Below are 225,896 nucleotides of genomic sequence, written 5' to 3' on the forward strand. Positions count from 1 at the left end.
CTGGTAGAAGGACATGTGTACTCTCCCTTTTTGGCAGGTGGTTCGTGAATGTCACCCGGTCCTGCGACCGGATATGCCAAGGGATACGGGCCAGGTGCCCATCCGGTTTTCCCGGATCACAGGAATTCCGATCACGTTATGTTCACGGGCCCTGCCATTGACCGTTGCCAAATCCGGGCTATCGCGCGTCAACCTTAAACCAGTTGCCAACCGGCGCGCCGCGCCCCTGCCGGCAGCGCCGACAAAAGCGGCTGAATTCGGCCGCCCCCGCATTTTCCATGTTCCGGTGCGGCACGACGCGCCCTCCCTCTTGCCCTCGGCAGCGTTATGTTGCACCACGTTCGGGCACCTCCCCGACGGCGGGTGGCAAGGCACGAGGACGGATAAGGCATGGCCGACGGCGCAATCGACATCAACGCGAAACCCTCCGAAGAACTCTCGGTCCGCGACGTGTTCGGAATCGACTCCGACATGATCGTGAAGGGCTTTGCCGAGAAAACCGACCGTGTCCCCGCGGTCGACCCGACCTACAAGTTCGACCCGGACACGACGATGGCGATCCTGGCGGGCTTTCGCAACAATCGCCGCGTGATGATCCAGGGCTATCACGGCACCGGCAAGTCGACCCATATCGAACAGGTCGCCGCGCGCCTGAACTGGCCGTCGGTGCGCGTGAACCTCGACAGCCACATCAGCCGGATCGACCTGATCGGCAAGGACGCGATCAAGCTGCGCGACGGCAAGCAGGTCACCGAATTCAACGAGGGCATCCTGCCCTGGGCCCTGCGCAATCCCTGCGCCATCGTCTTCGACGAATACGATGCCGGCCGCGCCGACGTGATGTTCGTGATCCAGCGCGTTCTGGAACATGACGGCAAGCTGACGCTTTTGGACCAGAACGAGATCATCACGCCCCACCCCTATTTCCGCCTGTTCGCCACGGCGAACACGGTCGGTCTGGGCGACACGACGGGCCTTTATCACGGGGTCCAGCAGATCAACCAGGCCCAGATGGACCGCTGGTCGCTGGTGGCTACGCTGAACTATCTGTCCCACGACGCGGAAAGCGCGATCGTGCTGGCGAAGAACCCGCACTACAACACCGAAAAGGGCCGCAAGACCATCGGCCAGATGGTGACGCTGGCGGACCTGACCCGGACGGCCTTCATGAACGGCGACCTGTCGACCGTCATGTCGCCCCGGACCGTGATCACCTGGGCCGAAAACGCGGAAATCTTCCGCAATGTCGGCTATGCCTTCCGCCTGTCCTTCCTCAACAAGTGCGACGAGCTGGAGCGTCAGACGGTGGCCGAGTTCTACCAGCGCTGCTTCGACGAGGAACTGCCGGAAAGCGCCGCCTCGACCAGCCTGGGCTGATCGCCCGGCCCGACCTGGGTCGGCAATTTGATGGAACAAAGACAGGGCGGATGCGGACAGCATCCGCCCTTTACGCATGTCCGGGGCCATACCGTTCCGGGCCGTCCTTCGCGCCCTGCCCATTTCCCCGGCACCCGGGGCGGAAACCCGACCTATTTCCGGCCGACCGCATTTCGGACAAATCGAGAAATGCACATCTTATGTATATACGTTCTTGACTTGGGGACGGGCCGTCATAAACTTGTTACATGCGACAAGTTGACATGCTCCTTCTTGCACTGGCGATCTCCCCGATCCTCGGGGCATCGCCGCTTCATGCCGCGCCGCACCTGCCCGATAACCCGATGGAACGGGTCGAGGTCTTTTCGACCTGCGCCGGCCGGATGGATGCGCTGACCACGCGCCTTAATGCGCGTCACGACGCGAAGGCCACGGAAACGCTTCGGATGCGCGACGAATTCGACATGCTGGCCGACGCGATGATGCCCCTGGACGGGTCAGATGCGGACCGCCAGGACGACTCGATCCGGTCGCGCCGCTGGCGGCACAGGGGCTGGAGCGAGATTTCCACACTGTTCGGCGACATCGATTACGCGCTGGACCTGCGCAAGGCCCGCCGGGCCGAGACAAGCCTTGAAGCCAAGACCGCCGTCTGCGCGCGTCTGCTGCTTCCCACCGGCTGACGCTGCGGGGGCGCGCGCGCCCACTGGCCATTGCGGCGGCAAGGCACTAGGGTTGCGTCCAAGTACGACCGGTCCGACGCCGGCCGGCTGTCCCGACCACGACCCGCCCGAGCCAGATCATGACCAAGTCCGACAATCCCGCAGATCCGTTCAAGAAGGCCCTGGCCGAGGCCACGAAAGTCATGGCCAACGACCCGGAGCTGTCGATCGCCTATTCCGCTGACGCGCCAGGTCTTGCGGGCGACAACATGCGCCTGCCGCAGGTCAGCCGCCGGATGACGCGCGAAGAGGTGCTGCTGGCCCGCGGCACCGCCGACGCGCTGGCGATGCAGCGCAAGTACCATGACGAGGGCGTGCACGCGAAGTTCGCCCCGCAGGGCGACATGGCCCGCGACCTCTACGAGGCGATGGAGACCGCGCGTTGCGAGGCGATGGGCGCCCGCGACATGCCCGGCACCGCCGGCAATATCGATGCCAAGATCATGAACGAGGCGGTGCGCCGCGGCTACGACCAGATGCAGACATCGGCCGAGGCACCGCTGGCGGTCGCTGCCGGCTACATGGTCCGCCAGATGGCCACGGGCCGCGAACTGCCCGCGGGTGCCAGGAATGTGCTGGACCTGTGGCGGCCTTACATCGAGGACAAGGCCGGCATGACGCTGGAGGATCTGCAACAGCGTCTGTCCAGCCAGTCCGACTTTGCCCGCATGGCGCGCCAGATCATCAAGGACCTGGGCTACGGCGACCAGCTGGGCGACGACCCGGACCAGGAAGACGAGAACCAGGACGACCAGGCCGAGGACGACGCCGAAGAACAGCCAGATCCCGACAATTCCGGGTCCGAGGACCAGGAGGATCAGGACGCCGACGCCGATCCGGAACGCAGCCAGGAAGACCAGGACGACCAGGCACAGGCCCAGGTGTCCATGGACGACGACGCCGACCAAGAGATGGGCGAAGAGACCGAGTTGCCGGATGGCGAGGCACCGCTGGACCCGCCGCCCCCGCCTCCGGTGTCGGAAGCGGATCCCAACTACGAAGTCTACATGACCGACCAGGACGAGGAGATCGCGGCCGAGGATCTGGCCGAGCCTGCCGAACTGGAGCGTCTGCGCGCCTATCTGGACCAGCAGCTGGAACCGCTGAAGGGTGCCGTCAGCCGCCTGGCGAACAAGCTGCAGCGCCGGCTTCAGGCGCAACAGAATCGGTCGTGGCTGTTCGATCTGGAAGAAGGCATCCTGGACGCCGGCCGCCTGGCCCGCGTGGTGGCGAACCCGACGACGCCACTCTCCTTCAAGATGGAAAAGGATACGGAATTCCGTGACACCGTGGTGACGCTGCTTCTGGACAACTCGGGCTCCATGCGCGGCCGCCCGATCTCCATCGCCGCGATCTGCGCCGACGTGCTGGCGCGGACGCTGGAACGCTGCGATGTGAAGGTCGAAATCCTGGGCTTCACCACCCGTGCCTGGAAGGGCGGGATGGCGCGCGAACAATGGCTGAACGATGGCCGCCCGCAGCAGCCCGGCCGCCTGAACGACCTGCGCCACATCATCTACAAGCGCGCCGACGCCCCCTGGCGCCGCACGCGCGAGAATCTGGGCCTGATGATGAAGGAAGGCCTTCTGAAGGAAAACATCGACGGCGAGGCGCTGGAATGGGCCCACCGCCGGATGCTGGCCCGTCCCGAGGCCCGCAAGATCCTGATGGTGATTTCCGACGGTGCGCCGGTCGACGATTCGACCCTTTCGGTGAACCCCGCGAATTACCTTGAAAAGCACCTGCGCGACGTGATCGCCATGGTCGAGCGCCGCAAGGCGGTCGAGCTTCTGGCCATCGGCATCGGCCACGACGTGACGCGGTACTATGACCGCGCGGTCACGATCACCGATGTCGAACAGCTGGCCGGCGCGATGACCGAACAGCTGGCGGCGCTTTTCGACAGCGACCCGCGGGCCCGGGCCCGCATCATGGGCATCCGCAAGGCCGGCTGAGATCCCGACGCGCGGCAGGCACATCCTTGCCGCGCGGCCCGAAGCCGGCAACCGGGCGGATCGTTGACCTTCGCGCGGTCGATCCAGGACAGGTCCCGAACCCCGAAGGGCTGATCTTCCTCTGTCGCATCGGGACCGGCCTTCGTCCCCGGTTGTCTGCGAAGGTCCTCGTCGTCCCGCGACGGCAAACTGCGCGGTATTGCACCGTCGACAGGTTGATCGACACCGAAGGCGCACTCGTCTCCGGCAGCTTCATTCGCCGCGGATGCCTGGATGCACCCGGCGGTTGCAGGGCGGGGGCTCTGCCCCCCCCTCGCGCCAGCGGCGCTACCCCCGAGACATTTGAAGACCACAGAAGTGAAAACGCGCGCCCTTTCCTTCTCCTTTTTCTAAGTACTCCGGGGGAGTCCGGGCCGCAGGCCCGGGCGGGGGCAGAGCCCCCACCCTGCCGCCGCTGGACATCCCGTGTCGGCTTGACCAAAGTCGGCGCCGCGCCTCTCTCACGACCTCCGAGGATCCCCCATGTTCCAGACTTTCGACGTCACCGCCCGTCCCGACCAGGGCCCGCCCCGACTGGCTGCCCTGCGGGCCGAACTGACGGCACTGGGACTGGACGGGATGATCGTGCCGCGCGCCGATGCACATCAGGGCGAGTATGTCGCCGCCCGCGACGCGCGGCTGGCCTGGCTGACCGGGTTCACCGGGTCCGCCGGGTTCTGCGTGGCGCTGACCGACATTGCAGGCGTCTTCGTCGACGGCCGCTATCGCACGCAGGTCAAGGCGCAGGTTGCGGCGGATTTCACGCCGGTGCCCTGGCCCGACATCCGCCTGCACGACTGGCTGAAGGACAAGCTGCCGGCTGGGGGCAAGGTGGGCTTCGACCCCTGGCTGCACACCATCCAAGAGATCGAGATGACGCGTGCGGCGCTGGAAGGCACCGGTATCCAACTGGTGCCATTGGACGGGAACCCGGTCGACCGGATATGGACCGACCGGCCGGCGCCGCCGTCGGCGCCCGTACGCGCGCATCCCCTGGAATTCGCCGGCGAAAGCGCCGCGGACAAGCGCGCGCGGCTGGCCGCAGTGGTGCAGGCCGCAGGTCACAGGGCCGCGGCACTGACCCTGCCCGACAGCATCATGTGGCTGCTGAACATCCGGGGTAGCGATGTCGAACACAACCCGGTGGCGCAGGGCTTTGCCATCCTGCACGACAACGGCGATGTCGACCTGTTCATGGCGCCTGAAAAGCTGGACGGTCTGGGCGATCACCTGGGCGCGGGCGTGACCGTCCATGACCCCGACGCCTTCCTCGAGGCCGTGGGCGCCCTGCCGGGTCCTGTCCGGCTGGACCGTGGTTCCGCCCCCTGGCTGCTGGCCGACCGGCTGGGCGATCGGGCGGCGATGGGCGAAGACCCTTGCGTGATGCCCAAGGCCGTCAAGAACAAGGCCGAGATCGCGGGCGCCGCGGCGGCCCACCTGCGGGACGGTGCGGCGATGGTGGAACTGCTGGCGTGGCTCGACGCGCAGGCGCCGGGCACCACCTCGGAAATCGACGTGGTGAAGAAGCTGGAACTGTGCCGGCGGCAGGACAATGCCCTGCAGGAGATCAGCTTCGACACGATCTCCGGCAGCGGTCCCAACGGCGCCATCATGCATTACCGCGTGACCGAGGAGACCGACCGCACCCTGCAGGAGGGCGAGCTTCTGGTACTGGATTCCGGCGGACAATACCTGGACGGGACGACCGACATCACCCGGACCATCGCCATAGGCGCCCCCCCGCGCGAGGCGGCCGAGGCCTTTACCCGAGTCCTGCAGGGCATGATCGCCATGTCGCGGCTGATCTGGCCCAAGGGCCTGGCCGGCCGGGATATCGAGGCCATCGGGCGGATGCCCCTGTGGCTGGCGGGGCAGGACTTCAACCACGGGCTGGGCCATGGCGTCGGCGCCTACATGTCTGTCCACGAAGGCCCGCAACGGCTATCGCGCGTCAGCACCGTGCCGCTGGAACCTGGCATGATCCTGTCGAACGAACCGGGCTACTACCGCGAGGGCGCTTTTGGCATCCGGATCGAGAACCTGCTGGTCGTCGAGCCCGCGCCGGACCTGCCCACCGCCGACCCGGAACGCGAGATGTTGACATGGATGACACTTACCTACGTACCTATTGACCGCAGGCTCATCGTGGTTGATATGTTGACCCGAGCCGAGAGGGGATGGCTCGACACCTATCACGCCGATGTCGCCAGATTGATCGGACCGCGAGTCGGCGATCAAGCGCGTCTGTGGCTGGATGCCGCAACGCAGCCACTCTGACATCACCCTGTTACACGGCCCGGCAACCACAGTCCGGACCGAAGTCATGACGGAGGCTGACGATGGCCGACCATATCAAGATCCGCCGCGCCGAAGGCACATGGGTTGTCCGCTCCGGCGGTGCCGTGCTGGGCGAAACCAACAATGCACTGGAACTGACCGAAGGCGATTACGCCCCGGTCTACTATTTCCCGCGCGAAGACATCGCCATGGCCTTCCTGGACCGCACCGACAAGGTGACCCACTGCCAATGGAAGGGCGATGCGAACTATTTTTCCATCGTCAGCCAGTCCGGCACGGTCGAAAACGCGGCCTGGACCTATGAGAACCCGATGGAGGCAGTGGCCGCGATCAAGGACCACCTGGCCTTCTATGCCAGCGAAGACGTGACGGTCGAACGGGTCTAGCCCGCGGGCTGTGCGCCGGGTTTCGATCCCGGCTTGCCGGCGGCTGAAACAATCGGGGCACTGTCGGTCGCCTTGCCCGGCCCGGCCCCCCGGATGCTGACGAAACGCGACAGCAGGTCGAACCAGAATGGGGCGCCAAGCGATACGGCAAAGGCCGATATCGCGAGGCCCGCGATCTTGTAGATCACGACCAGTACCGTCATCGGCGTAGCCCCGGCCACGGGGGGCGCCGCCACGGCCTGTGCCCAGCCGAAAGGCAGCGGGCGCAGCTCTACCAGCACATCCTCCAGCGAACGCATCGTGTCCGGTAGGTCTCCGGCCGCGACCTTGTCGGCGGCCAGGCTCGACAATTGGGACCGCAGCGCGCCGTCGGTCCAAAGCGTTCGGGCGATCTGGATCGTGTCGGCGTTGACCACCGCGCAGACCGCCACCGCGATCAGGAAGGATATCAGCTGCATGCGCCGCTTGAAGACGCCGCTGGTGCGTTCCATCGCCTGATCGAACCAGGCTTCGACATTGCCGCGGACCGTGTCGACCTCTTGGTCCGCTGCATCCGCGATCTGATAAAGCACCTGTCCCAGCATGGACTGTTCATCCACGCCCTGCAGCAAGGCACGGACCTTCGGCTCCTGATGAACCGGCGTGCCGTCCCCGGGCGCCTGCGCCAGCCGTGCCGCGGAGAACAGCGCCGCCACGAAGGTCGAGGCGTGCAGGTAACTGGGCGCCTGCCCGGACCGCACCGTCGCAGCGCCAGGGCGGGACATCGACCGGATCAGCCCGGTCTGCCAGAAGCTTTGGTCCAGCCCCGATCCCTGCAACAGGCGCGAGATCTCATTGTAAAGCACCCGGGCCCGCAGGCGCATCGCACTGCCGATAGCCTCGGATATGCTGACGCAGACCAGGGCCAGGACCAGATAGGTCAGGATCAGACCGATGGCGATGTCGATAAGGGTCGTCGAAAGCATGATACGGCCTCGCGGAATACGGCCCTGTCCGGGTCGCCCGGTGACGGTCGTGCAGCGACAGGGCCTGCTCGAATCCTACACCCTCAGGTTGCGGTTCGAGAAGATCCTTCGCGGTGTTTGCGAAGGTGGAATACACGCATTGACAGGTCCCGACGTTCGACGTCGGATATCGTCATTCGATAGCCGTCCAACTGCAGCCGGACCGGACGATGCGGGCCCGCGTAACGCCCGAAATTTCGGCTATTTGACAAAACCCTCTAAAATTGTCCGCGGTTCTGTGGCACTCTTTGGGCCGGATCAATGGCCCGAAATCCGGCCCTGTACGTGTAGCGATCCGCGGTGACGATGCTCTTCTCGGGCAACGGAGAAGCGACGTGTCGATAGACGAGGCCCCTCTGACGCTGCGCCTTCGCGGCCCTTTCGCCGCGCAGGACGGGGCTGGCCGCGACGTTTTGCCGGCAGGGCGCAAGGAACGGGCGCTGCTGGCCTTGCTCGCCTTCGCCCCCGACCGGCGCTGCCTGCGGCCTTGGCTGCGCGACACGCTGTGGTCCGACCGGTCCCGCAACCAGAGGATCACCTCGCTGCGACGGGCACTGGCAAATATCCGCAAAAGCCTGGGCGAAGGGGCCGACCTTCTGGGCAGCGACCGCGAGGCCGTCTGGCTGGATCCAGCCGTGCGGCTGGACCGTGACGGCACGGGCACGCTCTTGGACGGGCTGGAGGCGCCGGACCCGGCCTTCGGCCTGTGGTTGCGCAGCGTCCGGCGGACCCACGGCCCGGCCTTCCCGGCCGAGGCAGCGCCCCGCGCCGAAACCGAGGCCGAGGAACGCTGTGTGATCCGGATCGCCAGCTCGCAGGGGACCGTGCCGTCGAGCCCGGAGGAGCGGCACCTTGCCGAACACCTGGCCGGCCTGCTGGCCGACCGGATGCGCAATCACGGCAACCTTGACGTGACGGTCGTGCCGCAGGGGGCCACCGACCCCTTTACCGGGCCACCGCCCCTGATCCACTTCGACATCCGGGGCCTGATCCGTGAAGGCCGGTGGTTCGTGAACCTGCGCAGCGCCGGCCACGATGGCCGCCTGTTCCTGTGGGCCGGCCAGTTGGACATGCCGCTGAACTTCGGCCAGATCCTGGGCGGGACGGAAATCGCCGCCTTCAGCGAAACCGCCGCCGGGGCGACCATCCGGCGCCTGTCCGGCCAACCGGTGGCCGCCAGCTTGCCCGCGATCGCGATCCAGACCGCGGCCCAGGGCATCTTCGCCGGCAACCGCGACCAGATGGAAGCCGCGGCCCGGCAGCTGGCCCAGCTCTCCGTCCACGACAGTTCGGGGATGGCGCTGGCCTGGCGCGCCTATGCGCAGGTCAACGACGTGCAGGAATACGCATCCCCGATCATCCCCGCGCGGGCCCGGGCGGCCGAAGAACTGGCCGATGCAGCGGTCCGGGCCGGGCCCACGAACCCAACCGTTCTGGGCCTGGCCGCCCACGCCTACCTGAACTTCCAGCCCGAATCCGAGATCGGGGCAGAGCTTTCGCGCCGGGCAGTCCAGTTTTCGGGCGCCGATCCCTACGCGCTCGGCGCAGCCAGCCAGGCCAACCTGATCGAAGGCGACTTCGAGGCAGCGCAGTGCATGGCCGAACGGGCCCGCCACATCGCGGCCCCGCTCAGTTACAGCTATTGCTGGGACGTGCAGGCGGCCATCGCCACGCTTGCCCTGGGCCGGATCGAGGAGGCGGCGCAGCGGGTCCACAAGGTGGTGATGAACCGCCCGGGCTATCGCCCGGCGCTGCGCTATCAGTTCGCCCTGGCGACGATCCTTGGCAACCGGGAACGCGCGCAGCGGTCGATGTCGTTGCTGCGGATGCAGGAACAGTCCTTCACCCCAGCCCGGCTGCTGACGCCCGGCTATCCGGTCAAGGGGCTTTACGCAGCCGGGCTGATCCCGCGGCTGGCAGAGGCGATCAATGGCTGACAGCACGCCGTGACCGGCCCGATACGCGATCAGATCGCCAGCGCACCGGCATAGCCCGCTGCCTCGGTCGCGGGGCCCGACACATAGTGGAAATCGTGCCGCGCTGCCGGCCGGGTTGCGTCCCCGGCCTTTCGCACCCCGGCGCCGCAACTGCAGCCGCAACCAAGGTCGCAGCCAGCAGAGCTCAGGCCCGTCGGGTCATCATGGCCTGTCCAGCATGCCGCGCCTGTGGCGTCGCCCAGGCGAAAACCGCTGCGCGGAATGCCCGCTGCCGTCACCGCCGTGCCGGCCAGGACCGGGCCGGTGCCCCCGCCCGGCACCGACAGGGCGATGCGCCAGTCCCCCGCGGGACATACGGGTTGGCCGGCCCCATGCGTGGCCGTCGGCGCCATGGCAAGGCGGATACGCGTGCGTCCGCACGGCCCCGGTTCCAGCCCGATGGCGGCCCCGACGATGCGGCTGCGATATCGGATCAGCCGCAGCGCCCCGCGTTCCAGAACCGTGGTCACGACCCGGTTGGGATCGCCCGGCGCGGTCAGCGCCAGGCTGAGCGGCGCATCGGCCCTGCAGCTGAGATCCAGAGTGGCGATGGTGGGATTGGCCCGCGGCACATGCCAGACCAGCGGATCCGACCAGACCCGCGGCGGCGGCGGCTGCAGCCAGGCGCGCGCGTGCAGGGACGACGTCTTGCCGCCCGAAAAGACGATGCTGACCTGCCCCTGCCCGTGTCCCGCAACACAATCCATGACAGTGTACAGGGGATGGTTGCGCGCCATCGGCCCCGCCTCGGTTACAAGAGGCAGGACGAAGACGATGCGCGCGCCCCGACTGTACTAGCGATGCCGGCGGATCATGGCGACGCCCGTCTTGACCGCCAGCGCCAGGGCCACCTGCAATGTGTCGCCCATCGGATCCAGCAGCACATCCCCCGGCAGTTCGACCCCGAAGAAGCCGGGCAAGGGTCGGTCGCCGCCCCGGGAGCGGAGCCTGGCCCTGGCCGAGGCAAGCGCGCTGTGGGCAAGCCTTGTACCCCGGGACACCCGATCAGACCGGAACAGCGACCGGCTGTGCAGCGTGGCCCCGAAGACACTGCCTCCGAACCGTTCGCCCAGTTCCCGCAGGATCGACTCCTCCGCCCCTGCGCGGGCGCGGGCGGGGATGATGCGCATGTCGCTGTCGGACAGGCAGGTCAGTCCCGGCCGGCCCGATTTGCCATGCCCCAGTTGCAGGAAGCCCAGCCCTTCGAAGACGGACGGATAGAACGCCCCCGGCGGGCTGCAGAAGGCCGGGTTCCAGAAGGCGATGCCCGCATCGACCACGCAGATCGCCGTCCGCGGGACTGCATCAGACGCAGTGTCCGCGGCCGTCTCCCGGTCCGCGGCCGGCCCCAGCCCGGCCGGCAGCCAGTCCGCGCCGATCTCGGGCCGGTCCTCGATCCCGCCGCGCTGGCTGGGGCCCAGATAGACCAAGGACCCGGGCCCTGCGAACTGTGTCAGCGCGGCCGAGGTCGCGATGGGGTCCGCCAGAACGGAATCGGAAATCCAGGCCGAGGCTTCCAGGTCCGGGAAGGCGAAGGCGCGCCGGGACGCGCCCCTGGACATTCCCATCAGTGCAGGCAAGGCGACCGGAAGATAGTTTTCCGGCAGGTGAAGCCCGGACGGAGCATTCTCGTGAACCACAAGAACCATGTTCAGCCTTCCGCCCCCGTACCCCCTGTCACACGACGCGCTGCCCTGTGCCCCGCGTTTCGCGCATCACGTCGGCCGCGATCATCTCCAGCAGCGGATCGCGCGTGTTCTGCCAGCCCAGATCCGTCATCGCGGTGCCCAGCCGGTTGATGGTGCCGCCGGTCCAGGCCTCGATCCGGCGACCGTCGCGGCAGATCGCAAGGCCCAGTCGGGCCAGCAGCGCCTCGGCCACCACCTCGCCCAGAAGGGCGCCGGCGATGGTGTCCACGGGAAAGTGCAGTCCGGCATGACATCGGTTCTGCGCGATCCGCTGGGCGATATCGCGAAGCGCCGCGCCGTCTGCATCGGGGTAGAAGCTGTCCAGCACCGAGGCCAGCGCAAAGCTGACCGCCGCGTGATGGCCCGGAAAGCTGCCCTGTGCAGGCACGTTCCCGCCCGTCATCAGATCCGGACGCAGACGGCCCGGGCGGTCTACCCCGAAATGGGCCTGCAGGTCCAAGGCCAACCCGGACACGACCTGCTGCACCGCATCCAGAAGCACCTGGGTTTCAGGATGGCTGACCCGCCCCACCGGCACGGCCAGTGCGAAAAATCCAAGGATGTCACGGTCCTGCTGGTCAATCTCCATCTGACGCTCGCCGCGCAGGGCGGCGGCGCAGACCACGTCTTCAAGCTCGGCCAACCAGAACGCCTTGTCAGCGGGCCGTGTGCCCATGACCAGAACCGGAACCGGATCGGCCCCAGGGCAGGGCGCGACCGTGATCTCTGCCAGACGGGCACCGTCCTCGCCTTCCGACAGGCGGGTCTGGATGCCTTCGGCCAGACGGTCGACCACCAGGACGGTGCGCAGGTCCGGGTCCAACTGGCTGAACCTGGCCCGCAGATCCGCGTGCTGGCTGGACCGCTTGTTTCGCTTCGCGATACCCGGCCTTGTGCGGGGAGTCGCGCGCGGCTCCGAAGAAATGCCCCGCGTTTCGATTTCTGCACTGGTAGACATGTCCAGCATGGACGTTGGCACCATGCGTCTCCCTCCGTTACATCTGGAGAGAGATTAAGATCGCTCAATCTCCGGTCGAGCGTGATTCAGGAAATCACGGTAAAGTCACGCTTGGACCGAAACATGCCGCTACGGAAGGCTCTGAAAAGGGGCCGAAAACCGAAATGCCGGGCCTGTCAGGCACGGCGGCGGGGCACCTGTTTCACACCCAAGCGTTCTTCCAGCGCATCCCGGACCGGCAGCGTGACAAAGCGCGAGACGTCGCCGCCCAGCCGCGCGATTTCCTTGACCAGTTTCGAGGCAATGGCCTGGTGGCGGGCCTCGGCCATCAGGAAGACCGTCTCGACACTGTCGTCCAGCGCACGGTTCATGCCCACCATCTGGAATTCGTATTCGAAATCCGCAACGGCCCGCAGGCCACGCACGATGATCTGGGCGCCGACATCGCGGGCGCAGTCGATCAGCAGGTTTTCGAAGGGATGAACCACGATCTCGGTGCCCATCTCGTCCTGAAGCGGATCGGTCTCGGCCTTGATCATGGCGACACGCTCTTCCAGCGTGAACAGCGGGCCCTTGTCGCGATTGATCGCGGCACCGATGACCAGCTTGTCGACCAGCGTAGCCGCCCGGCGAATGATATCTATGTGTCCGAGGGTGATCGGATCGAAGGTACCGGGATAGAGCCCCACGCGCATGGCAGCCTCCTCAGGAATTATTTCGGCCGTACTGGCGTACGTGTTTCGTATCGAAACGTCCCGCGCAAGACATCATGTCAGACCGATCATTGCAAGGGTGCGCAACAAAATTGCGCGCAGCCCTGCCCCGGGCGCCGGCCTCCTCTCCGGCGCCCGTCCTCCTGGGCGGGCAGCGTGGGCCCTCTCCTTCCCGCGCCGCCCTCTGGGTCAGTGACCCATGATCATGCTTTCCAGCGCCGACTTTTCCATCGTCAGCACGGTCAGCTGTGCCTTGACCACGTCGCCAAGCGAGACCAGGCCGATCAGCTCGCCATCCTCGACCACGGGCATGTGGCGGAAGCGTCCGTCGGTCATCTTGTGCAGCACCTCGTCCGTGGACATCGCGCGCGTGCAGGTCACCAGCTTGCGGGTCATGTAATCCGCCACCTTTTTCGAAAGGCATCCGCCGCCGGTCTTGCCCAGTTCGCGCACGATATCGCGTTCCGACAGGATCCCGTCGACATGCTTGCCATCGGCTGACACCACGACCGTACCAATCCGCTTTTCGGCCAGCACCTTGGCCGCATCAGCCACCGAAAGATCCGGCGTCACTGTAACGACGGCCGGGCTTCCTTTCGACTTCAGGACTTCTTGTACCAGCATTGGCGCGTCCTTTGAAATAATGTTGCGAGAATAACAAGTTCACCGCAACAAGGACCAAAGTCAAGCCATCGCTTCAAGCCGCGCGACCTCAAGGCGCACGCCTTCTGCGAGAGCGGCGGCAAAACGGGACAACCGTGCGCTCTGCCGGTCGCCGCGATGTCGCACCAGATAGAACGATCTGGTCAGCCCGATCTCGCCCGGCAGGACCTTGGTCAGCCCGGGATGTGCCGGCAGGGCAAAATCGTGCGCCACGCACAGCCCTGCCCCTTCGGCGGCCAGACGCAGTTGAACCGCAACGGAATTCGACGCCAGCTGCACCCGTTCGATCCCCAGATCGCGCAGGTAGTCGAGTTCCGCGTCGAAGATCATGTCCGGGATGTAGCCGATCAGCCGGTGCCCTTTCAGATCCGTGCCCGAAGCCAGATCCGGATGCGCGTCCAGGAAGCTGCGGGCGGCCACAAGGTGCAGGTGATAGTCGGTGATCTTCTGCACCGTCAGTGCCTGCACCGATGGCGGACTGACGGAAATGGCCATGTCCGCCTCGCGCCGGGACAGGTTCACCACCCGGGGCTGGGCCACGATCTGGATGTCCAGATCGGGATTCCCCTTGGACAGCGCCGCGCAGACCTGCGGCAGCAGGTAATTCGCACAGCCGTCCGGCGCGCCGATCCGGATCTGGCCGGACAGCCGGTCCGACGGGCCGGTCAGCGCCTCGGACCCGGCGCGCATCGCCTGTTCGGCCCCCAACGCGTGTTCCATCAGCCGCTCGCCCGCCGCGGTCAGCGCATAGCCTTGCGGCGATTTCACGAAGAGCGGCGTGCCCAGGGCCGATTCCAGCCGCTGGATCCGCCGCCCGGCCGTCGCCGCGTCCAGCTTCAGGCGGCGGCCGGCGCCCGACAGCGTCTCTTCCCGTGCCACGGCCAGGAACACCTTCATGTCGTCCCAGTTCGGATCCAATTCTGCAATCCTTCGACACCAATCCTTTGCAGAACCGCAAAGCCCTTTTGAAGGTTTGCCCCTGTTCACCCGATTTTTGCAACCCTATCCTGCGCGCAAATGATCACTGCTTGATCACTTCGGAAACACTGCGAACACGGCGGACCCAAACCGAGGCCGCCGGATCAGGAGGAACCCTCATGCAGGAAATGACGCATTACATCGACGGCGCCCATGTGAAGGGCACGTCGGGCCGTTTCGGCGACGTCTTCAACCCGGCCACGGGCGAAGTTCAGGCCAAAGTGCCGCTGGCCACCGCCGGAGAGCTGGACATCGCGGTCGAGATCGCGGCCCAGGCCCAGCCCGCATGGGCCGCCGTCAACCCGCAGCGCCGCGCGCGGGTGATGATGAAGTTCGTGGACCTCTTGAACCGCGACATGGACAAGCTGGCCGAGGCGCTGAGCCGCGAGCACGGCAAGACCTTCCCGGACGCCAAGGGCGACGTGCAGCGTGGCCTGGAAGTCGTCGAATACTGCATCGGCGCACCGCAGATGCTGAAGGGTGAATTCACCGACAGCGCCGGCCCGGGCATCGACATGTATTCCATGCGCCAGGCGCTGGGTGTCTGCGCGGGCATCACGCCCTTCAACTTCCCGGCCATGATCCCGATGTGGATGTTCGCGCCCGCCATCGTCTGCGGCAACGCCTTCATCCTGAAGCCGTCGGAACGCGATCCGTCTGTGCCGCTGATGCTGGCCGAACTGATGGAAGAAGCCGGCCTGCCCAAGGGCATCCTGCAGGTCGTCAATGGCGACAAGGAAGTGGTCGACGCGATCATCGACAACCCGGTGATCCAGTCGATCGGCTTCGTCGGCTCGACCCCCATCGCCGAATACATCTATGGCCGCGGCTGTTCGATGGGCAAACGCGTCCAGTGTTTCGGCGGTGCCAAGAACCACATGATCATCATGCCGGACGCCGACATGGATCAGGCCGCCGACGCGCTGATCGGTGCAGGATACGGTGCAGCCGGCGAACGCTGCATGGCGATCTCGGTCGCCGTGCCGGTGGGCGAAGCCACCGCAGATGCGCTGATCGAAAAGCTGGTCCCCCGGATCGAGAAGCTGAAGGTCGGCCCCTATACCGCGGGCAACGACGTGGATTACGGCCCCGTCGTGACCGCGGCGGCCAAGGCCAACATCCTGAAGCTGGTCGAAAGCGGCGTGGAACAGGGCGCGGAACTGGTCGTCGACGGCCGCGACTTCAACCTGCAGGGCTATGAAGACGGCTTCTTCGTCGGTCCGCACCTCTTCGACCGGGTGACTCCGGACATGGACATCTACAAGAAGGAAATCTTCGGGCCCGTCCTGTCCACCGTCCGTGCCGAAACCTATGAAGACGCATTGCAGCTGGCGCTGGACCACGAATACGGCAACGGCACCGCGATCTTCACCCGCGATGGCGACACCGCGCGCGACTTCTGCAACCGGATCAACATCGGCATGGTCGGCGTGAACGTTCCGATCCCGGTGCCGCTGGCCTATCACACCTTCGGCGGCTGGAAGAAATCGGTCTTCGGCGACCTGAATCAGCACGGGCCGGACGCGTTCAAATTCTATACGCGCACCAAGACCGTGACCTCGCGCTGGCCGTCTGGCCTGAAAGAAGGCGGCGAGTTCAACTTCAAGCCGATGGACTGAAGCACCGGCGCGGGGGAAATCCCCCGCGCTTCGCTGCCGGAGACACGCATGCGCCCCTGTCCCGCGATACAGTCAAAGGATCCGGCCGGTATCCCAACCGGCCGTGCCCACCGGTCATCCCCGGCGGATGCCCCGCAGCTTGTAGGTCTGCGACCCCAGCTTTCCGTTCTTCGGGTAATGGCTGATCTTCACCCGGTTCGACTGGTTGCCGCCCAGCGTGGCGATGGTGTCGCCGTGGTCAGCCACGAAGAAGCCCACATGCCCCCCCGCCCCCACGCGTTCATAGACGACGATGTCGCCTTCGCGCGGATCGGCAGTGGCATCCTGTCCCCAACTTTCCCAGCTAAGCGCCCACTGGCTGTCGGTGCCCTGGAACCCGGCCTGTTCGACGCAGTAGTTGGTGAAGGACGAACACCACGCCACCTCGTCCGCCGTGCCGGCGCCGGCAGAGGTCGAATTGTGGTACATCACGATCCGCGGATTGTGCTGCGCGCCCGCGATCTCCTTCACCCCCAGCGCCAATTCTGCATTGGCGACCTGATAGGCCTGGGCGAAACCCGACGTCGCCGTCTGCGGGCATGGCATCGGTGCGGGCAGCCCGCCCGACACGACCTTCAGATAGTCGCCATGCATGAAACCGTCGGCCATGCCGTCGCCCTGCAGGTCGACCTGAACCCATTCGTCGGTCCGGCCCACGGCAAAGAGCTGGGTGCCGTTTTCCACCACCGTCTCGACCTCGAACCCCGAACCGGGACCGCGGCGCATGCGCAGGCCGCTGCGCGCCTCGACCGTCATGATCACCGCGTTCGGCACGCGGGTCACCTCCTCTGGCGGCAGGTCTGCCGTGGCGGTGCCTCCGGGCACGAACTGGCCGTAATCGTGCCAGGCCGGGGACACCGTGTTGCCGTCGTGGGGCAGCGGATCGTTGATCGGCGGCCAGATCTGGTAAAGCTCCCATGCGTCCGTCTGCAGCATGTCCCGTGTCCCGGACCAGCCCCTGGCGGCCGCCAGCCAGATCAGGTCGACCGATCCCGCGTCGCGCACCGCCCGGCCCACAGTGCCGGACCCGTAGACGCCCACGCGGTATCCCTTCGGCCCGACGATCGCCTTCACCGCCGCGAAGTAGGCCTTGATCGACGCCAGTTCGGCAGAGCGGAAGTAATCGTGATCCACCGCGAAATAGATGGCCGACCCCGCCGGCTGTTCGATGGCTTCGGCCAGCCCGACTGCACGTTCGGCGTCTCGGGTGCCGCTGGCGGCCGTCAGGTCGCCCAGGTTGCCACCGCTGCCGCCGCGCTGCTGGAATACGGTGACCAGCTTCAACCCGGCCTCGGCCAGCGCCGCGGCCTCGGCCTTGTCCACCCGTTTTTCGGGCAGCTTGGCCGAGTTCGTGTGGTTGAAATAGCGAATGACCGTTTCGACCCCGGCGGATTTCAGATCATGGGCATGCGCCGCGGCGTTCCAGGGTGTATCAATGACTTTGTGCATTTGGGGGATCGCTTTCAAATCATCGGGAAAATCAAATTGCCCGGGACATGCTGCAATAATGAGAATGCATCGCCCGGTGTCGCCTTTCGAGCGGCAAATGACACCAGCGTACTCAACCGAAAGTTGGGCGTCTAGGACGTGAAATGCAGGCTTGACAGCCTGGGCCCCGGATCCGGCCCCCGCGCCGCCCGGAAACGTGAATGGAACCGGCATCCCCGGTCCGGAGAAGGAGGGCACAAATGGATTTCAGCTTGAGCGAGGAACAGGTCGCGATCTTCGACATGGCCAAGGCCTTTGGCGAGGCGGAAATCGCGCCCCATGCGCTGGAGTGGGAAAAGGCCGGGACGATCCCCAAGGATTTCTGGCCCAAGGTCGGCGAACTGGGGTTCGGCGGGCTTTACGTGTCCGAGGACGCCGGCGGCTCGGGCCTGTCGCGTCTGGACGCCACGCTGGTGTTCGAGGCGCTGTCGATGTCCTGCGCCTCGGTCGCGTCGTTCCTGTCGATCCACAACATGTGCGCGCGCATGATCGACAGCTTCGGATCGGACGACCTGAAGGGCCGCGTCCTGCCCGGCGTCTGTTCGATGGACACGGTGCTGTCCTATTGCCTGACCGAACCGGGCTCCGGCTCTGACGCCGCTGCGCTGAAGACCAAGGCAGTGCGGACGAATGAAGGCTATACCCTGAACGGGACCAAGGCCTTCATCTCGGGCGGGAACTATTCCGACGCCTATGTCGTCATGGTCCGGACCGGGGATGACAGCCCCAAGGGCATTTCGACCGTGCTGGTGGAAACCGGCAGCGCAGGCCTGAGTTTCGGCGGATACGAAGACAAGATGGGCTGGCGCGCCCAGCCCACTGCACAGGTTCAGTTCGACGACTGCCAGGTGCCGGCCGCGAATCTTGTCGGCGTCGAAGGCGACGGCTTCAAATACGCCATGATCGGGCTGGACGGCGGGCGCCTGAACATCGCCGCCTGTTCGCTGGGCGCGGCGCAGGCCGCGCTGGACCAGACCGTGGCCTACATGGCCGAACGCAAGGCCTTCGGGAAGACCATCGACCAGTTCCAGGCGCTGCAATTCCGCACCGCCGACCTGGAGATCGAGCTTCAGGCCGCCCGCACCTTCCTGCGGCAGGCTGCGTGGAAGGTCGATCAGGGGCACAAGGACGCCAGCTATTTCTGCGCCATGGCCAAGAAGTTCGTGACCGAGGCCGGAAGTCGCGTCGTCGACCAATGCCTGCAACTTCATGGCGGCTATGGCTATCTGGCCGATTACGGGATCGAGAAGCGCGTACGCGACCTGCGGGTCCACCAGATCCTGGAAGGCACGAACGAAATCATGCGCCTGATCGTGGCGCGGTCGCTGATGGGGGTGCGCTGAGCCATGGCCGATATCGACATCCGCATCCAGGGCCGCGCCGGCCGCATCACCTTCACCCGCCCCAAGGCGCTGAATGCGCTCAGCCACCCGATGTGCCTTGAGATCGAAAAGGCCATGCTGGAATGGGCCGACGATCCCGCCGTCCACCTGGTGGTGATCGATGCCGAGGGCGACAAGGCCTTTTGCGCCGGTGGCGACATTGCCGAACTGTACCGCACGGGGCGCGAGGGCAATTACGCCTATGCCCGCGACTTCTGGCGGGATGAATACCGGCTGAACAACTATATCCGCAACTATCCGAAACCCGTGGTCAGCCTGATGCAGGGCTTCATCATGGGGGGCGGCGTCGGCATCGGCTGCCACGGCTCGCACCGAATCGTGGGGGATACCAGCCGCATCTCGATGCCCGAATGCGGCATCGGTCTGGTGCCGGACGTCGGCGGGACGTACCTTCTGGCCACGGCGCCCGGGCAGCTGGGCGAATATCTGGGCGTGACCGGCGCCCGGATGGAAGCCGCGGATGCGATACACGCCAATTTCGCCGACATCTACGTGCGCGAGGAACGGTGGTCGGAACTGGTCAGCGTGCTCTGTTCGACCGGAGAGGCCGAGCGTGTCGTGGGCTATTCCGACGCCCCGCCCGCCAGTGCCCTAAAAGCCGCGCAGCCGGTGATCGACGCCTGCTTTGGCGCCGGCGACACGGCCGCGATCATGGCGGCGCTGGAGACGGACGGATCCGACTTCGCGCTCGGGGCGCTCAAGACGATCTCTCGCGGCTCGCCCATGTCGATGGCAGCCACGCTGGAAATCATACGGCGTTTGAAGGCCGAGGGTCCGACCATGTTCGGTGCCCTGCAAATGGAATACCGCTTCACTTGGCGGTCGATGGAACAGAGCGACTTTCTGGAAGGCGTGCGCGCCCAGATCATCGACAAGGACCGCAAGCCCAACTGGGGCAGCACCATCGAAGGCCTGCCGCCCGCGGCGGTCGATGCGATTCTGGCACCCCTGGGCGCGGACGAGCTTCAGCCATGATCCTGTGGGGGCTGATGGATTCCCCCTTCGTCCGGCGCGTCGCGCTGGCGCTGCATCACCATGGGCGCGTGTTCGAACACAGGAAGCTTTCGGTCCTGGCCCATGGCGCGCAACTGCGCGAGGTAAGCCCCTTGGGCCGGGTGCCGGCGCTGACGCTGGATGACGGGCAGGTCCTGACCGACAGCCGGGCGATCATCGAATGGCTGGACAGGACGGATCCGGACCGCAGCCTGACGGCGCCGGCGCCCCATCTGCTGGAAATGCTGGAGATCGAGGCCATCGCCGTAGGCCTGGCCGAGAAGGCGGTGGGCAAGAGTTTCGAGAACCGCCGCGCCGCGCCCGATCCGGTGGTGCTAGAAACGTTTGATCGCCAGATCGCCGAAGCGGCGGCCTGGCTGGACGCACGCGCAAAGGGCGGCTGGCTTGTGGCCGACCGCCTGACCCGGGCCGATCTGGCCCTGGATTGCGCCACGGGCTATGTCGCCCTGCGCCATCCCGGGCTGATCGATCCGGCCCATGTGAACCTGGCGGCCCATGCCGCCTTTTGCGAAGGGCAGACGCCCTTCCCTGACGCGCCTTTCGAGGCCACGGATATCGGCGCCCTGATCGCGGCCGCCGAGGAGGAGGAACGGATATGAAGATCGGATTTATCGGCCTTGGCAACATGGGCGCGCCCATGGCGAAGAACCTTGTCGCCGCGGGGCACGAGGTGACGGGCTTCGACACCGCGGGCATCGTGGTCGAGGACGCGGCCAGTGCCGCCACCGCGGCCGAGGCCGCCAAGGGCGCCGAGGTCGTCATCACCATGCTGCCCAACGGCAAGATCCTGCAGGCCGTGGCCGACCAGGTGATCCCGGCGATGGACACGGGCGCACTGCTTCTGGACTGTTCGACCGTGGACGTCGACAGCGCCCGTGCGGCGGCCGAGAAGGCCGAGGCCGCCGGCCTGATGGCCGTGGATGCCCCCGTGTCGGGCGGTATCGGCGGTGCGGCGGCCGGTACGCTGACCTTCATGGCCGGCGGAACCGACGAAGGCTTTGCCAAGGCCAAGCCGCTGTTCGACATCATGGGGCAGAAGGCTGTGCATTGCGGGGCCTCCGGCGCCGGTCAGGCCGCAAAGATCTGCAACAACATGATCCTGGGGATCACCATGATCGGCACCTGCGAGGCCTTCGCGCTGGCCGACAAGCTGGGGCTGGACCGGCAGAAGATGTTCGACGTGGTGTCGACCTCCTCCGGTTACTCCTGGACCATGAACGCCTATTGTCCCGCCCCGGGTGTCGGCCCGCAAAGCCCGGCCGACAACGACTATAAACCCGGCTTCGCGTCGGACCTGATGCTGAAGGACCTGCGCCTGTCGCAGCAGGCCGCGATCAGCGCCGATGCCGACACGCCCATGGGCCAGTTGGCCGAGGCACTTTATGCCACCTTCGTTGAAGACGAGGACGGGTCCGGCCGGGATTTCAGCGCCATGCTGCCCCGGTTCGAAAAGCGCGGCCGCGGGTAAAGAAAAAGGCGCCCGGGCAGATCCTGCCGGGGCGCCTTGCATTTCAGGGACCCGGGGACCGGATCAGCCGGCCTCGGCCTTTTCTTCCAGGGTCAGCCATTCCTCTTCGGCGGCCGACAGTTTTTCCTGCCGTTCGACCAAGGCTTCGGTCGCCTTGCGGAACTTCACCGGCTCGCGGCTGAAAAGCTCGGGATCGCTCATCAGCTGTTCCAGCTTGGCGATCTCGGCCTCCAGCCGGGCGATTTCCGCGGGAAGCGCTTCCAAACGGTGCTTTTCGGTAAAGGACAAGCCCGACTTGGCGGCGGGCTTCGACGCCGGGGCTTCGGCCTTTTCCTTGACCTGCGCCTTCGCAGCCTTCGCTTCGGCCGGAGCGCCAGCGGCCGCGCGCTGTGCCAGCATGTCGGTCCAGCCGCCGGCATAGACGACGGCCTTGCCGCGCCCTTCCAGCGCAACGGTCAGCGTCGCCACCCGGTCCAGGAAGTCCCGGTCGTGGCTGACCAGCAGGACGGTGCCGTCGAAGCCGTCGATCAGTTCCTGCAGCAGGTCCAGCGTTTCGACGTCCAGATCGTTCGTCGGTTCGTCGAGGATCAACAGGTTCGACGGCTGCGCCATCAGGCGGGCCAGCAGCAGCCGGGCCTTTTCCCCGCCCGACAGGGACCGGACCGGCGCCCGGGCCTGACGTTCGTCGAACAGGAAGTCCTTCAGATAGGCCACCACGTGCTTGGGCTGGCCCCGGACCATCACCTGGTCCGAACTGCCCGACATCCGCATCCCCGGCGCATTGGTCAGCGATTCCCAAAGCGTGGCGTCCGGGTCCAATTGCGCGCGGGTCTGGTCGAAAACCGCGATTTCAAGGTTCGTGCCATGTGTCACGGTGCCGGTATCGGGCGCCACCTCGCCCAGCAGCATCTTCAGAATCGTGGTCTTGCCCGCCCCGTTGGGCCCAACAAAGGCGACCCGGTCGCCGCGTTCGACGGTGATCGAAAAATCCCTGACGATGTCCCGGTCGCCGAATGCCTTCGACAGGCCCTTCGCTTCGATCACCTTCTTGCCGGACTTCTGGCCACCATCCAGCGCCAGCGCCGCCGTGCCCTGCCGGCGGATCTGGGACGCGCGTTCGGACCGCAGGTCGGCCAGCGCCCGGACGCGGCCCATGTTGCGCTTGCGCCGGGCCGAAATGCCTTCGACGGCCCACCGCGCCTCGGACTTGATCTTGCGGTCCAGCTTGTGGCGCTGCATGTCCTCGTCGTCCCAGACCTTGTCGCGCCAGGTTTCGAAATCGGTAAAGCCGCGGTCCTGACGGCGGACCTGACCGCGGTCGATCCACAGCGTCGCCCGCGTCAGCGCCCGCAGGAAGGCCCGGTCGTGCGAGATCAGGACAAAGGCCTGCCGCGTCGACTTCAGTTCCTCTTCCAGCCAGCCGATCGCCTCGATGTCCAGGTGGTTGGTCGGTTCGTCCAGCAGCATGAGGTCCGGCCCGCCCGCCAGCATCCGCGCCAGCGCGGCGCGACGGCGTTCCCCGCCCGACGACGTTTCGACCGGACGCGACAGGTCCAGCTTCAACCCCTCGCCCGCGCGTTCGATCAGGTATTCCTCGCCCGGGGCCAGCCCGGCGGAGGCAAAATCGCCCAGCGTGGCGAAGCCGGACAGGTCCGGATCCTGCTCCATGTAGCCGACCGAAATGCCGGCCGGGACGACCCGGTCGCCGTGGTCGGATTCGACCAGGCCCGCCATGACCTTCATCAGGGTGGACTTGCCCGACCCGTTGCGGCCCACCAGGGCCACGCGGTCGCCCTGCTGGACCACCAGATCGAGTTCATGAAAGACGGGCTCGCCCCCGAAGGTCAGCGAGATGTCGGAAAGCTGGAGAAGGGGTGCCTGTGCCATGGCGGCCAGCTAATCGCAGCCCGCGTCGGCGTCAATCACCCTACCCCGCCACCGCGCGCAGCAGCCGCTTGCGGGCGGCGGGAATCGCCTTGATTTCCAGCCCGGTGAAAACGTGCAGCGTGTTCATGGCCCGGTCCACGACCGCATGATCGCTGACCCAGCCGCCCATCAGCAGATATGTCTTCAGCAGCGGCGGCATCCGCAGCATCGCCTGTTTCATGTCAGGCTTGCGCCGCAGCCGCGCGGCAAAGCGGAAGACATCCGGAGCCTTGATCCGCGGCAGGAACCGTTTCGGCCCAAGATGGCGGTCCTTCAGAACGGCAAAGGCATCCAGATAGGCCTCGGTCTCGGTCCCTGTGAAGGACGAACAACCGAAAAGCATCTCGATCCCGTTCTGGTCGACGTAGGCGGTCATCGCCCCCCAGGCCACGCGCAGGATGTCCGGATCGGACCAGTCGGGATGCAGGCAGAAGCGGCCCATTTCGACCATCGGCCCTTCGAAGCTTTCCAGTCCCGACAGGCCATAGAACTGTGCGGAATAGCTTTGTCCGATCTCGGCCCCGCCGGAAAGCGTCAGCAGCCGGAAACAACAGACCAGGGTTCCCGACCGGACGTCCCGCACCAGGACATGATCGCAAAGATCGTCGAAAACATCGACATCAGGGCCACCGGTACGAAAGGCCAGTCCGCGCAGCGCCTGCGCCTCGGCCACGTCCCCGGTTCCCTGGGCAAGCTCTGCCCGGTATCTCCCGCGCGCGAGCGCCGGCATCGATTTGGACCCGATCAGCGCCATGCGAACCTCCGCCCATCAGCACCCCGGTTGCGATCACCTAGGCAGCGCGACGGCATCCCGCAAGTGCGGAATGCCGCAAGGCCCGTGTCCCGGCCGCCGCAACGGCCCCGATCAGTTCGACAGGACAGAACCCGGATCGAAGCTACGCAGGTTGCCCAGCAACTGACGGAAGAAGCCGCTGTTCTCGACACCGGACGAGGTGACACGGCGGGTCAGCGGGATCGCGCGGCCGTCCTTCAGATCGAAGCGTTCGATATTCTGGACTAAGCCGCGGCTGTCGAAGCTGATCGCGACCAGCTGGCGCTTCACCAGTTTCGGCGCCATGGCCCCGTAATAGCGGAACTGCGACTGGACATAGTAATAGCCGCTGTCGTCCAGCACGCCCGACGAAGACGGCGGCCCGACCGTTTCGGCCACGCTTTCGCGGGTGTCGACGCCCACGACGATCTCCTGAAGGTCTTCCTCGGTCGGAACGTAGCCGTGATTCTCGTATCTGGCAGTGCAGCCGGCAACGCCAAGGGCCGCGACCGAGGCCACGCCAAGCAGCATGTGGCGGCGTCGAAGGCCGGCAATGTTGCCCGTCCCGGAGCGGGCCGGCTCGGCCGTCATCGCCCTGGCCGGTCGGCGGTGTCGCGTCGCTGTCATGGCGTGATCCTGCTCTGCCCTTCGTTCGGCTTTCACAGTCCTTAACCAATGCCCCGGCCCGGTTCAAGATTCAACGCCCGCCGGTCCCTGCTTAAGCCTGCCCTTCAAACTTCCTGCAATTGCGCTATGTTGGAAACAAAGGCATACCGGTCGCGTTTCGCCCGGATGACCTGCCCCATCCTTACGCACAGGATGTCTGCCATGACCGCCCGTACCGCCTTCCGCGTCGCCGATCTGCCCCAGCGCAAGGCCACGCCTTTCGAACTGCGCCCCGACAGTGCCACCTGCGCCGCCCTGGCGGCCGAGCTTGGCGTCAGCGGCCTGAGCAAGGTGCGCTTTATCGGCCAGATCGCCCCCAACGGGCCGCGCGACTGGCAGTTGGACGGCGAACTGGGCGCGACTGTGGTCCAGCCCTGCGTCGTCACGCTCGAACCCGTGACCACACGGATCGACACCGAAGTCGTTCGCCACTTTATCGCCGACATGGAAGATCCCGACGGCGCCGAGGTCGAGATGCCCGACGACGAGACTTCCGAACCGCTGGGGCCGGAGATCGACCCCGCGGTCGTCCTGGCCGAGGCGCTTGCCCTGGCCCTGCCGCTTTATCCGCGCAAGGATGGCGCCGCCCTGGGCGAAGCGGTCTTTGCCGCGCCCGGCGTCGATCCCCTGCGCGATACGGACCTGAAGCCATTTGCCGGTCTGGCCGAACTGCGCAACAAGATGACACCCGACAGTTAAAGGTGTAGGCAGGCAGCATCTGCCCGCCACGGCAGATTCGGCTTGCAAGAGTCGCGATTTTTCGTATTTTCGCGCGCTCACGGAGTTTTGGGTTGGACAAGCGCACCATCCCGTCCTAAACGCGCGACACTCTCCCGCGACGCCCGTTCGAATGTCCGTGCCGTCAGGCCGCCCAGCGGCGACAGGCAGGAGACCGAACAGAGGTGCCGGAGGGCCATAGCGCCGAAGGCGAAACGTAAAGACAAGGTCGACAGCGGCAGACCAGGACTACGCCGCCGGCGATACGAGAAGAGACCGCCGAAGGCGACACGACAAGACAGTGCCGAAGGCGACAGTGAAGACAGATACACCGGCGGCCTGGACCGCCTACCGACAACGACAGACGCAAGACCAAGGATCAAGGGTTCAGACATGGCCGTTCATCAGAACAAGGTTTCCAAATCGCGCCGCAACAACCGTCGCGCGCACGATGCACTGGTTGCCGCAAATCCCAACGAATGCAGCAACTGCGGCGAGCTGCGGCGCCCGCACCACGTCTGCCCGTCCTGCGGCCATTACGATGCCCGCGAAGTCGTGGCGATGGCTGACGAAGTCGAGCTGGACGAAGACGCGGCATAAGGTCTTGTTTTCGCGCGTCCGCCCTGTCCGCCCTCCCCTTGGATGTGCGGACATGCGGCCGCATCGGGGCCCCGCACGTGCAGGGACGGACGCATGACATCCTCTGCTGAGGACCGTTCGAATACCGCCAGCAGCGATACCCGTCTGCATATTGCGGATGGGGCGATGAAGCGCGTGGTGATCTCGGTCGACGCGATGGGGGGCGATCAGGGCCCGGCCGCGGTTGTGGCCGGTTGTGCCAAGGCCGCCAAGACCCACCCCGAAATGGCCTTTATCCTGCATGGTCCCGAACAGCACCTGAAGAAGCTTGTCCGCGCTAAGCTCAAGCGCCTGGAAGGTCGGGTCGAGATTCGCGATGCCACCGAGGTGGTCCGGATGGAGGACAAGCCCAGCCATGTCATGCGGCACGGTCAGGGCACCTCGATGTGGTCGGCCCTGGATTCCGTGCGCGACGGCGATGCGGCCGTGGCCGTGTCCTGCGGCAATACCGGTGCTCTGATGGCTTCGGCGATGATCCGCCTGCGCAAGCAGAAGGGCGTGAACCGCCCGGCCATCGCGGCGCTCTGGCCCTCGCGCAATCCCCAGGGTTTCAACGTCATGCTGGACATCGGCGCGGACATCCGCGCCGACGCGCAGGACCTGCTGCGCTATGCGGTCATGGGCGCCTCTTATGCGCGCAACGGCCTGGACCTGAAGCGCCCCCGTGTCGGCCTGCTGAACGTGGGCATCGAGGAACACAAGGGCCGGCCAGAGCTTCACGAAGCCCACAGCCTGATCGAACGCTTCGCCGAAGACGGCGGCTATGATTACGCCGGCTATGTCGAAGGCGGCGATATTCCCGGCGATATCGTCGATGTGATCGTCACCGACGGCTTTACCGGCAACATCGCCGTGAAGACCGGCGAAGGCACCGCGTCCCTGTTCGGCGACCTGCTGAAAGAGGCGTTCAAGTATTCGCCGATGTCCCGCTTTGCCTCGCTTCTGGCGCTGACCTCGCTCCGCCGCCTGAAGAAACGCATCGACCCGCGGCGGGTGAATGGCGGCGTGTTCCTGGGCCTGAACGGCACCGTGGTGAAAAGCCACGGAAACGCCGATGCGACCGCTGTCGCAGCCGCTGTCAGGCTGGCTTTCCTTCTCGGACAGACCGGCTTCAACGAAAGACTGGCAGCGCGGGTTGCATCCGCCGCTGCGCTTTCACAGAATGGTGCGAATGCGGGCAATAATGACCCGGATTCGGACAGGAAGCAGGCATGACGCAAAGCTGTATGGTGACGGTGCTATGGTAGTTCGAGCAGTTGTCACCGGGACCGGACACTACCTGCCGGAACGTGTCGTCGAAAATGCCGAGTTCGAAAAGACCCTCGACACCAACGACGAATGGATTCGCGCGCGCTCGGGTATCGAACGCCGCCATTTCGCCGCCGAGGGCGAGACGACCTCGCAGATGGCCACCTGCGCCGCGCGGAACGCGCTGAAGGATGCAGGGTTGCAGCCGTCGGATATCGACGCGATCGTTCTGGCCACCTCGACCGCAGATTTCACCTTCCCTTCCGCAGCCACCATGGTGCAGGCGGAACTGGGGATGGAAAACGGCTTCGCGTTCGACGTTCAGGCCGTCTGCGCAGGCTTTGCCTATGCGCTGGCCAATGCGAATGCCCTGATCATCTCGGGCCAGGCACGCCGCGTGCTGGTGATCGGTGCGGAAACCTTCAGCCGGATCATGGACTGGACCGACCGGTCGACCTGCGTCCTGTTCGGCGACGGTGCCGGCGCGCTGGTACTGGAAGCGCAGGACGGCCAGGGCACGCCCGCCGACCGCGGGATCCTGTCGACCGACCTGAATTCCGACGGGCGCTACAGGGACCTTCTTTACGTCGATGGCGGCGTGTCCACGCAATCCACTGGCGTCCTGCGGATGCAGGGCAACAAGGTCTTCCGCCATGCCGTTGAAAAGCTTGCCAAAACTGCTGAAAAGGCGCTGGAAAAAGCGGGGTTGACCCCGGCCGATGTCGACTGGATCGTGCCGCACCAGGCCAATATCCGGATCATCCAGGGCACCGCGCAGAAAATGGGCGTTCCGATGGAAAAGGTCGTGGTGACCGTTCAGGACCACGGCAATACCTCGGCCGCGTCGATCCCGCTGGCGCTGTCGGTGGGCCGCGAGCGCGGCCAGATCAAGCAGGGCGACATCGTCGTGACCGAAGCGATCGGCGGCGGGCTGGCCTGGGGGGCCGTGGTCATCCGCTGGTAGGCCGAAGACCGCACAACCGACACACGACCCACGCGAAAGACGGCCGGTGCCCTGCGCCGGCCGTGTCGATTCAACTGGTTCGCGCAATTCATTGATATTGACACTGAAATTCCCCCGCCCCTATTGTTCCACCAAACAACGGGGAACAGTATGGGTGAAAAAACTGTCACGCGGATGGACCTGAGCGAAGCGGTGTTCCGCGAAGTCGGCCTGTCCCGCAACGAGAGCGCCCAGCTTGTGGAGAGCATGCTGGAACACATGTCCGACGCGCTGGTGCGCGGCGAGCAGGTGAAGATCTCGTCCTTCGGCACGTTCAGCGTGCGCGAGAAATCGGCCCGCGTTGGCCGCAACCCGAAAACCGGCCAGGAAGTGCCGATCCAGCCGCGCCGGGTGCTGACCTTCCGGCCGTCGCACCTGATGAAGGACCGCGTCGCGGCCGGCAACCGCAAGGATTGAAGACCCCATGGCCAAGTCGCCAGATGCCTTCCGGACCATCAGCGAAGTGGCGGAATGGCTGGGAGTACAGGCCCATGTACTGCGGTTCTGGGAAGGCAAGTTCACTCAGGTCCGCCCGGTAAAACGGGCCGGTGGCCGGCGGTATTACCGCCCGGCCGACATGGTGCTTCTGGGCGGAATCAAGGTTCTGCTGCACGAAGAGGGCATGACCATCAAGGCCGTGCAGAAGATGCTGCGCGAATCCGGCGTGTCCTCGGTGGCTGACCGGTCTCCCCCTCTGGACGACATCCCGACACGGACCGACACCGCTTCCGTGTCCGGTCCCGAAACCGATTCCGACCTGCAAGATTACGAGGACGACGCCGTGGCGAGTGAGCCGGACGAGGCCGACAAGCAGATCTCCTTCGACCTGGGCGCAGGTGCCGCATCGCCCCGCGTGGTCGATACCCGCCCCAAGCCCATCGCCACCACTGCCCCGCACCCCGATGCTGCAGAGGACGAGGCCCCAAGGCCCGCCCGACCGGCCGCGCGCGTCAAGCGCGCCGCCGCGGCCACGGAGGCCCCGGCCGACAATCTGCCACAGACGCCCGACGATGTATCCCAGACACCGCCGGACCCCGCCGACGCACCCGGAAACGACCCGTTGCCGGGTTCGGGAAACACATTGACCGAGGTGGATACCGAAGTCCCCGATACGCTCGCCGCAGCCGAAGAAAAAGAGGCCGGTATCCTTCCGGCCGGGTCCGAATCCGAGCCCGCAGATGACCTCTGGGTCGATGACGAGCCGACCGAGGCGAGTCCCGTCAATGACATGCCCAAGGTCGCTGAGATCGCAGAGGCAGAGGCAGAGGCAGAGGCAGAAGCCCTCTCCCAGGACGAAGACACAGTCGAGGGCCTGCCCGAAGCCGTTCTGACCGCGCCCGACGACACTGAGGTCGAGGAACCGGCCGATTCTTTGGATGCAGCGTCCGGGGAAGAGCCCGTCGAGGCCGATCCGGTCGAAGAAGAACTGGAGGCTGTCGGAGAACAGCCGGAGACCGTGACCATCGAAGAAGAGCCGCTCGAAGACGAGTCGGCCCCCCTTGCGGATGCCACCGAGGACGCGCCTGGAGAAACAGACGCGCCCGAACTGGACACCATCGAGGCAACTGCCGGGGAGGAGGCCGTCGAAGACGAGCCTGAATCGCTTGAGACCGTTGCTTTGGCAGAATCGAAAACCCCCGAAGCAACCGCCGATCGGCCTTCCGAGGAGGACCCGGCCGAGGACGAACTGTCCGAAGATGAACCGGCAGAGGACGATCGCGGACCTCTGACAGCGGCCATAGATGAGGAAGCATCCTCGGATGAGCCCGACGCCCTGGAAGCTGCCACCCGCGACGACCTTGCCGAAGAGCAATCGGCAGAGGAAGAACCCAAAGCTCTCGGCACCGGCGCCGACGAGGACCTGGCCGCAGAGGACCTGACAGAGGACGCGCCGGAAGCTGTCGAGGCCATCGCCACGGGGGAACTTCCGACCGAAAGCCCGACAGAGGATGAACCGGAAGCCATTGCGCTGCCCACCGAGGAAGAGCCGGCTGACGCGGAACTGAAGTCCCTTGCGGTGACGGCTGACGACGCCCCCACCGAAGCGGAGCCGGCGACGCTTGAAGCGACGGCAGATCCGAAGCCCGACGAAGACGAGAAGACAGAGGAAGAATCGGACGTTCCAGAGGCCGTCGCTGAACTGACCTCCGAGGAGGACGCCGCCGAAGACGAGCCGGAAGTGGTCGACATGGAGGCCGGGGAAGATCCTGCGGAAGACGCCCCCATCTACGACGAGCCCGACGCCGTGGAGTTGATCGCAGAGGAAGAGCCATTCGAAGAAGAGCTTCTGGAAGAAGAACCGGAGGCCATCGAAGCGAAGGCAGAGGGCCATCAGGAAGAAGACCTACCGGAAGACGTCGAGGACGAGCCGCAAGAAGACGCGGAAAGGGACACGGGCGATCCGGAACAAGAATCGGTCGATGTCACGGGCGAGGTCCTGCCCGCAGTCGCGATGGAGGCGGTTGCCGAGGAGGCCCCTGCCCCGGAGTTGCCGGATCGCATGGCCGACAGCGCGGCGGGCAAGAATCCGATGGACGATTATCTGGCGGGAATCGAGGCCGCTCCGGGGCCGCTTTCGCGGGTCATAGGGCTGCAGGCAACGGTGAACCTGCCCGTCAGGGAACTGGCGCCACTGGTGCAGGCCCTGCGCGACTGGGTCGACCGGGCGCGGCCGCCGGCCGGATACTGAGGAAACGCCAACGGACGGCAGCGCGGGCAAAGGAAGCGGGAAATCGACCGGACAAAAGACCGGATTTCCCCTTGCCCCCGCAGTCAAAAAGGGTATGAAGACCTCCACGTCGGGCTATGGCGCAGTCTGGTAGCGCGTCCGTCTGGGGGACGGAAGGTCGTAGGTTCAAGTCCTGCTAGCCCGACCAAAAACACCCCGAACACCGCCGATCCGCGGCACGAAGCGGAGGGAATGACGATGACCGGGGTCCTTGCAAATCAGCAGATCGAAGCCCTGATCGCCGGTGGCGCAATTGCCGCCGATCCTCCCGTGATTCCCGAACAGATCCAGCCGGCCAGCCTTGATTTGCGGCTGGGCAACGTGGCCTATCGCGTCCGCGCGTCCTTTCTGGCCGGCGCGGGCCGGACGGTCATGGATCGCCTGGCGGAATTCGAGATGCACCGGATCGACCTGTCGAACGGTGCCGTGCTGGAAAAGGGCTGTGTCTACCTTGTGCCGCTGGCCGAACGGCTGGTCCTGCCCGAAGGCATCTCGGCTGTGGCCAATGCCAAGAGCTCGACCGGACGGCTGGACCTGCTGACCCGTACGATCACCGATGGCGGCGTGGAATTCGACCGGATGCCGGCCGGCTATACCGGCCCGATCTACGCCGAGATCTGCCCGCGGTCCTTCTCTGTCCTTGTGCGTCCCGGGATGCGGCTGAACCAGATCCGGTTCCGCGACGGTCAGGCAGTTCTGTCGGATGACGAGCTGAAGGCGCTGCACGCCGAAATGCCGCTGGTCGCGACCGACGATGCGACGCCTGCCCTAATCAAGGACGGGCTGGGCTTTTCCGTGGATCTGCGGCCTGCGCAGGACGACCTTGTCGGCTATCGCGCCAAGCCCCATGCCGGGGTGATCGACCTGGACCGGATCGGAGCCTATGCCCCGCGGGATTTCTGGGAAGAAATCCGCACCGACCGCGAAAGCATCATCCTGGATCCCGGCGCCTTCTATATCCTTGTCAGCCGCGAGGCGGTGCACATCCCGCCGACCCATGCGGCCGAAATGGCGCCCTACCTGGCGATGGTCGGCGAATTCCGCGTGCACTATGCCGGATTCTTCGATCCGGGTTTCGGCCATGCCGCTGCCGGGGGCACCGGCGCGCGCGGCGTGCTGGAAGTCCGCTGCCACGAGGCGCCCTTTGTCTTGGAACACGGGCAGGTCGTGGGCCGGCTGGTCTACGAACGCATGTCGGAACGGCCCACACGGCTGTATGGCGCCGATATCGCGTCGAACTATCAGGGCCAGGGCCTGAAGCTGGCCAAGCACTTCGCGGCGGGCTGACCGAAACTATTTTCCGAAAGCCTCTGCGGCCTTTTCGCTGGCGATCTGGGCCTGCTTCCGGGCGCGTTTGACCTTGCGGCGGAACTTTTCCGCCTCGAAAGCCAGCGCCTGCTGTTCCTCTTCCGACCTGCCCTCGGCCCCGGCGTTCAGGGCCGCGACAGCGGCGGCGTGCCGTTTCTCGATCTTCTGGGCGCGGCGTTCCGCCTCCTCGGCCTGCAGCTGCAGCTCTGCCGGCGTGACCTCGGCCGCGGGTTCAGAGGCGGGCGGCGAAGGCGGCGGTACGGCAGAAGCTCTGGGCTCGGGATCGGGCAGCGGCACGATCCCAACCTCATCCTGTTCGGGCCTTGCTGCGGCCTTGCCGCTCTTGCCCTTCTTCTTGCCCGACAGCGCATCCATGCCGACGTCCACGCCGGTCTTCACGGCTTTTCTGATGAAAATCGCCATGATCATGTTGATGAGCCGGTTCATGTCCATAAGTTCACTCCCGGATGTCTTGGCCGTTGATGTAACATATCAACCTTTCAATTGCAGGGGGTCGGCAAGCTCTGTTTCGGTCATTCCTCGAACAGTTCGCTCTGACCGTCGCCGGTGGCGTCGTCTTCATCGTCGCTGCCGTTTTCACCGGCGGCCATCGCACCCGGCGGCAGGCGGTTGTCCAGCAGCCCCGCGGCGCGCAGTTCCTTCAGCCCCGGCAGGTCGCGCGCGGTCTCCAGGCTGAAATGGTCCAGGAATTCAGGCGTCACCACGAAGGTCACCGGTCGGCCCGGGGTCATCTTGCGGCGGCCCAGGCGGATCCAGTCCAGTTCCAACAGCTGGTCGATGGTGCCGCGGGACACCGACACGCCCCGGATCTCCTCGATTTCCGCCCGTGTGACGGGCTGGTGATAGGCCACGATGGCCAGGGTTTCGATTGCGGCGCGGGACAGTTTGCGGACCTCGGTCGATTCCTTCTGCATCAGGAAGGCCAGGTCCGGCGCGGTGCGAAAGGCCCAGGCATCGCCTACGCGCATCAGGCGCACGCCGCGGCCTTCGTACCGCTTGCGCAGATAGGCCACCGCCTCGGCCGCGTCGCAGCCATGGGGCATGCGGGCCGCCATGTCGCGCAGTGTCAGCGGATGGGCCGAAGCAAAGAGCATGGCTTCGACCATGCGCTCCTGCTCGCCCATGGGCGGGGCTTCGAACAGGCTTTCGGTTTCCGTGTCCCGTTCGGCCTGCGGCTCCTGGTGTTCGTCGTCAGTCACGTCTGTCGTCCCGCCGCCGCAATTCGATCGGGGCAAAGGTGTCGGATTGCCGGATGTCCAGCTGACCTTCCTTCACCAGTTGCAGTGATGCGGCAAAGGTCGCCGCAGTCGCGGACCGGCGCATCACCGGATCGACCCGCCATCCTTCGGGCAGGAAGGCCGACAGGTCGGTCCATGCGCCCTGGAAGCGGACCAGCCCGCGCATCCGGTCCAGTGCCTGTTCCATCGTGTAGACCCGATCACGGTCCAGCACGAAGGGGCGGAATTCGTCCTTCGTCCGGATCCGCGCATAGGCATGCATCAGGTCCAGAAGAGTTGCGGAATAGCTGACCTTACGCACCCGGGCAACCTCTTCGGCCTCGCCCCTTGCAAAGACGTCCCGGCCCAGCCGGTTCCGCGCCATCAGCTGTGCGGCGGCATCGCGCATCGCCTGCAGCCGTTCCAGCTGGAAGGCCAGGTGGGCGGCCAGTTCCTCGCCCGACGGCCCTTCCTCTTCCGGGTCTGGCGGCAGCAGCAGGCGGGACTTCAGAAAGGCCAGCCAGGCCGCCATCACAAGGTAATCGGCCGCCAGTTCGATCCGAAGCGCCTTGGCCTTTTCGACAAAGGCCAGATATTGCTTGGCCAGCGCCAGGATCGAGATCTTGCGCAGGTCCACCTTCTGGGTCCGCGACAGCATCAGCAGCACGTCCAGCGGACCTTCGTATCCGTCGACATCGACGATCAGGGCCTCGGCCGCGACTCTTTCTGCGACGGAAAGCGGTCGGTCGTCTTCTTCGAATTCCTCGGCGCTCACTGCTCGACCAACACGAGCGCGGCCAGCTCCGCGTCGGCCTCGGCGGGATCGAAGTCGTCGGGGTCGTGGCGCGCGGCGATGGCGCGTTCGGCACGGCGCTGCGCCTCGGGCGACAGCAGGCCCGAGGCCTCGGCCACCTTGGCGCGGTCGGCCAGGGACTGGTTGCAGTAGAGGATCACGTCGCAGCCCGCAGCCAGGGACCGGCGGGCCAGGTCAGCGGGATCGCCGTTCAGCGCCTTCATAGACAGGTCGTCGGTCATGATCAGCCCGTCGAACCCGATATCCTGCCGGATCAGGCGCATCGTGTCCGGCGACAGCGTCGCCGGCAGGTCGTCGATCGCCGCATAGACGACATGGGCCGTCATCCCCAGAGGAAGGTCGTTCAGCGCCCGGAACGGTTCGAAATCGACATCGCTGAGTTCTTCAAGCGGGACATCGACCCGCGGCAGGTCGAAATGGCTGTCGGCAATCGCGCGGCCATGGCCGGGGATGTGCTTGGCCACCGGCAGGACGCCGCCGTCCAGGTGGCCCTGCGCCATCGCACGGCCGTTGGCCACGACGGTTTCGACCGTTTCGCCATAGCAGCGGTTGAACAGGAACGGGTGCGTGTCGGGCTGGGCCACGTCGATCAGCGGGGCACAGTTGCTGTCGATGCCCAGGGCGCGCAGTTCATGCGCGATCATCCGGCCCCGCAGGTAGAAGACGCGTTCGGCCGCGGCCCCCGCCATGCGGGCATGGTCCAGCGGCGGAAACCAGTCCCGTGCCAGGGGCGGGCGCAGCCGCTGCACGCGGCCGCCTTCCTGATCGATGGTGATGGGTGCCTCCCACCCCACCGCTTCGCGCATGTCGCCGCACAGCGCGCGGATCTGGTCCGCACTGTCGACATTGCGCGCGAACAGGATGAAGCCGAACGGGTCGGCCTCGCGGAAAAAGGCCTTCTCGTCCGGGCTCAGCCGCAGACCGTCGGCATCGAGGATCGTTGCACCGTGTCTCATCACACGGGCCTTATAGCCTTAACGCACCGTGACGGGAATACAGGCCGCGCCTTCCGCCACCAGGGCCGAGCAGAAACGGCGTGCGGCGCTCAGGTCGTCGAAGCCGGCTGCCCGCAGGCGATAGAAAGTCCGGCCACCCGAAGACGCTTCCTGGATCACCCGGCCCTTGCCAGCCAGGTAATCGCCGAACTTGCCGTTCAGCCGGTCCCATTCGCTGCGCGCGGCCTGCGCGCTGTCGAAGGCGCCCAACTGGGCCAGACGGGTGCCCGACGGCAGCGAGGCTGCGCTGACGTCGCGGACGTTGGAAGCGGCCGAAACGGCATCGCTGGCCGTCGGCACCGCGACGGGCGTCAGCGACGCTTCCTGAGACATGCCGGCGGGACGCTGGCGCGGACGCAGCGATTGCGACGGCCCCGGGACCGAGGCCGGCAGGACAGTGATCTGCGGCACGGCGGGCAGACCCTCTGCCGCGACCTGACCGTCGGCGTCGGCCTGGGCACGGCTGGTGCCCGACATGGCCGGGACAGTGGTCACGGCGGTCGTTGCACGGGCGGCATCGGCAATGGCCCGGTCGATGGCGGCATCGGTCACGGCCTGTTCGGTCCGTTGCTCGGCCGAGATGTCCTCTTCCTCCAGCGTGGCGGGCGGCGGGGCAAGGACAAGGCGGTCGGCGGTGGGCGCCGCGATGCCGTCGGCAGCGATCGCGTTCACGGCAAGGCCCTGGTAATCGACGGGCTGGCCGCCCGGATCGGCCGGGGCTTCGCGCATCGGGCCCTCCAGCGCCTGAACGACCGGAATGCCGGACACATCGCGGGTCACCACGTCATAGCCCCAGACGGCGACGCCGCCCAGAAGGGCCACCGACAGGACAGCGCCGGCGATGTTGGCCATGGCGCCCAGACGCGGGACCGCGGCCACGACGGCAGTGTCCTGCTCCTCGTCCTCGTAGCCATGGTCGTAGCCGTCGTCATAGGCCGCGTCATAGCCGTAATCCTCGTCCGGCTCGGCATAGCCGTGCGGGTCCTGGTAGCCATGACCGGCTTGCTGGTAGGGATCGCGGTAGGGGTGTGGATAGGGGGCCTGATAAGGATCCCGATCCTGGCGGAACCCGCCCTGCACCCGCGGTGCGGGCGCCGGCTGATAGGCCGGTTCGTGGTAGGGGTCTTGGTAGGGTTCGTGGGCCTGCTGATGATGCTGGGCCGCGGCCGGGTGATAGGCCACCGTGGTATCCCGCCCCGCCGTCAGGGGATCGAAGACCGGGGCCGACACGTGTCCATAGCCCGGCACCTGATCCGCATAGGGTCGCATCGACGGCTGGGGATGTCCGGCATGCGTCTTGGGCGTGCCATCCTTCCAGACCGGCGCCGAAGTGGGACGCGCATACCTGTGGGAAATCCGCGGCCCGCCCGGGGCCGCGCTGTCGTAAACCGCCATGTCCGCCTCATTGCCCGAAGCCCGCCTTATTGACGGTTCATCGGCCTTTTTGTGTTTTTTCGATCGTACTGCCCGGATGACCGGTGGTCTTGGTCCGACGTCACATTTCCTGCGCCGGTTCGACTCCCAAGATACCAAGGCCCGCGGAAATCACAACGGAAACGGCACGGGCCAGCGCCATTTTCGCTTGACTTGTGGCCTCGTCGCCCTCCTGCACGAAACGAAGCGACGGAACTTCGTTTCCACGATTCCACAGACCGTGGAAATCTGCTGCAAGTTCATTGAGATAGAAGGCAATCCGGTGCGGTTCGTGGGTCCGCGCCGCGATTTCGACAAGGCGTGGCCATTCGGCCAGTTTGGCGATCACCTTCAGCTCTGCCTCGTGGTCCAGTCGGCCCAGATCGGCCTTTGCCAGCGCCGCATCGGACATGTCCAGTCCGGCCTCGGTCGCCTTGCGCATGACGCTGGCCACCCGGGCCGAGGCGTATTGCACATAGAACACCGGGTTCTCTCGGCTTTGTTCCAGCACCTTGTCGAAGTCGAAGTCCAGGGGCGCGTCGTTGCGACGGGTCAGCATGACGAAACGGGTGACGTCCGGCCCCACCTGTTCGATCACATCACGCAGGGTGATGAAGGTGCCGGCGCGCTTCGACATCTTGAACGGCTCGCCGTTCTTGAAGAGCTTCACCAGCTGGGTCAGCTTGATGTCGAAGACGACCTTCTCGTCCGCCAGCGCCGCGACGATGGCCTTCATCCGCTTGACATATCCGCCATGGTCGGCGCCGAAGACGTCGATGATCACGTCGAAGCCGCGCTTCACCTTGTCATAATGATAGGCAAGGTCGGGCGCGAAATAGGTCCAGCCGCCGTCGGATTTCTGCACCGGCCGGTCGACATCGTCGCCATAGTCGGTCGACTTGAACAGAAGCTGTTCCCGCGGCTCCCAGTCTTCGTCCGGGGCCTTGCCCTTGGGCGGCGGCAGGGTGCCGTTGTAGAGAAGCCCCAGACCCTTCAGCTCCTCCAGCGTTTTTTCGATCTTGCCGGAGTCGTAGTAGCTTTTTTCCGAGGTGAAGACGTCCATCTTCACGCCCAGAAGCGCGAGGTCGGAGCGGATCTCCTCCATCATCATTGTCGTCGCGATCTCGCGGATCTGGACCAGCCATTCGCTTTCGGGCTTGTCCATCAGGCTGTCGCCGAAGCGCTCTTTCAGCGCCTCGCCCACCGGGATCAGGTAGTCGCCGGGGTAAAGGCCGGCCTCGATCTTGGGCGCCTGGCCATTGGCCTCGCGGTAGCGCTCATAGGCCGAGCGTGCCAGCACGTCGACCTGCGCGCCGCCGTCGTTGACCCAGTATTCGCGGGTCACGTCATAGCCCGCATAGGCCATCAGCCCCGCCAGCGCGTCGCCGAAGACCGCGCCCCGGCAATGGCCGACATGAAGCGGTCCCGTGGGATTGGCCGAGACATATTCCACGTTGGCCGTTTTGCCCTGCCCCACCGCCGACTTGCCATAGTCGGGACCGGCCGCAAGCACGGTGCCGACAAGGGCCTGATAGACGGACGGCGCCAGCCGCAGGTTGACGAAACCGGGTCCCGCGACCTCGGCTTCGGTAATGCGGTCGTCTTCCAGCAGGTGCGCCACCAACGCCTCGGCGATATCGCGCGGCTTCATCTTCGCGGGCTTGGCCAGGACCATCGCGGCATTGGTCGCCATGTCGCCATGCGCCGCATCGCGCGGCGGTTCCACCGTGACATTGTCGAAGCCAATACCTTCGGTCGGCAGCGCGCCGGCGGCCTGCATGGCGGTCAATGCGTCGAGCACGAGGCTCCGGATATCGGTGAAGAGGTTCATGGCGGCGTCCTTTGGGAATGGGCGCGGGTTTAGCATCTGGCCGGGCGGCGTCAATCCGCAGCGATCACTGGGTGTTCAGGGTGTCAGGGGGCTCTGCCCCCGCCCTGCCCTTCGGGCAGGACTCCCCCGAGGGTATTTGAAGATCAAAGAAGTGAGGGCGCCGCGCTTGCGGCATCCGTAGGGTGTGTGCTTTGCACGCACCTTGTCCTATCCGGTACGGGCGGCACGGGAGTCCGGAAACAGGCGCGCATGTTCCTGAAGCGCGAAGCGGTCCGTCATGCCGGCGATGTAGTCGGAGACGATGCGGGCGAGCTGCGTCCGGTTGGTGGCGGCGGCGACGTCCTGGTGCCAGCGTTCGGGCAGATCCTCCGGGTGGTCCAGGAAATACGGAAAGAGGTCGAGGACGACCTTCGTCACCTCTTCGCGTTTCTTCATGACCGAGGGCGCGCGGTACATGCGGCGGAAGAGGAAGGCGCGGATTTCCTGCAGGTCGCGCCAGAGCGGCTGCGAGAAGGTGATGACCGGGTGGCCGGCATGGCGGATGTCTTCGACGCAAGTGGCGCCGAGGGCCGCCAGTTCCGCCTGCGAGGTGGAGATCACGTCGCTGACCATGACGCCGAAGACGCGACGCAGCGCCTCGTGCCGGCGGCGGTTCCAGTGGAGGCCGGGATATTTCGCGTCGACTTCTGCGTAGGCTGCACCGACGATGGGCAGGTGCAGGATATCGTCGTCGGTGAAGAGCCCCGCGCGCAGGCCGTCGTGAAGGTCGTGGTTGTTGTAGGCGATGTCGTCCGACAGGGCCGCGACCTGTGCCTCGGGCCCGGCATGGGTGTGGAGTTCCAGGTCGAAGGCCGCGTTGCATTCCGCCAGCGCCCAGGGCAGAGGCCCCACGACGGGACCGTTGTGCTTGGCGATGCCTTCCAGCGTTTCCCAGGTCAGGTTCAGGCCGTCGAACTCGGCATAGTGCCGTTCCAGCACGGTCACGATGCGGATCGCCTGCGCGTTGTGATCGAAGCCGCCATAGGGCGCCATCAACTCGTGCAGGGCATCTTCGCCGGTGTGGCCGAAGGGCGTGTGGCCCAGGTCATGCGCCAGGGCCACGGCCTCGGTCAGTTCGGGGTTGAGGTGCAGCGTACCCGCGATGGTGCGGGCCACCTGCCCCACCTCGATCGAATGGGTCAGCCGGGTGCGGTAATTGTCGCCTTCGTGTTCGACGAACACTTGCGTCTTGTGCTTCAGGCGGCGGAAGGCCGAGGCGTGGATGATCCGGTCGCGATCCCGCTGGAAACAGGACCGGTGACTGCTTTCCTCTTCCGGCACCAACCGCCCGCGGCTCAGGCCCGGATCCGTGGCATAGGGCGCGCGCATTGCCTTACTCCTGTCCGCCCGGGCGGACTGTCACGCCCCGACCCGACGGCGCATCTTGTCGCCTGTCTTCGGGATTTCTATATTTCAACGTGTTCCAGTTGGAAACCGCCAGCGGACCGGATGGAGAGACTGCCCATGCAACTGCCCCCGAAAGTCACAGAACGAGCCTTTGCCCGCCTGTCCGAGATCGGCGCAGGGGCGCAGGGTCAGGCCCTGCGCGTGGCCGTCGAAGGCGGCGGCTGTTCCGGCTTCCAGTATGAAATCGCGCTGGACGCGCCCAAGGACGACGACCTGGTCCTGGAAGGCGCGGGCGAGAAGGTCGTGGTCGATGCGATTTCGCTGCCCTTCCTGTCGAACGCGGTCATCGACTTCTCGGAAGAGTTGATCGGCGCCCGGTTCGTCATCGAAAATCCGAACGCCACCTCGTCCTGCGGCTGCGGGACCTCTTTCTCGATGTGAGACCCCGATTTGGTCGGGGCCCCAGGTTTTGCGATGCGAGGCTGGGGTCCGGTCGGAACCTCGAAATATCAGCGTCGGATCGCCTGTCGCAGCATAGCCCAAGGCGCGCGAGCCGTGGCCGGCGCAGTCTGGTCCCAGATCAGGTAGAGCCCGGAGCCGATCACGATGGCCACGCCCAGATAGGTGCCGGCCGCCGGGATTTCGCCGAAGAAGACCCAGCCGATTGCGACCATCCAGACGAACTGCAGGTTCAGAAGCGGCGTGACCGCGTAAGCGGCAAGCAGGCGAAGCGCGATAACGAGCAGCCAGCGCGCCACGAAAAGCAGCCCCGTATAGGCGCAGATCCAACCCAGGTCGGATATCGGCATCGGCTTCCACACGAAGGGCAGTGCCAGCGCCATCACCAGGCCCATGGTCAGATTGGGATAGAAGACCTGCGCCAGGGCATTCGACTCGGACTTGCCGATATAGCGCGCCAGCACCATCGAAAAGGTGCCGGCAACCGCAGCCGCGCCTGCATAAAGATGGCCCAGCGTCAGGCTTCGCACGCCTTCGGGGAACAGGCACAGCACACCCACGGCCCCGGCCCCCAACGCCACCCAGGCGGCACGACGGACGGGTTCGCCCAGGATCGGTCCCGACATCAGGCCCGCCAGGATCGGCATGATGCCGACAAAGACGAAGACATCGGCAAAGGGCAGCAGCCGGAAGGCGTTGAAGAAGCAAAAGCCCGCCAGCACCGTCGCCGCACTGCGCAGCGCCATGGCCACGGGGCGCGAGGTCTTCAGCCCCAGCCTCTGTGCCGGGTGACGGTCCGCCAGCATCGACAGGCCGGCCACCAGGATGCCGGAAATAGCGAACATCTGCGGCGCCGAATAGCCGCCCGCGATCATCTTGGTGATCCCGTCGGCAGAAGAGATCAGCGCGGTATAGACGACGACAAGCGCCGCCCCCGTCAGGGCCACTTTCACCGCGGGGCTGAGAACCGATTGCGGCTCGGCAGGCGAGATATCGGAAATGCTCATTTCGGTGCTCCGGTCAGTCCGGTACGGGCGAACCCCGCGAAGAAGGCATCGAACTTATCGCTGGACAGTTCGGCATCGGTCAGGATGTGGTGCCCGGTTTCCGACAGGGACCGTTCGACCATCGGCCGCATCCGCGCCCAGTCGCCGGTCCGGGCGTCGTCCAGTTCCATCATGCAGCGCGACATCTCGCGCAGGGGTCCCGCCTCGGCCGCGTCGCGGTGAAAGGACATGCCCTCGCCGCTGGTGGCCTGGGCAAAGGGCGCCCCGCCCTGCACCGCACGGTGCCAGTTGCAGACGAGATATTCGTGATAATCGTCCTGGGCCACGGCCTGCCGTCCATGGGCGATGTGGAATTCGTCGGTCTGACGGTCGACCATGCCTTCCCAGATCGGCGACGGCATGGCCCCGGCAAAGCGCAACGCGACACAGACTTCGGCCAGAAGGTCCACGTTCTGTTCCAGAAAGGCCAGCAAGCCCACATACTCCAGGCTGGTGATGGTCTCGGCGGCCAGATTCGGATCTTTTCTGCCATACTCGCTAAGATAGAATACGATATGCGTCAGTTCATAGGCGGCCTTCTTGTTCGGCAAAGCGAACCCGTCCGACCGGGCCACGAAGGCGCGCAGCCTGTCTTCCAGACCAGCGTCCCCCGGCAACGGATCGTAGCCCCGCCGCATCATCAGCCGCCGCGCCTCCAGCCGTTGCAGGTCCGACAGTTCGGCATCGGCCAGGCCGCCGCGGGCGGTCCATGCGACCAGCGGTTCCATCACCTGCCCCGCGCCCGTCAGGTCCTCGAAGTCGAGGCCGATGGACAAGAGGAAACGATAGTATTGCGGGAAGAAGCCCAGCCGTTTCGGCAGACCGGCATAGACCGGCGACAGCGGGGCCAGGATTGCTTCCAGCGTGACCGGCGGAAGACCGGCGCACATGGCGCCCGTCTCCAGCACGTTCAGCAGTTCAGCGTTCTCTTTCAGCCAGAACACGTCTTCGACGTCCCGCCGGAGGCCGGCGAAACAGGCGACGAGGTCGCTCAGGCGATCCTCGCGCCGGTGGCTGCGGGACGGGACATTCAGGTGGACGACATTGGTCATCGGACAATTCCTTCCGTTGAAGGTGGCGTTCCCGGAACGCCCCGTTCGCAAGGTGTGATCACGTGAGGGATCAGGCGCTGGTGGTGAAAAGCGCGACAGCCTCACCCGCCTGGGCATCCGATGCGCGGACCGGGCTGGCCGAGGTCGTGAACAGTTCAACCGCTTCGCCGCGGGTCGCATCCGACGCACGGACCGGGCCGGCCGAAGTCGTGAACAGTTCAACCGCTTCGCCGCGGGTCGCATCCGACGCACGGACCGGGCCGGCCGAGGTCGTGAACAGTTCAACCGCTTCGCCGCGGGTCGCATCCGACGCACGAACCGGGCCGGCCGAGGTCGTGAACAGCTCAACCGCTTCGCCGCGGACGGCGTCGGAGCCCCGGACTGGACCGGCGGAGGTCGTGAACAGGCCCGTCGCCTCGCCGCGCAGCGCATCGGTTGCCCGAACCGGACCCGCGGAGGTGGTGAAAAGCGCGGTTGCGTCGCCCATCACCGCATCGGACGCCATGGCGTTGGCCGAAGTCGTGAACAGGCCGGTCATATCGCCCGAAACCGCATCCGCATGCCGCGCCGCATTGCGGATAACATCAACATTTTCTTGGATTTTCTTGAGAGCAGTCATCGTTGGCACCCCTTGTTTTGAGAGCAGGAAATGCCTCTGACGATCACACGTCAGCCGATAGCTGCAAGAATTTTTTTCTAGCTAGGGTAGCCAAACATCCAGTTATCCACATCAAAGATTAAGGACATTTGATTGACGCTATTAAGAATCAATTTCGTCCGACTTTGTTAAAAAAAACTTATCCACAAGGTCGTTTTTGACGCCAAAAGGCTTCGAAAATTGCGCGAGTCGTGGGCGATGCGCACGAATCAGCGCCTCAATTGAGGCTCTTTGGCGCCAGGACCGAGTCGATGATTCGCCGGGTCGGGCGGCAATCTGATGCCATTTAGCGTCGATTGACGGCCGACTTGCCCCCGGCCCCGTCCTGCTGGATGATCGCGCCGACCCCAATCGGAGGCCCGGAATGAAATTCGCCACGTTCAACATCAACGGCATCAAAGCCCGGATCGAGGCGCTGCCCGCCTGGCTGGACGAGGCTCAGCCCGACGTCGTGGTCCTGCAAGAGATCAAGTCAGTCGACGAGAACTTCCCCCACGAGCCTTTCGAGGATCGCGGCTACACCGTCGTCACCCATGGCCAGAAAAGCTTCAACGGCGTGGCGATCCTGTCGAAATGGCCGCTGGAGGACGTGGTTCGCGGCCTGCCCGGCGACGACGGGGACGAACAGGCCCGCTGGATCGAGGCGACGGTGGTGGGCAAGACGGCGCTGCGGATCTGCGGGCTCTACCTGCCCAACGGCAACCCGGCGCCGGGACCGAAATACGACTACAAGCTGGCCTGGATGGAGCGGATGGAGGCACGCGCCCGCGCGCTTCTGGCAGAGGAATCCTGTGCCCTGCTGGCCGGCGACTTCAATGTCATCCCCCAGGCGGAAGACGCGGCGCGCCCCCAGGCCTGGGTCGACGATGCGCTGTACCGCCCTGAAACCCGCGCGGCATTCCGCCGGATGCAGAACCTGGGCCTGACCGACGCGATCCGCGCCCGCAGCCGGGCGCCGGGGCTTTATTCCTTCTGGGACTACCAGGCGGGCGCCTGGAACAAGAATGACGGCATCCGCATCGACCACGTGATGATGACCCCGCAATGCGCCGACCTGATGCTGGACGCCGGCATCGACAAACAGGTGCGCGGCCATGACAAGCCGTCGGACCACGTTCCTGTCTGGGTCGAACTGGATATCTGACCGCGTCGTCGGCCGACACCACTGGTCGGCCTGTCGGAATGATGTAACTCTTCCGTGACAGAAGGACCGACACAGACACGGAACGGAGATCCGCGCCCGATGGCAAAGGCCAAGCATGTTCCCCCAAAGCTCCGCGATGCGGATTTCGACACCGGAATCGACCGCAAGTCCTACAAGGCCCGGCTGAAGAAACTGCAACTGAAGCTCATGAAGATCCAGCAGGCCTATCTGTTTTCCGGGCAGAAAGCGGTGATCGTGTTCGAAGGCTGGGACGCGGCTGGCAAGGGCGGCACGATCCGCCGCCTGTCCGCGCCGCTGGATCCGCGCGGGTTCAAGGTCTGGCCCATCGGCGCGCCCAGCCCCTACTACCTGGACCGGCACTACCTGCTGCGCTTCATGGAACGCCTGCCGCCGTCCGGCGCCATCGCCGCCTTCGACCGCAGCTGGTACGGCCGCGTGCTGGTCGAACGCGTCGAAGGCCTGGCCCATCCCGACCGGTGGCGCGCCGCCTACGACGAAATCCGCGATTTCGAAAAGCTGCTTCTGGACGACGGCACGCGGCTGGTGAAGCTGTTCTTCCACATCACGCCCGACGAACAGCTGAAACGCTTCCACGAACGCCTGCACGATCCCCTGAAACGCTGGAAGCTGACTTACGAGGATTTCCGCAACCGCGAGAAATGGGACGACTACGCCGACGCCATAGACGAGATGTTCAAGCGTACCTCGACCGGGGCTGCGCCTTGGCACCTCATCCCGTCGAACCACAAGAAGACCGGCCGGATCACGGCGCTGGATCACATCGCCGACACCCTGGCCCGGGGCGTCGACCTCGACCCCCAGCTTCCCGATGACGAGGTGCTGGCCGCCGCCGGAAAGGTCATGAAGATCGACCCGGATCTGGTCGACAGCCTGCGCGGGCGGACGGAATAGGCCCGGCACGGTGCGTGGAAACCACGCACCCTACGGATGCGTCCACCCCGCGCCCTCCGGGTCCGCCACCCCGACTTCTTCGGTCTTCAAATATCTCTCGGGAGTCGCGCCCGGAGGGCGCGGCGGGGGCAGAGCCCCCATGGGGTGCCCGACGCCAGACGCGCCTTCGAAAGACAGTCTGCCGGCCCATGCCGCGTAGGGCGGGGGTCACCCCGCCGTTTCCGACATGTCCATGACCGGACGGCGGGGCAAGCCCCGCCTTACCGGGTCAGTTCCTTCATGCCCTTTTCAAGGCCGGCCAGCGTCATCGGGACCATCCGGTCCTCGAAGATGTCGCGGATCATCTTGATCGACTGGGTATAGTCCCAGTACTTCTCGGGCACCGGGTTGATCCAGAGGTTGGACCCCCAATGGTTGCGCGTGCGCTCCAGCCAGACCTGGCCCGCTTCCGCGTTCCAGTGTTCGTTTGCACCGCCCGGATAGGCGATCTCGTAGGGCGACATCGACGCGTCCCCCACGAAGATGCACTTGTAGTCGGGCCCGTAGGTGCGCAGAATTTCGTCGGTCTGGATCTGTTCCGACCAGCGCCGCTTGTTGTCCTTCCAGACGCCTTCATACAGGCAATTGTGGAAGTAGTAGTGCTCCAGGTGCTTGAACTCGGTCCTGGCAGCGGAAAACAGCTCTTCCACGACCTTCACATGGGCGTCCATCGACCCGCCCACGTCCAGGAACAGGACAACCTTCACCGCGTTCCGCCGCTCGGGGCGGACCTTCACATCCAGATAGCCGTTCTCGGCCGTCGACCGGATCGTGCCGTCCAGGTCCAGCTCTTCCGCAGCCCCTTCCCGCGCCCAGCGGCGCAGGCGCTTCAGGGCCACCTTGATGTTGCGCGTCCCCAGCTCGACCGTATCGTCGAAATTCTTGAACTCGCGCTTGTCCCAGACCTTCACCGCGCGGCCGTGGCGGCCTTCCTTCTGGCCGATGCGCACCCCTTCGGGGTTATAGCCATAGGCCCCGAAGGGGGACGTGCCGGCCGTGCCGATCCACTTGTTCCCGCCCTGGTGGCGCTTTTCCTGTTCTTCCAGACGCTTCTTCAGCGTCTCCATCAGCTTCTCGAAGCCGCCCAGCGCCTCGATTTCCTTGCGCTCTTCCTCGGACAGGTGCTTTTCGGCCATCTTCTTCAGCCAGTCCGCCGGCAGATCGACCGCGTCGATCACGTTCTGGATCGATATCTCGTCCAGCCCCTTGAAGGTGGCCGCGAAGGCGCGGTCGAACTTGTCGATGTTGCGCTCGTCCTTCACCATCGCCGCACGGGCCAGGTAATAGAACCCTTCCACGTCATATGTGACGAGGCCCGCCTTCATCGCTTCAAGAAAGGTCAGGTATTCGCGCAGCGAGACGGGGATCGCGGCCTTCCGAAGATTTTCGAAGAACGGCAGGAACATTTCTTCACCCCATCGAACGTGAAATCACCACCGTGGCTATCATCCCGACCAGTGCGAAGGCAATGGCGTAGCCCGCTGCGTAATGGGCAATGTCCCAGCGCGATCCTTTGCGGCGGGCCGCCTGGGCGCCGCCCAGCAGGGCACCGATGACCGCAGCTCCGATGATGATCATGTCGCTCACTCCTTCCGCGGCCGGCCCCGGCCGCCATTGTCTTGTCCCGATCGGGCCCGTCCGGGGCTGCACGGGATTGCCCGCACGGGGCCCGAACCGGTCGTTACCTGCCTGCGGCCGGCACATCCAGATCCAGTTGCGCCAGCCCCCGGTCGGTGGCTGTTCGCGTGACCTCCGGGCCCGGAACCAGGCGCCCCGTGTCAAGGCTGGTCAAGGCGCGGCTTTGTTCCAGCATCTGCTGGCGGCGCACCGGGTTCAGGGCCGCAATCTCGATCACCTTGGCGCGGACGGCGCCGTCGTCGCCGAACCCGTAGCGCGCATAGCCCAGGCTGTCGAGCCGGACGGCACGTGCCTTTTCGGGCCGGCCCTCCAGGTCCAGCGCCTCTGCCTCCAGCAGCATCAGCGTCGACAGCAGTGCCCCGTTCTGCGCCTGCGCGGCGACCTTGAGCTGGGGCCTGATCTGGCGCAGCGCCCCCGCCCCGTCGCCGCGCGAAATCGCATAGGCCGCCGTCTGGGTCGTGACATAGGCCGCGTGCAGCGCAGTGTCGGGCGAGGCATTCAGGATCGCCAGCGCCGCACGGTACTGCGCCTGCGCCGCCTCCGGGTCGTAAAGCTGGGTCATCCGGCCCATCATGTAATAGGCAAAGGCCCGGCGATGGTCGTGCCAGCCGAGCTTTTGTGCCAGCACCGCGGCATTCCGCGCCGCTTCTTCACGGGTTTCCTGGTCCGCGCCCGGCCCCAGGGCCGTCTGGACAAAAGCCATCCATTCCGGCGGCGTGGCCGGCAGCGGGTCCTTGCGCCGCCGGTCGCCCGCCGGGTTCAGCCTGCTAAGCACGCCCGGCAGCGCCGCGGCGACCGTATCGCGATCCATGCCGCTGGCCAGTTCCGGCGCGTAGGTGGCCTGCAGCATCAGCATGTCGAAACCGGTCAGCACCGTGTGCACGTTGTCGTCGTTGAAGATCGAATCCGGCAGGCGGTAAAGATCGTTCAGCGGCCCCAGCGCCTGTGCCAGTTCCTCGTGCAGGCAGTCGCGGATTTCCTGCGGCGGGGCGTCGTCGGGGATGAAGATCCCCATCTTCTCGCGCACTTTCAGGGCCGACCAGGCGATCCGGCTGCTTTTCCTGAAGCGACGGTATTCCGCCAGGCTTTCGACATTGGGCACGACGAAACAGGCAGCACCCGGCAGGGTCGCCGCGATTTCCTCGGACCGGACGGCCGCGATGGTGATCGAAGCCGGGCCTCGGGTCACGCGGCGGATGTCGATGCCGGCCTCGTCCCGCAGGCGGACCAGCAGCGCATCGAGGTCGGGGATCAGTGTGACCGGCGCGCGCCCCGTCACCCGCACGGTGATCGGGCCTTCGAAGCGGGTCATCACGTCCAGTTCACGGCCGCTTTCCAGCCTGAAATGCAGGTCCAGGAAATCGCGGGCCATGTCGGCATTGGCGCGGTCCGGGGCGCGGGGCGACGCGCCGGCAAAGCCCTTGATCGGCGGCAGGGCGGCCTCGGCCGGCTGGGCGCGGGTCGTGGCCTCGGCCCCCTCCTCCGGTCCGTAGACAAGTGGCGCGCAGCCGGTCACATGGCCCGCCAGAATCAGGGTCGACAGCGCAAGGGACAGGCGCCGTATCGTCAGTGCCGGTCCTTGTCGCACCAACCGGTTCCGGCGGCGCAGGGCTGTCACGGACGGTTGTACTTGATGAAGGGCGTCAGAACACCGATCCGGTCGTAAAGCTGCCGGGCCGTGGTGTTGAATTCCTGCGTCAGCCAATAGACCGACGGCGCGCCCGCCGCATCGGCGGCGGCATAGACCGCCTCGATCAGCTTTCGACCCACGCCGGTGCCGCGCGCGTCCGGATCGGCGAAGAGGTCCTGCAAATAGCAGACGTTCTCGATCTTCCAGTTGTGGCGGTGGAACAGGAAGTGGACGATGCCCACCAGCTTGCCGTCCTGTTCCGCGACCAAGCAGGAATAGTCCTGCGGATCGTCGCCCAGAAGCCGCGCAAAGGTGCTGTCATAGACCTCGGGGGCGACGCTGGATTCGTAGAAGGTCAGGTACCCGGTCCAGAGCCGGGCCCAGTCGTCCCGGTCCTCCGCGCGCAGGGGGCGGATGGAGACGGGGGCGGCAGCGGGAGGGGTGGGAGCAGAACCTGTCATGACCGGACGTTGGCAGAGAGCCCGGGTCCGGGCAAGAGGACGAATTGCACCATGGGCAGGATTGCCCGGCGGAATCCGGGCGTTCCCTGCGCGGCGTGAACCAAGGCCATTTCAATGGCCTTGGAAAGCCGCTTCAAAAGCGGCTTGGCGCGGTCAGCGCTGGGTGCCGCGGACCATGAAGGCCAGGCGTTCGAACAGATGCACGTCCTGTTCGTTCTTCAAAAGCGCCCCGTGCAGTTTCGGCAGAGCATTCGCGCCGTCGCGCTTCAGGTCCTCGGCCGTCAGGTCCTCGGCCAGAAGCAGCTTCAGCCAGTCCAGCACTTCTGACGTCGACGGTTTCTTCTTCAGCCCCGGCGTCTCGCGCACTTCGTAGAACTGGGTCAGCGCCGTGGTCAGAAGCTGCTCCTTCACGCCGGGATGGTGCACCTCGACGATCTTGCGCATCGTGGATTCGTCGGGGAAGCGGATGTAGTGGAAGAAGCAACGGCGCAGGAAGGCGTCCGGCAGCTCCTTCTCGTTGTTGGACGTGATGATCACGATCGGCCGGTTCACGGCCTTGATCGTCTCGCCCGTCTCGTAGACGTAGAATTCCATCCGGTCGAGTTCCTGCAGAAGGTCGTTCGGGAACTCGATATCCGCCTTGTCGATCTCGTCGATCAGCAGGACCACCTTGTGATCGGCCGCGAAGGCCTCCCACAGCTTGCCCTTCTTGATATAGTTCGACACGTCGCGCACGCGCTCTTCGCCCAGCTGGCTGTCGCGCAGGCGGCTGACGGCGTCGTATTCGTAAAGGCCCTGCTGGGCCCGCGTGGTCGACTTGATGTTCCACTCGATCATGGGCACGCCCAGGGCGCTTGCCACCTGGCGGGCCAGTTCGGTCTTGCCGGTGCCGGGTTCCCCCTTCACCAGCAGCGGCCGTTCCAGCGTGATCGCCGCGTTCACCGCAACCGTCAGGTCGTCGGTAGAGACATAGTCCTCGGTGCCGTCGAAGCGGGCGGTCATTCGGCAAAATCCCTCTAAAGTGTCAACCCGACGGGTGGTAAACGGACGCCTGCGTCATTTCAAGCCTGCGGCGCCGGAACTTTGTCAGGGACGTGCCGTCATGGATGCGCAACACCCAAGTCGCGGGCCGGATCGCCGTCCGGCGACTGTCCCGGCGCCCCGGACCCGGGACGCCCCGCCCCACCTCACCTGAACGCGTGGGTCGAGGTGCCAAACGGCACTTCGACCATCGGGCCGTGGCAGGCCCCCAACCCATCCAGCGCATAGAAGAGGTGCGACGCGAACGAGTTGATGAAGACCGACTGGCCCGGTTGCAGGAATGCCATTTCCTGCCCCTGCCCGGCATAATCGACCCAGTAGACCGTGATCAGCACCGGCCCGCGGTTTTCGAAGGTGATGTCGCCCATGTCCTGCACATTGGGCGAGGCCACGCCGTTCCGCGGCAGGCAGGCCTGTTCGGCCGCGATGCCCTGCACCGCACCGACTGTGGGGGCCGGACCCTGCCCCGTCGCGGGACCTGCGCCCTGCTTGGACGGCAGCGCCACGGGAAGTTCCCTGTTCGTGTCGGGCGACGGCTTCGTCAGATCGTACCAGCATTCCTGCAGCTTCAGCAGCGCGGCCGTCGCCCCGGCCAGCGGCACGTTGTAGCTTTGCCCGTCCATCGACACGATCATCGTGTTGCCTGCCGCCACGGTTTCGCGCAGTGGCGTCTCGAACACGCCGTGGGCATTGCCCTGCCAGGCATAGAACGTGTCGGAGTACCGCCGCCCGTCGATGTCCAGCGTCACCGGGATCTCGGTCTCTTCCGGAAGCTTCGTCGGGAAAAGCAGTTCGAAGTTTCCCATGGGCGAGATCAGGAAGATCGTGTTGATCGCCGTGGTGCCGGGCGACAGGGCGAAACAGCCCACCATGTCGGACTGGCGCACTTCCCAGCCGCGGGTTTCCCCGAAATGCTGGCCCCAGTCCAGCGCCGCCGCCATCGAGGCCGAACAGATCAGTGCCACGGCGGTGGCCGCACGTGTCAGAAAACGCATCATGAAAATGTCCCCGATTCCGCGCCTGAATAACGCTTCTTGCGATCACGAAGCCTATCGGCTGCACCGGGTCCGGCAAGCATTTTGAGGTCCCCTGCCACACAATACCGCCGTCTTTGCAATGAGACACTGTCGCCAGGGGCGCAACCCATGATTGAACAGCCCGGCGCCAGGCCGCACCCGGGGCCGGTAATGCCCGGAAAATCCCTTGAAATCAGGCCAGGCGAATCCTTAAAAGTACATTTGTATCAGATGTTTAATGGTTAATGCCTAAGTTTTAATCAGATGCAGCTTGTGAACGCAAAGCGGCTATGAATGTGTAGTGACAATCTCGGGGACCTCGGCTAAACGCTGCGCAGAAGGGGGCCAAATGTCTGGAAAATCTGACGAGATCGACGTTAGGGGCCAAACCGAGGGGACCAAGATGAAGCAGGAAGTGTTTCTTCCGGAGGACTATAGTCCAGCCGAAGACGAACCCTTTATGAACGACCGCCAGCTTGAATATTTCCGCCGCAAGCTGGTGGCCTGGAAACAGGATCTGCTGGCAGACAGTCGCGACACGATCGAAGGACTGCAGGACGGCACGCGGAACATTCCCGATGTCGCCGACCGTGCAAGCGAGGAAACGGATCGCGCCCTTGAACTGCGTACCCGGGACCGCCAGCGCAAGCTGGTCGCCAAGATCGACAGCGCCCTGCGCCGGATCGAAGAAGGCGAATACGGCTACTGCGAGGTCACGGGCGATCCGATCTCTCTCAAGCGTCTCGACGCGCGGCCCATCGCCACGATGAGCCTAGAAGCCCAGGAGCGGCACGAGCGGCGCGAACGCGTCCACCGCGACGATTAAGGATCAGATGCGCCCGGGCCGGGTCGTCAGTCGGCCCGGAACCAGCGCGTCGCGCTCCCGAAACAGGTGGCCAGTGCTCTGGCCTGTCCGGTCCCCCGGAATGCCTGCAAGGGACGCACAGGATCGAAACCGCCGGGGCGCCCTGCTCCGGCGGTTTGTTTTTTTGGGCCGCAAGTTCCAGCTGCGGCGGATCGTGAACGGAAAGACGGACCCATGGATCAGGGCAAATTGCAGACCGCAGCACTGGACGGCCTGAATGTCGCGGTGCTGGGCGCCGGGATCGGCGGCCTGACGGCCGCCCTGGCGCTGGCCGCCCGGGGCGCGCGGGTCACCGTTCACGAACAGGCACCTGCAATCACCGAGGTCGGCGCCGGCCTGCAGATCAGCCCCAACGGCGCCGTCGTCCTGAAGGCGCTGGGTCTGAAGCCCGAACTGGACGCCATCGCGACATGGGCCCGCCACGTGATCCTGCACGATTATCGCCGCGCGGGCGAGGTCATCCGCCTCGACGTCTCGCACGGGGGGCAGGCCGCCTATGCGCTCGTGCACCGCGCCGACCTGATCGCTTTTCTGGAACGGGCAGCCCGGGCCCGCGGGATCGGGATCTTCCTGGGCCGGCAGGTCGCATCCGTTGCCCCGGGCACGCCTGCGACGGTCACCTTTGCCGATGGCGCAACGCTTCAGGCCGACCTTGTCGTCGGCGCCGACGGCGTCCATTCCGTCGCCCGCGCTGCCCTGAACGATGCAGCCTCCGCCCGCTTTACCGGACAGGTCGCCTGGCGCGCGACGGTGCCGATGACCGATCCGGTGGACCCGGATGTCCGCCTGTACATGGGACCGGGCCGGCATCTGGTCCGTTATCCCCTGAGGGGCGGCCAGTTGATGAACATCGTCGCGGTCGAGGAACGCCGCGGCTGGGCCGAGGAAGGCTGGCACCACACGGACGATCCCGCCAACCTGCGCGCGGCCTTCGCCGCCTTCCGGGGCGAGGTGCCGGGCCTTCTGGCACAGGTCGATCACGTGGCGCTGTGGGGCCTCTTCCGCCACCCGGTGGCCGCGCGCTGGACCGGCCCCGGCACGGCGATCCTGGGGGACGCCGCCCATCCCACCCTGCCCTTCCTGGCACAGGGCGCGAATCTGGCGATGGAGGACGCATATACCCTGGCCCGCTGCCTGGCCGAAGGGTCGGGCGCGCAGAACGAAAAGCTGATGCAATACCAGCGCCGAAGGCGCGACCGTGCAGCAAAGGTCATCGACGCCTCGACCCGTAATGCCTGGAAGTACCACGTCCGCTTCCAGCCTGCACGGCTGATCGGCCATACCGGCCTGTCGATCCTGGGCCGGATCGCACCCGACGCGATGACGCGCCAGTTCGACTGGATCCATGCCCACGACGTGACGGCGTGACCTGCGGCACCGCCCGCATTGCGGGCTTTCGCTAAATTGATCGAACCCCGGCCGGCGCCGATCCCCGCCCGCCCTTGAGCCAACGGGGCCAAGGGCTTATGTTCGGGATCAAAGGAGATGTCCCATGTTCGGAATTCCCGGCAAGCAGGCCGTCACGCTGACCCCGCGGGCGGTGTCGCAGATCACCAGGCTGATGGACCGCAGCGGTCATCAGGGCCTGCGTCTTGGCGTGAAGAAAGGCGGCTGCGCAGGCATGGAATACACGCTCGACTATGTCGGCCGTGACGACGAGCTGAACCCCCTGGACGAGGTCGTCGAACAGGACGGCGCCAAGGTGATGATCGCGCCCATGGCGCAGATGTTCCTTTTCGGAACGGAAATCGACTATGAAACCGGGCTTCTCGATTCCGGCTTCCGCTTCAACAACCCGAACGTGACCGAGGCCTGCGGCTGCGGTGAATCGATCAAGTTCGGCAATGCGGAAGAAATGGCCGAGGCCTTCAAGCTGCCCGGCAACTGACCCGCCGTTTACGGGCCCTGTGACGTAAACCCGCGAATGACCGCGGGTTTCCGCTGCGCCTCAGCTTTGGGCAGTTGCGCGTCACCGCCGTTCCCCTTCGCCGCAGGTCCCGCGCTGACGCTTGCCCGGTCGCGATCCATTGCCTATGCCCAAGGAACAGGCAGAGGAAAGGATCCGACATGCGGCAGAAACTGGCAGCCGGGAACTGGAAGATGAACGGAACGCTGGCCGATCTCGACGAGGTCGAGACCTTGCTGACCGATCACCCCGACCCCGCCTCCGAAATGCTGCTGTGCCTGCCGGCGACGCTGATCCACAGTGCGGCACAACGCTTCGGCAACCGCCCCATTGCCTTTGGCGGGCAGGACTGCCGCGCGGAAGATTCGGGCGCCTTCACCGGCGACATCTCGGCCCCGATGCTGGCCGATGCCGGGGCCAGCCACGTGATCCTGGGCCATTCCGAACGCCGCACGGGCTATGACGAACACAACACGCTGGTACGTGCCAAGGCGCGCGCTGCGATGAACGCGGGCCTTGTCGCCATCATCTGCGTCGGCGAAAGCCTGGAAGACCGCGAGGCGGAAAACACGCTGGACCTGATCGCGGGCCAGATGTCGGGATCGATTCCCGACACCGCCACGGGCGAAAACCTGGTCCTGGCCTACGAACCGATCTGGGCCATCGGCACCGGGCTGACGCCGACCATGGACCAGATCGCCGAAGTCCACGACTACATGCGCGAACGGCTGGAACGCCGCTTCGGCGCAGGCGTGGGCCGGTCGGTCCGGCTGCTTTATGGCGGGTCGGTGAAACCGTCGAACGCGGCTGAAATCTTCGACGTCCCGAATGTCGACGGCGCGCTGGTCGGCGGCGCCAGCCTGAAAGCAGCCGATTTCGGCGGCATCCTGGCGGCCCTGGACGCCAGCCCGGCCGAGGGCGGCTGAGGCACGCTGCATGCTGCCCGACCTGACGCAAAGCCCGACGGATCCGGACTTTGTCCAGGATCCCTACGCCTTCTATGCGCGCGCCCGCGCGACCGGACCGCTGGTGATGTGGACGGATTACGGCATGCCGGCCGCAACGACCCATGCGGCGGTCCAGGCCCTGCTGCGCGACCGTCGTTTCGGGCGCGAAATCCCGTCGGAACTGGCCAAGGCTCCCCCGCCCCATCTTGCGCCCTTCTACACGGTCGAGGACCATTCCCTGCTGGAGGCCGAGCCGCCCCGCCACACCCGCCTGCGCGGGCTGGTGCTGCGCGCCTTCACCTCTGCCCGGATCGCGGCACTGGCGCCCTGGGTCGAGGATCTGTGCAACGGGCTGGTCGACGACTTCCCCACCGAACCCTACGACATCCTGCAGACCTACTGCACCCAGGTTCCGGTCCTGACCATCGCCCGCCTTCTGGGCGTGCCCGGAGAAATGGCGCCGCAGCTCCTGTCCTGGTCCCACGACATGGTGGCGATGTACCAGTCCTCGCGCGATCGCGGTGTGGAAGACCGTGCCGCCAGGGCCGCGACAGAGTTCAGCACCTATATCGCAGGCTATGCCGACAGCCGCCGCGACGCCCCGGCGGACGATCTGATCACCGATCTTCTGGCCGCCGAGGCCCAGGGCCAGCGCCTGTCGACCCAGGAGCTGGTGACGACCTGCATCCTGCTTCTGAACGCCGGACACGAGGCAACGGTCCACGCCCTGGGCAACGGCATCCGCGCGCTGATCGCGACCGGCACGGGTTCTGTCTGCACCACATCGGAAGGCGCCGAAACGGCAGTGGAGGAAATCCTCCGCCACGATCCGCCGCTGCATGTCTTTACCCGCTACGCCTATGAAGATACCGAGCTTCTCGGGCACAGGTTCCACCGCGGAGACCAGGTGGCGCTGTTGCTGGGATCTGCCGGTCGTGACGACACGATCTGGGATGCACCCAACCGGTTTGACCCGACCCGCCCCGCGAAACCCCACGCGGCCTTCGGCGCGGGCCTGCACTTCTGCCTGGGCGCTCCATTGGCCAGGCTGGAAATACGCACGGCCCTGCGGGTGCTGTTCACCCGTTGCCCGCAGATCCACATGCCGGAACCGGCGATGTTCGCGAACACCTACCACTTCCATGGACTGACCGGGCTTCGGGTCGCGCTCTGAGCCCGGGTCCATGATCGGGTCTAGGGTCGAGATTGGGGGCTCTGCCCCCGCCCGCCCTTCGGGCGGACTCCCCCGAGGGTATTTGAAGACCGAAGAAGCGGGGGCGTGTTTCTTCTCTTGCCAAATACTCGCCAGGCCGCGCCGCTGCGGACCATTTCGGTATCCGGGCGGCGCGCGGGCCCTCCCGTGGCATCTGAAATGCGCGGCAGCGCGCCTTGTTGCGACGACTGCGGCAGGGTTCAGTCGGTGTCGAGGGGGAGTGCCGTGGTGGACTTGATTTCCTCCATCGACAGGAGGGCGGTCACGTTGTGGATGCGGACCTCCTTGATCAGCGACTGATAGAAGGCGTCGTAGGCGCGCGCGTTCTTCACCCGGACCTTCAGGATATAGTCGATGTCCCCAGCCAGGCGGTGGGCCTCCTGCACTTCGGGGCGGGCGCGGACCGTGGCCAGGAACTTGTCCAGCCATTCCTGCGCGTGTTCCGACGTACGGATCAGGACGAAGAAGCAGGCCTCGTAGCCCAGCGCCTCGGCGTCCAGCACCACCGTCTGCGGTCCGACCACGCCCGCCTCGCGCAGCTTGCGGATCCGGTTCCAGACCGGGGTCTTGGACGACCCCACCCGGCTTGCGATTTCATCCAGCGACTGGCCCGCATCGCGCTGCAGTTCCGAAAGGATTTTCCGGTCCAGCTCGTCTATTCGCACGGTCATCCCGTTCCCCCTGATTTCTCGAAACCTGCGTTCCGCCGCAGTGCCGCATAGGAACATACGTCCTTATTTGCGCCGCCATATGGCGCGATACCGGAACAATTTCCTATATTCGACATCAGGTCAATGAGACAGACCCCATTGGGCCCGCCGGGTCGCCATCAACAGGAGCATGCGACGTGCAGCATTTCCCGATCTTTCTCACCACGGCCGGCCAGCGGGTCGTCGTCTCGGGCGGCGGGGCGGCGGCACTGGCGAAGCTGCGGCTTCTGATGAAGACCGAGGCCCGGCTGGACGTCTTCGCGACCGATCCCGCGGCCGAGATCCGGCGCTGGGATGCCGAAGACCGCCTGTCTCTGGTCGAACGCGACCTGATCGCCGGCGATGTGAATGGTGCGCTGCTGGTCTATGCCGCCGACGAGGACGAGGTCGCCGACGCCCGGACCGCGGATCTGGCCCGTGCGGCCGGCATCCTGTGCAATGTCGTCGACAACCTCGATGCAAGTGCCTTCATCACGCCGGCCATCGTCGACCGCGACCCCGTGACCATCGCCATCGGCACCGAAGGGGCGGCCCCCGTGCTGGCGCGGCGGATCAAGGCGGACCTGGAAGCGCGGCTTCCGGCCTCGCTGGGTGTGCTGGCCCGTATCGGCAAGGCGTTCCGCGCCACGGCCGAGGCCCTGCCCGCCGGCCGCCTGCGCCGCGGCTTCTGGGACCGCTTCTATGCCGAAACCGGGCCGCGCGCCTATGACCGCGACGGCATCGACGGCGTCCAGCCGGCGCTGCAGGACCTGTTCGCAGAATATTCCCACGATGGCGGGACGACTGCGCCGCGCAAGGGGCATGTGGCCTTCGTCGGCGCGGGTCCCGGCGATCCAGAGCTTCTGACGCTGAAGGCCCGCAAGGCGCTGGACAGCGCAGATGTGGTGATCCACGACCGCCTGGTGACGGCCGAGATCCTGGAACTGGCGCGGCGCGAGGCCACGATCATCGACGTGGGCAAGGAAGGTTTCGGTCCGTCCACCCCGCAGGCCGATATCGACATGCTGATCGCCGCCCATGCCAGGGCTGGCGCCCATGTCGTCCGCCTGAAATCCGGCGATTCCACCGTCTTCGGCCGCCTTGACGAGGAAATCGAAGCCTGCGAGGCCGCCGGTGTCGCCTGGACCATCGTGCCGGGGATCACCTCGGCCTCGGCCGCCGTGGCGTCCATCGGGCAAAGCCTGACCCGGCGCGGGCGGAACGGGTCGGTCACCTTCCTGACCGGGCACGACATCAGGGGCTTTGCCGAACAGGACTGGACGCGGCTGGCCGCCCCCGGTTCGGTCGCCGCGATCTACATGGGCAAGGCCGCCGCACGGTTCCTGCAGGGCCGGCTGATGATGCATGGCGCAGGTCCCCAGACCCCGGTGACTGTGGTCGAAAACGCCTCGCGCCCGGAAGAGAAGATCCTGGGCACCACGCTCGCCGCACTGCCCCAGACCATCGGCGATGCGGCCCTGGACGGCCCCGCCCTGATCCTTCTTGGCCTGGCGCCCCGTCGCGCCGCCGCAATGCTGACCGATCTTGAAAAGGAATTCGCCTGATGTCCCGCGTTTCGCGCCCCTTCACGCCCAAGGTCGTCACCGCCAACGACCTTCTGGAAGGCGATGTCATTTACCTGACCGAAGACGATACCTGGACCCGGCGCCTGGCCTCGGCCGAGGTGATCGAGGACGAGGCCCATGCCCAGCTGCGCCTGCTGCATGCGGAACGCCAGCCGGCCGTGGCCGTGGGCCCCTACCTGGCCGACGTGTCGATGGGCCCGAACGGCCCCGAGCCCACCCATTTCCGCGAGGATTTCCGCCGCACCGGTCCGTCCAACTACCATCACGGCAAGCAGGAGGTATCGACCCATGTATAAGTATTCCGAATTCGACGATGCCTTCCTGGCCCAGCGCAACGCCCAGTTCCGTGCGCAGGTCGAACGCCGCATCGCCGGCAACCTGACCGAGGACGAATTCAAGCCGCTCCGTCTGATGAACGGCCTGTACCTGCAACTCCATGCCTACATGCTGCGGGTCGCGATTCCCTATGGAACGCTGAATTCGGTCCAGATGCGCCAGCTGGCGCTGCTGGCCCAGAAGTGGGACAAGGGCTATGGCCATTTCACCACGCGGCAGAACATCCAGTACAACTGGCCGAAACTGCGCGACGTGCCGGATATGCTGGACTCGCTGGCAGAGGTCGGGATGCACGCCATCCAGACGTCCGGCAACACGATCCGGAACGTGACCGCCGACCATTTCGCCGGTGCGGCCGCGGACGAATACCTGGATCCGCGCCCCTACGCCGAACTGGTGCGCCAGTGGTCGACCGATCACCCGGAATACCAGTTCCTGGGCCGCAAGTTCAAAGTGGCCGTATCGGGGTCCACCCATGACCGCGCCGTGATCCGCGCCCATGACATCGGCCTGCAAGTCGTGGAAAAGGACGGCCGGACCGGGTTCACCGTCCTCGTGGGCGGCGGTCTGGGCCGAACACCGATGATCGGCAAGGTGATCCGCGAGTTCCTGCCCGAACACGACCTGCTGCCCTATCTGGAAGCGGTCCTGTCGGTCTACAACACCTTTGGCCGTCGCGATAACAAGTACAAGGCGCGCATCAAGATCCTGGTTCACGAGACCGGCATCGACGAGATCCGCGCCCGGGTCGAGGAACGCTTTGTCGAGACCCGCGCCGAATTCTCGGACGCCGCGATGGACGTGCTGGCCGAGATCCGCGAACATTTCGCCGCGCCCGCCTTCTCGCGCCGGTCGCTGGCCCCGTTCGAATCCGCCTATACCAACGATCCAGTCTTCCGGTCGTGGGTCGACACGAACATCGCCGAGCACAAGGCGGACGGGCATGCCATCGTCACCATCTCGCTGAAGGCGCCGGGGGCAACCCCGGGCGACGCCACGGCGGCGCAGATGCGTCTGATGGCAGACCTGGCCGAAGCCTATTCCCATGACGAGCTGCGGATCAGCCACGAGCAGAACGTGATCCTGCCCCATGTCCACAAGGCCGACCTGCCCGCGATCCATGCGGCGCTGAAGGACGGCGGGCTGGCCACTGCCAATATCGGCCTGATTTCCGACATCATCGCCTGCCCGGGGATGGACTACTGCGCGCTGGCGACGGCCCGGTCGATCCCGATCGCCCAGGAAATCGCGACCCGCTTCGACGAACTGAAGCTGGAACACGACATCGGCGAGCTGAAGATCAAGATTTCCGGCTGCATCAATGCCTGCGGTCACCACCACGTGGCCCATATCGGCATCCTGGGCCTGGACCGCGCAGGCGTGGAGAACTACCAGATCACGCTGGGCGGCGAGGCGGACGAGAACGCGGCCATCGGTACCCGCACGGGCCCCGGTTTTTCCGCGGACGAGATCGTGCCGGCCATCGAACGGATCGTGGACGCCTATCTGACGCTCCGGAAAGGCCCCGCCGAGACGTTCCTGCAAACCTACAAGCGGCTGGGCATGGACCCGTTCAAGGCCGCGCTTTACGAAGAGGCAAAAGCCGATGCGGCCTGAACCCCTGTTCGATGCCGACAAGGCGGCGGGCGGTTCGGAAGACCCCGAACTCGTCGCCCGTGTCGCTGCATTGAACGACCGGTACCGGCATCACAGCGCCACCTCTGTCATGCAGGGCGCGCTGCGCGAAGCCGGCAATATCGCCCTGGTTTCGTCCTTCGGGGCGGAATCGGTGGTGTTGCTGCACATGGCGGCGGTCCACAACCGCAAGGTTCCGGTGCTGTTCATCGACACCCAGATGCTGTTCGCGGAAACCCTGCAGTACCAGCGCGACGTGGCCGAGCGGCTGCATCTGGAAAACGTCCACGTGATCCGCGCGGACGAACAGGAGCTGGCCTTCGAGGATCCGGACAACACGCTGCACCAGTTCAGCACCGATGCCTGCTGCGCCCTGCGCAAGACCCGGCCGCTGGACAACGCGCTGTCGCGCTACGATGGCTGGATCACGGGCCGCAAGCGGTTCCAGTCGGGGACGCGCGCGGCGCTGGATTTCTTCGAGGTCGAAAGCGGCACCGGACGGATCAAGGTGAACCCGCTGGCGCACTGGGCGCCGGACGACGTGAAGTCCTACATGGAAGAAAACCGCCTGCCCCGGCATCCGCTGGTCGCCAGGGGCTATCCTTCCATCGGCTGCGCGCCCTGCACCACCCCGGTGGCCCCGGGCGAAGATCCCCGCGCCGGACGCTGGCGCGGGTCGGACAAGGACGAATGCGGCATCCATTTCGTCAACGGCAAGATGGTACGGATAGGAGCACGCTCATGAGCGTTATCGTGACCGATGCGGGCTTCGGCCCCGACGACTGGACCCACGGCTATGAACCCGCTGCCGAAGGCCCGGCGCGTGCCATCGACGTGGCGTCCGACACCGATCCCGACACGGTCCCCCTGGGCCAGGAGATCGAGATGATCCGCGTGGCCTTCCCGGCCTTTTCCGATGGCCGCGGCTTCACCATCGCGCGCCAACTGCGCCGCCGCGGTTTTGCCGGGCGCCTGCGGGCCGCAGGCCACATCCTGTCGGACCAGTACGCCATGGCGCGCCGGTCCGGCTTCGACGAGGTCGAGATCGACGAGGCCCTGGCCCAACGCCAGCCCGAGGCGGAATGGCAGTTCCGCGCCGACTGGCAGGACCACGATTACCGCGCCCGCCTGCGCTGAGCGCGGCGCGCCCTTGCAAACGGGGCCCCGAACGTGCGTGACGCAGTGTCGCGACAGTTCATGGCAGTCCCCCGATCCCGAACAACGTATAACCGGAGGTGCCGGCATGCGGCCGGCATGACATGCTTTGACCGAACTTCGCCCAGTGGATACGACCGTGACTGACGCCGCTCCGATCAAGAACGATGCCTCCTCCTCGAAGGTGGCGACCAAGGCCCTGCCCGACGCCCAGACCGTGACAGCCGTGAAACACTGGACCGACCGGCTGTTTTCCTTCCGCGTGACGCGCCCGGCCAGCCTGCGCTTCCGGTCCGGCGAATTCGTCATGATCGGTCTGATGGGCGATCCCGATCCCGCGACCGGCAGGCAGAAGCCGCTGCTGCGCGCCTATTCCATCGCCTCGCCCTCGTGGGACGAGGAGCTGGAGTTCTATTCGATCAAGGTGCAAGACGGCCCGCTGACCTCGAAGCTGCAGCACATCCGGGTGGGCGACGAGATCATCCTGCGCCCGAAGCCCGTGGGTACGCTGGTCCATGACGCGCTGCTGCCCGGCAAGCGGCTGTGGTTCTTCGCCACCGGCACCGGCTTCGCACCCTTCGCCAGCCTTCTGCGCGAGCCGCAGACCTACGAGGACTATGATGAGATCGTCATTACCCATACCTGCCGCGAAGTGGGCGAGCTGACCTATGGTGCCGAGCTGATCGAGGGGCTGAAAACCGACGAACTGCTGGCAGAGGTGATCGGCGAGGGTTTCTGGAAGAAGATCCGCTATTATCCGACCACGACCCGGGAAGAGAGCCCGAAGATGGGCCGCATCACCAACCTGATGCGCTCGGGCGAGGTATTTGCCGATCTGGGGATCGACCCGATCAACCCGGCGACCGACCGCGCCATGGTCTGCGGCAACCTGGCCTTCAACCTGGAGATCAAGGAACTTCTCGAAGGCTATGGTCTGGAGGAAGGCGCGAATTCCGATCCCAAGCAATACGTGGTCGAAAAAGCCTTCGTCGACTGATCCCGGCCTGGCCGAAGCCGCTTTCAAAGCGGCTTCCGCGCGATGCCCTGCGGGGGAAAGGCGGGCACGAAACGGCTTCGCGGCCCGCAGCCATCAAAAGCCCCGCGAAGATCGGGCATGACGGCAAGGTCAGGCTCAAAGCCGCCTTCGTCATGCGGCGTCTTCGCGGCGCGCGCTGCGGAACCCGGGATCCCCGAACCGCGCCCTTTCCTTGCCTGCGGTCCTGTGTCTTGTACCGCGCCCGCACCGGGCATAGGTTGACGCCGTTCGGCCAAGGGAAGGATACGCGCACCATGGACCGTTTCGACCAAGCCCCCGAAACCGCACTTGCCTGGCACCGCGACGGCACCGGCGCCGCCCTTGCCACCGTGATCGAGACCTGGGGCTCTGCCCCCCGCCGCGCCGGCGCGCAACTCGCCGTGAGCGGCGACGGGCGCATCGAAGGTTCCGTCTCCGGCGGCTGCGTCGAAGGCGCCGTGATCTACGAAGCGGCCGATGCCATCGCCGACGGCAGGCACAGGGTTCTGGAATTCGGCGTGTCCGACGACGACGCCTTCGCCGTGGGTCTGGCCTGCGGCGGCACCATTCGAATCCTTGTCGAACCTGTCGGCGGCTCTCTGCCCCATGACACCCTTGCCGCCCTGGTCGATGCCCGCACGAAACGCGAGGCGCTGGCCTATGCCGTCGATCTGGAGACAGGCGCAGGCCAGCTGGTCCGCGAGGGGGAAGAAGTCGCCACCCGCCTCCGCATGGACCGCTCCGGCGTGGCCGAGGACGGGCGCACCTTCTATGCGATCCACAACCCGCCCCTGCGCCTGGTGCTGGTCGGCGCTGTCCATATCGCGCAGGCCCTTGTGCCGATGGCCCGGATCGCGGGCTATGATCCCGTCCTGATCGACCCGCGCCCCGCCTTCGGTTCCGACGCCCGCTTCCCCGGAGAGACAATCCTGGACGACTGGCCGGACGAGGCGGTGACGCAGCTGGGCCTGGACGCCCGGACCGCGCTGGTCCTTCTGACCCACGACCCAAAGATCGACGACCCCGCGCTGGAAACCGCCCTGCGCGCCGCCCCCGGTGAAGGTCCGTTCTACATCGGCGCCCTCGGCTCCACCCGGACCCATGCCAAGCGCGTCGCCCGCCTGACTGCCAATGGGTTCACCGAGGCAGAGCTGTCGCGAATCCACGCGCCCGTTGGCCTGGATATCGGTGCGGCGGGACCGGCGGAAATCGCGGTGTCGATCCTGGCCCAGATGACGGCCGTCCTGCGCGGCAAGGCGGAATGAAGTTCGGTCCCCGCCCGGTGGCCGAGGCCGCGGGCACGATCCTGGCCCATTCCATCAGCCTGCCCGACGGGCGCCTGCGCAAGGGCGCGTCGCTGGGGACCGCCGAGATCGCCCGCCTTCAGGCGGCCGGCCTGACAGAGATCATCGTGGCCGCCCCCGATACGGGCGACATCGATGAAAACGAAGCCGCCGACCGGCTGGCCCGTGCATTGGTCCCCGATCCGGCCGCCGTGGGCCTCAGGCGGACCGATGCCTTCACCGGCCGCGTGAACCTGATCGCGGAAAGCCCCGGCGTGGTGGTCGTCGATGCCGACGCCATCGACCGCTTCAATGCCGTGAACCCTATGATCACGGTGGCCACCCTGGCCCCGTTCCAGCAGGTCGCCCCCGGCAACATGGTCGCGACCGTAAAGATCATCGCCTATGCCGTGCCCGACGCGGATGTCGATGCCGCCATCGCCACGGCCACCAATGCGATCCGCGTGGCGCCGCCCGCCCATGCCAGCGCCGGGCTGGTCGTCACCTCCATCCCCGGGGGTCCGGACGACGCCAAGGGCATCCGCGTGATCGGCGAACGTCTGACCGCCCTTGGCCTGACACTGGACGGTGTGGAAACGGTGCCCCACCGCACGCCCGACCTGGCCGCAGCGCTGGGGCGCGCGCCCGGCGACATGGTGCTGATCCTGACCGGATCGGCCACGTCGGATCCGAACGACGTGGCCCCGTCGGCGGTGCGCGCGGCGGGCGGCATGGTGACGCGGTTCGGCATGCCCGTCGACCCCGGCAACCTGCTGTTCCTGGGCGATCTGGGCCCCCGCCCTGTGATCGGCCTGCCGGGCTGTGCGCGATCACCCGCCCTGAACGGGGCCGATTGGGTCCTGTCCCGGGTGGCCTGCGGGATCGCGGTATCGGCCGCGGATATTGCCGGAATGGGGGTCGGCGGCCTTCTGAAGGAAATCCCCACGCGGTCGCAACCCCGCGCCGGGCGCAAGCGCTGACATCCGTCAGGGGCCCCCTTGCATCCGGCCGCTGCGGCATCCCCGCGACGCGAAGTTTTCGGTTCTCATTCCCGGGCCTGCGTGATTTAACTTCGGTCGAGTTAGGTACACCGACCAAGACGGCAGGGAGAGTCTGATGGCGACTGTCACGATGACCGTGAACGGCAAGTCCGTTTCCGGCGATGTCGAGGGGCGCACGCTGCTGGTGCAGTTCCTGCGCGAGAATCTGAAACTGACCGGCACCCATGTGGGCTGCGATACCAGCCAGTGCGGCGCCTGCGTGGTGCATGTCGATGGCGCGGCCGTGAAGGCCTGCACCATGCTGGCAGTCGAGGCCGATGGCACAACCGTCGCCACGATCGAAGGCCAACAGGCCGAAGACGGCACGCTGAGCACGGTCCAGAAGGCATTCCAGGACTATCACGGGCTGCAATGCGGGTTCTGCACCCCGGGCATGGTGATGTCGGCCACGGCGCTTTTGAAGGAAAACCCCAAGCCCACAGAGGCCGAGATCCGGCACTACCTCGAAGGCAACATCTGCCGTTGCACGGGCTATCACAACATCGTCAAGGCGATCCTCGCGGCCTCGGGCCAGGAGGTTCCGGCCATCGCCGCCGAATAAACCTCCGCTGGCGGACGTGCTGATGCGTCCGCCGCCCACCGGTGCCTGCACCGCCAGCCAGGAGAGTGAGAGATGTACAACTTCGATTTCCAGCGCGCCGCAAGTGTGGCCGACGCCGTCGCCGCCCTGCAGGACGAGGACGCCCAGGCCCTGGGCGGCGGGCAAACCCTGATCCCGACGCTGAAGGCCCGCCTGGCCCAGCCGACGACCCTGGTGTCCCTGACCGGGATCCCGGAAATGCTGGGCGTGACCGTCACGGACGGCGCCGTCACCATCGGCGGGGCCACCACCCATGCCAAGGTCGCCGCGGAAACCGCCACCACCTATCCCGCCCTGTCGGCGCTGGCCGGCGGGATCGGCGATCCGGCAGTCCGCAACCGCGGCACCATCGGCGGATCGCTGGCCAACAACGACCCGGCCGCCTGTTATCCCGCTGCCGCGCTGGGATCCGGCGCGACCATCGTCACCGACAAGCGCGAGATCGCGGCCGACGATTACTTCCAGGGCATGTTCGCCACCGCGCTGGACGAAGGCGAGATCGTCACCGCCGTCCGGTTCCCGGTGCCGGAAAAGGCGACCTACCAGAAGTTCATCCAACCGGCGTCGCGTTTCGCGCTGGTGGGGGTGTTCCTGGCAAAATATGCAGACGGCTTCCGCGTGGCGGTCACCGGAGCATCCGAAGACGGCGTGTTCCGCTGGACAGAGGCCGAGGAAGCGCTGGCCAAGGATTTCCGCGCCGATGCGCTGATGGATCTGCACATCCTGCCCGACAACATGATCGGCGACATCCATGGCACCAAGGCCTATCGTGCCCATCTGGTGCGGGTGATGACCCAGCGCGCGGTCGAGGCGCTGCTCTGACAGGATCGGCGCCAGTTGGCCGACCGCCACTGGCGCCTTGATCTGAATCAAGGACACCCCGATCATGTATGCGACGTTCAGCATACAACCTTGGGGGAATCCATGACCGACTCGAAGTCCAACCCAGCAGCCGACGCCGCCGAGACCTTCCGCAAGATGCAGTCCATCGGGCTGAAATCAATGGGACAGATGGGCAGCGCCTTCGGTGCCGACTGGTTCGAACAGCTCAGCAGCTACAATGCCGAGGTAATGGGCTTCATCGCCGAGCGCGTGAAGACCGACATGGCCTTTCAGCAAGCGGTGCTGCAATGCCGCGACCCGGCCGAATTCCATACCCTGCAGGCCGAATTCATCCAGACCGCCATCGAACAGTACACCGCCGAAACCGGCAAGCTGGTCGAAATCGGCACCAAGATGATGACGCCGGTGCTGAAAACGAGCGAAAAGGCGGCCGAATAAGGTCGCCGGGATCCTGCTGACCCCGCAGCTCTGACACAGGCCGGCCCCCGGGGCCGGCCCTTTTTCTGCGACCCGGCGGCGGCCGGCGTCGGATGCTTCGCTCTGCCGTCCGGGCCCGGCCGTCTCCTGCTGGCCGATTGTGTTGAAAAACTCCTTCGATCCGCGTCGGCAGGCGCTGGACCAGAATTTTGTTCTGCCGGAGGTCGAATTTGCCTCCCGAACGGGGCACTATCCTCGCTGGCGAAAAAAAGCGTTCTGAAAATTCAGGCCGTTTTGAGCACGACCGAGTTTTTCAACACAATCGGCCCTTGCCAGACATCGGGATCTCTTGCCCCGGGGCGGGTGCCTACTGACCCTTGATCTCGATCGTGAAGGACCGGCGCGCGCCGGCTGGCGGAACCGGGAAAGGTGCGGCCCGCCGAATCTGCTGCACCGCGAACCGGTCGAGTTCGGCCGAGCCGCTGGAGCGTGCGATGCTGATACCTTCCAGTGCGCCATTCGTGGCGATACGGAACGACACCCTCGCGCCGCCGCGAATCGATACCCTGCCCCGCTTGGCCCGGGCAATCGCGCGGTAGACCTTGCCGGGATAGTTCGAGGCCGCGGCGTTGCCTGTCGAATTGGCCGCGGATTGCGCGGTGGCCCCTGCCCCTGCGGATGCCTGCCTGGTCCCCTGCGTCGTCCCCTTGTTCGCCGTCCGCGTCTGGTTGTTGCCCCGCGGCGCGGCCTTGGGCTGGGACTTCGGTTCCTCCTTGCGGACGACCTCCGGCTCTGGCGGCACCTGTGGGCGGACAGGCGGCGTGACCTTGGCCACGTCGGCCAGGTTTTCCGGCAGCGGTTCGGGCTCGGGCTCGGGCTCGACGACCTCTTCCGGTTCCACGGCCTCGGCGACTTCGGGTTCCACCTTCACCGGCTCCACCTTCTCGGGTGCCACGGCCTCCGGGGCCTCCGGCACCGGCTGCGCGGTCTTTACCGGGACAACCGGATCCGGCTGTTCCGCCGGAACGGCGGATTGCAGCGCCAGGACAGGGCGCTCTGCCTTCTCGGTCGGGGCCTGTTCCAGGACCTCGGCCCTGCCTTCGGCCATCGCGATCTCGGCCTCGGGCTCTTCGGCCATGGGCACGGGATCGGTTGCAACCTGCCGGGTCGGCTCTGCCGTCTCGGTCTCTTCGATCTCGACCGGTTCGGCCTCCTGCGCCACCACCTTCTCGGTCCGCTCCACCTCGGGCTTCTGGGTACGCTCCGGGTGGACGGGTTCGACCTTTTCCGCCATCTTCTCGGGCTTTTCGCGGGGTTGGGGTTCCGGCTCCACAGCCTTCTGGACGTCGGCTTCCTCGGGCGTGTGAGTGCCCACGGCCAGGTCGGCGAAGGCGCTGCCCAGGGCCGCGGTGGCGACGGTGCCGCCTTCCATCTCGACCGGTTCGGGGCCGGTGCCCAGGCTCAGACCGCCAAGGTGCATGGCCACGGCCGTGGCGACCGCGGCCCCTGCGATGGGTACGGATCGCGGGATCATTGCAGTTCCCTTTCAGAAACGATCAGGACACGGCCGGCCCCGGCCACCTGCAACGCCCGGCCCGTGGCGACCAGCCTTGCCGCTGGCAGGGCGCGGTCGGGCACAATGCGGACATTGGCGCGCTGCGCCTCGTCCAGGCCGGCCATGTAGGCGGCGGCATCGACCACCGCGTCGCCGCGATAGAACATGGCGCCGTCGGCACGGATCACCAGCGCATCGGGCGGCGGCGCGTTTTCCAGATCCGCCGTATCGACAAGCTTCACGTCCTTGTCCAGCGGCGGCGCCATCGTGCCGGCGATCATGAAGAAGACGAGCATCAGGAACACCACGTTGATCAGCGCGATGGTCGGCTCCCCTCCCGACCGGGTGCGGGGCATGATCCTCATGGGCCTACCCCAGCACCGTGATCGACAGGCCCGGCAGCCCCGCCAGGGCGTTCAGCACCGACAGCACGTCGACCAGCCGTTGGGAAGTGACGTCCTTCCCGGCCGAGATCAGGAGACGCGTGGGCTTTTCGGCCGCGGTCACCTTCACGTTGCCGGCCAGCGCCCCCAGCTCGGTCGGCTGGCCGTTCACCAGCAGCCGGTCCTCGGACAGCGACAGGAAGACCGTCGCCACTTCGGCCGCCGACCCCGGCGCCGCATTGCCGCCGGCGGCCGACAGCTCCAGCTCCGAATAGCGCGAGAAGGTCGAGGTCAGCATGAAGAACAGCAGAAGCAGGAAGATGACGTCGATCAACGACGTCATCGACACCCGCCCCCGCCGCCTGCGTGTGTCAGACAGCATGGCGCATCCCCGGCCGGGCCGCCGCCACGACATTGGTTTCGGCCGAGGCCGGCGCAAAGACCGTGCGCAGCAGCCTGTTGGCCAGCACCCGGTCGCGCCGCAGCCGCGCATCGAGCCAGGTCAGCAGAAGCGAGGTCGGCATCGCCACGGCCAGCCCCGCCGCGGTGGTCAATAGCGCCACCCAGATGCCACCGGCCAGCATCGACGGATCGACCGAATTGCCCGCACCCTGCAGCGTGCGGAAAGCGTCGATCATGCCCAGGACGGTGCCGAACAGACCCATCAGCGGCGCCAGCTGCGCGATGATGTCCAGAAGGCCAAGCCCCGATTCCAGCTTGCCGAACCGCGCTTCGGCCTCGGCATCGGCGCGGTCGGCGGCAAGATCGCCCGACGCGGCCTGGTCGAGTGCGCGAAGCACCACCGGCCCCAGATACCCGCGCGAGGCTTCGGCCAGCGTATAGGCCCGCACGCGGTCGCCCGCGTCCCAGGCCTCGACCGCGGCGGTCACATGGGTGTGCCGGCCCACGCCCGCGGCCCGGAACTGCCACAGCTTGTAGATCACGACGGCCGCCGTCACGATCGAGACGACGAACAGCACCAGGACGACGGGACCGCCCAGGTCGTACAGCCCGACCACGGCGTCGGTTACAAAGGTCACAGGATTCATCCGATCAGCTCCGTTCCGGCGACGCGGCTGTTCAGGTCCAGCCCGTCGGTGCAGGCACCGGCGTCGACGCCGTCGCCCGTGCAGGTTTCCGCCCCGTTGATCAGGATGCGGGAAATGTCGCCGCAGCCTTTCCCCGGAAAGGCAAATTGGCGCACGCGGGGTCGGCCCGCGGGCAGCGTTTCGAAATCCAGCAGCGTCAGCTGGCTGACCGCACCGGACGCATCGAACAGCACCACTTCGTAGACCGCACTGTCGATGTCGGCCGACATCCCGTTCTGCGCCAGGAAGCTGAGCAGGCAGGATCGCTCGCGGTCCTGCGCGGCAGAGAGTTCCAGGGTGATGCCGCGGCCCTCCTGCGCGGCACCGGCGGTGGGCAGGGTCGTGGCCGCAGCGCCCAGGGCCGCAATCATCGCCGCCAGCCGGTGGCGCAGGGTCTTCGGTCGGATCTGTGTCATTTCGTGCGGTCCCTCTATTGGCTCGGCGCTTTGCTTGCGGTGTTTCAGAACAGCTTCGAGACGGTCAGTTTGACCGTACGGCCCGGGGACATCCGGGTCGACAATGCCGTCTGGTAGGCCTTGTCGAAGATGTTCTCGACCCCCAGCCGCACTTCGGTGCCTTCCAGAAGGCCGTCCTGCGGCTTGTAGGTGACACGGAAGTTGTTCACCCCGAAGCCCGGAGTATGGACATCGTTGCGGTCGTCGACGGACCCGTTGGCCACCATTTCCCAGCTGACGTCCCAGGTCTTGTCGAAACGCTTGCCGACGGTCACCTGCGCGGAATGGGGCGGCTCTCCGCGCCAGGGCGTTTCGGTGCCCCGCGCGTCGGTCTCGGTGCCGTTGGCGATATTCGCGTTCACGTCGGTATAGAAACCCGACCCGTGGGCATAGGAGGCCTCGATCTCCACCCCTTCGGTCGCGACCTTGTCGAGGGAATAGCGCGTCGAACTGGTATAGGTGGTCACGTCCCACAACAGGGACTTGTAGGCATTGACCTTGAAGCGCAGCGCGTCGCCGTCGGAAAACAGGTCCATCCGGCTGAAGGAAAAGCCCGCCTCCCATGTCCGCGATCTCTCGGGCATGGTGGCATAGACCTCGTTGTTCAGGTCGTCGATGGGGGGCATGGACTCGGTATAGGCGGCGCTGGCGAAGATCGCGAAGCCGTTGTCGAAGGCATAGCGGGCCGAAATCCCGCCCATGGGCGCCGTGTTGGTATAGCTGCCGTCATAGGGCAGCGTTTCGCCATCAGCGACATAGGACGTGCCCTTCAGGTCCTGATGTTCCCAGCGGAACGCCGGCGTCAGGGTGAAGTTGCCCATCCGGATTTCGTCCACCGCGAAGATCGCCACGCGCTTGTCGGTGCCGCCCGGCGCGGAATAGGCGTCGTCGCGCTGGCGCTGGCTGATGTCGATCCCTGCCCGCAATTCGTGCGAGATGCCCCCGGTGGTGAAATAGGACGTGTTCTTGGCCACCAGCCGCGTGGTGCGATAGCGCTGGTCGGCGTTCAGCAGGTCCGTGATCCAGTAGGGATCGCCCGGATACGATCCTTCGACATAGGACGAATCGATGGTCTGTTCCGAATAGGTCAGGTTGACGTCGACATTGACCAGATCGTTGCCGAACGCGCCGTACTGATAGCGCAGGCCGGTCATCTTGGTGTGGACGTCCCGGTCGACGTTGCCGAAATCCTCGACCGAGAAGCTGTCATAGGGCACGTCGCGTTCGGCCGAGGTGCTGTCGTTGTAGACGAAGGTCAGACTTTGGTCGCGGTTCTGGCCGAAGGTGTACTTTCCCTTCAGCACATAGGACGGCAGGGTAAAGGCGCTGTCGGCAATCCTGTCGCCCATCCCGTCGGTCTGGTCGCCCTGGCGGCGATAGGTATAGTTGAACAGGAATTCCAGGTTCTCGGTCGGTTGCCACGCCACGATCGAGGACGACACGAACCCCGGCCCGTTCGACGACGCCTGAAGCGTCTGGTTCAAGCGCCACCCGATCTCTCCGCCCGTGAAATCGGACGCGTCCTTGGTATCCATCAGCACCACGCCGCCGATGACGCCGGACCCGTATTCGAAGCTGCCGACGGTCCCGCGCAGAACCGTGACCTGCTTGTAAAGCGCGGGATCGGTGAACAGCTGGTTGCCGACGCGATAGATCTCCTCTGCCTGGGTATTGGCGCCGTCGATCTGCACCAGGACCTTATTGTCGGTGCCAAAGACCGAGTTCGCGCCATAGCCCCGGATGTTGATCCCCGACCCCTGCGGCGTGCTGCCGTTCACAAGCGTGACGCCCGGTACCGTGTCGATCAGTTCCGCCACTGTATTGGCCTGGCGGTCCTCGATCTCTTCTTCGTCGATGGTGGTCAGGGGCACGGCGGTGTCGGTCTGGATCTCGCGTTTCGATTCGCCCAGTTGCAGCGTGCCAAGGAACACCGCCGACGGGTCGCCCGGTACCAGACCGTCATCCGACAGGTCCTGCGCAAGGGCTTCCTCCGACAGGTCCTGCGCGAAGGCGGCGGGGGCAAAGACGCCGGGTGCGGCCGCGACCAGGGCCAGGACGGAAAGTCCCCAGTGTCGGAAATGTCGGCTGCGCGCGATGGCCATGGATGCTGTCCCTTCATCAGAAGAAGGACCGGAGGGGCTGGCATCGTGCTGGCGCGGTCGTCATTGGGTGTCGTTTCAAGTCGCTGCATCGGATGAATGCGCAACGACTGTCTTGTGCTGGCTACTAAAGCCGATTAAAACAGTCAACTATAAAGCGGCTTGGCATATATCCCAAGGAACGGTGCCCCGGCCGCCCAATACGCCAGCGCATGTCCTGGCGGCCCCGAAGGCCGCATCAGAACACCCGAGCCAGCATTTCCCCCGTTACCGCGACAGCCGAGGCTCAGATGACAGCAACCTCTTCGCCGGACCGCCGGTCCCCTTCCGATATCCGCACCGCCAAGGCCGAAAACGGATCGCTGCGCGATCGCGACCTGGCCGCCAAGCTGGGGCTTAGCGAAGCTCAGCTTCTGGCCGTCGAAACGGGGCTGGGCGTGACCCGCATCGATGCGCATCCCGACCGTCTTATCCCCGCCCTGGCCGGTCTGGGCACGGTGATGGCGCTGACCCGCAACGACAGCTGCGTCATCGAAAAGGATGGCGTTTATGAAAACTACCATTCCGGCGAACATGCCGCGATGGTGCTGACCGAAGAGATCGACCTGCGCCTGTTCCCGAACCACTGGGTCACTGCCATGGCGGTCGAGCGCGAAACCGAAACCGGCGTGCGCCGGTCGATCCAGGTCTTCGACGCCGCGGGCGAGGCCGTTCACAAGGTCCACCTGCGCGAGGCTTCGAACCATGCGCACTGGGACACACTGGTTAAGGCGCTCGCCACGGGCGATCTGTCCCAGATGCTGGAGGTCCAGCCCGCCAAGGCGCCGGAGCCCGCGCTTGAAGTGCCCGAAAGGGCAGACCAGCTGCGTGCCGAATGGGCCGAAATGACGGATACCCACCAGTTCCTGAAGCTGACCCGCAAGCTGAAGATGAACCGCTTGGGCGCCTACCGCGTGGCCGGGGCGCCGCATGCCCGCCTGCTGTCCCCGTCCTGCGTCACGCCGATGCTGGAAAAGGTGCGCGATGCCGGGACCGAGATCATGGTCTTCGTCGGCAATGCCGGCTGTATCGAGATCCACGGCGGTCCGATCCACACGCTGAAGGAAATGGGCCCCTGGCAGAATGTGCTGGACCCGGGTTTCAACCTTCACCTGCGGCAGGATCACATCGCCGAGGTCTGGGCGGTCGACAAGCCGACGCGGCGCGGCCCCGCCATCTCGGTCGAGGCCTTCGACGACCGTGGCGCGCTGATCTTCCAGATCTTCGGCCGCCGGACGGAAGCCCACGACCATCGCCCGGAATGGAACGGCATCGTGGCCGACCTTCCCGAAGCCCCGGTTGCCGCCACCCAAGGAGAGACGGTCTGATGCGCAGGCTGCCCCTGATCGGCCGGATCCAGGTCGCCATGTCGCTGGCGCTGGTTCTGCTGCTGGCGGCCCAGAGCGCGCGGGCCGAAGGGCCCCAGCGCGTCATCTCGGCCGGCAGCGCCATTACGGAAATCGTCTTCGCCCTGGGCGAGGAACACCGCCTGGTCGGGCGCGACAGCACCTCGACCTATCCTGCGGCAGCGAACGCGATCGAAAGCGTGGGCTATCTCCGCGCGCTGTCGCCCGAAGGCGTGCTGTCGCTGGGCCCGGACCTGATTATCGCCACCGATGGGGCGGGTCCGCCCCAGACGCTGGACGTGCTGAAGGCCGCGGGCGTCGACTATGTCGAACTGGACGGGCCGCTGACGCCGGATGGCGTCGCCGACGCCATCCGCACCGTCGGCAAGGCCCTGGGCGTGGAAGACAAGGCCGAGGCGCTAGCCACGCAGACCGAGGCAGAGATGAAGGCGGCCATCGCCGCCGCCGCCCCGCCAGAGGGGAAGGAGCGGAAAAAGGTGCTGTTCATCATCTCGGCCCAGGGCGGCAACCTGATGGCCGCAGGCGACGACACCGAGGCCGAGGCCGTCATCCGCATGGCCGGCGGCCGGAACGCGGTGGCGGGTTTCACGGGCTACAAGCCCCTGTCGCCCGAAGCGGTGCAGATGGCCAACCCGGACGTGATCCTGATGATGGACCGCGGCGGCGATCACGCCGTCTCGAACGAGGCGCTGTTCGCGCTGCCGCAACTGGCGACCTCTCCGGCCGCGACCAATGATGCGGTGGTGCGGATGTCGGGCATCCTGCTGCTGGGCTTCGGCCCCCGCACGCCGCAGGCCATTGCCCAGCTGTCCCGGGCCCTGGCGCAGGATCCCCCCCGGTGACTGCTGTGACCTCTGACCTGGCGGTGCCGCGCGACCGGCGCGCCGGCGCCTGGCGGCTGACAGGCTGGCTGGCGCTGGCGCTGCTGGCCGTGGGCCTGGCCAGCCTGACCTGGGGCGCCTCGGACGCGTCGCCCTGGGTGGCGCTGGCAAAGCTGTGGCAGGGCGAGGCGCTGACGGCCGTGGAAAAGGTCGTCCTCCTGAACATCCGCCTGCCGCGCCTGGCGATGAGCGCGCTGGTCGGTGCGGGGCTGGCCATGTCCGGCGCGATCCTGCAGGGCCTGTTCCGAAACCCGCTGGCCGATCCCGGCATCGTGGGCGTCACCTCAGGCGGAACGCTGGGCGCCATCGGTGCCATCGTGCTGGGCGGCCTGCTGCCCCTGGCCTTGCGGGAAACCGTGGGCACGTCGCTGGTATCCGTCGCGGCCTTTGTCGGCGCCTGGTTCACGACGATCCTGCTGTATCGCGTGGCCACGCGGGACGGGCAGACCTCGGTTCCGACGATGCTTCTGGCCGGGATTGCACTGGCCGCGCTGGCCATGGCCATGGCCGGCATCCTTGTCTACATGGCCGACGACGCGCAGCTGCGCGACCTGACATTCTGGTCGATGGGGTCTATGGCCGGGGCCACCTGGGCCAAGGTCGCCACATCGCTGCCAATCCTGGCGCTGGCGCTGCTGGCCAGCCCCCTGATCTCCCATGGCCTGAACGGCATCGCCCTTGGCGAGGCCGCGGCGATGCACATGGGGGTCGAGGTCCAGAAGACCAAGACGCTGGCCGTCCTGTGGGTCGCGGGCGCGACCGGGGTGGCCGTGGCCGTCGCCGGGGCCATCGGTTTCGTGGGGATCGTCGTGCCGCATCTTCTGCGCCTGGCCTCGGGCCCCGATCACACGCCGCTTCTGCCGAATGCCGCCCTTCTGGGCGCAATCCTGATGATCAGCGCCGACATGATCGCCCGGACCATCGTGGCGCCGGCCGAACTGCCCATCGGCATCGTTACCGCCGTTCTGGGCGCGCCCGTGTTCCTGTGGATCCTTCTTCGACGTCGCGGACTGGTGGGCATGGAATGATCGAGGCACAGGGCATCACCGTCCGCCTGGGCGGGCGCGAAACGCTGCACGGCATCGACTTTGCCGCGCAGCCCGGACAGATCACCGCCATCGTTGGCCCTAACGGATCGGGCAAGACCACCTTCCTGCGGGCGCTCACGGGCGAGTTGAAGCACCGTGGCACCGTGTGGCTGAACGGCCGGGCAACCGCCGACATCCCCGTGGCCGAACTGGCGGGCCTGCGGGCCGTGCTGCCGCAATCGGTGCGCATGGCCTTCCCCTTCACCGTGTCCGAGGTCGTCCGCATGGGCCTGCGCGCGGGCCTGTCGGCCGGCCGCGACAGCCTGATCCTGCCGGCACTCGACCGCGTCGGCGCCACATATCTGGCCGACCGCCCCTACACCGATCTGTCGGGGGGCGAACAGCAGCGCGTGCAGCTGGCCCGCGTCCTGGCCCAGATCTGGGAGCCTGTGGTGGACGATATCCCCCGCTGGCTGTTCCTGGACGAACCCGTATCCAGCCTGGATCCCGGGCACCAGTTCCTGGTGATCCGGACCGTGCGCGACTTCGCGGCGCGGGGCGGCGGGGTGATCGCGGTGATGCACGACCTGAACCTGACGGCGATGATGGCCGACCGGATCACCGTGCTGAAGGATGGCCGCGTCGCCGCCAATGGCACGGCGCAGGAGGTCATGACCGAACCGGTCCTGTCCCGGGTCTATGATTGCCCGCTTCGGCCCGGCCGGATGCCGGCGCAGGCCATGCCGTTCCTGCTGCCGCAGGCCAGCCCGCTGGAGATCTGAGCCCGCGCCCAACCGCGAAAGAAAAAAGGCACGACAGGCGGTCCCTGTCGTGCCTTTTCGCATTCAGTCGGATCCGATGGATCAGGACGCTTCGGCCGATGTCGGTTCCTGCTCGGCGTCGGCAGGGCGCGGCTTGGCGCCCGGCTTGGCCGGCAGCGGGCCGATCATCATGACCATCTGGCGGCCTTCCATCTTCGGCATGTTCTCGACCTTGCCGAGTTCCTTGACGTCCTCGGCAACACGCTCCAGCAGGTCGCGGCCCAGATTCTGGTGGGCCATCTCGCGGCCGCGGAAGCGCAGGGTGACCTTCACCTTGTCGCCGTTCTCCAGAAACTTCACCACGTTCCGCATCTTGACCTCGTAGTCATGGGTGTCGGTGTTCGGACGGAACTTGACCTCCTTGACCTCGATGATCTTCTGCTTCTTGCGTGCCTCGCTTTCCCGCTTCTGCTGTTCGTACTTGAACTTGCCGAAGTCCATGATCTTGCACACCGGGGGCGTCGCATTCGGAGAGATCTCGACAAGGTCGAGACCCGCCTCCTCTGCCATCTGCATGGCCTTTGCGGGGTGCACGACGCCGACGTTCTCGCCTTCGGCGCCGATCAGGCGGATCTCGGGCGCACGGATCTTGCCGTTGACGCGGGGGCCGTTGTCGCGCGGCGGGGGCGCGTTATGAGGTCTGCGGGCTATCGCTTTGATCCTTTGGTCGTTAACGAATTTCGAAGCCGAAAAATAGCGGCGAAAGGGCAATATTTCAAGGGGAATTCGCGCTTAACGCGTTCATTCTCCGGGCGCGCGCAGGCGTTCGGTGAGGATAAGCAGGATCAGTGCCGGGATCAGGCCAAGACCCACGGCCACACCAAGTCCCTGGAATCCGAAGACCGACACGACGCCGACCCCCAGGGCCGACCCCACCGCCCCACCGATATAGATCGCACCTGCGTTCAACCCAAGGATGACGCTGGCGATCTGCGGCCCCATCGAGATCAGGCGCACCTGCTGGGCCGGCATCGCCGCCCAGGAACAGGACGACTGCAGGAAGATCAGCGCGGCCAGGATCGCCACGGGAGCCACGGGAAAGGGCATCAGGCTGAAGGGCATAGACAGCAGCGCGACCATCGGGACCATGACCAGAAGCGTGCGGTAATAGCCCAGCCGGTCGGTCATCTGGCCGCCCAGCGCGTTGCCGAAGACGGCGCCCAGCCCCGCCACCAGCAGGACCAGCATGATCCCGTTGCGGCCGAATCCCATCACCGCGTCCAGCATCGGCGCCAGCAGCATGAACATCATGTTCACGGCCCCAAGAAACAGGGTGGTGAACAGAACCGCCATCATCATCCTGCGGTTCGACATCAGCCGCGCCAGGTCGGCCAGCGACACGGGCGCGAAGATGAGACCGGCCGGCACAAGATTCCAGACCAGCACGGCGCCCGCCAGCGACAGCAGGCCCGCGAACCAGAACGCCACCTGCCAGCCGAAGGTATAGGCAACGAAGCTGCCCGCCGGTACACCCAGCACCTGCGCCAGCGTCATGCCCAGAAAGACGCTCGACAAGGCCCGGGCGCGGCGTTCGGGTTCCACCATCGCCGCCGCCACCGCGGCCGCAACGGGCGTCACCAGCCCTGCCCCGGCCGCCGCCAGCGGCCTCCCGGCGAAAAGAAGCAAAGGCGTCTGCGCAAAGGCCGTCAGGATCGAGGCCGCGCCGAACAGCACCAGGCCCAGCGTCAAGACCCGCCGCCGCCCCATCTGCCCTGTGAGAGAAATCAGCACGGGCGATGCGACCGCATAGGTCAGCGAATAGAGCGTCATCATCCAGGCGCCCTGCTTGGGGTCGATGTCGAAGGCCTCGGCCAAGGGGACCATCATGCCCAGAATCATGAAGGCGCCCATGCCGACGACGAAGTTCGCCAGCGAAAGCACGATCAGGATCGGGCGGGGATTCGGCGCCGTTCCGGCCTCGTCCAGGGACAGGCCGGCAGGCGCCATCGCGCCGTTCCCCGTGGCATGGGTCATTTTGCAGTACCTTCAGTTTTCAGGCGATGCCGGCACAGGCTGGCAGGGCCACGCCGGATGGCGGCTGCAGCGCCGGCGGCCGTTCACCTCGTGGCGGCGGCCGAAAGCGGCACGGACCGCGATGCCGACATTATCGCGATCCCGTGGCGATGAAAACAGAAAGGGTCAACCAGCTTGCCATACTTCCGCACATCGCCTGTGCCCAAAGCGGGTGGACATCTGGCGGCAGGGCTATCGGCCGGATCCGGCCTCCCCCCAGACGCCCCAGACGTTCACGGATCGCCCGTACCAGGATCGGCAGACCTTTGCACAAGACCGGGCCGGGCGGGGCAAGGCCTTGCCGACAGCGCGGGAATACGGGCCTGCGCGGCGTCGCAAACAGGCAGATCGCAGCCGGTTCGCGGCCCCGGTGGCAGCCCGCCGCGCAAGACGCACAGAATTGCCGGCGAAAGCGCGTGAATCCCGCTTGAGGTTTTCGCGCGCTGTCATAAATGCTCGCGAAACTGATTTCCACGGATCGAAACCGGACCCGGACCGACACCATGAACAGACGTGCTTTTCTGCGTGGCGGCACCCTTCTTGCAGGGGGCCTTTTCCTGCCCGCTTTCAGTGGTCGGCGCGCCTGGGCCCAAGCAGCCAGCGACCGGCCGCGGCCCTTCAACTTCGACGCCCTGGTCGACCGCGCCCGGGCCATGGCGGACGCCCCCTATGACCCGCCGCTGCAGCCCGACCCGGAGATCGTGCAGCTGATCGACTATCAGCGTCACGGAGAACTTAAGTTCAACACCGATGTCGCACGCTATTCCGGCCAGCCCGACACGGGAGAGGCCAGGGGCTATCCGCTCGAGTTCTTCCACCTTGGCATGTATGCGACCAAGCCGGTGCAGATGTTCGCGGTCGAAGACGGGATGGCATCGGAAATCCATTATGACCCGGCGCTCTTCGACATGCCGCCCGACAACCCTGCGCGGCTTCTTTCGCCGGACGCGGGCTTTGCCGGGTTCCGATTGCAGGAATGGTATACCGAAGACGACTGGAAAACCCAGGACTGGGTCGCCTTCCAAGGGGCAAGCTATTTTCGGGCCATCGGGGCTGCCGGCCAGTACGGCCTGTCGGCCCGCGGCATCGCTATCGACGCCGCCCTGTCCGACCGGCCCGAGGAATTCCCGGATTTCCGCGAGTTCTATATCGAACAGGTCCCGGGATCGGACCCCGACACGCCGGTGATCGTCTGCGCCCTTTTGGACGGGCCCAGCGTGACCGGCGCCTATCGCTTCAGCATCGTGCGCGGACTGGACCGGACAAGCGGCGTGACGATGGAGATCGAGGCGCAGATCTTCCTGCGCAAAGACGTGCAGCGGCTGGGGTTGATGCCCATCACATCGATGTTCTGGTACGGCGAATACGGACGGAACCGGCTGATCGACTGGCGGCCCGAGGTGCACGATTCCGACGGTCTTTCCATGTGGACGGGCACGGGTGAACGGATCTGGCGGCCCCTGAACAATCCCGACGGCACGCGCGTGTCGGCCTATATGGACGACAACCCTCAGGGTTTCGGACTGTCGCAGCGCGACCGCAGCTTTGAAAATTACCTGGACGGCGTCTTCTACGACCGCCGGCCCAGCCTGTGGGTCGAACCGCTGAAGCCGCTGGGCCGCGGCACGATCCAGTTGCTGGAAATCCCCACGGATGACGAGATCCACGACAATATCGGCGCCTTCTGGGTGCCCGAGGCACCGGCGGTAAAGGGCAACGCCTACGACCTGCACTATCGCCTGCACTGGCAGAACGACGAACCCTACCCGGCCACCAACATCGCCCAGACCCGCGCGACGCGGATCGGTCGCGGCGGTCAGCCCGGCCACCCCCGGCCGCCCGGCGTCTATCATTTCGCGGTGGAATTCGACCGGCCCGAGGTGATGCGCAAGATCCCCTATGGCGTCATGCCCGAGGTCGTCGTGACTTCGTCCCATGGCACGATCAGCCGCACCTTCGCGCTGCCCATGCCCAACGGCAATGTCTGGCAGGCCAATTTCGACCTGGCGCTGGATCGCGGGCAACTGGCCGATCTGCGCATGTACCTGGCCATGAACGGCGAACCCCTGACCGAAACCTGGATGTACCAGTTCAAGCCGGACTGGGCCTTCGGCTAAATCTTATCTTCCCATGTCCCCAGCGGCGGGGCGTGGGGATGTCGCCGGCTGCCGGTGCGACGTACCGGCCCGTCGTCGCATCCGAAGTCGCCGTCCTCGTCTTCGTAATCGGCGAATTCGAACTGGTCGCCGGAAAAGCGCAACTTGCGGTTCTGGCACATGTCCGTGACCAGCGCGACGGCCGGGCCCCCACTGGCCCGGTGCGGTGCTGCATTCAGGTTCCCGGCAGGCCCGGTCCGTGCGGCCGGATGGGCATAGGCCCGGGGATAGTGCTTTTCGTCTGTCATCGTCTTGCCCCTTGAACTGCGTTCACTGTCGAACGCGGGCCATAGACGTGCGCCCTGTCTCGCCGGTTCAAACTTTCATGAAAATTCCGACAGGGGCCGGTCACCCCACCGGCAGACGCTTCCGGACGATGGCCGCGTGGACCTGCGCGCCGTGCAGCAGGGCGGCGTCGTTGAAGTCGTATTCCGGGTTGTGCAGCGGGGCCGAGGTTTCGCCGTTGCCTATGAACAGGAAGCATCCGGGCACGTGGTCCAGGAAACGGGCAAAATCCTCGGACCCCGTCATGGGTTCCTCTGCCACCGCGACATTGGCAGAGACTTGGCCGGCCGCATCCAGAACCTCGGCTGCCAGGTCGGCATCGTTCATCAGCGGCACGAATTCGCGGGTATAGGTCACCTGCGCCTCTACTCCGTGCGCGGCTGCGATGCCGGACGCGATGCGGCGCATGTCCTCCTCTATCTTCGCGGATACCTCGGGCCGGAAGCTGCGCGCATCGCCCAGCACCCGGGCCAACCCGGGCAGCGCGTTCCGCGTGCCGTCGGTCAGCAGCTCGGTCACCGAGACGACCGCGATATCCCCGGGGCTGAGCCTGCGGGACACGATGGTCTGCAGTTCCACCACCAGCGCGCAGGCGGGGACCATCACTTCGCGCCCCCACTGGGGCCGCGCTGCGTGGCCGCCCTCCCCCTTCAGCACGATCTCGAAATTGTCTTCGGCCGACATGAAGGCGCCGGGCTTTGTTTCTGCATGGCCCACCGGCAGGCCGGGCATGTTGTGGATGCCGAAGGCCTCATCGAACGGGAAACGTTCCATCAGCCCGTCATCCAACATCGCCAGCGCGCCGCGGCCCCATTCCTCGGCCGGCTGGAACAGGAACCGCACCGTGCCGTCGAAATCGTCCTGTCCGGCCAGAAGCCGGGCTGCGCCCAGCAACATTGCCGTGTGACCGTCGTGACCGCAGGCATGCATCGTGCCCGGGGTCGTGGACGCCCAGTCGGATCTGGACCGTTCCGCGATCCGCAATGCGTCCATGTCGGCCCGCAGCGCGATGGCCCGGTTCGAGGTGCCCCGCGTCAGCGTGCCGACCACGCCGGTGCCGCCCACCCCCTCGACCACCTCCAGCCCGAAGCTGCGAAGTTTTTCGGCCACGAAGGCGGCGGTGCGTGTCTCCTCGAACCCGAATTCGGGGTGACGGTGCAGGTCGCGCCGCCATTCGGTCATGTCCTTGTGAAGTCGGGTCAGATCGGTCATGGCGGGCCTCCTTCATGGCTGTAGGCTGGCCCGATGGTGCGCGCGAACCGGGCGCGGCCGCAAGCGGATCAGGGCCCTGGGGTCAGAACCCATTCATCCCGTACATTCCGTCAGGATCCCCGCCACCGCCACGTTATCCGCCCAAAGCCCGTCCAGCGTGGCCGCGATGCTGACCCCCGGGTCCCCTGCCAGCCAGCTTTCAAAGGTGCGGTTGCCGATGTTGATCCCCCAGTCGGCCAGAACCGCGGCCAGCCGGGCGTTCCCGTCCGGCAGTCGCTGCACAAGACAGGCTGCCAGATCGCTGCGCAGGCCGGACAGGTGTTCGTCCAGCATCCAGCGGACCTTGCCACTGTCCCGCAGGATCACCCGCAGTTCACGAACGATGTGATCGTCGGCCGAAATCCGGTCCAGATGCGCGCGCAGGAACCGCCTGAGGTCCGTTGCCAGCGCATCTTTGCCGTTGACCAGGGCGTCCTTCGCGGCTTCCGTGAATTGCGGGGGAATCCCCAGCGCCGCAGCTTCCTTGTTGGCGTAGTAATTGAAGAAGGTCCGGACGCTGATCCCCGCCGCATCGGCGATCGCCTCGGTCGTGACGTTCTCGAACCCGCGGTCGCGCGCCAGGCGAAAGGTGGCGCTCTGTATGTCGCGGGCTGTCTCCAGCCGTCGGCGTTCCCTGAGGGAGAGAGCCATCTCTGCAAATCCTTGCATAGTGTGCAATTACTGCATAGGTAGAATCGTGACAGTCCTCCCGTCAATGGCAAACAGACATGCATGATCGAATGAAGGCCGCGCTGGCGGCCGTTGCAGTTGCGCTTGGGCTGTCCGGTCCGGTTGCGGCGCAGGGACAATCGGCCCCCCCAATGAAGGTCGGCGTGGTCGAGATGAAGCGCCAGCAGATACCGCGCGTCGTCAGCCTGCCCGGCCGTGCCGTGGCCTATCAGGAGGTCGATCTGCGCCCCAGGATCGGCGGCGTGATCCAGGAGATCCTCTATACCCCCGGACAGGATCTGAAGGTGGGCGATCCCCTGTTCCGCATCGACGATGCCGCCTACCGCGCGCAGGTGGCGGCCGACCAGGCCGAGGTGTCGACGGCCGAGGCCGAATTGCAGGTCGCCCAGTCGACCTATGAGAGGGTCGAACAACTGGCCGGACGCGGCTTCACCGTGGCCGAGGCAGAGGCCGCGACCGGCAAGCTGGCCGGAGCAAAGGCCGCGCTGGAAGGCGCGAAGGCAGCGCTGGAATTCTCCCAGACCCAGCTGTCCTGGACCACGATCACCAGTCCCATCGAAGGCAGTGCCGACGTGGCCACTGTTTCGGTGGGCGACCTTGTCACCGCCGGCCAGTCGGATGCGCTGACCACGATCACCCGGCTGGATCCGATCGACGTCGACATGCTGGAGGCAAGCGCGCGGATGCTGCAACTGCGCCAGCAGATCGAGGACGGGACGCTTTCGGTCAATGCCGAGCTGAACGCCAAGCTGACGCTTGAGAACGGCCAGATCTATCGCGGAGTGGGCCAGTTCGTGACGCCCGGCAACGCGGTTTCGACCTCGACGGGCACGTTGACGCTGCGCTTCCGCTTCGACAATCCCGACCGGCTGATCCTGCCGGGGATGTTCATGCGGGGCGACATCACGATGGGCACGATGAACGCCTACCTGGTCCCGCAACGCGCGGCGACGCGGAACAATGCCGGCAAGCTGGTGACCTATTTCGTGGGCCAGGACGGGATGGCACGGCAGGTGCTGCTGTCGGATATCGGCAGCTATCAGAACAACTGGATCGTGCTCGCGGATGTAGAAGACGGCGCACAGCTGATCGTCGACGGGCAGAAAAGCCTGCGCCCCGGCCTGCCCGTGACCCCGGTTCCGGTCCGGATCGGGCCTGACGGCCTGGTGCGCGACGCGGCCGAAGGCGGTCAGGACGCGGCCCAACCGGCAGGCGACTGATCCATGGCAACTTTCTTCATTCACCGCCCGGTCTTTGCCTGGGTGCTGGCCATCGTCGTCATGCTGGGCGGCACTTTCGGCCTGCTCAGCCTGCCGATCTCGCAATATCCCAACATCGCGCCCACGACGGTGCGGATCTCGGCCACCTATACCGGCGCCTCGGCGGCCACGGTCGAAAACTCTGTCACCTCGGTGATCGAGGACGGGATGACCGGGCTCGACGGCCTGATCTACATGACCTCGTCCTCGACCCAGGGCTCGTCCAGCGTGTCGCTGATCTTCGACGACAGCGTCGTGCCGGACATGGCGCAGGTGCAGGTCCAGAACCGGCTGCAGCTGGTGCAATCGGCACTGCCCACCTCGGTCACGCAGCGGGGTGTGCGGGTCAGCCGGTCGACATCGTCGATCCTGATGGTGGGTGCACTGGTGTCGACCGACGGCCGCTATACCTCGCTGGAGCTGGGCGACATCCTGTCGTCGACCTTCGAAGATCCGGTCCAGCGGACCGAGGGCGTGGGATCGATCAACATCTTCGGCACCGAATACGCGATGCGGATCTGGCTGCAGCCCGGACGGCTGTTCCAGTACCAGCTGACGGCGTCGGACATCACCCGCGCCGTCAGCCAGCAGAACACGAATGTCACGGTGGGATCGCTGGGCGCGCAGCCGGTGGTCGAAGGCCAGCAGATCACCGTGTCCCTGTCCGCCCAGTCTCAGCTGAAGTCGGTCGAGGATTTCCAGCGGATCCTGCTGAAGACCAAGGACGACGGCTCGGCCGTCTATCTTGCCGATGTCGCGACGATCGAACTGGGGGCACAGAACTATGGCCGGTCCTCGCGGTTCAACGGCCTGCAGGCCGCGGGCTTCGGCGTGAACCTGGCCACCGGGGCCAACGCGGTGGAAACCGCGGCACGGGTCCGGGCGGTGATCGCGACCCTGGAAAGGTCGCTTCCCGAAGGAGTCGTGGTCGAGTTTCCCTACGACACCTCTCCCTTTGTCGAGAAGTCGATCAATCAAGTCTATCACACCCTGATCGAGGCGGTGGTCCTGGTCTTCCTGGTCATCCTGCTGTTCCTGCAAAGCTGGCGGGCGACGATCATTCCGACCATCGCCGTGCCGGTCGTTCTTCTGGGCACCTTCGGGGTCTTGGCGGTGCTGGGCATGTCGATCAACACGCTGTCGATGTTCGCGCTGGTCCTGGCCATCGGCCTGCTGGTCGACGATGCCATCGTGGTCGTCGAAAACGTCGAACGCGTGATGGAAGAGGAAGGCCTGGACCCGGTCGCGGCGACGGAAAAGAGCATGGGCGAGATTTCGTCGGCGCTGATCGGGATCGTGCTGGTGCTGTCGGCGGTGTTCCTGCCCATGGCCTTCATGACCGGGTCGACCGGGGTCATCTATCGCCAGTTTTCGGTCACGATCATCACCGCAATGGTACTGTCCCTGTTCGTCGCGCTGATCCTGACGCCTGCGATGTGCGCCCAGTTGCTGCGGTCGTCCCATGGCAAACGGCCGATGGTGCCGCTGCGCTGGTTCAACGGCGGGCTGGACCGGCTGACCAACGGATACGGCGCGACTGTTAGGCGCTTTTCGGCGCGGCCCTTCCGGATGCTGATCGTCCTTCTGGCGGTGGGCTACGGCGCTTGGTGGATCTATGACCGGCTGCCGTCGTCTTTCCTTCCGACCGAGGACCAGGGCGTGCTGATGACGCTGATCACCCTGCCCGACCACGCCACCACGCAACAGACGACGCAGGCCGTCCGCAATATCGAATCCTACATGCTGAACCGGCAGGCGGACGCGGTCGACGGCATCTTCGGCGCCGTGGGCTTCAGCTTCGGCGGATCCGGCCAGAACCGGGCGATGATGTTCGTGCGGATGAAGGACTATGCGGACCGGGAAGGCATCGACGCGGGCGACGTGATGGCAGCCGCGAACCGCGCCTTCTATCAAAACCGCGACGGGCAGATATTCTTTCTGCAGCCCCCCGCGATCCCCGGCATGGGCACCTCTTCGGGGTTCACCATGTATCTGGTCGATCAGGCCGGCACTGGGCAGGAGGCGCTGAAAAACGCTGCGGACGAACTGATCGCCGCCGCGCGCGCCGATCCTGGCCTGACCAACATCCGCGGCAACGACGACACCCAGCGCCCGTCGCTGAAGCTGACCATCGATCAGCAGAAGGCCGGGGCCCTGGGCGTGTCCCTGTCCGACGTGAACGCGATGCTGGCCACGGTCTTTGCCGGGACCTACGTGAACGACTTTCCGCAGGGCAACAAGCTGCGCGAGGTGATCGTGCAGGGCGGCGCCCCGTGGCGGATGCAGCCCGAGGACATCGACGCCTGGTACATCCGCAACGATCAGGGCGAGATGGTGCCCCTGTCGGCGATTATGACCCGCAGCTGGGACACGATCACGCCCTCGCTGACCCGCTATGGCGGCACTCCCGCGATCGAGATTTCGGGCGCGGCGACCGCAGGCACCAGTTCGGGCGCCGCAATGGAGCGGATGGAGGAACTGACCGCCCGGCTGGATGGCGGCTACGGCGCCGCCTGGACGGGCCTCAGCTACCAGGAGCGGCTGTCGGGGAACCAGGAACCGCTTCTCTATTCGCTGTCGGCACTGATCGTGTTCCTGTGCCTGGCCGCGCTTTACGAAAGCTGGACGGTGCCCTTCGCGGTGATGTTGTCGGTGCCGGTGGGGATCCTGGGCGCACTGTTTGCGACCTGGTATTTCGGCCAGACCAACGACGTCTACTTCAAGGTGGGGCTTCTGACGACCATCGGCCTTGCGGCGCGCAACGCGATCCTGATCGTGGAATTCGCCGAAACCCTGCGCGAACAGGGCAAGGGGCTGATCGAGGCGACGGTGATGTCGTCGAAACAACGCCTGCGGCCGATCCTGATGACCTCGCTGGCCTTCGGCTTCGGCATCCTGCCGCTGGTTCTGGCCACCGGCGCCGGCGCCAATGCGCAGAGGTCGATCGGGACCGGCATGCTGGGCGGCATCGTCTTTTCGGCCGTGATCGGGATCGTGATGGTGCCGGTCTTCTATGTCGGCGTGCTGAAGGCAGTGGCCCTGGCACGCGGCCGCTGGAAGATGACGAAGCTGTGACCGGGCCCCGGGCCGGACCGCTTTCGCACTGAGCGACCCCCGGCTCGGTTCTGCGCCAGATCCCCGCACGGGCTGACCCCGCGGGTGGACTTGCCCCCCCTCGCCGCCTATCCTTTGCGGCAAGGAGTTCTTTTCATGCCCAAACGCTTAATCGCCACCGCCCTTCTGGCCGCCGCCGTCCTGACGGGGATGTCCGGCACCGCCTCGGCCAAGTCCATCCACAAGATGATCGTCGACACCGGCCTGACCGATGCCGACTTCCAGATCATGGGCGATGCCGGACGCACGCTGTATGTGGACAAGACCGCCAAGGTCGGGGCCGAGGCCATCTGGCAGAACCCGGAAACCGGGTCCCATGGCACGGTCGAGGTCCAGAAGATCGAAGGCAACTGCGTGATCCTTCAGCACCTTTACGTGTCGGGGCGGACGAAGAAACAGACCTCGACCTGGCTGAAACAGTGCAAGCAGCCGAACGGCAGCTGGGTCCTGACGCCCTGATCGGGGTGCGGATCGCCCCCGGCGGTCTGCGTCACCTGCACCGGCTCGGTCGCCAGTCGTCCCCCGTTCGGGTCCGGATCCCTTGCCGCGAACGGGCGATCTCCGGTTCCGTCGCCGTCGCTCCGAACGAACGGCCGCCGGACGGGCATTTCGCCCCAGACCGGACCTTAGGCGCGTTCCAAACAAGGGTCGGCTTGCGGCGAGGCTGTTTGAGAACTGTCAGTTCTGGGGTGTGTTCGTGGCTTGCAGCGTTTGTGCCGGCTTGAACACGCCCTTCTTGTTCAGGCCTTGAGCGCGGCCATCAAGCTTCGCGTGCCGACTATCGAGATCATCCGCTTGATGTTGTAGGCTAACCGACACCGACCCCAAGTTTGGAAGTCCACCCTCCTATCTGGTCGACAAGCTCAGGGGGACAGCCAGCGTTTCTAAGTCGGTCCCTGAGAGTGTGCCGGAGACAGTGACAGGTAAGATCGCCGTAACGGCTTGGGCTCTCGGGTCTGAACGAGCCTCCCCACATCCAAGGGCATCACCCGTTCAGCCGACCACACTTCATCCAGTTTTGCAGTCAGGCCGGAGCTGAGAATCGCCACCCGCTCAGGGTCCCTGCCAAGATTGCAGCGAACCACCTTCAGGCCAAAGGCATCAGCCACCCGATCCGGGACACGTCGATTGTAGTAGTAGGAACTTCCACGCTGCACTGTGTGTTGCAGTTTGTGTGCCATTTTCATCTCCAAGCTTCGCTTAACGCTCGGATACAAAACGGTTTTCCTGAGAAAACTGGTGCGGTCGAGAAGACTCGAACTTCCACGGGAGTTACCCCACAGCGACCTCAACGCTGCGCGTCTACCAATTCCGCCACGACCGCACGTCTAGGCTTGGTGGACGGGCGTATAGACGAAGGCGAAACCGATGTGAAGGCCGTGCGAACGAAAATCGACGCCGAGAGTTGATTTGTATCCCGGGGCCCGGCTCTGCTAGTGTCGGGCCCGATCCAGCCGACCCGGAAAGGCCGCCATGACCGACCCCGAACACACAGACCCTACGGCCGACGTGGTGCAGGTCGACATCGTTTCCGACGTTGTCTGCCCCTGGTGCATCATCGGATTCCTTCAATTGCAGCAAGGGCTTGCCCTGTCGGGCCTGGGCGCGCGGCTGCGCTGGCATCCGTTCCAGCTGAACCCGGGCATGGGCCCGGAAGGCCAGAACATCGCCGAACACGTGGCCGAGAAATACGGATCGACCCCGGAGCAGAGCAGAGCCGCGCGCGAGCGGCTGACAAGCCTGGGTGCGGGCCTGGGCTTTGCCATCAACTTCACGCCCGACTCGCGGATCTATAACACCTTCCGGGCGCATCAGCTTCTGGACTGGGCCGGCGGGCTGGGGCTGCAGCACCCGCTGAAGCTCGCGCTGTTCAAGGCCTATTTCACCGACCAGCGCGACGTATCCAGGGACGAGGTGCTGCTGGATGTTGCAGAATCGGTCGGGCTGGACCGGACCGCGGCGGCCGAGGTGCTGGACAGCGGATCGCACGCCGGGCGCGTCAAGGAGCGGTCGGAATTCTGGCTGGAAAACGGGATTTCCGGCGTGCCGGCCATGGTCTTCGACGGACGCTACCTTCTGACCGGCGCGCAGGATCCGCAGACCTATGCCGACGTGCTGCGCCGCTGCCGGGCGGATGCCGCATGACGAGCCCGGCCCTGCTGGCCGAGCCGTTCCTGTCGGGGATCGAATGGAAACGCTCCGACGGACTGGTCGACTATGACGCGGCGCTGGCCTTCATGGAGGCGCGCGCCAATGCCATCGCCGCGGGCGAGGCACCGGAATGCCTGTGGTTCCTGGAACACCCGCCGCTTTACACCGCCGGGACCAGCGCCAGGATCGCGGACCTGACAGACCCCGACCGCTTCCCGGTCTACCAGACCCGGCGGGGCGGGCAGTACACCTATCACGGGCCCGGGCAGCGGGTGGTCTATGTCATGCTGGACCTGACGAAGCGCGGCCGCGACGTGCGCCGTTTCGTCCAGATGCTGGAAGCCTGGGTCATCGCCGCGCTGGCCGAATTCAACGTGACGGGCGAAATCCGGGACGGCCGGGTCGGCGTCTGGGTCGCACGGCCGGAAAAGCCCCGGACAGTCAGCGGCCAGGTGGCCGAGGACAAGATCGCGGCGCTGGGGATCCGGCTGCGCAAATGGGTCAGCTTTCACGGCATCTCGATCAACGTGGACCCGGACCTGGACCATTTCGGCGGAATCGTGCCCTGCGGGATCAGCGAATTCGGCGTCACCAGCCTGGTCGACCTGGGCCTGCCGGTGACCATGGCGGATCTGGACGTGGCGCTGGAACGGACCTTTCCGCAGGTGTTCGGGGACTAGGCTTGGCAGTCCCGCCCGGCCAGGGCGATTTCAAATCGCCCTGAGATAGCCGTTCGGAAACGGCTTGCCGCGCCCACGCCTCAGCCGTGACCGATCAGCTGGGGCGCGTCACAGGCGTGATGTGCGCATTCCAGTTCCAGCGTGGAATGGTCGATCCCGAAGCCCGATTTCAGCACCTGCTTCACCTGCGCCTTGATGCCGTCGGCCTCGCCCCAGGCGCCTTCCTCCAGGATGACATGGGCCTGCAGCGCCGCCTCGTTCTCCTGCATCTGCCACAGGTGGACGTGGTGGACATCCGTCACCCCCGGCACCGCACGCATCGCATCGACCACCTGCCCGAAGTCCAGATCCCCCGGCGTGCCCAGCATCAGCACCCGGATCACGCCGCCGATTTCCGCCTGCACGTGCCACAGGATATAGGCCGAGATCATCAGCGTCACCGCCGGGTCGACCCAGGTCCAGCCGTAGAGGATGACCAGCGTCCCGGCCAGGATCACCGCGACAGACCCCAGCGCATCCGCCACGTTGTGCAGGAACGCCGCCCGGATGTTCATACTGTCCTTCGACATCGAATAAGTCAGCGCCGCCGTGATCAGGTCGATCACCAGCGCGATGCCCGCGACGATCACCATGATCCAGCCGGTCACCGGCTCCGGCTCGAAGAAGCGGATGACGCCTTCGTAGACCAGGTAGATGGCGACGATCACCAGCGTGACATAGTTGATCAGGGCGGCCACCACCTCGGCCCGGCCGTAGCCGAAGCTCATCCCCTCGTTGGCCGGACGGCGGGCGATCTTGCGGGCCAGGAAGGCGATGACCAGCGCCATCGCGTCCGACAGGTTATGCAGCGCATCCGCGATCAGCGACAGCGACCCGGACAGGATCCCGCCGACGATCTGCGCCACCGTCAGGGCCATGTTGACGACAACCGCGCCGACGATGCGGGCATCGCCTGCCGACGGATCGATATGATGGTGGTGGTGCCCGTGCCCATGCCCGTGATGGCCATGGCTGTGCCCGTGCGAATGTGCAGCATGATCGGGACCGGCATGACCATGCGACCCATGGCCACCGTGGTCGTGGCCTGCGTGATCGTGGGTCTTGTCTGCCATAAACAGCCTCCGCGGGCCGGTGCTGTGCCCGGCCCTGACTTGAAACCCCTCGCGCAGGCCAGGCTGCGCAACCAGTGCCGCCGGGGCGGCGGCCGTCAGGCCAGCGCCGCGCGGATCTTGTCGGCCTCGGCCGCCAGGTCGGCGTGATCGGCCATCTGCCCCGGCGGGCGGATCTTGTCGCCTTCACGCCGCGGCAGGATGTGGAAGTGCAGGTGATAGACCTCCTGCCCGCCGGCCGGTTCATTGAACTGCTGAAGCGTGATGCCATCGGCGCCATAGGCCGCCATCATCGCCTGGCTGACCTTCTGAACCGTGGCCATCACCGCGGCCAGCTGATCGGCGCTTGCGTCCAGCATGTTGCGGCAGGGGGTCTTGGGGATCACCAGGACATGCCCGTCGATGCGGGGCATGATGTCCATGAACACCAGCGTATCGTCGTCTTCATAGACCTTGTGGCAGGGAATCTCTCCCCCCAGGATCTTCGCGAAGATGTTGTCGGGGTCGTAACTCACGGCGGAAATCCTTGCCAAATCCGAAGCGTGTCCCTTCTGAACGGCGGCCCGAGTCGCGTCAACCCGCCCAGCCGGACCGACGCGTCCCCTGCCCCGATCCGCCGCAGGCGCGCTGCCCCCCCAGGCGCCGGAGGCGCGGGCCCCACGCGCCGCGGGCGCGCTGTCCCATGCGTCGCAGACGCCCTGCCGCGACGATGGCCGCGAAACGCCGGGGATCGACCCGGCCGGGACGGGCCGTCGCCGCCTTCGGGCAACCCCTCCGCGTCAATTTATCTGTCGCCGCGCCCAGATGCGCCATTGCCCGAGCCTGATCGACATTCTAAAACCTGCATAACATCCCCCGCTTTGGCGGAGGATTCAGGCATTCTATCAGGAGGGACCTAATGGCGGACGCAGCCATTCATGGCCACGAGCACGAGGACAACCGGAGTTTCTTCCAGCGTTGGTTCATGTCGACCAACCACAAGGACATCGGGATCCTCTATCTGTTCGTCGCCGGTGCAGTGGGCTTCATTTCGGTGTTGTTCACGATTTTCATGCGCCTCGAGCTCATGGTCCCCGGGGTCCAGCACATGTGCATGGAGGGCTTCCGGCTTTTCGGCAGTGCCGACACCTGCACCCCGAACGGACACCTCTGGAACGTTCTGATCACCGCCCACGGCATCCTGATGATGTTCTTCGTGGTGATTCCGGCGCTCTTCGGCGGCTTCGGCAACTACTTCATGCCGCTGCAGATCGGTGCGCCGGACATGGCGTTCCCGCGGATGAACAACCTGTCCTTCTGGCTGTACGTCGCCGGCACCTCGCTGGCGGTCTGCTCGCTCTTCGTGCCGGGCGAGGCCGGGGGACAAGCCGGTGCCGGGACAGGCTGGGTCCTTTATCCACCCTTGTCGACAAGCGGTGCCAAGGGCATGTCGATGGACTTCGCGATCTTCGCGGTGCACCTTTCGGGCGCCTCGTCGATCCTGGGCGCCATCAACATGATCACGACCTTCCTGAACATGCGCGCCCCGGGCATGACCCTGTTCAAGGTGCCGCTGTTCGCCTGGTCGATCTTCGTCACCTCGTGGCTGATCCTTCTGTCGCTGCCGGTTCTGGCTGGCGCCATCACCATGCTGCTGATGGACCGTAACTTCGGTTTCGCGTTCTTCGATCCGGCCGGTGGCGGTGACCCGGTGCTGTACCAGCACATCCTGTGGTTCTTCGGCCACCCGGAAGTGTACATCATCATCCTGCCGGGCTTCGGCATCATTTCCCACGTGATCGCGACCTTCGCGCGCAAGCCGATCTTCGGCTACCTGCCGATGGTCTGGGCGCTGATTGCCATCGGAGTGCTGGGCTTCGTCGTGTGGGCACACCACATGTACACGGTCGGCCTGTCGCTGCACCAGCAGGCCTACTTCATGCTGGCCACCATGGTCATCGCGGTTCCGACCGGCGTGAAGGTGTTCAGCTGGCTGGCGACGATGTGGAAGGGCTCGATCGAATTCCGGGTCCCGATGCTCTGGGCCTTCGGCTTCCTGTTCCTGTTCACCGTGGGCGGCGTGACGGGCGTCATCCTGTCCCAGGCCGGCATCGACCGCTACTATCACGACACCTACTTCGTGGTCGCGCACTTCCACTATGTGATGTCGCTGGGCGCCGTCTTCGCCATCTTTGCCGGGATCTACTTCTACATCGGCAAGATGTCGGGCCGTCAGTATCCCGAGACACTGGGCAAGATCCACTTCTGGATGATGTTCATCGGTTCGAACCTGACCTTCTTCCCGCAGCACTTCCTGGGCCGTCAGGGCATGCCGCGCCGCTATATCGACTATCCGGAGCCCTTCGCGCTGTGGAACTTCTGGTCGACCATCGGTGCGTTCATCTCCTTCGCCTCGTTCTGCCTGTTCATCTACATCGTGTACTACACCCTGACGAAGGGCGCGAAGGTGACCGAGAACAACTACTGGAACGAATACGCGGACACGCTGGAATGGACCCTGCCCTCCCCACCGCCGGAGCACACCTTCGAGCAGCTGCCGAAGCGGGAAGACTGGGACAAGGGTCACGCCCACTAAGGGCCGGACCAAAAGACCAGAACGACGAAAGGCGGGCCCGGGGGCCCGCCTTTTCCTTTTGGGGCATGCTGCTGCCCGTCAGTGCCCGTTCAAACGGCAGAAGGTTCCGGCGTTCACCTGGCCTGCGCAGTTCCCATTGCAGACGCCGGATGCGGTGATACATTCCGGCCATGCCATATGACTGGACCAAGACCGACAGCCCCGATGCGCAGGAGCTTCAGCTCTGGCCGCACCAGTCGATGACGCCCGGCGGTTTCGCCATTGTCATGGGGGCCACGCTGGGACTGATGTTCGTGCCGCTGCTGTCCATCGTCGGCACGGTCCTGATCTGGGGGATCCTGCCCTTCGCGCTGATCGCGATCTGGGGGCTGTGGTTCGGGCTCAGACGGTCGAACCGCAATGCCCAGGTGCTGGAGATCCTGACGCTGACGGATACCCATGTGCACCTGGTACGGCAGAACCCCAAGGGCGAACGGAAGGAATGGGACTGCAACCGCTATTGGGCCACGGCCGAGATGTATCCGTCCGGCGGGCCCGTCCCCCACTACGTCACCCTGCGCGGCGGCGGTCGCGAGGTCGAGATCGGCGCATTCCTGTCGGAGGACGAGCGCAAGGCGCTCTACGAAGACCTGAAACGCGTACTTCGTCCCATCGCAGCCTAGGCCGCACTGTCAGGCACCGTTCAATGAGCTGGAGCGGCTATCCAAGGGCCCCGCCCGGAACGGCGGTGCAGGCCGCAGGCCTGCGTCTGGGTGGGCGGGTGGGTGGGTGCGGATCCGGGCGCGGGGGCGCCGGACGGGCCTCGTCTATCTGTCGGTAATCAGGTCCTCCGCCGGCGGAACCGGCGGCAAAGGGACATCAGGCCTTGGCGCCACCGGCACACAGCCGGTCCTTCACCATCGGGCCGACCCGGGCGAAATCCATCTGGCCGGTATGGCGGGCCTTCAGCTCTGCCATCACCTTGCCCATGTCGCGAATCGAACAGGCGCCGCTGTCGGAAATCGCGGCGTCGACCGCATTGGCGGTTTCGTCGGGATCCATCTGGCGGGGCAGGAACTCGGCGATCACCTCGATCTCCTGGCGTTCCCGGTCTGCCAGGTCCAGCCGCCCGCCCTCTTCATAGGCACGCGCGCTTTCCTGGCGTTGCTTGGTCATGCGGCCCAGAATGGCCAGCACGTCGCGGTCGTCGCAGCACGCGTCGTCACCCGTTCCCCTCAGGGCGATGTCGCGATCCTTGATAGCCGCATTGATCAGCCGCAACGTCGACAGGCGCAGTTCCGCCTTGTCCTTCATTGCCTGCTTGAGGGCCGTGGTGACCCGAGTGCGTACAGTCATCAAATGCGCTTTCCGTCCTTGCCGGTTCAAACACCGAGAGATAGTCACTGACACCCCCTGGCGCAACAACGCTGGTTACTGCAACCGGCACCTTAACACAACGGCCCGCTGCGGGTGCAAAGAAAATGCTGCGCTGCGTCACGAGCCCCCTTTGCGCTTGACCTCATCGGCGCTGGACCCTAGTGCTCGGCCGATTTGCCCGCCCGCTGCCGTCCGCCACGGTTGCCCCAACCGACGAGGTCTGCCCGATGCCCGATCAGTCTGCCCCCCTCCTGCCCTCTGCCACCGCGATCAAGGCGCCGACCGCCTGTCTCGCCCTGACCGACGGAACCGTCTTTTATGGCCACGGCTTCGGCGCTACCGGCCAGACGGTGGCCGAACTGTGCTTCAACACCGCCATGACCGGCTATCAGGAGATCATGACCGATCCGTCCTATGCCGGGCAGGTCGTGACCTTCACCTTCCCCCATATCGGCAATACCGGCGTGAACCCGGAAGACGATGAAACCGCCGATCCGGTCGCCGCCGGAATGGTGGTCAAGTGGGATCCGACCACACCGTCCAACTGGCGCTCGGCCGAGGATCTGGGCACCTGGCTGGCCCGGCGCGGACGGATCGCCATCGGCGGCATCGACACGCGGCGGCTGACGCGCGCGATCCGCCAGCGGGGCGCGCCCCATGTGGCCCTGGCCCATAACCCGGACGGCAATTTCGACATCCCGGCCATGATGGCCGCGGCCCGGGCCTTTCCCGGCCTGACCGGGGCGGACCTGGCCAAGGACGTGACCTGCGCCCAGTCCTATCGCTGGGACGAGATGCGGTGGGCCTGGCCCGACGGCTATACCCGGCAGACCGCACCCGTGCACAAGGTCGTGGCCATCGACTATGGCGCCAAGCGCAACATCCTGCGCTGCCTCGCCACTGTCGGCTGCGACGTGACCGTCCTGCCCGCGACCGCCACGGCGGAAGAGGTGATGGCCCACGAGCCCGAAGGTCTGTTCCTGTCGAACGGCCCCGGCGATCCGGCCGCCACCGGCACCTATGCCGTGCCGATGATCAAGGAGATCCTGGACAAGACGGACCTGCCGATCTTCGGCATTTGCCTGGGTCACCAGATGCTGGGCATCGCGCTCGGCGCGCAGACGATCAAGATGAACCACGGCCATCACGGCGCCAACCACCCGGTGAAGGATCTGGAAACCGGCAAGGTTGAAATCACCTCGATGAACCACGGCTTTGCCATCGACAGCCAGTCGCTGCCGGCCGGCGTGATCGAAACCCACCGGTCGCTGTTCGACGGGTCGAATTGCGGCATCCGCATGACCGACCGACCGGTCTTCTCGGTCCAGTACCACCCCGAGGCCAGCCCGGGCCCGCAGGACAGTTTCTACCTGTTCGAACGCTTCGTCACCGCGATGAAGGCCCGCGCGGCCGCCACGGCATGACGCGCCCCATCGAAATGTCCGCATGACGGGGCCATCCGTTCCGTCCGGCGCATTTCGAACGAGGTTAACGTTGCGTTAACCACGCCTGGCCCAAGGTAACCGCCAAAACAGCGGTGCAGGGCCAGGTCATGACGGAAAAAGGCGCGCAGCGACGGGCCGGACCGGAACCGGTTCGCGTGCCCCGGGTTGCGCGCGGCAGCGGACTTGGACCCGGATTCCCGGGCGACATCGGCTGGGACCACGGGCTGGCCCCGCCCCGCCCGCCGCTGACCGCGCCGGACAAGCCGCTGGGCCGGCACCTGGTCGAATCCGGCGACCTGTCGCAATCCAGGCTGGTCGCGGCTCTTCACCTGCAACGGCGCCTGTCCGCCGCCCTGGGCGAAATTCTGGTGTCCGAGAACTGGACCACGCCGGAAGCTGTGCAGCGGGCTCTGTCGCACCAGTACGACCTGCCGCGGATCGACCTGAACCTGACGCCGCCGGACCCGGCGCTGGCGGGTCTGTGCCCCTATACGTTCTGGCTCCGCTTCGGCGCGATCCCCTGGCGCCGGCGCGAGGACGGGGTGCTTCTGGTCGCCCTTTCGCAGCCCGACCTGTTCCCCCGCCTGTCCGCCGCCCTGTCCGACCGGCTGCGCGGCTGCGCGCCCGTCCTGTCGCCCGCCCACCAGATCGAGGCCGCGACGCAGGAGATGTTCCAGGTCGACATGACCCTGGACGCCGCAGCCCGCGTGCCCGAGGCATTCAGCTGCCGCAGCTGGCAGGACGTGGCGATCTGGCGCCGGGCCGGATGGCTGGGCCTGCTGGCCCTTTTCGTGACGCTGGCGCCGCAGGCGGCCACCGTGGGTTTCGTCCACCTGTCGATGCTGGCGCTGGTCCTGTTTTCCGGCCTGCGGCTGACCGGGCTTCTGGGGCACCTGCTGGACCGTTCGCCCGGAACTGCCGGGCTGATCACGTCGCGCCCCTTGGCCCTGACCGAACGGTTGCCCCGGGTGTCGATGCTGGTCCCGCTCTACAAGGAAGCCGCGATTGCCGACACGTTGATCCGGCGGCTGTCGCGGCTGACTTATCCCAAGGCCCTGCTGGACGTGATCCTGGTGCTGGAGGAAGGCGACACCACCACGCGGCAGACCATCGCCGGCACAGACCTGCCCCCCTGGATGCGCCTGGTCGAGGTGCCGGGCCTGGGCAGCCTGCGCACCAAGCCGCGGGCGATGAACTATGCCCTGAACTTGTGCCGCGGCGACATCGTGGGCGTCTGGGATGCCGAGGATGCGCCCTCGCCCGACCAGATCGACCTGGTCGTTGCCCGTTTTGCCAAGGCGCCCGCCGACACGGTCTGCCTGCAGGGAATCCTGGATTTCTACAACCCGCGCAGCAACTGGATGGCCCGCTGTTTCACCATCGAATATGCCAGCTGGTTCCGGATCGTCCTGCCGGGCATCGCGCGGCTGGGGCTGGTCATCCCGCTGGGTGGCACGACCTTCTTCATCCGCCGCGCCGCACTGGAACGGCTGGGCGGCTGGGATGCCCACAACGTGACGGAAGACGCGGACCTTGGCGTCCGCATCGCCCGCGCAGGTTACCGGACCGAAATCCTGCACACCGTCACCTACGAGGAGGCGAACTGCCGTCTCTGGCCCTGGATCCGGCAGCGATCCCGCTGGCTGAAGGGCTTCATGGTGACCTACCTGGTCCACATGCGCGGGCCCATGCAGCTGTGGCGCGAGCTGGGCACGCTGAAGTTCCTGGGCTTCCAGGCCTTCTTTCTGGGCACCTGCGGGCAGTTCCTGCTGGCGCCCGCGCTCTGGTCCTGCTGGGCGATGGTGTTCGGCCTGTGGCATCCGCTGACAGATGTCCTGTCCCGTGGCACGGTCGTGACAGGCGTGGCCCTGACCCTGGGGGCCGAAGTGCTGACCATCACCGTCGGCATGATCGCGGCTCTCCACGCCAACCGGCGCGGGCTGATGGGCTGGGCGCCGACGATGTTCTTCTATTTCCCGCTGGCCACCGTCGCCGCCTACAAGGCGCTGCTGGAACTGTTCTGGCGCCCCTATTTCTGGGACAAGACCGCCCACGGCAAGGAAAAGGCCCAGATCGTTTTGGACTGAGGCAGGGCTTCGGACCCGGATCGGACGTCTGCCCGCCGCTTGCCTTCGCGTCAGCCGCCAGCGGCCTCCCGTCCCCACTGACGTCCCCGTGCAGGGCATGGGCCGCGATGTCCGGGTTTCTTCCGGCGGGCCCGGGCGAACCGCGCCGGCTCAGATCCCCGGGTCGCGCCCGCTTTCCCGCGTCTCTGCGTCCTGCCGCAGGCGGGTCATGAAGGCGATGGAGATATGGTCGCTCAGCGCCTTTTCGGCCGCGTCGCTGTCGCGGGCGGCGATGGCCTCGACGATGGCGTGGTGCTCTCCTTGCGCGATCTCTCCCCGTCCCCGCGCCGCCAGGGATGTCGTGGCCATCAGCGCCATGGTCCGGTGCACCAGGTCCAGTTGCTGGACAAGATAACGGTTATGGGACGCCAGGTGGATCTGCTTGTGGAAACGGCGGTTGGCGCGGGCCAGGGCGGCCGGGTCGTTGACCAACTGATCGTCAGCATCGACCATCAGGCGCAGGACGCGGATTTCTTCCTCGGTCGCGTGCTGGGCCGCCAGACGGGCCGCCAGCCCCTCCAGTTCCCGCCGGACGACGTAAAGTTCGGACATCTGGTTGTGGTCCAGTGCCGCCACGATCAGCGACCGGCCGTCGCGTTCCAGCAGGGACTGCGTTTCCAGCCTTTGCAGCGCCTCGCGGATTGGCGTGCGCGAGACGCCGAAACGGTCCGCCAGATCGCTTTCCACCAGACGGTCGCCCGGACGGAAAACGCCCACGTCGATCGCCTCCAGGATCAGGCCATAGGCATCGGTGGGGGACGGGCGCGGCGCGCGGGAAGAGGGCATCGTCAGGGCTCGGACCGGGACGCGCGACATGCGCAGGATCCGCAAAGGTCTACAGGTCCGCCCCCCACGGGGCAAGCGCCGCGGGCCCCAGTGATCGATTGCAGCTGCGACCGGCACCAACTACACGGGAACCATGGTCAAAACCGCTTTCTCGCATGTCACGCAATGGGTGTTCGATCTGGACAACACCCTTTATCCGCCCGAAGCCCGTCTGTTCGATCAGATGGAGGTCCGGATGACCCGCTATGTCATGGACGTGGCCGGGGTGGACTGGGCCGAGGCCGACCGCCTGCGGGGCCAGTACTGGCAGGCCCATGGCACCACGTTGGCCGGGCTGATGGCGGACCATGACATCGACACCGGGCACTATCTGACCCATGTCCACGACATCACTCTGGATCACCTGGTCCACGACATGGCGCTGGAAGCCGGGATCGCCGCCCTGCCCGGCCGCCGGATCGTGTTCACCAACGGCACGGCCGCCTATGCAGCCCGCGTGCTGGACGCCCGCGGCATCCGTCCCCTGTTCCACGCCATCTACGGGATCGAGGAGGCAGGCCTTGTCCCCAAGCCCGACCTGCGCGCCTACGAACGGATCTTTGCCCTGGACGGCATCGACCCTGAAAAGGCCGCGATGTTCGAGGATTCGCCGCGCAACCTGATCGCCCCGCACGAGTTGGGGATGCAGACGGTCCACGTGGCGCCGGAACCGGTCTTTGCCGATTACATCCACCATCATACCAACGATCTGGCGGCCTTTCTGCGGGCGCTGCACTAGGACGCCTGATTACACATCAAAGGCCCGCCCGGCTGCAGGCCGGCCGCCCCCACCGACTGAAACGGAAGGCCGCCGCCGCCCGTCCCGCCGCTCCTCCGACGTCCCGCCTGCATTGATCGTTGCAGCATGGTCGCACCCCGCGATGCACCCTGCCCTTTGCACCGGCGGCCAATCGGCGCTAGACAGCCTCACGGCGAAGGAGAAGGCCATGACCGAAAGCTGCGATGTCCTGATTGTCGGTGGCGGGATTGCCGGACTGGCGGCGGCGGCGGCCTTCGGACAGGCCGGGTTCCGGGTGATCTGCGTCGACCCCACCCCCCCCGTGACCAGCGCCGAGGCCACCGATGCCGACCGGCGCACCACCGCCTTCCTGCAGCCGGCCCGCGCGCTTCTGGATCGGATCGGCCTGTGGGACCGCCTTGCGCCCCATGCAAGCCCGCTTCAGATCATGCGCATCGTCGATGCCGGCGGCGAGGCCCCCGCCCCCCGCGTCGTCCGCGACTTCGACTCCCGCGATCTGTCGGATGCGCCCTTCGGGTGGAACCTGCCCAACTGGCTGCTGCGGCGCGAAATGTCGGCGCGGCTGGCGGATCTGCCCTCGGTCGACTTCCGCCCCGGCCGCGCGGCCCGGCGCCTGTTCACGCGCGAGGCCAACGCCATCGTCACCCTGGACGACGGCGCCCGGATCGACACGAAACTGGTCATCGCCGCCGACGGCCGCCGGTCGGCCATGCGGGCCGCAGCCGGCATCGGCGTCCGGACCTTCCGCTATGGCCAGAAAGCGCTGGCCTTTGCCGTCACCCATCCCGAACCCCACAACAACGTCTCGACCGAAATCCACCGCACGGGCGGCCCCTTCACGCTGGTGCCCCTGCCTGACCTCGACGGCAAGCCGTCCTCGGCCGTGGTCTGGATGGAACGTGGCCCCCGTGCGCTGGCGCTGATGGAGTTGGAGGCCGCGGCCTTCGAGGCCAGGATGACAGAACGCTCCTGCGGCCTGCTGGGCCCGCTGACGCTCGCCTCGCCCCGGTCGGTCTGGCCCATCATCAGCCAGATCGCCGACCGGCTGACCGATGAACGCCTTGTCCTGATGGCCGAGGCCGCCCATGTCGTGCCCCCGATCGGCGCGCAGGGTCTGAACATGTCGCTGGCGGACCTGGCCTGCCTGCTGGATCTGGCCGCGGCGCGGCCGGAAGGTCTGGGCGACCGGCAGATGCTGGACGCCTATGCCAAGGCCCGGCACGGCGATATCCGCCTGCGTGTCCAGGGGATCGACCTTCTGAACCGCGCCTCAATGGCGGCACCCGCCCTGATGCGGGATGCCCGCGCCGCCGGGATCGCGGCGCTTTATGCCGCGCCGCCCGTGCGTCAGCTGCTGATGGAAATGGGCCTGGGCCTGCGCCGCGCCGGCTGATCCGGCCCGCGCTGCCACACCGTCCCGAAACGCTTCCGACGACGCCGCGCAAACGCGCAAGGCGGGGGCATGTCCGTGCAATCCCCGATCCCGTCGCAGCCTTTCTGTGCATGGCCGCCATGCAAGTATTCCAAGTTCGTTGAAAGGCCCGGACACAGAATTAATTAAGGCTCGTCAGTCAGGTTGCTTGCCTGACATCACAGGGATTCGGCCCCGCCATGGCTAACGGCACCATCGTTCTGTACGGCATCGATTTCGTCGATGGCGCCAGCGTCGGAACCAATTCCTCGGCTGGCACGAACGGTGCCGGGACCGCCACGATCAGCGGCGGAAATCAGGTCTTCGAAAGCGACGACATCGTCGTGATCGACGTCAAGAAGGTGAACCAGCAGGGCGAGGTGACGGGCCAAAGCGGCATTACCGGCATCACGGTCTACAACTCGATGGACGACTACCGGAACGGGATCGCCAAGTACACCTATACCCCGATGAACCCCGGTCAGACGGCCTCGATCCAGTCCGACGTCAGCGGCGAGGGCGACGGATACCTGCGCTTCAACTCGAACGTGCTGGTCCCGCGCGATGGCGGGCCGTACCTGAACAATTCGATCATCGCCCCGGGGACCGATCTGGGCGTCGCGTCGAAACAGCCCGGCGGGCTGACGATGAACCGGTATCAGGACTTCGACTTCAACCAGGACGGCGTCATCGATCCCAACCCGATCGAACAGGGCGACACGCTGTTCTATGCCGGCGACTACACACCCTACAGCGCGCCGATCTGCTTTGCGCGCAGTACCCGCATCCGCACGCCCCGGGGCGAACGCCGGATCGAGGATCTGCGCCCCGGCGATCTGGTATCGACCCTGGACAACGGCGACCAGCCGGTCCGCTGGATCGGCCGTTGCACCACGGCGGCTAGGGGCGACGTCGCCCCGATCTGCTTTGCCCCCGGCGCCATCGGCAACACCCGTGAACTGCGCCTGTCGCCCAATCACCGCCTGCTGGTCCGCGGCAGCGCGGTCGAGTTCCTGTTCGCCGAGCCCGAGATGTTGGTTCCTGCCAAGTTCCTTGTGAACGGCACCGATATCGTCCAGCGGCAGGGCGGTATCGTCACCTACCTGCACCTGATGTTCGACCGGCACGAGATCCTTTGGGCCGAAGGCGTGCTGTCGGAAAGCCTGTTCAGCGAAGCCTCGGCCGAAGATGCGAACGCGGTGGCCACGCTGGACGAAAATCGCGCCCTGCAGCCGGGCTTCGAAGCCGCGGCAGAGCGGATCCAGACCGCCCGCCCCTGCCTGCGTCGGCACGAAGCCCTGGTGCTGTGCAATGCCGGCCGGTGGCAGGCCACCTGACGGTCGGCGCGTTCACCCCAGGGGGCCGAGCCTCCGTTCCTCGCTCAGGACGACATTCGCGTCGACTTCTCCGGCGCCCGGCAGCGCCATGATCCGCCGCCGCAGGACGCGTTCGAAATCCGACAGGTCCCGCGCCACGACCCGCAGGCGATAGTCATAGACGCCAAGGACGTGTTCGACCGTCTGCACTTCCGGAATGGCGCTGACGGCGCGTTCGAAATCCTCAAGGTTCACGTGCCCCTTGCGGGCCAGCTTGATCCCCAGGAAGACCGTCACGCCAAAGCCCAGCCGCGCCGCGTCCAGCCGCACCCGGCGGCCGCGCAGCACCCCGGCCTCGGTCAGGCGCTTGATCCGCCGCCAGGTCGCAGGCTGGGACAGGCCCAGTGTCCGGCCCAGGGCCCCCGCGCTCTGACTTGCATCGCGGGCCAGCGACCGCAGGATCTGCCGGTCGATATCGTCCAGTTCGATCACAGCGGCAGCCTTTCCTCGTTCTTCACCTGCGCGATGTGCAGCAGCGTGTCGATGTCGGCGATATGGGGCAGCGTCAGGATCCGTTCGCGGTAGAGCGACAAGTAATGGCCCATGTCCCGCGCGATCAGCAGGATCCGGACGTCGACCCGGCCCGCGAAGGTCTGAAGCTCCAGCACTTCCGGGATCGGGCGGGCGGCGTCCAGGAAATCCTCGAAGGCGCGCGGCTGGGTCTTGTCCAATGTGACCCTCATCGACACCATGACCTCGTAGCCCAGTGCACGCCAGTCGATCACGGCTTCCAGCGGACCCACGACACCGTCGCGCCTCATCCGGTCCAGCCGCCGCGCCCAGGTGGCGGACGTCACCCCGGCCCGCGCCGCCAGGTCCGCGGCGGGCGCATCGGGTTCGGCCTGATACTGGCGAAGTATGCGCCTGTCGGTGTCGTCAAGCATGAATATTCCGTTCTGCGGCACAACGACGAATGAAATTCCCACATTTCACGCAATCGTGGCGATTTCTGCGCTGAGTATCGCAGGGCTGTCGGGATATCCAGTGCACACAACAAAAGAAGACTTGGAGAACCGAAATGCGCGTTTACTACGACCGCGATTGCGACGTGAACCTGATCAAGGACAAGAAGGTCGCGATCCTGGGCTATGGATCGCAAGGCCACGCCCATGCGCTGAACCTGCGCGACAGCGGCGCCAAGAACCTGGTCGTCGCCCTGCGCGAAGGCTCTGCCTCGGCCAAGAAGGCCGAAGCCGAGGGGCTGCAGGTCATGGGCATCGCCGAAGCGGCCGCCTGGTGTGACGTGATCATGTTCACCATGCCCGACGAGCTGCAGGCCGAGACCTACAAGAAATACGTCCACGACAACCTGAAGGAAGGCGCCGCCATCGCCTTTGCCCACGGTCTGAACGTGCATTTCGGCCTGATCGAACCGAAGGCAGGCGTCGACGTCATCATGATGGCGCCCAAGGGCCCCGGCCACACCGTGCGCGGCGAATACACCAAGGGCGGCGGCGTGCCCTGCCTGGTGGCCGTGAACAACGACGCCACCGGCAAGGCGCTGGAAATCGGCCTGTCCTATTGCTCGGCCATCGGCGGCGGCCGGTCGGGCATCATCGAAACCAACTTCCGTGAAGAATGCGAAACCGACCTCTTCGGCGAACAGGCCGTGCTGTGCGGCGGTCTGGTCGAGCTGATCCGGATGGGCTTCGAGACGCTGGTCGAAGCCGGCTATGCGCCCGAGATGGCCTATTTCGAATGCCTGCACGAGGTGAAGCTGATCGTGGACCTGATCTACGAAGGCGGCATCGCGAACATGAACTACTCGATCTCGAATACGGCCGAATACGGCGAATACGTGTCGGGCCCGCGGGTCCTGCCCTACGAGCAGACCAAGGCCGAGATGAAGGCGATCCTGAAGGACATCCAGACCGGCAAGTTCGTGCGTGACTTCATGCAGGAAAACGCGGTCGGCCAGCCGTTCTTCAAGGGCACCCGCCGCCTGAACGACGAACACCAGATCGAACAGGTCGGCGCGAAGCTGCGGGCGATGATGCCCTGGATTTCGGCCGGCAAAATGGTCGACAAGGCGCGGAACTGATCCACGCGACGACCCCGGTGCATCGCACCGGGGTCACCCGTCGGCCCTCAGTACCGGCCGATCATGACGTTCTTGACCTGTGCCAGCGCCTTGCCGGCGCTGTCCACCGCAACAAGGTCCACCGCATAGCGGTTCTTGCGCCCGCCGGAACAGGGCGGCAGGTAGCCCGGCGAAATGAACTTGCCCTTCGCCCGCGTGGGTTTGATCACGACAGCGCCGCCCGGCAGCTTGTCGGTCATGCCCGGAACCGGCTTCAGCTCCATCGTGGTCCCCTTCACCGGCCAGCCTATGGTGCCGTGACCGCCATTCTTCGACAGGGGCGAATAATCCTTGTCGTTGAAATAGCCGATCAGCCATTTGGCCCCCGCAGGGATTCCCGTGACCTTCATCGGGGGCGTGCCGCCATTGCCGCCAAATTCGGTGCATTGCTGGCCCGGGGGCACGGTCTTGCCATCCCAGGGGGGCAGCAACTGGACGGCCATGTCCGCCAGGGCAATGGTCGATGACAGGATCGCGGCGGCCAGCAGGCCGGTGAATGCTTGTCTGCGCATGGTTCCTCCTGATTGCATCTGTGACTTCTGAATACTCCGGCAGGGGAGCGGCCGTCCCGGGCCAATTTGGCCCTTTCCTTTTTTCTTTCCAGCGCGAATGTTCGACCGGCAGCGAAGCATCGGCGGCAGCATCCGTGCCAGAACCGCCGAGACCGCAGGACGGAGGACTCCCATGAACCCAGCCCACACCCCCAACACCGGCCCCACCCCGGCCAGCTGGGTGATGATCCTGTTCCTGGGACTGGCCTGGGGCGGCGCCTTCCCGATGATCGAAATCGCGCTGCAGGGCATCACGCCATTCTGGCTGGCGTCCTATCGGATCGGCTTTGCCACGCTACTGTCGCTGGCCGTCTGGGCCGCGCTGGGGTGGAAGCTGTTCGACCGCCCGCTGGTGGGTCGGGAGCGGGTGAACCTTGTCGCCGTGGGGCTGATGAGTTCCGCCGTGCCCTTCATGCTGATCAGTTGGGGGCAGCAATACGTGACCGCAGGCTTTACCGGCGTGGCCATGGCCTGTGTCGCGCTGATCGTCCTGCCGCTGGCGCACTTCCTGATCCCCGGCGAACGGATCACACCGCGCAAGATCCTGGGCTTCTTCATCGGCTTTGCCGGGATCTTGGTGCTGATGGGGCCGGACGCCTTCGTCAACAACGGTCAGAGGCTGGAGCTTGCAGGTCAACTGACCTGCCTTGCCGCCGCCGGGTGCTATGCCGTCAGCTCCATCCTGATCCGGCGCCTGCCGGCCGTCGATCCGATCGGCCTGTCGACCGTCCTTCTGTTGATCGGCGTCGTTGCGGTGATCCCCGCCGCCCTGCTTAAGGAAGGCGCGCCCCCGCCCGTCGATGGTCCCACGCTGTTCGCGCTGGCGGTTCTGGGCCTGATCCCCACCGCTGCCGCCAACCTTCTGCGGGTGCAGGTGATCCGGACCGCCGGCCCGGTCTTCATGAGCCTGACGAACTACCAGGTGCCTGTCTGGGCCGTTCTGATCGGCGTCATCTTCCTTGGCGAACCGCTGCACATGTCGCTGCTGGTCGCCACGGTACTGATCCTGATCGGCGTGGCGCTGAGCCAATGGTCGGCCCTGTCGCAACTGATGCGCCGCAAGCCGGGCTGACCCGGCGGCAGGGCCCGGGCCGGGTTTCAAGGGCAGAAATCCCAGATCGGACCAGCAATTTCCAGCCGATTGACTTAATTTTCCACGCCTGCCGCGAGGGCACCCTTAAAAGTTTACTTGCAGGCGCATGTTTTCCCGCTACAGGCTCAACTGCATGAGCGACTTCGACTTGAAGACAAGACTCGGCCTTCCTGAAGAGCTGATCGCACTCCTCCCTGAAATGCAGAGAGAGGAATGGGCTGCGCACAAGGACTTCGGCGGGCTTCCGGTCTTCTGGCTAAGCATCCACACCGGGCTGCGGGACCTCAGCCGTTCGGTCCTGACGGATACGGAGGCGATGCTGGACCGCTCCATCGGGGTCGAGGAGTACCATCGCCGGCTCCGCCGCTTCGGCAACATGCTTCTGAAGCACCTGCAGTCCCATCACGAGATCGAGGACAACGTCTTCTTTCCCCGGCTGATCCAGCTGGACCAAAGGCTGAAGCCCGGCCTGGACATGCTGGAAGCCGACCATGTCGAGCTGGACCGGCAGCTGAGCGAATTTTGGGCCCGGACCAGCCACGCCCTGCGCGCATTGTCCGAACCGTCGGTCGAACCGCGTCTGGCGGTGAACCAGGTCCGGTCGGTGCTGCTGCGCTTCGACAAGCTGCTGGAGCGTCACCTGGTGGACGAGGAGGACGTGGTCATCCCCCTTCTGCTGAAGCACGGATTGGTCGACCCCGAGTGACCCGTCAGGCCGACGCGGCCTCGGTCACGGCATCGACGACGCTGCCGACGGTGCGTTCCAGAAGACCCGGATCTTCGGACTCCGCCATCACCCGGATCAGGGGTTCGGTCCCCGACTTGCGGATCAAGAGCCGCCCACGCCCGTTCAGCGCCGCCTCGGCCGAGGAGATCGCGGATTGGACGGCAGGCATGTCCAGCGGCGCAGTGCCCGCGGCGTAACGCACGTTCTTCAAAAGCTGCGGCACCGGTTCGAACTGGCGGACCAGCGTGCTGGCCTTCTGGCCCGACAGCACCATTTCCGCCAGGAAGTGCAGCCCCGCCATCAGCCCGTCGCCGGTGGTGGCGTGGTCTGTCATCACGATGTGGCCCGACTGTTCGCCGCCCAGGTTGAACCCGCCTTCGCGCATCCGTTCGACGACATAGCGGTCGCCGACCGCCGTCCGTTCCAGCGTCAGGCCATGGGCCTCCAGATACCGTTCCAGGCCCAGGTTCGACATCACGGTCGCGACCAGCGCGCCCCCGGTCAGAACCCCATCGCTGGCCCAGCGGGTCGCCAGAAGCGCCATCAGCTGGTCGCCGTCCGCCACCTGCCCTTTTTCATCGATCAGGATCACCCGGTCAGCATCGCCGTCCAGGCAGATGCCGACATCCGCGCCTTCGCGCAGAACCGTGGCCGCCGCCATTTCCGGATGGGTCGATCCGCAGTTCAGGTTGATATTGTGCCCGTTGGGATTGACGGCGACCGGTATCACCTTGGCGCCCAGTTCCCAAAGCGCCTCGGGCGCTGCGCGATAGGCGGCCCCGTTCGCGCAGTCCACCACAACCTTCAGCCCGTCCAGCTTCACGCCCCGCGGCAGCGAGGTCTTCACCCGTTCGACATAGCGGTAATGCGCGTCGTCGATCCGGCGCACCCAGCCGATGTTCTGCGGTTGTGCCAGGGTCACGCCGCTTTCGACCAGCGTCTCGATCTCCAGCTCGGCCTGGTCGGACAGCTTGAAACCGTCGGGGCCGAAGAACTTGATGCCGTTGTCGGCCGCCGGGTTGTGGCTGGCGGAAATCATCACGCCCAGGTCGGCACGTAGCGATTTCGTCATCTGCCCCACAGCGGGTGTGGGCACCGGCCCCATCAGCATGACGTTCATCCCGGTCGAGACCAGCCCCGCGGTCAACGCGGTTTCGAACATGTAGCCGGACCGGCGCGGGTCTTTGCCGATCATCACCCGGTGTTCGTTGCCGTTGCCGTCACGCCGGAAGTATCGCCCGGCGGCGGCGCCGATCTGCAGCGCCATTTCGGCCGTCATCGGCGCCTGGTTGGCCGTGCCGCGCACGCCGTCGGTGCCAAAGAGTTTTCGCATCTGCCCGCGCCTTTCGATCTTACCTTACAGCGGCCCACAGGCGGATCGCCTGCGCAGTTTCGGCCACGTCGTGAACACGGACTACTTGCACGCCCTGCGCAATACCCGCAAGCGCCACGGCAATGGACCCCGGCGCCCGGCGGTCCGCCACCGGTTCCAGGCCGATCTTGCCGATGAAGCCCTTGCGCGACACGCCCAGAAGCAGCGGACAGCCCAGCCCGTGGAACAGGGCGATGCCCCGCACCAGGGCGCAGTTGTGCGCGATGGTCTTGCCGAAACCGATACCGGGATCGGCAAGGATCCGTTCCGGCGGGATGCCGTGGCTGCCCAGACGGTCCACCTGGGCCGCAAGTGCGTCGTAGATATCCAGCAGCACGTCGTCATAGGTCGGGTTCGCCTGCATGACGTCGGGCGTGCCCTGGCTGTGCATGGTGCAGACCGCCACCCCGGCCTCGGCACACAAGGGCGCCAGTGCCGGGTCGAATGCAAAGCCCGACACGTCGTTGACCAGCGTGGCCCCTGCCCCGATCGCGGCCTCTGCCACCGCGGCCTTGCGCGTGTCGATGGAAATCGGAAGGCCCGGCGCCGCGTGGCGCAGCGCGGCAATGACCGGGGCGGTGCGGGCGATCTCCTCCTCCATCGGCACCTCGGCCGAGCCGGGACGCGTGGATTCGCCGCCGATATCGACGATCGCGGCACCGGCTTCCTGCATGGCCAGCGCCTGCGCCACGGCGACCTCGGGGTCGATGAAGCGGCCACCGTCGGAAAAGCTGTCGGGTGTCACGTTCAGGACGCCCATGATCGCGGGCGCGTCCATGGCGATGCCCGCGACCGGAACCCGGGGCGCCGTCAGCCGGTCCAGCAGGTCCACAGGCAGATCCCCGGCCGGAACCAGCGGACCGGGGCGCGCGCCCCCGCGGTCCAGCCGTTCGGCATGGGTGAAGGTCAGCGGCAGTCCGGCCAGCGGCCGGGCCCCGGCCGTGGCCAGCGCCGCGTCCGGTGTCGGGATCGGTCTGAAGCAGGTCATACCGCGTCGGCTCCTGCCGGACGCGACGTGACGGCGACCCCGTCCCCGGCACTGTCGACCGCGTCCGCGCCAATGGCCAGAACCTCGGTCACGCCATAGGTGCTGGCGAACCAGGTCACCAGCGACAGGTCGTCGGGCAAGGTCTTTGGCGGACCGTTCACGGCGTCCAGCACGATCTTCGACGGCGCCCAGACGCTGATCTGGCCATGCTTCATCGCCCAGTCCAGTTCCGTCCGCGTCGCCACGACGACGCAGCGCGGATCGCGCGAGGCCAGGACCCAGGCGTTTTGTTCGATGGCCAGAAGGTCGATCCGGCGCTGGGTCATCACATGGCCCGTTTCAGGACGCAGGATACCGGCACGCCCCACACACAGGATCGTCGGCGCGGCCTCGGCCTCCAGCCGGTCGATCCAGTGGCCCAGATGCCCGGACGCGATGGCGGCATTGGACAGAAAGACGATCCGCGGCGCGATGTCCGTCTCGTGCACGGGACCATGGGGCTCTGCGCTGCGGGCGCGCACGATTTCCACCCCCAGCGCACCGGGGCCGCGGTCCAGCTTCTGGATCCGGACGAAGACACGCATCGCCTGCGGTTCCAGCAGGATCCGGTCCGCCACGCGTTCGGCCAACGTCTCCAACAGGTTCAACCGTTCGGCTTCCAGCTCGTGCGCGATGGCCTCGGCGATCTTGTCGTAGGACAGGATACGGTCGACATCGTCGTCGACGGGGGCAGCGACGGGGCGCACCTCGACCGCGATGTCGAAGGAAATCCGCTGCCGGGTGCCCCGTTCCGCCTGAAAGGCGCCGATCTCGACCTCGACCACATGGTCGCGCAGCGAGATCCGGTCCAGCGGCCCCTGATCGTGAGGTCCCGGCGCGGCCATGGCTGCGGCACGCTGAGACGGATGGGCGAAGGCCAGCTTCACGTCGTCACTCATGGGATTGTCCCCGGTTCTGCTTACGGTCACAGCAGGCCTGACCGGGGATCACCGCGGACATCAAGCCCGCGGAACGACGCGGTGTCCGCTCAGTTGCTGGCCGTACGGTAGTTCGGACGATAGAAGACGTGAACGCCGATATTGGCGGTCTTCTGGAACACCTTCGACCACCTCGGCCGTGCGTTCTTGGTATGATAGAACGTGGCGCCGCCGGTCAGCGGTTCGGCCGTCCCGTCCAGGGCCGCGCGCGCGACCTTCTTCACCTGGGCATAGGCGCCCTTTTCGTTGAACACCTCGGCCCGGCCGTCGCAGTAATAGGAAAACTGGCACTGGTGCAGCTTGCGGCTGCCCTGCCGGACCACGCCGCAGACGGAATTCGGGAACTTCGCCGATTTCACACGGTTCAGGATGACCTCGGCCACGGCGAACTGGCCTTTCACGGATTCTCCGCGCGCTTCGAAATACAGGGCTTCGGACAGGCACTGCCAGTCGGCCCCGCCATCAGCGGCGGGCTGGGCGTTCAGCCATTCACGCGAATAGGACACCGGCGCCGGATCCGGGGTCTTGTTCTTCTTCGACCACGGCCAGCCCCCACCGGTCTTGCCCTTGGTCTTTGCCACCTTCGATGGCGCATCTGTCGTCGCGAAACTCGGCGCCCTGGACGCCGCAAGGATTTCTTCTGCCGTGCCGGTGCCCATCATCTCGCGCATGCGCGCATCGGACATCGTGGCCAGGATCTGCTCTTCCCGCTGGAAAAGCCCCTGAAGATCTGTATCGGCGGCATAAGCGGCCGGTGCCTTGAAAAGCGCGGCCAATGCCAGCGCAATAACCATTGCCAAATTCGTTCTCCCCATCACACGTCGAAACCGAAACACTCGTGCGCGTGGACCAATCTTGTGTCGGCTCTGCCTGCGCGATGAACACCACCCTGTGCGATACTCCGGCGGGCTGGTAACATAAAGCAGCCGCCCCGTCTTCCTCTGGCGCCCCTCGCAGGCAGCGGATTCCCGCCGCCCGGTGGGCGTGTCTGCATTCGGAACATGATTCAGGTCCCCAGATTACGCCTTGCCCGGCGACCGGATGGCCAGTTGGGCGGCCGCCAGACGGGCGACGGGCACCCGGAACGGCGAACACGAGACGTAGGTGAAGCCGGCAGAGCGGCAGAAGGCGATCGAATCCGGATCGCCGCCATGTTCGCCGCAGATTGACAGCGAAATGTTTGGATTTCCTTGCCTTCCGCGTTCGGCACCGATGCGGAGAAGCTCTCCGACACCGTCGTGATCCAGGACGTGGAACGGGTCTTCGGGGAAGACGCCGCGCTGGACATAGGTTGACATGAACCGCCCCGCGTCGTCGCGCGACAGGCCATAGGTCATCTGGGTCAGGTCGTTGGTCCCGAAACTCAGGAAAGAGGTGTGCGGCGCGATGTCTGCGGCCCTCAGGGCCGCCCTTGGCGTCTCGACCATGACCCCAAGGCGATAGTCGAAGTCCTTCCCCTTCTCGGCCTTCACGGCCGCGGCGACGGCATCGATTCGCGCCTTGACCAGTTCGACCTCGCGCTTGGCGCTGACCAGGGGGATCATCACCTCGGGCACGACGGGTTCGCCCGCGCGGCTGGCCTCCAGCGTCGCTTCGAAGATGGCGCGGGCCTGCATGTCATAGATCTCGGGAACCGTCACGCCCAGCCGCACACCGCGCAGGCCCAGCATGGGGTTGTATTCGGTCATCTGCTCCACCCGCCGGATGACATCGCTCAGGGGGATGTCCAGCGCCTCGGCCAGATCGCGCTGGCCAGCGCGCGTGGCGGGCAGGAATTCGTGCAGCGGCGGGTCGAACAGGCGGATGCAGACCGGCTGGCCTTCCATGATGCGGAACAGCTGGACGAAATCGTCCCGCTGCATCGGCAGCAGCCGTTCCAGCACGGTCGCCCGGTCACCGGGCGTTTCGGCAAAGATCATCTCGCGCATGACGATCAGCCGGCCGGGATCGAAGAACATGTGTTCGGTCCGGCACAGACCGATGCCTTCGGCCGCGAAATTCCGCGCCGTCTGCGCATCGGCCGGCGTATCCGCATTGGCACGCACGCCGATATCGCGGGCCGCGTCGGCCCAGGACATCAGCGTCTGGAAACTGTCGTCGAGCGAGGCCTCGAGCATCGCCGGCTCGCCCGCCAGAACCTCTCCGGTGGAGCCGTCGACGGTAATGATGTCACCGGCCTTCAGGATCCGCCCGTTCGGCGCGACCAGACGGTGCTTGGCCATGTGGAAGTGCAGTTCGGACGCGCCCACCACGCAGGGCAGCCCCAAACCGCGACCGATCACGGCGGCGTGGCTGGTCATACCGCCCTTTTCCGTCAGGACAGCCGCCGCGGCGTGCATCCCGCGCACGTCCTCGGGCGAGGTTTCGCGGACCACCAGCACGCAGGCCTCGCCCCGCGCCTTGGCGGCCAGTGCATCGTTCGCCTCGAACACGATCCGGCCGGTGGCGGCACCGGGGCTGGCGGCGATGCCGCGCCCGAACAGGTCCCGCGGTGCACGCGGATCGACCTGCCGGTGCAGAAGTTCGTTCAGTGCCTTGGGTTCGACCCGCAGGACGGCGTCGTTCTTTTCGATGATCCCGTCTTCGGCCAGGCGCACCGCGATCCGCAGCCGCGCCCGGGGCGAGGCCTGAACCCGCACGCCGTCCAGGATATGGACCTGGCCGCTGGCGACGACGAATTCGACCTGCATCTCTTCCCGCAGGCGGACGCGCATCTGCCCGGCGTAATCCTTGATCTGCGCGAAGGCTTCGGGCGCCACTTCCTCCAGCGACGAACCGCGGTTGTCCCGCGCCAGATAGATCGCGCCGCGACCCGGGGCCAGCGCATCCCGGCCCTGGCTTTGGCTCAGATAGCGGCCGGTGACCTGCGGCAGGCCCAGCACCGGATCGACCAGTTGCAGGACGCCCGATCCGCATTCGCCCTGCCCGACGCCCGGGATCATCTCCTGCACGACCAGACCCAAGCCGGCATCGGCCGGCGCCCCCTTGGCCTGCCGCAGCAGGCGGGCGGTCGTGCCTTCCCAGGCCCGCGCCATCGACCGAAGCACGGCACCCAGCTGCTTGGCCGGGTCCTGCGGGAAGGGCTCTTCGGCCTCGTCCTCGTAGGCCTGCAGGATCCGGTCCAGCGCCTTCGCCCGGTCGCCGTTCATGTCCGACGCATCGTCGAATTCGTCCGGGTCAAGCCGCGCGACATGGGTCGCATAGGCGCGCACGAAGCGGATATAGAGCGTTTCGGCCGCCGTCTTGCCCAGCGTCCTGGCCAGTGCAGTGCGGCGCTCGTCGTTCATGCCGACATTCAGGATCGCGCCCGGCCCGCCCCAGTCGGGGTCTTCCGACGACGGGCGCACGCACAGAAGCGTGCCCGGTTCGAACTCTGCCAGGATACCTTTCAGATCCGGCATCTCGCCCCGCGCGATGGCGCTGACCGCAGCAAAGTTCAGGGCGACCGTCGTCGGCACGGGCAGGCCCATGCGGATCAGTCGCTGCAGACACTTCGCACGGCCACCATGGGTATCGGCCGCCATGGCCGCCGTGGGCGTGATCAGCGTTGTGTTGGGGTTGTCCAGCAATGGCCGATTCCTCTGTGGATGCGGACAATACGAGCGGATTGCCATGACGCAAGAATTTCTGCGGGCGCAGCATCGTTGCCACAGGAGGTATCGGCGGTCCTCGGCCGGTAGTGTCTGCTCAAATCTTAATAAAATCAACCCATAGCCGAACACCGGCCGGGTGCCTGCGACCGGAGCGGTCGCGCAGGCCGCACGGCCTGCGCGAGGGGGCGGCGGGCGGGCCGGCCCGGTCGCGGATGCGCGGCCGGCGGCGTTGGCCTGCCTCAGCCCTCGATGCGGGTCAGGTCGGCGATTCGCATGCAGGTATCGCTGATCTGGTTCAAAAGGTTCAGCCGGTTCCGCCGCAGGATCTGGTTTTCCGCGTTCACCTGCACTTCGGTGAAGAACGCATCGACCGGACCGCGCAGCCCCGCCATCGCCGCCATCGCCGCCGGGAAATCCTCGGCCGCCAGCGCCGGCTTGATCGCCGCCTCCGCCGCGTCCAGCGCCACGAACAGCGCCTTTTCGGCCTCGGTCTCGGCCAGCTTGGCATCGGCGCCGAAGGAATAGGACACCCCGTCGGCCTCTTCCGCCTGGGTCAGGATGTTGTTCGCCCGCTTGAAGCCCTGCAGCAGGTTCACCCCGTCCTCGGTCCCCATGACCTGCGCCAGCGCCTCGGCCCGTTTCACCAGCAGCACCAGGTCGTCATTGCCGGGCATCGCGATGCAGGCGTCGATGATGTCGTGCCGGATCCCCTGTTCGCGCAGGTGGACCTTCAGGCGGTCGTGGAAGAAGGCCAGCAGGTCGACGCTGCGGTCCGGCAATTCCCCGGCCACGCGGCCCAGGACCGTGCCGTCGCCGGTGGCGACGTCCTTGCCGCTCAGAGCCGCGAGAACGGCATCGAAGGCAGCGCCGAAGACGCCGTGATGCGCGATCTGGTCGGCCACTTGTTCCAGCGCCGCGATCTCTGCCGCGCTGGCCTCCTCCATCTGGTGGATCTCGTGGCGCAGAAGCTGGCTGTCGAAGAACCGATCAAGGCTCAACCGCAGGTCATTGGTCAGGATCAGCCGGATCACCCCCAGCGCGGCACGGCGCAGGGCGAAGGGATCCTTGGACCCGGTGGGTTTCTCGTCGATCGACCAGAAGCCGGTCAGCGTGTCCAGCTTGTCGGCCAGCGCGACCGTCACCGACAGGGGCGCGGTCGGCACGTCGTCGGACGGACCCAGCGGCGAATAATGCTCCTGCGCCACGGCGGCGACATCGGCGCCCTGCCCTGCGGCCTCGATGTAATAGCGGCCCATCAGCCCCTGCAGTTCGGGGAATTCATAGACCATTTCCGAGCTCAGGTCGGCCTTGGCCAGCTTGGCAGCCACCGCGGCCTTGCCGGCATCGGCGCCCGTCACGGCCGCCAGCTCGCCCGCCAGTGCCGCGATGCGGGCGATCCGTTCGCCCTGGCTGCCCAGCTTGTTGTGGAAGGTCACGCGCTCCAGCGCGGTGGTCCAGTCGTCCATCCCGGCCTTCGCCACGCGCAGGTCGTTGTCCCAGAAGAACTTGGCATCGGACAAGCGTGCCGACAGAACCTTCCTGTTGCCCGCAAGGATCGTGGCGCCATTGTCCGCCGTCTCGCGGTTCGCGACCGTGACGAACCGTTCGATCCGCCCCGTCTTGGGGTTCTTCACCGACAGGAACTTCTGGTGTTCCCGCATCGAGGTCTGAAGCACCTCCGGCGGCAGGTCCAGATAGGTCTCGTCGATCTCGCCCATCAGCACGACCGGCCATTCGACCAGGCCCGCGACCTCGTCCAGAAGACCCTTGTCCTGGACCACGTCCAGACCCGCGGCGAAGGCCAGGTTTTCCGCATCCGCGCGGATATGCTCGGCCCGTTCCTCGTGCGACAGCATTACGAAGGCGCGCTTCAGTTGCGCGGCATAATCGTCGAAGTTCCGCACGGCGATCTGCCCCGGCGCCATGAAGCGGTGGCCTTCGGTCTTGTCGCCGGCCACGATGCCGTCGATGTCCAGCGGCACCACCGTGGCCCCGTCTTCGCGCACCATCAGGCACAGGATCGACCGCAGCGGGCGCACCCAGCGGAGCGATCCATCGCCCCAGCGCATGGATTTCGGCCAGGGGAATGTGCGGATCACCTGTTCCAGCACCTCGGCCACGATCTCGGCCGCGGGACGGCCCTGGCGGGTGACGGTGGCGAAATAGACGGCGCCCTTCGGCGTGTCGCGTTCCTCCAGCGCGTCGCGCGTGACACCGGCACCGCGCAGGAAGCCCTCGATCGCCTTGTCCGGTGCGCCGACTTTGGGACCTTTGCGTTCTTCCTTCACGGTGGGGGACGCGTCCAGCAGCCCTTCCACCGCCAGCACCAGACGGCGCGGCGTGGTGAAGGTGCCGGCATGGGCATAGGTCAGACCGGCCTCGACCAGACCGTCCGTCATCCGCTTTTTCAGATCGTCCGCCGCGCCGCGCTGCATGCGGGCGGGAATTTCCTCGGAAAAGAGTTCAATCAGCAGATCGGGCATGGGTCGGTTACGCTCGCCTTGGTTGGAGCCTTCATTCGCCCCGCTAGATAACGACGGCACGGACCGGGGTCCAGCGCAAGCGGCACCGGCACTGCGTCGCGTGACACGGGTCCGATACACGGGGCCGATGGCATCAGTGTCGGGTCAGTCCAGCAGACGCCCGCGAAAGTCGCCCATCTGCAGATCGAAAAGGTCGAACCAGTCGGTCATGTTGGCGCGCGTCAACCCGCCCACCAGCGTCACGTCCATGGTCAGCACCGGATCGCCGTCCTCGTCGATGGACGCGGTGGCAAAGCGCATGGTCCGGTTCCAGTCGTCCACCGTCTGGGTGTAATCCTTGTTGCTGGACAGCCCGTAATAGAACTGGATCGAGTCGCAGTCCGTGTGCCGTTTGCAGCCGTAGAAATAGACGATGTAGCGCGCGCCGTTCATGCGGCCCACAAGCTTCGGGTCGCCGCTCTTGTCTTCGGACTGGTAGACCTTGCCATATGCCGAAGCGATGTTGCGGATGCTGTCGACGTCAGAGCCGGTGATGATGTCCTGCGCGCGGTCGGGGTCGCCGCCCACGGGTATCTGCCCCGCGGCCAGGCTGGTGGCGGCGATCACGTTCATCATGAACATCGGCAGGCTCGACATGTCTTGGCATGTTCCCCGGCGGCACAGGCGCGGCCGCGCAATGGGATACGGCCGGAAGGTCGTTCTACCAGAAGGGGATCGCCCCTGTCACGGGGCCATCGCCCGCCCTGCCCCCGGGTCAGTCGTGGGGCGGGCACTCCTCTCCCACGACGGTGCCGTCATAGGCCTTGTCGCCACAATGATTCAGGTCGTTCCAGGCAAAACCCCGGCCGTCCTCGGCAATGACCACAATGCGGTCGACACCATAGGCCACGTTCTTGCCGCCCAGGAAGGTCTGGGCGCGACCTTCGGTCACCAGCGCGTCGATTTCGGCCGCGTCGAAGCAGTCAAACCAGCCGGGCGAGATGCGGGGGTCGTGCCGTTCCAGCGTCTCGAACCGGTCGGCCAGGACCTGCGGAGCCTCGCCCACGGTGAAACACGCGCGATAGCGCAGCGGAGAGCTGGTTGCATCGATCCCCTGGAAACCGGTCACAGGCACCGCTTCCCTTTCACCGCTGTCGCGGGCGACCAGCATAACCTGGGACTCTTCCGGCAGGGGGAAGTAATAATAGTAGACCTGCATGTAATAAAGCAGCCCGCCCGCGACGGCCGCCACCAGAACGATGATGGCTGCGAAAATCTTTCCGTTCATCCCATGATCCCCCGAACCTGACGGATTGCCGGCTTGCGGGCCGGGTGTGCCCTGACATAGCCTGCCTCGGCAAGTTCCTGCCAATGGAGACCCATAGTCCGATGGACCCCACATTTGCTGTTAAGTTCTTCGGCGCGTTGTTTGCGATCATGAATCCGATCACGAACCTGCCGATCTTTTTGTCCATCACCGACGGGGCCAGTCTGGCGGTGCAGCGCCAGGTGGCAGTCAAGGTCGCGATCTACACGCTGATCATGGGCGGCATCTGCGCCGTGGCGGGCACCCAGATCCTGAAACTGTTCGGGATCAACATCGAGGATTTCCGCGTCGCCGGCGGCCTGGTCGTCCTGATGATCGCGCTCAACATGCTTCATGGCGAACAAAGCGCCACCCACGGGGGCAGCGAGGACGAAAAGGCGACGTTCCCGGGCGCGGATTCCGTGGCCTTCTATCCGATGACCTTCCCCATGATCGTGGGTCCGGGCACCATCACGACGCTGGTCCTGTTCGCCGGACAGGCCAAGACCGTCCCGAACCTGGCCATCTTTGCCGGGATCTTCGTCGGCCTCGTGGCGGTGCTGTTCCTGGTCTTCTACAACGCGCCCCTGCTGGCGCGGCACCTGTCCGGAACCGCCCGCGTGATCATGAGCCGCCTGATGGGCATGATCCTGACCGCCATCGCGATCGAGATGATCCTGGATGGGCTGAAGACGCTGCTGCCGGGCCTGGCCTGACGAAAGGGTGTCAGGCCGCGGCACCAGAGGCACCCGTGGCCGCATCCGTCTGGACGAAGGCGTCGGCGCAGGCCTTGGCCAGCGCCCGCACCCGTCCGATATAGGCCTGCCGTTCGGTGACGGAAATCACGCCGCGCGCGTCCAGCAGGTTGAACAGATGGCTGGCCTTGATGCACTGGTCGTACGCCGGCAGCGCCATCACGATCCGCCGCCCGGTCTTCGGGTCGACATGGGGATGGGACAGGATCGCCTGGCATTCCGCCTCGGCATCCTCGAAATGGCGCATCAGCATTTCGGTGTTGGCCACGTCGAAGTTCCAGCGCGCGTACTGTGCCTCGGCCTCCTGGAAGACGTCGCCATAGGTCAGCGGGATCGGGTCCTGCGGATCGTTGAAGGGCATTTTGTTGCCGTCGTCATAGCCCAGCACATACATGGCCAGACGTTCCAGACCATAGGTCAGTTCCCCGGACACCGGGTGGCAGTCATGGCCGCCGACCTGCTGGAAATAGGTGAACTGGCTGACCTCCATCCCGTCGCACCAGACTTCCCATCCCAGGCCCCAGGCACCCAGCGTCGGGCTTTCCCAGTCGTCCTCGACAAAGCGGATGTCGTGCAACGCGGTGTCGATGCCGATGGCGTCGAGCGAGCCCAGATACAGCTCCTGCAGGTCGGGGGGGCTGGGCTTGATGATGACCTGGTACTGGTAATAGTGCTGCCAGCGGTTCGGGCTGTCGCCATAGCGCCCGTCGGTCGGACGGCGCGAGGGCTGGACATAGGCCGCGGCCCAGGGCTTCGCCCCCAGCGCCCGCAGCGTCGTGGCCGGGTGGAAAGTGCCGGCGCCGACCTCCATGTCATAGGGCTGCAGGATCGCGCAGCCCTTCGACGCCCAGTACCCCTGCAGGCGCAGGATGATGTCCTGGAACGAACGCGGGGTGGTCTGGGTCGGGGTCTCGGGCATGTCCTGTCGTCCTCTGGTGGCGCCTGGCAGCGCGCGCGGTCGGCCCCTTCCTAGGCAGAGCGCCCGGCGTGGTCAACGCGGCTTCTGGCGCCGATCACGCGGCGGACGGTGCAACCGCGGCGGGATCCGGCCGGTGCGAAGTCCGGAATCCCATGATGGACAGCTGTTGCGCCAATCCAGCGGTGGGGTTTTCAATGACTTGACGACTTTGGACGCACAGGCAATGGCTGGGGTATCGACGCAGGCAAAGGTGTCGGACAACAGGACGAGGCGGGCATGAGAGCAGAACTGACGCGAAGCCTTCACCGGGCTGCGGCGATCGCGATTTTGATTTTCCTCTGGGTGTCGCAACCCGTACTGGCACAGACCGGCAATGCGGCTGATCCCGATGCCACGGCCTGGATCCAGATCGAATCCCTGCCCAGCCTGACGCTGGGACAGACGCGCGCGCAGGACTATGCCCGCACGCTGGCGGACGTGAACGGGTTCGACCTTGGGAATGGTTGGTACGGCATCCTTCTGGGGCCCTATCGCCCGGACGAGGCCGTCCGACGTCTGCAGGAATACCTGAACACCGGCCGCGTGCCGCGCGACAGCTATCTGACCGCCGCGGGTGCCCTGGGGCAACGGTTCTGGCCGGTGTCGCAGGCCCTGCCCGGCACCTTGGCGCCAGTTGACGATGCCGCCGCCACGACGCAGCAGACACCTGCGCAGCCGCGGGCCCAGCCCGCCCCCCAGACCACCCTGCCCGAGGAAACCCGGGCCGAGGCGCTGCGCGGCGAACGCCTGCTGACCGCCGAGGAACGGATGGACCTGCAACGCGCGCTCCATGCAGAAGGGGTCTATAACGCAGGCATCGACGGCGCCTTCGGCCCCGGAACCCGCGGCGCGATGCGCGACTGGCAGTTCTTGCGCGGCTATGACGGCACCGGCATCCTGACCACCCGCCAGCGGGCCGAGTTGATGGAGGCCTACAACGCGCCCCTGAACAGCGTCGGCATGGAACGGGTCGCCGATCTCGACGCCGGAATCGCCATCCAGATGCCCCTCGGCGCGGTCGAATTCGGCTATCACGAGGCGCCGTTCTCGCATTATGACGCTACCGGATCCGTTCCCGGCGCGCAGGTCGTGCTGATCAGCCAGAAAGGCGACCGTGCCTCGCTCTATGGCCTTTACGACATTCTCCAGACGCTGGAAGCCGTGCCGGCGCAGGGCCCGCGCGACCGGTCGCGCGATGCCTTCACCATCGAGGGCCGCAATGCCCGGATCGTCTCGTTCACCGAAGTCACGTTGGAAAACGGCGAGATCAAGGGCTTCATGCTGGTCTGGCCCGCGGGCGACGAGGCCCGCCGCGAACGGGTCCTGGCCGAGATGCGGGGCAGTTTCGAACGGCTGCCCGGCACGCTGGATCCGGCCGCGGGCGCGGATCGCGAACAGCGGGTAAACCTTGTCTCGGGGCTGGAAATCCGGCGGCCGAAACATTCCCGGTCGGGTGTCTTCGTCGATCGGACCGGCGCCGTGATGACCACGGCCGAGGCGGTGGCCCAGTGCGGCCGCATCACGCTGGACGAACGCTTCCCCGCGCGCATCATCGCGCAGGACAACGATCTGGGCCTCGCGATCCTGCGGCCGGAACAGGCGCTGGCCCCGATGAACGTGGCGGAATTCGACATCGCGCCCCCGCGGCTCCGCGGCGACGTCGCCGTGTCGGGCTATTCCTTCGGCGGCGTGCTGGGCGCACCGTCCCTGACCTTCGGGACGGTGGCTGACGTACGCGGGCCCACCGGGTCGAACGAGCTTTTGCGGCTGGACCTGCAGACCCGCGATGGCGATGCCGGCGGACCGGTGCTGGACCTGACCGGCGCGGTGGTGGGGATCGTCCTGGCCAAGTCCGACGCCCGGCGCCTGCCCGAAAATGTCAGCCTGGCGGTCAATGCCCAGACCGTGACCCGGATCCTGGGACAGGCCGGGCTGAGTGCACAGCGCCCCGCCGTTGGACAGGAAAACCTGCCTTCAGACCTGCTGGCGCGCAAGGCCATTGGCATGACGGCCTTGGTCGGCTGCTGGGACTGACCGGTTTCCGGGGGATCCGGCGCGTCCGGGTCCCTTCGCTTGTCAGGAGGCATGCAGAGCACGCGCCCCACGGCGTCGGGCTGATGCAGGCCGGACATAGGGGCGCTGTTCGTGGACGCCGGCGCCACACTCCGACGTCTCTTCGGCGTTGAAGCGGACGGTGCGAGCGGAGCGGAGCACGCACCCTACGGCGTGGAGCCATGACCCGGGCCGAACACAGTTGCGCTGTACCGGGACGCGGGCGGCACACTGCAAGGTCTGTTGGATCTCAAAAGGTCCGGTGTGTGCACTGCACGCACCCTACGGCGTGCAGCCCTGCAGCGGACCGGGACCGGCCCGGCACCTGCCCGTTGTGCCGGGCATTCGCAGCCGCATCTGAACCCGGGAGGGCAGCCTCGGGCACTGTCCGGACGGCATGGTCCCCGGCCCGTCAGACGCGCCAGAAACGCACGGTCAGGATCGTGTAGACGACCATCAACTCCAGCCGGCCGACCAGCATCGCGCCGCTCAGGATCCATTTCGCGGTGTCGTTCAGGCCGCCGAAATTGCCGGCTGGCCCGATCTCGTCCCCAAGGCCCGGGCCGATATTGGCCAGCGCGGTCGCCGCGCCCGAGACGGAGGTGATGAAATCCAGCCCCGTGAAGCTCAGTGCCCAGGCCACCGCCCCCATCGAGACGATGAAGAACACGAAGAACGACATGACCGAGGTCAGGACGTCCTGCGTCACCGGCCGGCCCTGGAAGCGCGGCGTGAAGATCCCGTGGGGCGAACGGATCTTCTGGATCTGCGAACGGATCGAGGCGATCAGCAGCTGGTAGCGGAAGATCTTGATCGAACAGGCCGTCGAACCGGCGCAGCCGCCGATCAGCCCGGTGAAGAACATGATCATCACCGGGAAGTTGCCCCATTCCATGTAATTGTCGCTGGCATACCCTGTCCCGGTCAGCAGCGATGTGACGTTGAACAGGACGCGGCGGAAGGTCTCGAAGAACTCGCCTTCCCGCGTGTCGGGCATCAGCCACAGGGTCAGAACCACGACGATCGTGGCCAGGGTCATCAGGACGCCGCGCACCTGCGTGTCGTGCAGCAGCGGCTGGGCCGATCCGGCGACCAGCTGGACATAGCGGGTGAACGGCAGGGCCGCCAGCAGCATGAAGACCACAGCCACGTATTCCGCGGCCGGCGGCAGCACGGCGAAGGAGTTGTCGTAGTTCGACAGCCCCCCCGTCGACATCGTGGTCAGCGCGTGGACGACCGCGTCGAAGGCGTTCAGACCGGCGGCCGAATAGGCCAGCGCGCAGATGACCGTCAGGCTGACATAAATGACGGAAATGCGCGACGCGATCTGGGCTGCGCGGGGAAGGATCTTGCCGAAGGTGTCGAAGGCCTCGGCCCGGAAGATCTGCATGCCCCCGACGCGCAGTTCGGGAAGGAACACCATGGCCACGACGACGATCCCGATTCCGCCCAGCCACTGCAGGATGCCGCGCCACAGAAGCAGGCCCTTGGGCAGGGATTCCAGCCCCGACAGGACCGTGGCGCCGGTCGTGGTCAGGCCCGACATCGCCTCGAAGAAGGCATCGACATAGCGCAGGTCGGTTTCACCCAGCACCAGCGGCAGCGCCCCGAAGACCGGCAGCGCCACCCAGACCAGCGTGGTGACAAGGAAGGTCTGCTGGATCGTCAGCCCCTCCTTCACGCCATTGGCGCAGGCGGTGGCGATCAGGACCCCGAAGCAGACCGTGATCAGCATGCTTTCCAGGAAGACGGTCCAGTGACCCGTGCCTTCCATCAAATCCACGATCAGGGGCACAACCATGGTTGCGCCCAGGATGGTGACCAAAAGGCCGATGACATATCCGACAGGGCGCAGGTCCGGCATGGCGAGAGCCTTGGCGCGGGTCCCTGCCCCTGTCAAGCCGGCGCGTCCGCGCCAGCCGCTTCGTCAGGGTCCCGTGTCTGTTCCGTGTCAGCCCTTGTCCGGGCCTGTCGGCTTGTTCGTCCGGGCGCCCGGTCGCGGCGCGGGCCTTGCCCCGCCGTCGGCCCTGGCACCCTGGGGCTTGGCCTTCACGGCAGGTCGCGGCTTGGCCGCGGGCTTGGGCTTGGCAGCCGCCCGGGCGCTTGCAGGTCTGGCCGCCGCGGGTTTGGCGCGCGGCTTCACGGGTTTGGGGGACGCGGGTTTGGCAGCGGGCTCCGCGGTCGTTTTCGCGGCCGGGCTCCCGGCCGCGGCTTTGCGCGCGGGACCGGACTTGGCCGTCGCAGGCGCGGCCTTGGCTTCGGGGGTGCGACGCGGCGCCGCTTCCGGTTCCGGCGCGGTCTTGGTGTCCGACAGGACGGGGTCGTCTTCCCCGAGCAACGCCGCTTCGGGCGACGGAGGGACGTCCCCTGCAGCGGCCCCGGAGCCAGACGCCGCGGGCGCATCGTCCGTCCGGTCTGCTGTCTGTTTCGCCGGCCTGGGTGCCGGGGACGTATCCTCGGCCCCGGGCTTGCTCATCGTGTCCGACAGGACCGGGTCGTCTTCTTGCAGAAGCGCCGCCTCGGGCGTGGGCGGGACGTCTTCGTCCCCGGTGCCGGCGGCAGCGGACGTCGTTTCCGTCTGGTCGTCCGTCCGGTCTTCCGTCTGGGCCGCAACCTTGGGTGCCGGGGGCATATCCCCGTCCTCGGGCTTGCTCATCGTGTCGGACAGGACCGGGTCATCTTCCTGCAGCAGCGCAGCCTCGGGCGTGGGCGGGACATCGTCCGGCTCGGCCGGCGGGGTGGCTTCAGGCTGGGGCTGGGGCGCAGCCCCGGCCGTCTTGTCCGCCGCGGCCTTGGACAGCAGGGCGGCCGGCGTACCGGTCTTTGCGGACAACGTCCGCATCGAGGCCGACTGCGCCTGCAGAGCCGAACGCGTGACCGCCTGCATCAGGCGCATCTGGGCATTCATCGCGTAGCTGGCCATGCGCAGGCAACTGGTGTGGAATTCTAAAGGCGTCTTCAGGGGGGACATTGCGCGTCTACTCCGTTTATGTGCGGACAGTGACAGTCTTCTGGTCCGTCTGATGGTCGATCATGCTGCCCGCGGCCATGTCAGGGAACGCCGTCGTGGCCGGGGCGATTTCGCTGCGGGTCTGGCCGGCAAGCCGTTCCCGGTTCGACTGGGCACCCGCCTGAAAAGGTTCAAGCGTCGCCAGCCAGATCCTGGGCACGTCGGCACCGGTCCATGCAGTCAACGCGGCAGCGGTGGCGCTTTCGACCACGGCCGGCATCTTTTCGCGCACCATCTCGGTGCTTTCGCCCTGCGGCAGCGTCAGCAGGCCCGACAGGCCCATTATCCTGATGGCAATGACCGTTCGGGCATCCTCTGCCAGTCGCGTGATCGCCCAACCCAGGCGCATCGAGTCGAGCGTACCGACCATAAGCCGGCCGGGACCGACATCGAACATACTCGTCCACATTGTGCTCGCTCCTTCCGGACGGGAATGAAACGGTCACTTTCACGCCAGGGCCCGTCAGCGCGGTTGTGCCCGCGGCCATACCCGGGGCGCCACGTGCCAGCTTCGACGTCCTTGACCTGACCATATCCCATCGCCTTCGCAAATGCAGCAGGAAATGCTGCACTGCGGCGTAAACGTTTTGGCGGGCCATTTGTGCCGTCACATTCGCGAGAGCCGGTTTTGTCGCGCCGGGTCATGCCGTTACCCCAGATCGCACCACGGATGGCAGGGCGGCTCCGGCAGGGTTCCGCCGGGGACCGCGGCTGCCGACTCGGCAATAATCCGCACGGGACGGGCCGAATGGGGCACGATGCAAGTGCATTCGGACCGCCTGTGCGGCCGACTCGGCCCCAGATGCACCCCGAGCCGACGTCAGCCGACGTGGAACAAGGTCGAAAACAGCTTCGGATCCAGCGAGGCCGCCTGGAAGGTCTCTCCCTCCACCAGCACCGACACCGCATCGTGGCTGTGCAGGCTTTCCTGGTGGCTGGCCACGACCCGGAAATCGCCGATCCTGGGATCCGCCTGAAGACCTGCACAGAAAAGCCGCGCCGCGTCCTCGACAAAGATCGGATTGGCCGCGTTCATCTCGGCAAAGGCCTGCTCGTCCTCGCGCTTGACCATCACCTGCGTCTCGGTCGGCACCGACCGCCGGCACAGTTCCACCAGGTCCTCGAACCACAGGCAATCGCCACCGGGTTCCAGCGCGACCGAAATCCGCGCAACCGACCGTTGCGAATGCGGCGTGGCCAGTTGCCCCCGTTCCGACCGCGCATGTTCGGACAGTTCCAGCGAACAGGGGCAGGTCGACGAATAGACATAGTCCAGATGCACGATCTTGCGCCGGACGCCCGCAGCTTCGACCAGCTCCAGCGCGATGTCGTAGTACTGATAGCCCTCCAGCCCGGAACGCAGGCTTTGCACCTTCATCGGGAAGGAAAACCGCATCTGGATCCGCGCATCCAGACTGTCCAGATCGGCCTTGTAATCGTCCAGCGCCGCCTCGATCACCTCGAAGCTGAAGCTTTTCTCTGCGTGGCGGTAGAAGCTGCGCATGATACGGGACATGTTGATGCCCTTGCGGTCGGATTCCAGGCTGACGGTCCCGGTCACGGATGTCTCCAGCGTCAGGTCGGATCCGTCGCGGCGATGGAACCGGATCGGCAGGCGGAAATTGGATATGCCCACATGCTGGATCGTCTGCCGCGCACCGCGGATCAGGCTGGCCGGCCCGTTCTGCAGGTCCGGCATCCGGGCGCGATAGGCGCCGTCCGCCACGAAATCGTCGGGATAGGCGCGCGAGAAGGTCGGATAGGCACCGTCCGCACCGCCCCCCCCGATCAGGCGGCGCAGGCCGGGATCCAGCTTGGCCAGTTCCTCTGGCGCCGCGCGTTCGGCCCAGCCCTTCAGAAGTTCCAGCGCCTCGCCGATGCGGCGCGCGTCGTTGGCACTGTCCTCGGTCGTCACGTGAACGTTCATTGGCCTTCCCCTTCGCCCGTGCGCCTCCACCAACCTGCGGCGCCACCGGGAAAAGATGGTTCCCCCGTCGCCGCAGTCAATGGTTTCCCTGCCCGGGCCCTGCCCGGACAGGGTCACAATAAAGGGGCCCGAAGCCCGTGGCCATGACCCCGGACTGCGCCGAGCCCGTTCAGATCGCTTCCAGTGCCTGCGCGATGTCGGCCACGATATCGGCCGTGTCCTCAATCCCCGCAGAGATCCGGACCAGCCCGCGGGTAATCCCCAGCGCCAGCTTCTGTTCTTCCTTCAGCCGCTGGTGGGTGGTGGTCGCCGGATGGGTGATGATGGTCTTGGCATCGCCCAGATTGTTGGAAATCTTGACGATCTTCAGGGCGTTGATGAAACGGAACGCCGCTTCCTGCCCGCCGGCCAGATCGATGGAAACGACCGTGCCCGGCCGTTTCATCTGGGCCGTGGCCAGGTCGTGCTGCGCATGGACCGGCAGCCCCGGGAACAACACGCGCGCGACCTTGGGATGGTCCAGCGCGGCCTCGGCCAGGGCCTGCGCGGTATCGCACTGGGCGTTGACCCGCAGGCTCATGGTTTCCAGGCCCTTCAGCAGGATCCAGGCGTTGAACGGGCTGAGCGCCGCACCGACATGTTTCATGTAGGGCTCGAAGGTGCCGCGGATGAACTCGGTCGTGCCCAGCACGACCCCGCCCAGCACCCGGCCCTGCCCGTCGATGTGCTTGGTCGCGGAATAGACCACCACATCCGCGCCCTGTGCGATCGCGTCCGAGAAGACGGGAGAGGCGAAGACATTGTCGACGATGACCAGCGCACCGACCTTGTGGGCCAGTTCCGCCACACCGCGGATGTCGACCACTTCCAGCGTCGGATTGGCGACGGATTCGAAGAACACGGCCTTGGTGTCGGGCCGCAAAGCGGCTTCCCACTGGGCCAGGTCGGTGCCATCGACAAAGGTCGTCTCGACCCCGAATTTGCCCAGCACGTTTTCCAGGATGAAAAGGCACGATCCGAACAGCGCCTTCGACGCCACGACATGGTCCCCGGCCTTCAGAAGTGCCATCAACGCGCCCGACACCGCCGCCATGCCCGAGGCCGTCGCGAAAGCGTCCTCTGCCCCTTCGATGGCGGCGATGCGTTCCTCGAACATCCGCACGGTCGGATTGCCGTAGCGGGCGTAGATATATTCATCCTCGCCGCATTCGATGAAACGGGCCTCGGCGGCCTCGGCATTCTCGTAGGCGAAGCCCTGGGTCAGGAAGATCGCCTCGGAAAGCTCGCCGTACTGGCTGCGACGGGTTCCGGCATGCACCGATCGGGTGCGTTGGCTCCAGTCCTTGGTCATGGTGTTCCTTTCAGGCCCTGCAAGGGCGCAAACAAAAAGCCCCCGACGCGGTCAAGCGAAAGAGGGCTTTCGTCTGACCTTTTAGCGGGATGTTTAACGTGGCCCGCAATCCGGTAACAAATCGCCACACGAAATGTCCTACAGCGACCCAGGGTGGTGCGTCAATCCGGTGGGCCGGATTTTACGCATCGCTGCCGAGGGGGCTCTGCCCCCGCCCGTGCCGGGCCCCCCGAGGGTATTTGAAGACCGAAGAAGCCAGCGGCCGCACGCAAAATGGTATCCGTGGGGTGCGTGATTCCTAAGCGCCTTGCCCACCGCGTCTTGTGGGTTCAGGATGCGTTAACCGCGCAACGTCACGGTCGTGTAATCGATCTTTCACCACGATTTCATAAGCCTGCCCCATAGCACCGGCATCCACGAACGGGCAGGGCGGACATGCCTTTACTCCGGATAAATGCCTGCGGGGAAGACCCCGTACTTCATGGTTCGGGCCAGGCAGCCGGGCCCGTTCTGGACCGATATGCGGATGCCGACGGTCCGGTCGTGGTGATGATCCACGGCTACAAGTACCTGCCCGGCCATCCCCATCACTGCCCCCATCTGGGGATCCTGTCCCCTGCCCCGCAGGTCGGCACCGGCACGCCCAGCTGGCCGCGGCAGCTGGGCTTCGGGGCGGGTCTTCCCGGTGAAGGCCTGGCCATAGCCTTCGGATGGGACGCGCGCGGGGCGCTCTGGACCGCGGAGCGGCAGGCGCGCCGCGCGGGCCGCGCGCTGGCGCAGGTAATCGGGCGCTTGCACACCGCTGCCCCGGGGCGGCCGGTCCACTTGGTGGCCCATTCCATGGGGACCGAACTGGCACTGGAAGCGCTGCATCATCTGCCGCCCGGCGCGATCGGCCGAATCCTGTCCCTGACCGGCGCCTGCTATCAAAGCCGGGTGGCCGGGGCGCTGGCCACGCCCGCCGGCCGCCGCGCGGAATTCGTCAACATCACCAGCCGCGAAAACGATGCCTTCGATTTCCTCTATGAACGTCTGATCGCGCCGCCCGCAGCCGGAGACCGGGCCATCGGCCAGGGCCTGGACCTGCCCAACCTGCTGACGCTGCAGCTGGATTGTTCCCGGACCCTGGCACATCTGGAACGTCTGGACTGTCCTGTCGGCGGCAGTGCGCGGCGGATCTGCCACTGGTCTTCCTATACCCGCCCGGGCGTCCTGCGCTTCTACGAGCGTCTGATCCGCCAGCCGGGGATTTTCACGCTGGACCGCTTGCGCCGCGGCCTGCCGGAAAGCCCGGAAAAGCGCTGGTCGCGTCTGATGTCCCTGCCGTCCCTGCCCCGCCCCTTGCCGTCCGGGATCGAGGCGTCATAGTCGTCCCCGGTTGACGAGGGGAAAGACGACATGACCGCACCGATCGCGCTCTATTATTGGCCCACGCCGAACGGCTGGAAAATCTCTATCGCGCTGGAGGAGATGGGTCTGCCCTACGAGACCTACCTGATCAACATCGGCCAGGGCGACCAGTTCCAGCCGGAGTTCCTGGAGATCGCACCCAACAACCGGATGCCCGCCATCGTCGATCCCGAAGGCCCGGACGGCGCACCGATCTCGGTCTTCGAATCCGGGGCGATCCTGCTCTACCTTGCCCGGAAGACGGGGATGTTCGGCGGCACGACGGAACGCGAACAGGTCGCCGTGCAGGAATGGGTCATGTGGCAGATGGGCGGGCTGGGGCCGATGGCCGGGCAGCTTCATCACTTCCTGATGTATGCCCCGAACCTGGAACCGCCGCACGACCTCCCCTATCCCAAGGACCGCTACCGGGCCGAGGTGGCGCGGCTTTACGGCGTGTTGGACCGCAAGCTCGCGAAGACGGAGTTCGTGGCGGGCGACTTCTATTCCGTGGCCGACATGGCGATCTGGCCCTGGGCGAGCCTGTGGAAGCGGCAGGAGCAGACGCTGGACGACAAGCCCAACCTGGCGCGGTGGCTCGACACGATCCGCGCACGCCCTGCGGTACAGGCCGGCCGAGGTCTCGCCGCAGAACGGCGCCACGATGCGTTGAAGGGCGGCAAGGCAGCGCAGGACCTGCTGTTCAAGCGGTAGCGGCGGTGCGTGGAAACCACGCACCCTACGGATGGCACAGGCGCGCGCCCCGGACTTCTTTGATCTTTAAATACCCTCGGGGGAGTCGCCCGCAGGGCGGCGGGGGCAGCGCCCCCGACCTCTGCCACAGCACGTAATCTGACGCACCAGACCTGGATCGATGGTCCTGCACCGACCGTGGAGGGGGCTCTGCCCCCGCCCGTTCCGGGCCCCCCGAGGGTATTTAAAGATCAAAGAAGTCCGGGGCGGATCCTCAGGATTTTTCCTCGGGGTCCTCGATCAGGTATTTCTGCATCGACAGGATCTGGATCCAGAGGAAGGCCACCAGGGCCAGGGGGAAGCCGAAGGTTTCGATCTTGACCCAGGCGTCGGTCGACATGGTGCGCCAGACGAATTCGTTGGCGGCTGCCAGGATCGTGAAGGCCAGGCACAGGCGGCGGGTCAGGATCATCCAGCCCTCGTCCTCCATCGGCAGCATTTCCGACATGACATAGGCCAGATAGGACTTGCCCTGCAGAAGGCCGATCCCGAGAAGGATCGCGAAGGTGCCGTAGACCAGCGTCGTCTTCATCTTGAAGAAGCGTTCGTCGTTGAACCAGGCGGTCAGCGCGCCGAAGAAGATCACCATGACCGCCGTGAAGATCTGGATCCGCGAAAGCTTGCCCGACAGGACGTAGAGCACCCCCATCGCCGCCAGCAGGATCGGCACGAAAAGAACGGTCGAGACGATGAAGCCGGAGTATTCCGTCGTGCCCAGCATGAAGCTTTGGTCGCGAAGCCTCAGGTAGATCAGGAAGAAGGCCACGGTCGGGCCCAGTTCCAGCACCTGCTTCAGAAGCGGGTTGATTGTCTTGGGGTCGGACATGCGATCTCCTAGCTGCCGAATTCCACGATCACGGCACCCAGCGCGATCAGGGCCATCAGGGTCAGGCGGCGCGGGCCGACCGTTTCCTTCAGGAAGAAGTAACCTATGGCGGCCGCGAAGACAGTCGAGGTTTCGCGCAGGACCGCCGCCTCGCCCACCTTGTCGAGGCGTGTGGCCAGCATGATCGACCCGAAGCTGCCGAAGGCCACCAGCCCGCCGATCACGCCGCGCAGCATCAGGGGGCCGGGCGTTGGGCGGTTTTCCATACGACGCCAGTGCCAGTAGGCATAGAAGGGCATGGTCATGCCGTCGAACATGAAGAACCACGCAAGGAACGTGAACGGGTTTTCCGCCGCGCGGATGCCATAGGCGTCGATAGTGGTATAGAGAGCCACGAACAGGCCCGTCGCCACAGCGAAGGTCAGCGCCAGGGGCAGCTTCTCGCGGTTGGAATCGAGGAAGATCATGTTGTAGATCGCCAGCCCGAAGATCCCCGACAAGAGCACGGCGACGCCCAGCCACTGCAAGGGCGTGAAGATTTCACCGAAGACGAAAAAGGACCCGATCACGGTGAAGAGCGGCCCAAGGCCCCGGACGACCGGGTAGACGACGGTATAGTCGCCGGCGACATAGGCCAGCCCCTGCAGGATCTTGTAGACGATGTGGATGCCCACGACGATCGCGAAGATCGGCCACATGTCGGGCGCGGGCCAGGGCACGACGAAAAGCGCGAAGGGCGCGGCCATCACGCAATAGGAAAAGTCGATTGCGCCCCGGGACAGCCAGGGGTCGTGCCGTCCCTTCTGCAGCGCGCCAAAGACCGCGTGCAGCAGGGCCGCCGTCAGGGCCAGCACCAGGGCGATGTCGTGGCCGGCTTCGGTGCCGGCCAGCGCGAGGATGTCGGCGCTCAACTGTCGGCGACTCCCCCGGGCCTGCGCGCGGCGATCCCCGCTTTCATCTTCCGGGTCCGCCGGACAGGCCGGTCAGGGCATTGGCGAAATCCTCGGGGTCGAAAGGCGCCAGGTCGTCGATCTGTTCGCCCACGCCGATGGCGTGAATCGGCAGGCCGAACTTGTCGGCCAGCGCCACCAGCACCCCGCCCCGAGCCGTGCCGTCGAGCTTGGTCATCACCAGGCCGGAGACGTCGGAGATCTTGCGGAAGATTTCCACCTGGCTCAGCGCGTTCTGGCCGGTGGTGGCGTCCAGCACCAGGATCGTGTTGTGGGGCGCGGACGGGTCCTTCTTGCGGATGACGCGGACGATCTTGGCCAGTTCCTCCATCAGGTCCTGGCGGTTCTGAAGCCGCCCGGCCGTGTCGATCAGAAGAAGGTCGGCGCCATCCGCCTCGGCCTTGGTCATGGCGTCGAAAGCCAGGCTGGCGGGGTCGGACCCTTCGGGCGCGGTCAGGACCGGCACACCGGCCCGGTCGCCCCAGACCTGAAGTTGTTCGACGGCCGCTGCGCGGAAGGTGTCGCCGGCAGCAATCACCACCGACTTGCCCGCCGCCTTGAACTGGGACGCCAGCTTGCCGATGGTCGTGGTCTTGCCCGACCCGTTCACGCCCACGACCAGCACCACCTGCGGGCGCTTGGGATAGATCGGCAGAGGACGGGCCACGGGTTCCATGATCCGCGCGACCTCGGCCGCCAGAAGTTCCTTGATCTCGTCGACCGACAGGCGCTTGCCGAACCGGCCTTCGGCCATGTTGGCGGTGACCCTCAGGGCCGTGTCGACGCCCATGTCGGACTGGATCAGCAGCTCCTCCAGCTGTTCCAGCATGTCGTCGTCCAGCACGCGGCGGGGCACGGCGACCTCGGTCCGGCCGAAAAGGCGGCCCATGACACCTTGCGGCTTTGCAGGGGCGGGTCCCGGCGCAGGTTCCGGGACTGGGATCGGGACCGGTTTGGGAGCGGCCCGCGGGGTCGGAGCCGGTTGGGGCGCGGGTGCAGGCGTTGGTGCGGGTTTCGGCGCGGGAGCCGGCTGCGGAACCAGATCGGGCACAGGATCCGGGGCCGGTGTCAGATCCGGGGCCGGTGCGGGCGCAGGGGCCGGTGCAGGGATCGGTTCGGGGGCCGTGGTGGGTGCTTCCGCCTCGACCGCATCCTCTTCGCCGCCGTCGGCCACGATGGACTTCAGCCCGTCGTCCAGCTTGGAGGACGACTTGAACATGCGGTCCCTGAGTTTGCCAAAGAACGACATGGGGCTCCTTTCGCGCGGCACGCCTCCTCACCTAATGCGGTTTTGCCGGATTGGAAAGGTCAGGCGGGCAACAGTCCCGCAGGGATCGCGCCCGAGGTCAGTCCTGCTGCCCCAGCGCACGCCAGCCGATGTCGCGGCGGCAGAAGCCTTCTGGCCAGTCCACCCGGTCGACCAGCGCATAGGCCCGGTCGCGCGCCTCCTGCAACGTCGCGCCCCGGGCGGTCAGGTTCAGCACCCGCCCGCCGGCCGCCTTGTAGGCCCCGGCGGTACCGGAAGTACCGGCGTGGAAACACATCTCGAAGCTGGTCTCCAGCATGTCGTCCAGACCGTTGATCGCCGTGCCCTTGACGTAGTCGCCGGGATAGCCTTCGGCCGCCATGACCACCGTCATCGCGTGATCGTCAGCCCAGTTCACCTGCATCTCGGCCAGCCGGCCGGTGGCGGCGGCCAGAAGCAGGTCCAGCACCTGCGCGCCAAGGCGCATCATCAGCACCTGGCATTCCGGGTCGCCGAAGCGGACATTGTATTCGACCAGCCGGGGCTGGCCGTCCTTGATCATCAGGCCCACGAAGAGGACGCCCTGGAAGGGCGCGGCGCGGCGCGACATCTCGGTCATCGTAGGGCGGACAATCCGGTCCAGCACCTTGTCGGTCACTGCATCCGTCATCACGGGCGCCGGGGAATAGGCGCCCATGCCGCCGGTGTTCGGGCCGGTATCGCCCTCGCCCACGCGCTTGTGGTCCTGGGCCGTACCAACCGGCAACACCGTTTCACCATCGCAGAGAACGAAGAACGACGCTTCCTCGCCATCCATGAATTCCTCGATCACCACCTCGGCGCCGGCGTCGCCGAACTGGCCGCCGAACATGTCGTCGATGGCCTCGAGCGCGGTGGCCTCGTCCATGGCCACGACCACGCCCTTGCCCGCGGCGAGACCGTCGGCCTTGACCACGATGGGCGCGCCATGCTCGCGGATATAGGCCCTGGCCGGTTCCGCCTCGGAAAAGCGGGCCCAGGCGGCGGTGGGGGCACCGGCGGCGTCGCAGACTTCCTTGGTAAAGCCCTTCGATGCCTCCAGCCGGGCCGCCTCGGCCGAGGGGCCGAAGACCCGGATGCCGGCATCGCGCAGGCGGTCTGCCACACCGGCGGCCAGCGGTGCCTCGGGCCCGACGATGACGAAGTCGATGGAGTTCTCTTCGGCAAAGGCCACGACGGCGCCGCCGTTCATGATATCGACGCTGGCGCAGGTCGCGATCTGGGCGATCCCCGCATTGCCCGGCGCCACGATCAGCTTGTCGCATTTCGGGTTCTGAAGCACTGCCCAGGCCAGCGCATGTTCGCGCCCGCCGCTGCCGAGGATCAGAATGTTCATGCGCCCGCGTCCCTGCTGTCCTGTCGTTGATCCAGCGCCTTCTAGGACGGGCGCCCGGGGCCGGCAAGACCGGACCGCCCCCACCGGGTCCCGCGACGCAGATCGTCATCGCCGTCCCGGGCCCGTTCGGCCGATATGCGTCCCCATCCCGAGGCACCGGCAACCTGCCGGGTGCCATACCGGTCGTGCCCGGCAGCGGACCCCGGTTTGGCGGGTGGTTCAGATTGCAAGCGCAGGGAATGCGGCCCGACAGTTGATTTCGCGCCCCAGCTGCGGACCCGCTCTCATCGGGACTGTCACAGGGCTCGCCGTCACGATCCTGCCGGGCGACGACAGGGCCCGAGCCGCTGGCGACACCTGCACGCCGGTCCTGAGCACCCCGGAAGCCCTCGGCCTCGCACTGCTGCTGAACGGTCGCTCCTCGGTATCGCCCGTTTGCATCTGCGAAGATGTCGGGACGGCCGTTTCGGATCCCGTGCCCTGCCCTCGATCGCCCGGCGGCATGGCAGGCACGGCCCCGGGACACCGTCCGATCCGCGGCCCAGACAATTCGGCCCCCTGCCCCGGCTTTCGTCCGGCCGCAGGGTCCGTTAGGACTGTGGAACCCATGGCCTTCAGGATGACCCGATGAACGACCTGATCGACGATCCCACCCCGGGGCAGAACCTTCCGGAATTCTCCGTCTCGGAAGTGTCGGGCGCGATCAAGCGCACGCTGGAGGACCAGTTCGGCCGGATCCGCGTGAAGGGCGAGGTCGGGCGTGTCTTCAAGGCGCGGTCGGGGCATCTGTATTACGACATCAAGGACGACCGGAACGTCCTTTCCTGCACCACGTGGAAGGGTCAGGTCAGCCAGCTTTCCGTCGTGCCCGAGGAAGGGCTGGAGGTCGTGGTCACCGGCCGCCTGACCGCCTATGGCGCGCAGTCCAAGTACAACATGAACGTGGACGAGGTTGCCGTCGCAGGCCAGGGCGCGCTGATGGCGTTGCTGGAAAAACGCCGCAAGACGCTGGCGGCCGAGGGACTTTTCGATCCGGACCGCAAGCAGCCGATCCCGTTCCTGCCGGAAATCATCGGCGTCGTCACCTCGCCGTCGGGCGCGGTGATCCGGGACATCCTGCACCGCCTGCGCGAACGCTTTCCCCGCAAGGTGCTGATCTGGCCGGTGGCCGTCCAGGGCGCCAATTGCGCGCCCGAGGTCGCCCGGGCGATCGAGGGCTTCAACCGCCTGACGCCCGGCGGCGCCCTGCCCCGGCCCGACCTGATCATCGTCGCCCGCGGCGGCGGATCGGTCGAGGACCTGTGGGGCTTCAACGAGGAAGCCGTGGTCCGCGCCGCCGCCGGGTCGAGGATCCCCCTGATCTCGGCCGTGGGGCACGAGACGGACACGACCCTGATCGACCACGCGTCGGACCTGCGGGCACCGACGCCCACCGCCGCGGCCGAACTGGCCGTGCCGGTCCGGCTGGAGCTGATCGCGACCGTCGATGCGCAAGGCGCGCGCCTGACCCGGGCGGTGACCCGCGGTGCTGGCCTGCAACGGCAACGGATGGAAGACCTGTCGCGCGCCCTGCCCCGGGCCGACAGCCTGCTCGACACGCCGCGCCAGCGGCTGGACCGCGCTGGCGACGGGTTGCAGGTGGCGCTGGAACGGTTCGTGCAGCGGCGCAGGCTGGACCTGTCGAACCTGTCGGGCGGCCTGCGCCCGTCGATGCTGACCCGTCTGGTCGCGGCCGAGAAACGGTCCCTGCGGCAGGCTGCGGCCGGGCTGGACCCGGCGCTGGCCCGGTCCGTCCGCCTGCGCCGCGAACGATTCGATGCCCGCGCCGCGCGGCTATCGCCCCGGGCCCTGCAGCGCGAGGTTAAGGACGGCACCCAGAAGCTGGATGCGCTGTCCGCCCGCCTGTCGCGCGCCGGCACGGCGCAGATCGACATGCTGCGCAAGCGCCTGGCGGCCGCCGACCGGATGCACGAAACGCTAAGCTACAAGGCAACGCTGGAACGCGGCTATGCCGTGGTGCGCAGCGGGGCAGAGGTCATGACCACCCGCGCCGATGCCGCCAAGGAAACCTTGCTGGAGGTCGAATTCCGCGATGGCCGCCTGACCGTGGCGCCGCAGGGCGACAGGCCCGCAAAGAAGACGCCACCGAAGCCGGAACCGGAACAGGGGTCGCTGTTCTGATCGGGCTGTCCTGATCGGGCTGGCCTGATCAGACGCCGACCTGCGGGCCCTTGCACTGCATCTGGTTCCCGGTGTCCTGCGCCTCGTAAAGCTCGGTCGACTGGGGATTGTCCTCGAACCTCGCGATCAGGCCGCCGGGACCTTCGCGGAAGGTCCAGCATTGCGGGTCCAGGCGATCCTCGTAGACGAAGCAGATCTGGCCGCCGGTCTCGTACCATTCGCCGTACTTGCAGTCGCCGTCCAGGAAGGACCAGATCACCTTGCGCCCGTCCATATAGCGTTCGGCGCCATAGGCCGTGCCGTTCTGGGCATAGAACAGGGTCTTGCCGCGGGTATAGGCGTCGAACTGGTCGGCCGACATGGGTTCGGCCGCCGAAACGGCGCCGGTCGTCAGGGTCGCCGCCACCGTCAGGGCGAGCGCGGGAATCAGGGTGCGAAAGTCCATGCGCAACCATGGCAGATCGTCTGTTCCCGTGCCACTGCGGCCCGTGTCGCAACGGCCCTGCGCTCAGGAGATCGGCAGCCCGTTGCCGCCAAAGGCGGCCTCCCGCGCGCCTTGTCGCCCCTGCCTGCCCGCAAAGCCGGCGGGGATGGTCGTTTTTTGCCCTGCAGTCCGGTCCCGGTTCCGGGTACAAGGGCCGGTACATGCGCAGGAGAGGGAGGGGCCCATGGCGCTCGACGAGCATCAGTCGCCCAGGGACAGTGGCAAGGGGGTCTGGAAATCCGGCCGTGGCAAGGGCCGGCGCACGCCCAAGGGCCGCCAGGTGGACGACGCCGCCTGGGACCGGGTGAAGGCGCTTTTGGGCGATGCGCCCCGCCGCCGCGACCTGCTGATCGAGTTCCTGCACCTGATCCAGGATGCATATGGCCACCTGTCGGCCGCCCATCTGCGCGCTCTGGCCGAGGAAATGCGCCTGTCCATGGCCGAAGTCTATGAAGTCGCCAGCTTCTACGCCCATTTCGATGTGGTGAAGGAAGGCGAGATCCCGCCCCCCGCCCTGACGATCCGGGTCTGCGACAGCCTCAGCTGCGCGCTGGCGGGCGCCGAGACGCTGCTGGAGGCGCTGGAAGACGGGATGGATCCTTCGCAGGTCCGCGTCCTGCGCGCGCCATGCATGGGCCGCTGCGACACGGCGCCGGTGCTGGAACTGGGCCATCACCACATCGACCACGCAACCGTGGAAAAGGTCGAACAGGCCATCGCCGACGATCACACCCACCCGACCGTGCCCGACTATGAAGGCCTTGATGCCTACCGCGCCGATGGTGGCTATGACCGGCTGCTGGAGCTGCGCGAAAACGGCGACTGGGAACACGTGCAGGACCAGGTCCTGAGCGCGGGCCTGCGCGGGCTGGGCGGTGCGGGCTTTCCGTCTGGCAAGAAGTGGGGCTTCGTCCGGGCCAATCCGGGCCCGCGATACCTGGCCGTGAACGGAGACGAGGGCGAGCCCGGCACCTTCAAGGACCGCCATTACCTGGAACGCCAGCCGCACCTGTTCCTGGAAGGCATGCTGATCGCCGCCTGGGCGGTCGAGGCGCAGACCTGCTTCATCTACCTGCGCGACGAATACCCGGCGATCCACGCGCTGCTGAAGGTCGAGATCGCGGCGCTGGAGGCGGCAGGAATTGTCCAGCCCGGCTATATCGACCTGCGCCGCGGCGCCGGCGCCTATATCTGCGGCGAAGAAAGCGCGATGATCGAATCGATCGAGGGCAAGCGCGGCCTGCCCCGCCATCGCCCGCCCTTCGTGGCCCAGGTCGGTGTCTTCGGGCGGCCGACGCTGGTCCATAATGTCGAGACGCTGAAATGGATCGCCCGGATCTGCCGTGAAGGCCCCGAAGTCCTGTCGGGGTTCGAGGTCAACGGCCGGACCGGCCTGCGGTCCTATTCCGTTTCGGGCCGGGTGGCGAAACCCGGCGTTTACCTTCTGCCCGCCGGCTCCACCATCCTGCAGGTAATCGACGCCGCAGGCGGTATGGCGCCGGGCCACGTCTTCAAGGCCTACCAGCCGGGCGGGCCGTCCTCGGGCCTGCTGCCGGCCTCGCTGGACGACGTGCCGCTGGATTTCGACACGTTGCAGCCGCATGACAGCTTCATCGGCTCGGCCGCCGTCGTGGTGCTGTCGGATCTGGACAGCGCGCGCGACGCAGCGCTGAACATGCTGCGCTTCTTCGAGGATGAAAGCTGTGGCCAGTGTACCCCCTGCCGGGTGGGGTGCGAAAAGGCGGTGAAGCTGATGCAGGCGCCGAAATGGAACCAGCCCCTGCTGGAGGAGCTTTGCACCGCGATGGCCGATGCCTCGATATGCGGTCTGGGCCAGGCTGCGCCGAACCCGATCCGCCTGACCATGCGCCATTTCCCGGACGAGGTCTGAGGGCACGTCCGGCGATCAATCGCCGAACCGACGGCATGGATGTGACAGCGCCGATCCTCCGGTCTCTGGCTGTAGGGTCTGCGCTGCAGCCCCTGCTGCCGGGCCTTCGCGCCCCCTTCTGACAGGCCGGTGTCCCCAGGGTGTGAATCGCACCCCACCTCAGCCGGTCCTGCGCCCGGGGGCCGGGCGAGAGATCCGACGCGGAGTCGGCGCCGCGGCGCTGGCTTCAGCGACAGTCCAAGACAGCGGGCAGGCGCGATGCGGGACCGACAGCATGGGCCGTCACGCGGCGCTCTTCCATCGCGACGACCACCACCCGGTCCCAGTTGCCATCCAGCAGCACCAGGTCCGGCCGGGCGCCGCAGGTGCGGACCCCGCCCGAAATGAAGTCATCCCCGATCCGGTGATTGGTCACACCCGGGGCCGCGGCGACAGGCGTCAGCCCGCCATCGCGGAAGCGCAGGATCTTCAGCTCTTTCGCCAGGTGCGGACGGTCGACATAGGCGATCTCCACCAGCCCGTCGCCATCCAGGTCCGCGGCGCCTGCCGGCGCCAGCCAGCGATGTGGCCGCCCGATCGGATCGGTCGCGGCGATCTTGCCCGTCTCGTCATAGATGGCCAGTTGCGCGCCGCGGGCGACGTCGGTTTCCACGACGATCACTTCGGGCGTGCCGTCGCCGTCCACGTCGGCCAGGCGCGGCGCGATATCCTCGAAAACGCGGGTATCGGGCAGAACATAGGTGACGAGGGCCCGGGCATCGCCGTCGCGGATCTCCAGCTCCAGCGCGCCCCACTCCACGGCATCCCCCAGGACGCCGTGATCGTAGCGAGTGGTGGGCTGGACATAGCACGCAGCCACGATCTCCGCTGCCGCCCCGGCAGGGAAGCAGAGGGCCAGCAGAACCGCAGCCCAGATTGCAGCGCCGAATGCGGCCCGGGAAAAACCCCCGGCCGCCGCGATCATCAGATCTGCTTTTCGGGCATCTGGACGACCAGACCGTCCAGCGCATCGCTGACCCGCAGCTGGCAGGTCAGACGCGACCGCACCGGGTCCGGCTCGAACGCGAAGTCCAGCATGTCGGCTTCCATGTCGTCCTTCTCGGGGAGCTTCTCGACCCATTCCGGCGCCACGTAGACATGGCAGGTCGAACAGGCGCAGGCACCGCCGCAATCCGCCTCGATCCCCGGGATGTTGTTGTCGCGCGCACCTTCCATCACGGTCAGACCGTTGGGAACGTCGACGACATGGGGGGTTCCGTTGTGCTCGATATAGGTGATCTTCGCCATTGCAGCAGGCTCCTGAAATCTTCGCTGGCCTGTGTAGCGGGCCATTCCGAAGCGTTCCACCCCCTGTTTGACGCAGGAACCACGGACCATGCGGGGCTTGATGCCGCGCTCTCGACTTTTACGGCATATGTTCTATTTTCGTTCTCATGCCCACGCCTCCTGTCCCCGATTACGGTTCCGACTACGACCGCCCGCGCGGCCGGCCCCGCGACTGGCCGCGCCCGCCGTCCTGTCTGCCTGCGGCAATGCTGGACCTGCCGCCCAACGGCGCGCGGCTGACGGTGGCGGGGCTGGTGATCCTGCGCCAGCGGCCCGGCACCGCCAAGGGCGTAATCTTCGTCACGCTGGAGGACGAGACCGGCGTCGTGAACGTCATCGTCTGGCGCGCGGTCTATGAACGCTTTCGCCGCGCCGTGATCGCCGGGCGCCTTCTGCGTGTCACCGGGCGCCTGCAACGTGCGCACGAGGTGACCCATATCCTGGCGGACGAAGTCGAAGACCTGTCCGCCCTGCTCGATACCCTTGTCGCCCCGCCGGACGCGGCGGAAGGTCCCGATGCCGGGGACTGTTCCAGGGACCCGCCGCCGGGATAGGATGACACAGGATGCAACGCGACAGACGGGGACAGGGGATGACCAGCCGCAAGGCGACGGCGCCCGCAGGCAATAGGCGCGCGCGCGCGCTCTGCGCCCTTGCCGCTGCCGTCCTGCTGTCCGCCCTTGGTGCCTGCAGCCTGCTTCCCGGGACCGGCAAGACCGACGGCCAGGGCGACGGGCCAGACGCCTGCACCGCCACCTACAGCCGTCCCGAGGTTACGAAGACCGTCACCGAACAGAAACTGGTCCGCGCCGCACGGCCCGCCCGCGGCAACCGCCCGGCCCAGCCTGCCGAATACCGGACCGAGTCCCGCGAAGAGATCGTCCAGACCGCCGAAACCCGCGACATCGCCGTCCCCTGCCCCGACCAGCTGACGCCCGAGGTGATCCAGACCCTGCAGCGCGCGCTGACGGCACGGGGCCTGTATTCCGGGCCGGTCAACGGCACGATGGGGCCGATGACCCGCAGCGCGGTACAGGCCTATCAGCGGTCGACCGGGCTGGACTGGGACGTCCTGACCTTGAAAGCGGCGCAGAATCTTGGCCTCGTCACCGTGCCTGTGGACCGAAAGGTATGAAAAACCGGTAATTGACCATGCGTCACCATAAGTTCATTCTGGTACGAGATCGGGCCCGGATGCGACGCGCATCAGGCCGGCCGGGGGCCGGTTCCGGGCACGACCGGGAGAAGTGGGAATGTCCAAACGGGTGCTTCCGCAGACAGGTTTTCTGTCGGCGGCATCGGCGGAGTTGAAAGCGATGCTGAACGCATTGGCCACAGAAGTGTCCCTTGCCCCGCAAGAGGTCCTGTTCCAGCAGGGAGACACGGGCGACGCCTTCTATGCCGTGCAGTCGGGCCAGCTGGAAGTCAGCGTGCTCAGCCAGGACGGACGCAGGCTGGTTCTGGCCATGGTCTGGCCCGGAGGCCTTTTCGGTGAGATCGCGCTGTTCGATCCCGGTGTCCGCACGGCGACGCTGACGGCGGTCGCGCCCAGCAAGGTGCTTCGGGTACGCAATGCCGACGTGCTGGCCGAAATCCGAAAGGCGCCGGATCTGGCGGTCGACATGATCCTGCTGGCCGGCCAGCGGATGCGGGCCATGAACCAGCAGTACAGCGAACAGGTGTTCCTGCCCCTGCCCGCACGGCTGGCGCGCAAGGTGCTGATGCTGACGACCGAACAGGGCGACCCTGACCGGCCGCTGAAACTCAGCCAGTCGCAGCTGGCGGAATTCGTCGGCGCCACGCGCGAGGCGGTGTCGAAGACCCTGTCGGAATGGCGGAAGCTGGGCGTGGTCGAGGTCAGCCGCGGCGGGCTTGCGATTGCCGACCGGCCGGCGCTGGAAGCCCTGGCAGAGCCGGATCGCATCTGATGGGACAGCCGGCCACGATTTCACCGCGCGGTGCAGCGATCGGGCGCCCGGTCAGCTTAATGAACGATTGATTGGCATTTGTTTGCAAAGCTCTGCAGAAATTCGCCCATTTTGTGAAACCGTTCACATTCACGGGACGCAAAGTCGGTCAGGTTGTAAGAACGAACGATAGATACCGCAAAAGAATTGATGAACACATTCGGAGACGCGCCATGACGGCCCCTAGCCTACACAGCCCGGTGACCTGCGCCGCCCTCTTCGGAACGGCCGCCCGAAAACCCGGGTCCGCCGGGACCGTGGCCGCCTGGATCGCGGACCAGGGTCAGTTGCGGGGCTGGACGCCGCCCTACGCCCCGCGGACCATCTGACCCGGGGCTCTTACGGGTCCTGACCGACCGGACAGAACAGGAATTCCCGGCCCTAATCCCCATCCCCAGGGCCGGGACCGACGACCGGATTGTCCCCCCAATGACAGCCGGTTGTCGAGGAAGATCCGGGTGCGGCACACCCATCCCATCCCCAGAAAGCCGCAACCCGGATCTTCCCACCCCATTTGCGGGCTGCTCTCCTCCCGGCCCGCACCGCAAGGTCTGCGCCTGTCCCAGTCCTCCCGGGCTCCTGGGCGCAGCCAAAAGAAGACCCCCGCACCGGCACGGTACGGGGGTCTTTTTCGTCCGATGTGCGGGCCCCGGTGTCGGGGCCCGTCCGGATCGTTACTCGTCGTCTTCCAGCGACAGGGCGACGAAGCGCGGCTCGCCGGCGCGGCGGACCAGAAGCAGGATCGACTTGCGGCCTGCATCCTTGGCTTCGGTGATCCGCTCTTCCAGACCGTCCAGCGTCTCGACCTTCTGCTGGCCGGCTTCGGTGATCACGTCACCGGCGCGCAGGCCCTTGTCGAAGGCCTGGCTGGCCTCGTCGACCGACAGAACCACGAGACCGGTCGAATCGTCCGGCAGGCTCATCTCTTCGCGCATCTGCGAGGTCAGCGGGCGGAGCGACAGGCCCAGCACGTCCAGCTGCTCGTCCGAGCCGCCCTCTTCGCCCTGCATGGCGACCGGCACGGACTCTGCCTCTTCGCGGCGGCCCAGGGTGACCTTGAACTCCTGCGTCTTGCCATCGCGGAAGACCGTCACGCGGACCGTCTTGCCGACGGTGGCGCTGCCGACTTCGCGGACCAGTTCGCGGGTGTCCTTCACGTCGACGCCGTCGAAGGCCAGGATCACGTCGCCCGACTTCAGACCGGCTTCCTGAGCCGGACCTTCCGGCACGTCGGTGATCAGCGCGCCTTCCGGCTTGTCGAGACCGATGGCCTCGGCCACATCGTCGGTCACGTCCTGGATGCGGACGCCCAGCCAGCCGCGGCGGGTTTCGCCGAATTCACGCAGCTGGTCGACGACCTTGGTCACGACGTTCGACGCCATCGAGAAGCCGATCCCGATCGAACCGCCATTGGGCGACAGGATCGCGGTGTTCACGCCGATCACGTCACCGTCCATGTTGAACAGCGGACCGCCCGAGTTGCCGCGGTTGATGGCAGCGTCGGTCTGAATGTAATCGTCGTAGGTGCCCGACAACGCACGGTTCCGGGCCGAAACGATCCCGACCGAGGCCGAGAAGCCCTGTCCCAGCGGGTTGCCCATGGCCAGGACCCAGTCGCCCACGCGGGCCTGGTCCGAATTGCCGAAGCTGACGAAGGGCAGCGGCGTATCGCTTTCGACCTTCAGCAGCGCGATGTCGGTCTTGGGGTCGGTGCCCACCAGTTTCGCCGGCATCTCCTCGCCCGAGAAGAATTCGATGGTGATCTCGTCCGCGCCATCGATGACGTGGTTGTTGGTCACGACATAGCCGTCTTCGGAAATCACGAAGCCCGAGCCCAGCGCCGACGACTTGCGCGGCTTGCGGCCTTCGGGGCCGTTGCGGTCACGGAAATCGCGGAACAGGTCCTCGAACGGGGACCCTTCGGGGACGATGCCCTGCGGTGCCGTCGGGCGTTCGACCATGGTGGTGGTAGTGATGTTCACGACCGCCGGGCTGATCTTTTCGGCCAGTGGCGCCAGGCTTTCGGGCTTGGCCTGCGCGACCATGGTCTGGGCGACAAGGAACAGAAGCGTGAGCGCCCCCAGGACCATCGCCCTTGCCCGGGCGGCGCTGCCGTCCAGGCGGGACGACGGGAAGGGAATTGCCTGTAGCTGCAATGGAGCTCTCCTTGGTGGACTTTTCGTTGGCTGCCATCAGACGCGGTTGGCCGGACTGGACCGGCAAGGGCGTCTATCAGTGAGTGCATTCTAGTGACACTTGCGACACAGAAGAAGCAAGACACGAGACGGTTAACCGAAAGTGACTGGACTGTGAGACTTTGTAACGAAACCGCCCTCTGGGGCAGGGTTTCGCCGGTTCCGGAACGATTTTGATTCGATTTTTCGTCACATTGTTTCGTTCAGGGGCCGCGCGTGCGCATTTACGTGAACGGACCGACGCGACTCGGGCATCGTTTCGCCCACCCCGGGACAGGCCCTGCCCCGGAAAAGCAAAGGGCGGGTCAGAACCCGCCCAGAAGCCATGCCATCCAGATCAGCACCACGCCCAACGCACAGGCCAGAAGGCCGCTTTGCCGGCGCATGGATTCCGGCAGGCTGCGCATGATTTCCAGAAGGCGCTCGGCCAGCCCGGGCGCCATGACCCAGACCAGCCCCTCGATCACCAGAACCAGGCCGAGGCCCAGGAGAAGCCAGGCCACGGCACGGGTCCCCCTCTTAGTCCGACCCTGAGGCGGCCGGTGCGGGTGCCGGCGTGGCGGCATCGGCGGGCGCCGCCGTGCCGGTCCCGGCCGGTGCCGTGGCGGCCGGCGCGGTCGTGGCGGGTGCGGCTGTGCCCGTGTCCGCCGGTTGCTGCCGGATGCTCACGCCCGAATCCTGCTCGGTCGTGACACCGGTGGCGGCACCGCTGTCCGAGGTATCCTGGAACTGGATGCCCGTCGGTGCGGCATCGGCATCGGCGATGGCTTCGGGCATCGTCTCGCCCGGGCGCAGCGGCGAGCGCAGGTAGGTAAAGAACTCGCTGTCGGGCGACAGGACCAGCGACGAATTCGTGCCCTTCAGCGCACGCTCGTAGGCGCTGAGCGAGCGGTAGAACTCGAAGAAATCGGCATCCTGCCCGAAGGCTTCGGCGAAGATCGCGCTGCGGCGGGCATCGGCCTCGCCCCGGATGATGTCGGACTGACGCTGCGAGTCGGACACCAGTTCCACCACGGTCCGGTCGGCCTGGGCACGGACACGCTGCGCCGCTTCCGAACCGCGGGCGCGTTCGTCGGTGGCTTCGCGTTCGCGTTCCGCCCGCATCCGTTCGAAGGTCGCCTTCAGGTTCGCTTCGGGCAGATCGGTCGCCTTCAGGCGCACGTCCACCACCTCGACGCCCAGGTCCTTGGCCTGGCTGATCGCGCGGTCGCGGATCTGCTTCATCAGCGCGGCCCGGTCGGAACTGAGGATGTCGTCGGACGACACCCGGCCCAGAACTTCGCGGGTCTGCGCGTTCAGGATGTTTTCCAGACGGCTTTCCGCGGTGCGGATGCCGCCCGGACCGACAGCCCGATAGAACTGTTCGGTGTTGTTGATGCGGTAGCGCGCGAAGGCATCGACCACCAGACGGCGATCATCGGAGGGCGTGATCTCCAGCGGCTGCATGTCGATCGACAGGATCCGGTCGTCATAGGTCACGACCTGCTGGATCAGCGGGATCTTGAAGGCCAGGCCGGGTTCGTCCTTGACCGCGACGACGCGGCCGAACTGAAGCACCAGGGCCCGCTCGCGTTCCTCGACGATGAAGATCGAGGACATGATGCCCACGACGATCACGACAATGGCGGGGATGATGAAGGTGGACTTGCGCATCAGTTCGACCCCTGCTGAGAGTTGCGGGTCAGTTCGTTCAGCGGAAGGTACGGGACGACCCCCTGCCCGCCGTTCGGATTGTCCATGATGACCTTGTTCACGTCACCCATCACCCGTTCCATCGTTTCGAGGTAGAGACGCTTGCGCGTCACCGCCGGGGCCTTTTCGTATTCGTGCAGCACCGACAGGAAGCGGCTGGCTTCACCTTCGGCCAGGTTGATCACCTGCGCGCGATAGGCTTCGGCCTCTTCCAGAAGCTGGGCGCTTTGACCGCGGGCTTCGGCCAGGACCTTGTTGGCATAGGCATCGGCCACGTTCTGCAGCCGGTCACGCTCCTGCGCAGCGGCCTGCACTTCGCGGAAGGCGTCGATCACCGGCTCCGGCGGGTCGGCCCGGTCGAAGTTGACGCGCACGATGTTCACGCCGGAACTGTAGCTGTCCAGCGTCTGCTGGATCAGTTCCTTCAGCCGTTCTGCAATGATACCGCGGTCGCGGTTCAGGATCGGCGCCAGTTCGGACTGGGCGATGATCTCGCGCATGGCGGATTCAGACACGGCACGGATCGTGGCAGAGGGGTCGCGCAGGTTGAAAAGATAGTCGGCCGCGTTCTTGATGTTCCAGACCACCTGGAAGTCGATGTCGACCACGTTGGCGTCGCCCGTCAGCATCAGGCCGCTATCGCCGCCGGCACCCTTGCCCATCTCCTCGGTCCGTTCCGGCGTGACCGAGACGACCTCGGCCGTGACCAGGGGCCAGGGGGCAAAGTTCAGGCCGGATCCGCGGACGCCCGAATACTTGCCCAGGAAGAGTTCGACCGCCTGTTCACGGTCGTTGACCACGTAGACGCTGGTAAAGACCCAGAGGGCGAAGGCCGCGAGCACGCCGATGACGATCATGCCGCGAGTGACCACGGGGCCGTTGCCGCCGCCATTGCCATCGCCGCCGGACTTGTTGCCGCCCCCGCCGCCGCGGCCGCCCATCAGGACGCGCAGCTGATCCTGGCCCTTGCGGACCAGTTCCTCGATCTCGGGGATCTGGGGTTTGTCGTCGCCGCGCCGGCCGCCGTTGCCGCCGGAACCGTTGTTCGATCCGTTCGGACCGCGGTCGCCGCCATCGCCGCCGCGCGGACCACCGCCGCCACCCGTTCCGCCGCCCCAGGGACCGCCACTGTTGCCCGCCATGCTTTCCGTTCCTCCGCTCGCCGCCGTGGTCGTCCGTGTCGTCCGTTGCGGCTTTCGTTTGGTCTACTACCTGTGCGGCAGACCGTAGAATTCAACCCCGGTGCGACGCATCGGGGAGGCTATGTCACCCTGTGGATACCCTTCAGGCCGTGCGTACCGGGGCACGCATGGTCACAAGCTCTTCGGACATGGTCGGGTGTACCGCAACCGTCCGGTCGAAGTCTTCCTTGGTCGCGCCCATCTTTACCGCGATGCCGGCAAGCTGGATCATCTCGCCCGCCTGCGGCGCCACGATGTGGCAACCCAAGACCTTGCGCGTCTCCTTTGACACGATCAGCTTCATCAGCACCCGGTCCGGCCGGTCGATGAAAGAGCTCTGCATCGGCCGGAACGAGGTCGCATAGACTTCGATCGGCTCCTGCTCGCTGGCCTCTTCCTCGGTCAGGCCGACGGTGCCCAGTTCCGGCTGGGTGAAGACGGCGCTGGGAACCAGCTTGTGGTCGACCGGGGTGGGGTTGCCCTTGAAGACGGTCTCGACAAAGGCCATGCCCTCGCGGATCGCGACCGGGGTCAGGTTGATACGGTCGGTCACGTCGCCGATGGCATAGATCGACGGCACCTTGGTCTGGGAATACTCGTCTACCACGATCTCGCCCCGGCGGCCGATCTGGACCCCGATGTCCTCCAGCCCCATGTCGTCCGAATTGGGTGCGCGCCCGGTGGCGAACAGCACCTGGTCGAAGACCTTCTCGTCCCCGTTCGTGGCCTTCACGAGGATCCCGTCGGACGCCTTTTCCATCGACAGGATATTGGTGCCGGTGCAGATCTCGATACCCTTCTGATGCATCTCGGTCGCGACTAGGCCGCGGGCCTCGTCATCGAAGCCGCGCAGGATCTGCGCGCCGCGGTAATACAGCGTCACATCGACGCCCATGCCCTTCATGATACAGGCGAATTCGCAGGCGATGAAGCCACCGCCCAGGATCAGGATCGACCTGGGCAGTTCCTTCACATGGAAGATGTCGTCGGACACGATCCCCAGCTCGGCCCCGGGAATATCGGGCCGGACCGGCCGGCCGCCGGTGGCGATCAGGATATGCTTGGCCGTCACCGTTTCGCCCGTGCTAAGCTCCACGGTGTGCGGGTCCTTCAGGCGCGCGCGCGCATCGAAGCTGATGACGCCCGATCCTTTCAGCAGGTTGCGATAGACGCCTTCCAGCCGGTTCAACTCGCCCTCCAGGCGGTCGTGGAACGCGCCCCAGTCCAGGCCGCCGGCCGAAACCTCCCAGCCGTAGGCGCGTGCATCCTCCATCGCGCCGGCATAGGTCGACGCAAACACCATGAGCTTCTTCGGAACGCAGCCACGGATGACGCAGGTGCCACCATAGCGGTCCATCTCGGCCAGCGCCACCTTGGCCCCGGTCTCGCCCGCTGCGACCCGTGCCGCACGCACGCCGCCGGAACCGCCGCCGATCACGAAAAGGTCATAGTCGAATGCCATCTGCACGTGTTTCCTGTCCTATCCTGTCGTCTGCCGCCGCGCTGCAACCGGCCGACCCCTTCTGCCGACTCGGGCCACGGTTGTCACGCCCGCAAAGCGCCTTTGACGCCCATTGGCACCGCGCGCACGGTCATCCGGGCTGATCTGGGCGCTTCATGCCGAAAAGCAAGCGCTGCGGACACTTTGGCCGCACCGGAGCGGCCGGTGCAAAAGCGGCGAGGCACGGATGTGACACGGAAGACCGGACCTCACGCGCAATTTTCCCGGGTGGCACGAATGCCCCGTTGCCAGACATGCCGCGGCGCAGCTAGGAAGACATATGCAGATCTACCTGCCCATCGCCGAAGTTTCGGTCAACGCGTTCCTGGTTCTGGGACTGGGGGGAATCGTCGGCGTGCTGTCCGGCATGTTCGGCGTGGGGGGCGGTTTCCTGATCACGCCCCTGCTGTTCTTCATCGGCGTACCTCCGGCCGTCGCCGTGGCCACCGGCGCGAACCAGATCGTCGCCTCGTCCTTTTCCGGCCTTCTGGCGCATCTTCAACGCAAGACCGTGGACCTCAAGATGGGGGTGGTGCTGCTGATCGGCGGCATTGTCGGCGCCGCCATCGGCGTATTCGTCTTCAACTACCTGAAAAGCCAGGGCCAGGTCGATCTGTTCGTCCGGCTGACCTATGTCCTGTTCCTGGGCGTGGTCGGCGGGCTGATGTTCATCGAAAGCCTTTCGGCCCTGCGCCGGTCCAAGCGCGCCCCCGTCTCGACCGAAAGGCGCAAGCGCAACTGGGTTCACACGATGCCGTTCAAAACGCGGTTCAAGACCTCGGCGCTTTACATCTCGGTCATCCCGCCGATCCTCGTGGGGTTGCTGGTCGGGATCCTGGCCGCGATCATGGGCGTGGGCGGCGGCTTCATCATGGTGCCGGCGATGATCTATATCCTGGGGATGCCGACCAAGGTCGTGGTCGGGACCTCGCTGTTCCAGATCATCTTCGTGACCGCCTTCACCACGCTGCTGCACGCGACCACGAACTATACCGTCGACGTCATGCTGGCGGTGCTGCTGATCCTGGGCGGCGTGATCGGGGCACAGTTCGGCACCACGCTGGGCCTGAGGCTGAAGGCCGAACAGCTGCGAATCCTGCTGGCCGGCCTGGTCATCGCCGTCTGTTTCAAACTGGCGCTGGACCTGCTGATCCAGCCGGCCGAGCTGTATTCCCTGACGCGGATCGGGGGCCACTGACCCATGCCGGCCCGCCGCCTTTGTCCCGTCTTGACGGCCCTGGCCCTGGCCCTGGCCGTTCCCGCCCTGGCGCAGGAGCAGGGACAGGAGGCGTCGAAGACGCTGGAACCGATCCAGCAGCAGGACGTGCAGGAACAGGCCCTGGATGGCGAACAGATCGTGGTGGGCCTAAGCCGCGACCGGGTGGCGATCACGACCCAGTTCGACGGGTCGGAAATCCTGGTCTTCGGCGCGGTCAAGCGGCAGGCGCCGATCCCCGAAAGCCCCCCGCTGGAGGTCGTCATGACCATCGCAGGCCCGTCCACGCCGGTGCTGGTCCGCAAGAAAGAGCGTCGCTTCGGGATCTGGGTAAACACTCAGGCGGTGCTGGTCGATGCCGCCCCCAGCTTCTACACCGTCGCGACCACCGGCCCTATGAAGCAGGTCCTGAGCGATACCGAAGATCTGCGCTGGCGGATCTCGATCCCCCGGGCGATCCGGTCGGTGGGGGCCCCGTCGAATGTGCTGGATTCCGAAAGCTTCACCGAGGCACTGATCCGCATCCGCGAGGAGGATGACCTTTATCAGGAACTGGTGGGCAAGGTTGCGCTGGACGAGGAAACGCTGTTCCGCACCGCGATCTCCATGCCGTCGGCGCTGACGGAAGGCAATTATCACATCCGGATCTTCCTGACCCGCGGCGGAGAGATCGTGTCCCACTACACCACCACCATCGACGTGCGGAAGGTGGGGCTGGAAAGGTTCCTCTTCACGCTCTCGCGGCAACAGCCACTGGCATATGGCCTGATGTCGCTGGCCATCGCGATCGCGGCCGGCTGGGGCGCCTCGGCAGCGTTCCGGGCGTTCAAGCGCTGATCTCCGACCTCTGGCCGTAAGACGGGACTGGAACACATTCTCCTTGCCCCGCTGCGGCAGACCCAACCGCACCGTGACGCTATGCCTGCGGACATTGACGCAGGCTTGCGGTGGCCCGGCCACGATCCGGACGCTGAGGCCCCGGTCCAGCACCTCCGGTCGCAAGATAAAGGCGGCGCGGATCCTCTCCGCCCCTCCAGACGTGGACGGCCCATGACGCGATGCCTCTGGCCAGTGTCGTGGGTTTGCGTGCTGCCACATTGGTCCGGGCACTGAAAATCCGGACTTCCGGCTGCTGGCGCAAAGGTGATCGCCCGCGGCCACCGACGCCCGTCCGCCCTGCCCTGCGCCGTGCTAAGCTTTGTCCATCCGCTGCCGACTCGGGGCCCGCCGGTACAGGGTCCGGCGCACGTGCCCGGTCGCGCCCCGGGCATACGGCGACCGGTGGACTGACGGGGGCACTGTCCGGACCCCGCCGCAACATGCCGCCACAGGCCAGGAGAGACCGAGCAGATGACAGACAGCCCCGCGCCCCCGGAACCGGCATTGGCACTGGCATCGGCGGCCACCCTGACCCGCAGGGCCTTCCTGCGGGCCGGTGCGGCGCTTCTGGTGACGGCCGCGGCCGGCTATGGCTATTACCGCTGGACACTGATCCCGCCCGATCACGACGCCGCCCGTATGACCCCGGACCGCGCGTTGGAGGCCATGGCTCAGGGCCGGATGACGCTGATCGACATCCGCCGCCCCGACGAATGGCAGCGTACCGGCCTGGCCCCGGGCGCCGAGCCGCTGGACATGCGCCGCGACGACTTCCTGACCCAGGTCGACCGCCTGACCGGCGGCGACCGGACCGTTCCCCTGGGCCTGATCTGCGCCCGTGGCGTCCGGTCGGCGCAGATGACCCTGCACCTGACCCGGGCCGGCTATACCAACCTGGTCGACATCCCCGAAGGGATGGAAGGGTCCGCCGCCGGTCCCGGCTGGGTGAACCGCGACCTGCCCGTGGTGGCGTGGTCCGGCCGATGATCCGGTCTGCCCCCCTGGCCGCCGCGCTCCTGTCGCTGCTCCCCACACTTGCGGCCGCCGACTGTGCCGGCACGCCCGGCCCCTGCCTGGTTGAGACCGGCGAATACCATGTCGTCCTGCCCGACAGTCCCGCCGCAGACCCGATGCCTGCGGTCATGTACCTGCACGGCGCCGGGGCCAGCGGGGCCACGGCGATCACGAATTCCGGCCTGATCGGCGCCCTGACCGCCCGTGGTTATGCGGTGATCGCCCCAACGGGCTCGCGCGCCTTCGGCGGGCCGGACGGCCATCTCTGGGCCTTCCGGGACAGCTTTCCGGGACGGGACGAGGCCGCCTTTCTGGGCGCTGTCATGGACGACGCATCGGACCGCTTCGGCATCGACCCGGACCATACGCTTTTGGCGGGCTTCTCGGCCGGGGGCTTCATGGTCTCATACCTCGCCTGTGCCACGCCCGATGCCTTCCCGGCCTACGCCCCCCTATCGGGCGGCTTCTGGCGCCCGCACCCGGACAGCTGTGCCGGGCCGGTGCGCCTCCACCAGACCCATGGCTGGTCCGACACGACCGTGCCACTGGAAGGCCGCTACCTGGGCGGGGGGAAATGGCAGCAGGGCGACATCTTCGCCGGGATGGAGATCTGGCGCCACGCCAATGACTGCCCGACCGAAACCGCCGATACCTTCGACACGACGGGCCCGTTCTGGCGCCGCAGCTGGACGGCCTGTGCCGACGGGTCCGCGTTGGAACTGGCTTTGTTTCCGGGCGGGCACATGATCCCGCCGGGCTGGGCGGACATGGCGCTGGACTGGTTCGAAAAGGTCGTGCCCCGCAACTGAGGCGGCATGCTCTGGCCCCCGCAAACGCGAACCCCGGCCGCGATCGGGGGATCGCGCCCGGGGCTGTGGGTCGTGGCGCAGGCGGTCGGGCCGGGCCGGGGCGATCCGGGCCGGCATGCCCGGGTCATTCGGCGGGATGGATCAGCGGCCGTTCCAGCATCGCCTTCAACTCGTCGCGGTAGCGGCGGGCGGACCGGGTGACCGCCGGCTCGCGATAATCTTCCTTGGTCCCCAGCCAGTGGCGGACACGGCCCCACATGGTCCGGCCGCTGATGGCCGACAGCGGAATCGCCATCACCAGGCTGAAGGCAATCGGCGCCAGCCAGATCGACACGATCCCCGACACGATCCCAGCCGTCAGCGCCAGCCCGCTGACCGTCTCCAGCGCATGGGCAATCACCAGCGTCTTCAGCGAATACTGCCCGCCGTCGCGCACCTGCGGCGCCCAGCCGTGCTGCAGGTCCAGGACGATCCGGAACACCGCGATCATCTGCTGCACCATCAGGATCGGCGCATAGAGGATCGACAGGACGATCTCTGTCACCAGCGACACGGCAAAGCGCAGACCGCCGCCAAAGGCCCCGAAGCCACCGCCGGCCAGCGGCACCGACAGGATGCCCAGAAGCTTGGGCGCCAGCAGCATCGAATACATCAGCACGATGATCAGCACGTTCCGGCCTTCGGTCATTTCCGGCCAGACCGGGCGCAGCGGGTTCGTCTCACTGAAATAGCTCAGCACGCTGGTTTCGGCGCTGGTCCCGATTAGGGCCCACATCACCAGAAGCGCGAACCAGATCGGCGACATCAGGTATCCGATGGCCCCGTGGAACATGTGGAACCGGGACATGGTGCGAAAGCCCTTGGACCGCAGCAGGTTCAGGTGCTGCAGGTTGCCCTGGCACCAGCGCCGGTCGCGCTGGACATGGTCCAGAAGCGTCTGCGGCGTTTCCTCGTAGGACCCCTTGATGCGGGGCAGGAAGCGCACCGACCAGCCGGCGCGGCGCAGAAGGCCCGCCTCTACGAAATCGTGGCTCATGATCAGCTTGTCGCGCCCGTAACGGCCGCGGATATGCGGCAGCCCGGCCGAGGCGGCAAAGGCCCGCGTGCGGATGATGGCGTTGTGGCCCCAGTAGTTGCCTTCGCCGCCACACCAGCCGGCAATGCCTTCGGCCAGAGCCGCGCCATAGACGCCGCTGGCGAATTGCTGCATCCGGCCAAAGACGCTTTGCGCGCCGATCAGCTGCGGGAAGGACTGGATCAGGCCCGCCGACGGATCGGCCGACAGCGCATTGGTCAGCCTCACGATGGCCCGGCCGGTCATCAGGCTGTCTGCGTCCAGCGTCAGCATCGCGTCCCAGTCGGCACCCCAGCCGCGCACCCAGTCGGAAATGTTGCCGACCTTGCGGTCGGTGTTTTCCACCCGGCGCCGGTAATAAAGCTTCGCGCCCTCGGGCAGCGTCGCGCGCACGGCCTGAACCGCCGCCTGTTCCTTCGCGGCGATGGCGCCGTCGCGGGTGTCCGACAGAATGAAGAGCGCGTATTCATGCCCCCCGCCCCGCTTCAGCAGTTCCTCCAGCATCGACCGGGCGCTGCCCAGCACGTACCAGGGCACCTCGTTGTAGACCGGCATCAGCAGCGCCACCTTCAGCGGCTTGACCGGGCCCCTGGGCGCCTCGGCCGGGGCAGCACCGGCCAGACGGGCCAGGCCCGTCAGCACGGTCGACACTGACAGCGTGATCCAGAAGAAGTTGAAGGCGATCAGCGCGACAAGCACGCCTTCCAGCCACGAAAGCCCGTCGCCGCCGAACCAGCCGACCATGATCCAGATCAGCGCACCGGTCATGGCAAGCGCCGGCCCGAAGGCCAGAAGGCGCCACGGCACCACCTGTTTGCCGGGCGCCATTTCGGGCGCCGCGCCGTCACGGAAATCGGCACGGAAACTTTGTGCCGGCATCGCCAGCGGGCTTTCCGCCGGCATCAGGAAAAGATCTCTGTTCACGCCGTCCATCGGTATAACCACACTTCCGAAATGTTCTCTCCCCCGCGGCGCAGCTGACCACGCAGTTCAACGTGATCCTCCTCGCCCGGGTCGAAGGTGAAGGCGAGCCGCAGCCCGCCGGATTCAGGATTCCGTACCAGGACCGGATCCGAGAGGTCGGCACTGGGCGACCACAGATAGACGTCGATGCCCTCCGGTCCCTCGTCGAGCAGCGGATGGGCCTCGAACTCGATCACCGCAAGGCGGCGGTCGCTTTCCAGATCCTTGCCCATCCGGGTATTCATCACCCGCGGCATGGCCCCTTCCCGCGGTGCGCGCGGGCCCCATGTCAGGCGATAGGAAAAGTCGTTCCGGGTGCCTTCGGCCAGTCCGGCCTCCGGCCGCCAGTAGGCGACGATGTTGTCATAGATCTCGCGGTCGGCGGGGATTTCGACCAGCGTCACCGCGCCCCTGCCCCAACCGCCCTTGGGTTCCACCCAAAGGCTGGGCCGGTTGTGATAGCGCGCTTCCAGGTCGGCAAAGTCCGAAAACCGCCGCGCGCGCTGCATCAGGCCGAACCCCTTGGGATTGTCGTCAAGGAAGGACGAAACCTGCAGCCGGACCGGATTGGCCAGCGGCCGCCACAGGGTTTCGCCATTGCCGTTCTCGACCAGCAGACCGTCGCTGTCGTGGACCGCCGGGCGATAGTCGTCGAACCGCGTGCGCCCCGTTTCATCGAACAGGAACATCGAGGTCAGCGGCGCCAGGCCCACATGCTCCAGATCTTCGCGCGGGAACAGCGTCGCGTCCACCTCCATCACGGTAGAAGCCCCGGGCCGGATGTCGAAGCGATAGGCCCCGGTGACCGACGGGCTGTCCAGCAGCGCATGAACGACGATGTCGGGCTGTTCGGGGTCCGGCTTCTCGATCCAGAACTTGGTGAAGTCCGGGAACTCCTCGCCCTCCGGATCGCCGGTGTTCAGCGCCAGACCGCGCGCCGACAGGCCATAGGTCTCGCCCACGCCGATGGCACGGAAGTAGCTGGCCCCCTGGAACACGACGAATTCGGTCCGCTTGCCGGGTACGTCCAGGTATGTCTTGAACCGCAGACCGGTGAAGCCCAGCGTGTCGTCCAACGGAAGCTCCGGCAGCTCGACATGGGCGTGGGCCGTGAAGTCCTCGATGACGAAGGGCACCTCGTGCGCCATGCCATCCGCCACGTCGAACACCTGGACCGAGCGCGAGAAATAGGACCCCGGCGGGAAGAAATCGACCTCGTAAGACGACGACGTGTTCGCCCACAGCGCACGATCATGATCCATCTGCAGCGCACGGTACTGATCGTAGCTGAGGTCCCGCCAGACCTCCGGGATCTCGTCCCGCTCATGATATCGCTTCTGCGCCAGGACCTCGGCCTCGGCGATGACCTGGTCGTGCGAAAACGGCATGGCCGTTCCCGCTTGCGCCCGGACAAGCGAAGGGAATGCTGCGCCGCAGGTAAACGCGGCGGCACTGGAAAGAAGGGATCGTCTTGTCAGGGTCACGTCTTGCGGCTCCGCCAAGGTTGGGATTTGAACCATCCGGCCAGGTAGGCTGTAGCTATCAACATCGCAAAACCGACAAGGTTCCCGAGCGCCACAACTCCCGCCGACCGGCCGAGTTCGTCGAAGACGACACCGATCAGCCGGGCGATACACATCGAGAACACGAAGACGGCCAGCGACTGCTGACCCACCTTCACGATTTGCAACATCGTCCAGCGCCAGACCCGGGCACCGAAACCGTCGCCGGTGGCGTTCAGACGGTGCCCGCCCTCGCCCACGGCGGCATAGGCCAGATAGCCGATAGCCAGGAAATGCAGGTATCTGAAGATGCCGAAATGCGTCTTGTCCCGCAGGGGCGCCGTCACCTCGTAGGTGCCGCGGATCCAGTCGCCCAGCCCCCCGTGCAGCGCATTGACCCATTCGTACACTTTCCAGGATCCGAAAGGTGCGCCCAGGACCAGATAGGCAAGCGACAGAACGACCAGCGAAGCGGCGATCGGCGGCGCCAGCAGCCATCCGCGCATGAAGAAAAACCCTGTAAAGAACAGCAATTGCCATCCGAAAGGGTTGAAAAACCATTCGCGGCCCGACCATGGCTCGGCCGATAGCGGAAACATGCCGAACTGGGCGCCCAGCCACAGCGCAACCGACAGGATCATCGCCGCCCAAGGCGCGATCCGGACGGCGACCAGCATGATCAGCGGCATCATCGCCAGCACGCCCAGATACATCGGCAGGATGTCGAAGTAGTTCGGAACATAGCTCAGCGTGAAGAGCGCGGGCATCAGTTCCTCGGGCGCGGCAAAGAAGTGCTGCAGGTTCAGCTCGACCACGTAGCTGCGGTCGAAACTGCCATAGAGGTCCAGCGCCGCCATCGACATGGCGACGAAGAAGAACATCGCGATATGCGCCCAGTAGACCTGCCACAGCCGGTAGACCGTGCGCGCGGTGCCCATCCACCAGCCGCGTTTCACGAACGCGCCCCCGAAGGCGATGGCGGATGCCATGCCGGAACAGAACACGAAAATCTCGGTCGCGTCGGAAAAGCCAAAGCGCGCCGGGATCCAGTTCGCCCACGGGTCCCAGGGGATGTGGGCGATCAGGATTATGAACATCGCGATGCCCCGCGCCACGTCGAGTCGGAAGTCCCGCTGAGTCGCGGGAATCACCCCGCGCGCGGCGGCCACCGGCGTCGCGCCAGCCGCACTGCGGAATTCCTTTTCGGATGAAGATCTTGTCATCTCGGGGGTATCGGCTGCCAAAAGAAAATTCGTTCCTGCAGGAGACTTACTCGGCGGGGACGCTTTGTTGTGCAGCCGCAGCACGCGCAGAATTTATCAGCTTTCGCCGCGCTGCGGAATAGCCATCATCATGTCCGCCGCGTTTCCTGCGGCGGTCGTCCAGAAGCCATTCCGCGGCCTCCAGCCGACCGGCCCGCAGACCCGCGTCAATGGTCATTCTTTCAAAGATGTCGCGCTGTGCGTGGCTGCCCCCGGCCAGCTGCATCGTGTCCCGCGCCTCGCTCAGATGGGCGAAGGCCACGTCGAAGCGACCGTCGCCGAAGGCCTCCAGGCCCAGGGCCGCCGGCAGGCCCGGCCGGGCCATGCGCCGGCGCATTTCCGACCCGCCGCGGGCGGCATCCGCGCCGATCCGCGCCAGCAGCGCGGCGGCCGGATCGTTCCGCCCGGTCCGGGTCAGCGCCAGCATGTAGTGGAGGTCGGCGAAGATCAGGCAGCCGTCCTCGGTCCGGTTGGCGCTGAGCTCTGCCAGTTCCTCCCACCGGGTACCCACATCGACGCCTTCCAGCTCCAGCCGCATCAGAAGCGACGTCGCGTTGGAGATGTCGCGGTAGTCGTCCGTCCGGTCGTGGCGGATGTCCCGATCGTAAAGCGCCAGCGCCGCGTCGGCCTGCCCCAGATCCAGGTGCATAAGCGCCTTGTGCCACCAGACATGGGTTCGAAAGTTGTTGCAATGTGCCCAAGCGGCCTCGCGCCCCGACAACCAGTCCAGACCGCGGGATGCGTTCCCGGTCATGTCGTGAACATGGGCCACCGCGTGCAGGCCCCAGGCATCGTCGGCCGCCATCCACAGCGCCTGGCGCCCCGCGATTTCCGCCTTCAGGTAGGCGCCGGTCTCTTCCAGCGCGAAGGCGTGGCAGCCCAGAACGTAGCCGCGGCCGGGATGGTCGGGCGCATAGGCCGGCAGCACCTTCTCGACCGAAGCGCGCATTTCCGTGGCGTCGCCCAGAACGAAGCGGATGGCATGGCCCATCTTCATCGCCAGCGTGTCGTCGGGATGGTCGGTCAGCACGATCTCGAACCGCTCGGCTGCGGCCTCGGGTCGGGCGTCCAGCCAGTCGGCCAGCGCGTCGACGAAGGGAACTTCGTTCACAAGGGGCGCCTGCCGTTCCATCGCGGCGCGGGCCTCTGCCAGGGCGGAACGCGCGTCGGCGATCAGTTCGCGCCGACCCAGCAGCATCAGGAAGAGGCCCTTTACGGCGTGGGCCTTGGCAAAATCGGGCGCGGCCGCCAGCACTCGCGCAAGGTGAACGGGGGCAGCCGCGCCATGGGACATGACGTTTAGAAGGACGGCGTTCCAGTCCTCCAGCACATCGCCCGCGGGAAGGCCGACAGGTTGCCGGAAAATGTCATTTTGCATGCCGTACCCCACCCGGAAATATCTGTTTGAAAGGATGTTTCCCCATCCTGCCTAACAGAGGTTAAGTGGCCGGCGTCCGGGGATCGACGCGCCTCTCGCATTGGTGAAGCCACGTGTGCGGGGGACCGCCAATGTGTCAGTCCGAAGGCGCGATTTCGCGCATTTGGCGAGTGCCGTCAGGCCCGCGCCCTGCGCCATGGGCGGGCTGGCGCCGGCCGGAAGCCGGCCGCGGGCGGATTTCCGCGCTGCTGCAGGGTCCGGCCGACGTCTCACCCGATTCGGGCAACCGGTCGGCGGATCAGTCTGCGCTCCGCCGGACAAGTGCGGCGCGTGACCGGCAGCGAGGTTCCGGGACGGATCCGCCTTAGGCGGGTGGGCCGGCTGTGCGCGGCGCGCGCAAAGGCGCATCCGGGTCAGATCAGACCGTCATAGCCTTTCCGGTCGATCTCGACCGCGATCACTGTGAAGACCGGAGCGATCAGCGCCTCCTTCAGCGCGGCCCGCAGACCGGCACGGTCCGACACGGACACGCCGCGCCCGCCGAAGGCCCGGCCCATGGCCGCGAAATCGGCGCGGGCGAAATCCACCGCGCGGTTCGGCATATGCCGCTGGCGCTGCTTCATCTCTATCAGGGCAAGGCTCGCATCGACGAAGACCATGAAGATCGGCGCCAGCCGCAGCTCGGCCGCGGTTGCCAGTTCCCCGGCCACCATCAGGAAGCCCGCATCGCCGGAGAAGCTGACCACCGGCCGCTCCGGCGCCGCCAGTTTCAGCCCGATGGCCAGGGGCACCGCGCAGCCCATTGTGCAAAGGCCCGAGGACTGGACCAGCCCCTTGGGTTCCGTACAGGTCCACATCTGCGACAGCAGAATGCGGTGGGCGCCGCTGTCTGCCGTGGCCAGCGTCGACGCCGGCAGAACCGCCCGCGCCTCGGCCATGGCGGCCGCCGGGCCCCAGCCCTCCCCCGGCGCAAAAGCCTGGGCCAACGCGTCCTTCACGGCTGCGGGCTGCCCATCGGGCCAGGTGGCCCGTGCAGGCACGCCCTTGGCCAGGACCTCCAGCGTGGCGCCGGTGTCCGCGACCAGGTTCAGCCCGGCCTGGTGCATGTAATGGGTGTTGGGCACCGCGGCGATGTCGACCACGCGTTGCACGGCCGGGTCCCAGACCTCGCGCCAGCCGACCCGCATCTCGATCGGATCATAGCCGATCAGCAGGATCAGGTCCGCCTGCCCCACCAGCGGCAGCAGGTGACTGTCCGCCAGAGGCGACAGGCCCGCGCCGCCAAGGCTGAGGGGATGATCCTCGGGCAGCACGCCCTTGGCCTTGTAGGTCGTGATCACCGGAATCCCGAAATGTTCGACGAAGGCCTGCACGACGCAGGCCGAACCGTCGGCCAGCACGTCCAGACCGACAATCGCCAGCGGCCGTTCCGCCCCGGCCAGCCAGTCGCGGGCCTGTCCCAGCGCGGCGCCGGTGGGCTGCACCGCCGCGGCCGGCGCCCGGCGGCGCAGGCGCGCGTCCGGCGCAGGCGCGTCGGCCACACCGATGGGAACATCGATGTGGACAGGGCCCTGGCGCGGCTCCAGCGCCGCCGCCACGGCCTTTTCGGAGATCGTGTCGGCCCCAGCAGCGGTCAGGCGGAAGCTGGCCTTGGTGATCGGCCCGAGCACGGCCTGGTGGTCCAGCACCTGATGGGTATAGGTCAGCGCCTCGTCCGCATCGACGCAGCCGGTCAGCACGATCATCGGAACGCGGTCCTGCTGCGCATTGGCCACCACGTTGACCGCGTTCAGGGCCCCCGGCCCCACCGTTGCCACCAGCACGGCAGGCGCGCCGTCGCGGTGATGGACCCCCTCGGCGATGAAGCCGCCCGCGTTCTCGTGCTTGACCAGTACGAACCGGATGCCGGCCCGTTCCAACGCATCGACAATGGTCAGGACCTCGCCTCCCGGCATGCCGAAGGCATGGCGGCACCCGGCCTCGTAAAGGCGGCGGGCAAGCAGGTCGGCAGCGCGCGGCAGCGCCAGCGGGGCCGGGTCGGGCATCGGTCGTCTCTCCGGGATCGAGGGGGCGCAGCAGGCGGAGCGCGCCCTGTCAGGATGCGCCTGCGGCGCCGCCGCGCAAGCCGTCTCACGTCAGTGTGACCCTTTGGCATCGACGGCCGGACCGGGACAACATGGCACCGCCCCACCTGCCACACGCGGCGGGCGGGGAAAAATGTCTCGCGACATGTGTCCGAACAGGGTACGACCGGAAGACATATTTCCAGATCGCCCGAACAGAGATGTCATGACCATTCTAAAAATGCCTGCGACCCGGACCCTTCTTTCAACGCTTGTGACCGCAACGGTTTTTGCCTTGGCCGCGGGTCAGATCGCGGCCCAGACGGCCGCTCCGCCGAAGGTCACCGTCACCCCGGCCATCACCAAGGACGTCTCTCCGGAAACCAGTTTCATCGCCCGCGGCGAGGCCATCAAGAAGGTCGACCTGGTGTCCCGCGTCACCGGGTTCCTGGACGAACAGCCCGCCCCCGACGGCAGCCTGGTCAAGACGGGCGACATCGTCTTCCAGATCGAACAGGACACCTATCAGGCCGAGTTGGAAGCCCAGCAGGCCAACCTGGTGCAGACACAGGCCAATCTGGAAAACGCCAATGTCATCCTGTCCCGCGACAGCAAGCTGGTGAAGGACAGCACCATCTCGCAGGCGACCTATGACACCTCGGTGGCGAACCAGAAGGTCGCCACCGGCCAGGTCGCGGCCGCGCAGGCAGCGGTCAAGACGGCGGAGCTGAACCTGGGCTTCACCACGGTCAAGGCGCCCTTCGACGGGCGGCTCAGCCGGGCCACGGTCAGTCTGGGCGCACTGGTCGATCCCTCGACCGGGTCGCTGATCACGCTGGTCCAGGAAAAGCCGATGTATGTCACCTTCTCGATCAGCGACAAGACGATGCTGCAGGTGATGCAGCAACTTCATGTCGACACGCCGACGGTGCCGGACGGCGGCAGCAAGGCCATCGTCAAGGCGCAGCTGGCGGACGGCAACATGCTGGATGAAAAAGGCAAGATCGTCTTCATCGACAACCACATCGACCCCGATACCGGATCGCTGGCGATCCGCGCCCAGTTCGACAATACCGAAGGTCTGATTTTCGACGGCAGCTTCCTGAACGTGATCATCCAGAACGGCGACCCCAAGCGCATGATCGTCATCCCGCAGGCCGCCATCGGCCAGGACCAGCGCGGGTCCTTCGTTCTGGTGGTCGACGACAAGAACACGGTGGAACAGCGCTACATCACCACCGGCCAGGTCCAGGGCGTCGACATCATCGTCAAGGACGGGCTGCGCGAGGGCGAGAACATCATCGTCGACGGCCTGCAGAAGGTCCGCCCGGGCATTCCGGTCGACCCCGTCCAGGCGACGATCACCCCCGCCTCTGCCGACAGCGGCGGCACGTCCGGCGACGCCGGCAGTTCGGGCTCTTCAAGCTCCAGCAGCTCGTCCGGTTCGTCCGGGACGTCCGGTGCCCCGGCTTCGACCGGAACCGGCGGCAGCTCTACCGGTGCGACCGACACCCCCAGCCAGGGCGGGTAAGTCCAGATGATCTCTGCAGTCTTCATCCGTCGCCCGAAGCTGGCGATCGTGATCTCGCTGGTGCTGACGGTGATGGGCATCCTGGGCTATTTCGCCCTGCCCGTCGCCCAGTTCCCCAACATTACCCCGCCGGTGGTCACGGTCAGCGCGACCTATACCGGCGCCAGCGCAGAAACGGTGGAAACCTCGGTCGCGGCCCCCATCGAAAGCCAGGTCAACGGCGTCGACAACATGATCTACATGTCGTCGACCTCGGACGACTCGGGCGGCTATTCGCTGAACGTGACCTTCGCCATCGGGACCGACCCCGACATCGCGGCGGTGAACGTGCAGAACCGGGTGGCGCAGGCCACCGCATCGCTGCCGACGGACGTGATCAACAACGGTGTGGTGACCCAGAAGGCGTCAACCAACATGCTGATGGTGATGACGCTGACATCGCCGAAAAAGTCCTATGACGCGATCTTCCTGTCGAACTATGCCGACATCAACATCGTCGACGCACTGGCGCGCGTACCGGGCGTGGGCAATGCCACGATCCTGAACAGCCAGGAATACGCGATGCGGATGTGGCTTAAGCCCGACGTCATGGCGGGCCTGGGCCTGACTCCGCAGGACGTGATCGCCGCGATCCAGGATCAGAACCTTGAAGTCTCCGCCGGGCAGATCGGCTCGCCCCCCGTCCCCGACGGGCAGGTCTTCCAGTACACGATCAAGGCCCAGGGCCGGCTGAGCACGGCCGAGGAGTTCGAGAACATCATCGTGCGCACCGGGTCTTCGGGGTCCGAGGTGCTGATCCGCGACATCGCGACGGTCGATCTTGGCGCCAGCTACTACAACACCGTCGGCAAGTATTCGGGCGACGAGGCAGTGGTTCTGGCCATCTACCAGGCCCCGGGCGCCAACGCGCTGCAGGTTGCCACCGATTCCATCGCCGAGATGGAGCGGCTGTCGAAAGCCTTCCCCGCGGACATGGAATACCAGATCCCGATGAACACGACGGATTTCGTCGTGACCTCGATGAAGGACGTGGTCAGCACGCTGATCCTGACCTTCATCCTGGTGGTTACGGTCGTCTTCGTCTTCCTGGGCAACTTCCGCGCCACGATCATTCCGATGGTGGCGATTCCCGTTTCGCTGATCGGCACGCTGGCCTTCCTGGAACTGTTCGGCATGTCGCTGAACACCGTGTCGCTTTTCGCGCTGGTGCTGGCCATCGGCATCGTGGTCGACGACGCGATCATCGTGGTGGAAAACGTCGAACGGATCATCCACGACGAAGGTCTGGACGGCCCCGCGGCAACCCGCAAGGCGCTGGCGCAGATCACCGGGCCGGTCATCGCGACCACGCTGGTGCTGCTGGCGGTCTTCGTGCCCGTGCTGATGACGCCGGGCATTGCCGGGCGGCTTTTTACCCAGTTCGCCGTCACGATTTCCGTCTCGGTCGTCATCTCCTCGATCAATGCGCTGACGCTGTCGCCGGCCATTGCGGCCATGGTGCTGCGCCCGACGGGCGAGCCCAAGGGCCTGATCAAGGTGTTCGAGAACGGCATCGGCGGGTTGCGCGCAGGCTATATCGCCGTCGTTCGGCGGGTCTTGCGGGTGGCGGTCTTCGCACTGATCGGGGTCATCGCCCTGTTCTTCGCGACGGGCGAGCTGATGAAGCACACGTCGACCGGGTTCCTGCCGCTGGAAGACAACGGCTATCTCTTCGTCGACGTGCAGCTGCCCGACGCGTCCTCGATCCAGCGCACCGAAGTGGTGACCGACACCGTTGCGACCGAGATCGGCAAGATCCAGGGCGTGTCCGGCGTGGTTCAGGTGGCGGGCTACAGCCTGCTGAACGGCCAGGGCCCGAACAACGGCCTGATGATCGTGAACCTGAACCCCTGGGAGGAGCGCAAGACCCCGCAGGAAAGCGCCAACGGCATCCTGGCCCAGGTCAATGCCATCGGCGCCCAGACCGCCAGCGCCCGCATCATTGGCTTCAACCCGCCGCCGATTCCCGGCCTGGGGACCAGCGCGGGCGTCGAGATGATGGTGCAGCAAACGGCAGGCGGTTCGCCCCAGGACCTGGCTGCGGCCGTCAACTCGCTGGTCTACGCGATCAACCAGAACCCCGAGATCGGACAGGCCTATTCGACCTACTCCGCCTCGGTGCCGCAGATCTATGTGAACCTGGATCGCGAGAAGGCCAAGCAGTTGAAGGTCGACGTCTCGGACGTCTTCATCGTGCTGCAGGCCTATCTGGGATCGTACTACGTCAACGACTTCAACAAGTTCGGCAAGGTCTACGACGTGATGATCCAGGCCGACGGGTCCTATCGCGACAAGGTCGACGACATCGGCAAGCTTTATGTCCGGTCGACGACCGGGCAGATGGTGCGCCTGTCGACGCTGATCGACATCTCGGACACGCTGGGGCCGTCGACGCTGACCCGCTACAACATGTTCCGGTCGGCCTCGGTCACCGGGGTGCCGGCGGCCGGCCATTCGACCGGCGACGCGATCCGCGTGATGACCGACGTCGCCCACAGCTCGCTGCCCGACGGCTATGCCTTCCAGTGGACCGGATCTGCCCAGCAGCAGCAGGGCACGGGCGGCACGATGCTGGCGGTGATCGGGCTGGCGGTGCTGTTCGGCTACCTGTTCCTGGTGGGGCAATACGAAAGCTGGACCATGCCTGTGGCGATCCTTCTGTCGGTGACGGTGGCGCTTTTCGGGGCCGTGGCGGCGGTCAAGATCTCGGGCAGCGACATCAACCTCTATACGCAGATCGGGATGATCATGCTGATCGGGATGGCGTCGAAGAACGGGATCCTGATCGTGGAATTCGCGGTACAGGAACGATTGCACGGCAAGTCCATCCGCGAGGCGGCGGAAACCGCGGCCTTCCAGCGGTTCCGCGCCGTGATGATGACCGCACTGGCCTTCCTTCTGGGCGTTGTGCCGCTGATGGTCGCCTCGGGCGCGGGCGCGGCCAGCCAGAGGGCCCTGGGCGTGGCGGTCTTCGGCGGCATGTTCGCGGCGGCCTCGCTGGGCGTCCTGATGATCCCGGCGCTTTACGACGTGCTGCAGACCGCGCGGGAAACGGTGAAGGGCTGGATGGGCATCAAGCCGCCAGAGCCGGAGCCGCCCACGGACACGCCGCACCAGGCCTGACCTTTCCAGACGGGGGAGCGACCAGCTCCCCCGTTTTCGTTTTGGGGGCGGTCCCCTGCCCCTGCGGGCTCTGTCCGGATCGCCGGGCAAAGTGGGATGAATGCGCCACGGCCCCGCCGGGATCCTGCCGCAATGGATCCGGGGGCCGTTTCTCCTTCCCGGATTCGTGATAAGTGTCATGGACATGCCGGACCGGCGACACCTGTCGACGCAACGAACCGGCGGAACTGGGGGCAAAATGCGCGTAGTCACCTTTGGAAGCTCGGTCGCCACCGCGGCGGTCCTGACACTGTCGGCCTGTACCGACGACACGATGATGCCGACCCGTCAGGACGGGGCGGAATTCTTTGCGGATCACTGTGTCGCCTGCCACGGGCCCGGGGGCCGCGGCAACGGGCCCCTGGCGAACGACCTGCCGAAACACCCGACCGACCTGACCCAGCTGTCGCGGGACAATGGCGGCACCTTCCCCGCAGCCCAGGCGCTGAGCTATATCTATGGCGATCCCAAGAACAGCCACCTGTCGCGGGTCATGCCCGAATTCGGCGGCGCCATGGCCGACGACCTTGTCCCGGTCGAGATCGACGGCGTCCTGACCCCCACTCCCCGCGAACTGGCGGGGCTTCTGGCCTTCCTGGAAAGCATCCAGGAATAGGCGCTGCCACGGGTCAACGGCTTCCCGTCTTCGCCTTTGCTTTCCCGGCTGCAAGCCCGGGCTTCAAGACACCGTTCCACCCGGCTGCACGCCGGGCAGCGGTCAGCCCGCCCCTCGCCGGGGCGGCCACTTCGCGTCCTTCCCACAGGCCCACTGCCGTCCTCTCGTCGTAGCGGCGGTCGGTCCGCAAGGCCTGCTCCGGCATGTGTGCGGGCGTCGCTTCCTTACTCCGGCCCCGGCAGCCAGCGCAGGACTCCCAATGCGGCGGCGACCTCGGTCCGGTTCCGGCTCGACCCGCGTCGCAGCAGATCCTGCGCCTGCGCCAGTTGACGTTTCATCGTGTTGCGATGAACCCGCCGCGCTTCGGACGCGCGGCTCGCGTTCTCGCCTTCCTGCTGGAAGACCTGAAATGTCTCGCGCAGACGCGACGGCGCCGTACCGACCGGGGTGACGGAGCGCCGATCCTGATGATCATCGGCCTGGGCTTCCAGCTGATCCGCTGGCCCAAGGCCCTGATCGATGCGCTGGCCGCGGGCGGGCATCGCGTGATCGCCTTCGACAACCGCGATTCCGGGCGGTCCACCTTTGCCACGGGCCCCGGGCCCACGCTGTGGCAGAAACTGAAGAAGCAGGCCCCGGGCGCACAATACGATCTGTCGGACATGGCCGGCGATGCCGGGGGCCTTCTGACCCATCTGGGGATCGACCGGGCACATGTGGTCGGCATGTCCATGGGTGGCATGATCGGCCAAGTGATCGCCGCGCGGTATCCGACACGGGTGCTGTCCCTGACCTTGATCTTCTCGACCACCGGATCGGCGCAGGTTGGCCAGCCGGACCTTCGGGTGATGCTGGAACTGGCCCGCAAACCCCGGACCGAGAAACAGGCCTTCATCGCCCAGCGGTTCCGCGTGTCGGGCATCATCGGCGGCCCGGGATTTCCGGCAGACCCGGACGAGGCGCGCGAGACATTCGCCCTGTCCTTCGACAGGACCGGGCCCGAACAGTACAAGGGCGTCGCACGTCAGATCGGGGCGATCTTGGCCTCGGGCGACCGGACAACGGAAATCACCACGCCCACGCTGGTGATCCACGGCGACCGCGATCCGCTGGTCCACCCTTCGGGCGGACAGGCCACCGCCCACGCCATTCCGGGTGCCCGCCACGTCACCATTGCCGGCATGGGGCACGAGATCACGCGGTCGCTGTCGCCGACACTGGCCAACCTGATCCTGACCCATACCGCCACTGCAGAGCCGGCGGAGTGACGGCCATCTTCACCGGCCGCGTCGCGGCCATGACTGGTGCCGGCAGCGGTATCGGGCACGCCCTGGCGCTGGATCTGGCCAATCGCGGCACGCATCTTGCGCTGGCGGATGTCGACGAGGAACCCGGCGCCAAACGGCCGGGATCGCCTGCCAACAGGGCGTCGACGCACCGGCCCACCGGGTCGACGTATCGGACCGCGTGGCCATCACAGACTGGGGCCAGGCCGCGGCATGGCATTTCGGCCCGGTGAACCAGGCTTTCAACAATGCCGGTACGTCTCCCCGCAATGCGACCTTCGTCGGCACCGACCCGGCGCAGTTCGACAAGGTGATGGCCATCAACCTGGACGGCGTCCTGTCGGGCACGCGGTCCTTCCTGCCCCCCGCGATCGCCAGCTGCGACGGGCATCTCCTCAGCATCTCCAGCCGGAAAGGGCTGACGGCCCAGCCCCACATGGCGCCCTATGGCATCCGGCGCATCCTCATCAAGAAAAAGTCCAAGCGGCCCGGCCTGATGGTCCGGCTGCTGCCGGACCATCAGGCCGGCGACGGTGGCGGACAACCTGCGCAAGGTCTTTGGCCAGATCCCGATCACCCGCGCGACCACCCGGAAAGCGGTAACGATGACATGGCTGGCCGCGCGTGTAACGGCCGCGCATGCCCCGTGCTACCGCCAGCAGGCGGCAAGGCAGGACCCCGGCGACAACGATCAACTGTCCGGCGCCAACACAGACGGCAGACAGCGCCAGCTACAAACCGGGCCAGTTGCAATCGGGTCTGCAGCATGCCGGCGCGTGGTCCGGCCGCCATGCTGCGTCGGGCCGGGTCAGCCCTGTCCGCGGATCGGGCCACGGAACAGCCAGTCGTGGACAAAGTCCAGCTTCTGGCGCGCCGGATCGGACAGGACGAAGGGATACAGGTCCTGCAGGCCCATGGACCGGTTCACGTGGTTGATGCCGATCGCGATCTCGGCCGCGATGCTGGTGACCTTCGCGGCCTCCGGCTCCTCATAGGGTTGCCAGTCGGGCACGGGCAGCTGCGGCGTGGACAGGCCCGCGGCCAGGAAACTGTCGGCGATATCGACCAGGTGCAGCAGGTGCGCCGTCGTCTCGGCCCAGTCTTCGTGCGGGTGGGCCGAGGCATAGGGGGTCAGGTAGCTGTCCCACCAGTTGTCGGGGGGGCCCTCGCCATAATGCCGCTCCAGCGCTTCGCCGTAATCGGCGCGCTCGTCCCCGAACAGCTTGCGGAACGCGTCGAGGAACCCCGGCTCGATGCTCAGCCGCCACCACAGGTAATGGGCGATCTCGTGGCGCATGTGACCGATCATGGTGCGGAAGCGTTCGTCCAGCGCTTCGCGCCGTTCGGCGCGGATCACGGGATCGGATTCCTCGATGCTGATGGTCACCACGCCGTCGGCATGGCCCATGACCACGGGTTTCCGGCCTTCGGCCAGCATGTGGAAGACCGGCGCAGGGCCGGTATCCCGCAATCCGCACCAGCCCCAGCGACGCAGGTTGTCCAGCACCCAGCGCTTGGCGGCTTCGGTCTTGGCCCAGTTCGCCACCGCATCGGGCATCGAGGTATCGGGCGCCATCGCGGTCATCGCGCAGGCATCGCACAGAGGGCCGGGTCCGGCCGCGATCCAGTTGCAGCCGATCACCTCGCGGTTGGCGCAGAAGGGTGCGTCGGTGACGAAGGACTGCGTCGCCGGATCATAGGCGACGTCCACCCCTTCGGGCGAGACGAGATTGTCGAAGAACAGGGTGCCGGGACCGGCGGGGTTGGCAAACAGGTGCATTTTGCATTCGTCCTTCGCTCATCATTATCGTGTGCGCGTCCTTCGGGTGTGGACCGCGGGCGGGCCTGCGGTCAACTGCGCAGCGGGTGCAAATGTTCCGCCCCGGGGTCCACGCGCGATGGACGCACGGTTCCGCCTGTCGCGTATAGTTCCGGACCGCCCACGGCCCGGGCGAACCGGTGCCCGGTTGTCCGGCCGATGTGCCAAAAAAACCGGCACAAGGTCGCAAGCGGGCCTGCACGCCCACGGGATAAACGGTTTCTGGCTGCAGACGGACAGGACGATTCCCATGCACGACAGACGTATTCCCGAATGGCTCCGACATGCGCCGGCGCCCAGTGTCCGCGGCTTTGCCGTGCTGGCGGGAACCGAGGCAGTGGCCCGCGGCATCATGATTTCCGTCTTCCCGCTGGCCATGTACCGCGCCCTGGGCGACGCCCGCCTGGTGTCCGAAGTCTATTTCCTGGTCGGCCTGACCTCGCTTCTGGTGGGGCTGCTGGTGCCCTACGTGATCCGCTTCGTGCCCCGGCGCTGGGTCTATGTCGCGGGCACGCAGATGTTCGCAGCCGGTGCGCTGCTGACCGTCGCGGCCACGCCCGCCACCACCGTTGCCGGGCTGGCGCTTGTGACCTGCGCGGTGGTCATGGTCTTCGTCTGCTTCAACGCCTACGTCCTCGACTATATTGCCAAGATCGAGCTGGGGCGGCTGGAAACATCGCGCCTGTTCTACAGCGCCCTTGGCTGGACCGGCGGGCCCGCGCTTGGCGTCTTCCTTTACAGCTGGTGGCCGCCCGCACCGTTCCTGATCGCCGCGGCCGCGGCCTATGGGATGCTGGCGGTCTTTCTGGTCATGCGCCTGGGCAATGGCCGGCTGATCACCAGGGCACGCGTTGCGCCGGTCAACCCGTTCGGCTATTTTCGCCGCTTCTTCGCCCAGCCGCGCCTGATTGCCGGCTGGCTCTTCGCCGTGATCCGGTCCTGCGGCTGGTGGGTCTATGTCGTCTATCTGCCGATCTTCGCGGTCGAAAACGGGCTGGGCGAACAGCTGGGCGGCATCGCCCTGTCCATCTCGAACGCGTCGTTGTTCGTGGCGCCCCTGATGCTGCGCTTCATGCAACGGACCTCTGTCCGGACGGCAGTGCGGACCGGCTTCATGATGTCGGGCATGCTGTTCGTGGCGGCGGGCCTTCTGACCGGCGCACCGATGATGGCGGTGGTGGCGCTAATGATCGGGTCGGCCTTCCTGATCCTGCTGGACGTCAGCGCAGGCCTGCCCTTCCTTCTGGCCGTGAAGCCGTCGGAACGGACGGAAATGTCGGCGATCTATTCCAGCTACCGCGACGTGTCGGCCATCGTGACGCCCGGTGTGTCCTGGCTGGTCCTGCTGGTGGCCCCGATCCCGGCGGTCTTCGTGGCCGGCGGCGCGGGGCTTCTGGCGGCCTGGGGGCTGGCCACCAAGCTGAACCCACGGCTGGGCCGCGCCCGTGTTTCGGTCGAGACCGGGCCCCTTGCCCCGGACCTGCCCGCCGTTGGCGACACCCTGATGGGCGAGCCGACAAGCCGCGCCTGATCCGACCAGCTGCGCGTCCTCCGCGAAAGTTGACCGCTGCGGATCAACCCTGCCGAAGCGACAGGTCGACAGTGTTCTGCCGTTGGGGCAGGATCGGGCAAAGCCATTTCGACTGTTGATTTGACGTACCCGGAAGGATGCCGCGATGCGCATGACAATTCCCGCCCTGCTGTTCGCGACCGGCCTGACCGGCACCCCCGCCCTTGCCCAGACCGCCACGTCCGAACAGATCCGGGCCATCCGCACCATCGCGGAAGACCAGATCGAACGGCACAAGCTGAACTCGCTTCTGGTCGAGGTGCGCATCGGTGGCGATCCCGTCCTGACCGACGCCTGGGGCGAAGCCATGACCGGCGTGCCGGCCACCGTCGACGGCCGCTTCCGGAACGGCGCCGTGGCGCTGGCCTATGTCGCGGCGCTGGCCCTGCGCCTGGCCGAAGACGGCGTGATCGACATGGACGAACCGATCGGGCGCTGGCTGCCGGACCTGCCCGGCAGCGACACGGCGACCTTCCGGATGCTGGCCAACATGACCGCGGGCTATCCCGATCACGTGGCCGACGATGCCCGTTTTGAAGATCCCTTCATCGCCGATCCCTTTGCCACATGGACACCCGAGGACCTGATCGAGGTCAGCCTGGCCAGCCCCCGCCTGTTCGCACCGGGCACCAACTGGGACTATTCCCACAGCGGCTATGTGATCCTGGGTCAGGCGCTGGAAGCCGCGGCGGGCAAGCCCATGCACCAGCTGATGGACGAATACGTCCTTGGCCCGCTGGACCTGACCGGCACCTATGGTTTCGACACGGCCCAGATCCCGGCGCCGGCAATCCATGGGTTCACGGCAGAACGCGGGCTGTGGGAAGACGCGACCTATTGGAACCCGTCCTGGACCCTGCCGTCGGGTGCGATCCAGGTCACGACGATTTCCGACATGGCGCGCAGCTTCGACACCATCGTGGGTCATGACGGGTTCCTGACCGCCGATTCCTACGGGCAGATGATCGACCCGGTCCTGATCGGCTTCGGCGCACCGCTGGAGGGCTGCCCGTCCTGCCATACCCTGACCGAAGATTTCAGCTATGGCCTGGGCGCAATGCTGCAGGGCGACTGGGTATTCCAGACGCCACTTTTCGGCGGCTATGCGTCTGCCGTCGGCACCCTGCCGGAAGACCGCACCGACGGGCCCCGCATCACCATCGCGGTGGCCGCGACCTATACCCGGGAGTCGGTCGAGGATTGGGAAACCGGCCTGCCCAACTGGGCCAATCAGACCGTGCGCCTGATCGCGGCGGAACTGCATCCCGAAAACCCACCGCCGATGCGCTAGGGCCCTACCGGGCAACCGCCCGGGGAAGACACCTTTGGCAGAGCCTTGACCGGACCACGGACCGATGTCGCCCCGGCACATTCCGATTTTCAGAGGGGAGATCCGAGACATGATCATTTCACGACGGGCCCGGTTGCCGCTTGCGACCACGGCCATCCTGACGCTGTTCCTGGGGGCACAGGCCGCCTGCGCCGACCTGGCCACGGACATCCAGTCGGACCTGGACACCTACCTGTCCGAAAGGACGGAGATCGAGGGCAATACCGGCGCCTCGGTCTTCGTCAGCCTGGGCAGGACGGGGCCCGACATATCGGTCTATTCCGGGACCACGGCACGGGATGGCGACACCCCTGTCACGGGGACGTCCCTTTTCGAAATAGGAAGCAACACCAAAGGCTTCACGGGCGTTCTTATACTAGCTCTGGAAGCACAGGGTCTTTTGAGCATCGACGACACGGTGGGCCAGTGGCTGCCGCAATACCCGGAATGGAAGGACGTCACCATCGCCCAGCTGCTGCACATGATCAGCGGCATTCCGACCTATTCAGAATCCCCGGAACTGAACCATTATTTCGCGGAGCAGCCCGACCGCCACTTCACCATGGATGAACTGGTGGACATGGCCTATCCCAGCGACACGGTGCAGCTCCCGCCGAACAGCGGGTACTTCTATTCCAACACCAACTACATCCTGGCGGGCATGATCGCGGAAAAGGCCGCGGGCAAGCCCTACAGGGAACTGGTGGAAACGCTGCTGTTCGAACCTGCGGGCCTGTCGGACACCTATTACGAAGACAAGTCCTATACCGGCCCCGTGCTGGAGCGGATGACCAGCGGCTATTTCAACAACCCGGCCTGCACCCTTTACGACGAAGGCTGCGAGGTCAGCGAGCTGGCCCCCGTCATCGGCCGGGACGTCAAGGCCCAGGACATGAGCTGGGCCGGACCGGCCGGCGGCATCGTGGCTTCGCCCCGCGAACTGGCCACCTGGATCCGCGCGGTCTTCGACGGCAAGGTCATCCCCGACGCGCAACTGGCGGAATTCCTCCGGCCCGTCTCGATGAAGACCGGCGAATACATCGACGACGTTACGGATGAAGACCCGGGCGGCTTTACCCTGGGCATCACGCGGGTCACGGGCAGGGGTCTGGATCCGGTCTATTTCTACCTTGGCATGACGCTGGGCTACCGGATGGCCTTCATCTATTCGCCCGAGGAAGACGTGATCGTCGCCGGCGCCACCAACAGCCAGCCGCCCGAGGGCGAAGAGCAGTTCACGCCATTGCTGGTCGGGATCTACATGAAGGCCCTGGCCGGAAAGGCCAGATAGGCCGCGCCCCGGGCGCCGTCGCCCCACGGGGCGGCGGTCAACTCTTCTCGGCCGACAGCAGCCATTGCCACAGGCGCAGCGCCTCGGGCGTGGATGTGCGCCCCTTGGGCAGGCCGACGTAATAGCCGTAGCCCGTGATCAGCAACTGGCCGGACAGTTCCACCAGGGCGCCGGCCCTCAGGTAATCCACCAGGATTTCACGGCTGCCCAACATGATGCCCTCGCCGTTCAGCGCGGCATCGACGGCCATGGGGTAGTTCGGGAACACCACCTTGGGCCGGATGGTCGCCGGGTCTATCCCCTGCCATTCGAACCAGTCGATCAGCGACAGCCAATAGGCGTTCATCCGGCCGTAATCGAACAGGGTCAGTGCGGCGATATCGGCCGCCGTCATTTCGGCCGGGACCAGGTGCGGCACGGCCCGCGCCAGGTAGGACGGCGCGGCCACGGGGATCAGCGCCTCCTCTGCCACCAGCGACAGGGACCAGTGGGGGTGCGCCCCGGTACTGTAAAGCAGCGTCAGGTCGTTGCTGTCCGCCGTCAACTCCGACCGTGTGTCGGTGGTGATCAGGCGCACCGTCTCGTCCGGGTTGGCCAGCACATAGGACCGCAGCCGCCGTCCCAGCCACAGATGCGCGATGGCCCCGCTGGCCGCGACCACGACACCGCCCGGCGGGCTGTCCTGGATCACCTCCTCCAGCCCTTCGGACAGGAAATCCAGCGTCGCCTGCACCCGGCGGTAAAGCGCATCGCCCTTTGCCGTCAGTTCCAGCTTGCGGCCGTCGCGGTGGAACAGCGGTATCTGCAGGTCCGATTCCAGCTTCTGGATCCGACGGCTGACGGCGGCCTGGGTCACCAGAAGCTCCCGCGCCGCGGCGGAAAAATTCATGTGGCGCGCCGCGGTTTCGAAAACCCGGAAGGCATCCAGCGACATACGGTCAAGAAGGCGCTTTTGCATGATCTCAGATCATCATGAAGGGCTATATTTTGTGATATTTGATGATCTGAGTTTAGCAAATAGGGTTTCGGGCAGCAACAGATACACCTTTTCGACAGGCCCCGCCGACGGACACGGCCAGGCCTGCCGGCCAACAGCAGGAGCCCGTTCCATGCAAGCTTCGCCGACCGACGACATCCCGCTGATCGACGCCCGTCTGATCACCACGCCGCTTCAGGACGGCGTGGGCGCGGCCGACGCCCTTCTGGTCGCTGCGGCCGAAGGCGCGGGCTTCATGCGCCTGTCCCATGTGCACGAGGCACTGGGCATGGACGCCGACCTGCGCGACCGGATCCTGGACTTCTTCGCCCTGCCCGAAGCGCAGAAGAAACGCCTGTCCCGGCGCAAGTTCGCCCCAGCCCACGTCAACACCTATCGCGGCTACTTCCCGCTGCAGCCCGGGCTGCAGACCTACAAGGAAGGCATCGACATCGGCGCCGACGCGGTCGACCCCGACCGGATCGCCGACACGACAGATGCCCTGCTGGAACCGACCCCCTGGCCCGAGAATGCCGATGACTGGCGCGGGGCCGTGGCCACGTACTACACGGCGATGGAACGTCTGGGGCGGTTGATCCTGGCCGGTCTGGCCCGCGGATTCGGCGTGTCGGCCGAACTGATGATCCCCCTGTTCGACCGGTCGAATTCGACCCTGCGGATGATCCGCTATCCGGAACGGACGCCGGATTCGATGCCCGAAGACCTGTCCATCGTGCGGTCGGGCACCGACGATCCGCGGTGGATCGTGGGCGGGGCGCATACCGATTCCGGGTTCATCACGCTCTTGTGGCAGGACGACAATGGCGGGCTTCAGGCCGAAACCCGCGACGGCCGCTGGACCGATGTGCCGCCGATCGCCGACGGGCTGGCGGTGAATTTCGGGCAGCTTCTTGAACAGTGGACCGGCGGCCGGGTCCGCGCCACGCGTCACCGGGTGATGGGCGGCCTGCGGGAACGGGTGTCGGTGCCGTTCTTTTATGAACCCGCCGTCGACGCGGTGATCGAACCGCTGCCCCTGCCCGGCATTGCCCCCTTTGCGCCCTTCACCTATGGCGACTTCCTGTGGAACCACATGTCGGCCTTTGTCGAGTTCCAGGGCATGGACCGCATGGTCACCCCCGTGGCCGCCGCGGAATGACGTGACCGGCTGGCCCAGGACGCCTGGGCCAGCCCTAGCCGTCGAAGACTGCGCCGTCGCGGGTGCGGAATTCTTCCAGGACCTCCTCAGGCAGCGGAAAGCGGCCCGTCCCGTCATGTTCCAGCAGCACGATCAGTGCGGATTTCGTCGCGCGCAGCGTGCCGCCGGCCCAAAGCTCCTGCTCCATCGTGTAGGAAGACGTGCGGAACTTCGACACCCGCGCCGTGCAGACATAGCTTTCCCCGCGGAAGGTTTCCTTCAGGAACCGCACGGAAAAGCTGTGAACCACCCCGCGCGGCCGCTGGCCCCGCCATTTCGGGTGCAGGAAGCGATAGTTGTATTCGACGCGCAGCGTCTCGAACCACTCGACATAGGCCTTGTTGTTGGCGTGGTTCTGGGGGTCCAGTTCCGCAAAGCGGACCTTGTCGGCCATGGCCAGGGGTTGGGGCGCGGCCAACCCGAAGGCCAGCTGCTCCTCGGCCGTCAGGGGCGTGTTGTAGCGAATGTCCATGGCACGATGGCTAGCCGGAACCTACCATCGCTTCAACACATTTTACTGGCGGGTATCCAAGCGTCCCGGCATCAGAAACCCAGATAGCGCTGGCGCACCTCGGCATCGGCCTGCAGGTCGGCGCTGGTGCCGGTCCAGACCACCTGCCCGCGCTGCACGACGAAGTGCCGGTCGGAGATTCGCAGAAGGTCCGACAGGTTCTTGTCGACCACGATGATCGACATGCCGGCCTTGCGGATTTCCGTCAGGGCCGCCCAGATCTTCTGCCGAACCAGCGGTGCCAGCCCTTCCGTCGCCTCGTCCAGGATCAGAAGCCGAGGGTTGGTCATCAGCGCCCGCCCGATGGCCAGCATCTGCTGTTCCCCGCCCGACAGCAGGTTGCCCATGGAACCTGTGCGCGTCTCCAGCTCGGGGAAGAGCGCAAAGACCCGGTCCACCGTCCAGGGATCGGCAACGCCCAGATGGTTCGACGCTGTGGCGACCAGGTTTTCCATCAGCGACAGGTTCGGAAAGATCTGCCGGCCTTCGGGCACCAGCCCGATGCCAAGGTTGGCGATGCGGAAACTGGGCTGGCCCAGGATTTCCTCCCCACCGAAGCGGATCGACCCGCCCGACGCCTTCACGATCCCCATCATGGTATGGATCGTCGTGGTCTTGCCCATGCCGTTCCGGCCCAGAAGCGTGGCGACCTGCCCCGCTTCCAGCGAAAAACTCATCCCGAACAGCGCCTGCGAAGTGCCGTAATGCGCGGTGACATCCTTGAGTTCAAGCATCGTCATTCCTCGCCCAGATAGGCGTGCTGGACCGCCTCGTTCGACCGGATCTCGTCCGGGGTGCCGGTGGCGATGATATGGCCGTAGACCAGAACCGAAATCCGGTCGGCCAGGGCAAAGACCGCGTCCATGTCGTGTTCGATCAGCAGGATGGAATGCTGGCCCTTGATGGACTGCAGCAGTTCGACCATTTGCAACGACTCCTCGGCCCCCAGGCCGGCCATGGGTTCGTCCAGCAGCATCAGTTCCGCCTGCGCCCCCAGCGCGATGGCGATTTCCATGTTGCGGTGTTCGCCGTGCGACAGGGCAACAGTCGGCATGTGCGCCTTGGCGCCCAGGCCCACCCGTTCCAGCAGCGCCATGGCGCCGTCGCGCAAGGCCTTTTCCGACCGTGCTGGACGGAAGAAGCGGAAGGAATGGCCCGACTTCGCCTGCAGCGCCAGTGCGATGTTGTCGATTACGCTCATCTCCATCACCAGCGAGGTGATCTGGAACGACCGCGCGATCCCCAGGGGCGCCCGCCGGTGCGCCGGCAGTCGCGTGATGTCTCGATCCTTGTAGTAGATCGTGCCCGTGTCCGGGTATTGCAGCCCCGACAGCTGGCCGATCAGGGTGGTCTTGCCCGCCCCGTTCGGCCCGATGATCGCGTGCAGTTCGTTCGTGGCCACGGCCAGGTGCAGATCGTCGGTGGCCTTGATGCCGCCGAAGCTCTTGTTCAGGCCCTCGGCGCGAAGGATGTCGCCCAATTTCAGTCCTCCTTCTTGCCGGACAGAAGGCCGGTCAGGCCGCCGCGGACGTAAAGCACGACCAGGATCAGGAACAGGCCGAAGGGCAGATGCCAGTAGACCGTCCACGAGGACAGCGCCTCTTCCAGCACGATGAAGACGGTGGCGCCCAGGATCGGGCCGGCCAGCGTGGCCGCGCCGCCGAGGATCACCATGAACATCAGTTCGCCCGAACGACCCCAATCCATCATCTCGGGCGAGATGAAGGTGGTGAAGTTGCCCAGAAGCGCCCCGGCATAGCCGCAGATCGCGCCGGAAATCACATAAGCCACAAGACGATAGGCGTAGATGTTGAAGCCCAGCGTCGCCATCCGCTGTTCGTTGCCCTTGCCGCCTTTCAGGACCATGCCGAAGCGGGAATTCACGATCATCCGGACCAGCACGACCACGACCACCAGCGAGGCCCAGGCCAGCAGGTAAAGCTGCAGCGGGTCATCCAGCGAGATCCCCGGGAATTCCGAACGGGAGTCGATCACAAGACCGTCGTCGCCGCCATATTCCTCGATCGAGACGATGCCGTAATAAACCATCTGGGCAAAGGCCATCGTGATCATGATGAAATAGACGCCGCGGGTCCGCAGGCAGATCAGCCCGGTCACCAGCGCGAACAGCGCGCAGACACCGACGGCCAGCCCGATCTGTACGAAACCGTTGGTCGTGGCGATGGGATCCATGCCCCCGTAAAGCCAGTGGTGCGCGGGGATGCCGACCGCGTAGGCGCCAAGGCCCACGAAAGCCGCGTGGCCGAAGGACACCAGCCCCCCGTAGCCCAGCACCAGGTTCAGGCTGGACGCAGCGATGGCCAGGATTACCAGCCGGGTGGCCAGGTCCATCCAGAACGATTGCCCCATGCTGAGGAACAAGGGCGGCAGCACCGCCAGCAGGGCCAGCACGATGATGGCGATCCAGTCCTGTCGCGAGATCCGTTCCATCAGCGCACCTTCGGAGGAAAGAGGCCCTGGGGCCGGAAGGCCAGCACACCGGCCATGATGATGTAGATGAGCATGGCCGACACGGCGGGCGCCGCGTTCTCGGCCGCGTCCGACGACATGAAGAGACCGAAGAGGTCATCCAGGAAGGACCGGCCCAACGTGTCGATCAGCCCGATCAGAAGTGCGGCGATGAAGGCGCCCTTCATCGACCCGATGCCGCCCACGATGATCACGACGAAGGCCGTGATGATGATCGAATTGCCCATGCCGATCGACGCTTCGGTGATCGGGGCGATCAGCATCCCCGCAAGACCGGCCAGGGCCGCGCCCAGCGCAAAGACCAGCGAGAACAGAAGCTGTATGTTGATCCCCAGCGCGCCGACCATGGTCCGGTTCGATGCACCGGCGCGGATCAGCATGCCCAGCCGGGTATAGTTCACTAGCCAGAACAGGCCCCCGGCGGCGGCCAGCCCTGCCCCGATGATGACCAGGCGGAAGGTCGGGATCTCGATGGCACCCGGCAGCAGGGTCTGGCCGTCCAGCGCCGGGGGCAGCGGCACGGCGATGCCGGCCGGGCCCCAGATCATGTGGGCCAGCGTTTCGAACACCAGGATCAGGCCGAAGGTCGCCAGAACCTGGTCCAGGTGGCCGCGGGCATATAGCGGGCGGGCGACGAAGCGTTCGACGACGAAGCCCACGGCAGCGGTGATCGGCAGCGAGACGATGACCGCGTAGATGAAGTTGCCCAGCGCATAGGTCAGCGTCGCACAGATGAACGCCCCCACCATGTAAAGCGCCGCATGGGCCAGGTTCACGAAATCCAGGATGCCGAAGACCAGTGTCAGGCCCGAGGCGACAAGGAACAGCAACAGCCCAAGCTGCAGACCGTTCAGCGTCTGGATGATGAGAAGCGAAACGTCCACGCGCGTCTCCTGTCCCGTCGTTGCGATTGGCTGGAAGGGCCGGATCGGCCGCAGAAAAGCCGGCCGGAATACGCTCCGGCCGGCCCGGTTCAACAGGAACAGATCACTTCAGCGGGCATTCGGCCGCATAGCTGTCCTGGTGGTCCTTGTAGACGGTGCTGACGACCTTGGTCGTCCAGGTGCCGTCGGCGTCCGTCACGACTTCGCGAAGATAGAAGTTCTCGATCGGGAAGTTGTTGTTGCCGTAGGTGTACTTGCCCCGGACGCTCTCATAGTCGGCCGACTTCATCGCTGCGCGGATGCCGTCCTTGTTCGACATGTCGCCGCCCACCGCCTCGATGGCCGAGGCGATCAGCATGATCGCGTCATAGGACTGCGCTGCATAGTAGGACGGATAGGTGCCGTACTTGGCCTTGAAATCCGCAACGAACTTCTTGTTGGCCTCGTTGTCCAGGGTCGGGTCCCATTCCTGCGTGGTGCGCGAGCCGAGGACGGCCTTGAAATCCGCCTGCTGCAGTTTCGGCAGGCTGATCGCGTCGACGGTGAACACGGAGTAGAGCGGCAGCGTTTCCGACAGGCCGGCCTGGTCGTACTGCTTGATGAAGGCCCCGCCCGCGGCGCCCGGATAGAAGACGAAGATGCCTTCCGCTCCCGATGCCTTGGCCTTGGCCAGTTCGGCCGAGAAGTCGAGCTGCGCGTCGGCGCCCCACTTCGTCAGGTCCTTGCCCTTGATCTCGCCCTTGTAGGTGCGCTCCACGCCTTCGACCATGTCCTTGCCGGCGGCATAGTTGGGGGCCATGATGTACAGCGACTTGACGCCCTGCTGGTTCAGCACCTCGCCCATCGCCATCGGCGTCTGGTCGTTCTGCCAGGAGGTCGAGAAGAAGTTCTCGTCACAGAGCTTGCCCGCCATCTGGCTGGGGCCCGCATTGGCCGAGATCAGGAACTTGCCCGCATCCAGCACCGACTTGCGCGACGCCAGCAGGACGTGGCTCCAGATGTAACCGGCGACGAAGTCGACATCGTCCTGCTTGACCAGCTTGTCGGTGGCCTGCTTGCCGGTTTCCGGCGCAAAGCCGTCATCAGCGAAGATGACTTCCAGGTCGGTGTCGCCCGCCTTGGAGCCCAGATGCTCCATCGCCAGGTCGACGGCGTTCTTCATGTCGTTGCCGATGACGGCGGCCGGGGTCGTCAGCGTGGTGACGAATCCGATCTTCGCGGTCTCGGCCAGGGCCGGCTGCACGCCCAGTGCACCAGCAAGCCCGGCAGCCACGGCTGCCTGTGCAAGATATTTCATAATTTCTCCCTCTCATGCGGATATTCACCAAGATGGCCGGACCTTCTGAGCGGATCCGTTTCGCATGGTATAACGCATTCTACACAGCGATGCGGAAAGCTGTCAAACGATCAGGTGCAAGCCCGGTACATGTTTGGAAACGCCCTTCACCCGGATCTCCTCCCGATTTCGGCCCCCGCACGGCATGCATTATCATGCAATATGCCTTTTGCGAAGACGCCACAGGTCCGAAAGGTCTTGCGCGGACTGTTGCATCCGGTCAGGAGCAAGTCAAACAGGCGGAACCGGGCAGAAAGTGATCGCCTTCGGGCCGCCCGGACCGAACAGGATACAAGGACAGCTGCATGCACGACAGGACGCCGGATTTCAGCATCGATGTCCCGATCAGCTTCGGGCATTGCGACCCGGCGGGGATCGTTTTCTACCCGAACTATTTCCGCTGGTTCGACCGTTGCTTCCACAGCTTCCTGGCGGCCCGGGGCGGCGGCCACGCCGCGATCTGCAAGGAACTGGACGCCCGAGGCATCGGCCTGATGGATGCCGGCGCCAACTTTACCGCACCGGCCGGCGAAAATGACGTGATGCTGCTGAACATGTGGCTGGCCGACTGGGCCGAACGATCACTGCGCATCGAATACGAGGGCGAAGTGAAGGGCCGGACTGTCCTGCGCGGTCACGAAATCCGGGGGCTTTTCGTCATGCGTGACGGCCGGATGCGCGGCGGCGACATGGCGCCCTTGCGGGCAATCGTGGCGCCGGAAGGCTAAGCAACCCGCTTGACGACAGCGCGGCCTTCTCCTATTCGGTCGTGCCACGGCGCGGGTATGGTGAAAAGGTATCACGCGAGCTTCCCAAGCTTAAGTTACGGGTTCGATTCCCGTTACCCGCTCCAAGTTGACAGACAGGGTCACCCCCCGGGCCGCATCCGGGAGACCGGCCTTCGGGCGACGCTTTGCCAGCATCAGGATTGCCAATTTTTTTCGATCCGGACTTGGTCGCAGGGCAACCCGCTGTTAGGACGGTTCTGTTTTCGCGGTATCCCTGTCTTCCTAGTTTCTCAGTTTCCGGACCATCTCGTGACCGATTCGCGCATTCGGCGTCTGCTGGCAGAGCTTCATGCCGGCGATCCAGGGCTGGTGAGCCTGAAGAAGGGATTCCACGGCCTTGCCTCGGTAACCCTGGCGGCCGGCGGGGTCTGGGCCCTGCACCGGATCCATCCCGACGTGCCCGCACAGGCGGTGATGCTGTCGGGCATGACCGCCATCCTGTCCACCCTTGCCGTCCAGACCCAGCCCCGCTGGAAGGAATTGCGCGACGCCCTTGTCGTAACAGCGCTGGCAGGCGCCCTGATTGCGTCTGTTGCCTTGCTTGAACCCGCGGTCCGCGGCATGGGTTTCGTCCCCTTTCACATGGTGCTGCCGCTGGTAACTTTCGCGGCCTTCTCGCTGCGCGGGCTGGGTCCGGTGGGCTTTGCCTGCGGGCAGATGCTGTTCCTGTTGTTTTCCGTCGCGATGACGCTGCCCCTGACACCGGCGACCCTGCCATGGTTCATGGGGGCCGCAATGTTCGGTGCCCTGGTGTCGGCACTGGTGCGGGTCACGCTGCACCCGGGCGACGACGACGCGATCAAGTACGACCGATTGATGCGCCTGCGCCAGATCGCGGCCGACCTGATCGACGTGGCCACCGCCCGGATCAGCGGCGACCGCACCCGGCGCCAAATCGACATCGGCAGTGCCACGGCCGCCTTGCGGGAAATCCAGTTTGCCGCCAGCAACTATACCGATCCCGCCCAGGCGGCCGAAGCCCGCGCCGGCGGCAATTCCATCATTGGCCTGACACGGCTGATCCTGGCGGTCGACTCGCTGGCCGTGTCCGTTTCGGCCCTGACGCCCGAGGACACGATGCGCGGCGGTCCCTACCTGGCCCCGATGCAGCGCACGCTGATCCGCCTTCGGACGCAGATTCTGGACGAAAGCCCCATCGACGCAGAACGCCAGCGCGAAATCTCTCAGCTCATCCAGGACGCGGCAACCGCTGTCGCCTCCGACGCCGAAAGCGATCCCGAAACCCGCGCGCGGCTTCTGGCCGTGGTTGCGGCGCTGCACCGGGTCGGCAAGACATTTGCCGATCCGCCCCCCGCACTGCGGGTCCGGATCGTCCCGATGGAGGATCCGTCTCCCCCCCAGCCGGACCACCGCAGGTTGCCGCCGCATTTCCGGCTGGCGATACAGGGGGCCGTCGGAGTCACGATCCTGTCGGCGCTTGGGATCTGGTTCGGGCAGGTCACACAGTCCAAGCTGGACCCGCACCACTGGGCCACGCTGACCCTGTTCATCGTGCTTCAGAACTCGCTGGGCGCCTCGCTGCAGCGGGTGGCGGACCGGCTGACCGGAACGCTGGTGGGCGTGGCGGTGGCCATCGTGGCCACCACGGTTCTGGCCCCCTGGCCCGGTGCGATGATGGTGCTGTTCGCGCTGTCCTTCGTCGGCGTCATGGTAACCCTGCGCGTCCGCTATGACATCGCGGCGGCGCTGATCACTTTCCTGGTCATTGGCCTGCTGAACATGATCGCGCCGATGTCGCTGGGCACCATGCTGATGCGCCTGACCGAGACCCTGCTGGGCAGTCTCGTGGCCGGGGCGGTGGCGCTGACCGTCTTTCCCTACCGCGTCATCCGCGATGCCGGCCAGCTTCTGGGCCAGTACTGGGCGGCGGCCGCGATCTTTGCCCGGCGTCTGGCCGAGGATCAGGCCGGGACGATCCCGGACATCGCGGATCCGGCCCTGCGGTTGAACCAGAGCCTGCCGGGCATGTTGCAGGAAACCCGTCTGCGGGGAGGAGAGCGCGCCCGCCTGGCCGCGGCGGCGGAACTGACGCTGGTCCACGCCCGCGCTATGGCCGGGCTGCGCCACGCCGTGGCCGATGCCCGCGAAACCGACGCGCCGCTGCCTGCCTCGACCTGTCGGCTGCTGGGTGACATCGCCACTCACACCGAAGAGATCGCGAAATGCTATGCCGACCCGCCGAAGCCAGGGCACTGGGTCCTGCCCCTGCCCGATCCGGGGGCGGAACCGCTGACCTCGATGCCCGCCCCCCTTCTGCGCGCGGAACCGGACGTTCTGGCACATCTGACCGCCGACGGCGCCCGTCAGGCGCTGGCGCTGATCGAGGCCGACGGCACCGCCCGCCGCGTCAGCCGCCTGCTGTCGCTGGCCGACCCGGCGGCAACGTGACGGCTGCGACATTGCCCGCCCGCCGCAAGACTGACATTATTTCCATAGATGCCGGGCAATTGGGCCCGGCCGGCACAGGCCCCACCGACAGAACGTAATGAAAACCGTCCATATCCACCTTGGCCCCCATGGCGCGGGCGACCGGGCAATTGCCCAGATACTCGACACCAATGCCACCGACCTTCGCGATCGGCTTGGCCTGTCCGTCCTGCCTGCCGCCATGGCGCAGGAAGCGGCCGACCTGCTGAACGGGAACGAGACCGCCGCCGGGCGGGCGATGCTTGGGCGCCTGGCGACAGAGCTTCGGACCTCTTCCGCGGAAGGTGGGATCCTGTCCTGCGCCGGACTGGCCGGACCGGTGCCGGGGCTGGCGCCGATGCGGCGGCCCTATCGCAATCTTGCCGGGCGTATCCGCCAGATCCTGATGGCCTTCAATGGGCTGACATGCCGTATCTACTTCCTGTGCCCACCTGAAAAGGACTGGATCCGTTCGCTTCATGCCGATCTTCTGGCGGAAACCGATGCCTTCCCGGCGGTCGAAGACCTGCTCCGCCATCTGAAGATGGAAGAAGGCTGGGCCGGTGTGCTGGCCAAACCGCGCGAGGTCGCCGGCGACCGTCTGGAAATCCTGCGCCCCGACAGCCCGGAGAACGCCGCAAGGCTGTTCCTGGACTGCCTCGAGCCTTCTGGCGCCTTGTCCGCGGACTTGCCCGAGGAAACGGCCCCCCCGGTCGAGATGCCCCCTGTCCAGCAGGCCATCGCCCGCGCGGCGTCGTCGGAAGAGGCCAAGCGCGCAGCGCGGGAATTCCTGGCGGCAGGGCCTGCGCCGGCACAGCCCCTTCCCGACATGATCGCCCTGCCCGACTGGCCACCGAAAGCGCCGGTCCTGCCCGTGCCCGGCGCGTTGCGGGCCCTGTCGGACCGCGCGGGCCAGCGCGTCTCTCACCAGGCGCGGATCGACAATGTCCTGCCCCCGCGGGACGTCGATCTGACCGCCCTCAGGACCGAGATCGTCGAGGGATCGGAAACGTTCCCGGGCGGCAAGCGCCAGAACATGGCCGACCAGGTGGCGATCCTGTCCCATCGCCTGCGCGGACTGCCCGCGGCCACGCTGCTGAACGCGCTGGCGATCAGCTATCTGCGTCGGGACACCGACCATACCGACCATGCCCGTACGATCTTCCACCGGCTCTGGGCCGAGGAACATGCGCTGCTTCTGGCCACCCTGCCGCCCCGCTGGCTGATCTCGACCCTGCAGACCTTCATGGACCACGGGCTGACCGAGGATCAGCGGATGATCGGCAGTTCCGGCTATTTCTTCGCCAACCTGCTGAAGGCCTATGAAGGCGAACGTGCGATCGAGGGGCTGGCGCCGGACGCGATCTATGACGGGACGCAGCCTACGACGAAGTCCGGCTTCAACGGCATGGACCGATTCAAGCTGGGCGGCACGGACCTGATGCTGAACACGCTGGCGCTGCTTCTGGAAATGGCCGGCCGCGACCCGGTCGCGGGCCGCGTCCTGACGGAATACCTGCTGCGGCTGAAGACGGCCGACACGCTCTTTTCCCGGATGGACCGCAGCCGACTTTATCACGGTGCCGACCTCCCCGGCTTCCGGAATTGCTGGAGCTTTTTCGAACCGCCTTCGGACAACTAGGGTCAGGATCAACGGGTCCCGACCTCAGGTCCTCAGCCCAGCAGATCCAACAGGTCCAGCGTCGCGGCATCCAGCCCGCCAAAGGCGATGCTGTCGCCGCCGATCTCCAGAACGGCGGCCTCGGCCGCCTGCCGAATACGCGCCGCATTCAGGTCGGCCGCATCGTGGTGCAGCACCAAAAGGTCCCGTCCCGGTTCGAAATCCGTGATCCGGTCCTTCCCGTCGCCTGTCGCGAAAACGAACCTGTCCCGCCCGGCGCCGCCGGTCAGCAGGTCATCGCCCGAACCGCCGTCTATCAGGTCGTTGGCCGTGCTGCCGATGATCCGGTCCGCACCGCCGCCGCCGAAGGCCCGGATCTGCAGCATGCCGCCCAGGATCTGATCGGCGCCAAGGTCCCCGGAAAGGGTCCCGCCCCCCACGCGCGCATCGATAATGTCATCGCCCGCGCCGCCATCGGCCCGATTGGTCTTCCCCGTGATCCAGAGGAAATCGTCGCCGCCATTCCCGAACAGCCCGTTGCCGCCATCGCCGAACAGCCGGTCGGCGAATTCGGACCCCTCGACCGTCTCGATGCTTGCCAGCCGGTCGATGCCCGCCGCGGTCTCTGCCAGATCCGAGGCAAGGTAGACGCTGACCCCGGCACCAGCCCCCTGGTAGGACACCGTGTCGTTGCCCCTGCCGCCCAGCACCGTGTCATCGCCGGTGCCCGGATCGAACCGGTCGTTGCCGCCCTTGCCCATCAGCCGGTCATTTCCGCCCCCGCCCGACAGGTCGTCGCCGAAGCGCGAACCTGCGAAACTGTCCGCGACACCCCGCACAGGGTCCCCCCGCAGGGTCAGCCCGCCGGAATAGGTGAAGGTGATCTCCACCGTTTCGTAGGCGTCCAGCTGGATATCGACCGTCCCGTCCCGCCCGACATCGAAGGACGGATCGACTCGCAGCGCCGCCCTGGCATCGTAGGCATCGGCGACAGAGCCCGGCGCCGCTTCCAGCCAGGCCGCGCTGACGTGATAGGCGCCCGCCGCCAGGGCCGAGACGTCGACGTCCAGATCAAGTGCTCCGTCGCTGCCCGACACCAGGTACAGCACCGCTTTTTCCTTCGAGGTGAAACTGTAGTGATAGCCGACTTCCCGTCCCCCGACTTCCAGCTTCGGAACCTCGGTCGGGATCTGCAGGGCCGTGCCCGGCAACGCGGTGGACAGCATGTAGAAGAAATACCCCGTCGGCGTCAGCGCCGTACCGCCGCCTTCGACAGGCGCAAGAGCGGCGGGGCTGACGTTCTGCCCGGTCCAGATCGCCGCCATCTCCACATCGTGGGCGACCATCTCGGCAAAGACGCGCATCAGGGGGGCGGTCCGTTCCAGCCCGTTGATCAGCGATGTCTCGGGCCCGCTTTCCCCGATGTTCCATTCGGTGACCGAAATCGGCACGTCCTTGTCCAGCAGCCGTTCCCACGTCTCCGTAATCGATTCCAGCCGCTGGGCGCTGCCCGATCCGATGGCCATCCCGTCGCCGCTGCCGTTGGTGGCGTAAAGATGCGTGATCACACCGTCGACATCGCCCTCGTGCCCGTTGAAGGCGCGGGCCAGAATGTCGTTCTCGGCCTCGGACCGACCGGCCTGGGCCAGGATCCGAATGGCGGACTGCCGATCCTGGGCATCGTTGGCATCGCGCACCCAGCCGGCGATCCTGGCCTGAAGCGATGCGAACTCGCGCGCAGTCCAGTCGAACTTGTCCTGATACCACTCATTCCCGATCTCGATCGAATGGATGTCCGCGTGGCCCCAGACGCCGGCGATCAGCTTGGTGACGAAACCCTTGATTTCGGCCTCGGCTCCCGCGGCCAGTCCCCCGGTCCCGGGATCGAAATAGCGATAGGTCGGCAACACGATGGTCGCCGCACGCCCCGTCGTCCCGCAAAACGCCAGAAAGTCGCCGAGACCTTCCGTCGTGCGCGTCTCGACCACCGGAGCGCCGGTCAGGATCGCCACCACGTCCCGCGCCGTCGCCGCATCCGGGTTTCCCGGGTCGAAGTACTGTTCAGAAATCGTGCCGCCCGGATACCGCAGCACGCCGGCGCGGGTCTGATTCACGACCTGATGATATTCGCCTCCGATCTGCGCGATGTCGGAATGAAACAGAAAATTCACCCCGAACTGCGCAGAATCCACACGCGCAAGGCGCCCGCCGGCGCCCGCCGCCACCACAATGTCAGACATCGCCCACCCCTGGTCCGATGATATTCACCCGGGGGCCAATCTAGGGCACAGTCGTTAACGACGGGTTACACCCAACAGACCGGAATAGTTCGAATACCACAACCTCATTGGGCTTGACGGACCGTCGCGCGCCACGCACTTTGGTTGCCGTGCAGGCAGGCAAGTTCAATTGATGCAAGATAATTTTGACCAGGTTCCCCCGATTCAACCGGCCCGGATCGTTCTTCATCTGGGTGCCCTAAAGACCGCGACCACCTATATCCAGTCGGCGCTGGACAGTCATCGCGACAAGCTTCGGGACAGCGGCACGGAATTGCTTCTGCCCAAGGATCTGCGCCCGGACCAGCATCTGGCCTTCTCGTCGAACCTGACCGGGGACGCATTCCGCGATCAGGCCACCCGCTCGCGCGAGCGGCTGGACCACCTGATCTCGGACGCGCTGGAACGGTCTTCGCGGCTGATCCTGTCGGAAGAAGGCATCCTGGGCGCAAGCCGTCTGAACCTGACGCGCAAGCAGGTCTATCCCGACCTGCCCCGCCGCCTGACCTACCTGCCCGAACAGCTGGACCACGAACGGGTCGAGATCTGCTTTACCCTCCGCAGCTACGATCGCTTTTTCGCGTCGAACCTGACCACCGTGGCGCGGCGCGGCAAAGTCTTCGATTTCGACAAGCTTCGCCGCCCCCTGATGCACCTGGAACGCGGCTGGCCGGAGGTACTGGCCGACATCGCCGCGGCCTTTCCCCGCGCCCGCCTGACCGTCTGGCGGTTCGAGGACTTCCCCAAGCACAGGCAGGCAATCCTGGCCCATCTGGCCGGCCAGCCGCTGCACGACGACGGCGGCCGATACGTCAACCGCTCCCTCTCGGCCGACGCGATGTCGGCCCTGGCCCGCAAGGCCGACAAGAAGGGCAACGTGCCCGACGGCAAGCTGTTGGCCAAGCGGATGGCCCGGCGCTTCCCTGCCTCTGACACGGTCCCGGCCTATTTTCCCTGGTCGGACCGGGACGCCCGTACCCTGCGCGACGCCTATGACGAGCACTGGACCCTGATACGGACCACCCTGCCCGGCACCAACACGTTCGACGCGGCCTCCACCTGACCGCGTTCGCTCCGAGCGATCATCCGGCTTCCGCGCCGACCGGGCTGTCTCTGCCTGGCCGGGATGGATGTGCCTGCAGGACGACATCGACCATTCCAGACATTTCCATTCCATTACCGCTTGTATCTGCTGTGTCTTGCCCGTAGACACGCCGGCGGAGACGTGGCCGAGTGGTCGAAGGCGCTCCCCTGCTAAGGGAGTATACCGGAAACGGTATCGAGGGTTCGAATCCCTTCGTCTCCGCCACTAGACTGCCGCTATGAGGGCAGGTCATTTAACGAAAACCCCATATTTTCATACGCGTAGTGGTTTCTTAACCAAGACGCTGTTTCCTGTACCTCATCAAATCCCGAATACCTGCGGATCTGCAACGAGGATCAGGCGATGGGGCTGACACTGGACCGGGGCCGTTACTACTTCGTTCTGAACGTACCGAAGCACCTCTATGGCAAGGTCACCAGTAAGGACGGTCGAAAAGCCGATTGCGCCAGAGGTGACAAACGCCCTTCTGGGCGGTGTTCCGGTCGCACTGCCCCCGCTCCGCGTCGTTCTGGAGCAATACATCCAGCTCACCAAAACAAGGCACATCCGCAAGTCGGAACGGCAACGACACCTTTGGCAGTTGCCCCGGGAACGGGCTGTGGCGAATTTCGAAAAGGCACTCCCGAAACGGCGCACCTCCGGCATCGACAAGATCACCCGCGAAGAGGAACTCCATGTGCAGATGATCGATCCGGTGCAGGAGTTTCAGATCGGCATCCCCGACGGGCTGCGACTGATCCCGAGGACCTCGGTCTGGCGTGACAGGCTCTGCTTCGCATTCCGATCAATCATCTTCTTGCGCTTGGCAACAGTCCCGCCCTGCCGAGCGCGTCGGACAAAAAATCGTTCTCAAGCGTCAGCTCTCCGATCTTCGCGTGCAACCGAAGATCAATCAGCCGGCGCGCTTCTCGCTCCGCCCGGCCAGAACTTGGTCCACCGAGGGCGTCGCCAAGTCGAAATAGTCCAGCGTTCCCGCATAGCCATTCCCTCCCATCCGCCCCAAGGCATCCAGTTTCTGGTGATCGGAGTAAAATGTCTCAAGGTCGATGATGTCTTCGCGGACATGGGCCATGACGATCTTGCCAAGGATGATCTCGCGGGCCGAGCTGACTTCGATCCCCAGGTATCGGCGGCATTCGAAAGCGACCGGCGCCTCGGCGATGCGCGGGCAAGGAACCTCGAGCCCGGGGGACGCGGTCAGGCCGGCCATCTCCAGCTCGTCGACCTCTGCGGCGAAGCCTGCCGCGGTCACGGCCATCGCCCGGACATTCGCACGGTCGACGATATTGACCGTGAAGCATTCGGTCATGCGGATGTTGTAGGCGGTATCCTTGAAGCTGCGGTCCGGCTTGTTCTCGACGCCCAGCGCCAGGATCGGCGGATCGGCGGACAGGCAGTTGAAAAAGGAATAAGGCGCCGCGTTGACCACGCCATCGGGCGAGATGGTGGTCACCCAGGCGATCGGACGCGGCACGATCGTCCCGATCATGACCTTGTAGGCCTCGCGCGGGGTAAGATCCGAGAAGTTCAGCGCGTGATGGTTTGCAGCGTCACTCACGAGGCCAGTTCCTTTCCATAGCGGGACAGGATCGACGATACGCTGTCCTGTTTTGGCTCAAGTTCGGCCCGACCGGCGACGGCGCCAAGGTGGTGGTCCATCAGCGACGTGGCGCGGCGCACGTCGCCGTCACGAATTGCCACGATGATCTGCGAATGTTCGTCCACCGCGCATTCCGACGAATGGCTCTTGGCGTACATCGCCATGATCAGCGAACAGCGCAGCACGACCTCGGACACGTAGCGGGCCAGCACCGCATTGCCGGTCAGTTCGGCCATCAGGATGTGGAATTCGCCGGCCAGGCGAATCGAAACCGGTCCGTCCTTGCCCTTGACGCTCTGTTCGCTGCGCACATGCGCTTCGAGCTGATCATAGCCGCTGGACGGCATGCGCTCGACCAGCAGGCGGATCACTTCGACCTCAAGCGCGCGGCGCGCCTCGAAGACATGCTTGGCCTCTTCCAGCGAGGGTTCGGCAACAAAGGCGCCCCTGTTCCGGCGGGTGACGACAAGCCCTTCGTTTTCCAGCCGCACCAGCGCATGACGCACGATGGTGCGGGACACGCCGAACTGTTCGCCCACCGTGTCCTCGGGCAGGCGCATGCCGGGTTTCAGGGCCTGTTCGATGATCGCGCGGCGCAGCAGTTGGTGGACCGCGTCTGTCAGGGTCGTCTTTTCAGTCATGGTCGGTTCGCGTCCATTCTCAGTGCGAGGCGTATATCGCATACATCGAGATAGGTCAATTGGATACAATTTACTTGCCACATGAAGATCAATCGGCAATGTATCTTGCATCGTATCCAATCTGGGCGATTCCCGGAAACAATTCGCAAACAGGGACCAAACAACATGACGATCCGCACGCTATTGCTTGCTTCCGCGGCACTTGCCGGCCTGTCCGGCGCCGCGGCGGCCGAGAATGTTCTGAAATGGGGCGCGAACCGCGATATCGGGTCGCTCGACCCCTATTCCTACGGCGACAGCTTCACGATCAACGTGCTGAACCACGTCTACGAGGGGCTGGTCCGCTACAACGAGGACCTGCAGATCGAGCCCGCACTGGCGGAAAGCTGGGAAATCCTGGACGACAAGGTGACCTGGCGCTTCAAGCTGCGCGACGGCGTGACCTTCCACAACGGCAACCCCTTCACCGCCGACGATGTCGTGGCTTCGCTGCAGCGGGTCAGCCACGAGACCTCGCCGCTGAAGGGCAACCTGCCGGCCTATGTCTCGTCCGCGGTGGTCGATGACCTGACCGTCGACATCACGTTGAACGGGACCTACCCTCTTTTACTTAACGACCTGACGAACATCCATATTTTCGACAAGGAATGGATGGTGGAGAACGGCGCCGAACTGCCCACGGACATCGGTTCGGGCGTCGAGGGCTATGCCACCTACAATGCCAACGGCACCGGCCCCTTCATCGTGGAAAGCCGCCAGCCGGATGCGAAGACCGTCTTCGTGGTGAACCCCGATTGGTGGGACGAGCCGCAGCACAACCTTGACCGGATCGAGTTGACCCCGGTGACCTCGGCCGCGACCCGCGTGGCGGCGCTTCTGTCGGGCGAGATCAACTTCACCAACGATGCGCCGGTGCAGGATCTTCCGCGGCTCGACGCGGCACCGAATGTCGAAGTGCTGGAAGGTGTGGACCTGCGCACCGTGATGATCGGCTTCCCGTTCCGCGACACGCTGGTCTCGGGCGAGCCGAACCCGTTCAAGGAGAAGGCCGTGCGCGAGGCGCTGTACAAGGCGATCGACCTCGACCTGATCCACCAGCGTGTGATGCGCGGCAAATCCCGTATCGCGGGTGCGACCGTCGCGCCGCCGATCCCCGGCTACGTGGCCGAATTGGATACACTTCCAGGATACGATCCGGAGGCGTCCAAGGCGCTTCTGGCCGATGCCGGTGTACCGGAAGGGTTCGCGTTCGAGTTCAACTGCCTGTCGGACGGGTTGGTGAACGAGGAGCAGTTCTGCCAGGCGATCGCGTCGATGTGGTCGCGGATCGGGCTGGCGCCGAAGCTGGACGTGGCCCCGCGCGCGGTGCAGACGCCAAAGCGGACCAACGGCAAAACCGACGTCTACACCCTGGGCTGGGCGACGTTGCCGATGCTGGATGCCTATTCGCCGCTGCTGCAGATCTTCCATACCAAGGAAGGGAATTCGGGCGTCTTCAACTGGGGCGGCTGGTCCTATCCCGAACTGGACGCGCTGATCCAGCAGGCCGGCCAGGAGCTGGACGTGGACACGCGGCTGGGGCTGGAGACGCAGGCCCTGCAGATCGTCAAGGACGAGATGATCATGATCCCGCTGCACCAGCAGCCGATGGCCTGGGCTGTGACGAACGAGGTGACCGAGATGCCGCTGTTCCCCGACAACAAGCCGCGGCTCTGGTTCGCGCAGGTTGGCGGCCAGGGCTGAGCGCTTCGGATCGCTGACGCGATCCGGCCCGTCGGGGGCTGTGCCCCCCGGCCAACTCAGACGCAAGTCAGCAAGGAAGACCTAGGGGCGGGCCACCCTGCCCCCGACCTTCGAGCCGGATGGAGCCGGATATGACAGCCTTTCTCATCAAGCGCTTTGCCAATGCGGCCTTCGTGATGCTGGCGGTGGCGCTGCTGGCCTTCACGATCTTCCGGTTCTTCGGCGATCCGGTCGAAATGATGGTCAACGAACAGGCCACACAGGAAGACCGGGCCCAGCTGCGCGAACGGCTGGGGCTGAACGACGGGTTCGTGACCCAGTACACGCGGTTTGTCACCAAAGCCGCGCAGGGTGATTTCGGGATCTCCTACCGCAACCAGCAGGACGTGATGGTTCTGATCGGCGAACGTTTTCCCGCCACCTTCGAACTGGTGCTGGTGGCCACGATCCTGTCGCTGGTCATCGGCATACCGCTGGGGGTGATCACCGCGGTCTACCGGGAAAGCCGGATGGCCAATGCATTACAGCTTGGGTCGATCGTGGGGGTATCGCTGCCTTCCTTCGTGGTGGGGATCATGCTCATCCTTGCGTTTTCGGTCAGCCTTGGCTGGCTGCCGGCCTTCGGGCGAGGCCAGACGGTGGATATCGGCTGGTGGTCGACCGGGCTGCTGACGCCCTCCGGGCGCGCGGCACTGGTGCTGCCGGCATTGTCGCTCTCGACCTTCCAGATCACCCTGGTGATGCGGCTGGTGCGGGCCGAGATGCTGGAGACGCTGCGCACCGATTACGTGAAATTCGCCCGCGCCCGTGGCGTGCCGGCCCGTCGGGTGCACTGGGTCCATGCGCTGCGGAACTGTCTGATGCCGGTAATTACCCTGACCGGCATGCAGATCGGCAACCTCATCGCCTTTGCCCTGGTGACCGAAACCGTCTTTCAATGGCCGGGCATGGGCCTGCTGTTCATCCAGGCGGTGACCTTCGTCGATATCCCGGTGATGGCCGCCTACCTGATGCTCGTCTCGTTCATCTTCGTCGCACTCAACACGATCGTCGACGTCACCTATGCCTGGGTCGATCCGCGCCTGCGCGACGACACCGCCACAGCCGGAGGGGCCAATGGCTGATATCTCGCAGATGACGCAAGAGACGGATCCCGCCAAACCGACACTGCGCGCCCGACTGGAGGCGATGCAAGAGAGCGACCTGTGGTATTCGTTCCGGAGCCATCCCAGCGCGATCTTCGCGGCCTGCCTGCTGGCGCTGGTGGCGCTGACCGCGATCCTGGCGCCCGTGATCTCGCCGCAGGATCCCTATGACCTGGCCGCGCTGGAGCTGTGGAATGCCGAGATCCCGCCGATCTGGGAAGAAGGCGGCCAGTGGCCTTACCTGCTGGGGACCGACACGCAGGGCCGGGATATTCTGTCGGCCATCCTCTATGGCTCGCGCATTTCGCTGGTCATCGGCTTTGCTTCGGTCATCGTGGCGCTGGCCGTGGGGCTGAGCCTGGGGCTCATCGCCGGCTATTTCGGCGGTTGGGTCGACAACGTGATCATGCGGATGGGCGATGTGCTGCTGTCGATGCCCTTCATCCTGATCGCGATCCTGATTTCCGCCATGGCCACGGCCGCCCTGCCGACAGGTCTGAAGGACGTGCTGGCCGCGCCGATCCTGATCTTCGCCATCGCCGTGCCGTCCTGGGTGCAATATGCGCGCACCGTGCGGGCCTCGGCCATGGTCGAGCGCAAGAAGGAATACGTGCAGGCCGCGCGTCTGATCCGGGTGAAGGCCTGGCGGATCATGCTGCACCACATCCTGCCCAACTGCCTGACCCCGATCATGGTGGCGGCGACGTTGAACTTCGGCCTCGCCATCCTGTCCGAGGCGACGCTGTCCTTCCTTGGTGTCGGCATGCCGCCCGATCAGCCCAGCCTTGGCACCCTGATCCGGATCGGCAACCAGTACCTGTTTTCGGGCCTGTGGTGGATCGTTGTGTTTCCCGCCGTGCAGCTTTGCCTGATCGTGCTGTCGGTCAACATGATCGGCGACTGGCTTCGTGATGCCCTCAACCCCAAACTGAGATGACCATGACCATTCTGAAGAACGTCCGCCCGATGGGCGCCCCCGCCACCGACCTCTACATCAAAGACGGCCGTTTCGCCGCCGGCGGAGACGGAGAGGTCATCGACTGTGGTGGCCGCATCCTGATCCCGGGCCTGGTCGAGGCGCACACCCATCTCGACAAGTCGCTGTTGGGCCTGCCCTGGTATCGCAACGAGGTCGGGCCGCGCCTGATCGACAAGATCACGAACGAGCGCGAGGTGAAGGTCTCGCTGGGCCTCGACCCGCAAGTGCAGTCCGAGCGGCAGGCGATCCAGTCGATGGCCTATGGGACCACCCAGATCCGCAGCCATGTCGATGTCGACACCCATCACGGGCTGGCCGGGATCGAGGGCGTGATGGCCACGCGCGAGAAGCTGAAGGGCTATGTCGACATCGAGATCGTGGCCTTCCCCCAATCCTCGATGATGCCGCGCCCCGGCACGGTCGAGCTGATGGACGAGGCGCTGTCGATGGGCGCGGATATCGTGGGCGGGATCGACCCCTGCGGGATCGAACGCGACCCCAAGGGGCACCTCGACGCCGTGTTCAGGCTAGCCGAGAAGCACGGCAAGCCGATCGACATCCACCTGCACGAGCGCGACGCGATGGGCGGGTTCTCGATGGAGGAGATCATCGCGCGGACCATCGCGCACGGCATGCAGGGCAAGGTGACGATCAGCCATGCCTTCTGCCTGGGCGCGCCGGACCGCGACTACGTCGCCGGCCTGCAGGAGCAGCTGGCCGAGAACCGCATCCACATCGCCACCACCGCCCCGGCCTCGGCCCCTGTCCCGCGCGTGAAGGAGCTGGCCGCGCTTGGCATCCTGACCTGCGGCGGCAATGACGGCATCCGCGATACCTGGGGCCCCTATGGAAACGGCGACATGCTGGAACGCGCAATGTTCATCGGCCTGCGCAACAACCTGCGCCGGGATGACGAGGTCGAACTGGCGCTGGACATCTGCACCTATGGCGGCGCCAAGGTGATGGAAACCGAAGGCTATGGGCTCGACATCGGCTGCCAGGCCGATTGCGTGCTGGTCGAGGGCGAAACCCTGGCCGAGGCCGTGGCACTGCACGCCCCGCGCAAGCTGGTGATGAAGGGCGGCATGGTCGTCGCACGGGACGGCAAAGCCGTGATCGAGGCACCATGAGCCGCACCGTCCTTTCCGCCCGCTGGGTGATCGGCCATCAGGACGGCGCCCACGTGATCTTCGAAAACGGCTGCGTCGTGATCGAGGGCACGCAGATCCTCCATGTCGGCCCCGCCTTCGAGGGCGAGGCCGAGCGGATCGACTATGGCGAGGCGATCCTGTCGCCCGGGTTCATCGACCTCGATGCGCTGTCGGATCTCGACACCACGATCCTGGGTTACGACAACGGCCCGGCCTGGAAGAAGGGCCGGGTCTGGCCGCAAAGCTACATCGACGCGGGTCCCTACGAGATGTACTCGGAGGAAGAGCTGGCGTTTCAGAAGCGTTTTGCCTTCGCCCAGCTGATACGCAACGGGATCACGACGGCGCTTCCCATCGCCTCTCTCTTCTACCGGGAATGGGGCGAAACGGTCACAGAATTCGACGCGGCGGCGAAAGCGGCCGACGAACTGGGCCTGCGCGCCTACCTTGGCCCCGCCTACCGAACCGGCGGACAGGTGACGGACACCGCAGGCAACATTCGCGCGGTCTATGACGAAATGCGCGGGCTGCAGGGCCTTGAAGACGCGGCCGCCTTCGCCCGGCGCATCGACGGTACGGCACAGGGCCGTATCCGCGCCATGTTCGCCCCCGACCGGATCGAAACCTGCACCGAGGCACTGCTGCAGCGGACCCATGCCATCGCCGCCGAGATGGGCGCGCCGGTACGACAGCATTCCTGCCAATCTCCGACCGAGATCCGTTTGGTGCAGGAGCAGCACGGCACCACGCCGATCGACTGGCTCGACCGCATCGGCGCCATCGGCCCCAACTGGCTGCTGCCCCATGGCACCCATGCCTCGGACCGCGATTTCGCCCTGATGGCCCAGCACGGCGCGACGCTGGTGCATTGTCCGCTGGTCTCGGCCCGGCATGGCGGCCTGCTGCGCAGCTTCACCGCGGCCAGCGAACGGGGCATCAACATCGGTCTTGGCACCGATACCTGGCCGCCGGACATGATCCTGAACATGCAGGTCGGCATGATGACCGGCCGCATCGCCGAAAGCCAGGCCGCCCTGACCTGTGCCATGATGTTCGACGCCGCGACCCTTGGTGGCGCGCGGGCCCTGAACCGCACCGATATCGGCCGCCTCGCCCCTGGTGCCTGCGCCGACATCACCGTGATCGACCTGTCGCGCACCCTGCAGACCCCCGACCCGATCCAGACGATCATGACCTCGACCTCAGGCCATGACGTGCGCGACGTCTGGATCGATGGTCGCCGGGTGATGCAGGACCGACAGATCCCCGGCATCGGCGACGCGGACTATACCCGGGCCCAACGGCAATTCGACGGCCTCGTCGCCAAGTACCCCGACCGCACTGCCGGGCATCCGCCGGTGTCCGAGATCTTTTCCCCCAGCTACCGGAAGGCCACATGACCGACACCGTCCTGGACGTCCGCGCCTTGCGCGTCGAATTCCCCACCCGGCGCGGTGTCCTGACCGCAGTCGACGAAATCTCTCTGACCATCGGCAAGGGCGAAATTCTTGGGGTGGTCGGTGAATCCGGCGCCGGGAAGTCGATGACCGGCATGGCCATCCTGGGCCTGCTGGAACCGCCCGGCCGCATCGCAGCGGGCGAGATCCGGCTTTCGGGCGACCGCATCGACAACCTGACCGAACAGCAGATGCAGACCATCCGCGGCCGCCGGATCGGTGCGATTTTCCAGGACCCGCTGACCTCGCTCAACCCGCTCTTCAAGGTCGGCGACCAGCTGGTCGAGACGATCCGCCTGCATTCCTCCCTTACCCGCGCCCAGGCCCGCGCCCGTGCGCTGGACCTGATGCGCGAGGTCGGCATCCCGGCGGTCGAGGAACGCATCGACAACTATCCTCACCAGTTTTCCGGCGGCATGCGCCAGCGCATCGTTATCGCGCTGGCGCTGTGTGCCGAACCCGAGCTGATCATCGCGGACGAGCCGACCACGGCGCTTGACGTCTCGATCCAGGCCCAGATCACCGCGCTGCTGAAACGCCTGTGCCGCGACCGGGGCACCGCCGTCATGCTTGTCACCCACGACATGGGCGTCATCGCCGAAACAGCCGATCGCGTCGCCGTCATGTATGCCGGCCGCCTGGCCGAACTGGGCACGGTCGAGGACGTCGTCCGCCGTCCGCAACATCCCTATACCGCCGGGTTGATGGGCTCGATCCCCAGCCTGCGCCACGACGAATCCGAGCTGCAGATGATCCCCGGCTCGATGCCGCGCCTTGGCGCGATCCCCGCGGGCTGCGCATTCAACCCGCGCTGTACCCAGGCCGGGCCGAAATGCCGACGCGACATTCCCCGCACCGACGGCGCCGGCGCCGCCTGCTGGCTGGCCCTGACAGGAGAGACCGTATGATCCGACCGATCCTTGAAGTGGATGCGCTGGAACGGCGCTTCGATGTCTCCGCCCCCTGGCTGAACCGGGTGCTGGAACGCAAGCCGCGCCGGACCCTGCGCGCGGTCGATGGCGTGGATTTCGACATCCCGCCCGGCCAGACCCTTGCGCTGGTCGGCGAAAGCGGCTGTGGCAAGTCCACCATCGCCAAGCTGGTCACCGGGCTGCATCCGCCATCGGGCGGGGCGATCCGGTTCAACGGCGACCCCAGGAAGATGCAGATGATCTTCCAGGATCCCTATGCCTCGCTCAATCCGCGCTGGCGCGTGGGCCGGATCGTGGCCGAGCCCCTGCGCACCCTGCATCCCGAAACGCCCGAGGCGCAGGTCACCGCCCGGGTCGAGGAGCTGCTGTGCACCGTCGGCCTGTCTGGCGCCGATGCAGCCAAGTATCCGCATGAATTCTCCGGCGGCCAGCGGCAGCGGATCTCGATCGCCCGCGCGCTGGCGGGCGAGCCCGAATTCCTGGTCTGCGACGAGCCGACCTCGGCGCTCGATGTATCGGTCCAGGCGCAGGTCCTGAACCTGATGAAGCGGCTCCAGCGCGAGATGGGGCTGACCTATCTCTTCATCAGCCATGACCTGTCGGTGGTCCGCCACATGGCCGATGTCATCGCGGTGATGTATCTGGGCCGCATCGTCGAGATCCAGCCGACCCGGGACCTGTTCGCCAACCCGCTGCACCCCTATACGCGGATGCTGCTCGACACGATCCCGGACCTGGAAAACCCCAGACGCGACCGCGCGCCAATGGGTGGCGAGGTCCCCTCGCCCGTGTCGCCTCCGCCGGGCTGTTCCTTCCATCCACGCTGCCCGCTGGCCTTCGACCGCTGCAAGGCCGAACGCCCCGAGCGCAACCCCAGGATCCACGACCGCCGCGTGGCTTGCTTCGCCGCGACAGGCAACACGCTGGAGGCGGCCCATGTATGAAGACCGCTTCATGGACCGTGCCATCGCGATTTCGGCCACGGCGCTGGACACCCCCGGCACCGAACCTTTCGGCGCCGTCGTGGTGAAGGACGGCGAAATCGTCGGCGAAGGTATCAACCGTTCGGTGCTGAACCACGATCCTACCAGCCACGGCGAGACCGAAGCGATCCGCGACGCATGCCGCAACCTTGGCACCGTCGACCTGCGCGGCGCGACGCTCTATTCCAGTTGCGAGCCCTGTCCGCTCTGCGTGGCCGCGATGCTGATCGCCGGGGTGTCGGAGCTCTACTACGCCGCCGACATGACCCAGGCCGGTGCGGCCTTGGGCGATCTGCCGGAATCCGCCCGGTTCCCCATCGACGTGGGTCACATGCTGTCGCAATGCGGCCTGCCCGCCCCCGCGCGCCAGATGACAAGCGCCCGGCATCAATCCGCCCGGGCCGCAGATATCCTGCACCGCTGGGCCGGGAAGGCAAGGTCTCCGCTCCTCTCCAGCCCAGGAAAACTTGGCCGCTAACCCCAGCTTCAAACGGTCCAGGTCTCGGGGGGGGTGACATCTTCAAAGCCGTTTCGAACGATCCGAGATCGGCAGCGCGGGACTTTTCCGGACGTCCCCTATCTGCCTTTCCGCACTTGTTCGCTGGAAAACTCCGAGGCAATCCAGTCCACGACGCGATCTATGTAGGGTTGTCTCACGTGCTCGTGCGACCAGGAAACGAATAGCTGTTGGGTCGGCGGTTCCGGGCTGACCCAGACCTCTACCAATCGCTTCCGGTTCACATCGTTTTCGACGATGTAGGTCGGGGCGATGGCGACGCCGTGCCCCTCTATGGCCGCGTCCAGCGCCAGGGCGGACCGGTCGAAATTCAAGAGCCTGTGCCTGGGGCGGAATCCGGTCGACGCGATCAGTGCCTCCCACCTGCGATGTTCGTCCTGAAGCAGCGGCAGCATCAGCAGCGTTTCCAGGTCCATCGGCCAATCCGGCCGGGGGAAGTTCGGGCTGCATACGGCGACCAGGCAGATGTCGGTCAATGCGCGCGCGTTCTGAAATGGTCTGGGATCGGATGTCTTGCCTGGCCAGATCGCAATCTCGTTGCGCGCCAGGTCACGGGACAATTGTTGAGAGTGGACCTCCGTCCTGAGTGAAATACGGGGAAACCTGGCGGCGAAATCGCCCATACGCGGCATCAGCCATTTTGCGGCCGTGGAGGATCCAAGATGGAGTGTGATCTGCTCTCCCTCCCGGCCGAGTTCGGCGACCATCGTTTCGAGCGTGGCCAAGGCCTTGTCGACAGCCTCCTGGCAGCGGGCCCCTTCGGGGGTCAGCACTACGCCCCGGGCCTGGCGTTCCAGCAGGGTGACGCCGAGGTCGATTTCAAGCTGCTTGATCCTCTGGGATACCGCGCCGCGCGTCAGGTTCAGCTCGTCCGCCGCGCGCTGAAGGTTGCAGTGCTGCGCAACGCAAGCGAACACCCGGAGGGAGTTCAGGTTCATTTGCTTCATCAGCGGGGCCCAAGACGTTAGTTTTTCTAAAGGCTCTCTTACATGTCCTGCTTTGTCAAACGAACGAAACGCGTTGATCTATGGTCAGGCACCACATGCGCCAACATTAAGGATCAACCAGATGTCCTGCACCGTTCGCACCGCCACCACCGGCGATATCCCCCGCCTTGTCGATCTTCTGCTGCTGGACGCCAGGGAACGTCATGCCGTCGACCCGGTCCTTTGGAAAGTGGCCTCGGATGCCCCGGCACAGATCGAAAAGGCGCTGACATTCGCCCTGACATCCGAGCAGCAGCCGTTCCGACAGATATGGCAGGTGTCCGAGCATGACGGAGAGATCACCGGCGTGATCCACGCGATGCGCCTTCCCGTGCCCCCGATCTACGCGGGCCGCCAGGGCGACCCAGGCCTGATCCTGCCCGACAGCGCGGTCGAGCCCGGCGCGCCGCTCGGCACGGTGGACGCTCTGGTGGCAGCGGCGGAGCGCGCCCTGACGGGGGACGGTGCAAGGATCCTCCTGTCCACCTGCGTAACTGGCGATCCCTGGCGCGAGGTTTTTCGCGATCGCGGTTACGATCCGCTGACGCTCTATCTGTCCCGAACCGATCTTGGCGATGCCGGTCGCCCCTCGACCATCCGGTCGGCCACCGAGGCTGACGTCCCCGGCATCGTCGCGCGGGCAGCCGAGAACAAGAAGATCCTCTTCGAGATCGATCCTTTCTGGGAGCGCCATCCCGACGCGGACGACCGGTTCGCCGGCTGGATGAACCGAAGCCTGACGCTGCGTGACAGGGACATGATGGTCCTGGGGGCGCCGGAGAACCTGAACGGCTACGTGATCGCGCAGCCCGCATCGCGGCTTCATTTCCCGCCGGCGCACGACATCACAGGAACAGGTGTCATCGACGACTATTACCACCGGGACCTGGCCGACCCCATGGCCCTTGCAGACGGAGGCCGGGGCGCGACCGCACTTCTGCGCGGCGCCGAAACGGCCTTTGCGGACAGAGGCATGGGAACTGCATTTGTGGTTTGCCCAGCCGGGTGGCGCTCCAAGATCGAAATGCTCGAAGCCGCGGGCTACGAAACCGCGATGGTCTGGTCCATCAAGCGGTAGCGCGCGACAAAAGTCTGTGGAGCCATGCCGCAGTTCGTGGACCCCGCCGCAGCCGGTCTGGGGCTTGTGGCGGGCCTGCGGCGGTACGCCCGTACCGGATGCTGTGGAACGGTGGCGCGCCAAGTGAACGTTGCCCGAAGCTGGCGTTGGTGCGCCAAATGGCGAAGGTCCTGTCCCGCGCTTTCTGAGCCAGTCCGGTTCTAAGCCCGCTGTGATCGCGGCCGGTCGCAAAAGTGCCCCCGGCCCGGAGGCGACGCCTGTTCGTGAGGACGCGGCGCCATCCAGGGCCCGTTAGCCTGGGCTTGATGAAACCCCAAGACATCGCTTCGCGCACAAAACCGCCTGACGAAGATGCCTTGAAACAGTCTCAGGATACCTGTAGCCAATTCCCGACAGAACTACTCAACAATGAGATTCTCGCGATGTCGAACAAGTCGAACCTGGCACTGGCAACCGCTGTGCTGGCCTTTTCAGCCGCCACGGCTCAGGCCCAGACGAACTATCCCCTGACAATCGAAAACTGCGGCCAGGCCGTAACCTTCGAAGGGGCTCCGCAGAATGCCGTGGCTCTTGGCCAGAACAGCGCAGAGATCATGCTGCTTCTGGGGCTTGAGGACAGGATGGCAGCAACCGCCTTCTGGCCCAACTCGGTCTTGCCCGAGGTGGCCAAAGCCAACGGTGAGGTTGAACTGCTTACGGTCGAGTTCCCGACGCTGGAAGCCGTTCTGTCGAAGCAACCCGACTTCGTGGCGGCGATGCTCACGACCCTGCTCGGCCCCGACAGCAAGGTGGCCAAGCGCTCGGATTTCGAGGAACTGGGCATCCCGACATACCTCTCGCCAAGCGCCTGTTCGACAACGCTGGACGCGAACGATGCCTACGGGTCGCGTGACAAGCTTTGGAGCATGGACCTGCTCTACAAGGAAATCGAAGATCTGTCGCTGATCTTCGACGTCGCCGATCGCGGCCAGGCCTTGATCGAAGATTTCAAATCGCGCGAGGCTGCCCTGCGTGAGCAGTTCGCGAAAGATGAGGATCTGACCTTCCTGTTCTGGTTCTCGAGCCCGTCGCCGGCCGACGATGCCTATCTTGGCGGCGGCAACGGGCCTTCGGGCTATATCGCCGACGTCCTTGGCGGCACCAATGCCATCACGACCGAGGCGGACTGGCCGACCCTGGGTTGGGAAGGCATCATGGCCGCCAATCCGACCGTGTTCGTCGCGGCCCAGGTCGATCGCAACCGCTGGGACCTGGACACGGCCGAGAACAAGATCGAATTCCTGACATCCGATCCGACCGTCAGCCAGATGGACGCCGTCAAGAACGGCCGGATCGTGACCATGAGCGGCGCAGCGATGAACCCCAGCATCCGCACGCTCTACGGCGCCGAGCAGGTGGCCCGGCAACTCAAGGCGCTCGATCTTCCGTGATGTCTTCCGATACATCGGAGGGCGGTGCCGGTCGGCTCGCCCTCTTCCTGTGCCTATCCGTCGTCGTCCTGACCCTTGCCGTCGCTGCCGCGACGGCGATTGGCGATTACAACATCGCCCTGCGGACGGTCTTCCTGTCGGTCACCAACAAATTGGGCCTGACCGGGGCCGAGATCGCACCCATCGAACAAAGCGTCGTCTGGAACCTGCGCCTGAGCCGCGCACTGGTGGCGGCGCTGGCGGGCGCGGGTCTGGCGATCTGCGGCGCGATCCTTCAGGCGCTGCTGCGCAATGCGCTGGCGGAACCCTTCGTGCTGGGTGTCTCGGCGGGGGCCTCGACCGGGGCGGTCTGCGTGATCGTTCTGGGCATCGGCGCGGGCAGCCTGTCGCTGTCGCTGGGGGCCTTCGCGGGCGCCTTCGCCGCCTTCACCCTGGTGGCGCTTTTGTCAAACGGCGCGACGAGCGGTCCGAACCACACGATCCTCGCCGGGGTGGCGGCATCGCAGCTTTTCAACGCGCTGACCTCCTATATCGTGACGACCTCCGGCAATGCCCAGCAGGCGCGCGACGTGATGTTCTGGCTGCTGGGCAGTTTCGGCGGCGTGCGCTGGCCGGATTTCCAACTTCTTCTGGTTGTCGTGATCGTCAGCCTCGCAATCTGCATCTGGATGGCGCGCTCGCTCGACGCCTTCACATTCGGTGACGAGGATGCCGCGGCGCTCGGCGTGCCCGTGGGCCGCATCCGGCTGGTGCTGTTCGGCGTGACCGCCCTTCTGACCGCGACCATCGTCAGCATGGTCGGCGCCATCGGCTTCGTCGGGCTGGTCGTGCCCCACGCCGCGCGATATGTCGTAGGCCCGCTGCATCTGCGCCTGCTGCCGGCCTGCGCCGTGGTCGGCGCGGTCTTCATGGTGATCGCCGACATCGTCTCGCGCGTGATCGCCACCCAACAGACCGTGCCCATCGGGGTCGTGACCGCACTTGTCGGCGTGCCCTTCTTTGCCGTCATCCTCTACCGGGCGAGGCCACAGACATGAGCATCGTCGCCGAGAACCTGAGCTGGGGCGTCAGGCGCAAGACCATCGTATCGGACGTGTCGCTGACGGTCGCGCCGGGCGAAACCCTTGGCCTGATCGGCCCCAACGGATCGGGCAAATCCTCGCTCTTGCGGCTGCTGGCGGGGCTGCGACGCCCGGCCTCGGGGCGGGTCGAGATCAACGGCCGGGACATCGCGCAGGTGCCCAGGAAGGCGCTGTCGCGGCAGGTGGCCTTCGTCCAGCAAAGTGCGGCCACCGACACCAATGTCACAGTCGCCGATGTGGTGCGGCTAGGAAGAACGCCGCACCGGTCGGCGCTTGCCGGCTGGTCCGAGGCCGACGAAGCCGCGGTCGCCGAAGCGCTCGACCGCGTGGGCATGACATCGCGCCGGAAACAGGCGTGGCAGACCCTGTCCGGGGGCGAGCGTCAGCGCGTGCATATCGCGAGGGGCCTGGCGCAGGCCCCGCAGGTGATGTTCCTCGACGAGCCGACCAATCACCTCGACATCCATCACCAAATCGAGATCCTCCGTATGGTGCGCGATCTCGAGCTGACCAGCATCATCGCCCTGCACGACCTCAACCTCGCCGCAATGTTCTGCGACCGGATCGTGGTGCTACAGTCGGGCGCCGTCTGTGCCTGTGGCACACCCGAAGCCGTGCTTACCCAGCAGACATTGCGAGACGTCTTCCGGGTGTCCGCACATATCGACGGATCGGCGGACGCGGGCCGGCCGCATATCCGGTTCAGCGCAGGATGAGGCGGGTGAGTTCGAACGGGCCTGTCAGGACGCTGGCGGTCGGCCCCGTGTCGCGGGCCCTCGTTCAGGCGGCCAAGTCATGAGCGCGCCCCTGCCGCGGGAAAACGCCCTGCGTCCCGCATCGAACGAAGCGCTCGGGATCACGCTGCGTGTGTTTTCGACCCTCGCCTTTGCGCTGATGGGCGTTTGCGTAAAGGCTCTCGGCGACACGGTGCCACTGGGACAGGTGGTGTTCTTCCGGTCTGCCGTCGCCCTGCTGCCGCTCGCGGCCTATCTGTGGTGGCGCGGTGACTGGCCGGAAGGGCTCAGGACCTCCCGCCCCATGGGGCACATTGGGCGCTGCCTCATGGGAGCCGCGGCCATGTTCACCTCTTTCGCGACGATCCGTCTGTTGCCGCTGGCCGAAGCGACGATGCTGTCCTACCTGGCGCCGGTCATGCTCACACTGCTCGCCTGGGCGCTTCTCGGCGAGAACCTGAGCGCGCGGCGGATCGCCGGTGTGGCGCTTGGCCTTGCCGGTGCGGCCACATTCTGCCTCCCCGCTTTCGCAGGCGTCCTGCCCGACGCGGGCGGCCTGGGCGTGGTTCTCGGCCTTGTGACCGCCGTGCTGACGGCCGGCGCGCTGATCCAGGTCCGCCGCCTCACACTGCTCGGCGAAGGGGCTGGCGCCATCGCGTTCTGGTTTGCCGTCATCTCCGCGCTCGGCGGCCTCGCGACACTTCCCTGGGGGTGGGCCTGGCCCGGTCCGGCAGGCCTGGCACTCCTGATCGCCACCGGCCTTGCAGGCGGCCTCGCCCACATCCTCATGACGCTGTCTTTCGCCCATGCAGATGCCTCCGCGTTGGCACCATTTGAATACCTTTCGGTTCTTTGGGCCGTGTTCCTGGGCTTTGTCTTCTTCACCGAGGTGCCAGGTTTGGCGTTCCTCCTTGCAGGACCGCTTGTCCTGATCGGAGCCTACATCGCGCGGCCCGGTCGGCCGAGGTAACGGGCATTCGCTGTCCCGGTAGACGTTGCTGACCGCACGATCTGCATGCCACTGCGCCGCAATGGCCCGATAGTCGAACTCTCCGCTGCGCGTCGCCGAGTTGCGCCTGATCTCCCGAGAAATCGTGCTGGGAGATCGGCCCAACTTGCGCGCGATTGCCTGCATCGCCGGTGCCACGAGCCCAAGCGATCCACCTTGTTGAATTCCTGATGGGACTTTGCAAGATCGCCGCCTAAAGGCGCCTGGGCGTCGAGTCCGGCGGGAACCTTGGGACAGATGCCCTTTTAGGGTCTGCGGGTCAGGCGCCTGCGGGGATGCCGAGCACGGCGAGGGCAAAGGTAAGCACGGCGAGAAGGGTGAACCAGACCGCCTGGCCATTGTCGCCGCGGCGGCGGGCCACCAGGACGGCGACGATGCATTGCAGCGCATAGAACAGGGCGAAGGCGCGCGAGGCCAGGCTGACGATCGAGACCACGTCCGTCGCCCAGATCACGCTGACCGCGACCGCGCCGATCACGACATAGGCGTGCCGGGGTGTGATGTGCTTGTGCGTCGTGTCGCTGACCAGTTCGCTGGCTCCGATACTGTCGGCGACCGAGGCGCTGAACTGGCTGGCGATGGCACCGGCGGTGACGATGAATGGCAGCCAGGGCGTGACCCGCCCGATCACCCCGATGAACCCGGCGACATCTGCCGTCGAGGTGAAGAACGGGAACAGCGGGATCATCAGCAGGAAGAAGATCACGTAGACGATGGACGAAACGATCTGCGCCCGGGTCATTGCCTTGATCCGGGTTTCGCCGTCGTAGAGATCGCCCATGAACCGCGTGGTTTCGAACCCCTGCACGATGATCAGCAGCCCCATCAGGAAGCGCAGCGAATTCCAGTCGAAATGATGCGGAACGGCGGCGGCAGTCCAGCTGTAGCCCTGCGGCAGCGCCGTTGCGAAGATCACCAGTCCGGCCAGCAGGGCGGCAATAGCCGCGAGGTTGGCGCTGACGGTAAAGACCTCGGCCCGCTCTACGCCCTGCAGCCCCTTGGTTGCGCCCAGCAGGCAGATGGAGGAGATGATCACCGTTGCGACGACCTTGCCCAGCAGAAGATCCTCCCAGCCCAGCAGTTTCAGCCCGAAGGCCGCCAGCAGCACGAGGTAATAGGCGACGGAGATGAAATAGGCGCCGATCAAAACCAGATGCGACATGGTTTCGAAGGATTTGAGCGGGTGGCCGGCGTCGACGGATTCGAACTCCGGCTCGCCGTAGCGGATGTTGTAGCGGATCGCGCCACCGATCAGGAATGCCAGCAGGGTCAGCCCGATCACCGCGGGGATCGCCCAGATGCCGATTGCGCTGGCCAGCAGGGGCACCGAGACCAGGAAGCCGCTGCCGATGATCGAGGCCAGGGGCGTGACCGTGGCCAGCCAGTTCCGGTTCCGGCGCACCGGGCCGCTGATCAGGACTGCAAAGGCGATCACAGCGACGACGATCAGTGTGTCATCCAGCCAAGTCATGCCGTGATCCTTCAATATGCGCCCAGTGAATGTCCACAGCTATTCGTATAGGGGAACGGTCCTGCCATCAGCCTGACGCTTTGTGAGACCGCGGCGCACCAAGTCCTCTGCGTTGCGCCTGGCTAAGCCCTCGAGCGGAAAGGGCTTCTGTGCGTTCGGCGATGCCTTTCGCTCCGACGGCACCCCAAGCACCAGCACTCCCCTTCTGACAGAGAAATGGTCGAAGACGTGCCGCCGCACGACGGCGCGTAGGGGTTCGAATTCATCACCGAGGCTCCGGCTTTTCAGCCACGTGGCCCAAGGACCGAAAAGCCGACCGAAGAAACGCCCACGCAAGCGTTGAAAGCTCTGGAGGGAGGCAAATTCGTCTCGCAGTCGGAAATGCCCTTTTCCGAGGTGGCGGACTGACACCCATTCCAACGCAGCCGCACCGCACCCGGCCAGCTGCGCCAATTGCCCTATCGCGACCTTCTCACCGCGGAACAAGGGATCGATCGGAAAGGCAATGTCGCCGCAGAATCGCTGCATGGAGCTTGCGCCGCCCCTCGCCGCGATTCGGGACAGCAAAGACGAAGCCGGCTCGAACGCGGCATGCGGCACGGTCAGCGGCAACTGAGGAAAGGTATTTCCGGGGATGGCAGGGAGGCTCTTGGCCAAACGAGACTTCCGGGACCAGGCAAAGGCAGGGATATCCTGACCTTACGATCGCGAGCTCAACTGGGCAACGCCACTCCGCATTCCGGAAATTCCGCCTGCGGGGTCAGGCATCTGACATGAAAGTCAGTTTTGCCTGACACCCCACAAGAGATACAGTGGCGGACCGAGGAGGATTCGAACCCCCGACCCCTTGATTCGTAGTCAAGTACTCTATCCAGCTGAGCTATCGGTCCACTGTGGCGGCCCGTTTAGCCCTGCCCCGAAACCTTTGCAACCCGAAAATCCGCTTTTTCTTTCGTCACCGCAAAAAGGTTCAAAGGGCGCCGTCGCCCTTGGGCAGGACGATCTCGAAAGACGTGCCCGAAGGCCCGGTTTCCCGCAGCGTCAGCGTGCCGCCATGGCCGCGCACCAGTTCGGCCGCAATCACAAGGCCCAGTCCGGACCCGCCCTTGCGCGCCCCGCCCTGGAACGCGGTGAACAGGTGTTCCTGGGCCTTCCTGGGCAATCCCGGGCCGGTGTCGTCGATCCGGACGCGCCACAGCGTGTCTTCTTCCCGGGCGCTGATCGCGATCTCTCCGGTGCCGCCCTGGCTTTCTATGGCCTGGCGGGCGTTGCGAACGATGTTCAGCAGCACCCGGAACAACTGTTCGGGATCGGCGCGCAGGGCCATGGTCGGCGGGATCTCATTTCGAATGATCACGCAGCCCGACTCGATGGCACTGGCTTCGTTGTCCATGACGTCGGCCACCACGTCGCCCAGGCGCATGACGGTCAGCCGCGGGGGCGGCTCTTCCGCCCGGCCGAAGGCCAGCGTACTTTCGCACAGCGACACAGCCCTGCTGACCGAACCCACGATCTTTGGCGCCATGCGGCGGACCAGCGGGTCTTCGCTCCCCTCGATCCTGTCGGCGAACAGCTGGGCGCTGGTCAGGATGTTGCGAAGGTCATGGCTGACCTTGGCCACCGCCTGCCCCAGCTGGGCCAGGCGTTCCTTCTGGCGAAGCGCCTGCGTGATCTCGGTCTGAAGCGTCATCAGCGCCTCTTCCGCCTCGCGCAGTTCGCGAATCCGGGCGCGGGGCGTGATGATGCGGCGCACGTCCTCGGGCGAGGCGGAATAGCGCTGCATGTAGTTCACCAGCCAACGGATCGGACGCACCATAAGCACCTGCACGGCCACGAACAGCAGGACCGCCGTCACGATCGAGATCACGGCCGACAGGCCCAGGATCCGCAGGCCGTAATCAATCATCGCGGTCCGCAAGGGCTGCGTTTCCATCGTGACCTCGATCAGCAGCCCGGCCTCGCGTACCGGTGCGCCCATCACCCGGATGATCTGGTTTTCCGGCGTCATCAGCCGCGACAGCGCATCGCGGATCAGCGTGACGGAACTGGGATCGCGCAGGTCGTAGGTGGCGGAAATCGGTTCGGGAATGGGCGAGGACAGCACAAGCTGGCGCATCTCGTCCCGGCGCAGAACGACGTTGAAAACCTCGGCATTGGCCAGAAGCTCCTGTTCCAGTTCGCTCGACAGCATGTCGTCGGCCAGAAGCGCCAGCGAGGCGATCTGCGCCCGTTCCAGACGCCCCAGCAGGAAATCCTCGCGATAGCGCGCGACCGACGGAACCAGGATCATCACTTCCGCGAACAGCACGAAGATCGTCGTCAGAACGAGGAAACGGCCGGACAGGGAATTGAACATGGTGCCCTCGGGTCTGTCAGGGCAGCCACCTCTGGACCAGCCCGACAACGGTCTTCACGGTTCGACTGTCGAACAGCCTGGGCGAGAAATAAGCGCCCGCCACGCGTTTACCCATCTCTCCCATCGTCGGATAGGGAGAAATCGTAGCTGAAATCTGGCTCATTTTCAGCTTGTTGGCCAGCGCCAAGGCCCAGAAATTGGCGTGTTCCCCCGCATCGCAGGCGACAATGGTCGCACCGACCGGGCGGCCCTTGTGCACGACCGCCTTGATGAACCCGTCGGTCCGGCGCTGCGCGACGGCGCGGTCGTTGTGCTTTAGATCGAACCGGGCCACCTCCACCCTGTCGCCGAACCTGATCCGCGCCTCGGCCTCGGTCAGGCCGATCTGGGCCAGTTCCGGATCGGTGTAGGTGGCGCGCGGGATGTGATCGGTGCGGATCTTCGACGGCAGCCCGAACAGCGCCGACCGGATCACCACGCCCGCGTGATAGCCCGCGACATGGGTAAAGTGACCCTTCCCTGCCACGTCGCCGATGGCATAGACGCGCCGGTTGGACGTGCGCAGGCTGTCGTCGACGCGGATCTCTTCATTGTATGTCTCGATCCCCGCGGCGCCCAGGTTCAACCGTCGCAGCGCCGGCCGCCGGCCCGTCGCGACCAGAAGATGGCTGCCGCGGAAGGTCCGCGCCGCCAGCGCGGCCTCGCGAAAGCCGCCGTCGCCCGTGTGAATCACGATCTCGTCCCCGTCCTGCGCCACGGATTTCAGCGGCGTCCGGTCCTGGATCGTGACGCCCGAGGCGCGGACCGCCGCCAGCACGGCTTGCGCGGCTTCCGGATCGTCGCGGCCCAGGGCGTGGGCGGTTTCGATCACCGTCACCTCCGACCCCAGCCTGGCATGGGCCTGCGCCATCTCCAGCCCGATGGGGCCGCCGCCCAGGATCAGCAGGTGACGCGGCCGTTCAGTCAACGACCAGAGCGTATCGCTGGTCAGATAGGGCACGGTCCCCAGCCCCGGCACCGGCGGAATGAAGGGGGTCGATCCCGTGGCGATCACGATCCGCCGGGCGCGGATGACATGATCGCCCGCCTCGACCTCGGTCGGAGAGATGAAGTGCCCCCAGTGGCGCAGCACGGTCACGCCCAGGGATTCGAACCGCTCCTGGCTGTCGACCGGGGCAATGGTGGCGATGACCTGGGCCACATGGGCCTGCACGGCGGCATAATCGACCTGCGGTGCGCCCTGCCCCACGCCGAAGGCCGCGCCCTGTCGCTGGGCCTGCGCCATGGCAGCCGCGGCGATCAGCGCCTTGGAAGGAACACAACCGGTGTTCAGGCAATCGCCGCCCATCTCTCCGCCTTCCAGCAGGACGACCTTCGCGCCCATCTGACTGGCCCCGGCGGCCACCGAAAGCCCGCCAGAACCGGCGCCGATGACCAGGATGTCGCAGGCGATACGGGGCATGGATCAGATCTCCTTCCGGCCGCGGATGGCGCGTATGACAAGGGGCATGGCCGACAGCCCGGCCAGGGCCAGTATCGGGCCCAGGACCTGAACCGACCAGAGGACAGAAAGGTCCGGCGCTTCCCCCCTGTCGAAGACGCCGCCCAGGCCCGTCCCGATGGAGGTGAAGACGACGCAGCCCGGCAGGATGCCCGCGGCCGTGGTCCAGGCGAAGCTGCGGAAGCGGACGCCCACCAGCGCCGGCAGCAGGTTCGCCACGAAGAACGGTACGACCGGCAGAAGGCGAAGAAGCAGAAGCACGCTGATTTCGTTCTCGACCAGCGCGGTGCGGATACGGCGGACCTTGCCATCGCTGGATTCGATCCGGCGCACCAGCGCGTCGCCCAGCCCCCAGCGCACCGCCAAGAACAGAAGGCAGGCGCCGATGGTGGCCGCCAGAGCATTGGCTAGGGATCCAACGACCAGTCCGAACAGGAAACCGCCCGTGACGGACGTCACCGCCGCGAAGGGCAACGAGAAGACGACGACGCAGACATAGAAGACCACGAACCCCGCCAGCATCAGACCATAGTGCTGGTCGCGGACCGCCAGCAGCGCCTCGCGGTTGGCGCGCAGCATCTCGAAGCTGACCGAATCCCCGAAGGCGACATAGGCCCCCACCGCGACCAGAACAATCGCGGCCAGGGGCAGAAGGCGCACCAGGCGCTGCCGTCCTGGTCCGGAAATATCTGGGTCGGCCATGGTTTGGGGCACCTTCACACGTTGGGACAGGACGGTCGGCACTGCGCCCTTCTTGGGTCCAGGACCCGATATAGCTGCGATCCTCCGCCCTGTCCGATCCCATCACGCCGGGTTGATGGCTTGACGCGGCGGCGGGCCTGCGCGACAGGGGGCGCCAATGGAAGAGTTCGGCAAGACAACCTTCGCAACGGGTTTGACTTGCCGGACGATTGCCCGTAAAGGGCGGGCTTCCAGCATGTCCGAACCGGCAGAGTCGCGCCCCGATGGCGGGTGCCCTGCAGGCGACGACAGGCAGAAGATCAGCTTTTCACCCGGGCCTCCCCGGGACGGTGACTATCGGAGACCCGAAGATGAAACGTACTTTCCAGCCTTCGAACCTCGTGCGCAAGCGTCGTCACGGGTTCCGTTCGCGCATGGCCACCAAGGCCGGCCGCAAGGTCCTGAACGCACGCCGCGCCCGCGGTCGCAAGCGTCTGAGCGCCTGATCGCAGGCCTTCGGGCCCGCGGCGGGGGCGTTTTGCCTGTTCCGGTGCCCTGATCCACGGCAGCCGGGGACACGATGCCCGTCGAGCGTATTGAACAGAGCGGATCCGAGATGAGCCTGTCGGTGCTGCGCCACCGGCGGGATTTTCTGCGTGCCGCGCGCGCGAAACGGCGCGCCATGCCCTCGATGGTGGTCCAGGCCCGCAAGCGGGCTGAGGGCGAGGCAGAGGGCGTGCGCGTGGGCTTCACCTGTTCCAAGAAGGTCGGCAATGCCGTGGCCCGAAACCGCGCCAAACGCCGCCTGCGCGCGGCCGCGCGCGACGTACTGCCGACAATGGGCCGTGACGGCTGGGATTATGTCTTGATCGGCCGCGAAGACGCCACCGCCGAACGCGCCTGGCCCGACCTGCTGGACGATCTGCGGCAGGCGCTGAAGGTCCTGAACCGCTAGGGTCAGGTCGGTGCAGAACCTTCCCGGATTCCCGCTGGCAGGACACAGCTTTTTCCGCTTTCCATGATCCGGAACGCCCTGCCCGGGTCCGGGGAGCCCGGGACTGTTTTGCGGTCTAGCCCTGCCAAGGCATCCGTCGGCGCGGCGCCTCTTCCCAGCGCCCCTTCCCAGCGGCCCCTCCCTGCCCTATCTGGGGTTCATGTCACCTCTCGCCCATATCGTCGCCCTGCCCGTGCGCGCCTATCGGCTGTTCCTGTCGCCGTGGGTCGGGCACAGCTGCCGGTTCCAGCCGACCTGTTCCGTCTATGCGCTGGAGGCACTGGAAAAGCACGGTGCATTTCGCGGCGGCTGGCTGACATTGCGCCGGATCGGTCGGTGTCATCCCTGGGGCAGCTCCGGCTATGATCCGGTGCCTGACAGCTGCACGCATCACGACCACAACCCGGCCGATCCATCCTGAAGGCCGCGGGGTCCCGGGCAGCCAGGACCGCAAGCATTGCAAGATCCCCGGATCCCGTGGGTCCCGGTCGGCCGGCACGTCCCGGGGAAGTCTCCCCCCCCTGGGAGGAACTGCTTTCCGGGGAACCGATGGGCGCCCCAAGCCCCTGGTCGCGGCATCCCGGCGGCCGGGGCCTCAAGTGACCTTTCGCCGGCCTTTCAGGGGCCCTGCCGCGGACCGGTAGGCCGATCACCCTGCATTCCGGTGGTCCGCTATGGCGGCTGGGCCACTTGCCCTGCGGTCGACGTGACGGTTTGCCGATGCGCCATCCGACCGGCCTGTCAATCGGCGGGCGCTCAGTTGACCGACATCCGGATGACGGCTGCAGTGATCTTGTCCAGCGGCAGCTGCTCCTCGACCCCGCCCATCTTGTGAGCCTCCTTGGGCATGCCGTAAACGACGCTGGTCGCTTCGTCCTGGCCTAGCGTCCGGGCGCCGGCCTGACGCATCTCCAGCAAGCCCCGGGCGCCATCGTCGCCCATGCCGGTCATGATCACGCCCACCGCGTTCTTGCCCGCCACCCGCGCAACAGAGCGGAACAGCACATCCACCGACGGGCGATGGCGCGAGACCAGCGGCCCTTCAATCACATCGACCCCATAGCTGGCGCCGGACCGGGTCAGGATCGTGTGACGGTTCCCCGGCGCAATCAGGACCTGGCCGCGCAGCATCCGGTCGCCGCGCTGTGCCTCCTTCACTGTGACACGGCACAAGGAATCCAGCCGCCTGGCAAAGGCCGAGGTGAACGCCTCGGGCATGTGCTGAACGACGACGACCGGCGGGCTGTTTTCGGGCAGTTGTTCCAGAACGATGCGCAAGGCTTCGGTGCCGCCGGTCGACGCACCGATGGCCACGACCTTTTCTGTCGTGCGCGCCATCGCCTGGGGTGTTGGCGCCGCCAGGACGGCATCGGCAGTCAGTTTCTTTTCCACCGGCAGGCGGGTGCGCAGGGACAGGCGCGCCTGCGCCGCGGCCTTCACCGTGTCGCAGATCCGGGTGCACGATTCCTCGAAGAACCCTTTCACACCCAATTCGGGTTTGCAGACGATGTCGACCGCACCGGCGTCCAGCGCCAGGTTCAGCGTTTCCGAATTGGGCGACACAAGCGAGGAACACATTACCACCGGCACCGGCCGTTGCGCCATCAGCCGCCGGAGGAAGGTGATCCCGTCCATCCGCGGCATTTCCACGTCCAGCGTGATAACGTCCGGCACCTGCTTTCGGATCTTTTCCGCGGCCGCGAACGGGTCCGAGGCGATGCCGATCACCTCCAGGTCGGGATCGGACTCCAGGATCGTCTGCATGGCCTGGCGCACGACGGCGCTGTCGTCCACAATCAGTACCTTGTAGGGCTTGCGAACCGGCGACATGATCAGCGTTTCCTGTAGACCGAGGGCGACACGGTCACCAGATCGCTACGTCCCTTCACCGGCTCGGCATGTCCGGTGAACAGGATGCCACCGGGCCGGATCAGCGAAATGACGTTGGTCAGGACGCGATCCTGGGTTTCCCTGTCGAAATAGATCAGCACATTGCGCAGGAAAACGATGTCCATCGTCTCGGACCGCAATGGCGCGGTGTCCAGAAGGTTCGCCTGCAGGAATTTTGAGATGCCCCGCAATTCAGGATCGATACGGTAATAGGGGCGCCCGCGGGGATCGCGCTTGGTCTTAGACCGCAGCAGGAAACGGGTCTTCCGCTCGGCGCTCAGCCCTCCGATCTCGTCCTCGGTATAGGTCGCGCCGGCGGCCTTGCGCAGGATCGCCTTCGACAGGTCGCTGCCGATCAGACGCACCCGGCCAGGAACGGCATTGAAGTCCTCGCTTTCGGCGATCAGCATCCCGGCCGACCACAGTTCCGCCCCGGTCGAGCATGCCGCGCTCCAGACCACGAGCGGGTGACGATGGCCGATGCCGCCCGCCTTCAAGGACGCCAGCCCCTCGCGGGCCAGCCAGTCGTATTGATGCCGTTCGCGGAAGAAATCCGTGGTGTGCGTGGCCAGGGCTTCGGCCAGCAGCCGGGTTTCGACGCCCGTGGTGTCGCTTTCCAGACGATCCAGGTAGGCATCGAATGTCTTGACCCCCAAGGTCCGCAGGCGATGCGACAGGCGCAGACGGATGAAGTCCGTCTTGCTCGTGTCGATACGCACGCCCGAAATCTTCCGGGTCCGGTCGGCGATGCGCTGGCAATGCGCCGGTGTGATTTCGTATTCTCTGTACTCGACGTTCACGAGATCCATCCGCAATTCGATCCGTCGGTCAACGCAACACCAGTCGGCGCTGCACCGAACCCGCGTGTCAGTTGGCGTATTCGAACTCCATCGGGCCCTGGCGCACGCCGCGGCACAGGATGTGGTCGATGCGCAGCAGGATGGCGATGCACTCCTCGCTGCGGATCATGCCCGAGGCCTCTTCGCACCGCCAACCCGACAGGGTTTCAGGGACCGGTTCGATCGCCTCCAGCAACACCTCGTCCACCCGCAACACCTCGTCGGCGATGGCGCCCAGCGATGTGGTACGCCCATCGACCGAGAATTCGAACACGATCACCCGGTCGTCGTCTTCGCCGTCCGGCTCTGCGCCCAGCTTGCCTGCCAGGTCGATGATCGCGATGGCCTGACCTCGCAGATCGATCATGCCTAGCACGTCATGCGGTGTGTTCGGCAGCTTCGACAGCGCACCGGCGGCCAGGATCTCGCGCACGAAGTGAACGTCCACGGCAAAGACCTGCGTGCCGATCCGGAAGGTCAGGAAGGTCAGCGTGCTTGCCTCCGACGGATCGTCCTGTTCCGACATCTGGTCGAATGCCATGAAGTCGTTGTGCTCGGCTGCGCTTCTTGCATGTGTGGCCATGGTCAGGATGCCTCTCGAAAACGCTCGAAGTCGGAATCGTCGACATCTTCGGGTTCGAGGTCGAGCGCGAACCCCCCTTCCTCTGCCTGCGGTCGGCGCTTGGTCATTCGGTCGCCGGACGGCATGTCATCTGTGGCCGGGTGGGCGGATCGGTGAGCGCTGCGCGGTTCCTTACCGGTATCTGCCTTGGCCGGTTTGGCCTGCACGGGTGCCGTGGTGGGCGACGCGGCCGAGTTCCACCCAGGGCGTGATACTGGTGCAGGTGTAGCGCCAACTTTCGCAGGCGTCACCGCCCGGACCTCGGGCGCCGAACCTGCAATCGCCACAGCAGGGCCTCCGGCCTGGGACAAATCTATCTGGAAGTAGCGCATGAGCTTTTTCAGTTCGGCCGACTGGTCGGCGAGATTGCCGGACAGCCTGTCCGCCGTCGCGGCTGCAGCGACATTCTGCTGGATCACCGCATCCAGATCCCGGATGGCCTGGTTGATCTGCTCGGAGCCGATGTTCTGCTCGCGCATCGCGGCCGAAATCTCCTGCACCAGATCCGATGTGCGGCGGATGCTCGGCAAGAGCGACTGAAGCTTTTCGCCCGCCTCGGCACTGGTCTTCAGCGTATTGGCCGACAATTCGCCAATCTCCGCCGCGGCCTGCCGGCTGCGTTCCGCCAGCTTGCGGACTTCCGACGCGACAACGGCAAAGCCGCGCCCATGGGTGCCGGCCCGTGCCGCCTCGACCGCGGCGTTCAGGGCCAGGAGGTCGGTCTGGCGGGCAATTTCCTGGATGATCGAATTCTTTTCCGCAATGGTGCGCATGGCGGCCACAGCCTTGTTCACTGCCTCGCCGCTCTCGCTGGCTTCCTGCGCCGCCTGCAGAGCAATCTTTTCGGTCTGCGCCGCATTGTCCGCCGACTGACGGATGTTCGAGGTCATCTCCTCCATCGCGGCACTCGCCTCGGTCGCTGCAGCGGCCTGGCGGGACGATCCGTTGTTCAGGGTGGCCGCGGCCTGACTGAACGCCTCGCTGCTGCTGGCAACCTCGCTTGCACCGGTCCGGGCGCCGCCAATCACCTCACGCAGGCGCCGCACCATCCGGTCAAGCGCCTGACCAAGCTGGTCGGAAGAGGACCTCGGAACGACGTTCTCGGACAGATTTCCATCGGCGATCCGATCCGCCACGTCGGCCATACTCCTGATGTCGCGACACATTTCGCCCAAGGACGCCAGAAGGGCGCCGATTTCGTCGGATCCACCGGACTGGGCGCCTGGGCCTTCGATCTCGGACATGGCGCCGCGGACATCGCCCTTGGCGGCCAGACGCGTCACGTCTGTCGCGCGACGGATGCCACGCGTAAATGAGCGGATCATCACGCAGCCTGTCAACGCCGCGATGACGAGCCCCGCAGCGGTCAAGCCGATCAGCCAGTTCCGCGCCACCGACGCGTCCTGCAGAAGAACCGTGATCTGTTCGGAGGCACCTCCCCCAAGGGTGAAGTCGCGCAAATGGTCTGTCAGGACCCCAAGACGGACCAAGGCGATGATGCAGTTGGCCAAGACCACCGAAAACATCAGGGCGAAAGCCCCGACAAGCTTGGCCCGGAACGAAAGCCCCATGTGTCATGCCCCCTTGGTTTGCGTCGCGTCGCCATCGCCCTGGGGCGAGAACAGGACATCGGTGTTCAGTAACACGACCAGTTCACCGTTGCGCCGGATGGCCCCTTCCAGGCAGGCCTGCGGCCAGATCGCGCCCAGTTCCGGGATCGGTTCCAACCCGGCAAGATCGGCCTCGTGCACCTCTTCGACACTGTCCGCCGAAAAGGCCAGGCGACCGGCTTCGCCGTCAATCTCGTGCTCGAAGACGATCATGCGGCTGGTCGCCTGCTTCGTCCCCGCCCCCATTCCCAGCCTGTGCCGAATGTCGAAGACCGGCACCACGACACCGCGGACATTGATCAGTCCCGGCGAATGGCGCGGTGCATTGGGTACAATGGTCGGGCTCTGCGGATCCAATATCTCGTGCACGCCCTTGACCGAGACGGCGAAGGCCTCGCCCTCCAGCCGGAAGATCAGCAGGTTGTCATAGCCGTCATAGGCCGCGTGCGGTGCATCGCCGGCAGGATGGGTCTGGGATGTCATGTCTCAAGCTGCCTTGTTCAGGGACGCGCCGCCGCGCATCTTGGCCAGTCGCACAAGGGTCGCAACATCAAGGATCAGCGCCACGCGGCCATCCCCCAGGATCGTCGCCCCGCCCAGCCCCGGAATGTCGCGATGGTAGGAGCTGAGTGACTTGATGACAGTCTGCCCCTGGCCGATGATGTCGTCGACGACCAGACCGATCTGGTTGCCGTTGATCCGCACGATCACGATGCGCCGGATATCCTCGCCCGCGTTGGGCTGACCGAAGATCTCGTCCAGCGCCAGATAGGGCACCATCTGATCCCGGATCTGCAGGACCATGCGGCCGCTGCCGTTTTGCATGTCCGCGGCCGAGATCTCGACACATTCCTCGACCGTCGACAGCGGGATGACGTAGATCGACTCCCCCAGCCGCACCCGCAGACCTTCGATGATCGCCATCGTGACCGGGAGGCGCAGGGTGATGCGGCTGCCAAGCCCCGGACGGGATACCACGTCCACACCGCCGCCCAGCGCATCGATCATCGACCGCACCGCATCCATGCCGACCCCACGGCCCGAGACTGACGATATCGTGACCGCAGTCGAGAACCCGGGCTGGAAGATCAGGTTGTACAGGTCGTTTTCAGACAGGTCCGCGGTCGGATCGACCAGGCCCTTTTCGATCGCACGGGCCCGGATCGCCTCGCGGTCCAGGCCGCGGCCGTTGTCCTCGACCGAGATCAGGACCTCGCTCCCTTCCTGCCGGGCGGACATCCGCACTGTTCCGCGCGGGCTTTTGCCCGCGGCGACCCTGACCTCGCTGGTTTCCAGGCCGTGATCGATGGCATTTCGGACCAGGTGAGCCAGCGGATCGCCGATCCTGTCGATGACAGTCTTGTCGACCTCGGTCTCGCCGCCTTCGGCCAGAAGCTGGACGTCCTTGCCCAGTTCCTTCGCCAGGTCGCGGACGACGCGCTTGAACTTGGAAAACACCGTCTCGATCGGCAGAAGGCGGATCGACAGGGTCGCATCCCGCAGGCCCGTGACCAGGCGCTGCACCTCTTCGACGACCGTGGCCAGCGTGGTGTCGCCGATGCTTTCGGACACCGCATCCAGCCTTGCCTGCGCGATGACCAGCTCGCCCAGCGAATCCATCATCGCATCCATGCGGGAAGATGCGACCCGGATGCTTTCGGACGCCCTGCCGTTGCCCTGGGCTCCGCCTCCGCCTTGCTTGCGGGGGCTGTCCCCGCTGACCGACGCGGTTTCGACGGCCGCCCCATCGGCAGTGTCCGCACTCTCCGCCATTTCGATATCCTGCTCGTCGATGGTCAGCTCTGCCTCGTCCGCGAAGATGAAGACATCGTCGATGGCCGCGCGCCCGCAATCGGACGTCAGGGAGACGTGCCAGCCCAGATGCGCCGCACCCGGATCCAGCCTGGACAAGGGGGGGACGGTCGAGACGTCAAATGTCACCCTGGCCATGCCCAGCGACGTCAGTTCCCGCGTCAGAAGCTCGGGCCGCATGCCGTTGCGCAGCGCGCCGATATCCGGCCGGAAGAAGATCTCGAACCGCCTATCAGGACCGCCGATGGCCGTCTTGGCGGCCGTAGGTGCGGCGCCCCCCGAGGCTGCGGTCGTCGCTCCCGCCCCGGTGATCTGGTCGATCTTGCCCATCAGCCCGACTGCGCGGTCGGACGCCAGCAACGCGGCCGAGGACGGCCCGTCGCCGCCGATGTCCAGGAATTCGACCATCAGGTCCCGGGCGGCCAGCGACAGTTCGATCAGATCCGGACCGACAGCCAGGGTGCCGGCCCGCACCAGTTCGAAAGCGTTTTCGAAACAGTGTGTGAACCTGGCCAGGTCGGTATAGCCAAACATGGCGCCCGACCCCTTGACCGTGTGAAGCGTCCGGAAAACCTCGTCGATCTGGGCCGGGGTCGATCCTCCCTCAAGCTCCAGAATCTGGTCTTCCAACCCGCCAAGCAGATCCCGCGCCTCCTGAACGAAGGCGGCTACGGCTTGTTCCATCATGCGCCTACCCCATCAGTTTCCGGGTGACGGCGACCAGGCGATCCGCATCGAACGGCTTGTCCATCCATCCGGTCGCCCCTGCGGCCTTCCCCCGTTGTTTCATGTCCGGGGCGGACTCCGTCGTCAGCATGACGATCGGGATACCCATGCCCGCCGGATCCGACCGGGCCTTGGCGATAAAATCCAGCCCGTTCATCACCGGCATGTTGAGGTCGGTGATCACCATGTCCGGCCTGCGTGCGCGCAGCGCCTCCAGGCCCTCTGCCCCATTCGCCGCGCCGATCACGTTGAAGCCCTGCGGTTCCAGCGTGAAGGCGACCATGTCCCGGATCGCCTTGCTGTCATCGATTGTCAGTACAGTCTTCGGCATGGCGTTACCCCGTCACCTCCTGGTTATTCTGGTCTGGTTCGGTGGCAGGATTCCCCTGCCCGCTGCCCCAGTCGCGCACTCTTGCCGCCATGCTGGCGGCCGTATCGCCAAGTGCGACCGGCAGGCCGCGGTCGCGCGCCTCGATCATCGCCGAAAAAAGAAGTTGCGCGGCGTCCTGCGTCGCATTGGCGTCACCGACATCCAGCCCGACCGCGCCCTTCGACTGCGCGATCCACATCAGCAGATCCTTTTGCACACCCTCTGTCGTGCGTACGTCGAGATCGTGAGGGATCACGAACACATTGTCCTGCATGAAGCCATCCGCCGTTTCTGCCGAATTGGCGCCGACACTAACGGCCGCCCCCTAATCAATGGTTGACCGGAGAAATCTTCCCGCCGTCAAAGTTGCCTTGCATTTGAAGCATCCGTTCACTCGCTTTTTACGCCTTCGATGGCACGGTGCGCTGACGTCACAGACCGCAGCAGGGCCATGACAGCGCAGCAATCGACAGGCAGCACCGCCCGCGTCACCGAACCGGCGGGCTACATGACTGGCCCGGCCGCATTCCCGGCAAGGCCCCGCCTCCCCGAACCGGCCAGCGACGGCGCGGCCATTTTCGAACGCCTGGGCGAAAGCCTTGGGCGCGTGCGGGAACTGCACATGCACACCGCCACCGACCTGGCCGCCTTCGTCGACCTGACACTGCAGGGGGAAAAGACCGGCACGGAACCCCTGCTGGAACTGCAGGCCCGGCTTCAGGCGATGCAGGCCGCCATCGAAGGCCAGAACCGCAGCATCACCCCGGCCGAGGAACGGCGCCTGATCCTGGCCGCCGAGAAACCGCTGAGATTGTTATCCGGGAACGGGCGCCTGCTGGCTGCTGTCTGCACGATGACCCGTACGATCTCCGCCTCCTTCGCCATTGGCGAGTTGGACGCCTATGTCCTCAGTCTGGATCGAATCGCCAAATCGATCACCGAATCCTCGGCCGACGTTTCGGAGAATATCGACAACTGGAAGCTGAAGGATCTGGGGGCACAAGAAAGCTGTCGTGCCGCCGGCGCGATCCTGGCACCGTTGTGCCTGATGCTGGAACGCAAGGCCGATGGCCTCGCGATGCATGCTAGCCGCGAACGGGAAGCGTCGCGCCAGGCACAGCAGCGCGCGCAGAAACTGACCCGGCAGGCCCAGGACCTGATGAAGCAGCTGATCACTGCGATCCAGTACTCGGACCGGTTGGCGCAACGCCTGGACCATCTTGCAGCCCTGCAGAAGGACACCGATCCGCATGTCCGGCACCTGGCCGGCGAACAGGCCTGCAGCATCGCCGGCGACACGAATGACATCGCGCGGCAGGTCTCGATCACGATGCGCGATCTGTCCGAAATCGGGCGCAGGGGCGCCGCCTTCTTCGCGCGCGGCGTGGTGGCCGAACAAATCGAGCGCGGTCTGAACGAACGGGCAATGACCGTCGACCAGGTCGATTCGGAGATCGTCATCGTGCAGCAGACACTGCAAAGCGCCGGCAAGGACGCCCAGGCCGCGCGCGAGCTGATCGACGAGGCCGCCCGCCAGTTCCAGACGCTAGAGGACTGTTCGAAGGAACTGGCGAATGCCGCGATCAACGCATCGCTGATCGCCTTGCGCACCGGAGGCACCCGTGGCCCCCTGACCACCTTGTCGAGCGAGGTGCGCCAGATCGCGGCCCAGTGTCTGGACGCGGAAAGCACCAGCCGCGCCGCCTTGCAGCAGCTGATCCAAAGCAACCTGCAGGCGCAGGAAGACATCGTTGCCGCCGGCGTGGCGCTGGAATTCTCGGTCGAGCAATACCGCGAACGGCTGACCTCCAGCCGCGACGACCTGGAAAACCTGAACGCCTTCCGCCAGCAGGCCAGCCGCCGTGCATCGGCGCTGCTGGAGTTGATGGAAGATGTCGGCCGCGACATGGAAGCCCTGAAACAATCCGCGGAAGCGCTGAATGCCCACGGCAACCAGATGCTGGAAACGCCGCTGACCGGTGCCCCGAACCGGGCCCGGCTGGCGGCGGTCTGGGCGCTCTACACAATGGAGGAGGAGCGCGCCGTCCATCGCCGCCTGTTCGGTTCGGGCGAACCGGAACTGGTGGCGCAGACTTCGAAAACCGGTCCGGCGCCCAGCGCCGACGATCTGGACGACATATTGTTCTGAGTTTCGGAACGACAAGTGCGGACCCGCCGGTCGTTCCCGTTTGCGTTAAGTCAAAAACAATGAAGCAAGGATAACGTGTCCACGTCGAAACTGTTTTCCCAGGCGGAGCACAATGCAGCTACTCACCCCTCTCGCGAAAAAGAGCACCCCGCCCGTGCGGCTTTTCCAGTCGACCCTGGAAAACGCAATCGATGCGGTGGTGATCATCGACACCGAAAACCGCATCACTTTCTACAACAAGGCGGCAGAGACGCTTTGGGGTTACCGCCCGGAAGAGGTCATGGGCCGGAATGTGAAGATGCTGGTCCCGGCGCAATTCCAAGCCAACCACGATTCCTACCTGGACCAGAACCGCAAGACCGGACAGGACAAGATCGTCGGGTCCAGTCGCGACCTGAAACTCTATCGCAAGGATGGGACCGAGGTTTCGGTCTCGCTGGCCCTGTCGAAAATGCGGATCGGCAACAGCTGGGGCTATGCGGCCTTCGTGCGCAACATCTCATCGGAATACGATTCGCTGAACCGCCTGCTGGACCAGGTGTCGCTCAGCGCGGATTCCGTATCGATCAGCAGCGGACAGATGGAAGAGGCCGCCAGCAAGGTCAATGACGGCGCGACCCGCCAGGCCGCGGCCGCGCAGCAGGCAAGCGCCTCGATGGAGGAGATAACGGCCAATATCCGGCAATGCGCCGACAATGCAGCACAGACGGAAAAGATCGCCAACAACTCTCTGGCGCAGGCGGAATCGGCCGCGAACACGGTTCAGGAAGCCGTGAAGGCCATGGGAGAGATCGCCGCAAAGATCGGAATCGTGCAGGAAATCGCGCGCCAGACCGACCTTCTGGCCCTGAACGCGGCCGTGGAAGCGGCGCGGGCCGGCCACAACGGCAAGGGCTTTGCCATCGTTGCCGCCGAAGTCCGCCGGTTGGCGGAGCGCAGCAAGATCGCCGCGGAAGAGATCGTGGCCCTGTCGCGCCTGACGGCAGAAACCTCCAGCAAGGCGGGCAAGGAGCTGTCGGAACTCGTGCCGGAAATCCAGCGCACATCTGACCTGGTCAGTGAGATTTCGGCGGCGACGCAGGAACAGCGGATCGGGTCGGAGCAGATCAATTCTGCCATCAGCGAGCTGGACCAGATCATCCAGAGCAACGCCGCAGCAGCGCACGAGGCTGCGGCGACAACGAAGAACCTGATCGAGGGCAGCGAAAAGCTGAAGTCGATGATCGCGGGCTTCCGCGACGCAGACGGCAACATCAACCGCGCCGCAGGGGACGCCATCTACAGCGCGGCCTGACATATCCGGGGATCGCAGCTTGAAACTTGCGGTCCCGCCCATTCTGGCGATCCGGACGCAAAATGGAGCTTGGACGAAAAACCGAATGCGGGACCATTTCAAATTACGCCAACGGCC

206 protein-coding genes, 5 tRNA genes, 2 pseudogenes and 1 riboswitch (1 of these 214 only partly in view) are annotated in these 225,896 nt (G+C 66.0%); of the genes and pseudogenes, 104 read left to right on the plus strand and 109 right to left on the minus strand.

Translation table 11 applies throughout. The features are described from left to right. Positions 1 to 15, minus strand: the 5' end (the start) of a protein-coding gene (locus tag FQK05_RS02405) for a fasciclin domain-containing protein (protein WP_158964223.1). Its footprint begins 543 nt before the window's first position; 15 of the gene's 558 nt are visible here — the first part of the coding sequence; the start codon lies at positions 13 to 15; its stop codon lies beyond the left edge, outside the window. Between the two features lie 375 nt (positions 16 to 390). On the opposite strand from FQK05_RS02405, the gene cobS reads away from it, so the two are divergent. The 5 genes from cobS (at position 391) to FQK05_RS02430 (ending at position 6,777) form a co-directional block, all read left to right on the plus strand. Beyond that, positions 391 to 1,377, plus strand: coding sequence for a cobaltochelatase subunit CobS (gene cobS, locus FQK05_RS02410; protein ID WP_158964225.1), 987 nt, complete (start codon positions 391 to 393; stop codon positions 1,375 to 1,377). A gap of 263 nt (positions 1,378 to 1,640) precedes the next feature. Next, positions 1,641 to 2,060, plus strand: a complete 420-nt coding sequence (locus FQK05_RS02415) for a hypothetical protein (protein ID WP_158964227.1) — start codon at positions 1,641 to 1,643, stop codon at positions 2,058 to 2,060. A gap of 119 nt (positions 2,061 to 2,179) precedes the next feature. Beyond that, positions 2,180 to 4,054 (plus strand): cobaltochelatase subunit CobT, encoded by a 1,875-nt coding sequence (gene cobT, locus FQK05_RS02420; RefSeq protein ID WP_199252579.1) that lies wholly within the window; start codon positions 2,180 to 2,182, stop codon positions 4,052 to 4,054. A 522-nt stretch (positions 4,055 to 4,576) separates the two neighbouring features. Then, on the plus strand, positions 4,577 to 6,370 hold the full coding sequence (locus FQK05_RS02425; RefSeq protein ID WP_158964229.1) for an aminopeptidase P family protein: 1,794 nt from the start codon (positions 4,577 to 4,579) through the stop codon (positions 6,368 to 6,370). Between the two features lie 62 nt (positions 6,371 to 6,432). Further along, a complete protein-coding gene (locus tag FQK05_RS02430) occupies positions 6,433 to 6,777 on the plus strand; it encodes a DUF427 domain-containing protein (RefSeq protein WP_158964231.1) in 345 nt (114 codons plus the stop codon). On the opposite strand, the gene FQK05_RS02435 is transcribed toward FQK05_RS02430, so the two are convergent. After that, positions 6,774 to 7,742, minus strand: a complete 969-nt coding sequence (locus FQK05_RS02435; protein WP_158964233.1) for a hypothetical protein — start codon at positions 7,740 to 7,742, stop codon at positions 6,774 to 6,776. The two genes, FQK05_RS02430 and FQK05_RS02435, sit on opposite strands and share 4 nt — an antisense overlap. A 374-nt stretch (positions 7,743 to 8,116) precedes the next feature. Between FQK05_RS02435 and FQK05_RS02440 the strand changes: the two genes are divergently transcribed. After that, positions 8,117 to 9,718: a hypothetical protein gene (locus FQK05_RS02440; protein WP_158964235.1), complete on the plus strand. Its 1,602-nt coding sequence runs from the start codon at positions 8,117 to 8,119 to the stop codon at positions 9,716 to 9,718. Between the two features lie 29 nt (positions 9,719 to 9,747). Here the strand turns inward: FQK05_RS02440 and FQK05_RS02445 are convergent, their stop codons facing one another. The 6 genes from FQK05_RS02445 to FQK05_RS02470 form a co-directional block, all read right to left on the minus strand. Next, the gene (locus FQK05_RS02445) at positions 9,748 to 10,494 is read right to left on the minus strand and encodes a hypothetical protein (protein ID WP_158964237.1); all 747 of its coding nucleotides are present in this window, start codon (positions 10,492 to 10,494) and stop codon (positions 9,748 to 9,750) included. Positions 10,495 to 10,551: 57 nt separating this feature from the next. Beyond that, the gene (locus tag FQK05_RS02450; protein ID WP_158964239.1) at positions 10,552 to 11,406 is read right to left on the minus strand and encodes a hypothetical protein; all 855 of its coding nucleotides are present in this window, start codon (positions 11,404 to 11,406) and stop codon (positions 10,552 to 10,554) included. A gap of 28 nt (positions 11,407 to 11,434) precedes the next feature. Further along, a complete protein-coding gene (locus FQK05_RS02455; RefSeq protein WP_158964240.1) occupies positions 11,435 to 12,427 on the minus strand; it encodes a phosphatase PAP2 family protein in 993 nt (330 codons plus the stop codon). Between the two features lie 152 nt (positions 12,428 to 12,579). Beyond that, positions 12,580 to 13,098, minus strand: coding sequence for a pantetheine-phosphate adenylyltransferase (gene coaD, locus FQK05_RS02460; protein ID WP_158964242.1), 519 nt, complete (start codon positions 13,096 to 13,098; stop codon positions 12,580 to 12,582). Between the two features lie 207 nt (positions 13,099 to 13,305). Then, positions 13,306 to 13,740: a CBS domain-containing protein gene (locus FQK05_RS02465; protein ID WP_158964244.1), complete on the minus strand. Its 435-nt coding sequence runs from the start codon at positions 13,738 to 13,740 to the stop codon at positions 13,306 to 13,308. Between the two features lie 60 nt (positions 13,741 to 13,800). Further along, positions 13,801 to 14,697, minus strand: a complete 897-nt coding sequence (locus FQK05_RS02470; RefSeq protein WP_158964246.1) for a LysR family transcriptional regulator — start codon at positions 14,695 to 14,697, stop codon at positions 13,801 to 13,803. Positions 14,698 to 14,876: 179 nt separating this feature from the next. Here FQK05_RS02470 and FQK05_RS02475 point away from each other — a divergent pair, with 179 nt between their 5' ends. Further along, positions 14,877 to 16,376, plus strand: a complete 1,500-nt coding sequence (locus FQK05_RS02475) for a CoA-acylating methylmalonate-semialdehyde dehydrogenase (RefSeq protein ID WP_158964248.1) — start codon at positions 14,877 to 14,879, stop codon at positions 16,374 to 16,376. 114 nt (positions 16,377 to 16,490) lie between these two features. Here FQK05_RS02475 and FQK05_RS02480 read toward each other — a convergent pair whose 3' ends face one another. Next, the gene (locus FQK05_RS02480; protein ID WP_158964250.1) at positions 16,491 to 17,864 is read right to left on the minus strand and encodes a TIGR02594 family protein; all 1,374 of its coding nucleotides are present in this window, start codon (positions 17,862 to 17,864) and stop codon (positions 16,491 to 16,493) included. Positions 17,865 to 18,103: 239 nt separating this feature from the next. Here FQK05_RS02480 and FQK05_RS02485 point away from each other — a divergent pair, with 239 nt between their 5' ends. Genes FQK05_RS02485 through mmsB form a run of 4 tightly spaced genes read left to right on the plus strand, consistent with a single transcriptional unit; the run spans position 18,104 to position 21,788 of the window. After that, complete coding sequence (locus FQK05_RS02485; RefSeq protein ID WP_158964252.1) at positions 18,104 to 19,246, plus strand: acyl-CoA dehydrogenase family protein; 1,143 nt, start codon at positions 18,104 to 18,106, stop codon at positions 19,244 to 19,246. 3 nt (positions 19,247 to 19,249) lie between these two features. After that, complete coding sequence (locus tag FQK05_RS02490) at positions 19,250 to 20,281, plus strand: enoyl-CoA hydratase/isomerase family protein (RefSeq protein WP_158964254.1); 1,032 nt, start codon at positions 19,250 to 19,252, stop codon at positions 20,279 to 20,281. Further along, positions 20,278 to 20,919, plus strand: coding sequence for a glutathione S-transferase family protein (locus tag FQK05_RS02495; RefSeq protein WP_158964255.1), 642 nt, complete (start codon positions 20,278 to 20,280; stop codon positions 20,917 to 20,919). Before FQK05_RS02490 ends, FQK05_RS02495 begins: the two co-directional genes overlap by 4 nt. Further along, positions 20,916 to 21,788, plus strand: coding sequence for a 3-hydroxyisobutyrate dehydrogenase (gene mmsB / locus FQK05_RS02500; protein ID WP_158964257.1), 873 nt, complete (start codon positions 20,916 to 20,918; stop codon positions 21,786 to 21,788). Before FQK05_RS02495 ends, mmsB begins: the two co-directional genes overlap by 4 nt. Before the next feature lie 63 nt (positions 21,789 to 21,851). Here the strand turns inward: mmsB and FQK05_RS02505 are convergent, their stop codons facing one another. The 3 genes from FQK05_RS02505 to FQK05_RS02515 form a co-directional block, all read right to left on the minus strand. After that, positions 21,852 to 23,675 carry an ABC-F family ATP-binding cassette domain-containing protein gene (locus FQK05_RS02505; RefSeq protein ID WP_158964259.1) on the minus strand — a complete coding sequence of 608 codons (1,824 nt, stop codon included), beginning with the start codon at positions 23,673 to 23,675 and terminating at the stop codon, positions 21,852 to 21,854. A 40-nt stretch (positions 23,676 to 23,715) separates the two neighbouring features. Then, on the minus strand, positions 23,716 to 24,468 hold the full coding sequence (locus FQK05_RS02510) for a GNAT family N-acetyltransferase (protein ID WP_233270327.1): 753 nt from the start codon (positions 24,466 to 24,468) through the stop codon (positions 23,716 to 23,718). A 111-nt stretch (positions 24,469 to 24,579) separates the two neighbouring features. Beyond that, positions 24,580 to 25,017, minus strand: a complete 438-nt coding sequence (locus FQK05_RS02515; RefSeq protein ID WP_233270370.1) for an outer membrane protein assembly factor BamE — start codon at positions 25,015 to 25,017, stop codon at positions 24,580 to 24,582. 297 nt (positions 25,018 to 25,314) lie between these two features. On the opposite strand from FQK05_RS02515, the gene FQK05_RS02520 reads away from it, so the two are divergent. The 8 genes from FQK05_RS02520 (at position 25,315) to FQK05_RS02555 (ending at position 32,774) form a co-directional block, all read left to right on the plus strand. Further along, the gene (locus FQK05_RS02520) at positions 25,315 to 25,851 is read left to right on the plus strand and encodes a YceD family protein (protein ID WP_158964261.1); all 537 of its coding nucleotides are present in this window, start codon (positions 25,315 to 25,317) and stop codon (positions 25,849 to 25,851) included. 411 nt (positions 25,852 to 26,262) lie between these two features. Continuing rightward, positions 26,263 to 26,469 (plus strand): 50S ribosomal protein L32, encoded by a 207-nt coding sequence (rpmF, locus tag FQK05_RS02525; RefSeq protein WP_158964263.1) that lies wholly within the window; start codon positions 26,263 to 26,265, stop codon positions 26,467 to 26,469. Positions 26,470 to 26,634: 165 nt separating this feature from the next. Continuing rightward, positions 26,635 to 27,723 carry a phosphate acyltransferase PlsX gene (gene plsX, locus FQK05_RS02530; RefSeq protein ID WP_233270371.1) on the plus strand — a complete coding sequence of 363 codons (1,089 nt, stop codon included), beginning with the start codon at positions 26,635 to 26,637 and terminating at the stop codon, positions 27,721 to 27,723. A 25-nt stretch (positions 27,724 to 27,748) separates the two neighbouring features. Then, a complete protein-coding gene (locus FQK05_RS02535; protein WP_158964267.1) occupies positions 27,749 to 28,720 on the plus strand; it encodes a beta-ketoacyl-ACP synthase III in 972 nt (323 codons plus the stop codon). A 150-nt stretch (positions 28,721 to 28,870) separates the two neighbouring features. Next, positions 28,871 to 29,176 (plus strand): integration host factor subunit alpha, encoded by a 306-nt coding sequence (gene ihfA, locus FQK05_RS02540; RefSeq protein ID WP_158964269.1) that lies wholly within the window; start codon positions 28,871 to 28,873, stop codon positions 29,174 to 29,176. 7 nt (positions 29,177 to 29,183) lie between these two features. Continuing rightward, positions 29,184 to 31,448, plus strand: coding sequence for a MerR family transcriptional regulator (locus tag FQK05_RS26460; protein ID WP_233270328.1), 2,265 nt, complete (start codon positions 29,184 to 29,186; stop codon positions 31,446 to 31,448). Positions 31,449 to 31,558: 110 nt separating this feature from the next. Then, a tRNA-Pro gene (locus FQK05_RS02550) sits at positions 31,559 to 31,635 on the plus strand. Between the two features lie 50 nt (positions 31,636 to 31,685). Beyond that, entirely contained in the window at positions 31,686 to 32,774 is a 1,089-nt protein-coding gene (locus tag FQK05_RS02555) for a 2'-deoxycytidine 5'-triphosphate deaminase (RefSeq protein WP_158964271.1), read from the plus strand. A 6-nt stretch (positions 32,775 to 32,780) separates the two neighbouring features. Here the strand turns inward: FQK05_RS02555 and FQK05_RS02560 are convergent, their stop codons facing one another. The 7 genes from FQK05_RS02560 to FQK05_RS02590 form a co-directional block, all read right to left on the minus strand. Beyond that, a complete protein-coding gene (locus tag FQK05_RS02560) occupies positions 32,781 to 33,242 on the minus strand; it encodes a hypothetical protein (protein WP_158964272.1) in 462 nt (153 codons plus the stop codon). An 86-nt stretch (positions 33,243 to 33,328) separates the two neighbouring features. Then, positions 33,329 to 33,940: an SMC-Scp complex subunit ScpB gene (scpB, locus tag FQK05_RS02565; protein ID WP_158964782.1), complete on the minus strand. Its 612-nt coding sequence runs from the start codon at positions 33,938 to 33,940 to the stop codon at positions 33,329 to 33,331. A gap of 67 nt (positions 33,941 to 34,007) precedes the next feature. Continuing rightward, positions 34,008 to 34,808, minus strand: coding sequence for a segregation and condensation protein A (locus tag FQK05_RS02570; protein WP_158964274.1), 801 nt, complete (start codon positions 34,806 to 34,808; stop codon positions 34,008 to 34,010). Next, positions 34,805 to 35,803, minus strand: a complete 999-nt coding sequence (gene nagZ / locus FQK05_RS02575; RefSeq protein ID WP_158964276.1) for a beta-N-acetylhexosaminidase — start codon at positions 35,801 to 35,803, stop codon at positions 34,805 to 34,807. Before nagZ ends, FQK05_RS02570 begins: the two co-directional genes overlap by 4 nt. A gap of 18 nt (positions 35,804 to 35,821) precedes the next feature. After that, positions 35,822 to 37,237 carry an SPOR domain-containing protein gene (locus FQK05_RS25995; protein WP_233270329.1) on the minus strand — a complete coding sequence of 472 codons (1,416 nt, stop codon included), beginning with the start codon at positions 37,235 to 37,237 and terminating at the stop codon, positions 35,822 to 35,824. 100 nt (positions 37,238 to 37,337) lie between these two features. Next, positions 37,338 to 39,086 carry an arginine--tRNA ligase gene (gene argS / locus FQK05_RS02585; RefSeq protein ID WP_158964278.1) on the minus strand — a complete coding sequence of 583 codons (1,749 nt, stop codon included), beginning with the start codon at positions 39,084 to 39,086 and terminating at the stop codon, positions 37,338 to 37,340. A 207-nt stretch (positions 39,087 to 39,293) separates the two neighbouring features. Next, the gene (locus FQK05_RS02590) at positions 39,294 to 40,454 is read right to left on the minus strand and encodes a deoxyguanosinetriphosphate triphosphohydrolase (protein ID WP_158964280.1); all 1,161 of its coding nucleotides are present in this window, start codon (positions 40,452 to 40,454) and stop codon (positions 39,294 to 39,296) included. Positions 40,455 to 40,589: 135 nt separating this feature from the next. Here FQK05_RS02590 and FQK05_RS02595 point away from each other — a divergent pair, with 135 nt between their 5' ends. Next, positions 40,590 to 40,913 (plus strand): HesB/IscA family protein, encoded by a 324-nt coding sequence (locus tag FQK05_RS02595; RefSeq protein ID WP_158964282.1) that lies wholly within the window; start codon positions 40,590 to 40,592, stop codon positions 40,911 to 40,913. Positions 40,914 to 40,981: 68 nt separating this feature from the next. Here FQK05_RS02595 and FQK05_RS02600 read toward each other — a convergent pair whose 3' ends face one another. The 3 genes from FQK05_RS02600 to FQK05_RS02610 all read right to left on the minus strand — a co-directional run bounded on the left by FQK05_RS02600 (position 40,982) and on the right by FQK05_RS02610 (position 43,567). Then, on the minus strand, positions 40,982 to 41,938 hold the full coding sequence (locus tag FQK05_RS02600) for a DMT family transporter (protein ID WP_233270330.1): 957 nt from the start codon (positions 41,936 to 41,938) through the stop codon (positions 40,982 to 40,984). Continuing rightward, the gene (locus FQK05_RS02605) at positions 41,935 to 43,029 is read right to left on the minus strand and encodes a DUF6902 family protein (protein ID WP_158964284.1); all 1,095 of its coding nucleotides are present in this window, start codon (positions 43,027 to 43,029) and stop codon (positions 41,935 to 41,937) included. The genes FQK05_RS02600 and FQK05_RS02605 overlap by 4 nt, the downstream gene beginning before the upstream one ends. Positions 43,030 to 43,099: 70 nt before the next feature. Beyond that, on the minus strand, positions 43,100 to 43,567 hold the full coding sequence (locus tag FQK05_RS02610) for a DUF6749 family protein (RefSeq protein WP_158964286.1): 468 nt from the start codon (positions 43,565 to 43,567) through the stop codon (positions 43,100 to 43,102). Positions 43,568 to 44,051: 484 nt separating this feature from the next. Between FQK05_RS02610 and xth the strand changes: the two genes are divergently transcribed. Both xth and FQK05_RS02620 read left to right on the plus strand, forming a co-directional pair. After that, positions 44,052 to 44,831 carry an exodeoxyribonuclease III gene (gene xth / locus FQK05_RS02615; protein ID WP_158964288.1) on the plus strand — a complete coding sequence of 260 codons (780 nt, stop codon included), beginning with the start codon at positions 44,052 to 44,054 and terminating at the stop codon, positions 44,829 to 44,831. A 99-nt stretch (positions 44,832 to 44,930) separates the two neighbouring features. Continuing rightward, a complete protein-coding gene (locus FQK05_RS02620; protein WP_158964290.1) occupies positions 44,931 to 45,764 on the plus strand; it encodes a polyphosphate kinase 2 family protein in 834 nt (277 codons plus the stop codon). 260 nt (positions 45,765 to 46,024) lie between these two features. Here the strand turns inward: FQK05_RS02620 and FQK05_RS02625 are convergent, their stop codons facing one another. The 6 genes from FQK05_RS02625 to FQK05_RS02650 form a co-directional block, all read right to left on the minus strand. Beyond that, complete coding sequence (locus FQK05_RS02625) at positions 46,025 to 47,209, minus strand: vWA domain-containing protein (protein WP_158964292.1); 1,185 nt, start codon at positions 47,207 to 47,209, stop codon at positions 46,025 to 46,027. Between the two features lie 4 nt (positions 47,210 to 47,213). Beyond that, complete coding sequence (locus FQK05_RS02630; protein ID WP_158964294.1) at positions 47,214 to 47,381, minus strand: apolipoprotein acyltransferase; 168 nt, start codon at positions 47,379 to 47,381, stop codon at positions 47,214 to 47,216. Between the two features lie 103 nt (positions 47,382 to 47,484). Next, complete coding sequence (locus tag FQK05_RS02635) at positions 47,485 to 49,029, minus strand: DUF2927 domain-containing protein (protein ID WP_233270331.1); 1,545 nt, start codon at positions 49,027 to 49,029, stop codon at positions 47,485 to 47,487. Positions 49,030 to 49,055: 26 nt separating this feature from the next. After that, positions 49,056 to 49,532: a GNAT family N-acetyltransferase gene (locus FQK05_RS02640; protein WP_158964296.1), complete on the minus strand. Its 477-nt coding sequence runs from the start codon at positions 49,530 to 49,532 to the stop codon at positions 49,056 to 49,058. A 153-nt stretch (positions 49,533 to 49,685) separates the two neighbouring features. Beyond that, the gene (locus FQK05_RS02645) at positions 49,686 to 50,534 is read right to left on the minus strand and encodes an AAA family ATPase (RefSeq protein WP_158964298.1); all 849 of its coding nucleotides are present in this window, start codon (positions 50,532 to 50,534) and stop codon (positions 49,686 to 49,688) included. 185 nt (positions 50,535 to 50,719) lie between these two features. Further along, complete coding sequence (locus tag FQK05_RS02650; RefSeq protein ID WP_158964300.1) at positions 50,720 to 51,571, minus strand: VHL beta domain-containing protein; 852 nt, start codon at positions 51,569 to 51,571, stop codon at positions 50,720 to 50,722. Between the two features lie 367 nt (positions 51,572 to 51,938). Here FQK05_RS02650 and dksA point away from each other — a divergent pair, with 367 nt between their 5' ends. The 5 genes from dksA (at position 51,939) to FQK05_RS02675 (ending at position 56,481) form a co-directional block, all read left to right on the plus strand. Next, complete coding sequence (gene dksA, locus FQK05_RS02655) at positions 51,939 to 52,415, plus strand: RNA polymerase-binding protein DksA (protein WP_158964302.1); 477 nt, start codon at positions 51,939 to 51,941, stop codon at positions 52,413 to 52,415. A 213-nt stretch (positions 52,416 to 52,628) separates the two neighbouring features. Then, positions 52,629 to 53,822 carry an FAD-dependent monooxygenase gene (locus FQK05_RS02660; RefSeq protein ID WP_158964304.1) on the plus strand — a complete coding sequence of 398 codons (1,194 nt, stop codon included), beginning with the start codon at positions 52,629 to 52,631 and terminating at the stop codon, positions 53,820 to 53,822. A 124-nt stretch (positions 53,823 to 53,946) separates the two neighbouring features. Then, complete coding sequence (locus FQK05_RS02665; protein ID WP_158964306.1) at positions 53,947 to 54,342, plus strand: HesB/IscA family protein; 396 nt, start codon at positions 53,947 to 53,949, stop codon at positions 54,340 to 54,342. A gap of 179 nt (positions 54,343 to 54,521) precedes the next feature. Further along, positions 54,522 to 55,286 carry a triose-phosphate isomerase gene (tpiA, locus tag FQK05_RS02670; protein ID WP_158964308.1) on the plus strand — a complete coding sequence of 255 codons (765 nt, stop codon included), beginning with the start codon at positions 54,522 to 54,524 and terminating at the stop codon, positions 55,284 to 55,286. Between the two features lie 13 nt (positions 55,287 to 55,299). Next, complete coding sequence (locus tag FQK05_RS02675; protein ID WP_158964786.1) at positions 55,300 to 56,481, plus strand: cytochrome P450; 1,182 nt, start codon at positions 55,300 to 55,302, stop codon at positions 56,479 to 56,481. Positions 56,482 to 56,720: 239 nt separating this feature from the next. On the opposite strand, the gene FQK05_RS02680 is transcribed toward FQK05_RS02675, so the two are convergent. Then, complete coding sequence (locus FQK05_RS02680) at positions 56,721 to 57,191, minus strand: Lrp/AsnC family transcriptional regulator (RefSeq protein ID WP_158964310.1); 471 nt, start codon at positions 57,189 to 57,191, stop codon at positions 56,721 to 56,723. A 176-nt stretch (positions 57,192 to 57,367) separates the two neighbouring features. Between FQK05_RS02680 and cysG the strand changes: the two genes are divergently transcribed. The 11 genes from cysG (at position 57,368) to FQK05_RS02735 (ending at position 67,141) form a co-directional block, all read left to right on the plus strand. Then, positions 57,368 to 58,774 carry a siroheme synthase CysG gene (gene cysG / locus FQK05_RS02685; RefSeq protein ID WP_158964312.1) on the plus strand — a complete coding sequence of 469 codons (1,407 nt, stop codon included), beginning with the start codon at positions 57,368 to 57,370 and terminating at the stop codon, positions 58,772 to 58,774. Next, positions 58,774 to 59,091: a DUF2849 domain-containing protein gene (locus FQK05_RS02690; RefSeq protein WP_158964314.1), complete on the plus strand. Its 318-nt coding sequence runs from the start codon at positions 58,774 to 58,776 to the stop codon at positions 59,089 to 59,091. The genes cysG and FQK05_RS02690 overlap by 1 nt, the downstream gene beginning before the upstream one ends. Then, positions 59,084 to 60,748 carry a nitrite/sulfite reductase gene (locus tag FQK05_RS02695; RefSeq protein ID WP_158964316.1) on the plus strand — a complete coding sequence of 555 codons (1,665 nt, stop codon included), beginning with the start codon at positions 59,084 to 59,086 and terminating at the stop codon, positions 60,746 to 60,748. The genes FQK05_RS02690 and FQK05_RS02695 overlap by 8 nt, the downstream gene beginning before the upstream one ends. Then, a complete protein-coding gene (locus FQK05_RS02700; protein ID WP_158964318.1) occupies positions 60,738 to 61,511 on the plus strand; it encodes a phosphoadenylyl-sulfate reductase in 774 nt (257 codons plus the stop codon). Before FQK05_RS02695 ends, FQK05_RS02700 begins: the two co-directional genes overlap by 11 nt. After that, positions 61,508 to 61,903 (plus strand): DUF934 domain-containing protein, encoded by a 396-nt coding sequence (locus tag FQK05_RS02705; RefSeq protein WP_158964320.1) that lies wholly within the window; start codon positions 61,508 to 61,510, stop codon positions 61,901 to 61,903. Before FQK05_RS02700 ends, FQK05_RS02705 begins: the two co-directional genes overlap by 4 nt. Positions 61,904 to 62,060: 157 nt before the next feature. Then, the gene (locus FQK05_RS02710) at positions 62,061 to 62,918 is read left to right on the plus strand and encodes a ferredoxin--NADP reductase (RefSeq protein WP_158964322.1); all 858 of its coding nucleotides are present in this window, start codon (positions 62,061 to 62,063) and stop codon (positions 62,916 to 62,918) included. Between the two features lie 293 nt (positions 62,919 to 63,211). Next, positions 63,212 to 64,201, plus strand: coding sequence for an XdhC family protein (locus tag FQK05_RS02715; RefSeq protein WP_158964324.1), 990 nt, complete (start codon positions 63,212 to 63,214; stop codon positions 64,199 to 64,201). Then, on the plus strand, positions 64,198 to 65,199 hold the full coding sequence (locus FQK05_RS02720) for a molybdopterin-binding protein (protein WP_158964326.1): 1,002 nt from the start codon (positions 64,198 to 64,200) through the stop codon (positions 65,197 to 65,199). The genes FQK05_RS02715 and FQK05_RS02720 overlap by 4 nt, the downstream gene beginning before the upstream one ends. 136 nt (positions 65,200 to 65,335) lie before the next feature. Further along, positions 65,336 to 65,821 carry a (2Fe-2S)-binding protein gene (locus FQK05_RS02725; protein WP_158964328.1) on the plus strand — a complete coding sequence of 162 codons (486 nt, stop codon included), beginning with the start codon at positions 65,336 to 65,338 and terminating at the stop codon, positions 65,819 to 65,821. Between the two features lie 72 nt (positions 65,822 to 65,893). Further along, positions 65,894 to 66,682: an FAD binding domain-containing protein gene (locus FQK05_RS02730; RefSeq protein ID WP_158964330.1), complete on the plus strand. Its 789-nt coding sequence runs from the start codon at positions 65,894 to 65,896 to the stop codon at positions 66,680 to 66,682. Positions 66,683 to 66,784: 102 nt separating this feature from the next. Then, positions 66,785 to 67,141, plus strand: a complete 357-nt coding sequence (locus FQK05_RS02735; protein ID WP_158964332.1) for a phasin family protein — start codon at positions 66,785 to 66,787, stop codon at positions 67,139 to 67,141. A gap of 346 nt (positions 67,142 to 67,487) precedes the next feature. Here FQK05_RS02735 and FQK05_RS02740 read toward each other — a convergent pair whose 3' ends face one another. From FQK05_RS02740 to FQK05_RS02765, 6 genes are read right to left on the minus strand one after another with little or no spacing between them, the layout of a single operon-like run. Further along, entirely contained in the window at positions 67,488 to 68,654 is a 1,167-nt protein-coding gene (locus FQK05_RS02740; RefSeq protein ID WP_158964334.1) for an energy transducer TonB family protein, read from the minus strand. Beyond that, on the minus strand, positions 68,651 to 69,040 hold the full coding sequence (locus tag FQK05_RS02745; protein ID WP_233270332.1) for an ExbD/TolR family protein: 390 nt from the start codon (positions 69,038 to 69,040) through the stop codon (positions 68,651 to 68,653). Before FQK05_RS02745 ends, FQK05_RS02740 begins: the two co-directional genes overlap by 4 nt. Positions 69,041 to 69,044: 4 nt before the next feature. Further along, entirely contained in the window at positions 69,045 to 69,440 is a 396-nt protein-coding gene (locus FQK05_RS02750; protein WP_158964336.1) for an ExbD/TolR family protein, read from the minus strand. Further along, positions 69,430 to 70,107: a MotA/TolQ/ExbB proton channel family protein gene (locus tag FQK05_RS02755; RefSeq protein ID WP_158964338.1), complete on the minus strand. Its 678-nt coding sequence runs from the start codon at positions 70,105 to 70,107 to the stop codon at positions 69,430 to 69,432. Before FQK05_RS02755 ends, FQK05_RS02750 begins: the two co-directional genes overlap by 11 nt. Continuing rightward, entirely contained in the window at positions 70,104 to 70,562 is a 459-nt protein-coding gene (locus tag FQK05_RS02760) for a hypothetical protein (RefSeq protein ID WP_233270333.1), read from the minus strand. The genes FQK05_RS02755 and FQK05_RS02760 overlap by 4 nt, the downstream gene beginning before the upstream one ends. 44 nt (positions 70,563 to 70,606) lie before the next feature. Continuing rightward, positions 70,607 to 72,703, minus strand: coding sequence for a TonB-dependent receptor plug domain-containing protein (locus FQK05_RS02765; protein ID WP_199252580.1), 2,097 nt, complete (start codon positions 72,701 to 72,703; stop codon positions 70,607 to 70,609). Between the two features lie 287 nt (positions 72,704 to 72,990). Here FQK05_RS02765 and FQK05_RS02770 point away from each other — a divergent pair, with 287 nt between their 5' ends. From FQK05_RS02770 to FQK05_RS02785, 4 genes are read left to right on the plus strand one after another with little or no spacing between them, the layout of a single operon-like run. Beyond that, positions 72,991 to 74,067: a hemin-degrading factor gene (locus tag FQK05_RS02770; protein WP_158964340.1), complete on the plus strand. Its 1,077-nt coding sequence runs from the start codon at positions 72,991 to 72,993 to the stop codon at positions 74,065 to 74,067. Continuing rightward, a complete protein-coding gene (locus FQK05_RS02775) occupies positions 74,067 to 74,948 on the plus strand; it encodes a heme/hemin ABC transporter substrate-binding protein (RefSeq protein ID WP_158964342.1) in 882 nt (293 codons plus the stop codon). Before FQK05_RS02770 ends, FQK05_RS02775 begins: the two co-directional genes overlap by 1 nt. Continuing rightward, positions 74,945 to 76,015 carry a FecCD family ABC transporter permease gene (locus tag FQK05_RS02780; protein WP_158964344.1) on the plus strand — a complete coding sequence of 357 codons (1,071 nt, stop codon included), beginning with the start codon at positions 74,945 to 74,947 and terminating at the stop codon, positions 76,013 to 76,015. Before FQK05_RS02775 ends, FQK05_RS02780 begins: the two co-directional genes overlap by 4 nt. Beyond that, positions 76,012 to 76,797 carry a heme ABC transporter ATP-binding protein gene (locus FQK05_RS02785; RefSeq protein WP_158964346.1) on the plus strand — a complete coding sequence of 262 codons (786 nt, stop codon included), beginning with the start codon at positions 76,012 to 76,014 and terminating at the stop codon, positions 76,795 to 76,797. Before FQK05_RS02780 ends, FQK05_RS02785 begins: the two co-directional genes overlap by 4 nt. Before the next feature lie 81 nt (positions 76,798 to 76,878). Here FQK05_RS02785 and infC read toward each other — a convergent pair whose 3' ends face one another. Together infC and FQK05_RS02795 are read right to left on the minus strand one after the other, a co-directional pair. Continuing rightward, entirely contained in the window at positions 76,879 to 77,547 is a 669-nt protein-coding gene (gene infC, locus FQK05_RS02790; RefSeq protein WP_456064404.1) for a translation initiation factor IF-3, read from the minus strand. Positions 77,548 to 77,577: 30 nt separating this feature from the next. Then, a complete protein-coding gene (locus FQK05_RS02795) occupies positions 77,578 to 78,810 on the minus strand; it encodes an MFS transporter (RefSeq protein WP_158964348.1) in 1,233 nt (410 codons plus the stop codon). A 542-nt stretch (positions 78,811 to 79,352) separates the two neighbouring features. Here FQK05_RS02795 and FQK05_RS02800 point away from each other — a divergent pair. Beyond that, positions 79,353 to 80,966: a glucan biosynthesis protein gene (locus FQK05_RS02800; protein ID WP_199252581.1), complete on the plus strand. Its 1,614-nt coding sequence runs from the start codon at positions 79,353 to 79,355 to the stop codon at positions 80,964 to 80,966. On the opposite strand, the gene FQK05_RS02805 is transcribed toward FQK05_RS02800, so the two are convergent. From FQK05_RS02805 to FQK05_RS02815, 3 genes are all read right to left on the minus strand, one after another. Next, the gene (locus FQK05_RS02805) at positions 80,963 to 81,253 is read right to left on the minus strand and encodes a hypothetical protein (RefSeq protein ID WP_158964352.1); all 291 of its coding nucleotides are present in this window, start codon (positions 81,251 to 81,253) and stop codon (positions 80,963 to 80,965) included. The two genes, FQK05_RS02800 and FQK05_RS02805, sit on opposite strands and share 4 nt — an antisense overlap. Positions 81,254 to 81,353: 100 nt before the next feature. Further along, positions 81,354 to 82,502, minus strand: coding sequence for a M20 aminoacylase family protein (locus FQK05_RS02810; protein WP_158964353.1), 1,149 nt, complete (start codon positions 82,500 to 82,502; stop codon positions 81,354 to 81,356). A 93-nt stretch (positions 82,503 to 82,595) separates the two neighbouring features. Continuing rightward, positions 82,596 to 83,192 (minus strand): TetR/AcrR family transcriptional regulator, encoded by a 597-nt coding sequence (locus FQK05_RS02815; RefSeq protein ID WP_158964354.1) that lies wholly within the window; start codon positions 83,190 to 83,192, stop codon positions 82,596 to 82,598. Between the two features lie 77 nt (positions 83,193 to 83,269). Between FQK05_RS02815 and FQK05_RS02820 the strand changes: the two genes are divergently transcribed. The 3 genes from FQK05_RS02820 (at position 83,270) to FQK05_RS02830 (ending at position 88,063) form a co-directional block, all read left to right on the plus strand. After that, positions 83,270 to 84,451 carry an efflux RND transporter periplasmic adaptor subunit gene (locus tag FQK05_RS02820; RefSeq protein ID WP_158964355.1) on the plus strand — a complete coding sequence of 394 codons (1,182 nt, stop codon included), beginning with the start codon at positions 83,270 to 83,272 and terminating at the stop codon, positions 84,449 to 84,451. 3 nt (positions 84,452 to 84,454) lie between these two features. Beyond that, complete coding sequence (locus tag FQK05_RS02825) at positions 84,455 to 87,565, plus strand: efflux RND transporter permease subunit (RefSeq protein WP_158964356.1); 3,111 nt, start codon at positions 84,455 to 84,457, stop codon at positions 87,563 to 87,565. A 135-nt stretch (positions 87,566 to 87,700) separates the two neighbouring features. After that, positions 87,701 to 88,063, plus strand: coding sequence for a hypothetical protein (locus tag FQK05_RS02830; protein WP_158964357.1), 363 nt, complete (start codon positions 87,701 to 87,703; stop codon positions 88,061 to 88,063). Between the two features lie 425 nt (positions 88,064 to 88,488). On the opposite strand, the gene FQK05_RS26465 is transcribed toward FQK05_RS02830, so the two are convergent. Next, complete coding sequence (locus tag FQK05_RS26465) at positions 88,489 to 88,791, minus strand: DUF6538 domain-containing protein (RefSeq protein WP_407644481.1); 303 nt, start codon at positions 88,789 to 88,791, stop codon at positions 88,489 to 88,491. A gap of 50 nt (positions 88,792 to 88,841) precedes the next feature. Then, a tRNA-Leu gene (locus FQK05_RS02835) sits at positions 88,842 to 88,928 on the minus strand. A 149-nt stretch (positions 88,929 to 89,077) separates the two neighbouring features. On the opposite strand from FQK05_RS02835, the gene FQK05_RS02840 reads away from it, so the two are divergent. Continuing rightward, positions 89,078 to 89,749 carry a DsbA family oxidoreductase gene (locus tag FQK05_RS02840; protein WP_158964358.1) on the plus strand — a complete coding sequence of 224 codons (672 nt, stop codon included), beginning with the start codon at positions 89,078 to 89,080 and terminating at the stop codon, positions 89,747 to 89,749. Further along, the gene (lipB, locus tag FQK05_RS02845; protein WP_199252582.1) at positions 89,746 to 90,435 is read left to right on the plus strand and encodes a lipoyl(octanoyl) transferase LipB; all 690 of its coding nucleotides are present in this window, start codon (positions 89,746 to 89,748) and stop codon (positions 90,433 to 90,435) included. The genes FQK05_RS02840 and lipB overlap by 4 nt, the downstream gene beginning before the upstream one ends. A gap of 80 nt (positions 90,436 to 90,515) precedes the next feature. Here lipB and FQK05_RS02850 read toward each other — a convergent pair whose 3' ends face one another. Next, positions 90,516 to 91,547 (minus strand): cation diffusion facilitator family transporter, encoded by a 1,032-nt coding sequence (locus FQK05_RS02850; RefSeq protein ID WP_158964359.1) that lies wholly within the window; start codon positions 91,545 to 91,547, stop codon positions 90,516 to 90,518. 95 nt (positions 91,548 to 91,642) lie between these two features. Beyond that, on the minus strand, positions 91,643 to 92,059 hold the full coding sequence (locus FQK05_RS02855; RefSeq protein WP_158964360.1) for an HIT family protein: 417 nt from the start codon (positions 92,057 to 92,059) through the stop codon (positions 91,643 to 91,645). Between the two features lie 383 nt (positions 92,060 to 92,442). Between FQK05_RS02855 and ctaD the strand changes: the two genes are divergently transcribed. Both ctaD and FQK05_RS02865 read left to right on the plus strand, forming a co-directional pair. Beyond that, the gene (ctaD, locus tag FQK05_RS02860) at positions 92,443 to 94,119 is read left to right on the plus strand and encodes a cytochrome c oxidase subunit I (RefSeq protein WP_158964361.1); all 1,677 of its coding nucleotides are present in this window, start codon (positions 92,443 to 92,445) and stop codon (positions 94,117 to 94,119) included. Positions 94,120 to 94,289: 170 nt separating this feature from the next. Beyond that, complete coding sequence (locus FQK05_RS02865) at positions 94,290 to 94,781, plus strand: DUF2244 domain-containing protein (protein ID WP_158964362.1); 492 nt, start codon at positions 94,290 to 94,292, stop codon at positions 94,779 to 94,781. Positions 94,782 to 94,977: 196 nt separating this feature from the next. Here the strand turns inward: FQK05_RS02865 and FQK05_RS02870 are convergent, their stop codons facing one another. After that, on the minus strand, positions 94,978 to 95,454 hold the full coding sequence (locus tag FQK05_RS02870) for a GatB/YqeY domain-containing protein (RefSeq protein WP_158964363.1): 477 nt from the start codon (positions 95,452 to 95,454) through the stop codon (positions 94,978 to 94,980). A gap of 248 nt (positions 95,455 to 95,702) precedes the next feature. Here FQK05_RS02870 and carA point away from each other — a divergent pair, with 248 nt between their 5' ends. After that, on the plus strand, positions 95,703 to 96,899 hold the full coding sequence (carA, locus tag FQK05_RS02875) for a glutamine-hydrolyzing carbamoyl-phosphate synthase small subunit (RefSeq protein ID WP_158964364.1): 1,197 nt from the start codon (positions 95,703 to 95,705) through the stop codon (positions 96,897 to 96,899). A 128-nt stretch (positions 96,900 to 97,027) separates the two neighbouring features. Beyond that, positions 97,028 to 99,007: a glycosyltransferase gene (locus FQK05_RS02880; protein ID WP_158964365.1), complete on the plus strand. Its 1,980-nt coding sequence runs from the start codon at positions 97,028 to 97,030 to the stop codon at positions 99,005 to 99,007. Between the two features lie 150 nt (positions 99,008 to 99,157). On the opposite strand, the gene FQK05_RS02885 is transcribed toward FQK05_RS02880, so the two are convergent. Then, positions 99,158 to 99,832: a GntR family transcriptional regulator gene (locus FQK05_RS02885; RefSeq protein WP_158964791.1), complete on the minus strand. Its 675-nt coding sequence runs from the start codon at positions 99,830 to 99,832 to the stop codon at positions 99,158 to 99,160. Positions 99,833 to 99,965: 133 nt separating this feature from the next. Here FQK05_RS02885 and FQK05_RS02890 point away from each other — a divergent pair, with 133 nt between their 5' ends. The 3 genes from FQK05_RS02890 (at position 99,966) to FQK05_RS02900 (ending at position 103,379) form a co-directional block, all read left to right on the plus strand. Next, on the plus strand, positions 99,966 to 100,610 hold the full coding sequence (locus FQK05_RS02890; protein WP_158964366.1) for a pyrimidine 5'-nucleotidase: 645 nt from the start codon (positions 99,966 to 99,968) through the stop codon (positions 100,608 to 100,610). A 208-nt stretch (positions 100,611 to 100,818) separates the two neighbouring features. Continuing rightward, the gene (locus FQK05_RS02895; RefSeq protein WP_158964367.1) at positions 100,819 to 102,024 is read left to right on the plus strand and encodes a UbiH/UbiF family hydroxylase; all 1,206 of its coding nucleotides are present in this window, start codon (positions 100,819 to 100,821) and stop codon (positions 102,022 to 102,024) included. 218 nt (positions 102,025 to 102,242) lie between these two features. Continuing rightward, a complete protein-coding gene (locus FQK05_RS02900) occupies positions 102,243 to 103,379 on the plus strand; it encodes a Hint domain-containing protein (protein WP_158964368.1) in 1,137 nt (378 codons plus the stop codon). 12 nt (positions 103,380 to 103,391) lie between these two features. Here the strand turns inward: FQK05_RS02900 and FQK05_RS02905 are convergent, their stop codons facing one another. Together FQK05_RS02905 and FQK05_RS02910 are read right to left on the minus strand one after the other, a co-directional pair. Next, positions 103,392 to 103,850 carry an Lrp/AsnC family transcriptional regulator gene (locus tag FQK05_RS02905; RefSeq protein ID WP_158964369.1) on the minus strand — a complete coding sequence of 153 codons (459 nt, stop codon included), beginning with the start codon at positions 103,848 to 103,850 and terminating at the stop codon, positions 103,392 to 103,394. Next, positions 103,847 to 104,302 (minus strand): Lrp/AsnC family transcriptional regulator, encoded by a 456-nt coding sequence (locus FQK05_RS02910; protein WP_158964370.1) that lies wholly within the window; start codon positions 104,300 to 104,302, stop codon positions 103,847 to 103,849. Before FQK05_RS02910 ends, FQK05_RS02905 begins: the two co-directional genes overlap by 4 nt. Before the next feature lie 95 nt (positions 104,303 to 104,397). Between FQK05_RS02910 and ilvC the strand changes: the two genes are divergently transcribed. Beyond that, complete coding sequence (gene ilvC, locus FQK05_RS02915; protein ID WP_267902351.1) at positions 104,398 to 105,459, plus strand: ketol-acid reductoisomerase; 1,062 nt, start codon at positions 104,398 to 104,400, stop codon at positions 105,457 to 105,459. A 47-nt stretch (positions 105,460 to 105,506) separates the two neighbouring features. Here the strand turns inward: ilvC and FQK05_RS02920 are convergent, their stop codons facing one another. Next, on the minus strand, positions 105,507 to 106,010 hold the full coding sequence (locus FQK05_RS02920) for a YbhB/YbcL family Raf kinase inhibitor-like protein (RefSeq protein ID WP_233270334.1): 504 nt from the start codon (positions 106,008 to 106,010) through the stop codon (positions 105,507 to 105,509). A 172-nt stretch (positions 106,011 to 106,182) separates the two neighbouring features. Here FQK05_RS02920 and FQK05_RS02925 point away from each other — a divergent pair, with 172 nt between their 5' ends. Together FQK05_RS02925 and FQK05_RS02930 are read left to right on the plus strand one after the other, a co-directional pair. Continuing rightward, a complete protein-coding gene (locus FQK05_RS02925; RefSeq protein WP_233270335.1) occupies positions 106,183 to 107,121 on the plus strand; it encodes a DMT family transporter in 939 nt (312 codons plus the stop codon). Between the two features lie 154 nt (positions 107,122 to 107,275). Continuing rightward, positions 107,276 to 107,848 carry a hemerythrin domain-containing protein gene (locus FQK05_RS02930; protein ID WP_158964372.1) on the plus strand — a complete coding sequence of 191 codons (573 nt, stop codon included), beginning with the start codon at positions 107,276 to 107,278 and terminating at the stop codon, positions 107,846 to 107,848. A 4-nt stretch (positions 107,849 to 107,852) separates the two neighbouring features. On the opposite strand, the gene glmM is transcribed toward FQK05_RS02930, so the two are convergent. From glmM to FQK05_RS02970, 8 genes are all read right to left on the minus strand, one after another. Then, on the minus strand, positions 107,853 to 109,202 hold the full coding sequence (glmM, locus tag FQK05_RS02935; RefSeq protein ID WP_158964373.1) for a phosphoglucosamine mutase: 1,350 nt from the start codon (positions 109,200 to 109,202) through the stop codon (positions 107,853 to 107,855). A gap of 19 nt (positions 109,203 to 109,221) precedes the next feature. Further along, a complete protein-coding gene (folP, locus tag FQK05_RS02940) occupies positions 109,222 to 110,229 on the minus strand; it encodes a dihydropteroate synthase (protein WP_158964374.1) in 1,008 nt (335 codons plus the stop codon). Further along, positions 110,226 to 111,167, minus strand: coding sequence for a dihydroneopterin aldolase (locus tag FQK05_RS02945; protein ID WP_158964375.1), 942 nt, complete (start codon positions 111,165 to 111,167; stop codon positions 110,226 to 110,228). The genes folP and FQK05_RS02945 overlap by 4 nt, the downstream gene beginning before the upstream one ends. 89 nt (positions 111,168 to 111,256) lie before the next feature. Further along, complete coding sequence (locus FQK05_RS02950; RefSeq protein WP_407644486.1) at positions 111,257 to 112,000, minus strand: cell wall hydrolase; 744 nt, start codon at positions 111,998 to 112,000, stop codon at positions 111,257 to 111,259. 225 nt (positions 112,001 to 112,225) lie between these two features. After that, positions 112,226 to 114,820: a putative PEP-binding protein gene (locus FQK05_RS02955; protein WP_158964376.1), complete on the minus strand. Its 2,595-nt coding sequence runs from the start codon at positions 114,818 to 114,820 to the stop codon at positions 112,226 to 112,228. A 218-nt stretch (positions 114,821 to 115,038) separates the two neighbouring features. After that, entirely contained in the window at positions 115,039 to 117,282 is a 2,244-nt protein-coding gene (gene glyS, locus FQK05_RS02960; RefSeq protein ID WP_158964377.1) for a glycine--tRNA ligase subunit beta, read from the minus strand. A gap of 144 nt (positions 117,283 to 117,426) precedes the next feature. Then, complete coding sequence (locus FQK05_RS02965) at positions 117,427 to 117,918, minus strand: YbjN domain-containing protein (protein WP_158964378.1); 492 nt, start codon at positions 117,916 to 117,918, stop codon at positions 117,427 to 117,429. A gap of 118 nt (positions 117,919 to 118,036) precedes the next feature. Then, positions 118,037 to 118,549 (minus strand): DUF6446 family protein, encoded by a 513-nt coding sequence (locus tag FQK05_RS02970; protein WP_158964379.1) that lies wholly within the window; start codon positions 118,547 to 118,549, stop codon positions 118,037 to 118,039. Between the two features lie 101 nt (positions 118,550 to 118,650). On the opposite strand from FQK05_RS02970, the gene FQK05_RS02975 reads away from it, so the two are divergent. Then, complete coding sequence (locus tag FQK05_RS02975) at positions 118,651 to 119,283, plus strand: MarC family protein (protein WP_158964380.1); 633 nt, start codon at positions 118,651 to 118,653, stop codon at positions 119,281 to 119,283. 10 nt (positions 119,284 to 119,293) lie between these two features. Here FQK05_RS02975 and FQK05_RS02980 read toward each other — a convergent pair whose 3' ends face one another. After that, positions 119,294 to 120,241: a glycine--tRNA ligase subunit alpha gene (locus FQK05_RS02980; protein ID WP_158964381.1), complete on the minus strand. Its 948-nt coding sequence runs from the start codon at positions 120,239 to 120,241 to the stop codon at positions 119,294 to 119,296. A gap of 276 nt (positions 120,242 to 120,517) precedes the next feature. Between FQK05_RS02980 and FQK05_RS02985 the strand changes: the two genes are divergently transcribed. Continuing rightward, positions 120,518 to 122,314, plus strand: a complete 1,797-nt coding sequence (locus tag FQK05_RS02985) for a serine protease (RefSeq protein ID WP_158964382.1) — start codon at positions 120,518 to 120,520, stop codon at positions 122,312 to 122,314. Positions 122,315 to 122,744: 430 nt separating this feature from the next. Here the strand turns inward: FQK05_RS02985 and FQK05_RS02990 are convergent, their stop codons facing one another. The 5 genes from FQK05_RS02990 to metZ all read right to left on the minus strand — a co-directional run bounded on the left by FQK05_RS02990 (position 122,745) and on the right by metZ (position 128,620). Continuing rightward, the gene (locus FQK05_RS02990; RefSeq protein ID WP_158964383.1) at positions 122,745 to 124,196 is read right to left on the minus strand and encodes a TrkH family potassium uptake protein; all 1,452 of its coding nucleotides are present in this window, start codon (positions 124,194 to 124,196) and stop codon (positions 122,745 to 122,747) included. 87 nt (positions 124,197 to 124,283) lie between these two features. Then, the gene (locus FQK05_RS02995; protein WP_158964384.1) at positions 124,284 to 125,303 is read right to left on the minus strand and encodes a hypothetical protein; all 1,020 of its coding nucleotides are present in this window, start codon (positions 125,301 to 125,303) and stop codon (positions 124,284 to 124,286) included. Positions 125,304 to 125,319: 16 nt separating this feature from the next. Continuing rightward, a complete protein-coding gene (locus tag FQK05_RS03000) occupies positions 125,320 to 125,751 on the minus strand; it encodes a hypothetical protein (RefSeq protein ID WP_158964385.1) in 432 nt (143 codons plus the stop codon). 411 nt (positions 125,752 to 126,162) lie between these two features. Beyond that, the gene (gene folE2, locus FQK05_RS03005; RefSeq protein ID WP_158964386.1) at positions 126,163 to 127,269 is read right to left on the minus strand and encodes a GTP cyclohydrolase FolE2; all 1,107 of its coding nucleotides are present in this window, start codon (positions 127,267 to 127,269) and stop codon (positions 126,163 to 126,165) included. Between the two features lie 169 nt (positions 127,270 to 127,438). Beyond that, positions 127,439 to 128,620 carry an O-succinylhomoserine sulfhydrylase gene (metZ, locus tag FQK05_RS03010; RefSeq protein WP_158964387.1) on the minus strand — a complete coding sequence of 394 codons (1,182 nt, stop codon included), beginning with the start codon at positions 128,618 to 128,620 and terminating at the stop codon, positions 127,439 to 127,441. 61 nt (positions 128,621 to 128,681) lie between these two features. Beyond that, positions 128,682 to 128,758: riboswitch (SAM riboswitch) on the minus strand. Positions 128,759 to 129,169: 411 nt separating this feature from the next. On the opposite strand from metZ, the gene FQK05_RS03015 reads away from it, so the two are divergent. Together FQK05_RS03015 and FQK05_RS03020 are read left to right on the plus strand one after the other, a co-directional pair. Beyond that, positions 129,170 to 129,988: an alpha/beta hydrolase gene (locus tag FQK05_RS03015; protein ID WP_233270337.1), complete on the plus strand. Its 819-nt coding sequence runs from the start codon at positions 129,170 to 129,172 to the stop codon at positions 129,986 to 129,988. A 30-nt stretch (positions 129,989 to 130,018) separates the two neighbouring features. Then, positions 130,019 to 130,723 carry a glutathione S-transferase N-terminal domain-containing protein gene (locus FQK05_RS03020; protein WP_158964389.1) on the plus strand — a complete coding sequence of 235 codons (705 nt, stop codon included), beginning with the start codon at positions 130,019 to 130,021 and terminating at the stop codon, positions 130,721 to 130,723. A gap of 253 nt (positions 130,724 to 130,976) precedes the next feature. On the opposite strand, the gene FQK05_RS03025 is transcribed toward FQK05_RS03020, so the two are convergent. The 4 genes from FQK05_RS03025 to purD all read right to left on the minus strand — a co-directional run bounded on the left by FQK05_RS03025 (position 130,977) and on the right by purD (position 135,159). After that, complete coding sequence (locus FQK05_RS03025; RefSeq protein WP_158964390.1) at positions 130,977 to 131,588, minus strand: inner membrane-spanning protein YciB; 612 nt, start codon at positions 131,586 to 131,588, stop codon at positions 130,977 to 130,979. Between the two features lie 8 nt (positions 131,589 to 131,596). Beyond that, positions 131,597 to 132,499, minus strand: coding sequence for an EamA family transporter (locus tag FQK05_RS03030; RefSeq protein WP_158964391.1), 903 nt, complete (start codon positions 132,497 to 132,499; stop codon positions 131,597 to 131,599). A gap of 43 nt (positions 132,500 to 132,542) precedes the next feature. Further along, on the minus strand, positions 132,543 to 133,787 hold the full coding sequence (gene ftsY / locus FQK05_RS03035) for a signal recognition particle-docking protein FtsY (RefSeq protein WP_158964392.1): 1,245 nt from the start codon (positions 133,785 to 133,787) through the stop codon (positions 132,543 to 132,545). A gap of 97 nt (positions 133,788 to 133,884) precedes the next feature. Continuing rightward, entirely contained in the window at positions 133,885 to 135,159 is a 1,275-nt protein-coding gene (gene purD, locus FQK05_RS03040) for a phosphoribosylamine--glycine ligase (RefSeq protein ID WP_158964393.1), read from the minus strand. Between the two features lie 627 nt (positions 135,160 to 135,786). On the opposite strand from purD, the gene xseA reads away from it, so the two are divergent. Continuing rightward, a complete protein-coding gene (gene xseA, locus FQK05_RS03045; protein WP_158964394.1) occupies positions 135,787 to 137,340 on the plus strand; it encodes an exodeoxyribonuclease VII large subunit in 1,554 nt (517 codons plus the stop codon). Between the two features lie 28 nt (positions 137,341 to 137,368). Here xseA and FQK05_RS03050 read toward each other — a convergent pair whose 3' ends face one another. Further along, positions 137,369 to 137,785, minus strand: a complete 417-nt coding sequence (locus FQK05_RS03050; RefSeq protein ID WP_407644482.1) for a hypothetical protein — start codon at positions 137,783 to 137,785, stop codon at positions 137,369 to 137,371. 223 nt (positions 137,786 to 138,008) lie between these two features. On the opposite strand from FQK05_RS03050, the gene FQK05_RS03055 reads away from it, so the two are divergent. Continuing rightward, positions 138,009 to 139,715: an NAD(P)H-dependent oxidoreductase subunit E gene (locus tag FQK05_RS03055; protein WP_158964395.1), complete on the plus strand. Its 1,707-nt coding sequence runs from the start codon at positions 138,009 to 138,011 to the stop codon at positions 139,713 to 139,715. Between the two features lie 226 nt (positions 139,716 to 139,941). Here the strand turns inward: FQK05_RS03055 and FQK05_RS03060 are convergent, their stop codons facing one another. Continuing rightward, complete coding sequence (locus FQK05_RS03060) at positions 139,942 to 140,679, minus strand: FG-GAP repeat domain-containing protein (protein WP_158964396.1); 738 nt, start codon at positions 140,677 to 140,679, stop codon at positions 139,942 to 139,944. Continuing rightward, the gene (locus tag FQK05_RS03065) at positions 140,679 to 141,002 is read right to left on the minus strand and encodes a 2Fe-2S iron-sulfur cluster-binding protein (RefSeq protein ID WP_158964397.1); all 324 of its coding nucleotides are present in this window, start codon (positions 141,000 to 141,002) and stop codon (positions 140,679 to 140,681) included. Before FQK05_RS03065 ends, FQK05_RS03060 begins: the two co-directional genes overlap by 1 nt. 146 nt (positions 141,003 to 141,148) lie before the next feature. Here FQK05_RS03065 and FQK05_RS03070 point away from each other — a divergent pair, with 146 nt between their 5' ends. From FQK05_RS03070 to FQK05_RS03080, 3 genes are all read left to right on the plus strand, one after another. Beyond that, positions 141,149 to 141,595: an OB-fold nucleic acid binding domain-containing protein gene (locus FQK05_RS03070; RefSeq protein WP_158964398.1), complete on the plus strand. Its 447-nt coding sequence runs from the start codon at positions 141,149 to 141,151 to the stop codon at positions 141,593 to 141,595. A 38-nt stretch (positions 141,596 to 141,633) separates the two neighbouring features. Further along, on the plus strand, positions 141,634 to 142,176 hold the full coding sequence (locus FQK05_RS03075; RefSeq protein ID WP_158964399.1) for a peptidoglycan-binding domain-containing protein: 543 nt from the start codon (positions 141,634 to 141,636) through the stop codon (positions 142,174 to 142,176). 118 nt (positions 142,177 to 142,294) lie between these two features. Continuing rightward, positions 142,295 to 142,969: a Crp/Fnr family transcriptional regulator gene (locus tag FQK05_RS03080; RefSeq protein ID WP_158964400.1), complete on the plus strand. Its 675-nt coding sequence runs from the start codon at positions 142,295 to 142,297 to the stop codon at positions 142,967 to 142,969. A gap of 713 nt (positions 142,970 to 143,682) precedes the next feature. Here FQK05_RS03080 and FQK05_RS03085 read toward each other — a convergent pair. The 5 genes from FQK05_RS03085 to gor form a co-directional block, all read right to left on the minus strand. Continuing rightward, positions 143,683 to 145,098, minus strand: a complete 1,416-nt coding sequence (locus FQK05_RS03085) for a DegQ family serine endoprotease (RefSeq protein WP_158964796.1) — start codon at positions 145,096 to 145,098, stop codon at positions 143,683 to 143,685. A gap of 410 nt (positions 145,099 to 145,508) precedes the next feature. Next, complete coding sequence (locus FQK05_RS03090) at positions 145,509 to 145,706, minus strand: DUF2065 family protein (RefSeq protein ID WP_158964401.1); 198 nt, start codon at positions 145,704 to 145,706, stop codon at positions 145,509 to 145,511. Between the two features lie 16 nt (positions 145,707 to 145,722). Then, positions 145,723 to 146,856, minus strand: coding sequence for a protease modulator HflC (hflC, locus tag FQK05_RS03095; protein WP_158964402.1), 1,134 nt, complete (start codon positions 146,854 to 146,856; stop codon positions 145,723 to 145,725). Continuing rightward, positions 146,856 to 148,037: an FtsH protease activity modulator HflK gene (gene hflK / locus FQK05_RS03100; RefSeq protein ID WP_158964403.1), complete on the minus strand. Its 1,182-nt coding sequence runs from the start codon at positions 148,035 to 148,037 to the stop codon at positions 146,856 to 146,858. Before hflK ends, hflC begins: the two co-directional genes overlap by 1 nt. 142 nt (positions 148,038 to 148,179) lie before the next feature. Beyond that, positions 148,180 to 149,538 carry a glutathione-disulfide reductase gene (gene gor / locus FQK05_RS03105; RefSeq protein ID WP_158964404.1) on the minus strand — a complete coding sequence of 453 codons (1,359 nt, stop codon included), beginning with the start codon at positions 149,536 to 149,538 and terminating at the stop codon, positions 148,180 to 148,182. A 319-nt stretch (positions 149,539 to 149,857) separates the two neighbouring features. On the opposite strand from gor, the gene FQK05_RS03110 reads away from it, so the two are divergent. The 4 genes from FQK05_RS03110 to FQK05_RS03125 all read left to right on the plus strand — a co-directional run bounded on the left by FQK05_RS03110 (position 149,858) and on the right by FQK05_RS03125 (position 153,495). Then, positions 149,858 to 150,775: a sulfite exporter TauE/SafE family protein gene (locus FQK05_RS03110; RefSeq protein ID WP_158964405.1), complete on the plus strand. Its 918-nt coding sequence runs from the start codon at positions 149,858 to 149,860 to the stop codon at positions 150,773 to 150,775. 3 nt (positions 150,776 to 150,778) lie between these two features. Further along, entirely contained in the window at positions 150,779 to 151,630 is an 852-nt protein-coding gene (locus FQK05_RS03115) for a TIGR02186 family protein (protein ID WP_158964406.1), read from the plus strand. A 513-nt stretch (positions 151,631 to 152,143) separates the two neighbouring features. Continuing rightward, the gene (locus FQK05_RS03120; protein WP_158964407.1) at positions 152,144 to 152,659 is read left to right on the plus strand and encodes a rhodanese-like domain-containing protein; all 516 of its coding nucleotides are present in this window, start codon (positions 152,144 to 152,146) and stop codon (positions 152,657 to 152,659) included. Beyond that, a complete protein-coding gene (locus tag FQK05_RS03125; RefSeq protein ID WP_158964408.1) occupies positions 152,656 to 153,495 on the plus strand; it encodes an alpha/beta hydrolase family esterase in 840 nt (279 codons plus the stop codon). The genes FQK05_RS03120 and FQK05_RS03125 overlap by 4 nt, the downstream gene beginning before the upstream one ends. A 124-nt stretch (positions 153,496 to 153,619) precedes the next feature. Here the strand turns inward: FQK05_RS03125 and mdoH are convergent, their stop codons facing one another. The 5 genes from mdoH to FQK05_RS03150 all read right to left on the minus strand — a co-directional run bounded on the left by mdoH (position 153,620) and on the right by FQK05_RS03150 (position 161,720). Beyond that, positions 153,620 to 155,503, minus strand: a complete 1,884-nt coding sequence (gene mdoH, locus FQK05_RS03130) for a glucans biosynthesis glucosyltransferase MdoH (protein WP_158964409.1) — start codon at positions 155,501 to 155,503, stop codon at positions 153,620 to 153,622. After that, complete coding sequence (locus FQK05_RS03135; RefSeq protein WP_158964410.1) at positions 155,491 to 157,053, minus strand: glucan biosynthesis protein; 1,563 nt, start codon at positions 157,051 to 157,053, stop codon at positions 155,491 to 155,493. Before FQK05_RS03135 ends, mdoH begins: the two co-directional genes overlap by 13 nt. Further along, positions 157,014 to 158,258 (minus strand): OpgC family protein, encoded by a 1,245-nt coding sequence (locus FQK05_RS03140; RefSeq protein WP_158964411.1) that lies wholly within the window; start codon positions 158,256 to 158,258, stop codon positions 157,014 to 157,016. Before FQK05_RS03140 ends, FQK05_RS03135 begins: the two co-directional genes overlap by 40 nt. 46 nt (positions 158,259 to 158,304) lie before the next feature. Then, positions 158,305 to 159,675: a tetratricopeptide repeat protein gene (locus FQK05_RS03145; protein ID WP_158964412.1), complete on the minus strand. Its 1,371-nt coding sequence runs from the start codon at positions 159,673 to 159,675 to the stop codon at positions 158,305 to 158,307. 413 nt (positions 159,676 to 160,088) lie between these two features. Further along, the gene (locus FQK05_RS03150) at positions 160,089 to 161,720 is read right to left on the minus strand and encodes a thiamine pyrophosphate-binding protein (RefSeq protein WP_158964413.1); all 1,632 of its coding nucleotides are present in this window, start codon (positions 161,718 to 161,720) and stop codon (positions 160,089 to 160,091) included. Positions 161,721 to 161,964: 244 nt separating this feature from the next. On the opposite strand from FQK05_RS03150, the gene FQK05_RS03155 reads away from it, so the two are divergent. The 3 genes from FQK05_RS03155 (at position 161,965) to FQK05_RS03165 (ending at position 167,086) form a co-directional block, all read left to right on the plus strand. Further along, positions 161,965 to 163,269, plus strand: a complete 1,305-nt coding sequence (locus FQK05_RS03155; RefSeq protein ID WP_158964414.1) for an efflux RND transporter periplasmic adaptor subunit — start codon at positions 161,965 to 161,967, stop codon at positions 163,267 to 163,269. Between the two features lie 6 nt (positions 163,270 to 163,275). Continuing rightward, positions 163,276 to 166,431 (plus strand): efflux RND transporter permease subunit, encoded by a 3,156-nt coding sequence (locus tag FQK05_RS03160; RefSeq protein ID WP_158964415.1) that lies wholly within the window; start codon positions 163,276 to 163,278, stop codon positions 166,429 to 166,431. Positions 166,432 to 166,669: 238 nt separating this feature from the next. Then, a complete protein-coding gene (locus FQK05_RS03165; RefSeq protein ID WP_233270339.1) occupies positions 166,670 to 167,086 on the plus strand; it encodes a c-type cytochrome in 417 nt (138 codons plus the stop codon). 224 nt (positions 167,087 to 167,310) lie between these two features. On the opposite strand, the gene FQK05_RS26470 is transcribed toward FQK05_RS03165, so the two are convergent. Next, entirely contained in the window at positions 167,311 to 167,508 is a 198-nt protein-coding gene (locus FQK05_RS26470) for a helix-turn-helix domain-containing protein (RefSeq protein WP_407644487.1), read from the minus strand. Here FQK05_RS26470 and FQK05_RS03170 point away from each other — a divergent pair. Both FQK05_RS03170 and FQK05_RS26475 read left to right on the plus strand, forming a co-directional pair. Then, positions 167,434 to 168,354, plus strand: a complete 921-nt coding sequence (locus FQK05_RS03170; protein ID WP_158964416.1) for an alpha/beta fold hydrolase — start codon at positions 167,434 to 167,436, stop codon at positions 168,352 to 168,354. The two genes, FQK05_RS26470 and FQK05_RS03170, sit on opposite strands and share 75 nt — an antisense overlap. 142 nt (positions 168,355 to 168,496) lie before the next feature. Further along, a pseudogene (locus FQK05_RS26475) lies at positions 168,497 to 168,817 on the plus strand (SDR family oxidoreductase); the annotation flags it as partial. A 363-nt stretch (positions 168,818 to 169,180) separates the two neighbouring features. Here FQK05_RS26475 and FQK05_RS03180 read toward each other — a convergent pair. Next, positions 169,181 to 170,152, minus strand: a complete 972-nt coding sequence (locus tag FQK05_RS03180; RefSeq protein WP_158964417.1) for a zinc-binding metallopeptidase family protein — start codon at positions 170,150 to 170,152, stop codon at positions 169,181 to 169,183. Positions 170,153 to 170,441: 289 nt separating this feature from the next. Here FQK05_RS03180 and FQK05_RS03185 point away from each other — a divergent pair, with 289 nt between their 5' ends. The 3 genes from FQK05_RS03185 (at position 170,442) to FQK05_RS03195 (ending at position 174,382) form a co-directional block, all read left to right on the plus strand. Continuing rightward, positions 170,442 to 171,722, plus strand: a complete 1,281-nt coding sequence (locus FQK05_RS03185; protein WP_158964418.1) for an MFS transporter — start codon at positions 170,442 to 170,444, stop codon at positions 171,720 to 171,722. Positions 171,723 to 171,867: 145 nt separating this feature from the next. Further along, positions 171,868 to 173,052, plus strand: coding sequence for a serine hydrolase domain-containing protein (locus tag FQK05_RS03190; protein WP_158964419.1), 1,185 nt, complete (start codon positions 171,868 to 171,870; stop codon positions 173,050 to 173,052). Positions 173,053 to 173,161: 109 nt separating this feature from the next. Further along, entirely contained in the window at positions 173,162 to 174,382 is a 1,221-nt protein-coding gene (locus FQK05_RS03195) for a serine hydrolase domain-containing protein (RefSeq protein ID WP_158964420.1), read from the plus strand. A 37-nt stretch (positions 174,383 to 174,419) separates the two neighbouring features. On the opposite strand, the gene FQK05_RS03200 is transcribed toward FQK05_RS03195, so the two are convergent. Continuing rightward, entirely contained in the window at positions 174,420 to 175,340 is a 921-nt protein-coding gene (locus tag FQK05_RS03200) for a LysR family transcriptional regulator (RefSeq protein ID WP_158964421.1), read from the minus strand. A 151-nt stretch (positions 175,341 to 175,491) separates the two neighbouring features. Between FQK05_RS03200 and FQK05_RS03205 the strand changes: the two genes are divergently transcribed. Next, positions 175,492 to 176,517, plus strand: a complete 1,026-nt coding sequence (locus FQK05_RS03205) for an isopenicillin N synthase family dioxygenase (protein ID WP_158964422.1) — start codon at positions 175,492 to 175,494, stop codon at positions 176,515 to 176,517. A gap of 34 nt (positions 176,518 to 176,551) precedes the next feature. Here FQK05_RS03205 and FQK05_RS03210 read toward each other — a convergent pair whose 3' ends face one another. From FQK05_RS03210 to FQK05_RS03235, 6 genes are all read right to left on the minus strand, one after another. Continuing rightward, the gene (locus FQK05_RS03210) at positions 176,552 to 177,028 is read right to left on the minus strand and encodes an acyl-CoA thioesterase (RefSeq protein WP_158964423.1); all 477 of its coding nucleotides are present in this window, start codon (positions 177,026 to 177,028) and stop codon (positions 176,552 to 176,554) included. 71 nt (positions 177,029 to 177,099) lie between these two features. Beyond that, complete coding sequence (locus FQK05_RS03215; protein ID WP_158964424.1) at positions 177,100 to 177,801, minus strand: ABC transporter ATP-binding protein; 702 nt, start codon at positions 177,799 to 177,801, stop codon at positions 177,100 to 177,102. Positions 177,802 to 177,803: 2 nt separating this feature from the next. Further along, positions 177,804 to 178,547 (minus strand): ABC transporter ATP-binding protein, encoded by a 744-nt coding sequence (locus FQK05_RS03220; RefSeq protein WP_158964425.1) that lies wholly within the window; start codon positions 178,545 to 178,547, stop codon positions 177,804 to 177,806. 2 nt (positions 178,548 to 178,549) lie between these two features. Next, positions 178,550 to 179,518 carry a branched-chain amino acid ABC transporter permease gene (locus FQK05_RS03225; protein ID WP_158964426.1) on the minus strand — a complete coding sequence of 323 codons (969 nt, stop codon included), beginning with the start codon at positions 179,516 to 179,518 and terminating at the stop codon, positions 178,550 to 178,552. Next, entirely contained in the window at positions 179,518 to 180,441 is a 924-nt protein-coding gene (locus FQK05_RS03230) for a branched-chain amino acid ABC transporter permease (RefSeq protein ID WP_158964427.1), read from the minus strand. Before FQK05_RS03230 ends, FQK05_RS03225 begins: the two co-directional genes overlap by 1 nt. A 103-nt stretch (positions 180,442 to 180,544) precedes the next feature. Next, on the minus strand, positions 180,545 to 181,738 hold the full coding sequence (locus tag FQK05_RS03235) for an ABC transporter substrate-binding protein (RefSeq protein WP_158964428.1): 1,194 nt from the start codon (positions 181,736 to 181,738) through the stop codon (positions 180,545 to 180,547). 344 nt (positions 181,739 to 182,082) lie between these two features. Between FQK05_RS03235 and FQK05_RS03240 the strand changes: the two genes are divergently transcribed. The 4 genes from FQK05_RS03240 to FQK05_RS03255 all read left to right on the plus strand — a co-directional run bounded on the left by FQK05_RS03240 (position 182,083) and on the right by FQK05_RS03255 (position 186,634). Beyond that, positions 182,083 to 182,505: an acyl-CoA thioesterase gene (locus FQK05_RS03240; protein ID WP_158964429.1), complete on the plus strand. Its 423-nt coding sequence runs from the start codon at positions 182,083 to 182,085 to the stop codon at positions 182,503 to 182,505. 51 nt (positions 182,506 to 182,556) lie between these two features. After that, positions 182,557 to 182,630: transfer RNA gene (locus FQK05_RS03245), tRNA-Gly, on the plus strand. A gap of 184 nt (positions 182,631 to 182,814) precedes the next feature. After that, positions 182,815 to 184,974: an FUSC family protein gene (locus FQK05_RS03250; protein WP_158964430.1), complete on the plus strand. Its 2,160-nt coding sequence runs from the start codon at positions 182,815 to 182,817 to the stop codon at positions 184,972 to 184,974. Positions 184,975 to 185,071: 97 nt separating this feature from the next. After that, entirely contained in the window at positions 185,072 to 186,634 is a 1,563-nt protein-coding gene (locus FQK05_RS03255; protein WP_158964431.1) for a hypothetical protein, read from the plus strand. Between the two features lie 32 nt (positions 186,635 to 186,666). On the opposite strand, the gene FQK05_RS03260 is transcribed toward FQK05_RS03255, so the two are convergent. Continuing rightward, positions 186,667 to 188,853, minus strand: a complete 2,187-nt coding sequence (locus FQK05_RS03260) for a hypothetical protein (protein WP_158964432.1) — start codon at positions 188,851 to 188,853, stop codon at positions 186,667 to 186,669. A 172-nt stretch (positions 188,854 to 189,025) separates the two neighbouring features. Between FQK05_RS03260 and FQK05_RS03265 the strand changes: the two genes are divergently transcribed. Both FQK05_RS03265 and FQK05_RS03270 read left to right on the plus strand, forming a co-directional pair. Next, a complete protein-coding gene (locus FQK05_RS03265) occupies positions 189,026 to 189,955 on the plus strand; it encodes a hypothetical protein (protein WP_158964433.1) in 930 nt (309 codons plus the stop codon). 156 nt (positions 189,956 to 190,111) lie between these two features. Further along, a tRNA-Ser gene (locus FQK05_RS03270) sits at positions 190,112 to 190,201 on the plus strand. 208 nt (positions 190,202 to 190,409) lie between these two features. Here the strand turns inward: FQK05_RS03270 and FQK05_RS03275 are convergent. The 3 genes from FQK05_RS03275 to FQK05_RS03285 all read right to left on the minus strand — a co-directional run bounded on the left by FQK05_RS03275 (position 190,410) and on the right by FQK05_RS03285 (position 192,238). Further along, positions 190,410 to 190,673, minus strand: a complete 264-nt coding sequence (locus tag FQK05_RS03275) for a hypothetical protein (protein WP_158964434.1) — start codon at positions 190,671 to 190,673, stop codon at positions 190,410 to 190,412. A gap of 216 nt (positions 190,674 to 190,889) precedes the next feature. Continuing rightward, positions 190,890 to 191,555 carry a flavin reductase family protein gene (locus FQK05_RS03280; RefSeq protein WP_199252583.1) on the minus strand — a complete coding sequence of 222 codons (666 nt, stop codon included), beginning with the start codon at positions 191,553 to 191,555 and terminating at the stop codon, positions 190,890 to 190,892. Next, the gene (locus FQK05_RS03285) at positions 191,552 to 192,238 is read right to left on the minus strand and encodes a GntR family transcriptional regulator (RefSeq protein ID WP_158964435.1); all 687 of its coding nucleotides are present in this window, start codon (positions 192,236 to 192,238) and stop codon (positions 191,552 to 191,554) included. The genes FQK05_RS03280 and FQK05_RS03285 overlap by 4 nt, the downstream gene beginning before the upstream one ends. Before the next feature lie 165 nt (positions 192,239 to 192,403). Between FQK05_RS03285 and FQK05_RS03290 the strand changes: the two genes are divergently transcribed. The 8 genes from FQK05_RS03290 (at position 192,404) to FQK05_RS03325 (ending at position 201,106) form a co-directional block, all read left to right on the plus strand. Further along, positions 192,404 to 193,981 carry an ABC transporter substrate-binding protein gene (locus tag FQK05_RS03290; protein ID WP_158964436.1) on the plus strand — a complete coding sequence of 526 codons (1,578 nt, stop codon included), beginning with the start codon at positions 192,404 to 192,406 and terminating at the stop codon, positions 193,979 to 193,981. Positions 193,982 to 194,112: 131 nt separating this feature from the next. Then, positions 194,113 to 195,105: an ABC transporter permease gene (locus FQK05_RS03295; RefSeq protein WP_158964437.1), complete on the plus strand. Its 993-nt coding sequence runs from the start codon at positions 194,113 to 194,115 to the stop codon at positions 195,103 to 195,105. After that, positions 195,098 to 196,063, plus strand: coding sequence for an ABC transporter permease (locus FQK05_RS03300; RefSeq protein WP_233270340.1), 966 nt, complete (start codon positions 195,098 to 195,100; stop codon positions 196,061 to 196,063). Before FQK05_RS03295 ends, FQK05_RS03300 begins: the two co-directional genes overlap by 8 nt. 2 nt (positions 196,064 to 196,065) lie before the next feature. Next, complete coding sequence (locus FQK05_RS03305) at positions 196,066 to 197,235, plus strand: amidohydrolase family protein (protein ID WP_233270341.1); 1,170 nt, start codon at positions 196,066 to 196,068, stop codon at positions 197,233 to 197,235. After that, a complete protein-coding gene (locus FQK05_RS03310; RefSeq protein WP_158964439.1) occupies positions 197,232 to 198,656 on the plus strand; it encodes an amidohydrolase family protein in 1,425 nt (474 codons plus the stop codon). Before FQK05_RS03305 ends, FQK05_RS03310 begins: the two co-directional genes overlap by 4 nt. Continuing rightward, positions 198,653 to 199,621, plus strand: coding sequence for an ABC transporter ATP-binding protein (locus tag FQK05_RS03315; protein WP_158964440.1), 969 nt, complete (start codon positions 198,653 to 198,655; stop codon positions 199,619 to 199,621). The genes FQK05_RS03310 and FQK05_RS03315 overlap by 4 nt, the downstream gene beginning before the upstream one ends. Next, a complete protein-coding gene (locus FQK05_RS03320; protein ID WP_158964441.1) occupies positions 199,618 to 200,589 on the plus strand; it encodes an ABC transporter ATP-binding protein in 972 nt (323 codons plus the stop codon). The genes FQK05_RS03315 and FQK05_RS03320 overlap by 4 nt, the downstream gene beginning before the upstream one ends. Next, entirely contained in the window at positions 200,582 to 201,106 is a 525-nt protein-coding gene (locus FQK05_RS03325) for a nucleoside deaminase (RefSeq protein ID WP_158964442.1), read from the plus strand. The genes FQK05_RS03320 and FQK05_RS03325 overlap by 8 nt, the downstream gene beginning before the upstream one ends. Positions 201,107 to 201,204: 98 nt before the next feature. Here the strand turns inward: FQK05_RS03325 and FQK05_RS03330 are convergent, their stop codons facing one another. Beyond that, on the minus strand, positions 201,205 to 202,083 hold the full coding sequence (locus FQK05_RS03330; RefSeq protein WP_158964443.1) for a LysR family transcriptional regulator: 879 nt from the start codon (positions 202,081 to 202,083) through the stop codon (positions 201,205 to 201,207). Positions 202,084 to 202,213: 130 nt separating this feature from the next. Here FQK05_RS03330 and FQK05_RS03335 point away from each other — a divergent pair, with 130 nt between their 5' ends. The 5 genes from FQK05_RS03335 to FQK05_RS03355 all read left to right on the plus strand — a co-directional run bounded on the left by FQK05_RS03335 (position 202,214) and on the right by FQK05_RS03355 (position 207,425). Then, positions 202,214 to 203,209 carry a hypothetical protein gene (locus FQK05_RS03335; RefSeq protein ID WP_158964444.1) on the plus strand — a complete coding sequence of 332 codons (996 nt, stop codon included), beginning with the start codon at positions 202,214 to 202,216 and terminating at the stop codon, positions 203,207 to 203,209. 422 nt (positions 203,210 to 203,631) lie between these two features. Continuing rightward, complete coding sequence (locus FQK05_RS03340) at positions 203,632 to 204,639, plus strand: ABC transporter substrate-binding protein (protein ID WP_158964800.1); 1,008 nt, start codon at positions 203,632 to 203,634, stop codon at positions 204,637 to 204,639. After that, positions 204,639 to 205,676: a FecCD family ABC transporter permease gene (locus FQK05_RS03345; RefSeq protein ID WP_158964445.1), complete on the plus strand. Its 1,038-nt coding sequence runs from the start codon at positions 204,639 to 204,641 to the stop codon at positions 205,674 to 205,676. Before FQK05_RS03340 ends, FQK05_RS03345 begins: the two co-directional genes overlap by 1 nt. Further along, entirely contained in the window at positions 205,673 to 206,437 is a 765-nt protein-coding gene (locus FQK05_RS03350) for an ABC transporter ATP-binding protein (RefSeq protein WP_158964446.1), read from the plus strand. The genes FQK05_RS03345 and FQK05_RS03350 overlap by 4 nt, the downstream gene beginning before the upstream one ends. 79 nt (positions 206,438 to 206,516) lie before the next feature. After that, the gene (locus tag FQK05_RS03355) at positions 206,517 to 207,425 is read left to right on the plus strand and encodes a DMT family transporter (RefSeq protein WP_158964447.1); all 909 of its coding nucleotides are present in this window, start codon (positions 206,517 to 206,519) and stop codon (positions 207,423 to 207,425) included. A 36-nt stretch (positions 207,426 to 207,461) separates the two neighbouring features. On the opposite strand, the pseudogene FQK05_RS26000 reads toward FQK05_RS03355, so the two are convergent. The 7 genes and pseudogenes from FQK05_RS26000 to FQK05_RS03390 all read right to left on the minus strand — a co-directional run. Then, positions 207,462 to 207,584: pseudogene (locus tag FQK05_RS26000) on the minus strand (helix-turn-helix domain-containing protein); the annotation flags it as partial. Between the two features lie 139 nt (positions 207,585 to 207,723). Next, on the minus strand, positions 207,724 to 208,935 hold the full coding sequence (locus FQK05_RS26005; RefSeq protein WP_158964448.1) for an APC family permease: 1,212 nt from the start codon (positions 208,933 to 208,935) through the stop codon (positions 207,724 to 207,726). Between the two features lie 39 nt (positions 208,936 to 208,974). After that, positions 208,975 to 209,592: a hypothetical protein gene (locus FQK05_RS03370; protein WP_233270342.1), complete on the minus strand. Its 618-nt coding sequence runs from the start codon at positions 209,590 to 209,592 to the stop codon at positions 208,975 to 208,977. Positions 209,593 to 209,748: 156 nt separating this feature from the next. Next, positions 209,749 to 209,825: transfer RNA gene (locus FQK05_RS03375), tRNA-Arg, on the minus strand. Between the two features lie 80 nt (positions 209,826 to 209,905). Then, positions 209,906 to 211,291 (minus strand): sensor histidine kinase, encoded by a 1,386-nt coding sequence (locus FQK05_RS03380; protein ID WP_158964449.1) that lies wholly within the window; start codon positions 211,289 to 211,291, stop codon positions 209,906 to 209,908. A gap of 16 nt (positions 211,292 to 211,307) precedes the next feature. Further along, positions 211,308 to 212,753: a dihydrolipoyl dehydrogenase family protein gene (locus FQK05_RS03385; RefSeq protein WP_158964450.1), complete on the minus strand. Its 1,446-nt coding sequence runs from the start codon at positions 212,751 to 212,753 to the stop codon at positions 211,308 to 211,310. 3 nt (positions 212,754 to 212,756) lie between these two features. Further along, a complete protein-coding gene (locus tag FQK05_RS03390; protein WP_158964451.1) occupies positions 212,757 to 213,494 on the minus strand; it encodes a TVP38/TMEM64 family protein in 738 nt (245 codons plus the stop codon). A 350-nt stretch (positions 213,495 to 213,844) separates the two neighbouring features. On the opposite strand from FQK05_RS03390, the gene rpmH reads away from it, so the two are divergent. From rpmH to yidD, 3 genes are all read left to right on the plus strand, one after another. After that, positions 213,845 to 213,979: a 50S ribosomal protein L34 gene (gene rpmH / locus FQK05_RS03395; RefSeq protein WP_158964452.1), complete on the plus strand. Its 135-nt coding sequence runs from the start codon at positions 213,845 to 213,847 to the stop codon at positions 213,977 to 213,979. Between the two features lie 74 nt (positions 213,980 to 214,053). Further along, entirely contained in the window at positions 214,054 to 214,428 is a 375-nt protein-coding gene (rnpA, locus tag FQK05_RS03400; protein ID WP_158964453.1) for a ribonuclease P protein component, read from the plus strand. A 199-nt stretch (positions 214,429 to 214,627) separates the two neighbouring features. Continuing rightward, positions 214,628 to 214,888: a membrane protein insertion efficiency factor YidD gene (gene yidD / locus FQK05_RS03405; RefSeq protein ID WP_158964454.1), complete on the plus strand. Its 261-nt coding sequence runs from the start codon at positions 214,628 to 214,630 to the stop codon at positions 214,886 to 214,888. Between the two features lie 335 nt (positions 214,889 to 215,223). On the opposite strand, the gene FQK05_RS03410 is transcribed toward yidD, so the two are convergent. From FQK05_RS03410 to FQK05_RS03445, 8 genes are all read right to left on the minus strand, one after another. Beyond that, complete coding sequence (locus FQK05_RS03410) at positions 215,224 to 216,297, minus strand: protein-glutamate methylesterase/protein-glutamine glutaminase (protein ID WP_158964455.1); 1,074 nt, start codon at positions 216,295 to 216,297, stop codon at positions 215,224 to 215,226. Positions 216,298 to 216,299: 2 nt separating this feature from the next. After that, on the minus strand, positions 216,300 to 217,166 hold the full coding sequence (locus tag FQK05_RS03415; RefSeq protein ID WP_158964456.1) for a CheR family methyltransferase: 867 nt from the start codon (positions 217,164 to 217,166) through the stop codon (positions 216,300 to 216,302). A 58-nt stretch (positions 217,167 to 217,224) separates the two neighbouring features. Further along, positions 217,225 to 217,737 (minus strand): chemotaxis protein CheW, encoded by a 513-nt coding sequence (locus FQK05_RS03420; protein ID WP_233270343.1) that lies wholly within the window; start codon positions 217,735 to 217,737, stop codon positions 217,225 to 217,227. Between the two features lie 44 nt (positions 217,738 to 217,781). Continuing rightward, on the minus strand, positions 217,782 to 219,278 hold the full coding sequence (locus FQK05_RS03425) for a methyl-accepting chemotaxis protein (protein WP_158964458.1): 1,497 nt from the start codon (positions 219,276 to 219,278) through the stop codon (positions 217,782 to 217,784). 114 nt (positions 219,279 to 219,392) lie between these two features. Further along, positions 219,393 to 219,911, minus strand: a complete 519-nt coding sequence (locus FQK05_RS03430; protein ID WP_158964459.1) for a chemotaxis protein CheW — start codon at positions 219,909 to 219,911, stop codon at positions 219,393 to 219,395. A 3-nt stretch (positions 219,912 to 219,914) separates the two neighbouring features. Beyond that, a complete protein-coding gene (locus tag FQK05_RS03435) occupies positions 219,915 to 221,927 on the minus strand; it encodes a chemotaxis protein CheA (RefSeq protein ID WP_158964460.1) in 2,013 nt (670 codons plus the stop codon). A gap of 4 nt (positions 221,928 to 221,931) precedes the next feature. Next, positions 221,932 to 222,297, minus strand: a complete 366-nt coding sequence (locus FQK05_RS03440; protein ID WP_158964461.1) for a response regulator — start codon at positions 222,295 to 222,297, stop codon at positions 221,932 to 221,934. A 4-nt stretch (positions 222,298 to 222,301) separates the two neighbouring features. Continuing rightward, positions 222,302 to 222,610 carry a hypothetical protein gene (locus FQK05_RS03445; RefSeq protein WP_158964462.1) on the minus strand — a complete coding sequence of 103 codons (309 nt, stop codon included), beginning with the start codon at positions 222,608 to 222,610 and terminating at the stop codon, positions 222,302 to 222,304. Between the two features lie 177 nt (positions 222,611 to 222,787). Here FQK05_RS03445 and FQK05_RS03450 point away from each other — a divergent pair, with 177 nt between their 5' ends. Continuing rightward, positions 222,788 to 224,485: a hypothetical protein gene (locus FQK05_RS03450; protein ID WP_158964463.1), complete on the plus strand. Its 1,698-nt coding sequence runs from the start codon at positions 222,788 to 222,790 to the stop codon at positions 224,483 to 224,485. 112 nt (positions 224,486 to 224,597) lie between these two features. Beyond that, positions 224,598 to 225,779: a methyl-accepting chemotaxis protein gene (locus FQK05_RS03455; RefSeq protein ID WP_158964464.1), complete on the plus strand. Its 1,182-nt coding sequence runs from the start codon at positions 224,598 to 224,600 to the stop codon at positions 225,777 to 225,779. The last annotated feature ends 117 nt before the right edge of the window (positions 225,780 to 225,896 follow it).

The sequence above is a fragment of the Chachezhania sediminis genome (genome assembly GCF_009765275.1).
Classification (GTDB): Bacteria; Pseudomonadota; Alphaproteobacteria; order Rhodobacterales; family Rhodobacteraceae; genus Chachezhania; species Chachezhania sediminis.

Excerpts from the sequence above, each read along its gene's own strand:
- FQK05_RS02770 (WP_158964340.1), top strand. The coding sequence starts at position 72,991 with ATGACAGCAACCTCTTCGCCGGACCGCCGGTCCCCTTCCGATATCCGC.
- FQK05_RS02490 (WP_158964254.1), top strand. The coding sequence starts at position 19,250 with ATGGCCGATATCGACATCCGCATCCAGGGCCGCGCCGGCCGCATCACC.
- hflC (WP_158964402.1), bottom strand. The coding sequence starts at position 146,856 with ATGCGCAAGTCCACCTTCATCATCCCCGCCATTGTCGTGATCGTCGTG.
- FQK05_RS03000 (WP_158964385.1), bottom strand. The coding sequence starts at position 125,751 with ATGTGGACGAGTATGTTCGATGTCGGTCCCGGCCGGCTTATGGTCGGT.
- ctaD (WP_158964361.1), top strand. The coding sequence starts at position 92,443 with ATGGCGGACGCAGCCATTCATGGCCACGAGCACGAGGACAACCGGAGT.
- FQK05_RS02505 (WP_158964259.1), bottom strand. The coding sequence starts at position 23,675 with ATGGCACAGGCACCCCTTCTCCAGCTTTCCGACATCTCGCTGACCTTC.
- xseA (WP_158964394.1), top strand. The coding sequence starts at position 135,787 with ATGAACGACCTGATCGACGATCCCACCCCGGGGCAGAACCTTCCGGAA.
- argS (WP_158964278.1), bottom strand. The coding sequence starts at position 39,086 with ATGAACCTCTTCACCGATATCCGGAGCCTCGTGCTCGACGCATTGACC.
- FQK05_RS02730 (WP_158964330.1), top strand. The coding sequence starts at position 65,894 with ATGTACAACTTCGATTTCCAGCGCGCCGCAAGTGTGGCCGACGCCGTC.
- FQK05_RS02735 (WP_158964332.1), top strand. The coding sequence starts at position 66,785 with ATGACCGACTCGAAGTCCAACCCAGCAGCCGACGCCGCCGAGACCTTC.
- FQK05_RS02645 (WP_158964298.1), bottom strand. The coding sequence starts at position 50,534 with ATGACCGCCCGCTTCGACGGCACCGAGGACTATGTCTCTACCGACGAC.
- FQK05_RS02885 (WP_158964791.1), bottom strand. The coding sequence starts at position 99,832 with ATGCCCTCTTCCCGCGCGCCGCGCCCGTCCCCCACCGATGCCTATGGC.
- FQK05_RS02895 (WP_158964367.1), top strand. The coding sequence starts at position 100,819 with ATGACCGAAAGCTGCGATGTCCTGATTGTCGGTGGCGGGATTGCCGGA.
- FQK05_RS02660 (WP_158964304.1), top strand. The coding sequence starts at position 52,629 with ATGGATCAGGGCAAATTGCAGACCGCAGCACTGGACGGCCTGAATGTC.
- purD (WP_158964393.1), bottom strand. The coding sequence starts at position 135,159 with ATGAACATTCTGATCCTCGGCAGCGGCGGGCGCGAACATGCGCTGGCC.
- FQK05_RS03285 (WP_158964435.1), bottom strand. The coding sequence starts at position 192,238 with ATGACTGAAAAGACGACCCTGACAGACGCGGTCCACCAACTGCTGCGC.
- cobS (WP_158964225.1), top strand. The coding sequence starts at position 391 with ATGGCCGACGGCGCAATCGACATCAACGCGAAACCCTCCGAAGAACTC.
- FQK05_RS02590 (WP_158964280.1), bottom strand. The coding sequence starts at position 40,454 with ATGCGCGCGCCCTATGCCACGGATCCGGGCCTGAGCCGCGGGCGGTTG.
- dksA (WP_158964302.1), top strand. The coding sequence starts at position 51,939 with ATGTCTGGAAAATCTGACGAGATCGACGTTAGGGGCCAAACCGAGGGG.
- FQK05_RS26005 (WP_158964448.1), bottom strand. The coding sequence starts at position 208,935 with ATGACTTGGCTGGATGACACACTGATCGTCGTCGCTGTGATCGCCTTT.
- FQK05_RS02665 (WP_158964306.1), top strand. The coding sequence starts at position 53,947 with ATGTTCGGAATTCCCGGCAAGCAGGCCGTCACGCTGACCCCGCGGGCG.
- FQK05_RS02630 (WP_158964294.1), bottom strand. The coding sequence starts at position 47,381 with ATGATCATCATCGGAGCTGCGGTCATCGGTGCCCTGCTGGGCGGCGCC.
- metZ (WP_158964387.1), bottom strand. The coding sequence starts at position 128,620 with ATGACCAAGGACTGGAGCCAACGCACCCGATCGGTGCATGCCGGAACC.
- FQK05_RS02690 (WP_158964314.1), top strand. The coding sequence starts at position 58,774 with ATGTCCCGCGTTTCGCGCCCCTTCACGCCCAAGGTCGTCACCGCCAAC.
- FQK05_RS02430 (WP_158964231.1), top strand. The coding sequence starts at position 6,433 with ATGGCCGACCATATCAAGATCCGCCGCGCCGAAGGCACATGGGTTGTC.
- FQK05_RS02705 (WP_158964320.1), top strand. The coding sequence starts at position 61,508 with ATGAGCGTTATCGTGACCGATGCGGGCTTCGGCCCCGACGACTGGACC.
- FQK05_RS03240 (WP_158964429.1), top strand. The coding sequence starts at position 182,083 with ATGCACGACAGGACGCCGGATTTCAGCATCGATGTCCCGATCAGCTTC.
- gor (WP_158964404.1), bottom strand. The coding sequence starts at position 149,538 with ATGGCATTCGACTATGACCTTTTCGTGATCGGCGGCGGTTCCGGCGGC.
- FQK05_RS02725 (WP_158964328.1), top strand. The coding sequence starts at position 65,336 with ATGGCGACTGTCACGATGACCGTGAACGGCAAGTCCGTTTCCGGCGAT.
- FQK05_RS03185 (WP_158964418.1), top strand. The coding sequence starts at position 170,442 with ATGCACGACAGACGTATTCCCGAATGGCTCCGACATGCGCCGGCGCCC.
- FQK05_RS03190 (WP_158964419.1), top strand. The coding sequence starts at position 171,868 with ATGCGCATGACAATTCCCGCCCTGCTGTTCGCGACCGGCCTGACCGGC.
- FQK05_RS02925 (WP_233270335.1), top strand. The coding sequence starts at position 106,183 with ATGAACCCAGCCCACACCCCCAACACCGGCCCCACCCCGGCCAGCTGG.
- FQK05_RS02555 (WP_158964271.1), top strand. The coding sequence starts at position 31,686 with ATGACCGGGGTCCTTGCAAATCAGCAGATCGAAGCCCTGATCGCCGGT.
- FQK05_RS02680 (WP_158964310.1), bottom strand. The coding sequence starts at position 57,191 with ATGACCGTGCGAATAGACGAGCTGGACCGGAAAATCCTTTCGGAACTG.
- FQK05_RS02425 (WP_158964229.1), top strand. The coding sequence starts at position 4,577 with ATGTTCCAGACTTTCGACGTCACCGCCCGTCCCGACCAGGGCCCGCCC.
- FQK05_RS03300 (WP_233270340.1), top strand. The coding sequence starts at position 195,098 with ATGGCTGATATCTCGCAGATGACGCAAGAGACGGATCCCGCCAAACCG.
- FQK05_RS03180 (WP_158964417.1), bottom strand. The coding sequence starts at position 170,152 with ATGCACCTGTTTGCCAACCCCGCCGGTCCCGGCACCCTGTTCTTCGAC.
- FQK05_RS02495 (WP_158964255.1), top strand. The coding sequence starts at position 20,278 with ATGATCCTGTGGGGGCTGATGGATTCCCCCTTCGTCCGGCGCGTCGCG.
- FQK05_RS02535 (WP_158964267.1), top strand. The coding sequence starts at position 27,749 with ATGGTAGTTCGAGCAGTTGTCACCGGGACCGGACACTACCTGCCGGAA.
- mmsB (WP_158964257.1), top strand. The coding sequence starts at position 20,916 with ATGAAGATCGGATTTATCGGCCTTGGCAACATGGGCGCGCCCATGGCG.
- FQK05_RS03020 (WP_158964389.1), top strand. The coding sequence starts at position 130,019 with ATGACCGCACCGATCGCGCTCTATTATTGGCCCACGCCGAACGGCTGG.
- FQK05_RS03430 (WP_158964459.1), bottom strand. The coding sequence starts at position 219,911 with ATGACATCCCAGACCCATCCTGCCGGCGATGCACCGCACGCGGCCTAT.
- FQK05_RS02475 (WP_158964248.1), top strand. The coding sequence starts at position 14,877 with ATGCAGGAAATGACGCATTACATCGACGGCGCCCATGTGAAGGGCACG.
- FQK05_RS02880 (WP_158964365.1), top strand. The coding sequence starts at position 97,028 with ATGACGGAAAAAGGCGCGCAGCGACGGGCCGGACCGGAACCGGTTCGC.
- FQK05_RS02510 (WP_233270327.1), bottom strand. The coding sequence starts at position 24,468 with ATGGCGCTGATCGGGTCCAAATCGATGCCGGCGCTCGCGCGCGGGAGA.
- FQK05_RS02850 (WP_158964359.1), bottom strand. The coding sequence starts at position 91,547 with ATGGCAGACAAGACCCACGATCACGCAGGCCACGACCACGGTGGCCAT.
- FQK05_RS03205 (WP_158964422.1), top strand. The coding sequence starts at position 175,492 with ATGCAAGCTTCGCCGACCGACGACATCCCGCTGATCGACGCCCGTCTG.
- FQK05_RS02820 (WP_158964355.1), top strand. The coding sequence starts at position 83,270 with ATGCATGATCGAATGAAGGCCGCGCTGGCGGCCGTTGCAGTTGCGCTT.
- FQK05_RS02650 (WP_158964300.1), bottom strand. The coding sequence starts at position 51,571 with ATGATGCGTTTTCTGACACGTGCGGCCACCGCCGTGGCACTGATCTGT.
- FQK05_RS02560 (WP_158964272.1), bottom strand. The coding sequence starts at position 33,242 with ATGAACCGGCTCATCAACATGATCATGGCGATTTTCATCAGAAAAGCC.
- FQK05_RS02695 (WP_158964316.1), top strand. The coding sequence starts at position 59,084 with ATGTATAAGTATTCCGAATTCGACGATGCCTTCCTGGCCCAGCGCAAC.
- FQK05_RS03275 (WP_158964434.1), bottom strand. The coding sequence starts at position 190,673 with ATGGAGTTCCTCTTCGCGGGTGATCTTGTCGATGCCGGAGGTGCGCCG.
- FQK05_RS02465 (WP_158964244.1), bottom strand. The coding sequence starts at position 13,740 with ATGCTGGTACAAGAAGTCCTGAAGTCGAAAGGAAGCCCGGCCGTCGTT.
- FQK05_RS02795 (WP_158964348.1), bottom strand. The coding sequence starts at position 78,810 with ATGACCCATGCCACGGGGAACGGCGCGATGGCGCCTGCCGGCCTGTCC.
- FQK05_RS03435 (WP_158964460.1), bottom strand. The coding sequence starts at position 221,927 with ATGATGGAACAAGCCGTAGCCGCCTTCGTTCAGGAGGCGCGGGATCTG.
- FQK05_RS02595 (WP_158964282.1), top strand. The coding sequence starts at position 40,590 with ATGCAACTGCCCCCGAAAGTCACAGAACGAGCCTTTGCCCGCCTGTCC.
- FQK05_RS03155 (WP_158964414.1), top strand. The coding sequence starts at position 161,965 with ATGACCATTCTAAAAATGCCTGCGACCCGGACCCTTCTTTCAACGCTT.
- FQK05_RS03265 (WP_158964433.1), top strand. The coding sequence starts at position 189,026 with ATGCAAGATAATTTTGACCAGGTTCCCCCGATTCAACCGGCCCGGATC.
- FQK05_RS03060 (WP_158964396.1), bottom strand. The coding sequence starts at position 140,679 with ATGATCGCGGCGGCCGGGGGTTTTTCCCGGGCCGCATTCGGCGCTGCA.
- folP (WP_158964374.1), bottom strand. The coding sequence starts at position 110,229 with ATGACCTGCTTCAGACCGATCCCGACACCGGACGCGGCGCTGGCCACG.
- FQK05_RS03160 (WP_158964415.1), top strand. The coding sequence starts at position 163,276 with ATGATCTCTGCAGTCTTCATCCGTCGCCCGAAGCTGGCGATCGTGATC.
- FQK05_RS02830 (WP_158964357.1), top strand. The coding sequence starts at position 87,701 with ATGCCCAAACGCTTAATCGCCACCGCCCTTCTGGCCGCCGCCGTCCTG.
- cobT (WP_199252579.1), top strand. The coding sequence starts at position 2,180 with ATGACCAAGTCCGACAATCCCGCAGATCCGTTCAAGAAGGCCCTGGCC.
- scpB (WP_158964782.1), bottom strand. The coding sequence starts at position 33,940 with ATGGGCGAGCAGGAGCGCATGGTCGAAGCCATGCTCTTTGCTTCGGCC.
- FQK05_RS03390 (WP_158964451.1), bottom strand. The coding sequence starts at position 213,494 with ATGGCCGACCCAGATATTTCCGGACCAGGACGGCAGCGCCTGGTGCGC.
- FQK05_RS25995 (WP_233270329.1), bottom strand. The coding sequence starts at position 37,237 with ATGGCGGTTTACGACAGCGCGGCCCCGGGCGGGCCGCGGATTTCCCAC.
- FQK05_RS03150 (WP_158964413.1), bottom strand. The coding sequence starts at position 161,720 with ATGCCCGACCCGGCCCCGCTGGCGCTGCCGCGCGCTGCCGACCTGCTT.
- FQK05_RS03260 (WP_158964432.1), bottom strand. The coding sequence starts at position 188,853 with ATGTCTGACATTGTGGTGGCGGCGGGCGCCGGCGGGCGCCTTGCGCGT.
- FQK05_RS02970 (WP_158964379.1), bottom strand. The coding sequence starts at position 118,549 with ATGAACGGAAAGATTTTCGCAGCCATCATCGTTCTGGTGGCGGCCGTC.
- FQK05_RS03310 (WP_158964439.1), top strand. The coding sequence starts at position 197,232 with ATGAGCCGCACCGTCCTTTCCGCCCGCTGGGTGATCGGCCATCAGGAC.
- FQK05_RS03210 (WP_158964423.1), bottom strand. The coding sequence starts at position 177,028 with ATGGACATTCGCTACAACACGCCCCTGACGGCCGAGGAGCAGCTGGCC.
- rpmF (WP_158964263.1), top strand. The coding sequence starts at position 26,263 with ATGGCCGTTCATCAGAACAAGGTTTCCAAATCGCGCCGCAACAACCGT.
- FQK05_RS03110 (WP_158964405.1), top strand. The coding sequence starts at position 149,858 with ATGCAGATCTACCTGCCCATCGCCGAAGTTTCGGTCAACGCGTTCCTG.
- FQK05_RS03330 (WP_158964443.1), bottom strand. The coding sequence starts at position 202,083 with ATGAACCTGAACTCCCTCCGGGTGTTCGCTTGCGTTGCGCAGCACTGC.
- FQK05_RS02870 (WP_158964363.1), bottom strand. The coding sequence starts at position 95,454 with ATGACTGTACGCACTCGGGTCACCACGGCCCTCAAGCAGGCAATGAAG.
- FQK05_RS02810 (WP_158964353.1), bottom strand. The coding sequence starts at position 82,502 with ATGACCGATCTGACCCGACTTCACAAGGACATGACCGAATGGCGGCGC.
- FQK05_RS02980 (WP_158964381.1), bottom strand. The coding sequence starts at position 120,241 with ATGCCCGAGACCCCGACCCAGACCACCCCGCGTTCGTTCCAGGACATC.
- FQK05_RS03075 (WP_158964399.1), top strand. The coding sequence starts at position 141,634 with ATGACCAGCCGCAAGGCGACGGCGCCCGCAGGCAATAGGCGCGCGCGC.
- FQK05_RS02450 (WP_158964239.1), bottom strand. The coding sequence starts at position 11,406 with ATGGTTCTTGTGGTTCACGAGAATGCTCCGTCCGGGCTTCACCTGCCG.
- FQK05_RS03320 (WP_158964441.1), top strand. The coding sequence starts at position 199,618 with ATGATCCGACCGATCCTTGAAGTGGATGCGCTGGAACGGCGCTTCGAT.
- rpmH (WP_158964452.1), top strand. The coding sequence starts at position 213,845 with ATGAAACGTACTTTCCAGCCTTCGAACCTCGTGCGCAAGCGTCGTCAC.
- FQK05_RS03125 (WP_158964408.1), top strand. The coding sequence starts at position 152,656 with ATGATCCGGTCTGCCCCCCTGGCCGCCGCGCTCCTGTCGCTGCTCCCC.
- FQK05_RS02775 (WP_158964342.1), top strand. The coding sequence starts at position 74,067 with ATGCGCAGGCTGCCCCTGATCGGCCGGATCCAGGTCGCCATGTCGCTG.
- FQK05_RS03135 (WP_158964410.1), bottom strand. The coding sequence starts at position 157,053 with ATGGTTCAAATCCCAACCTTGGCGGAGCCGCAAGACGTGACCCTGACA.
- FQK05_RS03415 (WP_158964456.1), bottom strand. The coding sequence starts at position 217,166 with ATGGATCTCGTGAACGTCGAGTACAGAGAATACGAAATCACACCGGCG.
- FQK05_RS03120 (WP_158964407.1), top strand. The coding sequence starts at position 152,144 with ATGACAGACAGCCCCGCGCCCCCGGAACCGGCATTGGCACTGGCATCG.
- FQK05_RS02750 (WP_158964336.1), bottom strand. The coding sequence starts at position 69,440 with ATGCTGTCTGACACACGCAGGCGGCGGGGGCGGGTGTCGATGACGTCG.
- FQK05_RS03080 (WP_158964400.1), top strand. The coding sequence starts at position 142,295 with ATGTCCAAACGGGTGCTTCCGCAGACAGGTTTTCTGTCGGCGGCATCG.
- FQK05_RS02720 (WP_158964326.1), top strand. The coding sequence starts at position 64,198 with ATGAAGTTCGGTCCCCGCCCGGTGGCCGAGGCCGCGGGCACGATCCTG.
- FQK05_RS02480 (WP_158964250.1), bottom strand. The coding sequence starts at position 17,864 with ATGCACAAAGTCATTGATACACCCTGGAACGCCGCGGCGCATGCCCAT.
- FQK05_RS02910 (WP_158964370.1), bottom strand. The coding sequence starts at position 104,302 with ATGCTTGACGACACCGACAGGCGCATACTTCGCCAGTATCAGGCCGAA.
- FQK05_RS03215 (WP_158964424.1), bottom strand. The coding sequence starts at position 177,801 with ATGCTTGAACTCAAGGATGTCACCGCGCATTACGGCACTTCGCAGGCG.
- FQK05_RS02920 (WP_233270334.1), bottom strand. The coding sequence starts at position 106,010 with ATGCGCAGACAAGCATTCACCGGCCTGCTGGCCGCCGCGATCCTGTCA.
- FQK05_RS03015 (WP_233270337.1), top strand. The coding sequence starts at position 129,170 with ATGATCCACGGCTACAAGTACCTGCCCGGCCATCCCCATCACTGCCCC.
- FQK05_RS26460 (WP_233270328.1), top strand. The coding sequence starts at position 29,184 with ATGGCCAAGTCGCCAGATGCCTTCCGGACCATCAGCGAAGTGGCGGAA.
- FQK05_RS03115 (WP_158964406.1), top strand. The coding sequence starts at position 150,779 with ATGCCGGCCCGCCGCCTTTGTCCCGTCTTGACGGCCCTGGCCCTGGCC.
- FQK05_RS02995 (WP_158964384.1), bottom strand. The coding sequence starts at position 125,303 with ATGTCCCCCCTGAAGACGCCTTTAGAATTCCACACCAGTTGCCTGCGC.
- FQK05_RS02640 (WP_158964296.1), bottom strand. The coding sequence starts at position 49,532 with ATGACAGGTTCTGCTCCCACCCCTCCCGCTGCCGCCCCCGTCTCCATC.
- FQK05_RS03445 (WP_158964462.1), bottom strand. The coding sequence starts at position 222,610 with ATGCAGGACAATGTGTTCGTGATCCCTCACGATCTCGACGTACGCACG.
- ihfA (WP_158964269.1), top strand. The coding sequence starts at position 28,871 with ATGGGTGAAAAAACTGTCACGCGGATGGACCTGAGCGAAGCGGTGTTC.
- FQK05_RS03315 (WP_158964440.1), top strand. The coding sequence starts at position 198,653 with ATGACCGACACCGTCCTGGACGTCCGCGCCTTGCGCGTCGAATTCCCC.
- FQK05_RS03165 (WP_233270339.1), top strand. The coding sequence starts at position 166,670 with ATGCGCGTAGTCACCTTTGGAAGCTCGGTCGCCACCGCGGCGGTCCTG.
- FQK05_RS02955 (WP_158964376.1), bottom strand. The coding sequence starts at position 114,820 with ATGGCAATCCGCTCGTATTGTCCGCATCCACAGAGGAATCGGCCATTG.
- FQK05_RS03295 (WP_158964437.1), top strand. The coding sequence starts at position 194,113 with ATGACAGCCTTTCTCATCAAGCGCTTTGCCAATGCGGCCTTCGTGATG.
- FQK05_RS03050 (WP_407644482.1), bottom strand. The coding sequence starts at position 137,785 with ATGGACTTTCGCACCCTGATTCCCGCGCTCGCCCTGACGGTGGCGGCG.
- rnpA (WP_158964453.1), top strand. The coding sequence starts at position 214,054 with ATGCCCGTCGAGCGTATTGAACAGAGCGGATCCGAGATGAGCCTGTCG.
- FQK05_RS02825 (WP_158964356.1), top strand. The coding sequence starts at position 84,455 with ATGGCAACTTTCTTCATTCACCGCCCGGTCTTTGCCTGGGTGCTGGCC.
- folE2 (WP_158964386.1), bottom strand. The coding sequence starts at position 127,269 with ATGAACGTTCACGTGACGACCGAGGACAGTGCCAACGACGCGCGCCGC.
- FQK05_RS03385 (WP_158964450.1), bottom strand. The coding sequence starts at position 212,753 with ATGCCCCGTATCGCCTGCGACATCCTGGTCATCGGCGCCGGTTCTGGC.
- FQK05_RS03070 (WP_158964398.1), top strand. The coding sequence starts at position 141,149 with ATGCCCACGCCTCCTGTCCCCGATTACGGTTCCGACTACGACCGCCCG.
- FQK05_RS02445 (WP_158964237.1), bottom strand. The coding sequence starts at position 10,494 with ATGGCGCGCAACCATCCCCTGTACACTGTCATGGATTGTGTTGCGGGA.
- FQK05_RS03085 (WP_158964796.1), bottom strand. The coding sequence starts at position 145,098 with ATGGTCCTGGGGGCGCTCACGCTTCTGTTCCTTGTCGCCCAGACCATG.
- FQK05_RS03290 (WP_158964436.1), top strand. The coding sequence starts at position 192,404 with ATGACGATCCGCACGCTATTGCTTGCTTCCGCGGCACTTGCCGGCCTG.
- FQK05_RS03340 (WP_158964800.1), top strand. The coding sequence starts at position 203,632 with ATGTCGAACAAGTCGAACCTGGCACTGGCAACCGCTGTGCTGGCCTTT.
- FQK05_RS03350 (WP_158964446.1), top strand. The coding sequence starts at position 205,673 with ATGAGCATCGTCGCCGAGAACCTGAGCTGGGGCGTCAGGCGCAAGACC.
- FQK05_RS02840 (WP_158964358.1), top strand. The coding sequence starts at position 89,078 with ATGACCGACCCCGAACACACAGACCCTACGGCCGACGTGGTGCAGGTC.
- FQK05_RS02520 (WP_158964261.1), top strand. The coding sequence starts at position 25,315 with ATGACCGCCCGTACCGCCTTCCGCGTCGCCGATCTGCCCCAGCGCAAG.
- FQK05_RS03025 (WP_158964390.1), bottom strand. The coding sequence starts at position 131,588 with ATGTCCGACCCCAAGACAATCAACCCGCTTCTGAAGCAGGTGCTGGAA.
- FQK05_RS02740 (WP_158964334.1), bottom strand. The coding sequence starts at position 68,654 with ATGATCCCGCGATCCGTACCCATCGCAGGGGCCGCGGTCGCCACGGCC.
- FQK05_RS02745 (WP_233270332.1), bottom strand. The coding sequence starts at position 69,040 with ATGAGGATCATGCCCCGCACCCGGTCGGGAGGGGAGCCGACCATCGCG.
- coaD (WP_158964242.1), bottom strand. The coding sequence starts at position 13,098 with ATGCGCGTGGGGCTCTATCCCGGTACCTTCGATCCGATCACCCTCGGA.
- FQK05_RS03410 (WP_158964455.1), bottom strand. The coding sequence starts at position 216,297 with ATGTCGCCGGTTCGCAAGCCCTACAAGGTACTGATTGTGGACGACAGC.
- FQK05_RS03355 (WP_158964447.1), top strand. The coding sequence starts at position 206,517 with ATGAGCGCGCCCCTGCCGCGGGAAAACGCCCTGCGTCCCGCATCGAAC.
- FQK05_RS02990 (WP_158964383.1), bottom strand. The coding sequence starts at position 124,196 with ATGCCGGACCTGCGCCCTGTCGGATATGTCATCGGCCTTTTGGTCACC.
- nagZ (WP_158964276.1), bottom strand. The coding sequence starts at position 35,803 with ATGAGACACGGTGCAACGATCCTCGATGCCGACGGTCTGCGGCTGAGC.
- FQK05_RS03335 (WP_158964444.1), top strand. The coding sequence starts at position 202,214 with ATGTCCTGCACCGTTCGCACCGCCACCACCGGCGATATCCCCCGCCTT.
- FQK05_RS02950 (WP_407644486.1), bottom strand. The coding sequence starts at position 112,000 with ATGGTTATTGCGCTGGCATTGGCCGCGCTTTTCAAGGCACCGGCCGCT.
- FQK05_RS03325 (WP_158964442.1), top strand. The coding sequence starts at position 200,582 with ATGTATGAAGACCGCTTCATGGACCGTGCCATCGCGATTTCGGCCACG.
- FQK05_RS02625 (WP_158964292.1), bottom strand. The coding sequence starts at position 47,209 with ATGTTCCTGCCGTTCTTCGAAAATCTTCGGAAGGCCGCGATCCCCGTC.
- FQK05_RS03345 (WP_158964445.1), top strand. The coding sequence starts at position 204,639 with ATGTCTTCCGATACATCGGAGGGCGGTGCCGGTCGGCTCGCCCTCTTC.
- FQK05_RS03055 (WP_158964395.1), top strand. The coding sequence starts at position 138,009 with ATGGCGCTCGACGAGCATCAGTCGCCCAGGGACAGTGGCAAGGGGGTC.
- glmM (WP_158964373.1), bottom strand. The coding sequence starts at position 109,202 with ATGCGAAAACTCTTTGGCACCGACGGCGTGCGCGGCACGGCCAACCAG.
- FQK05_RS02930 (WP_158964372.1), top strand. The coding sequence starts at position 107,276 with ATGAGCGACTTCGACTTGAAGACAAGACTCGGCCTTCCTGAAGAGCTG.
- xth (WP_158964288.1), top strand. The coding sequence starts at position 44,052 with ATGAAATTCGCCACGTTCAACATCAACGGCATCAAAGCCCGGATCGAG.
- FQK05_RS02985 (WP_158964382.1), top strand. The coding sequence starts at position 120,518 with ATGAGAGCAGAACTGACGCGAAGCCTTCACCGGGCTGCGGCGATCGCG.
- mdoH (WP_158964409.1), bottom strand. The coding sequence starts at position 155,503 with ATGGACGGCGTGAACAGAGATCTTTTCCTGATGCCGGCGGAAAGCCCG.
- FQK05_RS02805 (WP_158964352.1), bottom strand. The coding sequence starts at position 81,253 with ATGACAGACGAAAAGCACTATCCCCGGGCCTATGCCCATCCGGCCGCA.
- FQK05_RS02785 (WP_158964346.1), top strand. The coding sequence starts at position 76,012 with ATGATCGAGGCACAGGGCATCACCGTCCGCCTGGGCGGGCGCGAAACG.
- FQK05_RS03145 (WP_158964412.1), bottom strand. The coding sequence starts at position 159,675 with ATGCAAAATGACATTTTCCGGCAACCTGTCGGCCTTCCCGCGGGCGAT.
- FQK05_RS02610 (WP_158964286.1), bottom strand. The coding sequence starts at position 43,567 with ATGACCGGCCTGTTCACGACTTCGGCCAACGCCATGGCGTCCGATGCG.
- FQK05_RS03200 (WP_158964421.1), bottom strand. The coding sequence starts at position 175,340 with ATGCAAAAGCGCCTTCTTGACCGTATGTCGCTGGATGCCTTCCGGGTT.
- FQK05_RS02945 (WP_158964375.1), bottom strand. The coding sequence starts at position 111,167 with ATGAGTGACGACGTGAAGCTGGCCTTCGCCCATCCGTCTCAGCGTGCC.
- FQK05_RS02975 (WP_158964380.1), top strand. The coding sequence starts at position 118,651 with ATGGACCCCACATTTGCTGTTAAGTTCTTCGGCGCGTTGTTTGCGATC.
- FQK05_RS02515 (WP_233270370.1), bottom strand. The coding sequence starts at position 25,017 with ATGCTGCTTGGCGTGGCCTCGGTCGCGGCCCTTGGCGTTGCCGGCTGC.
- lipB (WP_199252582.1), top strand. The coding sequence starts at position 89,746 with ATGACGAGCCCGGCCCTGCTGGCCGAGCCGTTCCTGTCGGGGATCGAA.
- FQK05_RS02600 (WP_233270330.1), bottom strand. The coding sequence starts at position 41,938 with ATGAGCATTTCCGATATCTCGCCTGCCGAGCCGCAATCGGTTCTCAGC.
- FQK05_RS03440 (WP_158964461.1), bottom strand. The coding sequence starts at position 222,297 with ATGCCGAAGACTGTACTGACAATCGATGACAGCAAGGCGATCCGGGAC.
- FQK05_RS03255 (WP_158964431.1), top strand. The coding sequence starts at position 185,072 with ATGAAAACCGTCCATATCCACCTTGGCCCCCATGGCGCGGGCGACCGG.
- FQK05_RS02415 (WP_158964227.1), top strand. The coding sequence starts at position 1,641 with ATGCTCCTTCTTGCACTGGCGATCTCCCCGATCCTCGGGGCATCGCCG.
- tpiA (WP_158964308.1), top strand. The coding sequence starts at position 54,522 with ATGCGGCAGAAACTGGCAGCCGGGAACTGGAAGATGAACGGAACGCTG.
- FQK05_RS02605 (WP_158964284.1), bottom strand. The coding sequence starts at position 43,029 with ATGACCAATGTCGTCCACCTGAATGTCCCGTCCCGCAGCCACCGGCGC.
- FQK05_RS02800 (WP_199252581.1), top strand. The coding sequence starts at position 79,353 with ATGAACAGACGTGCTTTTCTGCGTGGCGGCACCCTTCTTGCAGGGGGC.
- FQK05_RS03455 (WP_158964464.1), top strand. The coding sequence starts at position 224,598 with ATGCAGCTACTCACCCCTCTCGCGAAAAAGAGCACCCCGCCCGTGCGG.
- FQK05_RS02485 (WP_158964252.1), top strand. The coding sequence starts at position 18,104 with ATGGATTTCAGCTTGAGCGAGGAACAGGTCGCGATCTTCGACATGGCC.
- FQK05_RS03235 (WP_158964428.1), bottom strand. The coding sequence starts at position 181,738 with ATGAAATATCTTGCACAGGCAGCCGTGGCTGCCGGGCTTGCTGGTGCA.
- FQK05_RS03225 (WP_158964426.1), bottom strand. The coding sequence starts at position 179,518 with ATGGAACGGATCTCGCGACAGGACTGGATCGCCATCATCGTGCTGGCC.
- FQK05_RS03065 (WP_158964397.1), bottom strand. The coding sequence starts at position 141,002 with ATGGCGAAGATCACCTATATCGAGCACAACGGAACCCCCCATGTCGTC.
- yidD (WP_158964454.1), top strand. The coding sequence starts at position 214,628 with ATGTCACCTCTCGCCCATATCGTCGCCCTGCCCGTGCGCGCCTATCGG.
- FQK05_RS03450 (WP_158964463.1), top strand. The coding sequence starts at position 222,788 with ATGACAGCGCAGCAATCGACAGGCAGCACCGCCCGCGTCACCGAACCG.
- FQK05_RS03305 (WP_233270341.1), top strand. The coding sequence starts at position 196,066 with ATGACCATTCTGAAGAACGTCCGCCCGATGGGCGCCCCCGCCACCGAC.
- ftsY (WP_158964392.1), bottom strand. The coding sequence starts at position 133,787 with ATGTCGTTCTTTGGCAAACTCAGGGACCGCATGTTCAAGTCGTCCTCC.
- FQK05_RS02890 (WP_158964366.1), top strand. The coding sequence starts at position 99,966 with ATGGTCAAAACCGCTTTCTCGCATGTCACGCAATGGGTGTTCGATCTG.
- FQK05_RS02455 (WP_158964240.1), bottom strand. The coding sequence starts at position 12,427 with ATGGTGCCAACGTCCATGCTGGACATGTCTACCAGTGCAGAAATCGAA.
- FQK05_RS02620 (WP_158964290.1), top strand. The coding sequence starts at position 44,931 with ATGGCAAAGGCCAAGCATGTTCCCCCAAAGCTCCGCGATGCGGATTTC.
- FQK05_RS02865 (WP_158964362.1), top strand. The coding sequence starts at position 94,290 with ATGCCATATGACTGGACCAAGACCGACAGCCCCGATGCGCAGGAGCTT.
- FQK05_RS03195 (WP_158964420.1), top strand. The coding sequence starts at position 173,162 with ATGATCATTTCACGACGGGCCCGGTTGCCGCTTGCGACCACGGCCATC.
- FQK05_RS03170 (WP_158964416.1), top strand. The coding sequence starts at position 167,434 with ATGAACCCGCCGCGCTTCGGACGCGCGGCTCGCGTTCTCGCCTTCCTG.
- FQK05_RS02760 (WP_233270333.1), bottom strand. The coding sequence starts at position 70,562 with ATGACACAGATCCGACCGAAGACCCTGCGCCACCGGCTGGCGGCGATG.
- FQK05_RS02900 (WP_158964368.1), top strand. The coding sequence starts at position 102,243 with ATGGCTAACGGCACCATCGTTCTGTACGGCATCGATTTCGTCGATGGC.
- FQK05_RS03420 (WP_233270343.1), bottom strand. The coding sequence starts at position 217,737 with ATGGCATTCGACCAGATGTCGGAACAGGACGATCCGTCGGAGGCAAGC.
- carA (WP_158964364.1), top strand. The coding sequence starts at position 95,703 with ATGCCCGATCAGTCTGCCCCCCTCCTGCCCTCTGCCACCGCGATCAAG.
- FQK05_RS02715 (WP_158964324.1), top strand. The coding sequence starts at position 63,212 with ATGGACCGTTTCGACCAAGCCCCCGAAACCGCACTTGCCTGGCACCGC.
- FQK05_RS02965 (WP_158964378.1), bottom strand. The coding sequence starts at position 117,918 with ATGTCGAGCCTGCCGATGTTCATGATGAACGTGATCGCCGCCACCAGC.
- FQK05_RS02815 (WP_158964354.1), bottom strand. The coding sequence starts at position 83,192 with ATGGCTCTCTCCCTCAGGGAACGCCGACGGCTGGAGACAGCCCGCGAC.
- FQK05_RS02755 (WP_158964338.1), bottom strand. The coding sequence starts at position 70,107 with ATGAATCCTGTGACCTTTGTAACCGACGCCGTGGTCGGGCTGTACGAC.
- hflK (WP_158964403.1), bottom strand. The coding sequence starts at position 148,037 with ATGGCGGGCAACAGTGGCGGTCCCTGGGGCGGCGGAACGGGTGGCGGC.
- FQK05_RS02700 (WP_158964318.1), top strand. The coding sequence starts at position 60,738 with ATGCGGCCTGAACCCCTGTTCGATGCCGACAAGGCGGCGGGCGGTTCG.
- FQK05_RS02765 (WP_199252580.1), bottom strand. The coding sequence starts at position 72,703 with ATGGCCATCGCGCGCAGCCGACATTTCCGACACTGGGGACTTTCCGTC.
- glyS (WP_158964377.1), bottom strand. The coding sequence starts at position 117,282 with ATGCCCGATCTGCTGATTGAACTCTTTTCCGAGGAAATTCCCGCCCGC.
- FQK05_RS03380 (WP_158964449.1), bottom strand. The coding sequence starts at position 211,291 with ATGTTCAATTCCCTGTCCGGCCGTTTCCTCGTTCTGACGACGATCTTC.
- plsX (WP_233270371.1), top strand. The coding sequence starts at position 26,635 with ATGAAGCGCGTGGTGATCTCGGTCGACGCGATGGGGGGCGATCAGGGC.
- FQK05_RS03140 (WP_158964411.1), bottom strand. The coding sequence starts at position 158,258 with ATGACAAGATCTTCATCCGAAAAGGAATTCCGCAGTGCGGCTGGCGCG.
- FQK05_RS02435 (WP_158964233.1), bottom strand. The coding sequence starts at position 7,742 with ATGCTTTCGACGACCCTTATCGACATCGCCATCGGTCTGATCCTGACC.
- FQK05_RS26465 (WP_407644481.1), bottom strand. The coding sequence starts at position 88,791 with ATGAAAATGGCACACAAACTGCAACACACAGTGCAGCGTGGAAGTTCC.